This window comes from Sideroxyarcus emersonii, assembly GCF_021654335.1.
In the GTDB taxonomy this organism is placed as follows: domain Bacteria; phylum Pseudomonadota; class Gammaproteobacteria; order Burkholderiales; family Gallionellaceae; genus Sideroxyarcus; species Sideroxyarcus emersonii.
The window spans coordinates 2,035,171-2,258,330 of sequence record NZ_AP023423.1 but is presented as its reverse complement, the minus strand read 5'-3'; the positions used below and the strand labels follow the sequence as shown (position 1 = coordinate 2,258,330).

Here is a 223,160-nt window from a genome sequence, read left to right as displayed (position 1 = left end):
TCCTGGCGGTCAAGAACCAGGAAGTAGCGGCCGCACTGTCGGCCAAGCCATTGCCGTCCATTCGCGCCGAAGCCGAACAGGCTGCGCCGGCGCGCGATTTCGTCGGTGCCATCCGCGACAAGATCGCAGGCGGGCACGCCGCGGTGATCGCGGAGATCAAGAAAGCCAGTCCCAGCAAAGGGGTGATCCGTGCCGATTTCCGCCCGGCGGAGATCGCACGTAGCTATGCCCGGCACGGAGCGGCCTGCCTGTCGGTGCTGACCGACGAACAGTTCTTCCAGGGCAGCGCGGAGTATCTGCAGCAGGCGCGGGCCGCCTGCAGCCTGCCGGTGCTGCGCAAGGATTTCATGGTGCACGAGTATCAGGTCTACCAGGCGCGGGCGATGGGGGCGGATGCCATCCTGCTGATCGCGTCGGCCCTGACCCTGAACCAGATGAAGGCGCTGGAGAAACTGGCGCACAAGCTGGGCATGGCGGTGCTGGTGGAAGTGCACGACGGCAAGGAGCTGGAGATCGCGCTGCAGCTGGCGACGCCGTTGATCGGCATCAACAACCGCAATCTGCGCACGTTCGAGGTCAGCCTGCAGACGACGCTGGATCTGCTGCCGCGCATCGCAGCCGCGGACGCGGGCAACGACCGCATCGTGGTCACCGAGAGCGGCATCTTCACCGCGCAGGACGTGCAGCTGATGCGTGACCACCAGGTGCATGCCTTTCTCGTCGGCGAGGCGTTCATGCGCGCGGACGATCCGGGAACCGAGCTGGCCAAAATCTTCGGTGGTGCATGAGCGCGATCCATCCCTCCGAGCTTTCGTTCATCGTCAGGCATGCGCCGTTCGACCGCATGGAAACGGAGCACATGCTGTGGATGATGGAGCGCATGCATCTCGGCTATTACGCGGAGGGCGAGGTGATCGTTTCTCCCCAGCAGGGCGCGGTCGACCGCTTCCTGGTGATCAAGCAGGGCATGGTGCACGGCGAACAGAACGTCGCCCATGCCTCCGAGGCCGATACCTGGCTGGAACTGGCGGAAGGGGAGTGTTTCCCGCTCGGGGCGTTGCTGGCCAGCCGGCCTGTCGCCAGCGTCTACCGTGCCGGCAGCGACTCTTTCTGCTATGAACTGGGCGCCGAGGATTTCCGCCGGCTGATCGACATGAGCGCCGCGTTCCGCGATTTCTGCACGCGGCGCATCGCCAACCTGCTGGAACATTCCAAGCAGGTCATCCAGGCGCAGTACAGCCATTCGAGCGTCGAACAGCAGTCGCTGGCCAGCCCGCTGTCGGCGATCATCCGGCGCGCGCCGGTCACCTGCCTGCCGCAGGCGACGGTACGGCAGGCGCTGAAGCTCATGCACGAACAGCATGTCGGCTCGATGGTGGCGGTGGATGAAGGCGGGCGCCCCTGCGGCATCCTGACGCTGCCCGATGTGCTGGAACGCATCGCCCTGCCCCAGATCGATCTCGACCAGCCGGTGATCGGCGTGATGTCGAAGCAGCTGGAGACCTTGCCGCCGCACGCGCTGGCGTACGAGGCGGCGCTGACCATGGCCAGGCAGGGTTTCCGTCACGTGCTGGTGGTCGAGGATGGGCGATTGCTTGGCCTGGTGACGGAAAAGGACCTGTTTGCCTTGCAACGGGTGGGGCTGCGCCAGATCGGCATGACCATCCGGCATGCCGATACCGTCGAGGTGCTGCAACAGGGCGCGGCGGACATCCGCAGCATGGCGCATAACATGATGGCGCAGGGCGTGGCGCCGGAGCAGCTGACCCAGTTCATCTCCACCTTCAACGACCTGCTTGCTGCCCGCGTGGTGGAGCTGGAGTTCAAGGCCAGCGGCCTGTACGACACTCCCCTGCATGCCGGCATGTGCTGGATGGCGCTGGGGTCGGAAGGGCGTTTCGAGCAGACGCTGAACACGGACCAGGACAATGCGATCATCTTCGAAGTGCCGCCCGGCATGACCGAGGACCAGGTGCGCGAGACGCTGTTGCCGGTGGCGCGGCGCATCAACGAAAGCCTGGCGCTGTGCGGCTTCCCCTTGTGCAAGGGCGAGATCATGGCGAGCAACCCCAGATGGTGCCTGTCGCTGGCGGAATGGAAGCAGGCCTTCTCGGCCTGGATCAGGGGCGGCACGCCGGAATCCCTGCTGTATGCCAGCATCTTCTTCGACTTCCGTGCCTTGTATGGGGCGCAGCATCTGGCCGGGGACCTGCGCGAGTGGCTGGCGCGCGTGGCCAGCGACAACAGCCGCTTCCTCTACATGATGGCCGAGAACGCCTTGCGCAACCGGCCACCGCTGGGCGTGATCCGCGATTTCGTCCTCAACGATTCGAACCGGATCGACCTCAAGCTCAACGGCATCACACCGTTCGTGGATGCGGCGCGCATCTTCAGCCTGGCGGTCGGCGTGACGCAAACCAATACCATCCAGCGCCTGCGCCTGAGCGCGGCGAAGATGAACCTGCCCGAATCGGAGATCGAGGCCTGGATCGATGCGTTGCTGTTCATCCAGGTGCTGCGCCTGCGCCATCACGACGAATCCAGCGCCAGGGGCCAGAACGACAAGGCGCTGGATAACCTGATCGACCCCGCGTCGCTGAACGAACTGGACCGCCGCATCCTCAAAGAGGCCTTCCGTCAGGCGCGCAAGGCGCAGGCCAAGCTGCGACTGGATTACCAGCTTTGAGAAGGCTGCTGCAACGCTGGTTCGCCCCCGCGCCGCGCCTGAGTGCGCAACAGAAAGCCCGCCTGGCCGGCTGGCGCGCACTGCCCGCTGCGGGCGACGGCGACGATCTCCAGCATGGGCGCTATGTGGTGGTCGATGTCGAAACCACGGGCCTGAACCTGATCACCGATACGCTGATCTCCATCGGGGCGGTGGCGGTGGTGGACGGGCGCATCGCGCTGGGCGACAGTTTCTCGGTCGTGCTGCAGCAGCAGCAGAGCAGCGCCAAGGAGAACATCCTGGTGCACGGCATTTCCAGCACCGCGCAACGCGATGGCGTCGATCCCGTGGAGGCCTTGCTGGCCTTTCTCGAATATCTGGGGCCGTCGCGGCTGGTGGCTTTCCACGTCGCATTCGACGAGACCATGATCCGGCGTGCCGTGCGCCAGTATCTGGGGTTCTCGTTCAGGCACGAGTGGCTGGATCTGGCGTATGTGATGCCGGCCTTGAACCGCCCTCTGATGGAGAGCCACCGTACGCTGGACGACTGGATCGGGCGCTTCGGTATCCGCATCGAGGCCAGGCATAATGCGCTGGCGGACGCATTGGCGACCGCGCAGCTGTTCCAGGTCGCTGCCGCCCAGGCGCGCAAGAAAAACATCAATGATTTCGGGGGCTTGTACGGTCTCGAAAAGTCGCATCGCTGGTTGCGCGATGTAAGCTAACCGTAAGATTCCTGACGTAACCTTATATGCGGTAGCGCGAATGGGTGGAGGGAAATCCATTCTGAGTTAGTTTATTGTTTTGCTGGATGTTTTTGATAATTGTCGTTTACGGAGGGAGGAAGTCATGTCCGAATTGATTGCAAGCAAGATACAGAGCAATCCGAAATACCTTCAGCTGGTCAGGCAGCGCGATACGCTTGCCTGGACACTGTCTGCGGTGGTTTGCGTGATGTATTTCGGTTTTACCCTGATGATCGCGTTTGCCCCAGATGTCCTCACCCAGCCTATTGCGGCCGACAGCGTGATCCCGCTCGGCATGCTCATGGGCGTCGGTGTGATCCTGGCATCCTGCGTGCTCACGGGGGTTTACGTCTACAAGGCGAACCAGACCTTCGATCCTATCGTCAGTGAAATCGTGCGCGAGGCTTCCAAATGAAAATATTCAAGAACACGTTCTTTGCTTTGCTGGCCATGATCGGGGTGTTCGCTTCCGGCCTGGCTCAAGCCGCCGATGCGGCAGTCTCGGCGGTGGCTACGGCATCCGCCGTGGCATCGGCTTCAGCCGTTGCGCCGGCCGCCGCACCTGCGGAAGTGCCGCTCAACTGGCACGCCATCGTGATGTTCGTGCTGTTCGTGGCGGTGACGCTGGTCATCACTTACTGGGCCGCGACCCGCACCAAGACGGCGAGCGATTTCTACGCTGCCGGACGCGGCATCACCGGTTTCCAGAACGGCATGGCCATCGCCGGCGACTACATGTCGGCAGCCTCTTTCCTCGGGATCGCCGCACTGGTCTATTTCAACGGCTTTTACGGCCTGCTGTTCTCGGTGGGCTGGCTGGTGGGCTGGCCGATCATCCTGTTCCTGATCGCAGAGCGCCTGCGCAACCTCGGCAAGTTCACCTATGCCGACGTTGTCTCGTTCCGCCTCAAGCAGGGTCCGGTCCGCACCATGGCGGCGATCAGTTCCCTGATCGTGGTCATCTGGTACCTGATCGGTCAGGCCGTGGGTGCCGGACAGCTGCTGCATACGCTGGTGCCGCAGATCTCCTATCGTGAATCGATCGTGGTCGTCGGTGCGCTGATCATCACTTACGTTACCTTCGGCGGCATGAAGGCCACGACCTGGGTGCAGATCATCAAGGCCGGCCTGCTGCTGGGCGGCGCCACCATGATGGCGATCGGCGTGATGGCACACGAGAACTTCAGTTTCGCCAAGCTGTTCAATGACGCTGTCGCGGCTCACCCGAAACACCTGGACATCATGAAGTCCGTGGTGCCCATCGGGGCGAAGGCCAATCCGATCGAATCCATCTCCCTCGGATTGACGCTGATGTTCGGTACTGCCGGCTTGCCGCACATCCTGATGCGTTTCTTCACCGTCACCGACTCCAAAGCGGCGCGCAAATCGGTGCTGTACGGAACATGCTTCATCGGCTTCTTCTACATCCTGACCTTCATCATCGGTTTCGGCGCGATCGTCCTTGTGGCCAACAACCCGGAGTATGTGGCTGACCTGACCAAGAGCGTGCTCGTGCTCAAGGGTGGCGGCAGCATGCCGGCGGTCTATCTGTCGCACGCGCTCGGCGGCGACTTCTTCCTCGGCTTCATCGCCGCGGTCGCTTTCGCCACCATCCTGGCCGTGGTATCGGGCCTGACGCTGGCAGGCGCTTCCGCACTGTCGCATGACATCTATGCGAACGTGATCATGAAGGGCACGGCGACCGAGAAGCAGGAAGTATGGATGTCGAAGATGATGGTGATCGGTTTGGGTGTGCTCGCCGTGATCCTGGGTATCGCCTTCGAGAAACAGAACGTCGCCTACATCGTGGCGCTGACCTTCTCGATCGCGGCCTGTACCAACTTCCCGATCCTGGTCCTGTCGCTCTTCTGGCGCGGCCTGACCACACGTGGCGCGGTACTCGGCGGCTATACCGGCGTGTTCGGTTCCATCGGCCTGCTGATCATCGGCCCGACGGTCTGGACCAAGGTGCTGGCCATGGGCCCCGCCATCTTCCCGTATGACTTCCCGACCTTCGTCGTGTTGCCGACCGTGCTGATCGTCGCTTATATCGCCTCGATCACCGACAACAGCGAAAGCGCGAAGAAAGAACGGGCTGCGTTCGATGCACAGATGATCCGTGCCGAGACCGGCCTGGGCGCCGAAGTGGGCGCTTCGCACTAGGCAGTAGCGGGTTGCATCAGGAAAGGCCACCGGGTCGCCCCGGTGGCCTTTTCATTTGCGCCGCAGCGGCTGCATCGCTTCAGTTCGCGGCGCTGGGGCTGCGCAGCGGAAAGCGCACGCTGATGCGCGTGCCGATGTCGCCGCTGCCGGCGCCCAGCTTCAGTTCGGCACCGTGGCGCTTGGCGACTTCGGCGACGATGGAAAGGCCGAGGCCGCTGCCGCTCTGCCCGCTGCCGAGGACGCGATAGAAGCGTTCGAACACGCGTTCGCGGTGTTGCGGCTCGATGCCGGGGCCGTTGTCTTCCACGCTCAACTCGGGGCCTTGAGGCGTCGCCCGGACGGCGACGGTGATGTGTCCGCCCGATTGGGTATAGCGGATCGCGTTGTCGACCAGGTTGTTGAGCATCTCCGCCAGGCTGGTGGCATCGCCATGCACCTCGATCATCGTGGAGGTGCCTTCGTAGCCCAGGTCGATGTCCTTTTCCAGCGCCATCTGCACCCAGTTGACGGTGCATTCCTGCGCCAGGCGGTTCAGGTTGAGCACCGCGAAATTGTCGGTGCGCTGTGCGTCCGGCTCGTTGCGGGCCAGTGCGAGCAGCTGGTTGACCAGGCGGATGCCATGCCGGGTGCTGGTGTGGATGTGTTCAAGCGCATGCTGTTTGCGTTCCGGGTCGTCCGTGCGCAGGGCCAGTTCGGATTGCGTCTTCAGGCCTGCGAACGGCGTGCGCAACTGGTGCGCGGCATCGGCGACGAAACGCTGTTGTGCCGCCATCACCAGCTTCAATCGTTCCAGCAGGTTGTTGACGGCATCGATCAGCGGACGCACCTCGGCGGGGGCCTTGCTGCCGTCGAGCTGGCTCAGGTCGTTGCGGCGCCGGTTGACCACTTCGTGGCGTAATTGTTCGAGCGGGCGCAAGCCCTGTTTCAGGCCATACCACACCACAGCCAGTGCGATCAGCGTCAGCAGCAGTTCCGGGATGACGATGTTGGCCAGGATGCCGCGTATCAGTGCCTGGCGCTGCTGCGTGGTTTCGGAGACATGCAGTTGCAGCACCCCGTTACGGGAAGGGAAGGTCAGGCTGACCATGCGCGTCTTCTGTCCTTCACGTTCGCCATTGCTGAACAGCGGGCCTTTGCGGTCACGCCGGTAAGACAATGGCCGCAAGGTGTTGCCGTTGCCGGCGAGCTTCCTGCCTTCGCTGTCGGTCACGGTATAGAGCACCCGGTCCGGCATGCCCAGGTCCGAACCGTCGGGCAGGGTGGGAACCACATCCAGCTTCTCGTGGCCGCTGCCCAGCTGGAGTTCGGCCGCCACCTCGTTGGCGCGCTGCAGCAATACCAGGTCGTAGGGCTGGTTGGCGTAGTTGATGGTGGCGAAATAGCCGACGATGGTGCTGACGATCCACAGCAGGTAGAGGGAGATCAGTAAGCGCTGCATCAGGTAGCTGCGCAGGGAACGGATGTTGTTTTCCATGACGCTCCTTATGGGTCTTGCCAGGTTTGACGGTGTGTTTGGACAGCGGGAACGAACGCGCCCTCCGGTTCAGGAGGGCAGACTGCCGATGACATAACCCAGGCCGCGTATGGTGCGTATGGTGACACCGGCCGGCTCGATCTTCTTGCGCAAGCGATGGATGTAGACCTCGATGGCGTTGTTGCTGGCTTCTTCCGCATAGCTGTAGAGCCGTTCCAGCAATTGTTCCTTGCTGACCACCCAGCCGGTGCGCAGCATCAGCGCTTCCAGCACGCTCATCTCGCGGGTGGTCAGTTCGAGTGTGGTGCCGCTGATCGCGGCGCGGCGCCCGACGCTGTCGAAGGTCAGCGTGCCGCAGGTATAGACCGGATTCACGCCGCATTGTCCGCGCCGTATCAGTGCGCGCACGCGGGCTTCCAGTTCGGGCAGGCTGAACGGCTTGATCATGTAATCGTCGGCGCCGAGGTCCAGGCCTTTGACCCGGTCGCCTTCGGCATCGCGCGCTGTGAGTATAATGACGGGGACCTGGCGGTTGTTCTCGCGCAGACTGCGCAGCACGCTGAAGCCGTCCACCTTGGGCAGGCCCAGATCGAGGATCACGAGGTCGAACGGTTGTTCGCCGCTCAGGATCAGGTTGGCAGCGAGGCCGTCCTTGACGCAGTCGACGGCATAACCCGACTGGCGCATGGAATGGCATAAACCATCCGCCAGAACTTCGTCGTCTTCGGCGATCAGGATACGCATTGGGTGTAAGTACCGTGTAAGGATTGAGGGTTAAGTTCCTTCCATGGGACGAGTGGATGTCAGGTATCGCACCCGCCCTGCTTGAGAGACATTCTAAGTGGAAGAGGTGAATTGTCCAACCCTGCAGGCCGGCAGGATCCGGAGGACTTTGTTTTGACAGGGGGAAACATGCAGTTGACGCAAAGGCACAGGGAATACTGGCAGAAGAACCTGCGCCTGACCGGGATATTGTTGGCAATCTGGTTCGTGGCCACTTTCGTCGTTGGCTGGTTCGCCCGCGACCTGCAGTCCATAACCCTTCTGGGCTTTCCGCTCTCGTTCTTCATGGCGGCGCAGGGCGCATTGCTGATCTACCTGATCCTGATCGGCTATTACGCCTGGCGCATGGATCGCCTGGATCGCGAATACGACGTGCAGGAAGGCGATCGGTGATGGCCGCACCTGCGCAATCGCGCTTCGTCGCACAACTCAAACGTTACTATGCGCTCTACACGGGCGGATTCATCGGCTTCGTCGTCTTGCTGTCCATCTTCGAGCAGATGGGTATGCCCAACAAGATGCTGGGCTACATCTTCCTCGGGGCCACAGTGCTGCTGTATGCCGGAATCGGCATTCTGTCCCGCACCTCCGACGTCGCGGAATATTATGTGGCCGGCCGGCGTGTGCCGGCGTTTTTCAACGGCATGGCGGTCGGTGCCGACTGGATGTCGGCCGCCAGTTTCATCGGCCTGGCAGGCACGCTGTACCTGTCAGGCTACGACGGTCTGGCCTTCGTGCTGGGCTGGACCGGCGGTTTCGTGCTGGTGGCCCTGCTGCTGGCCCCGTACCTGCGCAAGTTCGGCCAGTACACCATCCCCGATTTCCTCGGTGCGCGCTACGGCGGCCGCATTCCGCGCACCATCGGGGTATTCGCGGCGATCCTGTGTTCGTTCACGTATGTGATCGCGCAGATCTACGGCGTCGGGCTGATCACCAGCCGCTTCACCGGGCTGGATTTCGGCACCGGTGTGTTCGTCGGCCTGGGCAGCATCCTGGTGTGCTCGTTCCTGGGAGGCATGCGGGCGGTGACTTGGACGCAGGTGGCGCAATACGTGATCCTGATCGTGGCCTACATGATCCCGGTGATCTGGCTGTCGGTGAAACACACCGGCAACCCGGTGCCGCAGGTCGCCTATGGTTATGTGCTGCAGAAGGTCACGGCACGCGAACAGGCGCTGAACGACCCGGCCACGCCAGACGGCGCGCGCGAAGCCGAGGTGCGCGCGATCCTGAAACAGCGCGAGAAGACGATCGAGGACGAATTGCAGGCGCTGGAGGTGGGCGGGGCTGCCTACCTGGCCGAAGAGAAAGGCAAGCTGGTCAAGGTGGCCGCCGAGCTGAAGGGCAAGCGCGATGCGGATCCCAAGGCCGTCGCGGCCGCCGACAAGGCCGTGGCGGAGTTTCCCGCAGATGTCGAAGCGGCACGCAAAGCATGGCGCGCGGCTGCCGAAACGGACCGGGCCAAGGCCGCCCCGATCGCGGCGCATGCGGAACCCTTTGCCGGCCCGGACCAGGCGACGCGCGACAAGAAACGCAAGAATTTCCTGGCACTGGTGCTGTGCCTGATGGTCGGTACGGCTGCGCTGCCGCATATCCTGATGCGTTTCTACACCACGCCGACGGTGCGGGAAGCGCGCCAGTCGGTGTTCTGGGCGCTGTTCTTCATTTCCCTGCTTTACATTACCGCGCCCGCGCTGGCGGTGCTGGCCAAGTACGATGTGTATACCCTGCTGGTGGGCTCCAGCTTCTCCGAACTGCCGAGCTGGGTGTCTGCCTGGGCGTCGGTGGACAAGTCGCTGATGAGCGTGACCGACATCAACCACGACGGCATCGTGCAGCTGGCCGAGGTCAATATCGGCGGCGACCTGATTGTGCTGGCGACACCGGAGATCGCCGGCCTGCCCTATGTGGTCACCGCACTGGTGGCGGCGGGAGGACTTGCCGCTGCGTTGTCCACGGCGGATGGACTGATGCTGACCATCTCCAATTCGCTGTCGCATGACGTGTATTACAAGATGATCGACCCCAGGGCGCCGACCGGACGGCGCCTGTTCATCGCCAAGGCGTTGCTGCTCGCGGTGGCGGTGTTCGCCGCCTATATCACCTCGCTCAAGCCCGGCCACATCCTGTTCCTGGTGGGGGCGGCGTTCTCGCTGGCCGCTTCCGCGTTCTTCCCGGCGCTGGCGCTGGGGGTGTTCTGGAAGCGTGCCAACAGGGCGGGAGCGGTGCTCGGGATGATCGGCGGCCTGGCGGTATGCATGTATTACATGTACATGACCTATCCGTTCTTCGGGGTGAATGCGCCGCTCTGGTGGGATATCAGTCCGATCGCCTCGGGCATGTTCGGCATGCTGGCCGGCTTCGTCGGCGTCATCGTCGGCAGTCTGCTGACCGCTGCGCCCGGCAAGGAGATGCAGGAGCTGGTCGACCATGTCCGCTATCCCTATCTGGAAAGCGACAGCAAGGACCGGATAGCCTGACCCGGCTTGCAGCAAGGCAAGAGCAGGCATAACCATTCAAGGCAGCAGAACCATGACAACCCAGAAACGCACCGTGTTCTATGTATCCGACGGCACCGGCATCACCGCCGAGACCCTGGGGCACGGCCTGCTGTCGCAATTCGAAGGAATCGAATTCCGGCCCTTGCGCTTCCCGTTCCTCGACAGCGAGGACAAGGCCCGGGAATGCCTGGCGCGCATCAATGAAGTCAGCCGGCGCGAAGGGGTTCGCCCCATCGTGATCATGACCCAGACCAATCCCGAACTCGGCGCCATCCTGCACCAGGCGGAGGCCTTCTTCATCGACCTGTTCGACGCCTTCATCGCACCGCTCGAGCAGGAGCTCGACTGCAGGTACACCCGCGTCATGGGGCGGTCGCACGGCCATGCCAACCCGGAATACAACTCGCGCATCGCGGCCATGAATTTTGCGCTGGCCCACGACGACGGCGTATCGGATGCGGACCTGAAAAGCGCCGACATCATCCTGGTCGGCGTGTCGCGCAGCGGCAAGACGCCGACCAGCCTGTACCTGTCACTGCAATTTTCCCTCAAGGCGGCCAACTATCCGCTGATCCCGGAGGATTTCGAGCGCGACCATCTGCCCTCGCGGCTGAAGCCTTATCGCAATAAGCTGTTCGGCCTGACCATCGCGCCCGAGCAGTTGCATCGCATCCGCAACGAGCGCCGCCCGAACAGCAAATATGCCTCGCTGGAGAACTGCCGTTACGAGGTTGCGGCGGCGGAACGCATGATGCGCCGCGAAGGCATCAAGTGGTTCGACACCACCTCGCGTTCCATCGAGGAACTGGCGGTACAACTGATGCAGGAACTCAATCTCGAACGGTGAGCCCGGCGGAGGCCGGTTCCAGGTCGTAGACCTCGTTCAGTATCTCAACGAAGCGCCGTGCCTGCGGCGACAGGAAACGCCCCTTGCGCAGCACCAGGCCGTAGCCGCGTTGCGGAAAGTATTGCTTGAGCGGGATGCGTGCCAGCTTCTCGGTCCCGGTCAGGCAGATGTCGGTCACGATGGAGATGCCCATCCCCAGTTCCACATATTTCTTGATGACCTCCCAGCCGCCCGCTTCCAGCGTCACGGTGAACGTCAGGTTGTGCTGCTGGAACACATACTTGACCATGCGCCAGGTCGAGAGATGGCGGGGCGGCAGGATCAGGCCGTACTGGCTGATCTCTTCCAGCGTGACTTCGGTGCGGCTGGCCAGCGGATGCCCGAGCGGAACGATGAGTGCGGGATCGAACGTGACCACCGGCTGGTAGGTGATGTCGTCCGGCACGTCCAGCATGGAACCGACGACGAGGTCGATCTCGTCGGCACGCAGCATCTTCAATCCGTCGCGCCCGGTCTCGTTGTGGATCTTCAGCTGGATGCGCGGATGGGCGGTGACGAAGCGGCGCACTGCTTCCGGCAGGATATACAGGATGGTCGATTCGCCCGCGCCGATGTTCAGTTCGCCCGAATCCAGCTTGCCGTGCTGGGCGGCGAAATTCTCCTCAAGGCCGTCGATGCCTTCCACCAGCGGCTTGGCCAGCGCATACAGGGTTTCCCCGTCGGGCGTCAGTTTGAGGACCGGACCGCGGCGTTCGAACACGGTCACGCCCAGTTCGCGTTCCATCGCCTGGATCTGCAGGGTCACCGAAGGCTGGCTCAGGAACAGCTTCTGCGCGGCCAGGGTGACGCTGCCGGTGTGGACGACTTCGCAAAAAGCCCGCATCTGCTTGAGGCGATTGTTCTTGTAGTAGCTCTGTTTTTCGGTGCTCATCCGGTGTCCTCCCCGCGCTGTCATTCGAGTATTTCACATATTAATAATTATGATTGAAAGAATTGATTCGCGAAATGATTCCGGCCTGGTTTACTCTGCGCCCATATAAAAGCAGTAAAAAATATAGGGTTTTGTGGTTGCTCTGGCGCCTGGTGGGGTGTAAGTAAATCGGCGGTTGGCGGGGAATGATTCCCGTTTTCCAGCAATGAGTTACTGAAGCGGGGAGAGACATGGGAACAGCATATAGCGTACTGGTGACGGGAGCCTTCATGGCCGGTTTGGGCGGCCTGCTGGCGTTTTTCCTGGCGATTGCCAGCAAGCGGCTCTATGTGTACGAAGATCCCCGCATCGACCAGGTCGAAGAACTGCTCCCGCATTCCAATTGCGGTGCCTGCGGCACGGCGGGCTGCCGCAACTTCGCCGAACAGGCCGTGGCCGGCAGGATCGAACCGGCTTCCTGCACCGTCAATACTCCGGAACAAAACAAGGTCATCGCCGCGTTGCTGGGCGTTGCACTGGGTGACGTGGAAAAGCGTGTCGCCCGTCTTGCCTGCGCGGGCGGTCGACATGTGGCAAAGATGCGGGCCCATTATGCCGGCCTGTCGTCGTGCCGCGCCGCCGCAGTCGCAGGCGGTGGCGGCAAGAGCTGCGCCTGGGGCTGCCTCGGGCTGGGCGATTGTGCCGACGTGTGCGATTTCGACGCCATCGCCATGGACAGTCACGGCCTGCCGGTAGTCGATCTGGCCAAATGCACCGCCTGCGGCGACTGCGTCGACATCTGCCCGAAGGATCTGTTCTCCATCCAGGGCGTGTCGCACAAACTGTGGATGGCTTGCCGCAACGAATCCGCTCCGGATACGGCAGAGGCCGCTTGCGAAGTGGCCTGTACCGCCTGCGGGCGTTGCGTGGCTGACGGCGCGGCCGGGCTGATCCACCTCGAACGCAATCTCGCCGTCATCGACTACGCCAGGAACGATAGCGCGAGCCGGCAGGCCATCGAACGCTGTCCCACCGGCGCCATCGTCTGGCTCGAGGGCGACAAGGTCATCAAGGGCAAATCCGCCAAAAAGATCATCCGTATCGAACCATTACCAGCCATGGCAGAGGCATAGGGGGCAATCATGTTGAGCAAACTCAAACAGTTCAAGTTGATCGGCGCAGCTGCCGGTGCGGCAGCCGGCCAGACCCGGTACAAGTATCCCGGCATGCGCGATGCCATCGACGGCAACACTGCCGTGATCATGGTGGAGCGCGAAGCCTCGCAGGGTGCCGGCGCCTACCCCATCACGCCTTCCACGCAGATGGGCGAATACTGGGCGGAAGAGGTTGCCAAAGGTCATCTCAACACAGCCGGGCACCCGCTGATCTTCGTCGAGCCGGAATCCGAACACGCGGCGGCAGGCGTCACCGCCGGCCTGTCGATGACCGGCTTGCGCGCAGTCAATTTCACTTCGTCGCAAGGCCTGGCCTTCATGCACGAATCGCTGTATGCGGCGGTCGGCAAGCGCCTGCCCTATGTGCTCAATCTCGGTTGCCGCGCCATCACCAAGGCCTCGCTGAACGTGCACTGCGCGCATGACGACTATCACTGCGCCGACGATACCGGCTTCATCCAGGTGTTCGCCAAGAACGCCCAGGAAGCGGCCGACCTCAACATGATCGCCCGCAAGACCGCAGAACTGGCGCTGACCCCGGCCATCGTGGCGCAGGACGGTTTCCTCACCACGCACCTGATCGAGCCGATGCTGGTGCCGGAACGGGAACTGATTGCCGAATACCTGGGCAATGCCGACGACCTGATCGACACGCCTACGCCGGCGCAGCAGATGCTGTACGGCCCCAAACGCCGCCGCGTGCCGTCCAGCTGGGATGTGGACAACCCGATGCAGACCGGCGTGGTGCAGAACCAGGATGCCTACATGCAGGCAGTGGCTGCGCAGCGCCCGTATTTCTTCGACCACATCTCCGCCCTGTTCGACAAGAATGCGGAAGAGTTTCATGCGCTGACCGGGCGCCGCTACAGCCGTATCGACAACTACCGTTGCGACGATGCCGATTACATCATCCTCGGGCAGGGCAGCATGACCGTGCAGGCTGCCGCCGTGGCGGACTGGATGCGCGAAACCCGCAAGATCAAGGTGGGGGTGGTCAACGTCACCATGTTCCGGCCTTTCCCCGGCGAACTGCTGGGCCGGGTACTCAAGGGCAAGAAGGGGGTGGCGGTATTGGAGCGCACCGACCAGCCGCTGTCGGAAGACTTGCCGCTGATGCGCGAAGTGCGCTCCACCGTGACCAAGTGCATGGAAAACGCGCGCGAGCATTCCTATGCTGACTACGCAACCTACGAGAGTGCGAAAGACATGCCGTCGCTGTACTCCGGCTGCTACGGCCTGGGTTCGCGCGACCTGCAACCGGAAGGCCTGATCGCCGCGGTGGAGAACATGCTGCCCGGCGCCGCGCACCGCAAGTTCTATTACCTGTCGGTGGATTTCGTGCGCGACGAATCGGCCAATCCCAAGCAGGAGATCCGCCAGCAGGAATTGCAAACCGCTTATCCCGGTATCAAGGATCTGGCGCTGCGCGGTTCCGAAAATCCCAACCTGCTGCCGAACAACGCCATCGCTGTGCGCATGCACTCGATCGGCGGCTGGGGCGCGGTGACCACCGGCAAGAACCTGGCGATGACGCTGTTCGAGCTGCTGGGCTGGGACATCAAGGCCAATCCGAAATACGGTTCCGAGAAAAAGGGGCAGCCGACCACCTATTACCTGTCCGCCGCACCGGAGCCCATCCGCATCAACTGCGAATACACCAACGTCGACGTGGTGATGTCGCCGGATCCGCAGGTGTTCGGCCATACCAACGCGCTGGAAGGCATGCGGCCTGGCGGCGTGTTCATCATCCAGAGTAATCTGGGCAGCGCCGAGGCATTGTGGTCCACCTTGCCGATGCAGACGCAGAAATTCATCGTGGACAACAAGATCCGTGTGTTCTACCTGGATGCGTTCAAGATCGCCCGCGAAGAGTCCAGCAACACCGACCTGCAGCTACGCATGCAGGGCAATGCCTTCCAGGGCGCGTTCTTCCGCGCCTCCGATGTGAAAGAGCGCGCAGGCCTCAGCGAAGAGACGCTGTTCACCGCCATCGAGAACCAGCTCGAAGCCAAGTTCGGCAAGAAGGGCAAGCGCATCGTCGAGGACAACCTGCGTGTGGTGCGCCGCGGTTATGAAGAGCTGCATGAGATCGAGCCGGAGCAGATGAAAGTCGGCCAGCGCGCCAAGGCGGTGGGCAAGCCCGCCCCGGCATTGCCGGTGATGCTGAAGCAACTGCCGGAAGGCGACGGCGGCCTTTCTGATATCCACCGCTTCTGGGAGCAGACCGGCAGCTTCTACATGAAGGGACAGGGTTCCGACAACCTGGTCGATCCGTTCATGGGTCTGTCCGTCATCCCCGCCGTGACCGGCGTGTACCGCGACATGACCGGCGTACGTTTCGAGCATCCGGAATGGAAGGCAGAGAACTGCACTGCCTGCGGCGAATGCTTCACGCAATGTCCGGACAGCGCCATTCCCGGCTTGGTATCGACTACCGCCAGCGTGCTCGACACGGCCATCCGGAAGATCGAAACGGGCGGGCGCCCGACCCGTTTCCTGCGCAAGTTCAGCCGCGTCGTCGACAGGAAGTTGCGCAACGCGCTGGACAAGGACGGCCTGGACGTAAGTGCCCTGCTGGCCAATGCCATCACCGAGGCATTTGCCGAAGATATGACGCAAGGCGAAGAGCGCGGGCGGCTGGAAACCGAAGTGAACCTGCTGCGCCAGGCCATCGGCGGCTTCAAGTTCGCCACGACCAAGCCGTACTGGACACAAAAGGAAAAGAAGGAAAAAGGCGCCGGCGGCCTGTTCTCCATCACGATCAATCCCTACACCTGCAAGGGCTGTGCCTTGTGCGTGGAGGTGTGCAGCGACAACGCACTGACCATGGTGACGCAGACCAAGGAGAGCATCGAGACCTTGCGCGCAGACTGGAATTTCTGGCTCGACCTGCCGACCACGCCACCGCAGTTCAGCCGCATCGACGACCTGGACGAGAAAGTCGGCGCGCTGGAGACGCTGCTGCTGGACAAGCACAACTACCAGTCGCTGGCCAGTGGTGACGGTGCCTGCCTGGGCTGCGGCGAGAAGGGGGCCATCCACCTGTTCACCAGCACGGTCACCGCACTGCAGCAACCGCGCGTGAAGAGATTCGTCGCCAGGCTCGACAAGCTGATCGGCGAGCTGGAGAACCACATCCGCATGAAACTCAGCGCCACGGTCGACCTCACCGACACCCAGGCATTGATGGATGCGGTGCAGGCCAACAAGGGCCACGACCTGACCTTGGCGAACCTGTCGGAGAGCCTGCTGGAGAAGCATCACGGCCAGCCCATCGATCCGCAATGGCTGCAACGCGTGAGCCAGATGCTGGAAAAACTGAAGGACCTGCGCTGGCGCTACATGGAAGGTCCGAGCAAGAAGGGCCGTGCCGAGATGGGCGTGGTCAATTCCACCGGCTGCACCTCGGTGTGGGCATCCACTTTCCCGTTCAATCCTTATCCGTTCCCATGGACGTCGCACTTGTTCCAGGATTCGCCGTCGGTGGCGATGGGCGTGTTCGAAGGACACATGGCCAAGATGGTGGAGGGTTTCAAGACCGTGCGCATGGCCGAACAGGAACTGGCCGGCGGCTACGATCCGGCAGCCAGCGACGATTTCTTTGCCCGATTCAACTGGGAGCAGCTCAGTGCGGAGGAATGGCAACTGTGTCCGCCGGTGGTTGCGCTGGGCGGCGACGGCGCGATGTTCGACATCGGCTTCCAGAACCTGTCGCGCGCGCTGATGGCGGGCAAGCCGATCAAGGTGCTGATCGTCGATACCCAGGTGTACTCGAATACCGGCGGCCAAGCCTGCACTTCCGGCTTCATCAGCCAGGTGGCCGACATGTCGCCCTATGGTGCCAGCAAACACGGCAAAACCGAGCGGCGCAAGGAGATCAGCATCATCGGCATGGCGCACCGTACTTCATTTGTGGCACAAGGCTCGCTGGCCAATGCCACGCACCTGCTGGAAAGCTTCATCGACGGCATCAACAGCCGCCGTCCGGCGCTGTTCAACGTGTATGCGGTATGCCCGCCGGAACACGGCGTGGGCGACAACAGCGCGGTGGCGCAGAGCAAGATGGCGGTGGAGTCGCGCGCTTTCCCGCTGTTCCGCTACAACCCGGATCTGGGCGTGACCTTCTCCGAATGCGCCACGCTCGAAGGCAATCCGGCGCTGGATGCCGACTGGCCCAGCTACAACCTTCACTATGAGGATGAGCAGGGCGACAAGAAGACGATGGTGCTGCCAATGACGTTTGCCGATTTCGCCCTGAGCGAAGGGCGTTTCGCCAAGCAGTTCAAGAAGGCGCCGCCGGAAACCTGGAACGACGACATGGTGTTGCTGGGCGATTTCCTCAAGCTGCCCGAGGACGAGCGCGAAGGCAAGTTCCCGTTCATCTGGTCGGTGGACAAGAAGAACCGCCTGATGCGTGTATTGACCTCGGTGGAGATGGTGCGCGCCTGCGAAGAACGGCAACAGTTCTGGCGTCAGCTCAAAGACGTGACGCGCACTGGTGCTGCTGTGCAAGTGGACGAAGAAGCGATTGCCAGCCGCGTACGCCAGGAACTGATCCAGAAGCTCTCGGCCGGACTGGGCATCAGTTCCAGCGATGCAGTCCAGCCCGTTGCGGCGGCGGCTGTGACGGGGGCGGCCGATGGCTACGAACCGGCGTGGGTCGATACGCCGGAATGCACGGCATGCGACGAATGCATCAATATCAATCCGAAAGTGTTTGGCTACAATGAAGCGAAAAAAATCGTTGTCCTCAATCCGAAGGCGGGCAGTTATCTGGACCTTGTCAAGGCGGCGGAGAAATGCACCGCCGGCGTCATCCACCCCGGAACGCCCTGGAACATGAACGAGGCGAACCTGGACAAGCTGAAGCAGCGCGCGGCCAAGTACAACTGAGGCGAGGCTGATATGGGTATTCGACTGCCATTCCTGAAACGTGCGGCGACCTTCGAGCACGGCATCCATCCGGCCTATCACAAGGAGACCGGCAGCCTGCCGATCCGCCGCCTGGCGTTCGCGCCGCGATTGATCGTGCCGCTGGCACAGCATATCGGCAAGGCGGCCGTGTGCTGCGTGGCGGTGGGGCAGGAAGTATTGCGCGGCCAGGTCATTGCCGATCCGGACGGCTTCATGTCGCTGCCCGTGCATGCACCGGCCACCGGTGTGGTCGAGGCCATCGGGCTGATGCCTTCGGCCAGCGGCAAGATGGTGGAGTCGGTCACCATCCGCGTGTACGAGGCCGACGGCCAGGAAGTGCAGGTGGGGACGCCGCGCGATATTGATGGACTGGACAAGCAGGAACTGCTGCTGGCGATCCAGCAGACCGGCATTTCCGGACTGGGCGGCGCCACTTTCCCGGCGCACGTCAAACTCAATGTGCCGCCGGAAACGGCCATCGACACCATGGTGGTGAACGGTGCGGAGTGCGAGCCGTTCCTGACCTGCGACCACCGCATCATGGTGGAGCGTACGCAGGACCTGCTGCGCGGCATCCGCATCGCGATGAAGGTCAGCGGTGCATCGCGCACCGTGATCGGCGTTGAGGACAACAAGCCGGATGCCATCGCCGCCATTGAAGCGGCATTGCCCACCGATGGCAGCATTACGGTTAAGGCGCTGGAGACCAAATATCCGCAGGGTGCGGAAGACACCATCATCTGCGCGCTGCTCGGTCGCGAGATCCCCGCCGGGCAACGCCCGGCTTCCATCGGCGTGCTGGTGAACAACGTGATGACGCTGGCCTATCTCGGGCGCCTGCTGCCGGCCGGCGAAGGCATCGTCGAACGCGTATTGACCGTGGCCGGTCCCGCCGTGGAAAAGCCCGGCAACTACATCGTGCCGATCGGCACGCCGTTGCGCTTCCTGCTGGAGCAGGTCGGCGCGCGCAGCAGTGCGAAGGAGATCATCCTCGGCGGCCCGATGATGGGCACGACCGTCTCGTCGCTGGATGTGCCCGTCACCAAAGGCACGTCAGGCGTGCTCGCATTCGGTGAAGCGCAGCTCGCAGGAGAGACGCAGCGCAGCTATGCCTGCATCAAGTGCGGCGAATGCCTCAATGTCTGCCCGAAATTCCTCAACCCGTCGCAGCTCGGGCTGCTGGCAGCCAAGCGCGAATATGCGCTGATGGCGGAGCGCTACCACCTGGATCGCTGTTTCGAGTGCGGCTGCTGCAGCTACGTCTGTCCCTCGCATATCCCGCTGGTGCAGCAATTCCGTATCGCCAAGGCTGTCAACAGAGAAAGGGCGGCAGCATGAGCATGGAACTGCGCACCTCCCCGCACCAGCACAGCGGACGCGATGTCCCCGTGATCATGCGCAACGTGGTGTATTCGCTGCTGCCGATCTGCGCTTTCTCGGTGTGGCAATACGGCCTGTCGGCCGCAGCGCTGATCGTCACGGTCACCCTGGCTTGCCTGGTCGCCGAGCGCATCAACAACCGCATCTCCGGCGCGGGCAATACGCTGTCCGATTGGAGTGCCACCATCACCGGCGTGTTGCTCGCGCTCACGCTGCCTCCCGCGTTCCCGTTGTGGATGGGCGCAGTGGCCGGCTTCGCCGCGATCTGGCTGGGCAAGTCGCTGTTCGGCGGCCTCGGGCAGAACCCGTTCAATCCGGCGCTGATCGGCCGCGCTTTCGTGCAGGCCGCTTTCCCGACCGCGATCAGTACCTGGGCGCCGGCGTTTGCGGCGCAGCGCTTCGGCGAGTTCATTCCATCCTCGCTCGCCGCACCGTTCATGGCACCGCCCGACATTGCATCGTGGGTCAGGCAGCAGGGGGTGGACGCGTTCACCGGCGCGACCCCGCTGGCGCGCTGGAAGTTCGAGAACATCACACCGTCCGCCATGGATTTCCTGACCGGCCATATCACGGCCAGTGCGGGGGAGACCTCGGCCATCCTGATCCTGCTGTGCGGCCTGTATCTGGCCGCGCGCAAGTTCCTCGACTGGCGCATCCCGGTGGCGGTGCTGGGCAGCGCGATGCTGCTGGCCTGGGCTTTCCACCTGGCGCAACCCGAACGCTATCCCACGCCGCTGTTCGTGTTGCTGTCCGGCGGGCTGATGCTGGGCGCGTGGTTCATGGCGACCGACATGGCGACCTCGCCGGTGACACCGCGCGGCATCTGGCTGTACGGCGCCCTGATCGGGATACTCACTGTGGTGATCCGCTACTTCGGCGGCCTGACCGAAGGCGTCATGTACGCCATCCTGATTGCCAACGCGGCCGGACCATTGCTGGACCAGTTCAATCAACCCCGCATTCTTGGCGGCAAACGGGATAAATCATGAGCGACACGCCTGAGCAAACTTCGCCGAGTTTCGAGATGGTGCGCACGCTGGGACTGGTGTCGGTCATTTGCGGCATCATCATCGTCGGTGTCTACCAGTTCACGCTGCCGGCCGTGAACGCCAACAAGAAACTGGCGCTGGAGCGGCAGGTGTTCAAGGTCCTGCCGCAGGCGAAGAGCGTGGTACCGTATTTCGCCACCGGCAGCGGGATCGTCCCGGCAGCGGGCCAGGACCTGCCGCCGGCCGGCGCGCTGGTGTTCTACGCGGTGTACGATGCCGCCGACAGGCTGGCGGGCATCGCGGCGGAAGCCTCTTCTTCCGGCTATGCCGACCAGGTTCGCATCCTCTATGCATATGACGTGGACAAGCAGGCCATCACCGGCATCGGCGTGATCTCCATGCGCGAGACGCCGGGCATTGGCGACAAGATACTCACCGACCAGGCGTTCCTGCAGAACTTCGAGGCGCTGGACGTGCGCCTGTCGGCCGATCTGCAGAGCCTGGCCAACGCGGTGAAGACGGTCAAGCACGGCACCAAGACCAGCCCCTGGCAGATCGATGCGATTGCCGGGGCAACGGTGACTTCCAAGGCGGTCGGCCGGGGGATTAACGAATCCGCGCAGAAGCTGTTGCCCAGGCTGCTGCCGCATCTCGATCAATTAAGGAAACCATCATGAGCGCACCTTCCAGTTTCGATGAATTCCTCGACGGGCTCTGGCGGCAGAATCCGATCTTCGTCATGGTGCTGGGCATGTGCCCGACCCTCGCCGTCACCGTGTCGGCGGTGAATGCCATCTCCATGGGGCTGGCCACCACCTTTGTGCTGGGGACCTCCTGCCTGCTTGTCTCGCTGTTGCGCCACTCCATACCCAAGCAGGTGCGCATCGCCAGCTACATCGTCATCATCGCGACCTTCGTCACCGTGGTGGATTATGCGATCCAGGCGATCAGCCTCGACCTGTACGAGGCGCTCGGCGCCTACATCAAGCTGATCGTGGCCAACTGCATCCTGCTCGGGCGGGCCGAAGCGCATGCCGCCAAGAACCCGCCGCTGCCGGCCACGTTGAATGCCATCGGCATGGGGCTCGGATTCACGCTGGGACTGTTCGCCATCGGCTGCGTGCGCGAGGTGCTCGGCGCCGGCAAGCTGTTCGGTATCTCGCTGTTCGGCGCGCACTTCCAGCCCTGGGTGGTGATGGTGCTGCCGCCGGGCGGCTTCTTCGTGCTGGCGTTCTGGCTCATCCTGTTCGCCGCCTTCCGCCACATCAACAGCAGACGCAATGCGCAACTCGGGGAGGTGCAATCATGAACAACGACAGCGTTGCCAATATCCTGCTGACCACCATCCTGCCCGGCAATTTCGTGCTGGCGATGTTCCTCGGCATGTGCCCGTTCCTGGGTGTGTCGCAGAAACTCAGCACCGCGTTCCCGATGGGGATCGCCACCGCGTTCGTGATCCTGGTGTCGTCGGTGTCGGCGTATTTCCTGAACATGGTGCTGGTGCATTTCCATCTGGAATTCCTCAGCGTGATCACTTTCATCACGGTCATCGCCTGCGCGGTGCAACTGGTGGAGATGTTCGTGAAGAAGACCTTCCCCGAACTGTTCCGGCAGCTGGGCATCTACCTGCCGCTGATCACCACCAACTGCGCGGTGCTCGGCGTGGCGCTGTTCCAGACGGCGCGCCAATACAACTTTGCGCAGTCGCTGGCTTACAGCATCGGCGGCGGCCTCGGCTTCACCCTGGCGCTGGTGCTGATGGCCGGCGTACGCGAACGCATGCAGCTCTCCAACGTGCCGACGCTGGTGCAGGGCGCGGCCCTCAGCGTGGTGATCGGCGGCTTGTTGTCACTGTCGTTCATGGGGTTTTCCGGAATAGGAGGCGGTGAATGACTTATCTGTATACGATCGGTTTTCTGCTCTTTGTGATGGTGGCGTGGGTCCTTGTGCAGGCCGCAGCCAACCGCTTTGCGCAGCGGCATCCGGAATTCGGTTCGGCACGCCGGATGGGCGAGGGATGCTGCGGCAAGTGTGCCGGCGATACCTGCGAAAAATCGGGACATCATTGACGTCCCGATTGCGCCGGCTCGTACTAGAATTCGCCCCCGGGCATCACGCTGCCGGCAGGCGCAGCGCGTGAGATGAAACGCGGTTAATCAACACAGGAGAAGTACATGCAACCCTATGTCATTCCATTCCAGTCTCTGGGTATTGCGAACATCCCGGAGGTGGGCGGAAAGAACGCCTCGCTCGGCGAGATGATCTCCAACCTCAGTTCGTCGGGTGTGCTGGTGCCCGGCGGCTTCGCCACCACGGCCCAGGCTTATCGCGATTTCCTGGCCAACGACGGGCTGGACAAGCGCATCGAACAGGCGCTGGCCACGCTGAATGTGGAAGACGTCACGGCGCTGGCCGAGGCCGGCCGCAAGATACGCGGCTGGATCGTCGACGCACCGCTGCCAAAGCGTCTGGAAGACGAGATCCGCAGTCACTATGCAAAATTGTCCGCCGAGGGCGAGGGCAGCTTCGCGGTGCGCTCTTCGGCCACGGCGGAAGACTTGCCGGACGCCTCGTTCGCGGGACAGCAGGAGACCTTCCTCAACATCCACGGCATCGACAACATCCTGCACGCGATCCGCGAGGTGTTCGCCTCGCTGTATAACGACCGCGCCATTTCCTACCGCGTGCACAAGGATTTCACCCATGCCGACGTGGCCTTGTCGGCCGGCGTGCAGCGCATGGTGCGCTCCGACCTGGGCGCCTCCGGCGTGATGTTCACGCTGGATACCGAATCCGGTTTCCGCGACGCGGTGTTCATCACCTCGTCCTACGGCCTGGGCGAAATGGTGGTGCAGGGCGCGGTCAACCCGGACGAATTCTATGTGCACAAGCCGCAGCTGGCGGCGGGCTTTCCCGCACTGATCCGCCGCGCGCTAGGCTCCAAGCAGCAGCGCATGGTGTTCGACGAACAGCGCTCGGCTGGCCGCTCCACGCGCATCGAACCGGTGCCGGCCGCCGAACAGGCTCGCTTCTCGCTGACCGATGCGGACGTGCTGCAACTGGCGCGCTATGCGGTTTCCATCGAACAGCACTACGGCCGCCCGATGGATATCGAATGGGGCAAGGACGGCCTGGACGGCAAACTGTATATCCTGCAGGCGCGCCCCGAGACGGTGAAGTCGAATGCAGGCAACGGCAGCACGGAAAGATATCGCCTGCAGCAGCGCGGCGATGTGCTGGTCGAGGGCCGCGCCATCGGCCAGAAGATCGGTGCTGGCCGCGTGCGCATCGTTGCCAGTACTGCCGAGATGGACAAGGTGCAGGCCGGCGATGTGCTGGTCACCGACATGACCGACCCGAACTGGGAGCCGGTGATGAAGAAAGCCTCCGCCATCATCACCAATCGCGGCGGACGCACCTGCCATGCCGCCATCATCGCGCGCGAGCTGGGCATCCCGGCCATCGTCGGCTGCGGCGATGCCACCACCGCGCTGCAGGACGGCGAGACCGTCACCGCTTCCTGCGCCGAGGGCGACACCGGCTATGTGTATCACGGCAAACTGCCGTTCGAGATCGTCGTGCACAGCGAGGACGCATTGCCGCCCATCCCGGTCAAGCTGATGCTCAACGTCGGCAATCCCACGCTGGCGTTCGAGTTCGCGCAGCTGCCGTCGGCCGGCGTCGGCCTGGCGCGTCTCGAATTCATCATCAACAACCTGATCGGCATCCATCCGAAGGCGGTGCTGGAGTACAACAAGCTGCCGGGCAAATTGCACGATGCGGTGATGCAGCGGTCGGCAGGTTATGCCGACCCGGTCGAGTTCTATGTCGAGAAGATCGCCGAAGGCGTGTCCACGCTGGCGGCGGCTTTCTGGCCCAAGCCGGTGATCGTGCGGCTGTCCGATTTCAAGTCGAACGAATACCGCAAGCTGCTGGGCGGCGAGATCTACGAGCCGATGGAAGAGAATCCGATGATCGGTTTTCGCGGTGCCGGGCGCTATGTCGCGGCGAACTTCAGCGACTGCTTCGAGCTGGAATGCCGTGCCATGAAGCGCGTGCGCGAGAAACTGGGTTACTCCAACGTCGAGTTGATGATCCCGTTCGTGCGCACCGTGCAGGAAGCGAAGGAGGTCGTCGCCACCCTGGAGAAGCATGGCCTGAAGCGCGGCGAAAAAGGCTTGCGCCTGATCATGATGTGCGAGATCCCTTCCAACGCGCTGCTGGCGGAAGAGTTCCTGCAGTACTTCGACGGGTTCTCCATCGGCTCCAACGATCTCACGCAATTGACACTGGGACTGGATCGCGATTCCAGCCTGGTGGCGGATCGTTTCGACGAGCGCGATGCGGCGGTGAAGGCATTGCTGAAGATGGCGATCTCCACCTGCAATCGCCTGCACAAATATGTCGGCATCTGCGGACAGGGGCCATCCGACCATTTCGATTTTGCGCAGTGGCTGATGGAGACCGGTATCCAGACCATGTCGCTCAATCCGGATACGCTGGTCGAGACCTGGCGCAGGTTGGCCGAGAAAGGAAACTCCGGGAAATAAACATATCGCGATAAATCCGTCATTCCGGCGCAGGCCGGAATCCAGCGTGTTTATCCAATAAGCCTTTTGTGTTTGTCCTTGCGATGCAAGGGAGCTTTGATTGACTGGATTCCGGCCTGCGCCGGAATGACGAAATGCAATGATGTGCGGCCAGGATCCTGGCGACCACGGCAGCCGGATCGAGGTGAGTCCGGCCGCCGCAACCACCCCGGATATGCAACGTATCCGGTATCACCAGCAAGCGTTTTCCCTGCCCCTCCCCCATCCCACTCTCCCCTTTTGGGGGGAGGGGCCTTTTTTCGATTTCAGGATCGCGCGTACTGCATGCTCAGACTACCAGAATGTCTGCTGTGTTGTTGGGTTGGTTGCAAGCTGACAATGGTGAGTGCGATATGCAGCGAATCGATATGACGGTTTTTTGAATCGAGAGGGAGCAGGGCACATCGCTGAAAAAACGATCGAGCGTCGCAGCGAAATGCGCGCTCGTCAGGTGAGTTTTTTGTTGCGCAATTGCCGTTGAACATAATGGCACTGTTAATAAAAGGCCTTTGCCATTGGGGTTTTGCGCGAAAATTAACAATTCCTTTATGCAATTTAAATTCAAATTTAATGCCGAGTCGTTGTGCTGTTGCGCAATAGACACAGTCTGTGTGAATTATTTATGACAAGCCGGATTTAAATAATTTTTTAGGCATAATCCGCCGCGAATTCTCACTCAGGGGAATTTGGTTGAATGCATCGGTGGGCTTGCTTGCCGATGAGGCGAACCCAGACTGACGTAAGCTGACTGTAAGGTTTGTAACGTAACCTTAATAATTGCAGTGCAGGCGGTTTGGGAGTTTACCGGTTTGTTGATATCTACATATAGGAGTTCATAAGACATGCAAAAGAAAATTATCGCATTGGCTGTTGCCGCCGCTTTCTCGGCACCGGCATTTGCTTCTGACCTGACCGTCAATTCGGGCAGCACCAGCGTCAGCCTGTACGGCGTGTTGGATGTGGGCGTTGCTCAAATGACCAACGCTGGTAACTTCAGCTCGCAATTCGTGACCGGTGCCAACCCAACTGGTAACGGCAATAACGCGCGTGTCGGTACTGTGCGCGGCATGATGAACGGTGGCGAGTCGCAATCGCGCTGGGGTATCAAGGGCAGCGAAGACCTGGGTGACGGCAACAGCGCGATCTTCCAACTGGAATCCGCATTCAGCCTGGGTACTGGCAGCGTGGCAACTTCTGGCTTGGCTGGTGGTAATACAGCTGTTGGTGGTGTCAATAACCGCGCCATGATCGCAGACACAGCGCTGAATGGTCAGCTGTTCAACCGCATGGCTTTGGTTGGCTTGTCCAACAATGATCTGGGTACTGTCACCTTTGGTCGCCAGTACAGCTTGCAACTCGACATCATCGGTTCCGTTGGCGGTGGATATGACCCCGTTAACGCGCAGATGTTCTCGCCGATCAACTTCTCCGGCTCTTACGGCGGCGGCGGTGCAACCGACAACTCTCGCGTGGACAATGCGATCAAGTACGCCAAAAAGTTCGGCAACTTCAACGTGAATGCCCTGTACGGCATGGGCGGAATGGCGAACGCGACATCCGCACGCAGCAATTTCCAGGCGAACGTGGGCTACGAAGCGGATACTTTCGGTGTTCAGGCTGCAGTGCAATATGCGCAAGATACGACTTCGCTTGGAGCAGGTGCAACTCCAGGGACGGTGACTGCTACTTTCGAAAATCTGACCTCCTACATGTTGGCAGGACGTTATCAGGTAATCGAGCCGTTGACATTGAAGGCTGGTTACGAGCGTATGCAAATCTCCGCACCAAGCAACTTTGCAGCCGATCAGACCATCCAACAAATCTACGGATATAACCTCTCTTCCGCAGCGACAGCATTTACAGGCGCACAGAAGAATATCAACGTGTTCTGGTTCGGTGCCAACTATCAGCTGACTTCTGCAACCAAGCTGTCTGCTGGTTTCTACGATGCCAAGATTCCTGCATTCGGTGCATCGACTGCCACTGGCGACGACAAGTACTACTCGGCCATGGTTGAGTACAACCTGAGCAAGAAGACCAACCTGTACGGTGCATTCATGCTGGACAAGAAGTCTGGTGGACTGAACGTGGCTGCAACTGGCCCGGGCAGCATCGCCACCTTCAACACCTACGGTGCTGGTGTGCGCGTCAAGTTCTAATCGCTTGCTGGCTTAGCCAGTCGGAGTTTGGAAACCTTGAAACCCACTGTGGAAACACAGTGGGTTTTTTCTTTGCTGGTTCGTCAGCGTGCGCCCCCGTTGCGGCGAGCCATTCCGGTGTGGAGCGGATAAAATTTTGTTCATCTATGGCTGTGGCCGATATGTTATTTTGCCTTGTGTAATCGGTAGTCTGCGGCATTTGCCGCGGACAGGGGGCTGACGGATGACCAGGATTCTGACGATTGAAGACGACGCGACCACAGCGCAGGAGATCGTGGACGAGCTCAGCAACCATGGGTTCGAGGTGGAGTGGGCAAAAGACGGCAAGGAGGGACTGGATCGGGCGCTGAGCGGAAGTTACGATCTGGTCACGCTGGACCGCATGCTGCCTTTCGTGGATGGCTTGACCATCGTCACCGCGATGCGGGAAAGGGAGATCGAGACGCCCGTGCTGATGATCAGCGCGCTGAGCGATGTGGACGAGCGCGTGGATGGCTTGCGCGCGGGCGGCGACGATTATCTGGTGAAACCGTTTGCCTCGGAAGAGATGGCGGCGCGGGTCGAAGTGCTGCTGCGGCGCAAAAGCCGCTCGGAACGCCAGACCAAGCTGCGCGTAGCCGATCTCGAACTCGACCTGGTGGAACGCAAGGCCATTCGCGGCAATGTGGAGCTGGACCTGTTGCCGACCGAATTCCGTTTGCTGGAGTACATGATGCGCAATTTCGGGCAGACGCTGACCCGCACCATGCTGTTCGAATCGGTCTGGGGCTACCGTTTCGATCCGGGGACCAACATCATCGACGTGCATATCGGCCGCCTGCGCCGCAAGGTCGATATGCCGGGCCTGTCTTCGCTCATCCATACGGTGCGCGGTTCGGGGTACATGTTAAGTGAGCATAGCTGAACTCTCGCGCACGGTCGCCTTCCGGCTGACCCTGTTCTACAGCCTGTTCTTTGCGGTCTGCGTGGTCATGCTGCTGGGTTTCATCTACTGGCAGACGGCGACGGAGATGACGCGCCGCGTCGACCAGGTGCTGACGCTGGAGAACATCCGTTTCGGCGAGATTGCCCCGGATCGCCTGGCTGCAGAGATCGACAGGAGCATCCAGCGCGACCAGCGCCATGTCTATTTCTACGGGTTGTTCGCACCGGGCGGGCAGCGCCTGACCGGCAACGTTTTCCAGTTGCCGTATGGCGTGCCGGTGGACGGTTATATCTATGACACCCGGCTGGTGACCGATCTGCAGCCTGAGCCGCTGCCGGCGCGCGCGCTGCTGATCAACATCGGCGCGGGGAATACGCTGCTGATCGGCCACGATGTGCTGCAGCTCACCGAGTTCGGCGAGATCACCAGGAAAACCTTCTTCTGGGGCGGTTCGCTGACCATCCTGCTCGGCCTGGCATTCGGGCTGATCCTGAGTTTCCGTCCGCTGCGCCGCGTCGAACAGATACAGCAGGTTTGCGAGCTCATCATGCGCGGCGATATCGGCCAGCGCCTGCCCGTGAGCCGGCACCGCGACGAACTCGATATGCTGTCCGCCATCGTCAATCGCATGCTCGACGAGGTCGAAAGGCTGATGTCCGAGGTCAAGAGCGTGGGCGACAACATCGCGCACGATCTGCGTACCCCGTTGACCCGCTTGCGCGCCGTGCTTTACCGCATGCAGCAGCAAATGGAGGGTATGCCGGCCCAGCAGGCCATGGTGGAGCAGGTGATCGGCGAGGTGGATTCGCTGCTGTTGCGCTTCCGCGCCCTGCTGCGGATTTCCGAGATCGAGAACAAGCAGAGAAGGGCGGGTTTCAAGCAGGTGAAGCTGCAGGACATTCTGGAGCAGGCGGTGAATTTTCTCATCCCGCTGGCAGAGGACAAGCTGATCCGGCTTTCGCTCACGGCGGGCAGCGTCAATCCCATCCTCGGGGATGGCGATCTGCTGTTCGAGGTCTTCGTCAACGTGCTCGACAATGCGATCAAATTCACACCCGCGGGCGGGCGGATCGAGGTCAGGCTGGCGCAAGGGGAGCGCGGGCCTCAGGTCGATATCGTCGATAGCGGCCCCGGCATCAGCGAAAGCGAGAGGACTGCCGTGCTTAACCGTTTTTATCGCGGTCAGAACGAAATACAGGCCCCCGGTTTCGGTTTGGGATTGAGCATCGTGATGGCGATCATCCGCCTGCACGATTTCGGTTTCGAACTGGCGGCAGCCAAGCCGGGCACGCGGGCAACGGTGTTCTGCTGGTCGCTTGGGGAATAGGCAGGTATCGGATTTCGCCAGTTTCGGCAATACCCCGGAAAGCGGCTGGTTTTCGGGCCGGTCATGGATCAGAATCTGCTTGATTAAATTAATTTTATAGAAGTTTTGACAGGTGTCGCTTGGTTATAATCCCGCAGTTATTGGAATCGGCCAGCTTTCATGCTGGCCGTTCCATGAATAAAGACACCGATTTCGACTGGAGTAGCCTCACATGATATGGATTGTCCGAATCGCATTAAGCCGCCCGTATACCTTCATGGTGCTGGCGCTGCTGATCTTGATTCTTGGACCGCTGGTTTACGTGAACATGCGCACGGACATCTTCCCGGACATCAAGGTGCCGGTGGTCAGCGCAGTGTGGAACTACAACGGCATGCCGCCCACCGACATGTCCAATCGGATCACGACCTTCTACGAGCGTAACCTGACGACCACGGTCAACGATATCGAGCATATCGAGTCGCAATCGCTTCCGGGCGTGGCGGTCGTCAAGATATTCTTCCAGCCAAACGCCAACATCAATGCCGCCGTGAGCCAGGTGACGGCGCTTTCCCAGACCGTTCTGAAACGCCTGCCGCCGGGTATCACGCCGCCGCTGATTCTGAGCTACAACGCATCGAGCGTGCCGGTCCTGCAATTGGCGCTGTCCAGCGATACGCTGCTGGATAACCAGTTGTTCGATATCTCGAACAACTTCATCCGCCCGCAATTGGCGCAGGTCGAGGGAGCGGCAGTACCTTCGCCCTATGGCGGCAAGAACAGGCAGATCATCGTCGACCTGGACATGCAGGCCTTGCGTTCCAAGGGGCTGGTCCCCAGCGACGTCAGCAATGCGATCCAGAAGCAGAACCTGATCCTGCCGGCAGGCACGGAGAAGATGGGCACGTTCGAATATAACGTGTTGCTGAATGCGAGTACCAATATTCTCGACGAGCTGAACGACCTGCCGATCAAGACGGTCAATGGTGCGACGATCCTGGTGCGCGACGTGGCGCATGTGCGCGACGGTTACTCGCCGCAGCAGAACATGGTGCGCGTCGATGGCAAGCACTCGGTGCTGACCACCATCCAGAAGAACGGCAGCGCTTCCACGCTGGATATCATCGAACACGTGAAGGAGCTGCTGCCGCGCATCGAGGCGGGTGCCCCGGCCGGCCTGAACGTCGACCTGGTGGGTGACCAGTCCATCTTCGTCCGGTCTTCCATCGACGGCGTGATCCGCGAAGGCGTGATCGCGGCCGGCTTGACCGGCCTGATGATCCTGCTGTTCCTGGGCAGCTGGCGTTCGACCCTGATCGTGACGATCTCCATTCCGTTGTCGGTCCTATCCGCGATCATCGCGCTGTCGGCTTTCGGCCAGACGCTGAACGTGATGACACTGGGCGGCCTGGCGCTGGCGGTCGGTGTGCTGGTCGACGAGGCCACGGTGACGATCGAGAGCATCAACTGGCACCTGGAGCAGGGCAAACCCGTGGAAGGCGCGATCCTCGACGGGGCGAACCAGATCGTGGTGCCGGCCTTCGTGTCGCTGCTTTCCATCTGTATCGTGTTCATCCCGATGTTCTTCCTCAGCGGCGTGCAGAAATACCTGTTCGTCCCGATGGCCGAGGCGGTGATATTCGCGATGATCGCCTCCTTCATCCTGTCGCGTACCCTGGTGCCGACGCTGGCGAAATACCTGCTGCGTCCGCATGTTCCGCACCATGAGGGAGAGCATGTGGTGCCCAAGAATCCGCTGGTGCGCTTCCAGCATGGCTTCGAGAACGTTTTCACCCGCGTGCGCGAGACCTACCGCCAGTTGCTGCTGCTTGCGATGACGCATCGCCGCAAATTCATCACAGGTTTCCTCGGCTTCGTGCTGGCTTCGTTCATGCTCCTGCCCTGGCTGGGGCGCAATTTCTTCCCGGTCGTGGATGGCGGACAGATCAAGCTGCATATCCGGGCGCAGACCGGCACCCGGCTGGAAGAAACGGCAAGGTTGTGCGACGAGGTCGAGAACCGGATCCGGCAATACATTCCCGTCGAAGAGATCGACAATATCGTGGACAACATCGGCTTGCCGGTCAGCGGTATCAACCTGACTTACAGCAACTCGTCACCGATCGGTCCCGGCGATGCGGATGTGATGATCACGTTGAAGGAGGGGCATCGCCCCACCGAGCAATACGTCGAGATGCTGCGCGCCCGTCTGGCCGACGATTTCCCGGGAGCGACCTTCGCTTTCCTGCCGGCCGATATCGTGAGCCAGATCCTGAATTTTGGCATGCCTTCGCCGATCGATATCCAGGTCATCGGTTTCAAGCGCGCCGAGAACCAGAAATATGCCGCGATGATCATGTCGCGCCTGAAGAAGATTCCCGGCCTGGTCGACTTGCGCGTCCAGCAGGCATTCAACCAGCCGGAATTGCATGTGGACGTGGATCGCACCCGTGCCCGCGAGATGGGATTGACCCAGCACGATATTGCGACCAACCTGCTGGTCTCCCTGTCCGGCAGCTTGCAGACCGCACCGAACTTCTGGGTCAACCCGTCTAACGGCGTCTCCTATCCGTTGGTCGTGCAAGTGCCGCAGTACCGGCTGGATACGCTGAACGATCTGCAAAACATCCCGGTCTTGTCGAGCGGCGATTCGACATCGGAATCGCAATTGCTTAGCGGCGTGGCCACGATTTCTAGAGGGCAGGGCGAGTCGGTGGTGTCCCATTACGATGTGCAGCCGACCATCGATATCTTCGGCACCACGCAGCAGCGCGATCTCGGCAGCGTGGCGCACGATATCAACCAGGTGCTGGAGGAGACCGCGAACGATCTGCCCAAGGGCTCGTTCGTGGAGGTGCGCGGCCAGGTCAAGGCGATGAGCGATTCGTACAGCGAACTGCTGTTCGGCCTGCTCGGTGCCGTGGTGTTCGTGTATCTGCTGATCGTGGTCAACTTCCAGTCGTGGCTGGATCCTTTCGTCATCATCACTGCGCTGCCGGCGGCCATTGCGGGCATCATCTGGATGTTGTTCACCACCGGGACCACCTTGTCGGTGCCGGCACTGATCGGCTCGATCATGTGTATGGGGGTGGCGACGGCCAACAGTATCCTGGTGATCAGCTTTGCGCGGGAACGGCTGCAGATGGGCGACGACGGCATCGCCGCAGCGGTGGAGGCGGGCTTTGTCCGTTTCCGTCCGGTGTTGATGACCGCCCTTGCCATGATCATCGGTATGATCCCGATGTCGCTGGGTCTGGGCGATGGCGGCGAACAGAATGCCCCGCTGGGCCGGGCTGTGATCGGCGGCCTGTCGTTCGCGACAGTCGCAACACTGCTCTTTGTGCCGGTGGTGTTCAGTCTGGTGCACAGGGATAAAGGGAAGAGCACGGTATCCCATGCTGAAACATTAAACGTGGAGCAAAACAATGTCTGATAACCATCCTCAACCTGCCTTGTCTGGCCGTCGTCTGCGTCTGGCTGGCGGGATTTTTGCCGCAGTCGCGGTCACCATTGCCGTCGTCGGCATCTACATGCGCATCGATCACGCGAATGACCTGGAAAAAGCGGTCGAGTCGCAGCATGTCACGGTGAAGGTCGTGTCGCCGCAGTTCGGTCCCAGCACGCAGGAACTGATCCTGCCGGGAAATGTGCGCGCCGATCTGGATGCGCCGATCTATGCGAGGGTGAGCGGTTATCTGAAGACATGGGAGACCGACATCGGGGCCCGCGTCAAGAAGGGACAGTTGCTGGGCGAGATCGAGACGCCGGAACTCGACCAGCAGATCATGCGGGCGCGGGCCGATGTGGCGTCCGCCCAGTCGAACTGGGAGATCGCGGACGTCACCGCCAAACGCTGGCAGAATCTGGTCGCTTCCGATTCCGTTTCCCGCCAGGAATCGGACGAGAAGACAGCGGATGCCAAATCCAAGCGCGACATATTGAATGCGGCGAAAGCCAATCTGGATAGCCTGCTGGCGAGCCAGTCGTTCCAGCGCATCGTGGCGCCGTTCGACGGGGTGGTCACCGAGCGCAACACCGATATCGGCAAGTTGATCAATCCGGGCAGCAACAACGGCCAGGCGTTGTTCCGCGTGGTCGACAACCGCAGGCTGCGGATATATACCGAGGTGCCACAGAGCTTCGCTTATCTGATCAAGCAGAAGATGCCGGTGAAGATCTACTTCCCGGAATTGCCGGGGCAGCCTTTCACGGCCAGCGTGCTGAGTACCGCCAATGCGATCCGCGAATCGTCGCGCACCACCACGGTCGAGCTGCTGATGGATAACAAGAATGGCAAGGTGTTCTCGGGAAGCTATGCGGAAGTCCATTTCGACCTTCCTTCCAGCGCCCAGATTTACCGTTTGCCGGTGAGCGCGCTGCTGTTCCGCAAGGACGGGCTGGAAGTGGCGACCGTGGGGCCGGATAACCGGGTTGTACTCAAATCCATCACCCTGGCGCGCGACCTTGGGCGCGTGGTGGAAGTGTCCAGCGGGATCGAAAGCAGCGACCGTGTGATCGACAGCCCCAACGATTCCATCGTGCAGGGCGACATCGTGCGCATCCAGGGGGCGGACGCGCAAGCCGGCGACCACAAGAAAGAGGCTGCGCCATGAGATATATGCGGCTGGCATCGTCGATGCTGGGTATTTCCATCCTGATCGGCTGTTCCGAGGCGCCTGTCTACGAGACGCCCAAGGTTGCTGCGCCTGCGGCCTACCAGGGGGATGCCTCGGTCTGGCAACCGGCACAGCCTGCGGATCATCTGCCGCGCGGCGATTGGTGGAAGGCCTACAAGGACTCGACGCTGGACGATCTGGTGGTGCGGCTGGATGCGGCGAACCCCGATCTGGCCGTGGCCGTGGCGCATTTCGACCAGGCGAACGCCTATGCCGCGCAAGCCCGAGCGGGCTATTTCCCGACGCTTTCGGCGGGCGCCTATTCGACGCGCAACAAGCAGTCCCAGACCCGGGCGCTGCGTTCTGCGGCGCAGCCGAATCTATACAACGATAACGCACTCGGCCTGGCCGCCTCGTACGAGGTTGACCTGTGGGGACACGTGCGCAATCAGGTGGAAGCGGGCGAAGCCGGTGCGCAAGCGGCAGCGGCGGAACTGGAGTCGATCCATCTGAGCCTGCGAGCCGAACTGACGAACGATTACCTGACCTTGCGCATGCTGGATGCGCAATCCAGATTGCTGGCGGATGAGGTCGATGCTTATGCCAAGGCATTGACGCTCACCCAGAACCGCTTCCAGGGTGGCATCGATTCGGCCCTGGATGTCTCCCGCGCCAAGGTTCAGCTCGAGACGGCCAAAGCCAAGATTTCCGACATCGCGGCGAGCAGGGCGCTATATCAGCATGCGATCGCCACGCTGGTCGGCGAATCGGCTTCCAGCTTTGTCATCGCACCTGCCGTGGTGGATATCCAGTTGCCTTCCATCCCGGTGGGGGTGCCGACCACGCTGTTGCAGCGCAGGCCGGATATCTCTGCGGCGGAACGCAATCTGGCGGCAGCCAATGCGCGTATCGGCGTGGCCAAATCGGCATTCTTCCCGACCCTCAATCTGAATGCCGCTGGCGGATATGAAAGCACCAACCAGGCGGGATGGCTGAATGCGCCTAACCTGTACTGGATGATCGGGCCGAGTGCGCTGATGACCATATTCGATGCAGGCCGACGCGAGGCCGTGGTGGCGCAGGAAGAGGCCGCCTTCAAGGTGGCCGGCGCCAGATACCGTGCCACTGTGCTGCAGGCTTTCCGGGAGGTCGAAGATAACCTGTCGCTGCTGAACGAGCTGACCGAGGAGGGCAAGGCTCTGACGGCTGCGGTTGTCGATACGCAGCGCACGCTGGATATCGCCATGAACCGTTATCGCGAAGGAATCGCCAGTTACCTGGAAGTCGTGACCGCGCAAGCCGCGGCGCAGCAGGTGCAATTGGACGAACTCAACCTGCGCAGAAGGCGCTTGCAAGCCAGTGTCAACCTGATTCGCGCACTCGGCGGCGGCTGGGATAGTACCCAGATGGCCGAACGCTGAAAATTTATTGATAATAAATTCAACTGGATGCAACAAATTGCGCATTTGTTGATCCAGATCAATATGCGTCAAATTTGTGTCAAAAATGAAACAGAAGATCCTGCTTTATTGGGGTGGTTATTGAAATTGCGATGAACGGGGTGCTACCTTGCGCTCCGGATTAGGCGGGGTGACCTGCCGAATCATTGGTTTCGTTGAGGGATGGGCCCGATACGAAAACGAATTTCAACCCTGAGGAGATCTTCAAATGCAAAAGAAAATCATCGCACTGGCTATCGCTGCTGCTTTTTCTGCACCGGCATTCGCTGATGTGAACATGTATGGCGTTGTTGACGCAGCCGTGGCGCGCGCTTCCGCTGACGGTCAGAAGAGCGACCTGCTGGCCGTTTCTGGCGGTCTGTCCCAGTCCCGTATCGGCGCGAAGGCCGCAGAAGATCTGAGTAACGGCATGAAGGCCGTGGTCAATATCGAATACGGTCTGGATACGCAATCCAACACAGCAATCGGTTCTGGTGGCGTGGGCAATACGAACGTTATTGCACGTCAGCAAATGCTGGCCCTGGCTGGCGGCTTCGGCACCGTTGCAACCGGCTATCTGCAGACCACCGGCTATGACTTCGCGGTCAAGTTCGACCCGACTGCCGATTCTCTGGTATCTCCGCTGCAAAGCATGACTGGCGCCAACGGCTTCCTGATTGGCTCCGCTGCAGGTGCTGCTCGTGCTCAACGCGCATTGGCCTATATTTCTCCGAACATGAGCGGCTTTACCGTTGCCGTGAACTATGCCACTGCGCTGGCTGGCGTGGGTAACCTGACGGTTGCTTCTAACCTTGCCGACGTCAAGACTTCCGCAACATTGGCTTCCGTCAACTACGACTGGAACGCGCTGTCCGTCGGCGGCGTGTACGCCAAGACTTCCGCTCCTACAGCGACACCTTCAACAACTGATTACGCTCTGGGTGCATCTTACGATCTGAGCGTGGTCAAGTTGTTCGGTACCTACCAGCAGACCAAAACGGATGCCGCGGGTGTTGCTGGCACTGCCAACAAGGCGATGTCCTTCAGCGCCCTGGCCCCGGTCGGCCCTGGCTCGGTGCTGTTCAGCTATGCCAAGTCGACCCTTGGTACTGTCACCAGCCAGAACGGCAGTGGTTACACCGTGGGCTGGCTGCAAGGTCTGTCCAAGATGACAACTGCTTATGCAACAGTGACCAAGGTGAGCAACGGTTCGGCTGGTACCCAGTACAGCGTGATCAACAACGCGCTGGCGGGCGGTGCGATGACTGCCGGTGGCAGCTCTACCCTGTTCGCGGTCGGTCTGAACAAGAAGTTCTGATCTGGCTTCTGCGGAGTGAGCCGGTTCAACCGGTGTAGAACTGAACGGCCACCTTCGGGTGGCCGTTTTTATTTGACAGTGCAACTTCGATTGCCTAGATTGTCGCCATTCGCCACAGGAGATCATCATGCTGAATCTGGACCGTCTCATCATCGAATTCGATAAAGGTTTGCGCACGCTGTTTGCGGATGCGCCGACCGCTCGCCCTTATCCCGATGCGAACATCGCCGATACCGAGATGAGCGAAGCGGAAAAGAAGCATGCCGCGGCGCTGATGCGCATCAACCATACCGGCGAGATCTGTGCGCAGGCCTTGTATCAGGGACAGGCGCTGACCGCACGCGATCCTGCGGTGCAGGAAAGACTGAATCATGCCGCGTGGGAGGAGACCGAGCATCTGGCCTGGACTTCGCATCGCGTGCATGAACTGGGCGGGCGCCTGAGCCTGCTCAATCCGTTCTGGTACACCGGTTCGCTGGCGCTGGGTGCCCTGGCGGGCGCACTGGGCGACAAGTGGAACCTGGGATTCCTGGCCGAGACCGAGCGACAGGTCGGCGCCCACCTGCAGAGCCACCTGGACGGACTTCCGAAACAGGATGCCAAGAGCCGCGCCGTGGCGCAGCAGATGTATGTGGATGAAGTCGGGCACGCCGATATGGCGCTGGAACTGGGTGCGGCGGAGTTGCCGCTGCCGGTGAAGCTGGCGATGCGCGGGATGTCGAAGGTGATGACGAAGACGGTTTACTGGGTTTGATCGTCATTCCGGCGAAGGCCGGAATCCAGCGGTTTGACCAATCATGCAGTTGGGTTTGTCCTCGCGATGCGAGGGTTTTTATCTTTCACTGGATTCCGGCCTTCGCCGGAATGACGGTAATGCGTGCTGGATGAGTAAAAGCTATCCTTCCACGATCTCGAAATCGTGCGTCACCTTGGCAGTCTTTCCCAGCATGATGGAGGCGGAGCAGTATTTGTCCGCGGAGAGCTTGATGGCGCGCTCGACTTGTTCGCGCTTGAGGTCTTTGCCCGTCACCACAAAGTGCAGGTGAATCTTCGTGAACACTTTGGGATCGGTTTCGGCGCGGTCGGACTGGATATCCACTACGCAATCGGAAATTTGCTGCCGCCCTTTTTTCAGGATGGTCACCACATCGTAAGCGGTACAAGCGCCGGTACCGATCAGCAACATCTCCATTGGTCGCGGTCCCAAGTTGCGTCCGCCGCCTGCGGGCGGGCCGTCCATCACTACCGCATGACCGCTTTCGGTCTCGCCGATGAAGGAAACCTCTTCTACCCATTTGATGCGTGCTTTCATTTGACACCCCGTTGAATGATCCAGTTGTCTGTTTCGTCCGCGAACCGGCAACACCGTTCCCGGATATTGTCGACGAGAATACTAAATTGCTGCCATCACCCGCAAGGAGTATCCAGCACCAACCCAGGCAAACGGGAAAGGATGGTCACGATTTTAGCTGATACCAGAACATCCCGATCAATTCGTGCAGGAAAATCCTGCTGTCCAGCAAGGCGCTGGCGCTGGGGAGGAAAGCCAGCAAGTCGATGCGGTAACGCGTGGTGTAGGCGGTCGGTGCGGGAACGACCTGGAAGCCGGCGGCCTGGAACGCCTGCACCGCACGCGGCATGTGCCAGGCATGGGTGACGAGATAGATGCGCCTGATGCCATCCTGCTTGAGCAGCTGTCTGCTCAATTGGGCATTCTCCTGCGTGTTGTCCGAGGCTCCCTCCGCCCAGCGCACGGGTACGTTGAACTCCTTTTCCAGTACCTGCTTCATCAGCTCGGCCTCGGACACGCTGTTGCCCAGCGGCGTGCCACCCGTCGTCAGGATCGGTTTGCCGGTCTCGCGGTACAGCTTGGCGGCGTAGCGCAGGCGTTCCAGTGTCTCTTTCTTTACCGTATCGCCGCCGTATTCCGGTGCGCGGAAATTGGTGCCGCCGCCCAGCACCACGATGGCATCCGCCAGCGGTTTTCGGGTATCGACGGCATAAGGCTGGCCTTCCAGGCCTTGCAGCATCGCCTCGGCGAAGAACGGCGTGGAAAGCAGCCACAGCAGCGTCACTGCCGTGCCGAGCAGCAAGCGCGCGATCAGCGGACGCTTGCTCCACAGCCATAACCCGAGGACCGCGATGAGCAGCAAATCGAGCGGCGGCAGCAGGAAGGCGCTGATCAGATTGGTGACGAACCAGGTCATATATTCAAGCCTCGATGGAAATGGATTTGCGGACAACCGGATCGACCGGCCCGTCCGCGGTCCATTATCGCAGAAGGCCGAAAAATGGCCGAGCGCGTCACAATAAAATCATCTGTGTGTCATTAAAGTTTCGCATGCGGCGGCGACACTGGCCGGCATGAAGAGTCTGCTCAAATACTGGCGCTGGTATATACCGCTGCTGCTGTGGAGTGCAGATGCCCATGCATGGGGACTCTACACCCATGTCTATTTCGCCCAGCTGCTGCTGTGGGCGGTCCCGCTTACCGATCCGCGCTATCGCCGCGCGATCAAGTCCTTCCCCAGACTGGTGCTGGCCGGCGCCTGCCTGCCGGATCTTGCGCTGTTGAGCGAACAATCCTGGGGCGAGCCGTTCTCGAGCACGCATCAATGGCAGCGTGCGCGCAAACTGCTGGACGATGCCCGGAGCGACGAGGAATACGCGCTCTCGCTGGGCTTTGTCAGCCACTTGCTGGTCGACGTGATTGCGCACAACCACTTCGTTCCCGCGCACGAGAAGATGTGGGGCAACGTCCCCGTGCTGACGCATGCCGCATGCGAGTGGGCGATGGACATGCACATCCGCACGCAGTTGTTTGCCGAGCCGGCCGAACTGATGCAGACGCACCGTGCCGAACTGGCCGAATATGTCGCGCAGCATTTTTCCTGTCCGCCGAGCCTGGCGCGGCGCGGCGTCGGTATGCTGGCCGGTGCGGAGAGCCTGCTGCGTTTCAGCCGTCTGTCGCATCTGTGCTATCGCGGTGCGCGCTGGCTCGATGCCGGGATGCAGCGCCGCTTCAACTATTACCTGAGCGAGACCGGTGCGCGGTTGACCCACATCGACCGCATCCTGCTGGGAGAAGCGCCGGTGTGGGATGCCAATCCGCATGCCGATGATCCTGTTGTGCGCCGGCGCATCGAGCTGGTCAATCCGCTGCAATTGCGGCATCGCATGCCGCTGCCGCAGGACGTGTTCAGCGAGGCCTAGGCCGCCGCCCGTGCCAGCTTGAACTGGCCGAGCGTCTCGAACAGTGCTTTCGATGCATTGGCCAGGCTCAGCATCTCGTTGCGCGCCTGCTCGATGTCGGTGGCGGTGCTGGCGCTGATGGTGGCGACCGAATTGATGTTGAGCGAGATGTTTTCCCCCGCTGCCGACTGGTCTTCGGTGGAAGAGGCGATCTGGCGCATCATCTCGGTGACGATGAGTACGGATTCCTCGATCCGGTGCAGCAGTTGTCCCATGTTCTCGCCGTGCAACACGCCCTGAGCCACTTCCTGCTTGGCCAGCGTCATGGCCTTGGTCGCCTGGTCGGTTTCGCTCTCGATCAGCTGCACGATCTTGGTGATATCCGAGGTCGCGCTGGTGGTGCGTTCCGCCAGCTTGCGCACCTCGTCCGCCACCACCGCAAAGCCGCGTCCCTGTTCGCCGGCACGCGCCGCCTCGATGGCGGCGTTGAGTGCCAGCAGGTTGGTCTGCTCGGCGATCTCCTTGATCATGCTGCTGACGCTGCCGATACGCTGGATCGCATGGTTCAGCTCGTTCATGGTCTTGACCGAGGAACTGACGGTCTGGTCGATCTGCCCCAAGGCGAGGATGGTGGACTTGCCGGTCTCGCCGCCGGATTGCACCAGCGTCAGGGTCTGCTTGGCGGCGGAAGAGGCATTCGCCGCGTTGGTGGCGATCTTCTTGATGGTGTTGCCCATGGCATCGATGGCATCGCTCACCTGGAACACCTTGGCCGACTGCTCCTTGGCGTTGGCGGTGACCGAGTGCGCCATCTGGCTGACCCCGTGCGCCGTCTTGTGCGTCTGGTTGGCCGAAACGTGCACCTCGTGCAGGATGGTCTCGAAACGCGCGATGAAATTGTTGATCGTGCTGGACAGGTGGCTGATCTCGTCGTTGTTGTATGCGGTCAGCCGCCGGCTCAGGTCGCCGTTGTGCAGGTGGTTGATCTCGCCGACGATGTCTTCCAGACGCTTGCGCAGGTGGCGGCCGAACAGGGTCTCGGCGACCACAGTGATGATCCCCAGCGCGACCAGCGGCAGCAGCACCACCCACAGCACCTTGCTCATCACCGCCTCTATCCTGTGTTCTGAGTCGGACTCGGCTGCCTTGTTCACCGTGGCCAGCTTGTCCAGCTGCTGCACCATCGGCGCGAGGTACATGCCGTACATGGCGTCTGGGATCTGCAACGCGTCGTTCGGGCTGGTCGCCGCGATCTTGATCGCGTTCCTGAAGCCCTGTACGTAGGCGCCCCACTGTCTGGATATGGCTGCCAGCTGCTCGCGCAGGTCGGGCTGCGGCGACGCATCGCCGGCTCGCTGCAGCAGTTCCTGGATGTGGGCATCGGCTTGATCCAGCTGGGTTGCGGTCTCGCCCAGGATCGGGTCGCCGCGGCTGATCGCCAGTGCGGTCGCCTTGATCTCGATCAGGCTCTTGTCCATCAGCTGCATGGTCTGGCTGGTGTGGAATTCCTGGCGCAGCTGGTTCAGGTTGATCATCACGAAGGCGATGACGGTGACCATGCCGATTACCGATATGCCCATCATGAGGCGCAGCTGTTGTTGCAGGGTCAGTGTCTTGAGCAGTGAGATGGAACGCATGTTCGGGATCTCCGAAATATGGAATGGTGGATGGGTGGGTCAGATCAGGGCGAAGGACAGTCCGGCGACGGCAGCGCCGAGCGCTGCGCCTGCCAGCACGTCGCTCGGGTAGTGCAGGCCGAGTATCGGACGCGACAGCCCAACCAGCACGCTGAACGGCAGCACCAGCCAGATCAGCCCGTGGAAGTAGGCGACTGCGACGATGCCGAACCCGACGGCGTGCATCGTGTGTCCGGACGGGAAGCTGAACTGGTCCAGCGTCTTGCCGACGCAGACGATGGCCGGATAGACGTTGAACGGGCGCGGACGCAGCGTCTTGCCCTTGATGAATTTGTAGAGCGCGGTGCCGACCAGGCCGACCGCGATCATGTGCACCACCGCTGGCAATGCGGCGCCCTGGTATTGCAGCAGCAGCACGATCATCAGCACATACCAGAACACGCCGTCGCCCAGGCGGCTGACGAGGCGGAACAGGTTGCGCACCGTGAAGCTGCGGCTCTGCCGGTTGCAGAACGCGCACAGCTCCATGTCCCAGGTCTTAATCTGTTGCAGGGGAAAGTTCAGGTTGGACATGTTGAGCTCCCTGTTTGCGGACGATGTCGAGCAGCACGGCTTCCATTTCGCCCATGATGTGTTCCCAGGTCAGCGACTCCACCGTCTGGCGTGCGGCGATGCGCAGGCGCTGTACGCGGTCCATGTCCGAGACCAGGCCGCGGGCCTGGGTCACGAACGCATCGGTGTCGGCGAAGGGGACCAGCAAGCCGTTCACGTCGTGCTGGATGTGCTGCCGTGCGGCGGCGTAATCGTAAGCGATGGTGGCCAGGCCGCTGGCCATCGCCTCGACGGTGACGTTGCCGTAGGTCTCGGTCAGGCTGGGATAGAGGAAGATGTCGCCGGAGGCGTAGTGCGTCGCCAGCGGTTCGCCGGTCTGCATCCCGGCGAAGATCACGTGCGGGTGCTGCTTCTCCAGCTCGGCGCGTGCCGGGCCGTCGCCGACCATCACCAGCCGGGCCAGCGGGTTGACCTTGCGCATCTGCTCGAATGCCTGGATGACCACGTGCAGGTTCTTTTCCGGCGCGATGCGGCTCACCAGCATGACCACCGGCGTGTTCTCGTCCGCGTTCCAGGATGCGCGCAATTCGTTGCTGCGCTTGGCCGGGTGGAACAGTTCCGCATCCACGCCGCGCGAGACCACCAGCACGTCCCTGTATCCCTCGAACTCCAGCTGTTGCTGCAGTGAAGTGGTGGGGACCAGCGTGCAGGCCGCCTTGTTGTGGAAGTGGCGCAGGTAGGCGGCGATCGGTTTCTTCAGCAGGCCGACGCCGTAGTGCTGCGTATAGCTGTGGAAGTTGGTGTGGAAATCGGTGCTCACCGGGATGTCCAGCTTGCGTGCGGCGGACAGCGCCGACCAGCCCAGCGGGCCTTCGGTGGCGATGTGCACGATGTCCGGGCGCTGCAGCTTCCACAGGCGCACCAGCAGGCCCTTGGCGGGCAGCCCGGATTTCAGTTCGGGATAGCCTGGGATGGGCATGCCGTTCACCAGCGTTTCCTCGTAGCCATCCTCTTTTGCCGCCACGTCCTGTCTGGATTGGCGAGGGCGGATCATGTGGATGCGATGCTGGCGGCGGCGCAGGCCTTGCACCATGCGCCCGATGGTGATGGCGACACCGTTCACCTCGGGCAGGTAGGTTTCAGTGACCAGCGCGATGTTCAGTTGCGCCGACGAAGTGAGGTTTTCGTTTGGTGTATTCATACGGCGCATGCTGCCGCGCGCGTGTGAATATTTGATTAAATTTTCTTGAAGAGTTGATGAACGGAACCTGTCCGCGCCCGATGCTCATGCCGTCAGCACCAGCCCCCATACCACCAGCACATTGATCAGGCTCACCAGGACTGCCGAGCTGCCGATGTCCTTAGCACGCTTGGCCAGATCGTGGTTTTCCAGCGAGATGCGGTCCACGGTGGCCTCGATGGCGGAGTTGAGCAATTCGATCACGATCACCAGCAGCACGCTGGAGATCATCAAGGCCTTGCCGATGTGGCTCACCGGCAGCCACAGCGCCAGCGGGATCATGACGATGGCGAGCAGCACTTCCTGCCGGAACGCATCCTCGTGCTTGTACGCGGCGCGGAACCCGGCCAGCGAATAGCCGAAAGCGTTCCACAAACGTACCAGACCTGTCTTACCTTTATACGGACTTTCCATCGAACGGCTCCTGAAATGTATGACATCAATGTGCTGCAGCAATATAACAGCAGTTCCCTCCCGCCAAAAAGAACGCGCACCGGACTGCGTGCGCGTAATGGGAGGGGGAAACGCAATCGGGAACTAGGCGGCCTTCCGCATGAAATGCTTGGCGTAGCGGGCGTTCATGCGCGATACCGGCATCAGGATGAACAGGTCCGCACAATTGAAGTCGGGATCCCATGCCGGCTCGCCGGCGACATAGGCACCCAGGCGCAGGTACCCCTTGATCAGCGGCGGGATGGTGACATCCAGATTCTGGTTCAGCGATTCCAGCGGCAGGCGGCAGTGCGGAAACACGTGGTATTCGGCGGGGGCGCCGTGCAGTTTGTGCACCTTGTTGTAGACGCTGGCGGCATAGTGGCCGCCGTCGCCCATGCTGATGCTGGCGCAGCCGATCAGGTATTCATGGCCGTGCTTGCCGATGTAGTCGGCCAGGCCGCTCCATAGCTGGGTGATGGTCGCGCCGTCGCGGTAATCGGGGTGCACGCAGGAGCGTCCGACTTCGACCATGCGGTCGCGCAGGTGCATCAGGCGCGACAGGTCGAATTCGGTCTCGGAGTAATAGCCGCCCGCGATCACCGCCTGCTCCGGCGGCAGGATGCGGTAGGTGCCGACGACCTTGTCGTTGCCATGGTCGCGCACCAGCAGGTGGTCGCAGAACTCGTCGAAACGGTCGATATCCAGGCCCAGTGCGGCGCTGGGCAGCTTGGCCCCCATCTCTTCGGCGAAGACCTTGAAGCGGACACGCTGGGCTTCCGCCACTTCGGCGACCGTGCGTGCCAGGCTGAAAGTGAGCCTGCCGGGTGTTTCGCGCTGCTCTTGCTTGATCAGGTCCAGCATTGTGTTCTCCCGTTGAATTGATGGGAGCAGGTTAGCGAGCGGATATTGCAGCGGGGTTAAGGGAATATGAAAAATTGATGAAGTCACTTGGCCTGGTGCGGCGAGGCCTCGTGTGCGAGCGACGGATAGAGCAGGACGCAGTAGAGCGACTGGAAGTGCTGTTCGGCTTCCATGCGCGCGATGACATGTGCGGGATCGGCGAGCTGCGGTGACATGATGGGCGCGGCATGCATGTCGGCCAGCGCCATGCTGATGTGGTGCCGCACGGAATTCGTCAGGATGCGCCGGTCGGTGCCGCTCGCCTCCAGCGGCGGGGTGGCGACCAGGCGGACGTGCAGTTCCGGTTCGCTCAGGATGTTCCACATCGAAGCGCCGAAGGACATATCGTCGATATAGGCGGCGGCCATGCTGTGTGCGCCGTTCCTGTCCTGATAACGGATGGCGACGGGATGTACCTGGGCGCCGGCGTCGATGGCGGGTTGCAGCAGCGAGGCATGGAAATGCGCCACCCGGGTGCCGTCGGTGGTGGTGCCTTCGGGGAAGATCGCAAGGCAGCCGCCGCGCTGTAGCAGCTCGACCAGTTGCACGTTGATGCGCGCGGCGGAGCGAGCCTTGCCGCGTTCGATGAACAGGGTCTGCGCGCGCGCACACAGCCAGCCGATCGCCGGCCAGCGGCGCACTTCCGATTTTGCGACGAAACGCATCGGCACCACGGCATTCAGCACGAACACATCCAGCCACGAGATGTGGTTGGTGACGATGAGGCCGTGGCGCAGCGAGCGTAGCGGATCGGCGTCATCGATCTCGATGCGCACATTGAAGATGTCCAGCAAGCCGGACGACCAGCGCTGCAGGATGCGCCGCTGCAAGGCCAGGCTGAACCATGGATAGGCCACGGCCAGGGCGAGGCCGTAGCCGATGTGCAGCGCGAGGCGCACGGCGCGGAACAGGGCGATCAGTCGTCTGGCCAAGTCGTTCTCCCGCTTCACGCTGCCGACAGCACGGAGAACACCGAGAAGGTGCACAGGTAGTCGAGTGCGCCGCCGATGCCGCAGGTGAGCAGCAGGCTGCGGATGCTGGGCGTGGTTTTTTCGGAGACTGCTGCGTTTCCTGCGGCGGTTTTTCTCATGGCATGCTCCTGGTGGTCGGTTGGCTGCGTTGCTCGATGAACAGGCTGTTGCCGGCAGTTTTTTTGGCCATCTTCTTGGCGTCGGTCATGGCGGCGGAGACTTCGTGATGCGACATGAACAGCCCCGGCTGGATCTGCGTCGCGCCGATGGACAGGCTGGTGAGCGGATGGAACGTGACGGTGCCGTCGCGCCCCTCGCTGCTGTATCCGCCGGCGGCCAGGTGCTCTTCCCGGAACATCAGTTCGGCAGCCTGTTCGAACGAACGCAGCGCCTGTTCGCAACGGCTGCGCCAGTCGCGGCTCTGCATCAGCAGGATGAAATCGTCGCCGCCGATGTGGCCGATGAAATCGAGTTTGGGATCGCAGGCCCAGCTGAGGATGCGGCCGGTGAGCTGGATCATTTCGTCGCCCTTGCGATAGCTGTAGGTATCGTTGAAGGGCTTGAAGTGGTCGAGGTCGCAATAGCAGGCGACGAAGGGGGTGTCCGCCTGCAGCAGGCGTTCGATGTGCTCATTGATCGGCACGTTGCCCGGCAGCAGCGTGAGAGGGTTGGCGTAGCGTGCGGCTTCCAGCTGCATCTGCGTCAGCTCCCGCAACAGGTCCTGTCCCGAGGCGACGCCGATGTAGCGTCCGTTTTCGGTGATGATGAAGCCGTCGGCAAAATGGCGACTGTCGGCTTCCGCCAGGAAGTGGCTGAGCTCCTCGATGGGCATGCTCTTCTCCACCAGCAGCGGTTCCCCCGCGATCAGCCCCCCGCAGGGTTTCCGGCCCATCAGTTCGCGCTGGTAGGGCTTGGCGAAGCGGTCGATGAACTGGTAGCGGTTGATCAGCCCATGCGGTTTGCCGCCCTTGACCACGGGGATGGTGCGCAGCGCGGGATTGTCGGTGAAGCGCTGGAACACATGATCGTTCAGGGTCTCGGGATGCACCGGCTCGACGTAGGTCAGCAGCTTGTGTGCGCTCATCTGCGAACGCCGGTTCAGTTCGGCCTTGGGGAAGACGGCGATGTTGGTCGAGTTGATGATGCTGCTGGTCTCGGAGGAGGCCAGCAGCGGTGGCGTCGGGCTGGGGCGTGCGATGAAATAGCCCTGGCCCAGGGCGATGCCGATGTCCTTCACTACGCGCAGCTCGGCTTCGGTCTCCACCCCTTCGGCGATGACATGGGTGCCGCAGCTCTCGGCGATGTGCTGGATGGATTTGAGGAACTGCAGCTTGATCGGGTCGTGATCCACGCCCTGCACGAAATGCATGTCGATCTTGATGAATTCCGGGCGCAGTTCCGACCACAGGCGCAGGCTGGAGAAACCTTCGCCCAGGTCGTCGATGGCGATCTTGAAGCCCATCGAGCGGTAGTGCAGCAACGCATTGCGCATGCCTTCGAAATCGAAGGTCGGCTGGTTCTCGGTGATCTCGATGATGACCCGTTCCGGGTTGAGGCCCAGCTGGCTCAGGAAGGCCAGCGTCTGGCCGTTCTTGAAGCTCGGGTTGGTCAAGGTCAGCGGGCTGACGTTGAGGAAAAGGTTGCCGGGCAGGTTGAGCCGGGCGAATGTTTCCAGCACGGTCTGGCGCGACAGCATCTCCAGTTCCAGCTGCAGCCCCTGCTGTTCCGCGGCGCCGAACAGGTTGATCGGGGAATGCAGCGGACTGTCCGCCGGACCGCGTATCAATCCCTCGAAGCCCAGGAACTCGCCGCTCTTGAGATCGATGATGGGTTGGAACAGTGCGCTCAAGCGTCGCTGTTCCAGGATTTCGCGGAGAGGCGTCATTGCTTGCTCCTTCATGCGCGGCAAGGGTAGTCTTGCCAAAAACTGTGCGCGGGCGGTGGTGCGGTACTTTTCGACAGGTAGAATGCCGAGCATGGAGTCCTCCTGCTAGCCTGATTTGGGAGCGGACGATAACTCCGGCTTGTTACGCGAATATGACGGGGAGAAGATGGGGATACTTGGCTTGCGGCACCGACCTTCCGGCGTGAACGCACGTTTTGCCGGCAAGGGATGGCCATTCGCGGACTACGTGTCGCAAACGCAGGCGATGCTGCGACAGCTTCATGAAGGGAAGAATGAAGCGGAAAGGATCGTCACGGGCAACTCCCCTTTCGAGCTGCATCCTGCGGGCGACTATCGGCAGGGGCGCGACAAGCCTTGCCGGCGCGGCGTGCTGCTGACGCACGGCCTGACAGATTCCCCCTATCACATGCGGCATTTGGCCGCGTTCTTCCAGCGCAACGGCTTTCGCGTGATGGCGGTGCTGCTGCCGGGGCATGGTACCCAGCCCGGCGACCTGCTCGAGATGCACCGACGCGAATGGGCGGCGGCCGTGGCCTATGGTGCCGACTGCCTCGCCGCCGAGGCGGACGAGATTTACCTGGCCGGTTTCTCGGCGGGCGCCGCATTGAGCGTGCTGCAGGCCGTGCAGGATTTGCGGGTGCGAGGCCTGTTCCTGTTCTCGCCGGCTTTCGAGATCACCCCGCTGGCGCGCTGGGCCAACCTGCATAAGCTCTATAGCTGGCTGATGCCCGCTGCGGCGTGGGTCAGCGTGATGCAGGACAAGGACCTGTATAAATATGAGTCGTTCTGCAAGAACGCGGCAGCGCAGATGCACGCGCTGACGCAGGCCTTGCCGCAATGCGACATGGACATCCCGGTATTCGCCGCCGCCAGTGCGGACGATGCCACGGTGATGCCGGCCGCGACCCTGCGGTTCATGCAGCGTGCGCGGCATCCATGCAGCAGGCTGGTCTGGTACTCGACCGAAAAGATCGAACGGCGCAATGTGGAATGGGTGGATAGCGCCATCCCCGAAAGACGCATCCTGAGCAGTGCCCATACCGCCATCGTCATGCCGCCGGACGACCCGCACTACGGCGCGGCCGGGGATTATGCCAACTGCCTGCATTATTGCGAGAAGGATGGCGAGCGCTATCGCGCCTGCATGACGCAGCCGCAGGACGCCTGGCTGGGCGAGGTGGATCCGCAGTATCTCGGCCGGGGCTTGTTGCGCCGCCTGATGTACAACCCGCACTATGCTGCGATGGAAGCGTCCATGCAGAGATTCATCGAGGAATTGCCATGAACGGAACGTTGGTCTTCGCCCATCGCGGCGCGAACAGGGAGGCGGCTGAAAACACGCGCACCGCTTTCGACAAGGCACTGCATTACCCGATAGACGGCATCGAGACCGATGTGCAGCTGAGCCGCGACGAGATCGCCGTGCTGTGGCATGACCGCGACCTGAAGAAACTGGAGCTGCCCGGCAAGCGCATCGACGATTTCGACCTGGCACAGTTGCAGGCGATGGATTTCGCCGCGCATTTCGGCGCATCGGCTACTCCCGAAGGGGTGATGCAGCTGCGGGAGTTCATTGCCGCCTACCGCGCGCGCTGCCGTTTGCTGCTGGAGATCAAGAATCGCGACTGGGAATCTGTCGCGCGCCAGGAGTTGAAGGTCAGGCAGACGCTGGCGCTGGCCGGGCCGGCGGCGGACGACCGCATCATGGTCTCTTCCTTCAACCTGGACAGCCTGGTCTATGCGCATCGCATCGATCCCCGTTGCCCGCTGGTGTTCAATCTTGAGCCGGAACACGATGTGGATTTCGCGCGGCGGACATTGACCCGACAGCCCTTCCTGCATGGCCTGTGTGTCCACATCTCCACGCTGGACGTTGATATGATGGGTCTGGTGCGCGAACGCGGCAAACGCATCGCCGTGTATACCTGCAACAGCGAAGCCGAGATCGGCCGCGCGCTGGCGCTGGAAGTGGATGTGCTGATCAGCGACGTGCCGCAGATGGCGTTGCGGATGAGGGACGAATGAAGCGCGACTTTTCCGCGCTGCGCGGGGAGTTCGACCTGCTGGTCTGCGGCGGCGGCATCTACGGCGCGTGGACTGCTTACGATGCGGCACTGCGCGGTCTGCGGGTCGCGCTGGTAGAGCAGGGCGACTGGGCGGGCGCGACCTCGTCGGCGTCGAGCAAGCTGATCCACGGCGGCCTGCGCTATCTGGAGACCTACGATTTCCGGCTGGTGCGCAAGGCGCTGAAGGAGCGGAGCCTGCTGTTGCAGGCGGCACCGCATCGCGTGTGGCCGCTGCGCTTCGGCGTGCCGGTGTATGCGGACAGCCGCAACGGCACCTTGTTGCTGAAAGCGGGACTGACCTTGTACGACATGCTGGCCGGGTTCCCGGACGAGCCGATGCGGCATCGTTACCACGGCAAGCAGGAATTCTCCGCTCATTTCCCGTTTCTGGACGATGCCACCCTGAAGGGCGGCTTCACCTACGGCGACGCGCAGACCGACGATGCGCGGCTGGTGCTGGAGCTGGTAGCAGGTGCGATGGCGCATGGCGCGGTGTGCGTCAATTATGCCAGGCTCGTGGCATGGAACGAGGAGCGCGCGCAGGTGTGCGGCGCCACGGTGCTGGACGTGGAGAGCGGCATCACGACACAAGTGCGCGCCAGCCAATGCGTGAGCACAGCCGGGCAATGGACGGCTGCGACGGAACAAGGCAGGTCATGGTGCCGCCTGAGCAAGGGCATCCATCTGGTGCTGCCGGCCTTGCCGACGAACGAGGCGATCCTGCTCACGACGAAAGAGGACGGACGCGTGTTCTTTGTCATCCCGTGGTACGGGCGCACGCTGCTCGGCACTACCGATACCGATTATCGTGGCGACATCGAGCATGTGATGGTCGAAGAGGCTGACGTGGAATACCTGCTGGCCGCCGCCAGCCGCTACCTGAAGACGGCGTGGACCCGGGCGGATGTCATCGGCAGCTATGCCGGCTTGCGTGTGATGAAGCGGAGCGATGCCGCGCATCCTTCTGACGCCAGCCGCGATTGGGAACTGAAGGCCGCCGCCAACGGCCTGCTTTACGCCATCGGCGGCAAGCTCACCTCGGCGCGCGAAGACGCGACCGTGATCGTCGATACGGTATGCGCCCGGCTTGGTGTGGCGGCCGGCTGTGCTACCCGGGGCGGGGGCTTCCCCTGGGAGCCCCTGCAGGATTTTGCGGCCTGGTCGGCTGATGCTGTGGCGACGGCGCAGCGCTTCGGCATCGATGCGGAGTGCGCGGGATGGCTGCTGCATCGCCACGGCGCCCGCGTCGATCAGGTCTTGCGCATGGTCGAGGAAACGCCACAGCTGGCCGCGCGCATCGTGCCGGCGCTGCCATTCGTCTATGCCGATCTGCTGCTGTGCGCGCGCGACGAGATGGCGGTACACCTGTCCGACCTGTTGCGCCGGCGCATGCCGTTGCTGATCCTGGCGCGGCTGGACGCCCGTGCGGTGCGTCATCTGGCGGAACTGGTGGCGCCGGTTCTGGGCTGGGACGAAGCCAGGATCGTCCAGGAGACCGGGGCTTGTTGCGCATGATCGCCGCCGTCGCGCTCGACCTGGGAACGACGGCGATCAAGGCGGGCCTGCTGTCGCAGGACGGTACGCTCAGCAGTATCGTGGTTCGGCCGGCACCCGAGATCGTCGCGGACGGCGGACGGTATGAGAGCGATGCACTGGCCTATGCGCAGGCTGCCGATGTGGTGCTGGCCGAATGTCTGGCGCAGACGGATTCCCGCCAGCTCTTGGGTCTGTGCAGCCAGCGCTCTTCTTTCCTGCTGTGGGAGCGCGTCAGCGGCAAGCCGGTCACGCCGCTCATCTCCTGGCAGGATGACAGGGGCAAGGAGAGCTGTGCCGCATTGCGCGAGCATGAGGGCGTCATCCGCAAGCTGGCCGGATTGCCGCTGACGCCGTATTACCTGGCGCCGAAACTGCGGGCCTTGCTGCAAGGGCAGCCGGCATGGCGCGAGCGGTTGCTGAGCGGCGAATGGCTGCTGGGGACGCTGGACACCTTTCTCATCTGGCGCTGGACCGGCGGCGAGCGGTATCTGACCGATGTTTCGATGGCGGCCCGCACCTTGTTGATGGATATCCATGGCCGGCGGTGGTCGCCGGAATTGTGCGGACTGTTCGACATCCCTTTGCAGGCCTTGCCGCAGATAGGACCTTCGACCGGCCTCGGTATCCCGTTGAACAATGGTTTGGTCCTGCAGGCCAGCATGGGCGACCAGTCGGCCGCGCTGGTGGCCAGTATCCCCGCCGGGCAGCCGGAAGCACTGGTCAACCTGGGGACCGGCGGGTTCGTCGTCTGTTACCTGCCTGAAGGCAGGAGTGCCCCAGACGGCTATTTGCAGACGCTGGTTTGGCAGGACGGGGCGCGGCGGGCATACCTGGCCTGCGAGGGGACGCTCAATTCCATCGCGGCCGCGCTGGCGCCTTATCCGGCGGCGATGTGCCGGGTGGAAGAGCTGGCCTGCGACGATATCTTCTGCCTGGCCGAGCCGAGCGGACTGGGTGCGCCGTATTTTCGCAGCGATCTGGGCGTGACGTTCTCGGCGCCGGTGGGGCACCTGCCGCCGCAGCGGGTCGCCGGCCTGCTGCTGGAAGGCATCATTTTCCGCGTGGCGCGGATACTGGAGGATTTCCAGCGCGAATGCGGCATCCGGCGCGCCTGTTTGTCCGGCGGCCTGTCCGGCCTGGAGTGCCTGCAGCAAGGGATCGCGCTTTGCGCACCTTTCCCCATCCAGCGGCTGGTGCAGGCTGAGGCTGGCCTGGTCGGGGCGGCCCGGCTGGCTGCCGGAATGGATGGTACGTACGGCAGAGCGGCCGCAAACATAGAGGTACCGCAGTTTCCATCCGGGTTGCCGGGGAAATATGGGCGCTGGAAGGCGTGGCTGGACGGGGTGCTGCGCAACCGGGCTCCGGGGCAGGCGGAGCGGATCAACGGATAGATGTTTGACACGGGGGGAGGTCTCGCATAGAATGCGCGCCCTTCGCAGTCTGTTATCCATTTTTAGTTTTAGGAAATGCCATGAAAACATTTTCCGCAAAGCCGCACGAAGTCCAGCACGACTGGCTGCTGGTCGATGCCAGCAATCAAGTACTGGGGCGTTTGGCCAGCCAGATCGCAGCCCGTTTGCGCGGCAAGCATAAGGCCATCTATACGCCGCACGTCGATACCGGCGATTTCGTTGTGGTCGTCAATGCCGACAAGTTGCGCGTGACCGGCAACAAGGCACAGGCCAAGATGTACTACCGCCACTCCACTTACCCGGGCGGCCTGTACGAAACGAATTTCACCAAGCTGCAACAGCGCCATCCGCAGCGCGTGCTGCAAAAGGCCGTGCGCGGCATGTTGCCGAAAGGCCCGCTGGGCTACGCCATGCTGAGCAAGCTCAAGGTGTACGGCGGTGCGACCCATCCGCACAGCGCGCAGCAACCGAAACCCATCGATCTGTTGAAGGCTTAATCATGAGCGTGACTTATAACTACGGAACGGGCCGTCGCAAGAGCGCGGTGGCACGTGTGTTCATCAAGCCTGGCAAGGGCGAAATCATCGTCAACGACAAGCCGATCGACGTGTTCTTCTCCCGCGAGACAGGCCGCATGGTGGTGCGTCAGCCGCTGGAACTGACCGAGACGGTGGGCAAATTCGACATCATGGTGAACGTCACCGGTGGCGGCGAATCCGGTCAGGCCGGTGCGGTGCGCCACGGCATTACCCGTGCATTGATTGACTACGATGCCAACCTCAAGTCCACCTTGAGCAAGGCAGGCCTGGTGACCCGAGATGCGCGTGAAGTCGAGCGTAAAAAGGTCGGTCTGCGCAAGGCGCGTCGCAGGAAGCAATTCTCCAAGCGTTAATCCCTTGCAGGGGGTTCGCAGGACAGAAAAAGCCGCCTTTGGGCGGCTTTTTCCTTTATCATTTACAGCTGATTTTTGGGGTGAGAACTGTGTTGAAGATCGGGATCGTAGGCGGTACGGGTTATACCGGAGTCGAGTTGCTGCGGTTGCTGGCGGGACATCCGCAGGCCGAGTTGCGGGCGATCACTTCGCGTGCCGATGCCGGTATGCCGGTGAGCCAGATGTTCCCCAGCTTGCGTGGCTACGTCGACCTTGCGTTTACCCATCCGGACCAGGCGGGTCTCGACCAGTGCGATGTGGTGTTCTTCGCCACTCCCAATGGCATTGCCATGCAGCAGGCGCGCGCCTTGCTGGAAGCCGGGGTGCGGGTGATCGACCTGGCTGCCGATTTCCGTATCAAGGACATCGCCGTCTGGGAGAAGTGGTACGGCATGAGCCATGCCTGCCCGGACCTGGTTGCCGAGGCCGTATATGGCCTGCCGGAAGTGAACCGGGCGCAGATCAGGCAGGCGCGGCTGGTGGCGAATCCGGGGTGTTATCCGACCGCGGTGCAGCTGGGTTTCATTCCTTTGCTGGAGGCTGGGCTGATCGAGGACGGTTCGCTGATCGCCGATGCCAAATCCGGTGTGTCCGGGGCTGGGCGCAAGGCCGAGATCCACACCCTGTTCGCTGAGGCGGGCGACAATTTCAAGGCTTACGGAGTGGCAGGCCATCGGCACCTGCCGGAGATCAGGCAAGGCCTGGCGAACGTGATCGGCAAACCGGTCGGGCTGACTTTCGTGCCGCACCTGACGCCGATGATACGCGGCATCCATGCCACATTGTATGGGCGGCTCAAGCAGGATGCCGACTTGCAGGCGTTGTTCGAGCAGCGCTATGCCAACGAAGCGTTCGTCGATGTGCTGCCTGCCGGCAGCCTGCCGGAGACGCGTTCTGTGCGCGGCTCCAACCTGTGCCGCATCGCGGTGCACAGGCCGCAAGGCGGCGATACCGTGGTGGTGCTGTCGGTGATCGACAATCTGGTGAAAGGGGCGGCGGGGCAGGCGGTGCAGAACATGAACATCATGTTCGGTTTGCCCGAGTCGACCGGATTGAACGTGGTTCCACTGTTGCCCTGACATGGCGATGATACGGAGCTTAAGGCGCAAATTCAGTATCTCGGCTCCGCGGCTGTCGGTACGCCCGCATGTGCCGTGGTATGTGCGCTGGGCGATCGTGTTGCCGATTCTGGCGCTGTTCGGCCTGCTGGTCTGGTGGGCCTACAATTCCGGGCTGGAATTCGCGGGATTCCACCGCGGCCAGACAGAGAAGGAACTGACCGAACTGCGCGAACGGGTGCATTACCTGGAAAGCGAGAATGCTTCCCAGGCCAATCAGATCGCAGCCTATGAACGCCAGGGGCAGATCGAGCAGGCGTCGACCCAGGGCATCGAGGCACAGCTGAGAAGTCTGAACGACGAGAATGCGCGCCTGAAGGAGGATCTGCTGTTCTTCCAGAACCTGCCGCTGACCGGCGCACGCGAGGCCGAGCTGTCCATCCACCGGCTGAAGATCGAGCCGGATTCGCTGCCCGGCGAATATCTGTGCCGCATGTTGCTGGTGCAGAGCGTGCAGCAACGGGGCAAGGCGTTCCAGGGGAATATGCAGCTGGTGGTCAACGGCGAGCAAGATGGCAGAAAAGTAGTGCTACAATTCCCGCAGGAAGACTCGCCGTCGGATGTGGCGGGTTACCAGCTGAGTTTCAAGTATTACCAGCGTGTGGACAAGGGTTTCAAGCTGCCGCCGGAGATGAAGGTCGAGAGCGTCCAGGTGCGGGTGTTCGAAAAAGGGATGCAGGAACCCAAGGTGCAACAGACGGTCAACTTGCCGTCGTAAAGGAGAGGCAGGCATGTTCAGCAGTCGGAATAGTAAACCGCAGAACCGTATCGACTCCCTGGTCGGCGCCGGGACCCGGATCGATGGCAACGTCAGTTTTACCGGCGGCTTGCGCGTGGACGGAGAGATCAAGGGCAATGTCATTGCTGATCTGAGCAGGCCGAGCACCCTGGTGCTGAGCGAGCATGCGCGCGTGGATGGCGAGATCAGGGTTACCCATCTGGTGGTGAACGGCACCGTCGTGGGGCCCGTGAACGCCTCGGAATACCTGGAACTGCAGAGCAAGGCCAAGGTCACAGGAGATGTGCACTATAAGACGCTGGAGATACAGTTGGGCGCGATCGTCGAAGGCAGACTGATTCATTTGGCGGAAGCGGAAGACAAGGTAGTGGCATTCAAACTCGGTGCAGCCGAGTCTTAATCAAACATTTTAGGAGGCAATATGAATACAGTGACCGATATACAAGACCCGCTGCTCTTTACCGACAGCGCTGCGAACAAGGTGAAGCAACTGATCGAAGAGGAAGGCAATGCCGAACTGAAACTGCGCGTGTTCGTGACGGGCGGCGGCTGCTCCGGTTTCCAGTACGGCTTCACCTTCGACGAGATGGTCAACGACGACGACACCGTGATGAACAAGAACGGCGTGCAGTTGCTGATCGATCCGATGAGCTTCCAGTATCTGGTTGGCGCTGAGATCGACTATACCGAAGGCTTGGAAGGTTCCCAGTTCGTCATCAAGAACCCGAATGCCACCACGACCTGCGGTTGCGGTTCGTCGTTCTCGGCGTAGGTTTGAAGCGGATTGTTGCAAGGACGGGGCGCGAGAGCGCCCCGTTTTGTTTTATGCGGGATAGATCGCACCCAGTACACAGGGGTGTTTCGCCCCGGTGACGGCAGGCAGGTTTGCGGGGTGCAGGTGCAAGGCCTGTTGCGCCAGCCAGGCGAAGGCGATGGCTTCCATCCAGTCGGCGGCGATGCCCAAGGTCTCGGTCTTCAGGATGCGGCAGTGCGGCAATGCGCGTTGCAGGTGCGAGACCAGCGCTGCGTTGTGCGCGCCGCCACCGCACAGGTAGAGTTCTTCGGCACCGGTGCAGAAGCGTTGCGCGGCAGCGGCAATGCTGTCGCCAGTGAGCGCCAGCAGGGTCGCCTGCACGTCAGCCGGGGACTCTTCTCCGCTCAGGTGTCGTTCCAGCCAGGCGAGGTTGAACAGGTCTCGCCCCGTGCTTTTGGGCGGGAGGGTGGCGAAATAGGACTCGGCCAGCAGGCGCTGCAGCAGGGCGGGGATAATCTTGCCGCTGGCAGCCCAGGCGCCGTCCCGATCATAGGCATGACCCTGGTGGCGGGCGATCCAGGCATCCATCAGCAGGTTGCCGGGGCCGGAGTCGAATCCCGTCGTCGTGCTGCCGGGCGGAAGGTCGGTCAGGTTGGCGATGCCGCCGATGTTGACGATCACCCGATGGATGCCGGAATGGCGCAAGACCCGGTCATGAAAGGCCGGAACCAGCGGGGCTCCCTGACCGCCTGCTGCGATGTCGCGGCTGCGGAAATCACCCACCACATGGATGCCGGTCAGTTCCGCCAGCAGGGCCGGGTTGTTGAGCTGAATGGTATAGCCGTGTTCGGGGCGGTGGCGCACGGTCTGGCCGTGACAGCCGATGGCCTGCACATGTTCCGGTGTCATTCGAGCCTTGTTCAGCAAGACCTGAGTGGCGCTGGCGTATTCGCGCGCCAGCTGGTTGGCGGTAAGCTGGGCCTGGTGCAGTTCGTTATGCGAGACCTGGTGCAGCGAGAGCAGCGCTTCCCTGAGCGGCCCCGCATACGGCTGGTAATGGCTGGCGACGAGGCGGGGCGAGGTTTGCGAAAGATCGACCAGTGCGGCATCGATCCCGTCCAGGCTGGTGCCGGACATGATGCCGATATAGAGGTCGGGAGCCGTACTCACCTAGTCGAGATTGGCGATGCGGGTATTGTGATAGGTGTCCAGCTGGGCGAACAGCGCACCGGTTGCCGCGCTGAAGGCGGTACGCTGCGCTTCGCTGATCGGCTTGCCGTCGGGCAGCGCCACTTTCAGCGGGTCGCGCTGCACGCCGTTCATCTTGAACTCGTAATGCAGGTGCGGTCCGGTGGCCAGACCGGTCATGCCGACGTAGCCGATGATCTGGCCTTGCCCTACGCGCTGGCCCTTGTGCAGGCCGCTGGCGAAACGCGACAAGTGCCCGTAGACCGTGGAGAAGCGACCCTGGTGGTCGACCATCACCACGTTGCCGTAGCCCCCCTGTTTGCCGACGAAGGAAACGACGCCGTCGCTGGTGACCTTGACCTTGGTACCCATCGCTGCCGCGTAATCCACGCCCTTGTGCGAGCGCCACTTGTTCAGGATCGGATGGAAGCGCGACTTGCTGAAGCCGGAACTGACGCGCGAGAACTCCAGCGGCGAACGCAGGAAAGCCTTGCGCATGCTCTTGCCTTCCGGCGAGTAATAGTCGCCGGTGTACTCGGTAGTCTGGAAATAGGCGGCGCGGAATGCATGCCCGTGGTTGATGAACTCGGCGGAGAGGATGCGGCCGGTGCGGGCTGGTTCGCCGTTGACGTAGTTCATCTCGTAGATCACCGTGAACTTGTCGCCCTTGCGCAGATCGCGGTGGAAGTCGATGTCGCCGCCGAAGATGTCGGCCAGCTGGTTGGCGGCCGGGTCGGGCAGGCCGACCTCGTCGGTTGCGGCGAACAGGTTGGTCTTGATCTCGCCGGTACGGATCTGGATGCGTTTTTCGGTCACCGCGGGCAGGCTGCTTACCTTGAACCCGCCGCCGTTCTTTTCGATGACGACCTGGTTGCCGTCGCTGTCCGGATAGCGCAGCGCCAGCAGTGCACCGTTGGCGTCCGTCTCGGCCTGGACTTCCTTGCCCACGGACAGCCGGCGCAACCCTTCGGCAGCCTTGTTCTTGCGCAGGTAATCGCTGGCGGCCTGGTCTTCCACGTTCAGCCGGCGCAGCAGTTCGGCAATCGTATCGCCGCGCTGGATGCGCTCGTTGCGCCAGAAGCTCGTTGCACTGGTGGCCACCGCCGTGGCGGAAGGCAGCGCGATATCCTCGATCACGGTCTGTTGCGCACCCGAAATCACGTCCGTCTGCGGCATGATGCCGAAAGCAGTCACCACCCCTAGCAAAGGCAGGCTGGACAAGGTGACGAACCATCGCAGCTTCATTTTGTGCGCGTGTGACAAGGTGTTTTGCGGTAACATTCGCGCCTCCCAAGGCGGTAGAGCCTGTGAATGACCGTGCATCTTTAACGGCAAACACAATGACTTATTGAATTTTAGGGCGCCACTTTAACAGAAAGCGGCAACCCCTCAAAATCCGCTCAAGCGACGAACAAGTGACAGACAAGCGGTCTTTCGACATGGATCAACAGGAAATCCTCAATCAAATCAAGCGCGGCAGCGACGAGCTGCTGCTCGAATCCGAACTGGAGAAAAAACTGGCGCAAGGGCGTCCGTTGCGCGTCAAGGCAGGCTTCGATCCCACCGCGCCAGACCTGCACCTCGGCCACACAGTCCTGCTCAACAAGATGCGCCAATTGCAGGACCTCGGGCACCATGCCCTGTTCCTGATCGGCGACTTCACCGGCATGATCGGCGATCCTACCGGCAAGAATGCCACCCGCCCCCCGCTGTCGCGCGAGCAGGTGCTTGCCAATGCGCAGAGCTACCGCGACCAGGTGTTCAAGGTGCTGGATCCGGACAAGACCGAGGTGGTGTTCAACTCCGCCTGGATGGACAAATTCAGCGCGGTCGACCTGATCCGGCTCGCCGCCACCCATACCGTGGCGCAGATGCTGGAACGCGACGATTTTTCCAAGCGCTACAAGGGCAACCAGCCCATCGCCATTCACGAATTCATTTACCCGCTGGTGCAGGGCTACGATTCGGTCGCGCTCAAGGCCGACATCGAACTTGGCGGCACCGACCAGAAGTTCAACCTGCTGATGGGGCGCGAACTGCAGAAGCATTTCGGTCAGCCGGCGCAGTGCGTGCTCACCATGCCGCTGCTGGAAGGCCTCGACGGCATCAACAAGATGTCCAAGTCGCTGGGCAACTACGTCGGCATCACCGATACCCCGCAGGACATGTTCGGCAAGCTCATGTCCGTTTCCGACGACCTGATGTGGCGCTACCTGGAACTGCTGTCGTTCCGCAGCCTGGCACAGATCGCCAATTTCAAGGAAGAAGTCGCGCAAGGGCGCAACCCGCGCGACATCAAGGTGATGCTGGCGCAGGAGATCGTTGCACGCTTCCACTCGCAAAAGGCAGCCGAAGACGCGCTGGCGGAATTCGAGGCGCGCTTCCAGAAAGGCGTGCTGCCGGAGGACATGCCCGAACTTGCCGTGCAATCGGTCAACGGCAGCATCGCCATCGCCAGCCTGCTCAAACAGGCCAATCTCGTCGCCAGCACCTCGGAAGCGCTGCGCATGATCGACCAGGGCGGCGTCAAGCTGGATGGCGAAAAGGTCAGCGACAAGGCGCTGCAGCTCAAGGCCGGTGCGGTCGTGGTGGCGCAGGTCGGCAAGCGCAAGTTCGGCCGCGTCAGCATCGGCTGATGCCGGTGCCGCCTCGCACGAACCGCTACAGGGGCAAGCTTTCCGGGCCGTGGAAGGCGCAGTGAAAGGCGTGCATGCTCGGTTGGATCAAGTACGTATTCGTTTCGCACTGGCTGCAGTACAGCCTGCTGGCGGCGACCTGGTTCGGCGGCTACATCATCCATGACCATCTGACCTCTCCCTTGCTTGTGCTGTATTACGCGGCGCATATTTTCGCGGCGGCCGCATTCTTCGGCGTCGGCATGTTCTATCTGCATCCCGGCAACAAGGACATCGCCTCGCGCCTGCATTCCGCCTCGCCGCAAGACGTCACCCGCACCGTGCACCGGCTTATCTTCCATGTGCTGAGGGCATTGCCGTTCACCGGCGCCCTCATCTTCCTGGTGCCGGACAGCGGTTACGCACTCGGCAAGGACGGCTCGTTCTGGCTGACCCACGTTTACAACGACAACTTCGCCCACATGCTGCACGGCATGCTGTTCTACCTGATCGTCCTGGCCGGACTGTTCAATTTCCTGTTCGTGCTGAACAGGCGCCGCAAAGGACGCTAGCGGGCGCCCGCTGTCCGATAATCTGCCGCCGGAGAACAAGTCCTTGGCTCGGTCAGGTGGCTTTTGCCCCCGCCGGCCCGCCGGTCATGGCCGGCCTTGCGGAAAATATCGGTTGTGGAATAAGCCGTTGTTTTGTAGAATCGCGCCCTCGATTTTTTGGTAGAAGGTAGTTTGTTCATGACAACCGTACGTGTTAAAGAGAATGAGCCGTTCGAAGTGGCGATGCGCCGCTTCAAGCGTTCTGTGGAAAAGACCGGCCTGCTGACCGAGTTGCGCGCCCGCGAGTTTTACGAAAAGCCCACCGCAGAGCGCAAGCGCAAGCTGGCCGCTGCCGTGAAGCGCCACTACAAGCGCCTGCGCAGCCAGACTCTGCCTCCGAAGCTGTACTGATCCTTTTCAATAAGGCGACGCCGCAATCCTTGGAGGTTGCGGCGTTTGTTTTTGCGCAGAGGTGCACATGAGTCTGAAGCAGCAGATCACTGAGGACATGAAAACCGCGATGCGGGCCAAGGAAACGGCGCGCCTCGGGGCCATCCGCCTTTTGCTTGCCGCGATGAAGCAGCGCGAAGTGGACGAGCGCATCGAACTGACCGACGCCGATGTGGTGGCCGTCATCGAAAAGATGCTGAAGCAGCGTCGCGATTCCATCAGCCAGTATGAGGCTGCTGGTCGCCAGGACCTGGCCGATGTCGAGAAATTCGAAGTCTCGATCTTGCAGGCTTATATGCCGCAGCAACTCGGCGAAGCCGAGATCGCCGCCGCCATCGCCGAAGCCATCGTTGCGACGGGCGCCGCCGGTCCGCAAGACATGGGCAAGGTGATGGGCGTGGTCAAGCCCAAGCTGGCCGGACGCGCCGACATGGGCAAGGTTTCCGGCCTGATCAAGGCCCAGCTCACCAAGTAACGAAAACCTGCTGCGCGACCAGATTGCTGCGTTGCGCGGTGCCCGAAATCCTCATGTACTTTGAGTACATTCCGGTTTCTGCGCTCCGTGCGCCTTGCACTCTGGCCGCTCGCTACGGTTTTCAAGCTTCACGATAGAATTCTGGTTTCTTAATAAGTCTTAGGCGAGGGCGGAGTGATTCCAAAAAGTTTCATTCAGGATCTGCTCAATCGCCTCGACATCGTGGATGTGATCGAGCGCTACCTTCCGCTCAAGAAGGCCGGCGCCAACTACGTCGCCTGCTGCCCCTTCCATAACGAAAAATCCCCGTCCTTCACGGTCAGCCAGTCCAAGCAGTTCTACCATTGCTTCGGTTGCGGCGCACATGGCACCGCCATCGGCTTCGTCATGGAGCACACCGGCATGGGTTTCGTCGAGGCGGTGGAAGAGCTGGCCAAGAGCATCGGCGTCACCGTTCCCAAGGAAGCTTCCAATGTGCCGCAGCACAAGGTTGCGCCCGATCTCTATGAGCTGATGCAATCCGCCACGCGCTATTACCGCGAACAACTCAAAAAGACCCCGCGCGCCATCGACTACCTCAAGGGGCGCGGCCTCTCCGGCGAAGTCGCCGCGCGCTTCGGCATCGGCTATGCGCCGGACGACTGGCAGAACCTGAAGGCTGCCGTGCCGAATTATCAGGACGCCAGCCTGGTCGAGACCGGCCTGGTGATCGCGGGGGAAGAGGGCAAGCGCTACGACCGCTTCCGCGACCGCATCATGTTCCCCATCGTCAACGTGCGCGGCCAGGTCATCGGTTTCGGCGGGCGCGTGCTGGACAAGGGCGAGCCCAAATACCTCAATTCGCCGGAAACGCCGCTGTTCGAAAAAGGCCACGAACTCTACGGCCTGTTCCAGGCGCAAAAGGCCATCCGCGCCCAGCAACGCGTCATCGTGGTCGAAGGCTACATGGACGTGGTGGCACTGGCGCAGCACGGCGTGGAATATGCCGTCGCCACGCTGGGCACGGCCACCACGCCGTACCATGTGCAGAAGCTGCTGCGCCTGTGCGACCAGGTGGTGTTCTGTTTCGACGGCGACCGCGCCGGCCAGAAGGCGGCGTGGCGCGCGCTGGAGAACGCGCTGCCGCAACTGCAGGACGGCAAGCGCCTCGGTTTCCTTTTCCTGCCGGAAGAACACGATCCCGACACCTACATCCGCGAATACGGCCACGAGGCCTTCGAGCACGAACTGGAGAATTCGCTGCCGCTGTCGGGCTACCTGCTGCGCGAACTGACCGCGCAGGTGGACCTGCGCACCCAGGAAGGCAAGAGCACCCTGCTCAAAAACGCGCAGCCGCTGATCACCGCCATCACCGCGCCTACCACGGCGCTGCTGCTGCGCAAGGAAGTGGCCGCTTTGGCCGGCGTCACGCAGGCCGAACTGGAAGCGCTGTGGTCGATCAAGCCGGTTGCGGCAGCGCCGCGTGCCGCACCGCCCAAGGCCAGGCGCGCCGCGCCTTCCAGCCTGCGCACCTTGCTGCGCTGCCTGGTGATGAAGCCGGAGTTGGCGCGCGAACTGCCTGCCGACTGGCTGCGGGAAGGACATGCCGAGGGCGCCGAAGGCGCGGCCATCTCCGCGCTGGCCGATTGGCTGCAGGAATCCGCCGACGAGGCCAGCACGGCGGCGCTGATCCAGCATTTCCAGGGCGCGGCCCATGAAACCGTGTTCGCCGCCGCACAAGGCGAGATCATGCATCTGGGCGACGATTACGATGTCCGGGCGGATTTCGATGGCATCCTGCGCAAGATCCGCCGCGATGCCATCGAAGCCGAGATGGCCGCATTGCTGCACGGCAAGGGGCTGGGCATGGATGCCGCTGAGCGGGCGCGCCACGAACAGCTGAAGGAAGAACTCAAACAGCTGAAGGCGCAGCCCGGCTGAATGACACGGGGCGGGCACGCTATTTGCTGGCCTTGGGCGTTGCTGAAAATGCAGCTAAGCTGCGGAAATGTTTTGGAAAATCGGGTATAATCCGCGCCCTTTTCGACGGCACCCGTTTTTTAGTGGGCCGGGTATTTCGAGTACGAATCAACTTTGGGAATCCTCAAAATGGCGACTCCGCAGCAAAAGAAAAAAAGCAGCTCTTCCTCCAAACAGACCACAGCCAATAACAAGCAAACAGCCAAAGACAAGGCTGAAGCCGAAGCCGCGCTGGTCGATCCGTCGCAGGACGTCGAGGCCCGCCGCACGCGCCTGAAGGCGCTGATCCTGCTGGGCAAGGAACGCGGTTACCTGACCTATGCCGAGATCAACGACCACCTGCCCGAGATGCTCGAAGTCGAGCAGGTCGAAGGCGTGGTCAGCATGATCAACGACATGGGCATCACCGTCTGCGACGTGGCGCCCGACACCGAATCGCTGGTGATGAACGAGACCGCGCCTGCGGTCGCCGACGAAGATGCGGCGGAAGAAGCCGAAGCCGCCATTTCCACCGTCGACTCCGAATTCGGCCGCACCACCGACCCCGTGCGCATGTACATGCGCGAGATGGGCGTGGTGAACCTGCTCACCCGCCAGGACGAGATCGAGATCGCCAAGCGCATCGAAGACGGCCTCAAGCACATGATCCAGGCCATCTCCGCCTGCCCGGCCACCATCGCCGAAATCCTCGCGCTGGCCGACAAGGTGGCGAAGGAAGAGCTGCGCATCGATGAAGTGATCGACGGCTTCATCGACACGCAGGAAGAAGTGATGGTCAGCGAAGTCTCGGAAGAAGAAGTGGACGAGGAAGAGCAGGACGAGGAAGAGGAAGAATCGGAAGAGGATGGCGAAGCCGCCGCTGCCGCCAACCTGGCGCAGCTCAAGGTGGATGCGCTGGAACGCTTCTCGATCATCAGCGACCTGTTCACCAAGCTGGGCAAGGCCTACGAGAAATACGGTTACCGCAGCAAGCAATACGACAAACTGCAGCAGCAGATTTCCGACGAACTGATGCAGTTCCGCTTCTCCGCCAAGCAGGTGGATGCGCTGTGCGAAACCATGCGCGGCCTGGTGGAAGAAGTGCGCGGCTGCGAACGCAGCATCCAGGAACTGTGCGTGACCAAGGCTCACATGCCGCGCGCCCACTTCATCAAGGTGTTCCCGCTCAACGAGGGCAACCTGGACTGGGTCAAGCAGGAGATCGCCTCCAGGAAATCCTACAGCGAAGCCCTGTCGCGCTTCCAGGCCGCCATTGTCGACCAGCAGAAGAAGATGCTGTCGCTGCAGCAGCGCGTGGGCATCCCCATCGCCGACCTGAAAGAGATCAACAAGCAGATGACCAACGGCGAAGCCAAGGCACGCCGCGCCAAGCGCGACATGATCGAGGCCAACCTGCGCCTGGTGATCTCCATCGCCAAGAAATACACCAACCGCGGCCTGCAGTTCCTCGACCTGATCCAGGAAGGCAACATCGGCCTGATGAAGGCGGTGGACAAATTCGAATATCGCCGCGGCTACAAGTTCTCGACCTATGCCACATGGTGGATCCGCCAGGCCATCACGCGCTCCATCGCCGACCAGGCGCGCACTATCCGCATCCCGGTGCACATGATCGAGACCATCAACAAGATGAACCGCATCTCGCGCCAGATCCTGCAGGAAACCGGCGTGGAAGCCGACGCCGCCACGCTGGCGATCAAGATGGAGATGCCGGAAGACAAGATCCGCAAGATCCTCAAGATCGCCAAGGAACCCATCTCGATGGAAACCCCGGTGGGCGACGACGACGATTCGCACCTGGGCGACTTCATCGAAGACGCCAACTCGCTGGCTCCCATCGAGGCCGCGGTGTACGACAGCCTGCGCAACGTCACCAAGGATATCCTGGACAGCCTCACCCCGCGCGAGGCCAAGGTGCTGCGGATGCGCTTCGGTATCGAGATGAACACCGACCACACGCTGGAAGAAGTCGGCAAACAGTTCGACGTCACCCGCGAGCGTATCCGCCAGATCGAAGCCAAGGCGCTGCGCAAGCTGCGTCATCCTTCGCGCTCGGAAAAACTCAAGAGCTTCCTCGACGGCGAAAGTTAAGTCCACGGGCCCTTAGCTCAGTTGGTTAGAGCAGAGGACTCATAATCCTTTGGTCCCCGGTTCAAGTCCGGGAGGGCCCACCAACAACTGAAAGCCTCGCAGGAATGCGGGGTTTTTGTTTATGTGAGTTAATCCTCGAATCCTGGCGGCGGACGCAACTCCGCGTCAGGTTCAGAAACCGCAGGTGGCCATGTTCGAACAAGCCTTCAAGAATATCGACGACGTACTCCGCAAAGAAGCCGGCTGCGCCAGCGAACTCGACTACACCGAACAAAGCTCCTGGCTGTTGTTCCTCAAATATCTTGATGCGCTCGAACACAGCAAGGCCATGGAAGCCGAGCTGGAAGGCAAGAAATACACCTGGCTGATCGACCCGCCCTACCGCTGGGAAACCTGGGCCGCGCCCAAGGGAAAAGACGGCAAGATCGACCACAACGCCGCCATGACCGGCGACGATCTGCGCGACTTCGTCAACCAGACCCTGTTTCCCTACCTGCACCGCTTCAAGGAAAAAGCCGCCAACTCCAAAACGCTGGAGTACAAGATCGGCGAAATCTTCGGCGAGATCAAAAACAAGATCCAGAGCGGCTACAACCTGCGCGACATCATCGACCACATCGACGAATTGCGCTTCGGCTCGCAGGCCGAGAAGCACGAACTCTCGCACCTGTATGAAGCCAAGATCAAAAACATGGGCAACGCCGGGCGCAACGGCGGCGAGTACTACACCCCGCGCCCGCTCATTCGCGCCATGGTGCAAGTGGTCGATCCCAAGATCGGCGAAACCATCTACGACGGAGCCTGCGGCAGCGCGGGCTTCCTGTGCGAAGCGTTCGACTATCTGCGCGCCAAACCGCAGCTCACCACGCGCGACCTCAAGACCCTGCAGGAAGCTACCTTCTACGGCATCGAAAAGAAAAGCCTCGCCTACGTCATCGCGATCATGAACATGATCCTGCACGGCATCGAAGCGCCCAACATTGCCCACGCCAACACCCTCGCGCTCAACCTCGCCGACGTGCAGGACAAGGACCGCTTCGACATCGTCCTCGCCAACCCGCCCTTCGGCGGCAAGGAACGCAAGGAAGTGCAGCAAAACTTCCCCATCAAGACCGGCGAAACCGCCTTCCTGTTCTTGCAGCACTTCATCAAGTTTTTGAAAGCAGGCGGACGCGGCGCAATCGTCATCAAGAACACCTTCCTCAGCAACACCGACAACGCCTCGGTGAGCCTGCGCAAACACCTGCTGGAAAGTTGCAACCTGCACACCGTGCTCGATTGCCCCGGCGGCACCTTCCAGGGCGCGGGCGTGAAAACCGTGGTGCTGTTCTTCGAGAAAGGCGCGCCGACGCGCAAAGTCTGGTACTACCAGCTCGACCCCGGCCGCAACATGGGCAAGACCAACCCGCTCAACGACGCCGACCTTGCCGAATTCATTGAGTTGCAGAAGACCTTCGCCGATTCGCCCAAGAGCTGGAGCGTGGATGCGGCAGGCATCGACCCCGCGACATTCGATTTGTCGGTGAAGAACCCGAATGGCAATGAGGCCGTGGTGCATCGCAGCCCGCAGGACATCATGGACGAGATCGCCGCGCTGGATGAGCAGAGCGCGCAGGTATTGGGTAATATTCGAGCCTTGCTGTAAAGGAGAACATCATGCAAGACATACGCTGGCAACAACGCTTCGACAACCTGCAATCGGCTTACTCGCGACTGCAAGAAGCAGTCGCCGCCAACAAACAAGCGCCCGACAATCAACTCATCCAGATGGCGCTCATCAAATCCTTCGAGATGACGTTTGAACTGTCATGGAAAACCATGAAGGATTACCTCAAGTACAACGGCATCGACGTAAAGCTGCCGCGAGAAATCATCAAGCAGGCGTTTGCCACCGACCTCATCACCGACGGACAGATGTGGATGGACATGCTCGAAGACCGCAACCTGATGGCGCATACCTACGACGAAGCCCGCGCGCTCGAGGCGATCGATCACATCTGCCGGCGTTATCTGGCAGGGTTGGAACAACTGCATCAATACCTGTGCGCAAGGCTGGCTTGATGTTCGGATTAAGCGAACAAACCCTGGCCGCCATCCACGCCTGCCTGCAACAACACCCCGAAATCGTCTGGGCCAAAATCTACGGCTCTCGCGCCAAGGGCAATTACGAGCGGGGCTCGGACATAGATCTGGCGTTCAGCAGCCCAACCGACATCTCGGCGACATTGCTGGCCGCGCTCGACGAACTGCCCACGCCTTATCTGTTCGACGTGACGCATTACGAAAGCCTCAAGCATGAAGAGCTGAAAGAGCATATCGACCGCGTTGGCGTAGTGTTTTATCAGAGGGACGATGGGGCGTCACGATGAAGGCAGGGTGGCAGACTAAAGCCATTGGCGAAGTTTGCGAGGTCGTTAACGGCGGGACACCAAAGACAGGCATCAAGGAATACTGGGGCGGAGCGCATCAGTGGATAACGCCAGCCGAAATGGGGAAACGCAATAGTCCATACATTTGTGAAACCGAGCGAACCGTCACTGATGCGGGGCTTCAAAACAGCTCGGCTCGCATGCTGCCTCCATACTCAGTCATCCTGTCATCACGTGCGCCTATCGGTCATTTGGTTATCAATACCGAACCGATGGCAACCAATCAGGGCTGCAAAGGTTTGGTGCCGAGCGATCAACTGCACTACAAGTTTTTGTATTACTACTTGAGTAGCATCGTTGATTTGCTCAATGATCTTGGTAGCGGAGCGACGTTCAAAGAGTTGTCGGGTGGAAAGTTGAAAGAGGTCGGGATTTCCTTCCCTTCGCTCCCCGAACAGCAGCGCATCGTCCGCATCCTCGACGAAGCGTTTGACGGCATCGCCACCGCCAAAGCCAACGCCGAACAGAACCTGCAAAACGCCCGCGCCCTGTTCGAAAGCCATCTACAATCCGTCTTTACCCAGCGCGGCGAGGGGTGGGTGGAAAAAAGTGTAGGCGAGTTGGTTGATGAAGGAGTTTTGGTCAAGCCATTCGATGGGAATCATGGCGAGATCCATCCAACGCGAGCTGATTACACAGAATCAGGCGTACCGTTCATTATGGCATCCGACTTGGTAAATGGCGGCGTTGATACCGACCGTTGCAAATTCATTTCACGGAAACTGGCGGATTCTCTCCGAGTGGGGTTCGCAAAAGATGGTGATGTTTTGATTTCGCACAAGGGTACTATCGGTCGATCCGCTATTGTGAGTACGGCAGATGATTACATTATGCTGACTCCGCAGGTGACTGCATACCGTATCAAGGATCACAGCAAATTGCTCAACCGATTCGTTCGTTACTACTTCATGAGCTCTGAATTTCAGCAGCAAATAATAGATGGGGCTGCGGATGGTTCAACGCGAGCTTATATCGGAATTACGAAACAACTTAATTTGCATTTCAAATTCCCTTCTCTGGGTGAGCAACAGAAAATTGTCGAAAAGCTCGATGAGCTTGTTCCAGAAACCCAACGCCTCGAATCCCTCTACCAGCGCAAGCTCGCCGCCCTAGCCGAACTGAAGAGGTCGCTGCTGCATCAGGCGTTCAGCGGGGCGTTGTGAGTCGGTTACAGATCGTAACCGACTGCAACCGGCGTCAATTTGTCACCGGTTGCGGCGGGGATATGTTTAAGAAATGCTCTTTTTTGAACATATGTCCTATGGCGTGATAAGAAAACCGTGAAATTTATACACGTCATGGGTGACGTGTTAAGATATTTGCGATTTCTTATCACGTTCGTTCAGGGGGAAAGATGAAAGAACTGAACATTCCCGACCCTGCCAGCCTTGAGGTCAAGGCGGTCTGGCAAGCGCTTGCCGAGGCGCATCGGCATTTGGCCGAGCTGAAGGGCTTGTGCGAGTCGCTGCCCAATCGCGCCATTTTGCTGGATACGCTGGCGATTCAGGAGGCGAAGGACAGCTCGGAAATCGAGAACATTGTTACCACTCATGACGAGCTATATGCCTACGATCAGGGCGGTTCGGCTTCGCCTGCGGCCAAGGAAGTGCAGCATTACATTGCGGCGCTGAAGGTGGGGTTTACCGATGTGGTGAAATCCGGCCTGATCCGCATGAGTACGATCTTGCGGGTGCAGGAAGAAGTTGAGCAGAACAACGCCGGGTTCAGAAAAGTGCCGGGGACGGTACTGCGTAACCAGACGACGGGGGCTACGGTCTATGAACCGCCGCAAGATGCCGTGCTGATCGAAAAGCTGATGACGGATTTGGTGGATTTCATCCATGCGGACGACGACCTCGATCCTCTGTTGCGCATGGCGATTGCGCATCACCAGTTCGAGAGCATCCATCCGTTTTACGATGGAAATGGCCGTACCGGGCGCATTCTGAATCTGCTGATGTTGCAGCGCGATGGCTTGATGGATTTGCCCGTACTGTATCTAAGCCGCTATATCACCGCGACCAAGGACCAATATTACCGCTTGCTGCAAACAACTCGCGAAAGCGGGGATTGGGTGGACTGGTGCGTATATGTCGTGAAGGGGGTGGCGATTACCGCCAAGAGCGAGATCAGGCTGATCAAGAATTTGCGTGAGCTGATGCAAGCTACCAAACACCGGCTGCGTGGCGAGTTACCCAGGATTTACAGCCAGGAGTTGCTGAACAACTTGTTCCGTTATCCTTACACCAAGATCGAATTCGTCGAAAAGGATTTGGGCGTGTCGCGGATTACGGCGGCAAAGCATCTGGATACATTGGCGCAAAACGGTTTTGTGGAAAAGAAAAAAATCGGGCGCACAAATTTCTATATCAACCGCCCTTTGTTCAACCTGTTGACACAGATCAGCCTGAACGATGAATGAAGCCGAAACCCGCGCCGAACATATAGACCCCGCGCTGAAAGCCGCAGGCTGGGGCGAGGTGGAGGGCAGCCGGGTGATGCGCGAATACCGCATCACCGAGGGGCGCTTGCAGGGGGCAGGGCAACGCAGCAAGCCGGAGATTGCGGACTATGTGCTGGTGTATCGCAACCACAAGCTGGCGGTGGTGGAGGCGAAGCGCCGCGACCTGCCCTACACCGAGGGCTTGGCGCAGGCCAAGCAGTACGCGGGCAAGATCGGGGCGCGCTTCACCTATGCCACGAACGGGCTGCGCATCTACGGCGTGGATATGCAGAGCGGGGTGGAGGGCGATGTGGATGCTTATCCCTCTCCCGAAGAATTGTGGAATCGTACCTTCGCCGTGGCGAACGATTGGCGCGAGCGTTTTGCTGCCGTGCCGTTCGAGGACAAGGGCGGCATGTGGGGTTCGCGCTACTATCAGGACAGCGCGATCAACGCTGTGCTGGAGGCGATTGCCGATAACCGGCAGCGTATTCTGCTGACGCTGGCGACGGGGACGGGCAAGACTTTCATTGCGTTCCAGTTGGCGTGGAAGTTGTTCAAGTCGCGCTGGAACCTGAAGCGCGATGCGGCGCGCCAGCCGCGCATTCTGTTCCTCGCCGACCGCAACATTCTGGCGGATCAGGCGTACAACTCTTTCTCGGCTTTTCCGGAAGATGCGCTGGTGCGCATCGCGCCGGATGACATTCGTAAGAAGGGGCGCGTGCCGAAGAATGGGAGTGTGTTTTTTACGATTTTTCAGACTTTTATGAGCGGGCAGGCCCTCACCCCCGGCCCCTCTCCCGAAGGGCGAGGGGAGCCAACACCGTACTTCGGCGAATACCCGCCGGACTTTTTCGACTTCATCATCATCGACGAGTGCCACCGGGGCGGGGCGAACGACGAAAGCACCTGGCGCGGCATCCTCGAATACTTCGCGCCTGCGGTGCAGCTCGGCCTGACCGCCACGCCCAGGCGCAAAGACAATGCCGACACCTACGCCTACTTCGGCGAGCCGGTGTATGTGTACTCGCTGAAGGAAGGCATCAACGACGGCTTCCTCACGCCGTTCCGCGTGAAGCAGTACGCCACCACGCTGGACGAATATCGCTACACCTCGGACGACAGGCTGGTCGAGGGCGAAATCGAGGCGGGCAAGCTGTATGAGGAAAAGGATTTCAATCGCAGCATCGAGATCGTGGAACGTGAGAAGTATCGCGTTAAGCTTTTTATGGATTCCATCAACCAGCGCGAAAAGACGCTGGTGTTCTGTGCCAATCAGGCCCATGCACTGCTGGTGCGCGACCTGATCAACCAGTTGAAGACGGTCAGCACCGATTCGCTGTATTGCGTGCGGGTGACGGCGAACGACGGTGCGCTGGGCGAGCAGTACCTGCGCGATTTTCAGGATAATGAAAAGAGCATCCCGACCATCCTTACTACTTCGCAGAAACTTTCTACGGGAGTGGATGCGCGCAACGTGCGCAACATCGTGTTGATGCGGCCTATCAATTCGATGATCGAGTTCAAGCAGATCATCGGGCGCGGTACGCGACTGTACGACGGCAAGGACTACTTCACCATTTACGACTTCGTGAAAGCGCACAAGCTGTTCAACGACCCGGAGTGGGATGGCGAGGCGGAGGTGGATAACGGCGGCGATAAGGCCTTTCCGCCTATCGAACCCAGGACGCCGCCGGAAGCCAGGCAGCCGCGCCCAGAATATGAGAGCAAACCCAAGGTGCGCGTGAAACTGCGCGATGGCAAGGAGCGCACCATTCAGCATATTTCGGTGACAACTTTCTGGGGACCGGATGGCAAGCCGATTTCGGCGGCAGAATTCCTGACGCTGCTGTTCGGTCAGCTACCGGAGTTCTTCAAGGATGAAGACGAGCTGCGTACGCTGTGGAGTTTGCCGGACACACGCAAGAAGCTGCTGGAGGGTTTGGCAGAAAAAGGCTTCGGCAAGGAGCAGCTAGCCGAGATGCAAAAGATTATCGATGCAGAGAACAGCGATCTGTTCGACGTGCTGGCGCATGTGGCATTCGCCATGCAGCCGATCACGCGCAAGGAGCGGGCTGCATCCGCGCATCAGGAAATACACGATCATTTCAGCGACAAGCAGCAGGCTTTTCTTGGTTTCGTGCTATCGCACTATGTGCACGAGGGTGTGGAAGAGCTGGAGCAGGAGAAGCTGACCAAGCTGCTGCGGCTCAAATACCACGATTCGATTCCCGATGCAGTCGCAGACCTGGGCGGCGATATTGCGGAGATACGCAACCTGTTTACCGGGTTTCAGCGTTATCTGTATCAAGGCCTTTAGGCTATCGCAAACGGATAAATTCCTCGGCAGGACGGCAGGCTAGTAATGCGGCGGCCTTTCATTCGCCGGCATGCCTTCATTCCTTGCTTCAGACAGCGACCGTACTTGCCTGGCAAGCGCTTCGCAGATCGCTTCAAGCCGTTCCAGTTTTTGCTGCTGCTGATAGACGGTCTTGTTCAGTTCCTCGACCTGGTCTTCCTGGAAGGCAATCTTTGTTTCGATGTTGATTAAACGTTCTTCAATCATGGGGTGACCCTGGTAATTCGGCGACAGGCCGGGAGCGGGCGCTCATTCTAGAATATTCTGCGGCAGGTCAGGCATGTTGCGTTAGCTGTCGAGCAAAGGAACTCGCATCAGTATCCACCGCATCGCAGCTCCCGAAATCGCGCCCGGCTTCGCGGCCGCTATCCAGCGCACTACCGCAGGGGCTGGGCAGCCCGGAAGCAATATGCCGCTCTCCCGGTACGACCGTGACCTCGCGCCGCCGCAATAGCGCGCCGGTTTGGGCCGCGCAAGAAAAAGCCTCGCAGCGATGCGAGGCTTTTCATTTTCTGCTGAGCTGAGGCGGCGGGTCAGATCCTGAAGCGGTTCACCGTGGTCTGCATGTTGTCGGACAGTTCCGCCAGGCGGTTGGCGGACTCGGCGGTCTGGTCTGCGGCCTTGCTGTTCTGCTCGGTCATCTGGGCGACCTTCTCGATATGGGCCGCGATGTCGTTGCTGGCCTTGCTCTGTTCTTCCAGCGAGGCGGAGATGCCGCTGACGGTCTGCAGTACCTGGCTGGATTCGATCTTGATCTGGTTGATGGCATCGCCGGCCTGCTGGGCGAGCGCCACGCCGCTGTCCACCTGGAGCACGGTCGAATCCATGCCGCTCACCGCCGCCTGGGAGGCGCTCTGGATGGTGTCGATCATCTGCGTCACCTCTTGCGTGGACTGGGTAGTGCGTTCCGCCAGCTTGCGCACCTCGTCTGCCACCACCGCAAAGCCGCGTCCCTGTTCGCCGGCGCGCGCCGCCTCGATGGCGGCATTCAGCGCCAGCAGGTTGGTCTGGTCGGCGATTTCCTTGATCACTTTCACGATGGAGGAAATCTTGGTCGATTGCTCGCCGAGGTTGCCGATCGAGACCGAGGTCTGGCGCACGGTTTCGGCGATCTTCTTCATTTCCTCCGCGGTGCGGTGGATGATCTCGCCGCCCTTGTCCGACAGTTCGCCCGAGCTGCGCGATATCCTCAGCGCTTCGCGTGCGCCTTCCGAAACTTGCGCGATGCTCACGGTGATCTGTTCGATGGTGGCCGCCATGGCTGCAGCGGCTTCGCTCTGGTTGGTCGAACTGCTGGCCACCTGCTGTGAGGAAGTCGACAGCGAATGCGAGGATTCGGCGACCTTCTCGATGCCGTCATGCACCTGACGGAAGGCGGATTGCAGGTTGCCCATCAATTCGTTGAACGATTGCGCGGTCTGGCCGATCTCGTCTTCGCTGTCCACCTGGACACGGCGGGTGAAGTCGCCGGTGCTGCTGATCTCCATGATCGCGGAGCGCATGCGGCCGGCCGGGTCGGACACGAATTTGTGCAGGATGAATCTGAACAGGAAGAACAGCACGATCTGCACGGTCACGATGACGGCGATCGATATCCACACCAGCATGCGCAGTTCGGCATTGTTGGCCGAGATATCCAGATCCACCACGGAAGCGCCGTTATGGTAGCCCTCGGGCACGTTGTGGCACATCAGGCAGTTGGTGCCCCTGAAGTTCTTGCTTTCGGTGTAGGGCACGATGCCGTGCAGCACGTCGCCGCGCTGCTCGTACACTTCCTTGCCGTCGTCCAGCGCCTTGTGTTCCGCCTCGCCCTCGGGCTGCTCTTCCGGCAGCCCTTTGCCGAACTGTTCCTGCACCAGCTTGTTGCGGATGAGGCGCAGGGATTTGATGTCTTCACCGGAACCCATCTTGGTGATGAACAGTTTGCGCTGCTCGACGTCGCTGATGATGCCGTTCAGCATCAGCATGTTTGCGCCGTTGATCACGCCGTCCGCCAGCGCCCGTATCTTGTTTTCCGCTCCGCGCATGTTGGCCTCGCTTTCAATGCGGTAGAACGAGACGGCAGTTATGATGCTTACCACCAGCAGCAGGAGCTGTACGGTGAGCTGGACTTTGACGGCGATACTCGATTTGATGAAATTTGGCATTTTTCTCATCCCTGTGGTCTATCGTTCGTTATTTTCCAGGCTGTCTTTAAACTTCGCGCAGCCTGTTGGGTAAGACATGTGATCTGCTGGAGTAGGTCCCCCGATGGGCTCCGATGCTTCCAGTCATCCGCTCGCTGGGTACTCTAACGGCAAGTAATCCGATTTATTGAGCGGAACAACAGGATATTAACCGGTCAATTCGTCATTTCCGCCGTTTTGACGCCATTCTCACATTCGAGAGGGCGCCCGGACGCATCCCCCTGTGCCTCGTTTGCTATGCCTTGCTTCGCGCGGATGTAAAAATGGGGATGTCTTGTAACTTAATGAATAAAAATATGAATTTTTTAAATTGATCGAGTGGGGGCGCGGCAATTACGTTGCGAAATCCGCAGTTGATGCGTTCATGTGCCATCCTTGCGGCGGGATGGAGTGCGATATTTGCCGGGTGGTGTACGATCATATCCAGGCGGATTTTCTGTACGGCGATTTTGTGGGGATGCGGGTTTGGCGGATATCGGCAAGTTGGTTCTTGGGGTGATCTGGGACGGTGCGACGGTGCGCGCGACGGCTATCCGTTCCTCGCGCCCGATGGCCGCGCAGCTGTTGCCGGGCAAGACTCCGGCGCAGGTGCTGCATATCGTGCCCTTGCTGTTCAGCGTGTGCGGCAAGGCACAAGGGGCGGCGTCCCATGCCGCGCTGCAGGCGGCGCGGCAGCAGCCGTGGCCGGAGGCCGCGCAGGCGGAACAGGCGATCCTGTGCGAGGCCATGCAGGAACATCTGTGGCGCATGCTGCTCGACTGGCCGAAGCTGCTGGGGATGGCGCCGCAGGAACAGCGGTTCGCCGCGTGGTATGCGTTGCTGCGCCAGGTCGCGGCAGGCGAGATCGGCATGGAGGTGTTCCGGCGCGAATTCGAGCGCGATGGGCTCGGCATGCCGATGGCAGAATGGCGCGGCATGGTCGGCTATCCCGAGTTGCGCACGTGGTGGCGAAAAGCGGATAGTCCGGTGGCACAATTGCTGTCGGCGCTGGACGAATGCGACGGCCACGGTACGGACGAGACCAGGCTGCTGCCGTTGTGGACGGCGGCAGAGGCGCAGCAGGCCTGCGCCGGAAGATGGGATGCGGATTTTTCGGCGCGGCCCGACTGGCAGGGCGCGGCGGCGGAAGCCGGTGCATGGAGCTACCATGCCGCCGACCCGATGTTGCAAGAGGTGTGGCGAGGCAGCGGATCGAGGGTGCTGGCGAGGTTGCTCGCCAGGGTCATCGATGTGGTCGAGATGGCAGGCGGCCAGGCCGCGCCGCGGCTCGATGCGGCCAGCCCGGCGCCGGGCGAAGGAGTCGCCGTGGTGCGCACCGCGCGCGGGCTGCTGATGCACCATGTGCGGCTGGCGGCGGAGAAGGTGGCAGGCTACGCCATCGTCGCGCCGACGGAATGGAACTTCCATCCGGACGGTGCTTTTGCCCAGGACATGCGCGGACTGGCCGCGCGCGACAGGGGACGATTGCAGCAGGCGGTGCAGATCGCCGCCTTGTCGCTCGATCCCTGCGTGGCATACGAAATCGAGGTGCTGGATGCATGAGATGTCGCTGGCGGAAGGGGTGCTGCAGATCATCGAGGATGCAGCGCACGCGCAAAACTTCAGCCGCGTCAGGACGGTATGGCTGGAGATCGGACAGCTGGCGGGCGTGGAGGTCGAGGCGATGCGCTTCTGTTTCGATGCAGTGGTGCGCGACAGCGTCGCCCAGGATGCGAAGCTGGAGATCATCGAGACCCCGGGGCAGGCCTGGTGCCTGCAGTGTGCGGAAACCGTCCAAGTGCAGGCGCTGTACGACACCTGCCCGAACTGCGGCAGCCATCAGTTGCAGGTGACCGGCGGCAACGAGATGCGGGTCAAGGAACTCGACGTGGAATAGGAGGAGAGCATGTGTAAGGTATGCGGCTGCGGTTCGGGTCAAACGCTCATCGGGGGACATGCATTGAAGCAGGTGCGCAAACCCTCCGCGCAATTGCAATATCGCGTGCATGACAAAGATGCACATCGTTCGTACGAGCATGCTCACGAGCACGAGCAGGGCCATCGCCACGGCGCCATCGATTTCGGCAACGGTCCGGCAGGTGCCCATGCACCGGGCATGAGCCAGGCGCGCATGGTGAAGATCGAGCGCGACATCCTGGCCAAGAACGACAGCTATGCCGAGGAAAATCGCAGCTATCTGGCGGAGCACGGCATCTTCGCGCTGAATCTTGTGTCCAGCCCGGGTTCAGGCAAGACCACGCTGCTGGTCAGGACTATCGAAGCCTTGCACGGCGAACTGAAACTCGCTGTGATCGAAGGCGACCAGCAGACCGACAACGATGCGGCGCGCATCCGCGCCACCGGCGCACCTGCGTTGCAGATCAACACCGGCAAGGGCTGCCACCTGGATGCGTACATGGTGGGCCGTGCCATGCAGCAACTTGGCCTGCACGACGACAGCCTGCTGCTGATCGAGAACGTCGGCAATCTGGTGTGCCCGGCCGGTTTCGACCTGGGCGAGGCGCACAAGGTGGCCATCCTGTCGGTGACCGAGGGCGAGGACAAGCCGCTCAAGTATCCCGACATGTTCCGCGCCGCCGACCTGATGCTGCTGAACAAGTGCGACCTGCTGCCTTACCTGGCTTTCGATGCCGAACTGGCCGTCGCCAATGCGCGCCGCGTCAATCCCGGCATCCAGGTGATCCGCACCTCGGCTACCAGCGGCGAGGGGATGGACGAGTGGCTGAAATGGATCAAGGCAGGTTGCCGCAAAGCGGTTGCCGCCAGGCAGGCGGTTTGACTGGTAAACAGGGACGCCATGATCCACGCGCAAATCAGGGTCTCCGGGCAGGTGCAGGGCGTGGGCTTCCGGCCGTTCGTCTACAGGCTGGCGCATGAGCTCGGCCTGGCCGGCTGGGTGCGCAACGACAGCGAAGGGGTGGAGATCGCGGTCGAGGGCGACCGGCCGCAGGTGATGCGCCTGATCGAACGCCTGCAAAGCGAGCCGCCGGTGCTGGCGCGCGTGGAAAAGGTCACCCACGACCTGGCGCAGGCGACCACGGGACTGCAGGGATTCACCATCGCAGAGAGCCGGAATGGCAAGGTATTGACCGGCATTGCGCCCGACATCGCGATCTGTGCCGATTGTCTGGCGGAGCTGTTCGATCCTGCCGACCGGCGTTATCGTCATGCTTTCATCAATTGCATCCAGTGTGGTCCGCGCTATACATTGACTGCGCGCCTGCCCTACGACCGCGCCAACACCAGCATGGCGAAGTTCAGGCAGTGCCCGGCCTGTCAGCAGGAATACGATACGCCGACCTCGCGCCGTTTCCACGCACAACCCAATGCCTGCCCGGAGTGCGGCCCGCGTTTGAGCATGTTCGATGCGCACTGGAATCTGCTTGCGGGCAACGATCCCGTGGCGATTGCCGCCGCGCGCATCGGCGCCGGCGAGGTCGTTGCCGTCAAGGGCATCGGCGGTTTCCACCTGGTGTGCGACGCACGCAATGTCGCCGCCGTGGCACGCTTGCGCGGCGGCAAACAGCGCGAGGAGAAACCGTTCGCGGTGATGGTGCTGAATGCGGCGTCTGCCCGGCCTTACGCGCAGTTCCGCGAGCAGGATGCCGCGCTGTTGCAGACTGGCGAGCGTCCCATCGTGCTGCTGCGCCAGTCGGCGGGTGGCGAACGCGAACTGCCAGGCATCGCCCCCGGCCTGTCACGCATCGGCCTGATGTTGCCGTATGCGCCATTGCATTACCTGTTGTTCCACGAACTGCTCGGCCGGCCCGCCGGGCGGGACTGGCTGCAACAGGGTGCGCCGCTGGCGCTGGTGATGACCAGCGCCAATCCCGGCGGCGAGCCGCTGGTGAAGGACGACAGCGAAGCGCGCCTGTCGCTGTCCGGCCTGGCCGACGCCTTCCTGACGCACGACCGCGACATTCTGCATCGCTGCGACGACAGCGTGATGAAGTGGCAGGGCATTGCGCCCGCCTTCGTCCGTCGCGCCCGCGGCTATACCCCCCGCCGCATCGTGCTGCCGTTCGAGGGACCGCCGGTGCTGGCCTGCGGGGCATGGCTGAAGAACACCGTGTGTCTCACGCGCGGCAACGAAGCGTTCGTATCGCAGCACATCGGCGATCTCGACCATGCCGGCGCGCGATTGATGCTGGAGGAGACCGTTGCCTACCTCGGCGATATTCTCGGCGTGCGGCCCGAGGCGGTGGCGCACGACCTGCATCCGGATTTCTACAGCACGCAGTTCGCGCAGGCGTATGCCGCGCAACACAAGCTGCCGATGATGGCGGTGCAGCACCATCACGCGCATATCGCCGCCGTTTGCGCCGAACATCGCATCACCGGGCCGGTGCTCGGGCTGGCGCTGGACGGGGTGGGCCTGGGCAGCGACGGCAGTGCATGGGGCGGCGAGCTGTTGCATGTGGACGGTACGCACTTCCAGCGTTTCGGACATCTCGCGCCGTTGACCCTGCCCGGCGGCGACCGGGCAGCACGCGAGCCCTGGCGGATGGCGGCGGCGGTCTTGTTCGACATGCAGCGTGCCGGCGAGATCGTGCGCCGTTTCCCCGGCCAGGGCGGTGCAGAAATGGTCGTCGGCATGCTGCAACGCCGGTTGAACTGCGTCACCTCAAGCAGCATGGGGCGTTACTTCGATGCGGCAGCCGGGTTGCTGGGCGTGAGCGAGGTGCAAGGGTATGAAGGACAGGCGGCGATGCTGCTGGAGAGCCTGGCGGAACGCCATGGCAAAGTGGCGCCGCTGGCGCTGGGATACATCCACACCGCCCAGAGCGACCTGGATTTCCGCCCATTGCTGATCGCGCTCGCCGACTGCAAGGATGCAGCCTACGGCGCTGCGCTGTTCCATGCCACGCTGGCCGAAGGCTTGTGCACCTGGGTGCTGCGCGCCGCGGGGCGTTCCGGCATCGACCGCGTTGCGCTCGGCGGCGGCTGTTTCCTGAACGGCATATTGACGCAGGCGTTGAGCGACAGCTTGTCGGCGCAGGGCTTGCACGTGCTGACCGCGCAGCAATTGCCGCCCAACGATGGCGCCATCTCTTTCGGGCAGGCCAGCATCGCCCTGCAACGCATCAATCAAGGAGCCTGACCATGTGCCTCGCCATACCTGCCCGCATCGAAGAACTGACGACCCCGGGCAACGCGATCGTCAACCTGGGGGGAGTGCGCAAGGAAATCTCGCTGGCGCTGGTGGACGATGCCGCAGTCGGCGAATATGTGATCGTGCATGTCGGCTACGCCTTGCAGAAACTGGACCAGGAGGAGGCAGAGCGCACGCTGCAACTGTTCGCCGAGATGGGGCAGCTGGATGAGTTGCGCGAGGAGCTGACCGGAGGTGCAGCATGATGGCGCTCCCGTCATGCCGGCAGGAGGATTTCGTGAGGGTGCCTGTATGAAATACGTAGATGAATTCCGCGACGGCGATCTGGCGAAGAACATTGCCGCCAACATCGCAGGCGAGGCGCATGCGGGACGTGCCTACCGCCTGATGGAGTTCTGCGGCGGGCATACCCATGCCATTTCGCGCTACGGCCTTGCCGATCTTTTGCCGCCGAACGTGCGCATGATCCACGGCCCCGGCTGCCCGGTATGTGTGCTGCCCATCGGCCGCATCGACCAGGCGATCCGCCTGGCACGCGAGCAGGACGTGATCCTGTGCACCTATGCCGATACCGTGCGCGTACCCGCTTCCGCCAACCTGTCGCTGATGCGCGCCAAGGCCGGCGGCGCCGACGTGCGCATGATCTACTCGACGCAGGATGCACTGAAGATCGCGCGCGACAATCCGCAGCGCGAAGTGGTGTTCCTCGCCATCGGTTTCGAGACCACCACGCCGCCGACTGCGGTGGCGATCAGGCAGGCCGCCGCCGAAGGACTGAAGAATTTCAGCATCCTGTGCGACCACGTGCTGACGCCGGCCGCCATGCACGCGATCCTCGCGGTGGAAGGCGGCGTCGCATTGGATGGCTTCGTCGGCCCGGCACATGTCTCCACCGTCATCGGCAGCAAACCCTATGAACCTTTCGCCGACGATTACCACAAGCCGGTGGTCATCGCCGGTTTCGAGCCGCTGGATGTGATGCAGGCCATCCTGATGCTGGTGCGCCAGGTGAACGACGGCCGCGCCGCCGTCGAGAACGAGTTCACCCGCGCGGTGACGCGCGAGGGCAACCTCAAGGCGCAGGAACTGGTGGCGGAGGTGTTCGAGCTGCGCGACGCGTTCGAATGGCGCGGCCTCGGCAGCGTGCCGCACAGCGCCTTGAAACTGCGTCCCCAATTCGCCGCTTTCGATGCGGAGCAGAAATTCAAGGTCGATTACGTGGCCGTGCCGGACAACAAGGCCTGCGAATGCGCTGCCATCCTGCGCGGCCAGAAGCGCCCGCAGGAGTGCAAGATATTCGGCACGGTGTGCACGCCGGAGAATCCGGTGGGCTCGTGCATGGTCTCCTCGGAAGGCGCGTGCGCGGCGCATTACAGTTACGGACGGTTCAGAGAGACTGCCTGATGAATACGGTGAAACCCAACTACACCCGCGCGCTCGACCTCAAGCACGGTCGCGTCGACATGTCGCACGGCTCCGGCGGCCGCGCCATGGCACAACTGATCGCCGAGCTGTTCGCGGCGGCGTTCGACAACGAATACCTGGCGCAGGGCAACGACGGCGCATTGCTGCCGCAGGCGCAAGGGCGGCTGGTGATGGCGACCGACAGCCATGTGGTGTCGCCGCTGTTCTTTGCCGGCGGCGATATCGGTTGCCTGTCGGTGCATGGCACCATCAACGATGTAGCGGTGATGGGGGCGAAACCGCTGTACCTGTCGGCGTCGTTCATCCTCGAAGAAGGTTTTCCGCTGGCCGATTTGAATCGCATCGTCGAATCGATGGCGCAGGCGGCGCGCGCAGCGGGCGTGCCCATCGTCACCGGCGACACCAAGGTGGTGGAGCAAGGCAAGGGCGACGGCGTGTTCATCACCACCACCGGCGTGGGCGTGGTGCCGGATGGTATCCATCTTTCCGGCGACCAGGCACGGCCGGGCGACAAGATCCTGTTGTCGGGCTCCATCGGCGACCACGGCATGGCGATCCTGTCGCAGCGCGAGGGGCTGACCTTCTCCGCCCCCATCGTTTCCGACACCGCCGCGCTGCACGGCCTGATTGCCGCGATGCTGGATAGCGGTGTCAGGCTGCGCGTGCTGCGCGACCCGACGCGCGGCGGGCTGGCCACGACGCTGAACGAGATCGCCAGGCAATCCGGCGTAGGCATGATGCTGCACGAGTCCGCGATCAAGGTGAATCAGCCGGTCGAGGCGGCATGCGAGTTGCTCGGCCTCGATCCGCTGTACGTGGCGAATGAAGGCAAGCTGGTGGCGATCTGCGCGCCGGCAGATGCGGATCGCTTGCTGGCGGCGATGCGTGCCCATCCGTTCGGCCGGGATGCCGCCGTCATCGGCGAGGTGCTGGCGGATGCGCACGGTTTTGTGCAGATGACCACCCGGCTGGGCGGTCGCCGCGTGGTGGATTGGCTGGCCGGAGAGCAATTGCCGCGGATCTGTTGACGGCTGCGATTGCTGGCATAATTCCCGTTACCAAGGCAGTTTGAACCTTCCCGATGGAGGCGTTATGGATGCGATGCATGGCGGCATTTATCCCCTGGTGGCACTGGCCTTCGTGCTGGGCATGAAGCACGGCATGGATGCCGACCATCTGGCCACCATCGACGGCCTGACCCGCTTCAACGCGGCTGCCGGGCGGCGCAGACTGGCGCGCATGTGCGGTTTCCTGTTCTCGGTCGGCCATGGCCTGGTTGTGTGCGTGGTGGCCGTTGCCACCAGCATCCTGTTCCAGCAAGGTGCGGTGCCGGCCTGGATGGACGATGTGGGCGCCTGGGTGTCGGCGTTCTTCCTGCTGTTGCTGGGCATGCTCAATCTGCATGCCGTGTTTTCCACCCCGTCGCATGAGATGGTGCAGATGATCGGCATCAAGGGGCGCTGGCTGGGCAGCTTCAGGCGTGCCAGCCATCCGCTATTGATCGCGCTGGTCGGTGCGCTGTTTGCATTGTCCTTCGATACGCTATCTCAGGCGGCCCTGTTTTCCACCACGGCGACGCAATACGGCGGCATTTCCCATGCCTTGCTGCTGGCCTCCTGTTTCATGGCGGGCATGATGGCGACCGATGCGGCCAACGGGTTATGGATCTCGCACCTGTTGCAGCGCGCCGATGCCACGGCGCGCGCCGCCTCGCGCATCATGGGCGTCGCGGTGGCGTTGCTGAGCCTGCTGGTGGCGGCGCTGGGATTGTCGCGCAAGTTCTTTCCCGAGGCATCCGCATGGCAGGAAGGCAGGGAACTGACCATCGGTTTTGCCATCATCGGCGTGGTGGCGGCCTGCTTCCTGTTCGCGCGTTACAGCCAGCGCGCTTCCGCGCCAGCCTGATCACGGCTGCAGGGGATGGGTATCTCCCCGGCTGGCGGCAGGGTGCGGCCTATCTTTTCTTCTTCTTTTTCTTCTCGTCGTAGGCTTCGGCGATCTCGCGGTACTGCTTGAGCTCGGTCTCGATGGTGGAGAGCTGGTAGTAGTCGTTGCCCGCCTGCTTGGCCAGTTCGAGCTGTTCGATGGTGCCACCCAGATCGCCGTGCAGGATATGGAAGTAGGCCAGCATGTGGTGTTCTTCCTGGCGCCGGCCCAGCGCTGCATAGGCGCGTGCTTCCAGGTCGTAGAGTTTGGGGTCGTTGCCGTCGCGGTTGACCTGCTCGTCCAGCAGCTTGAGCGCATCCGTGTAGCGCTGGTCCTGCAGCAGCACTTCGGCATAGTCGTAGATCAGCGCGTGGTGTTGGGGGAAATTCTTCAGCGCTGCACGGTAGTAGGCAATGACGTCCTTGTCGGGTTTTTCCAGCTGCATGATCCTGCCGCCCAGCGTTTCGATGGTCGCATTGTTCGGCGCCTGCTTTTGCAGCGTGGCGAACTCCTGCTCCGCGCGTTGCGGCTGGTTGTTGCGCAGCAAGGCCAGCACCAGTCCGTAACGGTGGGCGACGGGATTGCCGAAGCGTTTCGCGCCCAGCGCATCGTCGAAGTAGACAACGGCCTCCTGCGGGATCATCTGCATGGCGGTGATGCGCGAACGCATCAGCTGGAAATCCAGGCTGTCCGGCACCATGTGGTAGGGCGTCTGCTGCACGCGGCCGTCCACATCGGCGATACGCTCGGCGGTGACCGGGTGCGTGCGCAGATAGGAAGGGGTGTTCCCCTCCACCAGCTGGGTGGCTTTCTGCATGCGTTCGAAGAAAGCCGGCATGGCGCGGGTGTCGAAACCGGACTTCTCCAGGATGCCGAGACCGATGCGGTCGGCTTCCTGCTCGTGCTGGCGCGTGAAGTTGAGCTGGTGCTGCATGGCCCCCGCTTGCGAGCCGATGACACCCGCCATGGCGGCGTCCGGACTGTTGCGTGCGGCGAGGATGGCCACGGCCAGGGTCGCCAGCGACGCGAGAGAGTCGTAGCGCTGGCCGGCGACCAGGCGCGCATAGTGGTGCTGCGTGACGTGCGAGATTTCGTGGCCCAGCACCGAGGCGAGCTCGGATTCAGTCTGTGCCAGCTGGATCAGGCCGGTGTTCACCCCGACGAAACCGCCGGGCAGGGCGAAGGCGTTGATGGCGTTGTCGTTGATGGCAAAGAACACGAACGGCTGTCCCGGCTCCGGGCTGTTGGCGACGAGACGCGCGCCCAGGTTGTTGAGATAGTCGGACAACTCCGGGTCGTCCATGTAGGTACTGCTGGAGCGGATCTGGAACATGCTCTGCTCGCCGATCTGCTGTTCCATCTGCGGCGAGATCAGTTCCTGCGAGGCATCGCCCAGATCGGGCAGGCCGTCGGCGTATGCGAACAGGGGCAGTGTGAAGAACGCGTAAAGAAGGAATTTTTTCATGGCCGTTATGATAGCACCGAGTTTTGCCGTGTTTCCGGGCCGCCAGTCGCCGCCGGCGCAGGGCCTCTGGACAGGGCAGTGTCTAACACTCAGAATGCGCGCCTCTGAGGGATTATATGGCGATGGACAAGGTCGGCAAATACGAGATCGTCAAGGAATTGGGACACGGCGCGACCAGCACCGTGTACCTCGCGCTCGACCCCTTCAGCCAGCAGCAGGTTGCGCTCAAGGTGTTCAACCTGAACGTGCTGCACGACTCGATGCGCGCCAAGGCCTATCGCAAACTGCTGCTCACCGAGGCTTCGCTCGCCGGCAAGCTGTCGCACCCGCACATCGTGAAGATCTACGACGCCGTCATGGATGGCGAAGTGAACTACATGGTGATGGAATACGTCGAGGGCCAGACGCTGGAGAAATACGGCGAGGTCGACCACCTGATGGATCTCGGGCATATCGCCGAGATCATCTACAAGTGTTGCAAGGCGCTCGAATACGCGCAGCATCAGGGGGTTACGCACCGCGATATCAAGCCGGCCAACATCCTGATCAGCGGCGAGAACGACATCAAGATCTCCGACTTCGGCTCGGCAGTCGTCGATAACCAGCAGAGTACCCAGGTGAGCGGGGTGGGTTCGCCGGCGTACATGTCGCCGGAACAGATCAAGGAACAGCCGCTGACGCACCAGACCGATATCTATTCGCTGGGCGTGACCATGTACCGGCTGCTCACCGGCAAGCTGCCGTTCGAGGCGGCCAACAGCTATAGCATGATCTACCAGATCATGAACATCGATCCGCCGCCGCCCAGCACCTATCGCCCGGAGATCCCGCCCGAACTGGATGCCATCGTGCTGCGCGCGATGTGCAAGGAGACGGAACACCGCTACCAGACCTGGGACGAATTCGCGCGCGACCTGGTGGCGTTCATCACCCACAACGTGCCGCAGCAGGAAGAGATCTTCGACACCGAAAAGTTCGACACCTTGCGCGCGCTGAATTTCTTCAAGGATTTCAGCGACGTCGAACTGTGGGAAGTGCTGCGCATCAGCGAATGGCACAAGGTGGAAAAGGATGAAGCGATCATCCGCGAAGGAGAGGAGGGGCATCGCTTCTACATTATCGCCAGCGGTTCGGTGCGCGTGGTCAAGCAGGGCAGGCTGTTGAGCCTGCTGCACAAGGGTGATTGCTTCGGCGAGATGGCGCATCTCTCGGGCAAGGAGGCGCGGCGCACCACCGACGTGATCACCAAGACGGAGGTCTCGCTGATCGAGGTCGATCCGGAGATGCTGGAGCGCGCCACGGCGAACTGCCGTTACCGGTTCAGCGAGGCGTTCCTGGAGATACTGGTGAAACGGTTGTCCATGGCAAACACGCGCATCGCGCGGCTGTTGAGCGACCATGGCGACGAACAATGATTTTTTGAAGTGGAGAAAGTAGAAGTGGCTGATTTCAAGATTATTACCGCAAACGAATTACCCAAACTGCTGTCCAGCGGCAAGGTGCAACTGGTGGATGTGCGCACCGATGCCGAAATCGCGCGCGGCCGCATCGGCGGCGCGATCTGCTTGCCGCTGCATCTGTTGCCGATGCGCCTGCAGGATCTCGATGCCGGCAAGACCACGGTGTTCTATTGCCAGATGGGTGGACGTTCCGCGCAGGCAGCCGCATTCGCCGCGGCGCAGGGGTTGTCGGACGTCTACAACCTGCAGGGCGGCATCATGGCCTGGGCGCAGGCGGGCGGAGAGATCGTCGCGTGAGCGGTACCGCATTCGATGTCGAACTGGATGTGCGGCAGCTGGCCTGTCCGCTGCCCATCCTGCGCGCCAAGAAATCGCTGTCGGCGATGAGCGCAGGACAGGTGCTGAGGATAGTCGCGACGGACAAGGGTTCGCCCAAGGACTTCGTGGATTTCTGCAGCAAGACCGGCAACGAACTGCTGTCGTCGACGGAAGTCGGCGGCGAATTCATCTTCCTGATCCGCCGCCGCTAAGGCGGCAGGACACCGGATGCCCTGCAAGCCTTGCAAATAGGGGTTCTTCAGGCATTTATCGTGAAAGTCACCTGGAATCGGCGACCTTCGGGCTGCATGCCTGAAGGTCGCCGTTTCTATTGGCTTGCGGGCCGGGTGGTTTAGCCGAGCTTTTTCCGCTGTGCCTGCAACTGCACCAGCGTCGCACCGAATTCTTCCAGCCGTTTCTTTTCCTGCTCCACCACCGCCGCCGGCGCGCGTGCCACGAAGCTCTCGTTGCCGAGTTTGGCATTGGCCTTGGCGATCTCGTTGGTGAGGCGCGCGATCTCCTTGTCCAGGCGCTCGCGTTCGGCGGCGACGTCGATCTCCACCTTCAGCATCAGCTTGAATTGGCCGACGATGGAAACGGGGGCGTCGCCTTCCGGCAGTTCGCTCTCGATCTGCACTTCGCTCAACTTCGCGAGGCTGCTGATGTAGGGGGCGAGCGCCTTCAGCGTGGCGGCATCGCCCGCGGCGATCAGCGGCACGCGCGCGGCAGGCGACAGGTTCATCTCGCTGCGCAGGCTGCGGCAGGCGTTGACGAGTTCCTGCAGCAGCGCGATCTGTGCGGTAGCGGCAGCGTCGATCTTGCTGCTGTCGGCCTGCGGATAGGCTTGCAGCATGATGCTGTCGCCTTTGGCATTGGCCATCGGCGCGACCGACTGCCACAGCTCTTCGGTGATGAACGGGATGATGGGATGTGCCAGGCGCAGGATGGTCTCCAGTACGCGCACCAGCGTGCGGCGGGTACCGCGCTGCTGCGCTTCGCTGCCGTTCAGCTGCACCTTGGCCAGTTCCACATACCAGTCGCAGTAGGTGTTCCACACCAGTTCGTATACGGTACGCGCGGCCATGTCGAAGCGGTAGTCGGCGAAGTGCGTCGCCATCTCGGCTTCGGCTTTCTGCAGTTCGCCGATCATCCACTTGTCGGCAGCGGAGAATTCCAGCGGCAGGCTTTCGTCCTGGCCGACATCCTTGCCCTCGCAGTTCATCAGCACGAAGCGCGTGGCGTTCCACAGCTTGTTGCAGAAGTTGCGGTAGCCCTCGCAGCGCTGCATGTCGAACTTGATGTCGCGGCCGGGCGAGGCGAGCGAGGCGAAGGTGAAGCGCAGCGCGTCGGTGCCGAAGGCGGGGATGCCCTCCGGGAACTCCTTGCGCGTGCGCTTCTCGATCTTCTCGGCATCCTTGGGGTTCATCAGGCCGGTGGTGCGCTTCTTCACCAGCGAATCGAGGTCGATGCCGTCGATCAGGTCGATGGGGTCGAGCACGTTGCCTTTCGACTTGGACATCTTCTGGCCTTCCGCGTCGCGGATCAGGCCGTGCACGTACACGTCCTTGAACGGGATCTTGCCGGTGATGTGCTTGGTCATCATCACCATGCGCGCTACCCAGAAGAAGATGATGTCGAAGCCGGTGACCAGCACCGAGGACGGCAGGTATTGCTTCACCAGTTGCGATTGCTGTTCGTAGGGCTTGGACATATCCCAGTCCAGCGTGGAGAACGGCCACAGCGCGGAGGAGAACCAGGTGTCGAGCACGTCGTTGTCGCGACGTAAGGTGCCGCCAAGGAGATTTTTTGCTGCATTAATAATTCTTGGATCGTCTGGCTGCGAACTACCATACTGTTCCACAATTTGAGCAGAATGCTTCTTGCAGAGTTCTACCGCCTCTTCTTCGCTGTGTGCTACATAAACGTTGCCCTGTTCGTCATACCAAGCGGGGATCTGGTGACCCCACCACAGCTGGCGCGAGATGCACCAGTCCTGGATGTTGTTCAGCCACTGGTTGTAGGTGTTGACCCAGTTCTCGGGGTGGAACCTGATCTCGCCCGAACTCACGCATTCCAGCGCTTGCTCGGTGATGCTCTTGCCGCCGTCGCCGGGCTTGCTCATTGCGACGAACCACTGGTCGGTCAGCATCGGCTCGATCACCACGCCGGTGCGGTCGCCGCGCGGCACCTTCAGTTTGTGTTTGTCCGCCTTGATGAACAGGCCGGTGGCTTCGAGGTCGGCGCAGATCTGTTTGCGCGCGGTGAAGCGATCCATGCCCTGGTATTGCTTGGGCGCGTGTTCGTTGATCTTCGCATCCAATGTCAGGATGGAAATCATTTCCAGCTTATGACGCTGACCGACGGCATAGTCGTTGAAGTCATGCGCGGGCGTGACCTTCACCACGCCGGTGCCGAATTCCTTGTCCACGTATTCGTCGGCGATGACGGGGATGGCCCGATTGCACAGCGGCAGCGTGACCTGCTTGCCGATGAGGTGTTTATAGCGCTCGTCCTCGGGATGCACCATCACCGCGACGTCGCCGAGCAGGGTTTCGGGACGGGTGGTGGCGACAACCAGTTCGCCGCTGCCATCCGCCAGCGGATAGCGGATGTGGTACATGAAACCATCTTCTTCTTCCTGCACCACTTCGAGGTCGGAGACGGCGGTGTGCAGCTTGGGGTCCCAGTTGACCAGGCGCTTGCCGCGATAGATCAGGCCCTCGTTGTACAGGCGCACAAAGGTCTCAGTAACGGATTTGGACAGGCCTTCGTCCATGGTGAAGCGCTCGCGCGACCAGTCGGGCGAGGTGCCGAGGCGGCGCATCTGCTTGGTGATGGTGCCGCCGGAATATTCCTTCCACTCCCACACCTTCTCGATGAACTTCTCGCGGCCGAGGTCGTGGCGCGAGATCTTCTGTGCGTCGAGCTGGCGTTCGACCACAATTTGGGTGGCGATGCCGGCGTGGTCGGTGCCCGGTTGCCACAGCGTGTTGTCGCCCTTCATGCGGTGGTAGCGCGTCAGCGCATCCATCAGGGTTTGGTTGAAGCCGTGGCCCATGTGCAGCGTGCCGGTGACGTTGGGCGGCGGCAGCTGGATGCAGAAATTCTCTTGCTTGCCGGAATCGAGGCCGGCCTTGAAGTAGCCGGCATTTTCCCAGGCGGGATACCAGCGGGCTTCGATGTCTTTCGGGTCAAAACTTTTTGCGAGTTCTTTTTGCTGAGTCATATTCGTACTACGAGAATGTTGGCTGGGCGGCGGGAAAGCCTGTCCTGAGCGTGTCGAAGGAGGCGTGATTATACAGGCTCGCAGCGGCGAGCAGGAGGACGGCGCGATGCGTCAGCGCCGCTTTTGTACAGCGTCGCGGATCAGGTCGGGCAGTGCATTGCGCACTTGCTGCATGGATTTTTCCCAACGCGCTTCGGAACGCGAGCCGATGGCATCGCGCAGCGTGGCTTCAAGCCGGGGAAAGAGCAGTTCCGCCAGGTGCTGGCATTGTTCATCGGAGAGGGGAAGTTCCGCTGCGGCTGCGGCGAGGTGACCGTCGATCGCTTCGGTCAGCATCGGCACATCGAGCACGGTGCCGTCCGCGGTTTCGGTCAGGATGGGCAGCAGGTCCGGATTGATGTTGCGCGATTTCATGTCTTGCGCAGGTCGAAGTGGCGCAACTCGTAACCGCGGTCTTTGTAGAACACGTAGCGTTCGCGCCCCAGCTTGGCATCGGCATCGTCCTGGCTGACGATCTCGATGACGCGCTCGAAGCGGCTGAAGAACGGCAGGCAGGCGTTGTGCAGGCTGATCAGCAGTTCGGAATGGGGAAACGCTTCGTCGCGCCCGATCACCACCGGCAGGGTGGCGGCCTCCGCTTCGTGGCTATGGCAGTGCGGCATGAAGGCGGTGGGAGGGTAATGCCATAGCAGCTTGTCCAGCTTGTCGGCGGTGTCCTCGTCCGGCGCGTGCAGCAGCACGCGCAGGCCATTCTGCATCGCCTTGTGGCTCAGCTGGCAAGCGGTACGCAGCTTGTCTTCCGAGCCGGTGTAGAAGTCGACTTTGGTCACTTCGAGGCCGTGCGGTTGATCAGATACTGGGTGAGCAACGGCACCGGGCGGCCGGTGGCGCCTTTCTGCTTGCCGGACAGCCAGGCTGTACCGGCGATGTCCAGATGGGCCCAGCGGTATTCCTTGGTGAAACGAGCCAGGAAGCAGGCGGCGGTGATGGTGCCGCCGGCGCGTCCGCCGATGTTCGCGATGTCGGCGAAATTGCTGTCCAGCAGCGGCTGGTAGTCATCCCACAGCGGCAGCTGCCAGATGCGGTCGTGCGACTGTTCGCCGGCGGCGATCAGCTCATCCGCCAGCTTGTCCTCGTTCGCGAACATGCCGCTGGCGACGTGGCCCAGTGCGATCACGCAGGCGCCGGTGAGGGTGGCGATGTCGATCACGGTGTCCGGGTTGAACTTCTTCGAATAGGTCAGCGCATCGCACAGGATCAGGCGGCCTTCGGCATCGGTGTTCAATATCTCGATGGTCTGCCCGGACATGCTGGTGACGATGTCGCCCGGCTTGGTGGCCTTGCCGGATGGCATGTTTTCGCAAGTCGGGATTACGCCGACCACATTCAGCTTGAGCCCCATCTCGGCGACGGCCTGCATGGTGCCGAGCACGCTGGCGGCGCCGCACATGTCGTACTTCATCTCGTCCATCTCGGCGCCCGGTTTCAGCGAGATGCCGCCGGTGTCGAAGGTGATGCCCTTGCCGACCAGCACGATGGGCTTCTGCGTTTTCGCTGCACCGTAGTATTCCATGGTGATCAGCTTGGCCGGCTGTTCGCTGCCGCGCGTGACGGAGAGGAAAGAGCCCATGCCGAGCTTCTGCATGTCTTTTTCTTCCAGTACGGTGGTCTTGATGCCCTTGTGCGACTTGCCCAGTGCCAGCGCCTTGGCGGCAAGGTAGGTCGGGGTGCAGACGTTGCCGGGCAGGTTGCCCAGCGTCTTGGTGAGTTCCATGCCGCGGGCGGTGGCGGCCGCCTGGTCGAGCGCGGACTTCAGGGCTGCAGCCGGTTTTTCCAGTGAGGCGAAGATGATGTGCTTGAGCGTGGCAGCCTTGGCCGGCTTGCTCTTCATGCCGTCGGCGCGGAACGCCTGTTCAGCGGCGGCGAATACGGCTTGCCGGACGACCCAGGCGGCATCCTTGCCCGTGCCTTCGTCGACGATGTACAGCACGGCGTCCTTGGCCGGTGTCGCGTTCAGGGCCTTGAACGTTGCGCCCAGGATCTCGACGGTGCTTTTGCTGTTCAGCTCGCCGGCCTTGCCGAGGCCGACCAGCAGTACGCGTTCGGCTGCGACGCCGGGCAGTTTGTGCAGCAGCAGGGTGGAGGCGGACTGGCCGTTCATGTCGCCGCGCGCGATGAGGTCGCTGAGGGCATGTTTGGCTGCCTTGTCGAGGGCTTGCGCGGCCTTCGACAATTTGCCGCCGTCGAATACGCCGACCACGACGCAGTCGCTCTTCAGTTTTTCCGGACTGCCTTGTTTTATGCTAAATTCCACGCGCCTCTCCTCATTAATCTCAGAATTGTCTCCGATGACGGATTATCCGCAATCCCCGCCACAAAAGTCAAAGAAGCCACGCCTGCACGGCATCTTTTACTGGTCGCTGGTGCGCGAATTCGCCGGCACGGGGCTGCTGGTGTCCTCCATCCTGCTCGGCATCGTGGTGTTCACCCAATTGATCCGCCTGCTGGGCGAGTCGGTCAGCGGGGCGCTGGCGGTGGACGGGGTGCTGGCGATGCTGGGTTTTGCCTCGCTCAATTATCTGCCGGTGTTGTTGTCCATCAGCCTGTTCCTGTCGGTGTTGCTGACGCTGTCGCGCAGTTATCGCGACAGCGAGATGGTGGTGTGGTTCACTTCCGGCATCGGCTTGACGCGCTGGGTGCGCCCTGTGCTGGGCTATGCCATCCCGGTGTCGCTGGTGATCGCGCTGCTCAGCCTGGTGCTGTCGCCATGGGCCTTGTCCAAGGCGGACGAGTTCAAGCGCAGGCTGGACAGCCGCGACGACGTGTCGGCCGCCACGCCGGGTGCGTTCCGCGAGTCCAAGCAGGCGGACCGCGTGTTCTTCCTGGAAGATGTCGATACGCAGAAGAAGCGTGTCGGCAACATCTTCGTGCAGTCGACCCAGAACGGCAAGGAAGGCACGATGGTCGCCAAGGAGGGATACCAGGAGACGGCGCCGAACGGCGACCGCTTCCTGGTGATGCTGAACGGTACGCGCTATGAAGGCGTGCCCGGCCAGGCGGATTTCAAGATCGTGGAATTCGAGCGTTATGCCATGCGTATCGAGCCTGCCGAGTTGCGCCAGGAATTGCCACATCTCCAGGCGTATTCCACGCTCTATCTGCTGCAGAACCCGACTGCATGGAATATATCCGAGCTGGAGTGGCGCATCGGCTTGCCATTCAGCGCGCTGATCCTGTCCTTGCTGGCGATCCCCCTGAGTTTCGTGAACCCGCGTGCCGGACGTTCGCTCAACCTGATCACGGCGATGGTGATATACATGTTCTACAACAACATGATCAGCGTGACCAATTCCTGGGTCGCGCGCGGCAAGATCAGTCCCGCGGCAGGTTTGCTGGGCATCCATCTGTTGATGTTCGCGGTCATGCTGCTGCTGTTCTACCACCGCTCGTCGGCCTCCTCCTGGCGCAGGCTGAGACGATGAAGCTGCTTACCCGTTATCTGGGCAGGGAGATCTATGCCAGCATCGCGCTGGTGTTCGCGGCGCTCATCATGCTGTTCGCCCTGCTCGACCTGATCAACGAACTCAATTCGATGGGACGCGGCGACTACCGGCTGGGCTATGTGCTGCTGTTCGTGACGCTCACCATCCCCGGGCACGTCTACGAGCTGTTCCCGGTCGCGGTGCTGATCGGTACCATCTTCGCCATGGTGCAGATGGCGGCGAATTCCGAACTGACCGTATATCGCAGCTCCGGTGTATCGCTGAAGCAGATGGTGGGCGCGCTGGCGAGGATCGGCCTGCCGCTGGTGGTGCTGTGTTTCGTGTGCGGGGAGATCGTTGCGCCATCGAGCGAGCGCATGGCGCAGCAATTGCGCCTGAAGGCGCAGAACGCGAAAGTCTCGGTCAAAGAGTTCCGTTCCGGCGTGTGGGTGAAGGACGAGCGCAGTTTCATCAATGTGAAGAGCGTGTTGCCCGATACGTCGTTGCTGGACATCAGCATCTATGAATTCGACGATACCTATCATTTGCGCAGCATCACCGATGCCGAGCGGGCCTCCTATCTGGAGGACGACCGCTGGCAACTGGAAGGGGTTAAGCAGACGCGGTTCGACAGGCAAGGGGCCTACACCGATAACCGAGCGAGCGAGGAATGGCGCTCATCGCTGAACCCGGACATCCTGAGCGTGCTGCTGGTGGTGCCCGAGCAGATGTCGGCCTGGAACCTCTACCAGTACACCGTGCACTTGCGCGACAACCACCAGAAAACCACACGTTACGAGATTGCGATGTGGAACAAGCTGGTCTATCCGTTTGCGGTGCTGGTGATGATGTTGCTGGCCTTGCCGTTCTCAGCCTACCAGCGGCGGGAGGGCGGTATCAGCGGCAAGATATTCATCGGCATCGTGCTGGGGCTGAGTTTCCATTTCATCGGCAGGCTGTTTGCCAATATCGGGGCGCTGAACGAATGGTCGCCCCTGCTGAGTGCGACGGCGATGAGCTGGCTGTTCCTGGCGCTGGCGCTGGGCATGCTCTGGCGTACCGAGCGGCGCTGACTGGCGATGCCGCACGAGTTCTGGTTCGTCGCGGATCGCGTACTTTTGTCGGTGAAATGGGGCGGGACGGTGCCGATTGCTGCGGGCTAGGGAGCCGCTGCCGGGACGCCGCTGGCAGCCTGCTGCTCGCGCACCATCCGCTTCACGGCCTCGCGTTGTTCTGCTGGAACCTTGTTGAATGCCTTGTATTTTTCCCGGGCGCGCTTGCGCTGCTCGGGGGTGAGCTTGCTCCATTTTTCCATCTGCGCGTGCAGGCGTTGCTGTTTCTGCGGAGGAAGTTGCGGATAACGTCTGGCGATCGGCAGGAAAACGGCCTTTTGCTTGTCCGACAACGAATCCCAAGTGGCTGCTAAAGGCGCCAGCGCTTCCTTTTGCTGCGCATTCAGGCTCTCCCAGCTCTGGGCGCGGGCGGTGAGCGGCAGGCAGCAGGACGCGAACAACAACAGGGCAAGAAGGTACCGCAACACAGCTGGCATCAAATGGTCCGTAAGTGGTTAATCGACATACATGTCGACCGGCAGGTCGTCGGTCAGGATGGCGATATCGATGTCGCTGTGGTCGCGCTCGGACAGGCTGCTCCAGTAGGTCACGTTGATCACCAGCAGGCTGGCCACGACGGCCGCGATGATCCAGTTCAATGCGCGTGCGGAAAGTTGCAGGCGCCCGTGCAGCATGCCGTTCTGGCTAACCCAGGTCGATACCGATACGCGCTGGTTTTGCAGCGCGTGCTGGCGCGCCGCAACCAGCTGGTCAAGCGTGCGGCGGTCGAGCTGGCGGGCGGATTGATCCAGCAAGCGCCCGATCTCTCCGGTGGTCAATTTTGTGTTCATGATAGGTCTATCCCCCGTTCCTTGAGCATCGCCGACAGCGCATGGGTGGCTCGTGAGCAGTGCGTTTTGACGCTGCCCTCCGAGCAGCCCATCGCCGCTGCCGTTTCCGCTGTGTCCATTTCCTCCCAATAACGCAGCAGGAAAGCTTCGCGTTGACGGGCAGGAAGTTTGTTCAATGCTTCTTCGATCACTTCGATCAGCTGGGATTGCGCCAATGCCTCCTCCGGACGGGCCGGCTGGCTTTCATTGCCCTCGTCCTGCAGCGTGTCGAGCGGGTCGAAATCCTCCCCATCCTGCTGCGGCGTGAGCGAAGACATCAGTGTGGTCCAGAACGACCGTACTTTCTGGCGGCGGTAGTAGTCGCGTATCGTGTTCTGCAGGATGCGCTGGAACAGCATGGGGAATTCTTCGGCCGGCCGGTCTCCGTAACGCTCGGCTAGCTTCAGCATGGCATCCTGCACGATATCGAGGGCCACATGCTCGTCGCGCACGGCGAACTGCGCCTGTTTGTAGGCGCGTCGCTCGGCTTGAACGAGGAATTCGGACAGTTGCTGTGGCGTGGACAGTTCGGCGACTCCCGGATAATCGGCGCGCATACTAGCAAATTCCTGCATTGCTTAGGGATTTTGCCGTTCCCGAGGCGTTGCAGGGGTTGACCAAAACCCCGCCAGCCTTTATCTTGCCCGGTCTTTCGTTGTTTTCTCAAGGTAGTGGGTTCATGGAACTGACGGGCGCAGAAATAACTATCCGCTGTTTGCAGGAGGAAGGTGTCGAATATGTGTTCGGCTATCCCGGCGGCGCGGTGCTTTTCATCTACGATGAGTTGTTCAAGCAGGAGCGGGTCAAGCATGTGCTGGTGCGCCACGAACAGGCGGCCGTGCATGCCGCCGACGGTTATGCGCGCTCGACCGACAAGGTCGGGGTGGCCTTGGTGACTTCCGGTCCCGGGGTGACCAATGCGGTGACCGGTATCGCGACCGCTTACATGGACTCCATCCCCTTGGTGGTGATCAGCGGCCAGGTGCCGACCAGCTACATCGGCGAGGATGCCTTCCAGGAAGTGGATACGGTCGGCATTACGCGTCCCTGCGTCAAGCACAACTTCCTGGTCAAGGATGTCAAGGACATCGCCAGCACCCTGAAGAAGGCGTTCTACCTGGCCAAGAGTGGCCGGCCGGGCCCGGTGCTGGTGGACATTCCCAAGGATGTGTCGCAGCAGAAGACGGAATTTTCCTATCCCGCGACCGTGAGCATCCGCTCGTACACTCCGCAATCGCACGGCGATATCGGGCAGATCAAGCGCGCGGCCCAGCTGCTGCTGGAAGCGAAACGGCCGATGGTTTACGCCGGTGGCGGCGTGATCCTGTCCGACGCCGCCAGGCAACTGACCGACCTGGTGCGGCTGCTCGGTGCTCCCTGTACCAACACGCTGATGGGGCTGGGCGGTTATCCCGCCAGCGACAAGCAATCCCTCGGCATGCTCGGCATGCACGGCACATACGAAGCCAACCTCGGCATGCAGAACTGCGATGTGCTGCTGGCAGTGGGCGCACGCTTCGACGATCGCGTGATCGGCAACGTGTCGCATTTCAATTCGGTGCCGCGCAAGATCATCCATATCGACATCGATCCGGCGTCCATCTCCAAACGCGTCAAGGTCGATGTGCCCATCGTCGGCGATGTGGCGCATGTGCTTGCCGATCTGCTCTCGGTGCTGAACAGCAGCAAGCAGAAGCCGGATGGGGCGGCCCTGAAGGAATGGTGGAAACAGATCGACGAATGGCGCGGCGCGAATTCGCTGGCGTACAAGAACTCGAACGAGATCATCAAGCCGCAGTTCGTGATCGAAACGTTGCACCGGATCACGCACGGCGATGCTTTCGTCACTTCCGACGTCGGCCAGCACCAGATGTGGGCCGCGCAATACTACAAGTTCGATCAGCCGCGCCGCTGGGTCAATTCCGGCGGTCTGGGGACCATGGGTTTCGGTTTGCCCGCCGCGATGGGTGTGCAGTTGGCCCATCCGGGGGCGGCCGTGGCATGCGTGACGGGCGAGGGCAGTATCCAGATGAACATCCAGGAATTGTCCACCTGCAAGCAATACAAGCTGCCGATCAAGATCGTCGCGTTGAACAACCGATATCTGGGTATGGTGCGCCAGTGGCAGGAGTTCTTCCACGGCAACCGCTACTCGCATTCCTACATGGACGCGTTGCCCGATTTCGTGAAACTGGCTGAAGCCTACGGCCATGTCGGCATCCTGGTGGAGAAGCCCTCCGATGTGGAAGGTGCGCTGAAGGAGGCCTTCGCACGCAAGGACGACCTAGTCTTCCTGGATTTCCGTACCGACCCGACCGAAAACGTGTACCCCATGGTGCCCGGCGGCAAGGGCTTGTCCGAAGTGATCCTGGCGGAGGACCTGTAATGAGGCACATCATCTCTTTGCTGATGGAAAACGAATCGGGCGCGCTGTCGCGGGTTTCCGGCCTGTTTTCCGCGCGCGGCTACAACATCGAGTCGCTTACCGTGGCGCCGACCGAAGATCCGACCATGTCCCGCATGACCATCGTCACCAGCGGTTCCGACGAGGTGATCGAGCAAATCAACAAACAGCTGAACAAGCTGGTCGATGTCGTCACCGTGATGGACCTCACCGACGGCGACCATATCGAGCGCGAACTGATGCTGGTCAAGGTGCGTGCGGTCGGCGACGACCGCGAGGAACTGAAGCGCATGACCGACATCTTCCGCGGACGCGTCATCGATGTTTCCGACAAGACCTACACCATCGAGCTCACCGGGACGGGGCACAAGCTGGATCGTTTCCTGCAGGCGATCGATCACGACTTGATCCTGGAAACGGTGCGTACCGGCGCTTCCGGTATCGGGCGCGGCGAACGCATCCTGAAACTCTGACGATTTCTTACCACTGATTTTTTAACGAGGCCAACATGAAAGTTTATTACGACAAAGACGCAGACCTGTCCCTGATCAAGGGCAAACAAGTGACCATCATCGGCTACGGCTCGCAAGGCCATGCCCACGCACAGAACCTGAAGGATTCTGGCGTCAGCGTGACCGTCGCTCTGCGCAAGAACGGCGCCTCCTGGAAGAAGGCAGAAGGTGCAGGATTGAAAGTCGCCGAAGTGGCTGCCGCGGTGAAGAGCGCCGACGTGGTGATGATGCTGTTGCCCGATGAGAATATTCCTGAGGTATACAACAACGAAGTGCATGCCAACCTGAAACCCGGTGCGGCGCTGGCGTTCGCGCACGGCTTCAACGTGCACTACAACCAGGTCGTGCCGCGTGCCGACGTGGACGTGATCATGATCGCTCCGAAAGGCCCCGGCCATACCGTGCGTTCCGAATACCTGAAAGGTGGCGGCGTGCCCACGCTGATCGCCGTATATCAGGACAAGAGCGGCAAGGCCAAGGACATCGCGCTGTCGTATGCGGCAGCCAACGGCGGTACCAAGGGCGGCGTGATCGAGACCAATTTCCGCGAAGAAACCGAGACCGACCTGTTCGGCGAACAGGCCGTGCTGTGCGGCGGCGCGGTCGAACTGGTCAAGGCAGGTTTCGAGACCCTGACCGAAGCCGGCTACGCTCCCGAGATGGCTTACTTCGAGTGCCTGCACGAACTGAAGCTGATCGTCGACCTGATGTACGAAGGCGGCATCGCCAACATGAACTACTCCATCTCCAACAACGCCGAATACGGCGAGTACGTCACCGGCCAGCGCGTGATCGCCGACCAGGCGCGTGCGGCGATGAAGGAATGCCTGAAGAACATCCAGAACGGTTCCTACGCCAAGCAGTTCATCCTGGAAGGCCGCACCAACTATCCGGAAATGACCGCACGCCGCCGTTTGAATGCCGAACATCCGATCGAGGTGGTGGGTGGGAAGCTGCGTTCGATGATGCCCTGGATCGGCAAGAACAAGCTGGTCGACCAATCTAAAAACTGAGAATCGGGAAGGGGGAAGGGTAAAGGGGGAAGAGAAAAACCTCCACCCTTCCCCCTTCTCCCTTTACCCTTCCGCACATGAAAAACTACCCCCATCCCATCATCGCCCGCGAGGGCTGGCCGTTCCTGGCCATTTCCCTGGTGCTGGCCGTCGCGGCCACTGCCTGGTGCGCAGCCTGGTCGATCCCGATGTGGATCATCTTCGTGTTCGTGCTGCAATTCTTCCGCGACCCGCCGCGCGAGATACCGCAACAGGCTGGCGCGGTGTTGTCGCCGGCCGACGGCCGCGTCATCAAGGTCGAGCGTACGCAGGATCCTTATGCGCAGCGCGATGCGATCCTGGTCAGCGTGTTCATGAATGTGTTCAACGTGCACTCCAACCGCAGCCCGGTCGACGGCAAGGTGGAAAAGATCGAGTATTTTCCGGGCAAGTTCGTGAATGCCGATCTGGACAAGGCGTCCGCCGAGAACGAGCGCAATGCGGTGGTGCTGAAGACCGCCGACGGACAGACGGTGACCTTCGTCCAGGTGGCGGGGCTGATTGCGCGGCGCATCCTGTGCTACATCAAGGCAGGCGATACCCTGACGCGCGGCCAGCGCTACGGTTTCATCCGCTTTGGTTCGCGCGTCGATGTCTACCTGCCGCTGACGGCTACCGTCAAGGTTGCTATCGGTGATAAAGTGTCCGCTACCACCACTATCCTGGCCAAGCTCTGAGAACCTATGGACGAACTCAATCAGCGCAAACACATGGACCTGCGTCGGCGCAGCATCTACCTGCTGCCGAACCTGTTCACCACAGCAGCGCTGTTTGCGGGGTTCTATGCCATTGTGCAGGCGATGAACGGCAAGTTCGAGTTCGCCGCCGTGGCTATCTTCATCGCCATGGTGCTGGATGGCCTTGATGGCCGGGTCGCACGCCTGACGCATACGCAGAGCGAATTCGGTGCCGAATACGACAGCCTGTCGGACATGGTCTCGTTCGGGGTCGCACCCTCCATCCTGATGTACGAATGGGCGTTTCGCGATCTGGGCAAGTGGGGATGGTTCGCTGCCTTCATTTACTGTACCGGAGCGGCGTTGCGGCTGGCGCGGTTCAACACCAACATCGACGTGGTCGACAAACGTTATTTCCAGGGCTTGCCCAGCCCGGCGGCGGCGGCGCTGGTGGCCGGGTTCGTGTGGGTGATGCTGGATAACAGCTTCACCGGTTTCGAGTTGCGCTGGTATGCGGCCGGGCTGACCGTGTTTGCCGGGCTGAGCATGGTGAGCAACCTGAAATATTACAGCTTCAAGTCGCTCAACATGCGCAAGAGCGTGCCGTTCATCGTCATCTTCCTGTTCGCGCTATTCTTCATCTTCGTGGCGCAAAATCCCCCGCTCAACCTGTTCCTGTTGTTCTTCGGCTATTGCCTGTCCGGTTACGTGATGTGGCTGCTCGGCTTGCGCAAGCCGACAACCCCGCCGGTCCAGCCGTAGCCATTCGACCAGGCTGTCAAAATACGCCAGCCAAGTACGCCCGCAAGGGGCACGCCGTGGTTGTACCAAAGGCGGGCAATCCACTACGCAGCAAGCTGCGTGTGGAATTGACACTAAGGGGCCCATAACAAAGTCAGGCAATCCGTAACCAGCCAAGTCGCTGGTTAGCGCTGCCACAGCGTCTCCGGTTTTCCTGCCGCCAGGTTCAGCACGCGGCAGAGCACAAACAGCAGGTCGGAAAGCCGATTCAGATATTGCAGCCCCTCTTGCGGGGCTGTTTCGTTTTGCATCACCTGCAGGTAGTCGCGCTCAGTACGGCGCGCCACGGTGCGGGCGACATGGCATACGGCGGCGGCCCGGCAGCCGCCGGGCAGGATGAATTCCTTCAGCGGGGGCAGACCGGCGTTGTATTCCTCGATGGCGGTGTCCAGTCTGGCCAGTTTGCCCTGCTCGAACGGCGCACCCGGCGTGGCCAGCACGGCGCCAAGGTCGAACAGGTCGTTCTGGATGAGCAACAGTGTGCTGCGCACCTCTTCCGCCAGCGGTTCGGCGAGCAGCACGCCAAGATGGCTGTTGAGTTCATCCACGCTGCCGATGGCGGCGATGCGAACACTGTTCTTGGGCAGGCGCGCCCCGTTGGCCAGGCCGGTGCTGCCGTCGTCGCCCGTTCTTGTGACAATCTTGCTCAATCGCATCACTGTTTCTCCAGACAGGACAGGTATACAGTTGCATCCGGCGTGGTCTTGTTGCGCTGTGCTTGCCAGATCATCTCTCCTAGGCAATCCATGATCGCATGCTGTGCCTCATGCTCGGATGCGTATTTCCGGGTCAGGCGCGCGAACTGCTCGCGGATGCCCTGCGGCTGCCCGATGGAAATCTGCTCTTCTATGGTGAGGTGCATCATCAGGTGCAGGAATGGGTTGACCACATTGCCGTCCGGTGCATAGTCCTTGCCTTGATTGCGCTCGGGATCGTCGAACAGGGCGTGGTATTCCGGGTGCTTGTCGATGAGCTGGGCAGTGAGGTCCTCGAGCGGAGTCAGCAGCTCGCCAGCACGCCGCTTGCGCCAGGATTCGAACAGGAAATTTCTTGCTTCATCGCGGGTCGGGTTGAACATCGTGTGTACTCGTTGGAATTTGATCTGACTTTCTGACGGGAGCTGTGGATTCTCAAAGTGGCTTGCCGGTAAGCGTCATTTGAATCATAAGTCTAGAAATGCCCCGGGTTGGCAGTCGCTGTCAGCCATTGCAGTGCCTCTTCCTCATCAACAAATACGCGGTGTTGAAAATCCCTGACATAGGAGCAGTCTTCATAGAATTTGAACAACCTTCTGGTTTCTGCAGAAGGCTTGAAAACGAGAGCGACGCGTAATAGATGATTGACCCCGAGATTCTGATTGTTCTCTGGCAGGTCGTAGATATTCGTGAAGTTCATATCCAGATCGATATCCCGGTCGTCGACCAGGATACGGTTTGTTCCGTACTGGGAACTTGCAGCCAAGGCGGCAGCAACCAGCTGGTTGTTGCCTTCCAGGGTTAAAGTCCCTTTGGGGGTGACTTTGATTGCGTGGTGGCGGGCCAGATATTCGACAGACAATGTGAAATCAGTGGCCGGTCCCGGCGATGTTTGATGGTCGGGAGACGGCGCAGATCCACGAATGCCCATCCAGTGACTGTGGCGAGATGCCAGCCTTCGCAGCCGACCAAGAAATCTTGTACCCCAGCTATCCATTATCGATGAAGACCCCATATTCAATTCATCCACGCCGATCCGGAAGCGGCAAGTCGCAGTATGAAACATGGAAGGCGCAGTCCGCAAACCCACCTCCAGATGAGCAGGTTACTCAAAAACCTTTTCCTTGTATTCGCAGAGGCTTTCGATGATGCATTGGCCGCATTTCGGCTTGCGTGCCTGGCAAACGTAGCGCCCGTGCAGGATCAGCCAATGGTGGGCATCGTGCTTGAACTCATCCGGCACGAACTTCAGCAGCTTCTTCTCGACTTCCGTCACGTCCTTGCCGGGCGCGAGACCGATGCGGTTGCTGACCCGGAAGATGTGGGTATCGACCGCGATGGTCGGTTGCCCGAAGGCGGTGTTGAGGATCACGTTGGCGGTCTTGCGTCCCACGCCGGGCAGGGCCTCCAGTGCTTCGCGCGTCTGCGGCACCTCGCCGCCGTGCTGTTCCAGCAGGATGCGGCACAGCTGGATCACATGCCTGGCCTTGGTCTTGTACAGGCCGATGCGCTGGATGTAGCCGCGGAGCTTCTCTTCGCCGAGCTGCAGCAGCGCCTGCGGCGTGTTGGCCACCGGATAAAGCTGGCGGGTGGCGGCATTCACGCTCACATCGGTGGCTTGTGCGGACAACACCACCGCGACCAGCAGTTCGAACGGCGTGCGGTATTCCAGTTCGGTGGTCGGGTGGGGATTGGCCGCCTGCAGGCGCAGGAATATCTCGCGTCGTTTGGCGGCGTTCATTTAATGCATTGCGGGAGTGCAGCCGGCTTCGATGGGAGTGACCGTCGCGCCGCTCTTTCGCTGGCGTTCGGCACGCAGGTTGAGCCAGTTCTTGCCCGCGATGAGGCAGCCCAGGCCGATGAAGGCGCCGGGAGGCAGGATGGCGAGCAGGAAGCCTTTGTAGTTGGGCAGCACGTGCAATACCCAGTCCTTGGCCATATCGCCCAATGCGAGGTCGATACCGGACAGCAGGGTGCCCTTGCCCAGCAACTCGCGGATTCCTCCAAGCACCGCCAGCACGGCGGTCAGTCCCAGCCCCATGGCGAAACCGTCGAGGGCGGAAGGCAGCAGCGCGTTCTTGGAGGCGAAGGCTTCCACGCGCGCCAGCACGATGCAGTTGGTGACGATCAGCGGGATGAAGATGCCCAGCACCACATACAAGCCGTACATGTAGGCGTTCATCAGATACTGCACCACGGTGACCAGCACCGCGATGATGAGGATGAACACGGGGATGCGGATCTCGTTCGGCACGTAATTGCGGATGGGGGCGATGGCTGCGCCGCTCAGGGCCATCACCACTGCCGTTGCCAGTCCCAGGCTGACGCCGTTGACCACCGTGCTGCTGACCGCCAGCAACGGGCACAGGCCGAGCAGTTGCACCACGCCGGTATTCTGCTTCCACACGCCGTTATGCAGGATATCCTTGAATTCATGAAGGGTCATTTGTTCGTCTCCTTCTTCGGTTCGTTCGCCGAGAACAGTTTATCGCGGTTTTCGCCGAAATAGATCAATGCCTTGTTGACCGCCTTGACCACCGCGCGGGGGGTGATGGTTGCACCCGCCATATAGTCGAACTGGCCGCCGTCCTTTTTGACTTTCCAGTCAGCGTCTTTATACACCTCGCGCGACTTTCCGTCGAAACCCTTGATCCAGGGGCTCTTCGGCAGCTCGATGTAGTCGCCCAGCCCGGGCGTTTCCTTGTGTGCCACCACGCGCACGCCGGCGAGTTCGCCATTGGCTCGCACCGCCAGGATCAAGGCGATCTTGCCGCTGTAACCGTCCGGTGCGACAGCCTCCAGCACCACGGCGGAAGGCTCACCCTTGAGCCTGGCTCGATAGGCGACGGTCGGGCCGCCGGTACCCAGCAATTCGCTGGCGGGCACATCCAGTTTGTCCTGGATGATGTCGTTGTCGAACAGCGCCGACGGTACGATCTGCATGATCAGCTTCAGCTTCTCGCCTTCTTCGCTCTTCACGATCCTGTCGTGCGTCAGGAAGAACACCGAAGCCAGGATCGCAGTGCCGATGATGGCGAAGAACACCAGGTTGGCGGCGGTCTGCAGGGTGGAACGGGCGATGCGCTTCATTTACCGCCCCCTTTCTTGCCGAACACTTTGGGCTGCGTCCAGGCATCGATCAGCGGCACGCAGATGTTCATCAGCAGTGTGGCAAAGGCCATGCCGTCGGGATAGCCGCCGAAAGCGCGGATGAGGTAGGTGAGCAGTCCGGCGCCGGCGGCAAAGATCAGCTTGCCCCTGGGGGTGGTCGGCGAAGTGACCGGATCGGTCAGAATGAAGAAGGCACCCAGCATCGCCGCGCCGGAGAACCAGTGGAACAATGGTGTGACGTAATGCACCGGATCGACCAGGTGGAAGACACCTGCCGTGGCGAACAGGGCGGCGAGGAACGCCACCGGCAGGTGCCAGGAGATGATGCGGATGAACAGCAGGTAAAGGCCGCCAATCGCGAAACCGACCGCCACCATCTCGCTGCCCTTGCCTGCGAGGCGGCCGTAGATCGGCATGTCGCGGATGTTGTCTACCGACAGTCCGAGATGCAGCTGCGTCTTCAGCGTATCCAGCGGGGTTGCCATGGTCACTGCATCCAGCGTCAGTCCCGCGGGCAGTGCGCCGTTGAAGATGTAGCCCAGTTGTTCGCCGAAGGTCAGTTCGGCGCCCCCCAGCGCATGTGGCGTGAGCCAGTGCGTCATATGTACCGGGAAAGAGATGATGAGCACGGCATAGCCGATCATCGCCGGATTGAACGGGTTGTTGCCCAGGCCGCCGTACAGGTGTTTGGAGATGGCGATGGCGAAAGCGGTGCCGACCACCACCATCCACCATGGGGCGAGCGGCGGGATGGAGAGTGCCAGCAACCAGGCGGTGAGCAAGGCGCTGTTGTCGCTCAGGAACGGTTTGATGGGCCGGTTGCGCAGTTTGAGCATGACCGCCTCGGTCGCCAGCGCCGTGGCCGAGGCCAGCGCGATCGAGACCAGGATCGCCGGGCCGAAATACCAGACGTACAGCGCGATGCCGGGAATCAGTGCGAGCAGCACGCGCAGCATGATCTGGCTGACGCTGCTGGGCTGGGTGATAAAGGGTGAACTCCACATGGTCGTTGGCTATCCTTGATTGGATTTCGGCGGTTCGTCGTCCGCACCGGCATGTGCCGCCATCTCGCGGATCTTGGCGCGGCGTGCTTCGATCGCGGCGATCTCGGCCTGTTGCTCGGCGGTGAGGGCGTCGGTGTTCTTCGGGTGCGCGGCGGCGGCCTGTTCCTTGGCGCGCGCTACCGCGGCGTCGATGCGCATCTGCAGGGTATCGTCCGGATCGGCCGTGGCCGCAGCGACGGCGATAGCGGGTTCCGGTACGGGCGCAGGCGCAGCGGCTTTGGCGGCGAGCGCGGCCTTTTCCTTCTGTGCCAGGCGTTCCGCTTTTTCCTGCTTTTCGCGTTCAATGCGCATCAGCCTGAATTCGTGACGCTCGCGCGCCAGTTCGGCGGCCTGGCTCTCGCGTTCGCGCTGCCAGATCTCGCTCTTGGCGAAACGGTAATACTGGACCAGCGGGATATGGCTGGGGCAGACATAAGCGCAGGCACCGCATTCGATGCAGTCGAACAGGTGGTATTCCTGCGCCTTGCCGAAGTCCTTGGCCTTGGCGAACCAGTACAGGTCCTGCGGCTGCAGCTCGGCCGGGCAGACATCGGCACAGCGCGTGCAGCGGATGCAGGGCAGCGCGGGCGGCAGCGGCGGGAACAGCCTGGGCGATGCCTCGATGATGCAGTTGGTCGCCTTGGTCACGCCGACAGAACCAGAGGGCAGGTCCACCCCCATCATCGGGCCGCCCATGATGTGACGATCGGTATCCGGCTTGCTGCCGGCCTGTGCGACCAGTTCGTCCACCGGCGTGCCGAGCAGCACCTCGAAATTCTGCGCATGCTCGACGTTGCCGGTCACGGTGACGATGCGGGACAGCAACGGCTCGCCGAAGGCGATGGCGCGCCACACGCAATAGGCGGTGGCGACGTTGAAACACTGCACCCCCATCTCGGTGGAGCGCACGCCCGCGGCGACCTCGATGCCGGTCAGCACGCGGATGAGCTGCTTGGCGCCGCCGCCCGGATACAGCGTGGGGACGGGGATCACTTCCATATGCGCATGCCGGTCGTCCAGCACGGCCTGTTGCATCGCGGCGATGGCTTCGGGCTTGTTGTCCTCGATGCCGATCAGCACTTCTTCGGCATAAAGCAGTTCGCGCAACACTTCGGCGCCGCGCAGGATGTCGCCGGCGCGCTCGCGCATCAGCATGTCGTCGCAGGTGATGTAAGGCTCGCACTCGGCACCGTTGAGCACCAGCGTCTTGATCTTGTGCTTGTGGGAATACGACTTCATGTCGCTGGGGAACACCGCGCCGCCGAGGCCGACCACGCCAGCCTGGCGCAACAGGTGGCGCAGGTCGGTATGCGCAGTCTGCCGGTAATCCACGCCGCTGTGCGCGATCCATTCGTCCTTGCCGTCCGGAACGAGGGTGATGCACAGGTCCGGCAGGCCGGACTGGTGTGCCACCAGTTGCATGTCGATGGCGCTCACCGTGCCGGAGGTCGAGGCGTGTACTGCACTGGACAGGCGTCCTTCCGGTCTGCCGATGAGCTGTCCCTTGAGCACGTGTTCACCGACCTGCACCACCGGCACGGCACGATTGCCCACGTGCTGATGCAGCGGGATGACCAGCTTCGATGGGAGCGCGGCCTGTGCAATGGGGCTGCCGGTCGATTCGGCCTTGTGCGTGGGCGGGTGTACGCCGCCGTGGAATTTGAACAGCGATCTCATCGTGCGGCGACCTGTACGAGGGGAATGGTCGGGTATTGCCACTTCCAGTTGGTGATGTCTTCCCCGAGGGGCTGCATGCTGATGCAATCCACCGGGCAGGGGGCGATGCACAGCTCGCAGCCGGTGCATTCGGATGCGATGATGGTATGCATCTGTTTCGCGGCGCCGACGATGGCATCCACCGGGCAGGCCTGCAGGCACAGGGTGCAGCCGATGCAGGTCTGTTCGTCGATGAATGCGACGGCTTTGGGTTTGGGCGCGGTACCTTCGCCGAACGGTACATATTCCACGCCGAGCAGGTCGGCCAGCTTGTGTATCCCTTCGTCGCCGCCGGGCGGGCATTTGTTGATGCCGGCCTCGCCCTTGGCGATCGCCTCGGCATAAGGCTTGCAGCCGGGATAGCCGCACTGGCCGCATTGCGTCTGCGGCAGCACGGCGTCGATCTTCTCCACCAGCGGATTGCCTTCGACCTTGAACTTGATGGCGGAAAATCCCAGCACTGCGCCAAGCAGCAGGGAAATGCCGACCATCACCCAGAGTGCAGAGATCATTTCACCAGGCCCGAGAACCCCATGAATGACAAGCTCATCAATCCGGCGGTGACCATGGCAATGGCCGACCCCTTGAAGATGCCGGGCACATCGGCGCCTTCCAGCCGTTCGCGGATACCGGCGAACAGGATCATCACCAGCGTGAAGCCCAGCGCGCCGCCAAAGCCGAACAACAGCGACTGCATGAAATCGTGTTTTGCCTGCACATTGAGCAGGGGAATGCCGAGCACCGCGCAGTTGGTGGTGATCAGCGGCAGGTAGATGCCGAGGATCTGGTACAGCTCGGGGCTGGTCTTCTTGATCGCCATTTCGGTGAATTGCACGATGCCGGCGATGACCACGATGAACGAAAGCGTGGTGAGGTAAGCGAGATCGGGGCCGAGCAGGTAATGTTCGATCAGGTAGCTGGCGCCGGAACCCAGCGTGAGTACGAAGGTCGTGGCTGCGCCCATGCCGATGGCGGCTTCCAGTTTCTTGGATACGCCCATGAACGGGCACAATCCGAGAATCTTCACCATCACGATGTTGTTCACCAACACCGTGCTGACGAGGATGAGTAGATATTCGGTCATAGGGCTAGCACTCCTAGAGGGAATGCAATTATCCGCCGAATCAGACCCCGCTTCAACTTCGCTTGCAGCATATGCATATTACCCGGAGTGATTAAGAAGCCGGGTGCGGCAGGGCTTCGGCACGCCTGTCAGATGCTGGGCGAGGGCTCATATTTCGATACGCGTTCCCATTTCGATGACCCGATTGGTGGGGATATTGAAGAATTCGGCGGCATTCATGGCGTTCCTGGACAAGGCGAGGAACAGGCGTTTGCGCCAGTGCATCATGCCCGGACCCGTGCCGGTGACGATCACGGCATGCGAGATGAAGAACGAGGTGTTCATCATGTCGAAGACCAGTCCCTGCTTGGCACACAATTCCAGCGCGGCCGGGATGTCCGGCGTTTCCATGAAGCCGTAGAAAACGCGCAGCCTGTAAAAACCTTTGCCCATGTCGTTGATCAGCAGGCGGTTGCCCTTGGTGACGTAAGGTTTGTCCTCGACGATCACGGTCAGCAGGATGTTGCGTTCATGCAGCACCTGGTTGTGCTTGAGGTTGTGCAGCAGCGCGGAGGGGGCGCCTTCCCCGATGGCGGTGAGGAAGATGGCGGTGCCTTGCGCCCGGCTCACGCCGTCGGCGCTATCCAGTACCACCTGGATGGGGATGGCCTGGCGCGCGATCTCGTCGAACAGCAGTTTACGCCCCAGCTTCCAGGTGGTGAGCACGGTGAATGAAAGCGCCGCGATGCCGAGCGGGAACCAGCCGCCCTGGGGGATCTTGAGTGCGTTGGCGGAAAAATAAGCCAGGTCGACAGTCAGGAAGGTGCCGATGAGCGGGACGACGAGCAGCGGCGACCAGCGCCACGCAGCGAGGACAAACGCGACCAGTATGGTGTCGATCGTCATCGTGCCGGTGACGGCGATGCCATATGCCGCCGCCAGGTTGCTGGAGCTCTGGAAGGTCAGCACCAGGTAGATGACCGCCAGATAGAGCGTCCAGTTCGTCAGGGGGGCATAAATCTGTCCTTGCGCCTTATCCGAGGTCTGGCGGATTTCCATGCGCGGCAGCAGCCCCATCTGCACCGATTGCCGGGCTACCGAGAAGGCGCCGGAGATCACCGCCTGCGAGGCGATCACCGTGGCTGCCGTGGCGAGCAGCACCATGGGGAGCAGCGCCCATCCCGGGGCGAGCAGGTAGAACGGGTTCTCGATGGCTTGCGGGTTCTGCAACAACAATGCGCCTTGCCCGAAATAGTTCAATGTCAAAGCGGGCAGCACGAACGTGAACCAGGTCAGCCGGATCGGGAATTTCCCGAAATGTCCCATGTCGGTATACAGCGCTTCGCCGCCCGTAACGGCGAGCACCACCGAACCAAGCGTCAGAAACGATAGCTGCGGGTCGATGACCAGGAAGTGGATTGCATTGAGCGGGTTGAGCGCCCATAGCACATCCGGATGCCTGGCGATGGACAGGCCGCCCAGGATGCCCAGGCTGGCGAACCAGAAGACCATGATCGGGCCGAACGCCAGCCCCATTGCGCCGGTGCCATGCTTTTGCACGAGGAACAGCGCGGTCAATACCGAGAGCGTGATGGGCAGGACATAGTGACCGAGCTGGGGAGCGACGACATCCAGGCCCTCGACGGCGGAGAGTACCGAGATCGCCGGGGTGATCATGCTGTCGCCATAGAACAGGGCGGCGGCGAATACGCCGAGTATCCCGATGAACCATTTTGTCCTGGTGCTGCCGGAGGTCAGTTCGCTGGCCAAGGAGAGCAAGGCCAGCGAGCCGCCCTCGCCGTGATTGTCTGCCCGCATGATGACGATCACGTACTTGAGCGACACCAGCAGCATGATGGTCCAGAACATCACGGAGAGCACGCCGAGTACGTTGGCTTCCGTCACCGCAAGCGGATGATGTCCGGCAAAGGTCTCTTTCAATGCATACAGCGGGCTGGTACCGATGTCCCCGTACACCACGCCTATCGCGCCCAGCAACAGGCCGGATAATTTCTGCTTTGTTTGTGTTTCGCTCATGCCGCCCTTTTCCGCCTTGCGCGGAAGAATGGGGCGGCACTCTACCTGTGCACCCTCCCGAATGCAATGGGGGATTCCCGGGATGGGAACAGGGTGGGGCGCCACATCACAGCATGACCTTGGTGCCGAGTTCGACCACCTGGTTGGCTGGCAGGTTGAAGAAGCTGGCCGCCCCTTCGGACTGGCGCGTCATCCAGGAGAACAGGGAGGAGCGCCAGGCGGGCATGCCACCTGGTCCATCGGCCACATTGGAGCGGGCGATGAAGAAGGTCGTGCTCATCGGTTCGAGCTGTATGCCATGCGCAGACAATCCTTGCAGCGAGGCGGGGATGTCGACTTCCTGGCGGAAACCGAAATGCAGGGCCACGTTGTACATGCCGGGTGCCAGCTGGTTCACCTGCATGCGCTGCTTCATTTCGATATAGGGTACATCGGCAGTCACCACATGCAGGAACAGCGTCTGTTCGTGCAGTACCTTGAAGTGTTTCAGGTTGTGGAACAGGGCGCTGGGTACCATGGTCGGATCGGCGGTCAGGTAGACCGCTGTGCCCGGTACGCGCGGCACCTCGGGTTGCGTTCCCGAGATGAACAGCGCCATCGGGATGTCCAGTTTGCGCCGCTGTTCGGCGATCAGCGTGCTGCCGCGCTTCCAGGTCGACAGCAGCAGGAAGATCAGCAGTCCAAGTGCCAGCGGCATCCAGCCCCCGCTGGCGATCTTGGTCAGGTTGGAGCTGAAGAACATCAGTTCCAGCAGGGCAAATATCAGCAAGGCAGGCAACATCAGGATGCGCATGCGTCCCGGCAGCATCAGGGCGACGAACACCGTCAGCACGGTGGTGATGATCATGGTGCCGGAGACGGCGATGCCGTAGGCGGCGGCGAGCGCGCTGGAGGAGCCGAACTGGAATACGAGGACGATGACGCCGACCATCATCATCCAGTTCACGGCGGGAATGTAGATCTGGCCGCGCTGCGAATCGGAAGTGTGCTGGATGTACAGGCGCGGCAGGTAGCCCATGCGCATGGCCTGCAGCGTCATCGAATAGGCGCCGGAGATGGTGGCTTGCGAAGCGATCACCGTGGCGGCGGTGGCCAGCGCGACCAGCGGCAGCAGGAACCAGTCGGGAGACAGCAGGTAGAACGGATTTTGGATCGCGTCGGCCGAGCGCAGAACCAGGGCGCCTTGTCCGAAATAGTTGATCAGCAAGGCCGGGCAGACCAGGCCATACCAGGCCAGCCTGACCGGTTTGGCGCCGAAATGCCCCATGTCGGCATACAGTGCTTCGCCGCCGGTGAGGGCCAGGAAGACCGCGGACAGCAGCAGGAACATGCCTGCAGGATGCTCCAGCGCGAAGTCGATGGCGTATACGGGATTGACGGCACTCAACACCGTGGGGTTCTGCGCGATGCTGAGCGCGCCCAGCACCGCCAGCGCGGTGAACCACAGCAGCGTGACCGGGCCGAACAGCTTGCCCATGCTGCCGGTGCCGTGGCGCTGGATGAAGAACAGGCCGGCGAGCACGCCGACGGTGATCGGGACGATGAATTTTTCGAAGGCCGGGGTGGCGACACTGAGCCCTTCGACGGCTGAGAGCACCGAGATGGCAGGGGTGATGAGCGCATCGCCGTAGAACAGGGCGGCGGCGAAGATGCCCGCCGTGACGATCCATGTCGTCCAGCGCGCGGCGCCCTTCGCCGAACGGTTTGCCAGCGCGGTCAAGGCGAGCACGCCGCCTTCGCCGTCGTTGTCGAACTTGAGCATGATCCACACATACTTGATCGAGATGATCAGCATCATCGCCCAGAACAGTGCGGACAGCGTCGCCAGCACATTGGGTTCGGTGGGGGTCAGTCCGTGCGTGCCGGTGAATGCTTCCTTGAAGGCGTACAGCGGGCTGGTGCCGATGTCGCCGTACACCACGCCGAGCGCGGCCAGCGCCAGAGCGCCATTGGAAGCTTTGCTTGGTTGATTCATGTTGCGAACTCCCATCTGGCTCGCCGTTGTCGGTGGCGAGCTACATATCTTGTTATGCGCCGTGTGAAGGCGTTTTTCATCCGGATTTCCTGCAGGAAAAGACCGAACGGCACTTTAGCTTTGAATACTTATCAATACAATCTGCAACGGCCGATGCTCCTGAAATCTTTACGAAATCTATATATCGGCGGAATTCATCTATATACCATTTTGACCCGCCCACTTCTACCATGCTCGCCGTGTCAATACACACAAGGAGCAAATGAAATGGACTGGTTATATCTGTTGCTGATCCTTGCCTTCTTCGGCCTGAGCGTGCTGTTCGTGCGCGGCCTGGACAAGCTGGGAGGCAAATCATGACGTTCTACATTATCGGCGCCATCGTGGCCATCCTATTGATGGCCTATCTGGTGGTCGCCTTGTTTAAACCGGAGCTATTCTCATGATCAACGGCATCTTTCAAATCACCCTCTATCTGGGCGTGCTGCTGGCGTTGACCAGGCCGCTCGGTATTTACATGCGGCGCGTGTATGAAGGCGACTTGCCTGTGTTCGTGCGCTGGCTGCAACCGGCTGAAAACTTGCTCTATCACGTGTGCGGCATCGATAGGCAGGAAATGCGTTGGACACGCTATGCGCTGGCCATGCTGTGGTTCAGCCTGCTGGGCGTGCTGGCGGTGTATCTGTTGCAGCGCTTGCAAGGCATGCTGCCGCTGAACCCGCAGGGCATGGGGGCGGTCACGCCTGACTCTTCGTTCAACACAGCCTTGAGTTTCGTCACCAATACCAACTGGCAAGGCTATGTTGGCGAGTCCACGATGAGCTATTTCACACAGATGGCCGGGCTGACGGTGCAGAACTTCTTCTCTGCCGCCACCGGCATGGCTGTCGCCATTGCGCTGATCCGCGGCTTTGCGCGGCACACGGTGGAGACCATCGGTAACTTCTGGGTGGACATGACGCGCAGTACACTTTATATCCTGTTGCCGCTTTCTGTCATTTTGGCTCTGGTACTGGTAGGGCAGGGCGTGATCCAGAACCTGTCCGCCTACCAGGCTGTGATCACGGTGGATGCGACCACCTATGACAACCCCAGGGTGGACGCCGCGGGCCCCCCTCTGAAGGATGCTGCTGGCAATCCGGTCACAGAGAAGATCGCCACACATGAGCAGGTCATCGCCATGGGGCCGGTCGCCTCGCAGGAAGCGATCAAGCAGCTGGGCACCAACGGCGGCGGCTTCTTCAACGCCAACTCGGCGCATCCGTTCGAGAATCCCACGCCGCTCGCAAATTTCCTGTCCATGCTCGCGATTTTCCTGATTCCGGCCGCGCTGTGCTACACCTTCGGCAGCATGGTGGGTGACACGCGCCAAGGTTGGGCGATTCTCATTTCCATGACGCTGCTGTTCGTTGGCTTTCTTGCCGTGGCCGAATATGCCGAACTGAACGGCAATCCGGCTTTCAATGCGCTGGGCGTGGATCAATCCATCTCCGCCACACAATCCGGCGGCAACATGGAAGGCAAAGAGACGCGCTTTGGCATCGTCAACTCCGCCTTGTTCGCTACCATCACCACCGCGGCCTCCTGCGGCGCGGTGAACGCGATGCATGATTCGCTCACGCCGTTGGGCGGCCTCGTGCCGATGGCTCAGATCCAGCTGGGCGAGGTGATCTTCGGCGGCGTCGGCTCCGGCCTGTATGGCATGCTGGTGTATGCCGTGATTGCGGTGTTCCTGGCCGGACTGATGATCGGCCGCACACCCGAATACCTGGGCAAGAAGATCGAAGCCTACGACATCAAGATGGCCTCGCTGGTGATCCTGATCCCGCCGCTGATCATCCTCGGTGGTACCGCGCTGGCCGTGATGCTGGAGGCCGGCAAGAACAGCATCTTCAATCCCGGCGCGCATGGTTTCAGCGAAGTGCTGTATGCCTTCTCGTCGGCGGTGGGCAACAACGGCAGTGCGTTCGCCGGAATCTCCGCCAATACGCCGTTTTATAACAGTGCGCTGGGCTTCGCCGTCTGGTTCGGCCGCTTCTGGCTGATCATCCCGGTACTGGCATTGGCCGGTTCGCTGGCGGCCAAGAAACGCATTCCCGCGAGTGTAGGCAGCATGGCGACGCATACGCCGCTGTTCGTATGGCTGCTGATCAGTACTGTGCTGCTGGTGGGTGCACTGAACTTTGTTCCTGCGCTGGCACTGGGGCCGGTCATCGAGCACCTGAACATGATCGGCGTTCATTAGGAGACAGACATGACAAGCAAGACCGTTTCATTCGCGTTGTTCGAGCGTGAGATCGTTGGGCAGGCTGTGGTCGATTCGTTCAGGAAGCTGAGCCCGGCTCAGCAGATGAAGAACCCGGTGATGTTCGTGGTGTGGGTAGGCAGCGTGCTGACAACGGCGCTGTTCTTCCAGGCACTGTTCGGACAAGGTGAGGCGCCGACCGGTTTTATCCTCGCCATCACCCTGTGGCTGTGGTTCACCGTCCTGTTTGCGAACTTTGCCGAGGCTGTGGCCGAGGGGCGAAGCCGCGCGCAGGCTGCCGCCATGCGCGGCATGAAGAAAGCGGTATGGGCCAAGAAGCTGCACGAGCCGCGATACGGTGCCAAATGGCAGCTGGTGGAAGGCGAGGAACTGCGCAAGGACATGGTCGTGCTGGTCGAGGCGGGGGAGTTCATCCCCGGCGACGGCACCGTGATCGAGGGCGTGGCCTCGGTGGACGAGAGCGCCATTACCGGTGAATCCGCCCCGGTGATCCGAGAATCTGGCGGCGATTTCTCCGCCGTGACCGGCGGCACGCGTGTGTTGTCCGACTGGCTGGTGGTGCGCATCACCACCAATCCAGGCGAGACATTTCTCGACCGCATGATCGCAATGGTGGAGGGGGCCAAGCGCCAGAAGACGCCCAACGAGATCGCGCTGACCATCCTGCTGGTGGCGATGACGCTGATCTTCCTGTTCGTCATCGTCACGCTGCTGCCGTTCTCGCTATATAGCGTGGCGACGGCCGGTGCGGGGCAGCCGGTCAGCATCACCGTGTTGGTGGCGCTGCTGGTGTGTCTGATCCCCACCACCATCGGCGGCCTGCTCTCCGCCATCGGTGTGGCCGGCATGGGGCGCATGCTGCAAAAGAACGTGATCGCCACTTCGGGTCGCGCAGTGGAAGCGGCGGGCGATGTCGACGTGCTGCTGCTGGACAAGACCGGCACCATCACCTTGGGCAACCGCCAGGCCAGCAACTTCCTGCATGCTTCCGGCGTGACTGAAGCCGAATTGGCCGATGCCGCGCAGCTCGCGTCCTTGGCCGACGAGACGCCGGAGGGACGCAGCATCGTGGTGCTGGCCAAGGAGAAATTCGGTCTGCGCGAGCGCAATATCCACGAGATGGGTGCGACCTTCATCCCGTTCAGCGCGCAGACGCGCATGAGCGGCGTCAATGTCCCGGCACATGATGGCGCAGCAGCACGCCAGATCCGCAAGGGTGCTGCCGATGCCATCCGCAATCACATTCTCAGCCTGGGCGGCCAGTTTCCGCCAGAAGTGAACATGATCGTCGACAACGTTTCGCGCCGTGGCAGCACGCCGCTGGTGGTGGCCGACGGCACCAAGGTAATGGGCGTGATCGAGCTCAAGGACGTGGTCAAGGGCGGCATCAAGGAACGCTTTGCCGAGCTGCGCCGCATGGGCATCAAGACCATCATGATCACCGGCGACAATCGTCTCACCGCCGCCGCCATCGCGGCCGAGGCAGGCGTGGATGATTTCCTTGCCGAGGCGACACCCGAAGCAAAGCTGAAACTGATCCGCGAACATCAGGCGCAGGGCCGGTTGGTGGCGATGACCGGCGACGGCACCAACGACGCGCCCGCATTGGCGCAGGCCGATGTGGCGGTGGCGATGAACACCGGCACGCAGGCCGCCAAGGAGGCGGGCAACATGGTGGACCTCGATTCCAACCCGACCAAGCTGATTGAGATCGTGGAGACCGGAAAACAAATGTTGATGACGCGCGGTTCGCTCACCACATTCAGCATCGCCAACGACGTGGCCAAGTATTTCGCCATCATCCCAGCTGCCTTCGCCACCACCTATCCGGCACTGGGTGCGCTGAATGTGATGCATCTCGCAACGTCTTCCAGCGCCATCCTGTCGGCGGTGATTTTCAATGCCCTGATTATCATCGCGTTGGTGCCGCTGGCGCTAAAGGGCGTGAAGTACCGCGCAATCGGCGCCAACGTGCTGCTGCGCAACAACCTGCTGGCCTATGGCCTGGGCGGCATCGTTGTTCCGTTCATAGGCATCAAGCTGATCGACATGCTGCTGGTTGGCTTACATCTGGCTTAAGAAAGGAAACATCATGTTGAAAGAACTTCGCCCTGCCATCGCCAGCTTCGTGCTGCTGTCATTGCTGACCGGTATCGTCTATCCGTTGTTCGTCACTGGCGTTGCGCAGGCCACCATGCCGGGCAAGGCCAATGGCAGCCTGATCGTGAAGGATGGCAAGCCGACCGGTTCCAGTCTGATCGGCCAGTCGTTCTCCGACCCCAAATATTTCTGGGGGCGTCCATCGGCGACCGGCCCGATGCCGAACAATGCGGCCGCTTCCAGCGGTTCCAATCTGGGGCCGACCAACCCTGCTCTGCTGGATGCCGTGAAAGTCCGTGTGCACGCGTTGCGCGACGACGATCCCGGCAATACGCAGCCGGTGCCGGTCGATTTGGTCACCGCATCCGGCAGCGGGCTCGATCCGCACATCAGCCCGGCTGCGGCGGAATACCAGGTTGCACGGGTGGCGCGGCTGCGCGGCATCGTTCCCGATGCAGTGCGAAAACTGGTGGCACAGCATACCGAAGGTCGTCAGTTCGGCATCCTCGGCGAGCCAGTAGTGAATGTGCTGGAACTCAATCTGGCGCTGGATGCATTGCGCAAAGGATGAAGGACACCGTGACCTCATCGACAAAGCAATGAACAGCATGCTGCTGCCTGCCATGGACGGATTGCTGGAAGCCGGCCTGGCTGTCCTCGCGGTTTTCGTTCCGCTTGGCCTTGCCTATCTCATGATCGTCTTGCCGCAGCATTCACAAGAAGATCGATTCGCGGGAGATGAGGCCAAGCCATCGTCATCTTCGGAATCGCCTAAAACAGATGCGGTAAACTGGATCCATGAAGAAAAATCATAATATGGCTGAACTAGCTCACTTAACAGCTTTGATGAATGCGTGTACGCCTGTCGATCGGCAGACGTGGTGGAGCAGCTTGGTGCCATGAGCGAAGATATTCAACGACCAGATCCAGACTCGCTGCTCGAGCGCGTGCAGCGCGCCGAGGCGAAACGCCATCGCGGCCGCCTGAAGATATTCTTCGGTGCCAGCGCCGGCGTGGGCAAGACCTTCGGCATGCTGCTGGCCGCGCGCGAGCGCCGTGCCGAAGGGCTGGACGTGGTGGCGGGCTATGTGGAGACGCACAAGCGGGTGGAGACTGAACAGCTGCTGGAGGGGCTGGAGCTGCTGCCGCCGCGGCTGGTCGAGTATCGCGGCGCGCAGTTGCGGGAGTTCGATCTGGATGCCGCGCTCAAGCGCCGCCCGGCGCTGATCCTGGTGGACGAGCTGGCGCACAGCAACGCGCCCGGATCGCGCCATCCCAAGCGCTGGCAGGATGTGGACGAGCTGCTGGAAGCGGGAATCGACGTTTACACCGCCATCAACGTGCAGCACATCGAGAGCCTCAACGACGTGGTATCGCAGATCACTGGCATCCCGGTGTGGGAGACGGTGCCCGATGCGGTACTGGAAGATGCGGACGAGATCGAGCTGATTGACCTGCCGCCGGACGAGCTGTTGCAACGACTGAAGGAAGGCAAGGTTTACCTGCCGCAGCAGGCGGAGCGTGCCGCGCAGAATTTCTTTCGCAAAGGCAACCTGATTGCGTTGCGCGAACTGGCCTTGCGTCGCACGGCGGATCGTGTCGATGCGCAGATGCGCGATTACCGTGACGACCATGCCATCCAGAATGTGTGGCAGGTCAAGGAGCGCATGCTGGTATGCATCGGTCCAGGCGGCAATGCGGAGAACCTGGTACGCGCGGCTTATCGCTTGTCGCAGATGCTCAAGGCGGAGTGGATCGTCGTTTACATCGAAACAGCGAAATTGCAGCATCTTTCGCGCGAGCAGCGCGACGTCATTCTGCGCACGTTGAAGCTGGCGGAAGAACTGGGCGCCGAGACCGCCACGCTGAACGGCCATAAACTGTCGGACGAAGTAATCGCCTATGCGCGCGCGCGCAATGCCACGCGCATCGTACTGGGCAAGCCGACCTTCGCCGGATGGCGGCGTAGGCTGCATGGTTCGCTGGTGGATACCATCGTGCGCCAGGCTAGTGATATCGACATCCACGTGGTAGGCAAGGAATCCGACGCCTTGTCTCAGTTGCGCGAGAACCCCTATTTCTCGCGCAGCCGTCTCTATCTCGGGCTGGCCGCCGAAGAACAGAAGCCGTTATTCAGATGGCGCATCGATTACCTGTGGGCAGCAGTGACCTCGGCGATCTGTACCGCAGTGGCCTGGCCGATGTACAACCATTTTGATCTGGCTAATCTGGTCATGGTCTATCTGCTGGGCGTGGTGGTGGTCGCGGCGCGTTACGGACGCGGTCCGTCCTTGCTCGCCTCATTCCTGGGGGTGGTGCTGTTTGACTTCTTCTATGTGCCGCCGCGTTTCAGCTTTGCCGTGTCGGATAGCCAATATCTGATTACCTTTGGCGTCATGCTGCTGGTCGCACTGGTCATCAGCAGCATGACGGTGAGCATTAAGCACCAGGCGAGGGTTGCCAGCATGCGCGAGCGACGTAGCGCTTCGCTGTATGCCATGAGCCGCGAACTGGCGGCTACGCGAGGCCAGGAAAACATTGTGCGGGTAGCGGTCAGGCATGTGGCTGATGTATTCGAGACGCAGGTCGTAGTGTTGTTGCCTGATGTCGGCGGCCGCCTGCATTATCCAAACGAAGAAGGGCTGGCCGAATCCTGTCATGGCAGCGACCTGAGCGTGGCGCAGTGGGTCTATGATCACGGGCAGATGGCTGGGGCAGGGACCGATACGCTGCCTGGCGGAGATATGATTTACTTGCCATTGCGGGCCTCGGCAGAAGTGCTGGGCGTGCTGGTGCTGCTCCCCTTGAATTCTGCGCGGCTGGCTTTGCCCGAGCAGCAGAGGCTGCTGGAGACTTTTGTGAGCCAGATCGCGCTGGCGTTGGAGCGCGTGCGGCTGGCGGCAGAGGCGCAAAGTGCGCAGCTGAAGATCGAAACGGAACAGCTGCGCAATTCGCTGCTGTCAGCTATCTCGCACGATCTGCGCACACCGCTGGCAGCCATCGTCGGTGCTTCCAGCAGCCTGGTACGCGACAGCGAACGGCTGGACGACGTTGCGCGGCGCGAACTGGGGCAGGCCATCTATGACGAGGCAACGCGCATGGCCAGCCTTGCCAACAACCTGCTCGACATGGCGCGGTTGCAGGCAGGTGCCATCGTGCTGAACCGGCAATGGCAGCCGCTGGAAGAGGTGGTGGGTGCTGCGCTGGCGGGCATGAACGCACGGCTGGCCGACCATCCGGTTACGGTTCGCTTGACGCGCGACCTGCCGCTGGTCGAGATCGACAGTCTGCTGATCGAGCGGGTGTTCGCCAATCTGCTGGATAATGCCGTGAAGTACACGCCGCCCGGCACGCCGATAGAGATCGGTGCGGCGGCAGCAGCAGGGGAATTGACGGTGACCGTTTCTGATCGCGGGCATGGCATTCCCGCTGGGGAAGAGAAATTGATCTTCGAAAAATTCCATCGCGTTGCCAGCGAGGGCAACCAGGGCGGAGCCGGGCTGGGGCTGTCCATCTCCCGCTCCATCATCGAGGCCCACGGCGGGAAGATATGGGCGGAGAATCTGTCCACCGGCGGGGCCGCTTTCCATTTCACCCTGCTCCTGAGCGAGCCGCCTTCGATTGAACATGAAGAAAACGCCTGACCATGCCTAACGCCGCCACCATTATCGTCGTCGAGGATGAAGCGCAAATCCGTCGCTTTCTGCGTACCACGCTGGTGTCGGAAGGCTATCAGGTGGTCGAAGCGGAGACCGGCAGGCAGGGGCTGAGCGATGCGGCCACGAACAAGCCGGATCTCATCATCCTTGACCTCGGCCTGCCGGACATGGACGGCGTCGAGGTGATCAGGGGGGTGCGTGCCTGGTCTTCCGTGCCCATCATCATCCTGTCGGCGCGCTCGCAGGAGGGCGACAAAATCTCGGCGCTGGATGCGGGCGCCAACGATTATCTGGTCAAGCCGTTCGGCGTCGGCGAACTGCTGGCGCGCATGCGTGTGGCATTGCGGCAGGCTGCTTCGGCAGCCAATGGTGGAGAGGAAGGCATGTTCACGGTGGGCGAATTGCGCGTGGATATGGTGCATCGCAAAGTGACGGTCGGCAGTACCGAAGTGCACCTGACGCCCATCGAATACCGTCTGCTGACCGTTCTGGTCAAGCATGCGGGCAAGGTGCTCACGCACCAGCTGCTGCTAAAGGAGGTGTGGGGGCCGACCTACGTCGAGCGCGCCCATTATCTGCGCATCTACATGGGCGCGCTGCGACACAAGCTGGAACAGGATCCGGCGCGTCCGCGCTATCTGCTGACCGAGGTGGGGGTGGGATATCGGTTGGCTGTGATGTGAGATGGGACTAAGTCCGCTTTGCCTTTATTGCCGCCGCACATTCGGATACCAGTTCCCAGCCGCGGTAGATCATGCCGCTGTACATCTGCACTAGCGCTGCCCCGGCCTGCATCTTCTCCAACGCATCGGAACCTTTCAGGATGCCGCCCACGCCGATGATGGGCAGCGCGCCCTGCAGTTCGGCGGCGAGCTGGCGGATGACGGCGGTGGACTTCTCGCGTACCGGTGCGCCGCTCAGGCCGCCGGTCTCGTTGCCGTGAGGCAGGTTCTCCACCCCTTCGCGCGACAGCGTGGTGTTGGTGGCGATCACGCCGTCGATACGGTGTTTGATGAGCAATGCGGCAATCTGCCGGATCTGGTCGCCGTCCAGGTCGGGGGCGATCTTCACTGCCAGCGGGACATACTTGCCGTGCTGCTGCGCCAGTTTTTTCTGTTCGGCCTTCAACTGTGCGAGCAGCGCATCCAGCTCGTCGCCGCCCTGCAGCTGGCGCAGGTTTTTGGTGTTGGGCGAGGAGATGTTGATGGCGACATAGCTGGCATGCGCGTATACCTTGCGCAGGCCGATCAGGTAGTCTTCTGCCGCTTTCCCGATCGGCGTGTCGGCGTTCTTGCCGATGTTGATGCCGAGGACACCTTTGAACTTCGCTTGCCTGACGTTTTCGATCAGCTTGTCCACGCCGTCGTTGTTGAAGCCCATGCGGTTGATAATGCCCTGCGCCTGCGGAAGGCGGAACAGGCGCGGCTTGGGGTTGCCGGGTTGCGGGCGTGGCGTCACGGTGCCGATCTCGATGAAGCCGAAACCGAGCGCGGCGAGCGGGTCGATGTAACCGCCGTTCTTGTCCAGCCCTGCGGCCAGCCCGACCGGGTTGGGGAAGGTCAGGCCCATCACGGTGCGCGGATCGCTCTCGGGGCGTTTTACCACCAGCGGCAGGGTGCCCAGGCAATGCGCGGCCTTCAGCGCATCGAGCGTGGCATGGTGTGCGGTCTCGGGATCGAGCGCGAACAGGGCGGGACGGAGCAGTTGGAACATCTAGGGTTCTTTCTTTGTGACGATGGGGACGGGGAAGGGTTTTTTCCTGAGCAGCCCGGCGCGTTTCCTGCCGCGCCAGTGCTCGGCGACGATATCGCCGATCTGCAGGCAGAGCAGTCCGGATACGGCCATGCCGGCGATCAGTTGCCAGGTGTTCGCGCCGAGATAGATCACCCCCCCGCTCAGGCGGTAGGTCGCCAGCGCGATGCCGCCGACCAGGATGCCGGCGAGCGAGCCGAGCAGGACGCGACTCCAGTCGCCGCGCACCAGGCCGGAAAAGACGGTGCTCTCATGCCACAACAATTGCAGTGCCGCGAGCAACAGCAGCGGGGATGGCCAGAATAGCCAGGCCAGATGGCCGGGCCAGACCGTGCCGCCGATCAGCCCTGTCAACGCTGCAAGCAGCAGGAGTTTTGCGGCAGGTTCAGACGGCAATGCGGGGAATGCGAATCTGCGTGCGCTCATGCGAACCAGGCCGGGCAATCCGGCCAGCCACAGGCGTGCGATCGATACTGCCGGCAGCAGGGCCAAGCCGCACAGTGCCGCCAGCAGCAGCGCTTGCGTTGGCGAACTGGCCGGGGTGAACCAGCTGCCGGCGAACAGGTTCAGGTAGGCGGACAGCGCACCGGTGAGCGCGCCTGCCAGGCTGCTCCAGAGCAGGTAGCCGGGCTGGGAGCGCAGCAGGCTGTGATTGGTGCGGTGGTAGATGAGGGTATCCAGCAGGATGCAAAAAACGATGACGGCAAGCATGCTGAGCAAGGCAGGCAGCCATGCGGCCCCTGCGACAGGGGCGGGGGCCTCCCATTCCATTCCGGCGATCGTCAGCGCGCTCGGCGGGATGAGCAGCAGGACAGCGGTGAAAGCGATCAGCCGGCTCAGCATGAGGTGTCTTTGGGCGGGATCGCCTGCCATGTGCCGTCGTACAGGCCCTGCAGCGGCTGGAAGTTGGCCTTGTATGCCATCTTCCGGCTGTCCGCGATCCAGTAGCCGAGATAAAGGAAGGGCAGTTGCAGCTTGCGGCATAGCTCGATCTGCCACAACACATTGAATGTGCCGTAACTGCTGTGGGCGACATCGGGATCGTAGAAGGTGTAGACCGCAGACAATCCATCCTGCAGCACATCGACCACGCTGACCATGCGCAGTAACTCGCCTTCGCGGAACTCCACCAGCATGGTGTCGACGTGGCTTTGCAGCAGGAAGTTGCGATATTGCTCGGGACTGTCGTCGTCCATGCCGCCGTCGCGGTGGCGTGCCTCCTGATAGCGGCGGTACAGCTCGAAATATTCCGCCCTGTCTTTCAGGGCATGCAGCGTGACGTTCAGGTCGCCATGCTGTTTGTGGCTGCGGCGCTGCGAGCGCGTCGGCTTGAACTCATCCACCACCACGCGCACCGGCACGCATTGGCGGCAGGTATCGCAACGCGGGCGATAGGTGAAGGTGCCGCTGCGGCGGAAACCATGGCGGACCAGTTCCGAATAGACCGGTGTGGAGATGAGGAAGCTCGGGGTGGCCACCTGCGAACGCGCTTCCAGGCCATCCAGGTAACTGCACGGGTAAGGTGCAGTCAGGTAGAGGTGCAGTGCGGAGATCGGGATGTCGTTGAGCAGGCTCATGAGAAAAGATCGTCGTCGAAACGCCAGGCAGGTACAGGCGGATAGTTTATCAAGTCTTGCAGCCGGGCGATAAATTCCTTGCGCGGTATCTCGGCTGCGCCCAGCGATGCCAGGTGCGGTGTGTTCATCTGGCAATCGATCATGCCGAATTCCCAGCGGCGGAGTTGCGCGCACAGGTGGGCGAGGGCGATCTTGGAAGCATCTGTCCTGCGGCTGAACATGGATTCGCCATAGAACATCCTGCCCAGCGCCATGCCGTACAGCCCTCCGGCGAGCTCTCCTTCCATCCAGGTTTCAACCGAGTGCGCATGCCCCATGCGGTGCAGTTCGCAGTAAGCGGCGACCATCTCCTCGTGGATCCATGTGCCTTGTGCGCCCTGGCGCGGCGCGGCGCAGGCGCGCATGACCTGCTCGAAGGCCGTGTCGGTGCGTACTTCGTATGCTCCTTTGTGCAATTTCTTGCGTAGCGAGTGCGAGATCCTGAAGTGCTGCGGGAACAGTACCATGCGCGGATCGGGGCTCCACCACAGGATGGGTTCGTCCGCGTTGAACCAGGGGAAGATGCCGTGGCGATAAGCTTCCAGCAGGCGCATCGGGGACAGGTCGCCGCCCGCTGCCAGCAATCCGTTGGGCGAGCGCAGCGCCTGGGTGACGGGCGGGAACGAAAGGTCGTGTCGAAGCAGCGGTATCATCATGCTTATACAGGGTTATAGGCCGGACGACATATGGTCAAGGCAGGCGATTTATGCTTATATTATGGCCCATACGAGGTGCGCAAACGCTGGGAGTCGCGATGTTGGGAATTTTTGGCAAGAAATCGGATCATCCTCTGGCGGACATCAAGACGGCGCAACAGGTGCTGGAAGAGATCCCGAAGAACGATGCGCAGAACGCCGTGCAGGAACTGACCGGCTGGATTGAAACTGCTGTCGAGCTGGCCGAGGATTTTCGCCTGGATCACGAATTCGCCGTGCTGCGCATGCTCGACGATGCGGCGCAGCCCTATGTGCGCAAGCTGTTGCGCGATTACTTCACCGTGCAGCCGCTCTCCAGGTTCCAGGAGAACCGCCTGTGGACGGTACTGAATAATTACTACACCCAGAGCGAACTCGCCCATCATCACGTGCTGACGCGCCTGATCAATGGCGCACGCGGCGCTTCCGGCTTCAAGACCGAGATGGCGTCGTTGGGAACGCGCGGCATCGCGGCGCTGACCGGGCGCCTGAAAATGGCCGTGGCGCGTTATGCCTTGGTCGAAGCGCCGTTGTGGCAGCACCTGTCGGAATACTACAGCCATGCCGAGCGATACGGTTACCAGAACGATGCGGTACCTTTATACCCGGGGGTTCCGGGCAATACCTCGGTGAAGCAGGAATTCTGCACATTGCTGGGCTGGTATGGCGTGAGTGCCGGTGTGCTGAGTCCCTTGCAGGCGCACATCACCGAGCGTTTGATCTCCTATGCCGGCGCGAGTCTGAATGTATACGACCAATACAATGCCAATGCGCTGTTTGTGTTCGACCTCTCCCAGCCCACTCCGCCGATGCGCATGGCCAACGAGGCTACCTTGCACCCGGCGTTGCGCTTCATCGTGCTGAGCGAGTCGCTGACGCGGCTCAACAGTCTGCTCAAGACGCTGGACAAGGGAATCGTGCCGGACGACGTCAATTTCTGCGGGGCGACCTACGATGCGGAACTGGTGCGCGAAACGTTGCGCCGCCTGATCGACAGTCTCACCCAGCCGCCGCCCACCCGGCGCAATCCGCGCCGCAAGATCAGCGTCAGCCTCAAGGTGGCGAACGGTTTCTTCCATATGCTGGAAAAGGCGGATGCCGGACTGAATTTCTTCAATCCCGACGTCGGCGAGTTATGGGAGGTGGAGGACATCAGCGTCACCGGTTTCCGCAGCGTTGTTCCGGCTGCGCGGGCGGCTGGGATCAAGATCGGCTCGCTGATCGGGAGCAAGCCGGAGAATGTGCCGCACTGGGGGGCCGGCATCGTGCGTCGCCTGAGTCTCGACGAGAACAACAATCTGCACATCGGCGTGGAAGTGGTGAGTACGCAGATCACCGGGGTTTCGCTGATCGAGCGGGGGTATTCTGCCGAGGAGGGCGGGCAGCTCGCCCTGTATCTGAACCGGCCTGGCGATACCAGCGGCGAGGCATGGCTGCTGATGAAGCCGGATACCTTTTCACCGAGTCGCAGCCTGAATATGGATAAGGGCGGCAAAGGCTATCTGCTGCTGCCACTGGCACGGGTTGAAAGTGGCGACGACTACGATCTTGCGCGCTATCGCTTGATGGAACCGGAAGTCACCGCCGAATAGGCGTCATGCGGACAGCCGCTGCCGCAACCACCGTTCGATATCGCGTATCTCCTCCGGGCAGACCGAATGCGGCATGGGGTAGTCATGCCATTCCAGCGTATAACCCTGCCGTAGCAATTCTTCCGCGGACGCCCTCCCGAACGCATGGGGAATGACCGGATCGTCCTGTCCGTGTGCCATGAAGATGGGGGTCTGCCTGGCGCTGGCGTCCGCTTCGATGGGCAGTGTCTGCGGCAGCGGCAGATAAGTGGAGAGCGCCAGTATCCCGCCCAGTCGTTCCTTGTGCCGCAATCCCGTGTGCAGGGCGACGGCCCCGCCTTGGGAGAATCCTGCGAGGTAGATGTGGCTGGCTGCTATGCCGCGCTGTTTTTCCAGGGCAATCAGATTTTCGATCAGTGCCTGAGCGGTGCGGATGCCTGCGGCGTCTTCCTGCCGGCCGATGTTGGCTGCTATTTCAGCCGCAGCGGCACCGCCGAGGATGTCGTACCAGGCGCGCATCACGTAGCCGCCATTAATGGTCACGGGGCGCATAGGGGCATGCGGGAAGATGTAGCGTACCGCGACGGGGAGCCCCAGTTCCTGGGCGATTGGCGCGAAATCTTCCCCATCCGCGCCCAGGCCGTGCAGCCAGATGATGCTGGATTTCGGGTTGTTGCCGGTTTCAAGGGTGATGCAGGGGAGAACAGAAGTCATAATTTGTCGCTAATCCGCTTTATGGCTGAAGGGGTATCCATTTAGAATCGGGCCTAAACATATCGGTGGAGTTGCCGATACTACTCATAACTGCCATAAAAAAACAAACTAGCATTCTGGAGGAGAGATGAAGCGACATATCACACCGACCTCGGTCGAACGGGTCATGCGGGAAGACGATTTCATCGTTTCCATGACCGATCCGAAGGGGCTCATCACCTACGGCAACCGCATCTTCATCGAGTTTTCCGGTTATACCGAAGCCGAATTGCTGGGTTCCCAGCATAACATCATCCGTCACCCGGACATGCCGCGAGGCGTGTTCAAGCTGCTGTGGGACAAGATACAGAATCGCGAGGAATGCTTCGCCTATGTGAAGAACATGTCAAAGGATGGCGGGTTCTATTGGGTGTTCACCAATGTCACGCCGGTTTTCGATCAGACTGGCAACATCACCGGGTATTTCTCGGTGCGCAGGAAGCCCAAGCAAAGCGGGGTGCAGACGGTAAGCGGTCTCTATGCGGCCATGCTGGAAGCCGAAAAGAAGGCGGGGCCAGCCAACGCCATTGCCGCATCAACCAAGATACTGGTCGATCTATTGAAAGAGAAAGGGCTCAGCTATGAAGAACTCGTCCTTGCAATTTAAGTTCTCCTTGCTGCTATGGTCGTTCTCGGCGATCGCGCTGGCCATCATCCTGACCAGCTTTGTGCTGCATGGGGTGGATATCTTCATGGTCGTATTCCTGTTGGTCAGCGTGGCGTTGTCGGCATGGGGGCAATGGCTGGTGCGGCAGTGGATGGCGCCGGTGGTGAGGCTCAAGGAGGTGGTGGATGAGGTCTCGCAGGGCAGATTCAACCGCCGCGTGACCGGGATATCCCAGGCCAGGGACGAGATCAGCGCCCTGAGCTGGAGCGTCAACGACATGCTCGATCAGTTGAACACGTTCTTCCGCGAACAGGGCACCAGCTTCCGCGCCAACCTGGAAGGCAAGTTTTATCGCGAAGCCTTGCCCACCGGCATGCACGGCGGTTTCAAGAAAGGCCTGGAGAATCAGAATGTCCTGCTGGAGGGGATGGCCGATCAGAAACAGAATGCAATGCGCACGCAACTGCTGTCCCGCGTGCACGAGCTCAATACCAACAACCTGCTGAAGAACCTGGTGTCGAGCCAGCAGGATTTGCGCGTGATCACCGACAAGATGGAACAGCTGGCCGCGCTATCCCGGCGCACACGCGAAGATGCCGAGGAGAGCCGCACGTCCGTCAGCGATGTGGTGCAGCGCCTGTCCGGCATCGTCGAGCGGGTGAACCATGCCAATGAATCGATCACCGAATTGAACGCACGCAGCTCCGAGATCAACAAGGCGGTTGGCCTGATCAACTCTATCGCCGACCAGACCAATCTGCTGGCGCTGAACGCCGCCATCGAGGCAGCGCGCGCCGGTGAGGCTGGCCGGGGCTTTGCCGTCGTGGCGGACGAGGTGCGCAAGCTCGCCGAAAACACCAAGAGCGCATCCGAGTCCATCGGGCGCATCATGCAAATGCTGCAGGGCGAGGCCTCCAAGATGCTGACGGAGTCGGAGGAGATGCGCGAGATCGCCAACTCGTCGCAGGGGGTCATCGGGCAGCTGGAAAAGAAATTCGGGCATTTCTACGAATCGGCGGTGACCACGCTTAACGGGGCGCGTTATGCGCAGGACCTGAGTTTCGCCTCGCTGGTCAAGGTCGATCACATCGTGTACAAGCAACGCTCCTATGTGCTGGTCAGCCAGAAGGATCACGAAGAGTTCAGGAAAGCAGTGGATGTCGATCACCACGGCTGCCGCCTCGGCAAGTGGTATGAAGGCGAAGGAAAGTCGGTGTTCGGCGAGTTGCAGTCGTTCAAACAGCTGCAAGTCCCTCACGCCAAGGTGCATGATTCCGTGAAAGCGGCGGTTGCGCTCCTTGATCAGCAGTGGGAACGCGATCCTGCGGTGCAGGACAAGATCATCGATGCGATGAGCGCGGCTGAAGAAGCCAGCCTGAATGTGATGCAGATCCTGGACCGGATCGTGGAGGAGAAACACCCGCACATGGTCAAGGCTGCATGATTCGCGGTGCCGGCAGGGGCAATCCCTGCCGCTGGCAGTCTGCTTTACAGCGGTTCGGGTATGATTTCGCGCAGTGCCTGAAACAGTTCGCGGTAACTCTTGGGAGGCTTGGCGGCCTCCTTTTCTTTTTGCGCATTGCGGATCAATGTGCGCAGCCGCTGTGCATCGGCTTCCGGGTGCGCAGCCAGCAATTCGGTGAGCGCTTCCGGCTGTTCCAGCAGGCGATCGCGCCAATGTTCGAGCTGGTGCAGCCAGGCCGTATGCTGCCGCGATACGCCGTTCCAGGCATCGAGTTTGGCGAGGATGGGCGCAGGCTCGACATCCCGCATCAGCCTGCCGATGTATTGCAGTTGGCGGTTGAGCGCGCCGAATTTCGTCATGCGTTTGTATTCGGTCAATGCTTCCAGCAGATTTTCGGGCAAATCCAGCTCGCGCAGTTTTTCGTTGGGCAGGCCCGTCAGCGTCTTGCCGATGTCCTGCAGTTCCTGCATCTGTTTCTTGATCTTGGTCTTGCTGGGCGGTAACTCTTCTTCCAGCTCGTCGTCGCGGCGGTGGTGCGTGTTCATGGTATCGGTAAGGTTCTGCGGATGTTGATATGATAGCGCTTCCCGATGAACCAGCCGCCCGATTTTTTATGAACGCCAAAGTTCCACACAGTCTCGATACCCTGCAACAGCTTGCTTCCGACATCGTCCGCTATGCCCGTCAACAAGGCGCGACCGCCTGCGCTGCCGAGGTTTCGGAAGGTTTCGGGCAGGCCGTCACGGTGCGGCAGGGGGCGGTGGAGACCATCGAATATAACCGCGACAAGGGCATGAGCGTCAATGTCTACCTGGGGCAGCGGCGAGGCAACGCCAGCACTTCGGACTTTTCGAAGCAGGCGGTGCGCGATACGGTGGATGCTGCCCTCAACATCGCGCGCTATACCGCCGAGGACGATTGTGCCGGGCTGCCGGAGGCAGGCCAGCTGGCGACCGAGTTCCCCGACCTGGATCTGTATCATCCGTGGGTGCTGAACGTGGAACAGGCCATCGAACTGGCGGGCGAATGCGAGCAGGCAGCGTTTCGCACCGACAGGCGCGTCAGCAACTCAGAAGGTGCCACCGTCAATGTCAGCGAAGGGTGTTTCGTGCAGGCGAATAGCCTGGGGTTTATTGGCGGTTATCCCAGTTCGCGTCACAGCGTCAGCTGTTCGGTGATTGCCGGCAAGGGTGACGGGATGCAACGCGATTACTGGTATGGCTCGGCACGCGATGCGCGCGAAATACTGAAAGTGGAAGAGATCGGGCGTATCGCCGCCGAACGCACGGTACGTCGCCTCCACGCGCGCAAGCTGGCTACCATGCAAGTGCCGGTCCTGTTCGAAGCGCCTGTTGCGGCCAGTCTGCTCGGCCATTTCGTCGGCGCAGTGAGCGGCGCCAGCTTGTACCGCAAATCCTCCTTCTTGCTCGACCAGCTGGATAAACCGGTGTTTTCCAGGCACGTCCATATCGACGATGTGCCGGACATTCCGCGCGGTCTGGCGAGCAGCGCTTTCGACGACGAAGGGGTGCGTACCCGGCGGCGAGCAGTGGTGGAAGCGGGGATATTGCGCGGCTATTTCCTCGGCAGCTATTCTGCGCGCAAGCTCGGCATGCGGAGCACCGGCAATGCGGGCGGCACGCACAACCTCATTCTGCGACCGGGCGAGCAGGACCTGAGCGGCATGTTGCGCATGATGCAGCGCGGCCTGTTGGTCACCGAACTGCTTGGACATGGCGTCAATCAGGTCACGGGCGACTATTCGCGCGGCGCTGCCGGTTTCTGGGTCGAGCGCGGCGAAATCCAGTATCCGGTGGAAGAGATCACCATCGCCGGCAACCTCAAGGACATGTACCAGCAGATCGCTGCGGTCGGTAGCGATCTGCTGGTGCAGGGCTCGCGCCAATGCGGTTCGATACTGATCGAAAACATGATGGTTGCCGGGCGTTGATGCCGGACTCTCCACAGCCACCTCATCAAAAAGGAGCGGCAAGCACTTAAAGCAGGTATTGACTCGTCGGGCGGCCTGGTTGTAAAACCATCCTGTCAGAATGGTTTGTGTTTGGTGTTAACGACAAATGGAGGAAAAAAGCATGGGTTTTTTTTCGAGATTGTTTGGGCACGATGCACACGATGAGGAAAAGATGGCGAATATTCGCCGCAGCATTCGCTCCGAGATTGATATAGCCGAGTGCATAGAAGCACACATGAAGTGGAAAGGGCGCTTACAGAGTTACCTGGACGGGACATCCAGGGAGCAACTCGATCCCATGGTGATCTGTCGCGACGATCAATGTGTGCTGGGCAAATGGATACATGGACCGGCGCTGAATTATTTTCATGATGACGAAGGCTTCCACAAATTGCGTTCGGATCATGCCAATTTCCACTTTGTGGCCGGCTCGGTGGTCAAGAAGGTGCAGGAAAGGGATCTGGCTGGATCAGATGCATTGTTGAAGAACGAGTATGCCCGAGCCTCCCGGGATGTGATCCAGGATCTTGCGGAATTGAACAAGCACCTGCATCGGCAGGACCAGTAGGGTGCAACAAGGAGAAGATGACGCCCCGATCCAGGGTGGTCGGGCGTTCTGCACAACGTCGGTGTTTGGTTGCGGATGGCGCCTGGCTTGATGGGCCGGACTGTTATCCGCAACGGCGACAGCGGATCAGGAGGTTTTCTTTTGTGTGGGTTCCGGAGAGTTCATGATGTTGCCTGCAGCCAGACCCACAAGCGTGATGCCCACGATCACGAATATCATCCCGATCGACTTGCCGAACACAAATCCGCCGAGCAGCCACAAAGCGACCGAAGCGATGATGGCGATGATGAGAGTGCGTATCTTGGAATCCATTTCTAACCTTTCCTGTCAAATTCGATAAGTACGGAACCCAGCCGTAACCGGAACCGAAGAGTAACTTAAAGTCGGGCAAAAGGGGAAGTCCGGCATATGTTTTTGCGCTGCCACATGGCGGGACTTCCCGTTGAACGTCAATTCTGCGTAAATTTCCTTGTCTTAGGCTGCCGTTTGGGCCTGTTCTGCCGCATTGTTTTGCAGCGCGCTCTTGAACGGATCGGCATAGATGTCGCGCATGGATGCGCCGGCGAAGAATGCCTGTTTCTTCGCGTTGTCCACCATCGCGGGGTGTCCGCACAAGAATACCCGCCAGCCGGAAAGATCGGGATTCTCCCGCAATGCCACGTCGGCCACCATGCCTGAGGCATAGCCCGGCGGGACCATGCTCCCGGAGATGCAGGGCGTATAGACAAAATTGCGGTGGCGCTGCGATAGCGATCGCAATTCATCCGCGAGATAGAGCGATTCGACCGTCTCGCTACCGTGGTAGAGCCTGATCGTCCCTTGGTGGCCTTGTGCGAGCGCATCGCGGATGATCCCGTATAGCGGCGCCAATCCGGAACCTGTGCCGATGAGCAGCAGGCTCTGGTCGGGTTTGTCCTCGGTGTAGAAACAGTCCCCTGTTGCTTCGGATATGTCGATGCTGTCGCCGACGTTCAATGCCTGATGGATCCATTGGCTGACCAGGCCGTTGGGGACTTTCCTGATGTGGAGCTGGAGATGCTCGTCAATGTCGGGTACGCTCGCCAGAGAATACGAGCGCGCAGTGAAGGCGTCCTTGTAAAGGTTGATGAATTGCCCCGCCTTGTATTCCAGCTTTGCGTCCGTCTGCAGCTGCAGGCAGACAATGTCATCATTCAGTGGCTGGATCGCAGTCACCGTGGCGGAGAATTTTCCCGTGCCAGCGCTGGGAAGTGCCACTTCGATATCTTCCTCGGGGTAGCAGGAACAGGCAAGAAAGTATTTCTGGGCAGCCAGGGTGTTTTTCAGGCCGGCCTGGGCGGCGGCAGGGATGTTCCCCCTGACGGCCTGCATGAGGCAGGTCTGGCAAAGTCCGGAGTGGCATGACGACGGTATGGTCACACCATGGGCAGTCATGCAGTCGAGCACGGATTCCTGAGCGCGACAAAGATATGACTGCCCCCCGTAAGTGATGCTGGGCATGATGTGAGTCCTGCTTATTTGCCGAGTACGTCGTTGCGGGTGCTTTCGGCGATGGCCGCTGCCTGGGCGATCAGGTCGGCGGGCACGTTGAGTTCCTTGAGTGTGGCGCCCAGATTTTCCATCACTGCATTAAAATGCGAGTCGTTCAATCCGTTCTTGACCAGGTGTGCATGCCCCTTTCTCATGTCTTCTCCGGTGTAGTTGTGCGGACCGCCAAAAGCCATGGTCAGGAAGGCCTTTTGCTTGGCGGCTTGCTTGTCCATGTCGACACCGTCAAAGAAATGCTTGATGCGGTCATCCTTCAGGACCTTGCGATAGAAAATATCCACTGCTGCATTAACCGCACCATCACCACCGATTTTCTCGTACAGACTGCTCATACTCTCTCTCCTTGTGAGTTTCGTGAACTAATGTAGTCCAGCCCTAAAATACAAACACGATTGCCAAGCCAGATGAAACCGGGATACATTTTTGACGCTTTTTTTACATTCGAGGCTGCGCTCGGCATGGATTGCGATAAAATGTATTCCAAATGCATCTTATCGGGCGGTGTTCTTTTTTGTCAAGCGTGAATCATGCAGATAGGAAATTGATATTGTGAGACTGACCCTGTACACCGATTACTCCTTGCGCGTGCTCCTGTACCTGGCGACCAAGCCGGAGCAGACGGCGACGATCACCGAGATCGCCGAGCACTACGACATCTCCCGCAACCATCTGGTCAAGGTGGTGCATAGTCTGGGCATACACGGTTTCATCACCACTACCCGGGGCAAGAACGGCGGGATCAGGCTGGCGCGTTCTGCCGAGTCGATCCTGCTGAGCGACGTGGTCAGGAAAACAGAACCCGATTTGGATCTGCTGGAGTGTTTCAATCCGGCGACGGACAACTGCGTGATCAGCCCGACATGCCGTCTGAAATCGATGCTGTACGAAGGCCGGGCGGCTTTCATGGCGGTGCTGGAAAAGAACACGCTGGCCGATGCGGCAGCGCCGACCAGTCCGTCGCGCGCTTCCAGGGCCGTGCGCGTAGATATCTCGCAATTGAAGCGATGATGGCAGGCTGTCGCTTCCGCCTGCTTGGCGAGGCAGGGCTTGCTGCGTCGTGCCGGTTCAGCCGAAAATTTTCTTCAGGGTCGAGTTCAGCCAGCTGGAAACTTCCGCATCGCTGCTGTCGGTGATGACTTTCACCGATTCGATATAGTCCCGATCCTCGCCCTTGATATGGCTGGTCAGCCAGCCTTTCAGCAGGTTCAAGAGTTCCGGCGCCACATCTTCCCCACGGGAGGCGCGGCCCCTGATATCGGCGATCTTCTTCATGAAGATTTCATGGATGCGCCGATGTGCCTTGAGGTAAGGATATCCGGCCTTTTCCTGCAGGCTCTCTTCGAATTCGAAATGCGTGATGGTGTAATTCAGCAGCCCTTCCATCACGTGATTGGTCTCGTCGATGTTGCCGGTTCGGCAGGCGTCATCCAACTCGTTGATGAATTCGACGATCCGCATATGCTGCGTATCGATGACTGAAATACCCGACTCCAGATCCCGCGTCCATTCCATGTATGCCATGGTTCTCCCTTTGCATGCTTGTTGGTTTTATTCGCATTGCAACCCCTGTTTTGCCGGATACCTGATTTGGCATCGGATATCCGCAGCGTATTTTGCTCCAGGCGCGGAGGAATTGTGAGCTTAAATTTAGCGCGGTTCGATCTGCCACAGGTGTTGCGACACCGAGAACCAGGCGCCCAGCCAACCCAGGTAGGCAGAGAATCCCAGCAATGCCAGGCTGTCGCCGGGCGACAGATGCTGCAGGCTGAAATTGCTGGCATAGAGCTGGGCGAGCGTGCCGATCTGGTGATTGAGCAGCATCAGGCTTCCTGCGACCAGCAGCCAGGCCGTGATGCCCCCAAGCAAACCCTGGGTAAGGCCGAAGTATAGGAAGGGGCGGCGGATGAAGGCATCGGTGGCGCCGATGAGTTTCGCCACTTCGATCTCCTCGCGGCGAGTAAGGATTTGCAGGCGGATGGTATTGAATGTGATGGCGATGAGAGCGAAGCTCAGCAAGGCGGCAAGGATGGCGACCGCCATGCGGCCGAAATCCAGCAGTGCAGCCAGTTTGTGTATCCAGGCCGAGTCCAGTTGCACATGGTCGAAACGCGGCCAGGTCTTCAATTCGTCGCGCAAGGCTTCCAGCGTGGCCACGCTGCCGTCTTTGGGGTAGATGACAAACGCATCCGGCAGCGGATTCTGCGACAGGCTGCTGATCACGTCCGACAAGCCCGTGCTTTGCTGCAGCTTCTTCAATGCCGCCTCCCGCGGCACGAACTCGATATGCTTGATGGCTGCGTGTTGCCTGAGTCTGTCGCCGATCCGTTCGATGTCGCCGGCACTTGTGCCGGCGGCCAGGAACACGCTGATCTGCGGCGTGCCGGCGATCTGCGTGCCCAGGCTTTGTGCGCTTTTCAGGAGCACATAGCCTCCGACCGGCAGGCTCAGCGCGATGCCGATGACCAGGATGTTGAGCAGCGATGCGTTGGGCGTGAGCAACAGGCGTTGCAGCGTGAAGCGCAGTACGTGCAGGTGTTCAATCAGCGTTCTCATGCCTGCAGCTCCCCTTTCCTGAGATGCAAGGCCCGTGCCGGGAATTGGCGCAGGATGCCTTCGTCGTGGGTGGAGATGAGCAGTGTCACGCCGACCTGATGGAACGATTTGAAGATGTTCATGATCTCGTTCGAGTATTCGGTATCGAGGTTGCCGGTCGGTTCGTCGGCCAGCAGGATGGTGGGGCGGTTGACGATGGCGCGTGCGATGCACAGGCGCTGTTGTTCACCTCCCGAGAGGGCGATGGGATTGACCTTTTCGCGATCGAGCAGGCCGACCTTGTCCAGCGCGGCGCGCACGCGCTTGGCGCTCTCGCGGTGGTCGAAGCCGCAGATCTGCAGGGGAAGCATCACATTGTCGAAGGCATTGCGATCAAACAGCAATTTGTGGTCCTGGAAGATCAATCCGATGTTGCGGCGCAGGTGCGGGATCGCGGCGGGCTTGATGGAGCGGATATTCTGTCCGTTCACCAGCACGGCGCCGCTGGTAGGGCGCTCGATGGCGGCGATGAGCTTGAGCAGGGTGCTTTTGCCGGCACCGGAATGTCCGGTGAGATAAGCCATCTCTCCTTCGGCGATCTCGAAGGAGAGGTTCTTCAGCGCTTCGTGCCCTCCGGGATAGCGTTTGTAGACCTGGTTGAATTTGATCATTTTTGAAAGTCTATTTGACGCACCGGGTTCACAGGGAAAATCGCTCCAATATTCGGGGCGGTGGAAGTATGGGCAAGCGCTGTCATTTTTGTGGCAAAAAAAGGTTCGCAGTTAATCTTCAAGTCCCAGCAATGCCGCAACAAAATCCTCCGCCACGAACGGCCTCAGGTCATCCAGCCCTTCACCCACGCCGATGAAACGTACGGGGATCGGGTGGGCCTTGGCGATCGCCGCGATAACGCCGCCCTTGGCGGTGCCATCTAGCTTGGTCAGTACCAGCCCGGTTACCTGCAGCGCATCGTCGAAGGCCTTGACCTGTGTCAGCGCGTTCTGTCCGGTATTGGCGTCCAGCACCAGCAATACCTCATGCGGGGCATCGGGCAAGGCCTTGGCGATGACGCGCTTCACTTTCCTGATTTCTTCCATCAGGTGCGCCTGCGTGGTCAGGCGTCCGGCGGTGTCAGCCAGCACCACGTCGATGCGCCGCGCCTGCGCCGCCTGCACTGCGTCGAAGATGACCGCGGCGGCATCGCCGCTCTGTTGTGCGATGACGGTGACATCGTTGCGCCGGCCCCATTCCATCAGTTGTTCGCGTGCCGCTGCGCGGAAGGTGTCGCCAGCGGCCAGCAGCACCGATTTGCCCTGCTGCTGGAAATGTTTGGCCAGTTTGCCGATGGAGGTGGTCTTGCCTGCGCCGTTCACGCCGCAGAGCATGATGACGAAGGGGGTGTGCGTGCCGACATCCAGCGGTTGCGCAAGCGGCTGCAGCAATTTGAGCAGGGCGTGCGCCAGGGCCTCTTTCAGCTGGCCGGCCTCGGTGAGGCGTTGTTCCTTCACCGTGCGGCGTACGTCAGCAAGCAGCGAGCGCGTCGCGTCCATACCCACGTCAGAGGTGATGAGAATGGTTTCCAGTTCTTCATACAGGTCTTCGTCGATCCTGCCGCCAGGAACCAGCAGCGCGGAAAGCTGTCCACCCGTGCGCGCCAGACTTCCGGTCAGGCGGGCCAGCCAGTTGGACGAATCGTTGCCGGCTGGATTTTTTTTCAGGAAACTAAACATGCAAGGGTATTCTGGAGTGGATGAAATGTCGCATAATGCACGCTCATTTTATGCCGAATTGCGCATTCATGGGATAAGGTAATGAGAATCCAATCAATTGTCGTCGCGCTGGTGTTTCTGGCTGTCCCGGTTGCCCAGGCCGAAGTATATGAGAAGACCCTGGACAACGGGCTCAAGGTCATCGTCAAGGAAGACCACCGTGCGCCGGTGCTGGTTCAGCAAGTCTGGTATCACGTAGGCAGCATGGACGAACGCACCGGCACCACGGGGGTGGCGCACGTGCTGGAACACATGATGTTCAAGGGCACCAGGGACGTTCCCGTCGGACAGTTCTCCAAGATCATCGCAGCGGCAGGCGGACGCGAGAACGCCTTTACCAGCTACGACCACACCGCCTATTTCCAGCAGCTGCACAAATCCAGGCTGCCGCTGGCGATGAAGCTGGAATCCGACCGCATGCATAACCTGCAGATGGCGAAGAAGGAGTTCGACAAGGAGATCAAGGTGGTGATGGAAGAGCGCCGCTGGCGTACCGACGACGAACCTCATTCTCTGGTGTACGAGAAGATGATGGCAACGGCGTTCCAGGAACATCCTTACCACAACCCGGTGATCGGCTGGATGGTCGACCTGCAGAACATGACCGACGCCGATGCCCTGAACTGGTACAAGACCTGGTATGCGCCCAACGATGCGACGCTGGTGATCGCCGGCGACGTCAAGGCGCAGGAGGTGTTTGCGCTGGCGCAGCGCTACTACGGCAGCATTCCCGCCGTGAAGTTGCCGCAGCGCAAGGCGGTGGGCGAGGCGCCGCAGCTCGGCATCCAGCGCATCGTGGTCAAGGCGCCGGCAGAATTGCCCTACCTCATCATGGCGTGGCACGCGCCGACCCTGCGCGATGCGGAGAAAGACTGGAAGCCTTACGCCCTCGAAGTGCTGGCGGGTGTGCTGGACGGCAATTCGTCGGCGCGGCTCAACAAGGCACTGGTGCGCGACCAGCAGGTGGCGATGGATGTCGGCACCGGCTACGAGAGTGTGGCACGCGGCCCGGGCCTGTTCGTGCTGGAAGGCACGCCGCGCGAAGGCAAAACCGTGGCCGATGTGGAAAACGCGCTGCGCGAGCAGCTGGCCCTGCTGGTGCGCGATGGCGTGAGCGCCGAGGAGTTGCGGCGCGTCAAGGCGCAGGTGATGGCGGGCGAAGTCTACAAGCGCGATTCGGTGTTCTACCAGGCGATGCAGATCGGCCAGATGGAAACCGCCGGACTTTCGTACAAGGACATTCCGGTGATGCTGCTCAGGCTGCAGGCGGTCACTGCGCAGCAGGTACAGGATGTGGCGCGCGAGATATTCAACGACGATCACCTGACGGTCGCCACACTCGACCCGCAGCCTCTTTCCGACAAACCCAGACATAACCCTGCAGGAGCAGCGCATGCTCACTAGACTCCTTTCTACCGCAATCCTGTTGTGCGCGGCGTCGGCCGCGCTGGCGACGCCGCAGATACAGCATTGGCAAGCGCCCAGCGGCGCGCGCGTATATTTCGTGGAAGACCACGGCCTGCCGATGCTGGATGTGGCGGTGAGCTTCCCCGCCGGCAGCGGCTTCGATGTGGCGGGCAAGGTCGGTGTGGCCAGCCTGACCTTTGGCCTGCTCGATCTGGGGGCGCAGGACCTGAATGAAGACGAGATCGCGCGCAAATTGGCGGATGTCGGCGCGCAGATGGGCGGGCAGTTCGATGCCGATCGTGCCGGCCTGACCATGCGTACCTTGAGCAGTGCGGCAGAGCGAGATGCTGCGCTGGATATCCTGGGGCGTTGCCTGCAGCAGCCATTGTTTCCGGAGCCGGTGCTGGCGCGGGAGAAGGCACGCATGATCGCGGCGCTGAAGGAGGCCGAGACACAGCCAGAAAGCATTGCCGACAAGGCGTTCGGCAAGGCGGTATTCGGTGCGCATCCCTATGGCTGGCATACCGAGGTGTCCGACGTGGAGAAGATCCAGCGCGCCGAGCTGGAGGGTTTCTATCGCGACCATTACAGCGCGAAGCACGCGGTGGTTGCGTTGATGGGCGACATCAGCCGTGCCCAGGCCGAAGCGATCGCGCAGCGCCTGACCGCCAGCCTGCCTGCCGGGGATGCCGATCCGAACATCGCGCCGGTGATGATCCGCATCAAGCCCAGCGAACAGCGCATCCCGCATCCGGCAAGCCAGAGCCACATCCTGATCGGCACGCCGGGCGTCGCCCGCAATGATGAGGATTATTTCCCGCTGTATGTCGGCAATTACATCCTGGGCGGCGGCGGTTTCGTCTCGCGCCTGATGAACGAAGTGCGCGAAAAGCGCGGCATGGCCTACAGCGTATACAGCTACTTCATGCCGATGCAGCAGCCGGGCGCCTTCCAGATCGGCCTGCAGACCAAGAAGGAACAGGCGGACGAATCGCTGCGCCTGGTGCGCAAGACGCTGCGGACTTTCGTGGACAAGGGAGTGACCGAGAAAGAGCTGCGCGCAGCCAAGCAGAACATCATCGGCGGTTTCCCGTTGCGCATAGACAATAACAAGAAAATACTCGATTACCTCAGCGTGATCGGTTTCTATGGATTGCCGCTGACCTACCTGGACGATTTCACCGTCAAGGTGAACAAGGTGACGGCCAGGCAGATACACGATGCGTTCAAGCGCCGCATCGATCCGGACGCCCTGGCGACCGTGATGGTGGGCGTACCGGGGGCGGACAGTGTGCAACCGGACCCGGCTGCGGACGCAGCGGCGCAGCCTGAAGAGAAGGCAGGAGCGGCGAAATAAACAAGGTTCGCATCATCGGCGGTACGCACCGCAGCCGCCTGATCGAGTTTCCCGATGCCGAAGGCCTGCGCCCGACGCCGGACCGGGTGCGCGAGACGCTGTTCAACTGGCTGGGGCAGACGCTGCATGGCAAGCGCTGTCTCGATCTGTTCGCCGGCAGCGGTGCGCTGGGTTTCGAGGCCGCCTCGCGCGGTGCGGAGCAGGTGCTGATGGTCGAGAATAACCGCGTTGTATATCGGTCCTTGCAGGCCAATGCCGGAAAATTTGGGCTGGGCAATGTAGCCTTGCGCTGCGAGGATGGGCTAAAATTCGCCCGGCAAGACCATGGCGTGTTCGATGTGATTTTTCTCGACCCTCCTTTCAAGAGCGATTACCTGCCCCAATTGCTGCCGCTGCTGGAAAACATCCTGACGCATGACGGTAAGGTCTATCTGGAAAGTGGAACAGCCTTTGAACCGGATGCGGCCTGGCGAGTGGTCAGGCGGGCCAATGCGGGTGCAGTGCATTACCAACTATTAGAACGTGAGCCAGCATGATCAAAGTGGTGTATCCGGGGACGTTCGATCCCATCACGCGCGGACATGAGGATGTGGTGCGCCGTGCGGCCGGTTTGTTCGGCGAGGTGGTGGTGGCGGTCGCGGCCAGCCGCAGTGCGACGCTGTTTACCCTGGACGAACGGGTGGAAATGGCGCGCGAGGTGTTTGCCGGTTTCGACAACGTCAAGGTGGAGGGTTTCGACAATCTGCTGATGAGCTACGTGCGCTCGCAAAATGCACGTGTGGTGCTGCGCGGCTTGCGTGCGGTTTCGGATTTCGAATACGAGTTCCAGATGGCAGGCATGAACCGCACCTTGCATCCCGATGTGGAGACCCTGTTCCTGACGCCGGCAGAGCAATACACCTTCATCTCGGCCAGCATCGTGCGCGAGATCGCACGCTTCGGCGGCGATGTGGGCAAGTTCGTTTCGCCGCTGGTGGCGGCGGAACTGGAAAAAAAATATCAACGTTAAGGAGAGTAGACATGTCATTAATGATCACCGACGAATGTATCAACTGCGATGTATGCGAGCCGGAATGCCCGAACGGGGCCATTTCGCAAGGCGATACCATCTACATCATCGATCCCAACAAATGCACGGAATGCGTGGGCCACTACGACACGCCGCAATGCGTGGAGGTGTGCCCGGTCGATTGCATCCCGCATGATCCGGGTCATGTGGAAAGCAAGGAGCAGTTGCAGGCCAAGTATGAGAAATTGATGGCAGCCAAAGCGTAAGGTATCGCCACGGCCCAGGAAGCCCGCTCAACGAGCGGGCTTTTTTCATGCTGTCGCTCTTGCAGGCGGGAAATCGGGGAACTGCCTGTTGCGGCACGGGGCGCAGTGAGTCAACGCTGGCATGTCGGGCAATAGAAGGTCGAGCGTTGCCCCTGCTTGACCTGCCGGATGACCGTGCCGCACACGCGACAGGCTTCGCCTGCCCGGCCGTACACGAAATATTGCTGCTGGAAGTAGCCCTGATTGCCGTCGCTGTCGACATAATCGCGCAGGCTGCTGCCGCCTTGTCTGATGGCCGCGCGCAGTACGTCCTGGATGGCTGCAGCCAGGCGCACGCAACGTTGTTTGCTGAGCCTGCCGGCGGCGGTTTGCGGCCTTATCCCGGCACGGAACAGCGCCTCATTGGCATAGATGTTGCCCACGCCGACGACGACATGATTGTCCATGATGGCCAGCTTGATCGCCGCTTTGCGCTTGCGCGTGGCGGAGTGGAGATAGTCGGCATCGAACCCGCTCAGCAGTGGTTCCGGCCCCAACTCTGCCAGCAGGGGATGCTGTGCCGCATCGCCAGATTGCCACAACACAGCACCGAAACGCCGCGGATCGCGCAGGCGCAGCAGTTTGCCATTCTCCAGCAGCAGATCGAAGTGGTCGTGTTTGCCGGCGGCCGTACCCAGGGGGTGGATGCGCAGATTGCCGCTCATACCCAGATGCAGGATGAGGGTGCCGCGGTCGAATGCGACGAGCAGGTATTTGGCGCGGCGCCGCAGGTCGCGCACCGTTTGCCCATGCAGCAGTTCGGGCAGGTTCGCGGGGATTTCCCAGCGCAGCCTGGGATTGCGGATGACGACACCGGCGACACGCTGGTGCAGCAGGTGCGGCGCGATGCCGCGCAGCGTGGTCTCGACTTCGGGCAGTTCCGGCATTGCCTAGCGTTTCCTGCGCCGCCACTGAATGATGCCTGCCAGGGCGAGGAGCAGCGGCAGCGCGATCAGGAAGCCGGTGCTGAGCAAGGTAAGCTGCCGCTTGCTCAAGGTGATCTGGCCGTCTTTTGCGGCGCGCGGCTGTACGGTGATGAGCCGGTCTTCATTGGCCAGCCAATTCACCATGTTGATGCCGAAATCGATGTTGCCGCCGTTGCCCGAATAGGCGTTGGCGAGGAAGGCGCCGTTGCCCACCACGATGATGCGCTGTTCGCGGTCGTTCACCCGGCGCTGCAGCGTGATGGCCAGGTTGACGGGCCCCGGGATATCCCTGTCCTGGTCGATGTGTCTGGCTATGCCATGATCGCTGACCCAGCCGCGCGCCGCACCTTCCACCAGCGTACGGGCTTCCCAGGAGTCGTTCTGCTCGACGCTCAGGGCGCGCGCATCCGGGAACACGGTGATGAGGTCGAAATTGCGCGTGATGGCGTGCGGCGGGTAGCCGGCACCGAGCGCCCAGTCCGGCGGGGCGTTCATCTCCTGCGCGGCGGGGTCGATCACGATGCCCGGCATGACGGTCAGGGAGAGTTTCTCGGCCAGCGGTTCCAGCCCGCGCAAGGGCTCGGCATCGATCAGCCACAACAGGTTGCCGCCGTTGTCGATATAGCGCAGCAGCTTGTTCATCTCGCCCGGCATCATCCGGGTCTGCGGCTGCGTCAGGACCAGCATGCTGGCATTGTCGGGCACGTCCTGGGCCAGCGCCAGATTGAGGCTGGCGGTGCGGTAGCCGAGTTGCTGCAGCCGTTTGCCGAACTCGCCGAGGTCGTGGTTGGCGATGCCGTCGAGCTTGCGTTCGCCATGTCCGCCCACGTACATCAGCAATTGATCCTTGGCGTGGGCCAGGTGCAACAGGGCGCTCGAGAGCGTTTGCTCGTTCAGCGTGGTGATGTGCTCGCTGCGCCCGGCGAACTCGACCACCATCTCGCCGTTGTCCTGGATGGATGCCTTGTGCATCGCCTCGGGATCTTTCACCGGATCGACGAAGCTCAGCGAGATATCGGGTTTGTAGCGCTGGTACAGTGCGACGAATTCGCGGATGAGCTTGCGCATGTCGCCAAGCTGGGCATCCCGTTCGGTGGCATACACCGTGATTTTCACCGGGCCGTGCAGCAGTGCCAGCGCATCCACGCTGCCGGGTTCCAGGCTGTTGAGCGCGTTCTGGGTGACATCCCATTGAGCGGGGAAGCGGGCGGCGAGCTGGAACAGCGCGCCAGCCGCTGCCAGCACCAACAGCAGCGAGAGGGTTCGTTTGAGGATTGGCAGGATGCGTTTCATGAAGAGCGGCGTTCGTCGTTCAGCTGGCGTATCGTGAGCCACAGCAGGGTTGCGGTGAACAGCATGAAATAGATGAGGTCGGCGCTGTTGACCAGTCCCATGTTCAGGTTCTGGAAGTGCGCGTTCGGCGAGATCGCGCGCAGGAAACTGCGATTGTCACTGGCGCTGAGTTCGAGCAGCCAGAGGCCGAACGACATGCCCAGCGCACCGATCGCGGCGATCACCGGCTGCTTGCTCAATGCGGAGAAATACAGGCCGAGCGCGGCATAGCTGGCGGACAGCAGCAGCACGCCCAGGATGTTGGCAAGCATGAGGCCGAGATCGGCATGCGTACCGAGCAGCAATGTGACGAGCATGATGGCGCTGCCCGCCACGATGAGCACGAGCAGCAGCATCAGGCCGAGGAATTTCCCCAGCACGATGTGTGTCACCGAGACGGGAGCGGTGAGCAACAGCACCCAGGTCCGGTTGCGGCGTTCTTCGGCGATCAGGCGCATGGTGAACAACGGGATCAGCAGCATCAGCATCAGCGCCAGTGCACTGTACAGCGGCGAAGCGACGGCGATGGTCGAGCCCGGCGCATTGGCAAGCTGGGTCAGCTGGGCCTGCACTTGCAGATAATCGTCGATGCGGACGAAGAAGAACCAGGCGAACAGGAATTGCATCAGTGCCAGCATCCACCAGGTGGAAGGCGCGGCGAACAGGCTGCGGAATTCTTTGCGGGCGATGGTGAAGATCATGCTGCGGCCGCCTGGTTCTCGGTGATCTGCAGGAAGGCCTCTTCCATATTGCCGTTTGTCAGCAACTCGGCATTGCTGCCGCTGAAGATCAGGCGTCCCTTCTGCAGGATCAGCACGCGGTCGCACAGGCTCTCCACTTCATTCAGCATGTGGGTGGACAGGATCACGCTGCTGCTGTCGCCGAGTTCGCGGATGAGCGCACGGATGTCGCGTATCTGCGCGGGGTCAAGACCGACGGTGGGTTCGTCCAGCACCACCACGGCGGGGTTGTGGATGATGGCCTGCGCGATCCCCACGCGCTGCTGGTAGCCTTTTGACAGGGTGCCGATGATCCTGTTGCCGCTATCCTGCAGGCCGCAGCGCTGCTTGGCCAAAGCCAGCGCGCCGGCGAGCTTGGCGGGAGGGATGCGATGCAGGCGTGCGGCGAACAGCAGATAGTCGTCGACGCGCATGTCGCGGTAGAGCGGCGGGTGTTCAGGCAGGAAGCCGATGCAGGCTTTGGCCTGTTGCGGCTGATGCTGCATGTCGAAACCGCACACCTGGATCTGCCCGCCATGCGCCGGCAGGGCGCCGGTGAGCATCTGCAAAGTGGTGCTCTTCCCTGCGCCGTTGTGCCCCAGCAGGCCCAGCACCTCGCCGCGCCGCAGCTCCAGCGACACGCCCTCCACCACCAGCCGGTGGTCGCGGCGGCGCAGCAGATCCTGTGCGGAAAGGGTGAGCGGGGCGGTCATTGTGGTGCCGAGCGTGTATGCATTAATTAAACGGAATATAACCCAATATGCAGTGTCACACCAAAGCCCGGCAGGCCGACGGTATATGGCGATATGCCCGAGTCATCGGATTGTAACTTTACATTCATATAATTCTGGGCCAGAATCCGCGCGTTTTTTTGCGGAAATTCTTGTGGGTACTTGTTCAAGTCATAGTGGTTTCCCCGTCGGCATGGCGGGAAGGCTTTCGGCGAAATAACGCGCAGTATTCTGCCGCTCTCGTCGACTGCGGGAAGCGGTGTCAATATCCGGCGATACCCGGTTCATCCATCTTCTGACTACCATTGATCGGCGCCAACTGGCTTGTTGCGAACCAGTGCGTGCCGCGAATGTTCCTGCAACGGTATTTACCCATATACCTCAAAGGAGAGAGTAGTTGCGTTTCAACCTGTCAGATTGCTCGGGGTCGGCATTTTCGCCATTCTGGCTAGCGCTTTTACTCGTGATCGGATTTTCCATATCGACAGGGTGTCGGGCTGACGCCAGCGACGAAGAAGATACGACAGCACGATTCCAGATGACCTACAACTGGCAGCGCCATCCGGCTTACCAGGCGGCCTATTCCGGGCCTAACAGCCTGCATGCAAATGCCGAAACGATGTACACGTTTTCCGTCGATGCTTTTCTGGGATTCAGGCCGTGGCAGGACGGCGAAGTCTATTTGACCCCGGAAGTATTCCAGGGTATGCCGTTTTCCGGCAACCTGATCGGTCTCGGCGGTTTCACCAATGGCGAGATCACTCGCGCCGCCGGACCCAATCCGACTTTGTACCGGCAAAAGCTCTTCTTGCGGCAGACCTGGAACAACGGCGGCGGCACCGAGCATGTCGAATCCGATCTCAACCAGATGGCCGGCTGGCATGACAAGAATCGTTTTGTGCTGACGGTCGGGAATTTTTCCACACTGGATGTGTTCGATCCGAATGCCTACGCCAAGGATCCGCGTACCCAGTTCATGAACTGGGGCAACATGACTTATGCGGCCTATGATTATGCGGCCGATGCGCGTGGTTTCGGCTGGGGCTTCGCCGGCGAATGGTATCGGGATGACTGGGTGCTGCGCTACGGCCGCATGACGGGGCCGGAGACCCCGAATGGATTGCCGCTCGACTACGCGATCGGCAGCCACTATGGGGACCAGTTGGAAGTCGAACATGCGCATACGCTGTATGGCCGCCCCGGCGCGGTGCGGGTGCTGGGGTGGCGGGATCGTGCCAACCTGGCCAGCTTCAGCGATGCGCTGGCATGGCTGAATACCCATCCGGGTTCGTACACCGGTCCGGATGCGCTCAATGCGGTGCGCACTGGCGTCAAGACCAAGTACGGGCTGGGCGTCAATATCGAGCAGGAAATCAGCGACAGCGCCGGGTTTTTCATGCGCGCCATGAAAGCAGACGGGCGCACCGAGACCTACGCTTTCACCGAAGCCGATGGCTCGTTTTCGAGCGGCTTGCTGATCAAGGGGGATCAGTGGGGGCGCCACCAGGATAACGTCGGTCTTTCATTGATGCGCAATACCATCTCGGCAGACCGCCGCCGTTTCCTTGAAGCTGGCGGCATTTCCTTCTTCATCGGCGACGGCCGGTTGAACTACCGCCCGGAAGACATATTCGAGGGCTTCTACAGCTGGAGCCTGGCGAGGGATTATTGGCTGACAGCAGACTATCAGCGTATCCAGAACCCGGCCTACAACGCCGACCGCGGACCGATCGACGTGTATGCCCTGCGTTTGCATGTCGAGTTCTGACAGGCGGTTTGCCTGAATTTTGCGACGACCGGGGCTTGCATGATGGTCGCAGGCATGAAGGATTTACATTCGATGCGTTTGGCTGGTGACGAGGAAAGATGCGGCAGAAGGAACGATCCCCGATTCTCGGTTAGAATGCGGTGCCTTCGGGAACCCGGTGCGTTGGGTTCGGTCCGATGCGCTGCCGTGAATCAATCCACTGGGCTTATAAGTTTGAACAAATTGCGAAAAAAACCGATATCGCTGTTCCTGTTGGCCGCTCTGTGCGGTTGCGCGGCGGGCCCGGACTTCAAGCGTCCCGATGCGCCCGCTGCTGCAGGTTATGCAGGCCCTGTGGCGACGCAACCGACCGAGTCGGCTCAAACCTTGCATGGCGAAGCGCAGAAATTCGTTCCCGGGCAGGACATTCCTTCCGATTGGTGGAAACTGTTCCAGTCGCCGCAGATCGACGCGCTGATCAAACGCGCGTTCAAGGCCAATCCGGATATCGAAGCGGCGCAGGCGGCATTGCAGCAGGCCAAGGAGTACACCGCTGCCCAGCAAGGTTTCTTCTACCCCACGGTCGCAGCCAGCTATTCCCCGTCGCGCAACAAGCTGGCCGGCAATATGGGGGGCAATTCGCCCGGCCAGCAGGGCAACGGTTCGGTCATTCAGACTTATTCCAACCCGGCCGGTCCCAAATACAACGGTCCGGCTTATTACAATTTTCACATTGCACAGCTGACCGTGGGCTATGTGCCTGACGTGTTCGGTGCCAATCGCAGGCAGGTCGAATCGGCGCAGGCACAGGTTGAGATGCAGCAGCTGCAACTGGAAGCAACCTACATTACGCTGGCTTCCAACGTGGTTGCGGCAGCGATACAGGAGGCTTCGCTGCGTGCGCAGATCGAGGCGCAACTCAAGATCGTCAGCCTGAATCAGCAAGCGCTCGAGATCGTGCGCAATCAGCTCAAGCTGGGCTACGTCTCCGAGATGGAAGTGACCCAGCAGGAAATGGCATCCGCGCTGGCCCAGCAGGCGTTGGTGCCCTTGCAGCAGCAGCTGGAACAGACGCGCGATCTGTTGCGCGTACTGGCCGGCAATACGCCGGATCAGGACATCGACGAGACGTTCACGCTGGACGGATTGCACCTGCCGCAGGAGCTGCCGTTGAGCCTGCCGTCCAGGCTGGTGCAGCAGCGCCCGGATGTACGTATCGCCGAAGCGCAGTTGCATTACGCCAGCGCGCAATACGGAGTGGCCATCGCCAATACGTTGCCGCAGTTCGCCATCACCGGTGCGATCGGCGGCATGGCCTCTTCCCCGACATGGATGTTCAAGAACGGCGGCGGCTTCTTCGATCTCACCGGTAATGTCGCGCAGACCATCTTCGACGGCGGTACCTTGCGAGCCAAATCCCGCGCGGCAAAACAAGGATTGACGCAGGCCGGAGCCCAGTATCGCGGGGTCGTAATGGCAGCTTTGCAGAATGTGGCCGATACGCTGTATGTCATCCAATCCGACGCTCGCGCGTTAAAGGCGGCGGCGAAAGCAGCGCAAGCGGCGGGCAAGATGAGCGAGCTGACGCATAAACAATATGAGGCGGGTGCCGTCGATTTCCAGACCTTGCTGGTCGCACAGCTGAACGAACAACTGGCGAACATCAACCTGGTGCAGGCGCAGACCAACCGGCTGGGCGACACGGCGGCACTGTTCCAGGCACTGGGCGGCGGCTGGTGGAACCATGACCAGACAAGTAAGGTAGGGGCGAGACAACCTTGAGTCAGTACAAGAAAACAATATTCGGCTTGCTGGCGTTAGCCCTGCTTGCCGGGGCTGGCTATATCGGTTGGCAGAAATTCCAGGGTGCCTCGAAACCTGAGGCCAATCCGGAGCAGCCGGTCGCCCGCGCCCCCGGCGATACCATACATTTCGCGGCGAATGCGCCGCAGCTGGCTTTCCTGCAGATCAAGGATGTGGAGGAATATCCGGAGCCGCTGGTCGAGTCGCTGAATGCGCGCCTGGCCTACGACGACAACCATACTGCGCGCGTCTATCCGCCCATTGCCGGACGGGTGCTGAAGATCACGGCAGATGCGGGACGCGAGGTCAAGGCGGGCGATGAGCTGCTGGTGCTGGATGCCCCCGACTATGCCCAGGCGACCGCTGATGATGTCAAGGCGAAAGCGGACCTGCAGCGCAAGCGCCAGGCGCTCGAGCGGGCGCGCGAATTGTTGCCGGTCAACGGCATTGCGCAAAAGGACTTCGAATCGACCGAGGCCGATTTCCACCAGGCCGAAGCCGAAGAACAGCGTGCCGCAGCGCGCTTGCACAACCTGCAGAGCGTCGCATCGGTGACGGATGGCAAGTTCGTCTTGCGTGCGCCGGTCGGCGGGATGATCAGCGAGCGCCAGGTGAATGTGGGCAGCGAAGTGCGTACCGACGGAGCCAATCCGCTCTTTGTCATCACCGATCCGAAAAAGCTGTGGGCGCTCATCGATCTGCCGGAACTCTACCTGGACAAGGTGAAGGTCGGGCAGCCGGTGTCGGTGGAAGTCGATGCCTATCCCGGCGAGGTGTTCAAGGCCAGGATCGTCGTCATCGCCGAAGCGCTCGATCCGGTGACGCGCCGTATCCAGGTGCGTGCCGAGATCGATAACAGCGCAAACCGGCTCAAGCCCGAGATGTATGCGCGCGTCACGCCGGTGCTGGACAGCCATCGCACCGTCCCGCGCGTTCCCAATGCGGCATTGTTCACGCTGGGTTTGCACAATTATGTTTTCGTCGAGCAGGGGCCTGGCGTATTGCAACGGCGTCGCGTCGAACTCGGGTTGCAGAGCCATGAATACAGCTACGTCAAGGATGGCCTCCATGCCGGCGAACGCGTGGTCACCACGGGCGCACTGCTGCTGAATTCAGAACTGTCTGGCACCGACTGATCGCCACAGGCGGGTAACGATATGTTAGACAAACTTCTTTCCTTTGCACTGCAGCAGCGGATATTCGTGCTGGCTGCGGCGCTGGTGCTGGCCATCGTCGGCTGGCGCGCGGTGCAGGACATGCCGATCGAGGCGTTCCCGGATGTGCAGGATGTACAGGTGCAGATCGTCACCCAGTCGCCCGGACAGGCGCCGGAAGAGGTGGAGCGCAGCATCACCCTGCCGATCGAACGCGAAATGAGCGGCGTTCCGCGCATGACGCAGCTGCGTTCGGTTTCCATCACCGGACTGTCCGTCGTCACGCTGACCTTCGCCGACAATACCGACGACTATTTTGCCCGGGCGCAGGTGATGGAACACCTGCAGAACGTCACCCTGCCGCCGGGGTTGCAGCCCGGCCTTGCCCCGCTCACCAACGCCGTCGGCGAAGTGTATCGTTATGTGCTGGATGCGCCGGGCATGTCGCTCAACGAAGTGCGCGCACTGCAGGACTGGGTGCTGCGGCCCGCTTTGCGCCAGGTGCCCGGCGTGGCGGATGTGGTCAGCTTCGGCGGTACGGTGAAGGAATACCAGATCCGCATCAACCCTTTCCTGTTGCGCAAATACGGGGTCAGCATCGACCAGGTGTCGCAGGCGATAGGCGCGAACAGCAGCAATGCCGGCGGCGGGGTGATCCGGCGCGGCGACGAGGCGCTGGTGCTGCGCAGCATCGGCCTGTTCGGTAGTCTGGACGACATCGCCAACGTGGTGATCGCCGCCAAGGACGGCAAGACCGTGCTGGTGAAGGATATCGGCGAAGTCGCGATCGGGTATCGCCCGCGGTCGGGCATCGTCGCATTCAACGAGTACGACAACATCGTGCAGGGCATCGTGCAGATGACCAAGGGGCAGAACGCCAGCAAGGTCGTAGGGGGCATCAAGCAGAGACTCGATGAACTCTCCCGCAAGCTGCCGCCGGGCGTGAAGATCGTCCCCTATTACGACCGTACCGACCTGGTGCGTCACACCGTGCATACCGTCACCGAGAACCTGATCGTGGGCGCGATCCTGGTGGTGGCGATCCTGATCCTGTTCCTGCGCAACTGGTATGCCGCATTGTCGGTCGCGATCATCATCCCCCTGGCCATGCTGTTTGCCTTCATCCTGATGGATGCGCGCGGCGTTTCCGCCAACCTGATCTCGCTCGGCGCAGTGGACTTCGGCATCATCATCGACAGTGCGGTGGTGCTGGTCGAGGCGTTGATGGTGAAACTTGCCCTGGCCAAGCTGGATGAGCTGCCCCAGCATCGTACATACGGCTGGCGCATCCACCTGATCAAGCAGACCGGGATCGAACTGGGCCGCCCGATCCTGTTCTCCAAGCTGATCATCATCCTGGCTTTCGTGCCGATCTTTACCTTCCAGCGCGTAGAGGGGAAGATTTTCTCGCCGATGGCGTTCACCCTGACTTTTGCCCTGATCGGCGCGATCCTGCTGACCCTGACCCTGGTGCCGACCTTGCTGTGCTATGCGGTCAAGACCAAGGACCTGGCCGAGAAGCACAGCAGCTGGATGCATAACCTGCAGGAACGGTATCGCCGCCTGCTGGTGTGGGCGGGGATGCGGCGCAAGACGATCGTCGCGGCAGCAGTCGGCATGCTGGCCGTTGCACTGGCGGGTTCGACCCTGCTGGGCAGCGAGTTCCTGCCCAAACTGGATGAAGGCAACATCTGGCTGACCATCAGCCTGCCGCCGGCGACCGCGCTGGACAAGACCAAGGAGGTTGAGCGCCAGGTGCGCGCCATCCTCAAGTCCTATCCCGAGGTCAATAACGTCACGACACAGGTTGGTCGCCCGGACGATGGCACCGACCCGAAAGGGCCGAACAACCTGGAGATCATGGCCGACCTCAATCCGCACGATAGCTGGCGCTTCGCCGACAAGGAGGAGCTGATCGCCGACATGACCAGGCAGATCCACGGTATTCCCGGCGTGCCGACCAACTTTTCGCAGGTCATCCAGGACAATGTGGAGGAAGCGTTGTCGGGCGTGAAGGGCGAGATCGCGATCAAGATTTTCGGACCCGACCTGGAGATACTGGAAGACAAGTCCACGCAGGTCGCGGATATCATCAGCGGCATACGCGGCGCGGCAGATGTGGCGGCGATCAAGGTGGGCGGGCAGACCGAACTCAACATCACGCTGAGCCGCGTTCGCATGTCGCGCTACGGGCTCAACATCAACGATGTGAATGCCACCATCCAGACGGCGTTCGGGGGCAGCGCCGTCAATGTGTTCTACGAAGGCGACCGTCGTTTCGATGTGACGTTGCGCCTGGCCCAGCCGTACCGCGATGCGGTTGAAGATGTGGCAGACCTGCCCATCGTGCTGCCGACCGGCGGCACGCTGCCGCTCGGTTCCATCGCCGACATCGAAGTGCGCCAGGGTGCGGCGCGGGTTGGGCGGGAGTCGGGCGGACGGGTGGTGGCCGTGAAGGCCAACCTGCTGGGGCGCGACCAGGGAAGTTTCGTTGCGGAGGCGATGCAGAAAGTGAACGAGCAGGTGAAGCTGCCGCCCGGTTACAACATGACCTGGGGTGGCCAGTTCGAGAACCAGCAGCGTGCGCTCAAGCGGCTGAAAGTCATCGTGCCGCTGTCGGTGCTGATGATTTTCGTGCTGCTGTTCTGGGCCTTCAAATCGATGAACAAGGCCTTGCTGGTGATCCTGATGGTGCCGTTCACGCTGATCGGCGGTTTTGCCGGCCTGGCACTGGCAGGTTTGCATCTCTCGGTTTCTGCCGCGGTCGGGTTCATCGCCGTGGCGGGTATCTCGGTGCAGAACGGCGTGATCATGGTGGAGCAGTTCATCGAGGGCATGCGCAACGGCCTGGCGCTGTCGGCCAGCGTGATGGAAGGCGCGGTGGCACGTCTGCGGCCCATCCTGATGACGGCCCTGATGGCGGGCATCGGGCTGATGCCCGCCGCGCTATCGCATGGCATCGGTTCCGAGACGCAGCGCCCGTTCGCGGTGGTGATCGTCGGCGGTATCGTGTCGGCCACGCTATTCACGCTGGTGCTGTTGCCGCTGCTGTTCCCGGTGTTCGCCGAGGAAGGGCGTATCAAGGCTAACCCGCCCCCCGCCGCCGAATAAGGGCCTTGCCCCGGCGTGGCCGAGTTCGGCTAATATGACGACTTCCACCGAAATAAGCCGCGATATGATGAACTTCCGCCTGCGCCATTCCATCCTTGCCATTTTCCCCCTGCTGGCTGCTTGTGCGCACGCGCCGCAACCGGTCGCGGATAGCGCGCCGGTACACGGCGGCAAGACCAACCTGGAGCAGATCGCCGAGGCGCCCAAGCTCGATCTGCCCAACGTGGCGCTGACCGATCGGCTGCTGTATGAATTCCTGCTGGGTGACATCGCTGCCCAGCGCAACAAGCCGGAACTGGCTGCACATGTCTATCTGGACCTGGCGAAGACCACGCGCGATCCGCGCGTGGCCAGACGCGCCGCCCAGCTGGCCTATGAAGCCCGCCAGTTCGATGCCGCAGTGGATGCGTTCAAGCTATGGGAGGAACTGGAGCCGTCCTCGCCGCTGGCGAAACAGATGCTGCTCACGCTATTGCTGAGCGGAGGCAAGCTGCAGGAAGCCCGCCCGTACCTGGATAGCGTCCTGCAGGCGGACCCGGCGAACGCCGGACGCACCTTCATGAGCGTTTATCCGCTGGCGGCCCGCAGCACGCCGGACAAGTCGGTCGTGCTCGACTGGACGATCGAGGTGACACATCCATACCCCAAGGTGGCGGAAGGGCACTGGGCGGTTGCGCAAGCGGCGGCGGCGGCCGGAAAGAACGATCTGGCGCAGGCGGAGATCCATGAGGCGGTGACTTTGCGGCCGGAATGGGATGCGGCAGCCGTGTTCGAGGCGGAACTGTACCTGAACAGCGACCCCCAAAAAGGGTTGGCCCTGTTGAAGGAGTTTCTGGATGACCACCCGGACAACAAGGAGTTGCGCCTGTTCTATGCGCGCGCCTTGCTCAACCAGAAGCAGTTCAGCGCTTCGCGCGATCAGTTCGAGCGTTTGCTGAAGAGCAGTCCGGGGAGTCCTGACCTGGCTTTTGCCGTTGCGCTGATTTCCATGCAGATGGGCGAATACGACCGCGCCGAACAGGAGCTGAAGCAGGCGCTGAGCGGGGGCGGCAAGGAGGGGAATGCGGTGCATTTCTATCTCGCGCAACTGAATGAGGCGAGACAGAACGATGCCGTCGCGTTGGAGGAATACCGCCAGGTGAAGGGGGGCGAATATGCCTATGCCGCGCGCCTGCGCGAGATCGCCCTGCTGGACAAGGTCGGCAAGTACGCCGAGGCCCGCGAGGTCCTGCATGGCGTAGTGGCGAAGAACGACCAGCAGCGCGTGCAACTCATCATGGTCGATGCGCAGCTGCTGCGCGAGGACAAGAAATACCAGGACAGCTATCAGGTCCTGACCCAGGGGTTGGCGAAGTTTCCCGACAATCCGGAATTGCTGTACCAGACAGCGATGGCGGCAGACAAGCTGGACAAGCTGGAATTGTTCGAGCAGTTGATACGCAAGCTGATGAAGATCGCGCCGGACGACGCGCATGCCTACAACGCATTGGGCTACAGTTTGCTGGATCGCAACATGCGCATCCCCGAGGCGATGAAGCTGGTGGAAAAGGCTTACCAGCTTGCGCCGGACGATGCTGCGATCATCGACAGCATGGGCTGGGGGAATTACCTGCTGGGCAACCTGGACAAGAGCCTGGAATTCCTGAAGCGCGCGTTCGCAGCCAACCCCGATCCGGAGATCGCCGCGCATCTGGGCGAGGTGCTGTGGAAGCGGGGCGACAAGGATGGCGCACGCAAGGTCTGGGCGGATAGCGCCAAGGCCAATCCGGACAACGAAGCACTCAAAGCGGTGATGAAACGGTTCCTCCCCTGATGTATCGTTTTCTGCTCTTGCCGATTCTGCTGCTGGCGGGCTGCGCGACTGCACCCGTCGCGGTGCACCGCCAGGCCCAGGCGGATGCGCCGTTCACGTTCAATGGGCGCGTCGCCGTCAAGCAGGGCGAGCAGCGCGACAGCGCGGGAATGCGCTGGGTTCATCGCAGCGATGAGGACGAGATATTGCTGCTGGCGCCATTGGGGCAGACGGTGGCCCGTATCCATCGCGGCGCGGGAGAGGCAACGCTGGATGCATCCGGCAAACACCATGCCGCGCAGGATGTGGAAGGCCTCATGCAGCAGGTGCTGGGCTGGCAACTGCCGTTGTCCGACCTGCGCTACTGGGTCACTGCCGTGCCTGCGCCGGACGGCGAATTCGACATCGAACGCGACGCGAACGGCCAGGTGAAGGTGCTGCGCCAGCAGGGATGGGAGATCAGCTATTCGCGCTACGCTGCGATGGCGGCCGATGCACTGCCCCTGCGCCTGAAGCTGCAGCGGGATGGCGTGCAGGTGCTGTTGCTGATCGACGAATGGGAGGCGCAATGAATACGCTGAGCTGCCCGGCGCCGGCCAAGCTCAACCTGTTCTTGCATGTGGTCGGGCGCAGGGCCGACGGCTACCACTTGCTGCAGACCCTGTTCCGCTTCATCGACCTGAACGACACCCTGCATTTCACTTCGCGCCCCGACGGCCAGGTCCGCCGCGTCAATGCGCTGGACGGCGTGCCGCCGGAACAGGACCTGTGCGTGCGCGCCGCTCGCCTGCTGCAACAGGAGACCGGCTGCAGGCTGGGCGTGGATATCGAACTGGAAAAACGCATCCCGATGGGGGGTGGCTTGGGCGGCGGCAGCTCGGATGCGGCGACCACCTTGCTGGCGTTGAACCGCCTGTGGGGGCTCGGGCTGTCGCGCGAACGCCTGATGCGGCTGGGACTTGCGCTGGGGGCCGATGTGCCGGTGTTCATATTCGGGGACAATGCTTTTGCCGAGGGAGTGGGCGAGCGCCTGCAGCCTTTTCCCTTGCCGGACGCGTGGTACGTGGTGCTGTGCCCGCCGGTGCAGGTGCCGACCGTGCAGATATTCACTCATCCCGAATTGACACGAAATACGATTTCGATGACAATGCGCGCCCTTCCGAAGGGGCCGGATTTTCGGGTGGGTGGCCTGGAAGGGCTGAAAAACGACCTGCAGGCAGTGGCCTGCAAGTTGTATCCGGCAGTGGCGGAGCATCTGGCCTGGCTGATGCAGTTTGCCCCCGCACTGATGACCGGTTCCGGCGCATGCGTGTTCGCTGAATTTGCCACGCAAGCCGAAGCGCAGGCAGTATTGCAGCGGTTGCCGTCGAATATGCGCGGGTTTGTCGCGCGTGGTTTGCAGCAACACCCGCTGAAAGATTTTGCAGCAGCAGAAGCGGTTTAGAGCGTTACAGACGCAGCAGTTCTAAACGGCTTCCAGTAAGTTAATTGGGGAGTCGCCAAGTGGTAAGGCATCGGATTTTGATTCCGACATTCGTAGGTTCGATCCCTACCTCCCCAGCCAGATTCTTCAATCAAGTCGCGATGGGCGTTTGTGCCCATCCTAAATCTGCGAGGTACTCATGTCCGGCGACATGATGGTCTTCACCGGTAATGCCAATCCCAAGCTCGCGCAAGACGTAGCGAAGCACCTGCACATCCATCTCGGCCGCGCCAACGTCGGGCGATTCTCCGACGGCGAAGTGATGGTCGAGATCCTGGAGCATGTGCGCGGCAAGGACGTGTTCGTGCTGCAATCCACCAGTGCGCCGACCAACGACAGCCTGATGGAGGTGATGGTGATGGTGGATGCGCTGAAGCGCGCCTCCGCAGCCCGTATCACCGCAGCATTGCCGTATTTCGGTTATGCCCGCCAGGACCGCCGTCCGCGCTCCGCTCGCGTGGCGATCACCGCCAAGGTGGTGGCGGACATGCTGGTCGGCGTCGGCGTCGACCGCCTGCTGACCATGGACCTGCACTCCGACCAGATTCAGGGCTTCTTCGACATCCCGGTGGACAACATCTATGCCGCCCCCATCCTGCTGTCGGACGTGTGGAAGCAGAACTACGACAATCTGGTGGTCGTCTCGCCTGACGTGGGCGGCGTGGTGCGTGCACGCGCGCTGGCCAAGCGCCTGGAATCGGATCTGGCGATCATCGACAAGCGCCGTCCCAAGCCGAATGTGGCCAAGGTGATGAACATCATCGGCGATGTTGCGGGCCGCACCTGCATCATCATGGACGACATGGTGGATACCGCCAATACCCTGTGCGAGGCGGCCAATGCGCTGAAAGAGAAAGGCGCCGAGCGGGTGATCGCCTACTGTACGCACCCGGTGCTCTCCGGACCGGCGATCGAGCGCCTGGAAAAATCGGCAATCGACGAACTGGTGGTCACCGACACCATCCCGCTGCGCGAAGAAGCGCGCAACTGCAAGCGCATCCGCCAGCTGAGCGTGGCCGAACTGATGGCCGAGACCATGCGCCGCATCAATGCGGAAGAGTCGGTCAGTTCGCTGTTCATGGATTGATTTTTTGCGGTGGCCATGTCGGCTATCGCGCAACCCGAAGCCTCTGGTCGCGGAGTGCTTCACTAGAAGTGGAGAAGTAAAATGGCAATCGAAATCAGCGCAACAACACGCAAGGCGCAAGGAACGGGTGCGAGCCGCCGTCTGCGCAAGGCGAACCGCGTTCCCGGCATCGTTTACGGTACCGGCGAGGCAACCATGATCGAACTCGATCACAACACACTGTATTACGCACTGCGCAACGAAGCGTTCCACGCGTCCATCCTGTCGCTGGACCTGGACGGCAAGAAGGAATCCGTGCTGCTGCGCGACTTCCAGATGCACCCGTTCCGCCAGCAAGTGCAGCACATCGATTTCCAGCGCGTCGATGCGAAGAAGAAGATCCACATGAAGGTGCCGTTGCACTTCATCAATGCCGAAGTCGCTCCTGGCGTGAAGGTCGGTGGCGGTATCATCAGCCACGTGCTGAACGAACTGGAAATCGCCTGCTTGCCGGCGAACCTGCCCGCTTCCCTGGAAGTGGACCTGTCCGGCCTGGAGCTGGGGCACTCCATCCACGTGTCCGACATCAAGCTGCCCAAGGGCGTCGAAGTCGCCGGCCACCACCACGCCAGCGATGCCGTGGCGACGGTCACAGTGCCGCGCGGCCACGTTGAAGCCGCAGCCGAAGCCGCTGCCGCCGAAGCTGCCTCTGCAGCAGCAGCGCCTGCCGCTGCCGCCGCACCTGCTGCCAAGAAGTAAACTGCATCAGGAACAACCCGCCATGCGATTTAATGTTGCATGGCGGGTTTTTTCATTATGAGCGAACCGATCAAACTGATCGTCGGACTGGGCAATCCCGGTCGTGAATACGAAGCCACGCGCCACAACGCCGGGTTCTGGTGGGTGGACGAACTGGCTCGTCAGCACAACGCGAACTTCAAGGCCGACAACAAGTTCCACGGCCTGGTTGCGCGCGCCACGTTGCACGGACACGAGGTGCACCTGATCAAGCCGCAGACCTTCATGAACGTGAGCGGTCGTGCAGTGGCGGCGTTGGCGCTGTTCTACAAGATATTGCCGGACCAGATCCTGGTGGTGCATGACGAACTCGACCTGCCGCCGGGCAGTGCCAAGCTCAAGCTGGGCGGTGGCCATGGCGGGCACAACGGGCTGAAGGACATCATCGCGCAGCTCGGCACCAGGGATTTCTGGCGCTTGCGCGTCGGCATCGGCCATCCCGGCGATCGCGCCGAGGTCGTCAACTTCGTGCTGAATGCGCCGCGCAAGGAAGAACAGGTCTTGATCGATGCAGCGTTGCAGCGCGCGCAGGATGTCGCAGCATCCATCATCGAGGGAAAAATGGAAGCAGCGATGCTGAAGCTGCACAGCAACTAACCAAGGAAACAACCATGAGTCTCAAATGCGGTATCGTCGGTCTCCCCAACGTGGGCAAATCCACGCTGTTCAATGCGCTGACCAAAGCGGGCATCGCTGCGGAAAACTATCCCTTCTGCACCATCGAGCCTAACGTCGGCATCGTCGAAGTGCCCGATCCGCGCATGGACGAGCTGGCGAAGATCGTCAAGCCGCAGCGCATGCAGCCGGCCATCGTCGAGTTCGTCGACATCGCCGGTCTGGTTGCCGGCGCCTCCAAGGGCGAAGGCCTGGGCAACCAGTTCCTCGCCAACATCCGCGAGACCGATGCCATCGTCAACGTGGTGCGTTGTTTCGACGACCCCAACGTGGTGCATGTGGCAGGCAAGGTCGATCCCATCTCCGACATCGAAGTCATCCTCACCGAACTGGCGCTGGCCGACCTGGCCGTGGTGGAGCGCACCATCCAGCGCGACGGCAAAAAAGCCAAGTCCGGCGACAAGGATGCGCAGAAACTGGTGGCGGTGCTGGAGAAACTGCTACCGCACCTGAACGAGGGCAAGCCTGCGCGCACGTTCGGGCTGAGCGACGACGAGAAGCAGCTCATCAAGCCGCTGTGCCTGCTCACCATCAAACCGGCGATGTATGTCGGCAACGTGCTGGAGGACGGTTTCGAGAACAATCCGCATCTGGACAAGTTGCGCGAACACGCGGCGAAAGAGGGTGCACCGGTGGTGGCGCTGTGCGCCAAGATCGAAGCCGAGCTGGCCGATCTCGACGATGCCGACAAGAAGGAATTCCTCGCCGACCTCAGTCTGGATGAGCCCGGTCTGAACCGCCTGATCCGCACCGGCTACGACCTGCTCGGCCTGCAGACCTACTTCACCGCCGGCGTGAAGGAAGTGCGTGCCTGGACCATCCACAAGGGCGATACCGCGCCGCAAGCCGCTGGCGTGATCCACACCGATTTCGAGAAGGGCTTCATCCGCGCGCAGACCATCTCCTACGCCGACTTCATCGCCTGCGGCGGCGAAGCCGGTGCCAAGGAAAAGGGCAAGATGCGCGTGGAAGGCAAGGACTACGTCGTGCAGGACGGCGATGTGATGAACTTCCTCTTCAACGTCTAAGCAGTCCTGCGGTTGAACGTGCTGGAACAGTTGCGCGCCGGGAAACTGGCGGGAAGCGCGCGGCTCACCCTGTCGTGCGGCTTGCAGGAATTTCCGCGCGAGATTTTCGATCTCGCCGATACGCTGGAAATCCTCGACCTGTCGGGCAATGCGCTGTCATCGTTGCCCGACGATCTGCCCCGCTTGCGCAAACTGCGCATCCTGTTCTGCTCCAATAACCGGTTCACCGAACTGCCCGCAGTGCTGGGGCAGTGTCCGCAACTCGGCATGGTGGGTTTCAAGGCCAACCAGATTCGCAGCGTGCCTACCGTTGCACTGCCACCGGCGCTGCGCTGGCTGATCCTCACCGACAACCAGATCGCCGAACTGCCGTCCGAACTGGGACGATGCACGCAGCTGCAGAAACTCATGCTGGCGGGCAACCGACTGCACTCTTTGCCTGCCACGCTGGCAGCCTGCACCAGGCTGGAGCTGCTACGCATCGCCGCCAATCGATTGACTGAGCTGCCGGCTTGGCTGTTCGAACTGCCGCGGCTTTCCTGGCTGGCCTATGCGGGCAATCCGTTCTGCGAAAACCATGAGACTGCGGCGTTGCTGCACATGAATGTCGCCGGTATCGGCTGGGGCGAGTTGCAGCTGCAGCGCAAGCTGGGGGAGGGCGCATCCGGCGTGATTCACCGCGCGGTCTGGCAGCGCAACGCAAGCCGGCGCGATGTGGCGGTGAAACTGTTCAAGGGAGCCGTCACCAGCGATGGACTGCCGCACAGCGAAATGGCGGCTTGCATCCGTGCCGGCGAGCACCCGAATCTGATTGCGGTGCACGGCAGGATCGTCGATCACCCGGCGGCCAATGACGGGCTGGTGATGTCGCTGGTGACCGATGGCTTCGGGAATCTTGCCGGCCCGCCCAGCCTCGATTCCTGCACGCGCGACATCTATGCCGATGACGCCGCATTCAGCGTGAACACGGCCATTCGCATCGCCCTCGGTATCGCCTTGGCGGCGAGACACCTGCATGCGCAGGACATCATGCATGGCGACCTGTATGCGCACAACATACTTTGCACCCGGGAAGGCGAGACCTTGCTGGGCGATTTCGGGGCGGCATCGTTCATCGCGCCGGAAGACCGGCAGCGAGCCGAAGCATTGCAGCGCATCGAGGTGCGCGCATTCTCCTGCCTGCTGGAAGAATTGCTTGAGCGATGCAGTGCGGAAGCCGATCCGCACGGAAAACTTCCAGCACTCGTCGATCTGCAGTCCCGATGCGCCATGGCAAACAGCCAGGCTCGTCCGCTGTTTGCCGAAATAGAAAGCGAGTTGCTGGGATTGCGGTAACGCATGATGTAAAGAACATGCGCGCTGGATGTCTGTTACAATGCGCGCCGCAATATCGTTTCAGTCTAGTTATTGCCGCCGATTCCGGTTCGCAGCACTCACCTCATTCTGCCTCAGACTGGCGCTCATTCAGGGCGACAGGCCGTTTGTACCAAGAAAGAAAAATATATGTCATTTGCATCCCTCGGCCTGTCCGAAGAAATCGTCCGCGCCGTTTCCGAGCGCGGCTATACCGAGCCCACGCCCATCCAGGCACAGGCCATCCCCGTCATTTTGCAAGGCGGCGACCTGATGGGCGGCGCGCAGACCGGTACCGGCAAGACCGCCGGATTCACACTGCCGTTGCTGCAACGCCTCATGTCCAAGCCGGTTGCCGGCAAGGCGCACATCCGCGCGTTGGTACTTACGCCGACACGCGAGCTCGCCGCACAGGTGGAAGAGAGTGTGCGCGAATACGGCAAATATCTGCCGCTCAAATCCATGATGATGTTCGGCGGCGTCAACATCAATCCGCAGATCAAGCAGCTGCATGGCCGTGTCGACATCCTGGTGGCGACACCCGGGCGCCTGCTCGACCACCTGCAGCAAAAAACCGTGGACCTGTCGCATGTCGAGATCCTGGTGCTGGACGAGGCCGACCGCATGCTGGACATGGGCTTCATCCGCGACATCAAGCGCGTGCTGGCAGTGTTGCCGAAGCAACGCCAGAACCTGCTGTTCTCCGCCACCTTCTCCGACGAGATCAAGCTGCTGGCCGATGGCCTGCTGAACAACCCGGCGCTGATTGAAGTGGCGCGACGCAATGCGGCGAACGAATTGATCGAACAGCGCGTGTATCCGGTCGACCGTGAACGCAAGCGCGAACTGTTGACGCATCTCATCAAGGAGCACAACTGGTTCCAGGTGCTGGTGTTCACCCGTACCAAGCACGGTGCAAACCGGCTGGCCGAGCAGCTCGACAAGAGCGGCATCCCGGCGATGGCGATCCATGGCAACAAGAGCCAGGCCGCGCGTACGCGGGCACTGGCCGAGTTCAAGACCGCCAAGCTGCAGGTGCTGGTGGCCACCGACATCGCCGCGCGCGGCATCGACATCAGCGAACTGCCGCATGTGGTCAACTTCGAATTGCCCAACGTGCCGGAAGACTACGTGCACCGCATCGGACGTACCGGCCGTGCCGGCAGTAACGGCGAGGCGAGCTCGCTGGTATGCATCGACGAGAAGAAATTGCTGCATGACATCGAGCGCTTGATCAAGCGAGAGATCCCGGTGGTGAACGTGCCGGGCTTCGATGTCGATCCGACCATCAAGGCCGAGCCGATCATCAACGGCCAGAATCGCGGTCAGGGTGGACGCGGGCAAGGTCGCGGACAATCCGCGCCGCGCAGCGCTGGCGGACAGCCCCGCACCGGTGGCACACCGCGCACGGGCGGCGGCAAACCGGCGGGCGGATTCTCTGCCGGTCGTGGCGGCGCGCCGTCCTCCGCACAGCATCGCTCCGGCGGGCGCGGCCGATGAGCGCCGTTGTCAGCAACGAAGAAGCCATCGCTGCCACCCAGCTGTGGCTTGAGCGCGCCGTGATCGGCCTCAACCTGTGCCCGTTCGCCAAGGGCGTGCATGTCAGGAACCAGATACGCTTCGTGGTGAGCGCTGCGCAAACGCCGGAAGAGTTGCTGAGCGACGTGTTGAAGGAGCTGGAGTTGCTGGCTGAAACTGCCCGCGAAAAGATCGATACCACGCTGCTGATCCATCCGCACGTGCTGACTGATTTCCTCGATTACAACGATTTCCTCGAAGTGGTGGATGCGGCGCTGGAAGAAGTCGACCTGGCGGGCGAGCTGCAAGTGGCCAGCATGCACCCGCAATACCAGTTCGCCGATACCGAACCGGACGACATCAGCAATTACACCAACCGCTCGCCGTACCCGACGCTGCACCTGATCCGCGAAGTCAGCATTGACGAAGCTGTCGCTGCCTTCCCGGCGGCCGAGATGATCTTCGAGAAGAACATCGAGACCATGCGCAAGCTCGGCCACGAAGGCTGGGATGCCTTGGGGCTGGCCGAAGTGCAGCGGCACAAGAAATAGGATCCGTCACGCCGGCGCAGTTATCAATTGCAGTTGGTCTTGTCCTGCCTCGCAGGCTTTATTGATGGCAGGATTCCGGCCTGCGCCGGAATGACGTTATAGTGCCGACATGGATACCACCACCGACAATTTTTCATTCGCCGCCCTTACCCCCGACTGCGTCCTCAACGCGCTGGAGAGCATCGGCCTGCGTTGCGACGGACGCATGCTTGCGCTCAACAGCTACGAGAACCGCGTGTACCAGATCGGTATCGAAGACGATGTTCCGCTGATCGCCAAGTTCTATCGTCCAGCGCGCTGGACCGATCAGGCCATCCTGGAAGAGCACGCCTTTGTGCAAGAACTGGTCGAGCAGGAGATACCGGTCGTGCCTGCCCTGGCGGTCGATGGCAGGACCTTGCACCATTTCGATGGCTTCCGTTTTTCGGTCTTCGCCAGGCACGGCGGCCGTGCTCCCGAACTGGAAGATCGCGACACGCTGGAATGGCTGGGCCGCTTCCTTGGCCGCATTCATTCCGTCGGTGCGCTCAGGGATTACCAGCATCGTCCGGCGTTGAACCTCGACACTTTCGGCGAGGAGCCGCGCGACTATCTGCTGGCGAACGGATTCATTCCCGCAGACATCGATGCAGCTTATCGCAGCGTGGCGCAACAGGCGCTGGATGGCGTGCACCACTGTTTCGACCGTGCGGGAATGGTGAAACAGCTGCGCTTGCACGGCGACTGCCATGCCGGCAATGTGCTGTGGACGAAGGAAGGGCCGCATTTCGTCGATTTCGACGACAGCCGCATGGGGCCGGCAGTGCAGGACCTGTGGATGCTGCTTTCCGGCGAGCGCGAGGATCGCGTGCGGCAGATGGGGGACATCCTTGCCGGCTATGAGGATTTCTGCGAATTCGATGCGCGCGAGCTGCACCTGATCGAGGGACTGCGTACCCTGCGCCTCATCCATTACTCGGCATGGCTGGCCAGACGCTGGGAAGATGCCGCATTCAAGCAGGCGTTTCCGTGGTTCAACACCCAGCGTTACTGGCAGGATCGGATCCTCGAATTGCGCGAACAGATCGCGTTGATGGAAGAGGCGCCGCTGTGGCAAAACTGATCCCGGCCTGTCCGTGCGGCAAAGGCAGGGCCTATGCCGACTGCTGTGCTCCGTGCATTGAACAGGGTGCGGCCGCGCCAAGCGCAGAGGCGCTGATGCGTTCGCGCTACACCGCCTATACCCTGTTGCGCGAAGACTACCTGTTGGCTACCTGGCATCCCTCCACGCGTCCCGCATCGCTGGGTCTGGCAGAGGAGGTGCCGGCCAAGTGGCTAGGCCTGGAAATAAAACATTGCGAACAGCAGGATGCCGACCATGCCATCGTCGAGTTCGTTGCGCGCTACAAGGTCGGCGGCCGTGCGCACCGGCTGCATGAAACGAGCAACTTCGTGCGCGAGGACGGGCGCTGGTTCTATGTGGATGGCGTGATCGAACAGTGAAGCGGCCGTTCCGCCGCGCCGGACCGGCGGGGCGGGTATCAGACCACGAATCTCGTCGTGGTATCGTTCAGGTCCTGTGCCGCCTGTTCCGACAGTTTCCTGACTTCGTCCGCCACCGCCGCGAACTCCCGCCCCTGTTCGCCGGCGCGCGCGGCTTCAATCGCCGCATTGAGTGCCAGCAGGTTGGTCATCGACGATGGTCGGCCGCCTATAGTCTCGGATATCGGCATTAATCTCAGGGGCTTTAGGACAAGCTGCCTGGGATGGCTAGGAGAGGGCGATGATCTCCGCCCTGCGGAAACAATCCATTGCGTGGTCGTTCACCATGCCCGTAGCCTGCATGTGCGCGTAGCAAATGGTGGAGCCCACGAATTTGAAGCCGCGCCGGAGGAGGTCCTTGCTCAGGGCATCGGATTCCGGACTGGTCGCCCGGTAGTCTGCTGGCGTGAGTATCCTGTTCACGATGGGTTTGCCACCGACGAACTGCCAGATGTAGGCATCGAAGCTGCCGAATTCCTGCTGCACCTCCAGGAAACGCTGTGCGTTGTTGATCGCAGCCAGGATCTTGGCGCGGTTGCGGATGATCCCGGCGTCTCCCAAAAGGCTTTCGACCTTACGCTCGTCGTACCTTGCGACCTTGTGCGGATCGAAGCCGTCGAACACGGCGCGATAGTTCTCCCGTTTGCGCAGTACGGTGTACCAGCTTAGCCCCGCCTGGGCCGCTTCCAGTGTCAGGAACTCGAACAGGAGCCGGTCGTCGTGCACCGGCACGCCCCATTCCTTGTCGTGATATTCGACGTAATCGGGCTTGCCCAGATCGACCCAATGGCAACGACACGGTTCTATTGTTTGTTTCATATCCGCCTATATTTGCCAGAATGGCTGGGAGTGGTATGACGAACTCTACAGCATTTTCGCGCATGCGAATTGGCAGCACTCAGCTCGGCCCGGGATTTGTTTTTCTTCGATTGAAAACGCTTTGAGAGATTTCTGTTTCTCGGCCATTGCGGACAGCACATCATCTATTGTTCTGGCAGCTTTGGCGACCAAAGCAGACACCAACGTTCAATGTAAGGGGCATCCCCTTGATGGAGGGGCTAGGTCTGACTCCTCCACAGCGGCGTAAGCGCATTCATGCATCTGAGTGGTCTTGAGGCGAACTCGACTTCTGTAAGCATAGTCAGGTGAACGGGGGCTCCATAGATTCTTGTTGCGTTTTCAAGCGCAGTCCGTAGATCGTAGAATGCCGCAAGCGCTACTGTCGGTTCGACCTTAACTACAGCAAGGATGTCTATGTCGCGGAACGGCTCACCGCGAAAGGCTGACCCGAAACCGTATACGGCCTCAAGCCTGTTCTCTGCTGAGGTGATAGATTGGATTGCCATCCTTGTCACGCTGGTGATAAGCCCAATACTCAGTGGCCCACAGCGCTCCTGACATTTCATTGGTGACATAAAGACCAATACCTTCCGAAAGACAGAACTGTTTTGCCTGTTCTGTATAGCCGCACCATCCGCCTCCAATATAAATGATTGAAGGTTTTCCGAATTCATGAATCACGCGTTGCACGGCAGTAAGGCCCATCGTGTACTCATTCAAACAGACAACCGAGAGGTGATCCTTCTGCTGTTTTCGGTCAAGTTCGAAGACAAGATCGTCGTGCCGAGTTAGCGTTCCACAGTTTCCGTGAGTACGCAAAAGCCTCTCAAGCCAAGAAATCTGGGCAAAGCTTACGTCCCAACTATTGCTTCCATTCTGGCTCATGACAGCATTGCTTTCTCGAAATCTACGGGAAACATTGGGTAGGAATCCAGTCGTGTGTATTGATGCTTCTCAAAGGCTTGCGCGTGAATCTTGAACTGGAAGAACGATGCAGTTTCAGTTGAGTTCAATAACGTGATATTAGCTTCGACTGCGTTAATGATCTTGGTGTTGTTCGGAACGATTGTGTCTAGCTTCCGCAGCGCCCAGACCTCGTGCATGTTAGAACCTGGATCGGCCTGAGCGACTAGGGACTTCGGCCCAAGGTTAGACCACAAGGTCTTGTTCTCGTAGAGTAGACGAGCGACATAGGTCTTCAGCTCCGCCACGCTCTGAAACTTTAGCGCTGTCCCGTTAGAGCGGACGCTACTTTCGTGATCTTGCTTCCACTGGTGGAGCATGGCGACTGAGTAAGTCCCCGCAGGTGCCTTGTCTACGGTGCGGTGGCAAGTCGGGCAGAGCAAGACCAAATTCTCATACTCATCGCTTCCATCAGTGCCAACACCGCGTGGACCAGTTGGGCTGCTGGCTATGACATGTGCCATCTCGCCAACATTAAAGCCGCGGCCATCCTCCAAGAGGACCGTGAGGTCGGTGCGGCAAGTTGGATTGGAGCAGGTGCCTGCCGCGCGGCCCCACAAGAGCTTGACTGTGTTGTCGCTAATCGCCACGGGTGAGGTGTCCTGTTAGACCTAACGTAGAAGTAACCGGCCTGCGCGGCTTTCTGCTGCCGGGTTGGAGGTCACTTGCCCTCCCGTAGGAACTGCTTAAACGACTTAGTGCGAGATGACTTTCGCACGACAAAGACCTCCTGGTTTTCGAATTCACTGAACGCCGAATAGCACTCAAGAAGGTCTGTGCTGACACCAAGTACCGTGGCTACGGCAGCTTTTGCATCATTGGGGATTTTGTTGTCGGCAGGAAATTTGTTGGGATGAAGCCGATGGCCTGTTGCAGTCCACGAGACTTGGCGACCGCCCGGAAGGTCGCAGTGGCCATGAATTTCACCACCTTGAAAATGCGGCTGATGTCTATGGGCAGTGTAATTCCCGACGGTCTTTTGTGTGGCCTCTGTCAGCCGCTGAAAGACCGGGCCGCTCTCGGCAAGTTCAATGATTACCCGAATGGGCGAAGCGTTAGGCATGAGACCCCCACAGTTAATAGACTGATTCGCCGGTCCTTACTATTAAGAATAGTGAGGCGCACATATTTTCATAACCAATTGATACATTAGAACCCCCACTGTTTTGTCTATCCGCATATGCATAATAGTACGGACAAATGCGTATGTCTCCAACTGACCGATAGCGGAAGCAGCTCACCCCCATCCTGAACTTCCGCTATGGCCAAAATCCCGCCCTGGCGAGTATCCTGGATAAGCAGCTTGTCAGCCTCCGAATCGAGCCCCGGGTTGTTTCAGGAACTCGATCTCCTGAGGTGTCGATGTGCGGCCGAATGCCTTGTTGCGATGAGGGAAGCGGCCGAAGCGCTTGACGACTTCCCAGTGCTTGACGGCGTATTCGTAGGCCATGGCCATCCCCGGCAGGTCGCGGATGTTGCCGAACAGTTCCAGCGCCTGTTCCTGATCGGCAAGATCTTCGCTGTGTTCGAACGGCAGATAGGCGAATAATCGTTGACTGGGCGTATAGCCTTTATCGAAGCCATGTTCGACCAGATGGCGCGCCACTGGCAGTGCGAGGTCGCCATCCCGGTAGCCGCGCGCCTCGCCACGGAAGATCATCAGCGGGAACTGGTCGAGCAAAACGATCAACGCCAGGCAGGAATCGGGTGTATTCCGCCAGTGGTCGAATTCCCCGCGTTCGGCGCGTTCCACCTGCGGCAGGAAGCGCTCGTGCACTTCCGCGTCGACGTGCGCACTGCCGGCGAACCAGAGTTCGCGCTGGCGGCGCGCGGCATCGCTGCCGTCGCCGAACCAGTAGTCCAGCACTGCCTGATAGTCTTCCATGTCCTCCCTCCGATCGGTCGGCCAGGAGTGGGTAACTGGCCTCTGTCTGTTACTGAGATTGTTGTTATTGCATCGAGTGCAGCCCGACCATGTTGCCTTCGGTGTCATACGCCAGTGCAATGAAGCCATATGGTCCGATGGACATCTTGTCCTTGAAGATGCGGCCACCTGCCTTGGCAATACGCGATGCCTCCACTGCACAATTCTCGCAGATGAAATAGATGATCGTGCTGTTGCCGCCCGAGGGCATGCCTTCCATTTTCACCAGGGAGCCTCCGGCTCCGAAACGGTCCGTATCCATCGGGAAGCTCCACATTTCAGTTTCGGGATTCTCGATCTTTTCCAGCTTGAGCTGGAGCACGGTCTCGTAGAAGCGTTTCGCACGCGGCATTTCCTGCACATAGATCTCGAACCAGTTGACGGGATTGTGTTTCATGATGCGCTCCTTTTGGCTGACGATTCCCTGCTTTGCTCACCACGTCCCTTTTTTCATGCTTTTGCGTCGTGCCAATTCCTTTTCGCTCGGCTCGCCATTCACGAACGAACCTGGCCGGATATCGCCTTCTGGTATATACGTGCTCATCACCACACCCGTAGTCGAAACTTGCGAGCGAATCAGCTTGAGCGCGGAGGGCTTGGCAGTCCCGTCAAAAAGGCGCTTGCCCCGTCCCAGTACCACGGGGAAGGTCCACACGTTGTATTCGTCTATCAGTGAAGCGGCCTGTAGGGTATGGATCAGATTGCCGCTGCCGATGATTTGCAGGTCGGGGCCCGGTTGGGATTTGAGGGCTATTATTGCTTGGACCACATCCCCCCGGAGCAGGGTCGAGTTGTTCCACTGGAGCGCCGTCAACGTGCGCGAGGCAACGTATTTTTTCGCCGCATTGAGCGTTTTCGCGATCGGATCGTCCTCGGGCTGATATGGCCAGTACGCTTCGAATATCTCATAGGTCCTGCGGCCGAGCACCAGTTCTCGATCCTTGCCGTCGAAGCCGGCGGCTGAGAGGTCCATGCTTTCATCCGCGTAGCGGAACATCCACCCCCCAAAGGTGAAACCGCCAGTCGGGTCTTCCTCCGGTCCGCCGGGTGCTTGCATGATGCCGTCAAGCGAAACGAATGTGGATGCAATGAGTCTTCTCATGGCTCTCTCCTTGTCCGGGGAATCACTTTCGCTCATACGCCCGCATGAGCGCAGCGACATCGAATTTCTTCATCTTGAGGAATGCCTGCGTCACGCGTGCGCGCTGTTGCGGCGAACCACAGATGGGGCGCGATGTTCTGCATGGCGTTACCTCCCGAGTGGTGTTGTTGCATCAATCCGGAATGTCCGGCTCGACCAGTTGTGCAAGCTGCATGAGCGATTCCTGCCAGCCGAGGTGGCAGGCTTCCGGCGGGATCATCCCGGGTACGCCCTCCTGCACGATGTTCAACTCGGTGCCGCACGACACCGGCTTGAACGTGATGGTCGTCGTCATTTCTCCCGGCAGGTTGGGATCGTCGAATTCGTCGGTGTGGCGGATGCGCTCGTTCGGCACGAGTTCGAGATACTTGCCACCAAAGGAATGGCCGTTGCCGGTGGAGAAATTCGCGAACGACATCTTGTAGCCGCCGCCGACCTTCGCCTCAAGGTGATGGACCTTGCAGGTGAAGCCATACGGGGGCAGCCACTTGGCCAGCGCATCGGCATCGAGAAACGCGCGGTAGATCTTTTCGGGTGTGGTCTTGAGTACCCGGTGAAGCTTGATGGTGTTGGTTGCCATGATCCCTCCGGTTCTATTTGACTGCTGGTTTGCGGGTGTGCCGCAGTACGACGTGGGTGGCTTTCTCGGTGGGCATAAACTGGACGCATTCGTAACCCAGCGCGCGCATGTCCAGCCCGGCAAACAGGGGTTCCCCCCTGCCCAGCAGTGCCGGTCCAATGGCAATGTGCATCTCGTCGATCAGGCCAGCTTCGAGGTATTGGCGGATGGTGTTCGCGCCGCCGCCGATGCGCACATCCTTTCCCGCAGCGGCCGCGCGCGCCCGGTCCAGCGCCTCGCGGATGCCGCCGGTGACGAAGTGAAAGGTGGTGCCGCCTTCCATCGTGATGTCAGGGCGTGCGTGATGTGTCAGTACGAACACCGGCACGTGGTAGGGCGGGTTGTTACCCCACCAGCCTTTCCAGTCCATGTCGGGCCACGGGCCGCGTATCGGACCGAACATGTTGCGCCCAAGTATCCAGGCGCCCACATTGTGAAAGCCGCGCGCGGCGATATCGTCGTCGACCCCGGTTGTGCCGCCCTCGGCACCGAGCACGTTTTTCTGGAAGGTCCGGGTCGGGAAAAACCACTGATGCAACTCGCGCCCGCCGACGCCCAGCGGATTATTGATGTCCTGGTCCGGCCCCGCGCCGTAGCCATCCAGCGAAATCGAGAAACTCTCCACTCTGACTTTGCTCATGTATTTCTCCTTATGATCTGGCGGTTTGAAGACGGGATTGCTATGTGTGCAAGGTATCTGCCAGGCGGCCCAGCGCGTCTTCCCAGCTGACGACAAAACGGGCGGCAGAGGCAGCCTGCTTGCGTTCCTCACTGGCAAAGCGGGTGTGCAGGGTCAGCAGCGTCTTGCCGGCCTGCTCCGCAAAACTGACCGTCACCGTGGCACGTGGCGGGATGCCTGCCCCGCAGGGATGACCCTCCGCGGCTTCGCCTTCATACACGATGCGTTCGGACTCGACGATTTCGCGGAACGTGCCGATGCACGGATACACCTTGCCGTCCGGCGCGCGCATCTCCAGATGGAAACGTCCGCCTACCCGCAGATCGCTTTCGCACGTTTCGTTGTTGAAGCCCGCCGGTCCCCACCATTGCATGATGTGTCCGGAGTCGGTCCATGCTGCCCATACCAGTTCGCGCGGTGCGTCGAAGACGCGCTTGATGACGATCTCGCGGCCGGCAATGCTATTTGCGCTTTGTGCTGGTGCGTCCATTCTTCTCCTTTTGGGATTTGTCGGCGGCTTGCAACTTCTGAAGGTAGTTGTCGAGGCGATCGAACCTTTGTTCCCAGAACTGGCGGTACTGCTCGATGAAACCGGCAGCTTCCTGCAACGGCGCGGCCTCCAGTTTGCAGGGGCGCCACTGTGCCTGGCGGCCCTGGGTGATGAGTCCCGCACGTTGCAATACCTTGAGGTGCTTGGTGATGGCAGGCGGGCTGATCGAGAAGGGGGCGGCCAGTTCGGCGACGGAGGTTTCGCCCAGCGCCAGCCGCGCGAGGATGGCGCGGCGCGTCGGGTCGGCGAGGGCGGCAAAGGTGGTGCTGAGCCTGTCGGCGGGCATTCTCGTTCCAGTTTTATAATTAACCGTTTGGTAAATTACGCTTGTGCGCCATTGCTTGTCAAGCATCCCCCGCGCCGGCACCGGCGGCAGTTAGACAATCCCTCGCTAAGCCATTAGACTTGCGCACTTTTTTGACAGGCAAGCACCATGTCCGCTGACATCGAACCGACATCGAATGAACCTGCCGCCGTGCCCAGCGACAAGATCGCGCGCGAAGTGGCGCGCCGCCGCACGTTCGGCATCATTTCCCACCCCGACGCCGGCAAAACCACGCTCACCGAAAAACTGCTGCTGTTCTCCGGCGCGATCCAGCTGGCCGGTGCGGTGAAAGCGCGCAAGAGCGGACGCCATGCGACTTCCGACTTCCTCGAGATCGAGAAGCAGCGCGGCATCTCGGTGGCCAGCTCGGTGATGCAGTTCGAGTACCGCAACCATGTGGTGAACCTGCTCGACACGCCCGGTCACCAGGATTTCTCCGAAGACACCTACCGCGTGCTCACCGCGGTGGACTCGGCATTGATGGTGATCGACGCCGCCAAGGGCGTGGAAGCGCAGACCATCAAGCTGCTGGACGTGTGCCGCATGCGCGATACGCCCATTGTCACGTTTATGAACAAGATGGACCGCGAGGTGCGCGATCCGCTGGAGTTGCTGGACGAGGTCGAGTCGGTGCTGAAGATCCAGTGTGCGCCGGTGACCTGGCCGCTGGGCATGGGCAAGAGCTTCCGCGGCGTGTACCACTTGTTGCGCGACGAGATCCTGCTGTTCACGCCGGGCGAGGAACGCGCCGACGGCGAGGTGGAGATCATCAAGGGCATCGACAACCCCATCCTGGCCGAACGCTTCCCGCTGGAGATCGAGCAACTGAAGATGGAAGTGGAACTGGTGCATGGTGCATCGCATCCTTTCGACCTGCAGGCCTTCCTGGCCGGCAAGCAGACGCCGGTGTTCTTCGGCTCGGCCATCAACAACTTCGGCGTGCGCGAGATTTTGAACGCGCTGCTGGAATGGGCACCCGCGCCGCGCGAGCGCGATGCCTCGGTGCGCAAGGTCGATCCGAACGAACCGAAGTTCTCCGGCTTCGTGTTCAAGATCCAGGCCAACATGGATGCCAACCACCGCGACCGCATCGCCTTTCTGCGCGTGTGCTCCGGCCATTTCGAGCGCGGCATGAAGATGAAGCACCTGCGCATCGGCAAGGAAATCCGCGTGTCGAGCGTGGTGACGTTCATGGCGTCGTCGCGCGAACTGGTGGAAGAAGCCTACGCGGGCGACATCATCGGCCTGCCCAACCACGGCAACATGCAGATCGGCGACAGCTTCTCCGAAGGCGAGCTGCTGCAATTCACCGGCATTCCGTATTTCGCGCCGGATCACTTCCAGACCGTGCGCATCCGCAACCCGATGAAGGTGAAGCAGTTGCACAAGGGCTTGCAGCAATTGGGCGAAGAAGGCGCGGTACAGGTGTTCAAGCCGCTGGACGGTGGCGACCTCATCCTCGGTGCAGTCGGCATGCTGCAGTTCGACGTGGTGGCCAGCCGTCTGGCTGGCGAATACGGCGTTGACGCGATGTTCGAAGGCAGTTCGGTGAGCACCGCGCGCTGGGTGACTTGCGACGACGCGAAGATATTCGCCGACTTCCAGAAAGCGCTGTCGCACAACCTTTCCATCGACGCGGCGGGCAACCTTGCTTATCTCGCGCCGAACAAGGTGAACCTCAATCTGACGCAGGAGCGCTGGCCCAAGGTTGTCTTCCATGCGACGCGCGAGCACGCGGTCAAACTCTGATGCAACGAATCGATTTCCATCTGCGCGGCGATTTCATCGAGCTGAACCAGTTGCTCAAGCTGGCAGGGGTCTGTGCCAGCGGCGGGGCAGGCAAGATGCTGGTGGCCGAGGGCGTGGTGTCCGTCGATGGAAAAATCGAGCTGCGCAAGACTGCCAAGATCCGTGCCGGGCAGGTGGTCATGCTGGGCGATGCGCAGATACGGGTGATGGCCTGAGCCATGTTGTACATCGCCCACAACGTCGTCATCCCCGAACGCGAGGTTGAACTGACGGCGGTGCGAGCGCAGGGGGCGGGTGGCCAGAACGTGAACAAGGTGTCGAGCGCGGTGCATCTGCGTTTCGATATCGCTGCCTCATCGTTGCCGCAAGGATTCAAGGAGCGCCTGCTGCAGCTCAATGACCAGCGCATCACCAGGGATGGGGTGGTCATCATCAAGGCGCAGGAATTCCGCAATCAGGAACAGAACCGCAATGAAGCGCTGCGGCGTTTGAAGGCATTGCTGCAGTCGGTGGCGGTGCCGCCGAAGCAGCGCATCGCCACCAGGCCTACGCGCAGTGCACAAAGACAGCGTGTCGAGAGCAAGGTCAAGCGCGGGGCGATCAAGAGCCTGCGCGGCAGGGTGGTCGATTAGGCCGTGACGGTATCGTTCAGGTAGCGGTCGAAGTCTTCCGCCGACATCGGTTTTGCGAACAGGTAGCCTTGTCCGTAGTCGCAACCTGCGGCGAGCAGCATGTCGCGCTGCTCTGCAGTCTCCACCCCTTCGGCCACGACTTTCATGCCCAGCTTGTGCGCCATGACGATGATCGCTTCGGCGATGGCCTGATCGCCCGGATTCGTCACCATGTCACGCACGAACGACTGGTCAATCTTGAGGTAATCGATGTCGAAGCGCTGCAGGTAGGACATCGCGGAGTAGCCGGTACCGAAATCGTCGAGCGAGACCTGGATGCCGGCATCGCGGAATGCCAGCAGTTTCTCCTGCACCTCGGCGCGGTCGTCCATCAGCAGGCCTTCGGTGATCTCCACCACAATGCAGCTCGGCGGGATGTCGAGGGCGCGCAGCCAGTTGAGCAGGCTCAGGTTGCTGTCGCCGGTGATGAACTGGCGCGGCGACTTGTTGACACTGATCTGCATCGCCGACAGGCGCCGGTCCTCGCTGGAACACCATTGCTTGGCCTTTAGTGCGGCTTGGCGGAATACCCAGTCGCCGATATCGTTGATGAGCCCGATCTCTTCCGCCATGGGGATGAAGACGGCGGGGCTGACGAAGCCGAGTTTGGGGTGGTGCCAGCGCAACAGGGCTTCCGCCTTGGCGGGCAAGCCACTGCCCAATTCGATGATGGGCTGATAGTAGAGTTCGAACTGTCCGCTGTCGAGCGCGCGGCGCAGGTCGTTGCTGAGTTTCATGCGGGTCAGCGCGGCTTCCTGCATCGATGCGGTGAAGTAGCTGTACTGGTTGCGCCCCCTGGCTTTGGCGACATACATCGCCTGGTCCGCGTTCTTCAGCAGCGAAGACAGGTCGGTCGCATCCTGCGGGTAGAGCGTGATGCCGATGCTGGCCGATACATAGGTGCTGGTTTCACCGAGCATGAAGGGCTTGGACAGGACCTGGATGATGGTGTCGGCCAGTGCGCCAAGCCGCTTCGGATCGGCCAGTCCGGGCAGGATGATGGTGAACTCGTCGCCGCCCAGCCGTGCCAGCGTGTCTGATTCGCGGATGCATCCGGCAATGCGCTTGGATGCCTGCATCAGCAGATTGTCGCCCGCTTCATGTCCCAGCGTATCGTTCACTTCCTTGAAGTGGTCGAGGTCGATGAACATCAGCGCGAGCGAATGCTGGTCACGCCCTTCGCGCTTTATCTCCTGCATCAGCCGGTCATGGAACAGGCGGCGGTTGGGCAAGCCGGTGAGGATGTCGTAGTTGGCCTGGCGCCAGATGATCTCCTCGCTGCGTTTCTTGTCGGTGATGTCGGAGAAGATGGCGATGCGCTGGCGCACCTCGCCGTTTTCGTCATGTACCGTATTGATGGTCAGCCATTCGGAATAGATCTCGCCGTTCTTGCGGCGGTTGACGATCTCGCCCTGCCAACTGCCCAGTGTCTGGATGGTGGACCACATCGCCCGGTAGAAATCCTTGCCTTGCTGTCCCGAGCTTAGCAGCTTGGGGTCGCGGCCGATGGCTTCCTGCGCCTCGTATTGCGTGATCCGGGTGAAAGCGGGGTTGACCGCAACGATCCTGTTGTTCGAATCGGTGATGATGATGGCTTCGGGGCTGGCCTGGAACACGGTCGAGGCGAGTTGCAGCTCATCCTCGTCCAGTTTGCGTTCGATGGCGATGCCGATGATCTTGGCCATCTCCTCGATGAGGCGGATCTGCGACTTGCTGGGAGAGGCAATCTGCCGCTGATACAGGGCAAGCGTCCCCAGCACGCTGCCTTTGGACGAGAATACCGGCTCGGACCAGCAGGACGCCAGGCCGGCCTGCGCCGCCAGGTCCTTGTAAGGCGCCCAGTTGGGATGGCTCTGGATATCGGAAACGATGGTACGCATGCCGGTCGCGGCAGCGTGGCCGCATGAACCGTGCCCGATGCCGATCTTGAATCCATGCACCGCCTGGTTGAAGAAGTCGGGGAAGCTGGGGGCGGCACCGACCAGCAGGTGCCGGCCATCCTTGTCCAGCAGCAGGATGGAACACAACACCTGCGGTTGTTCCGTTTCTACCTGGTGCACGATGGCATCGAGGATGTCCTTCAGCTCCCGGCCCCGTGCCAGCATTTCCAGCACTTCGCTGCGGATATGTTCGCGGTGCAGCGCGCGTTCGCGCTCGGTCACATCGATGACGACGGAATAGAGCAGATCCTTGCCGTGGTAGTTGACGTGCCCGGAGTGCACCTCGACTTCGCGGATCTCGCCCGACGCCAGTCGATTCCGGAAATGGAAGACCTGGCGGTGTTCGCGCAGGGCGAGTTCCAGTTCCTGTTTCAGCAATTCCGGCGTCATGGTGTAGATGTCGGTGATGCGCATCTTGAGCAATTCTTCCACCGGCCAGCCGTAATAGGCAGCCGCAGCGGGATTGGCATCCACGATGGCGTTGTTCGACGGGTCGATCAGCAGCTTGACCGCGGTGTTGTTGGTGAACATCGAACGATACAGCGCCTTGTCCTCGCGCAGGATCTCCTCATCGTGCAGCAGCTGCTTCTGCAGATGGTTGAAGCTGGTTTGCAGCTTCCGGATCTCCGCGCTTCCTTCCAGCGGGATGCGGCGCAACGGCGGAAGCACGCCGCTGGCGAGCTTTTCGATCAGCTCCGCCGATCTGGACAGCGGGGAGAGTTCGTGGCGCAGGAACAGCCACAGCAGTGCGATGCCGCACAGGGAGACGATGGTCGCCACTTCGATCGCTTCGTTGCGGATGTGGGTGATGCGCTCGAACGCCAGGGAAGTCGGCATGTGGCTCATGACGAACCAGTCAGCGCTGGGGATGTATTTGGCGGACGTGAGTTCCTCGATGCCCTGGGCGTTGGTCGTGATGCCGGAACCCTCGAATCCTTTCAGGTAGCGGTCCAGCATCTGGTCGGTGCCGGGGGCGGGCAGCGGCTGCAAAGTGAGGATGTGTTCGGTGTCGGCAACGACCAGTTTGTCGCGCGGGGAGACGATCAGGTAAGCCCTGCCATTGGGATGCGTCTTGAGTTCGAAGCCGCTCAGCAGATTGTTGTCGCTCAGGCTGGTCTCGCCGGCGAGGACGCCGGCGATGCGTTTGTGCCGGTCAAAGATCGGTACGGCGATGACCAGGCGCGGATATTTCACGAAGCGTCCGAGGCTGGGTTTGGAGATGGCCGGCATTCCGGTAGCGATCACCTGATGATAGTAGTCGGTCCGGGAATAATCTGCGCCTGCCCTGCCGTCGGCTTGGGGGAAATCGGCAATGCCGCGCCCGTCCCCGGAAATGACGACTACCCCCAGGGTGCACAGCTTGTAGATGGCCTTGCGCCCGGCCAGAAAGGAGTAGAGGTGTGTGCGGTCGCCCATGAGTTCCGGCGTGATGGAACTGGCCACCAGTTCGAGCGAGTCCACGCGCAGCCTGAGGCCGCTGTCGATATGTTCTGCCATGAAGGTAGCTTCGGAGAATTGCTGCCTGGATAAGGAGACGACCAGTTCTTCGCGGATATGGGACGAGAACTTGTAGGTGATCACGCCGATCGAGAGCAGGAACAGGCCGAGGGTGAACGATGTCACCTTGGCTTTCAGGCTCAGATTTTGCAGTGCGCGGAACATGCTGTGACTCGCCATCCTTCCTGCTTGCAGCACATCGTGTTCTTGTTATGTTGCTTCAGCGTTTCCGGCCGGATGTATCTTGATTTGCTGCCTCGGCGGGATTCTACACCTTTCCGTGCAGGTAGTTTTTGCGTGCCGGCTCCGGAAAGCGCTCGATGGCGTAGCGCAACATGGTGCGGGGCATGTCGCGGTAATGCCGTTTCAGGAAACTTTCCTCGGCAGCCATGTCGCGCTTGCCCACTTCGCGCAACATCCAGCCTGTCGCCTTGTGCAGCAGGTCGTGCTCGTCCTGCAGCAGCATCTCTGCAATGCGCAAGGTGTCGGTGAAATCGTGCAGGCGGATGAAATGGAAGGTGGCAACGATGGCGATGCGTTTCTCCCACAGCGAGGCCGATCCTGCCAGCCGGTACAGCACCTTGCGCGGGCGATCCTGCAGATGGCGGCCGACGATGTGCGGCGCGCTGACGTCGACCAGGTCCCAGTTGTTGATGCGGTGCGTGTGCGCCAGGTAGAGGTCGTAGGCGGCAACCTGGTCTTGATCCTGCCTGCGTCGGTAGAACTGCATCAGCAGCAACAGCGCGAACAGGCGTTCTTCGTGGTAGCGCGAATGCAGCAGAGTGGAGATGGTTGCGAGGTCGGTATCGGTATGGTGTTTGGCCAGCGCACGCATCGGCGGCACCTTGATGCCGAGGAACACGTCGCCCTCGCCATATTGCCCCGGCGCCGTCTTGAAGAAGCGCTGCAGGATGGCCGCCGTCTCGGGCGAGGCGAGGGCGCGCAGTTCTTTGCCGATCGCAGTGGCCGACGCTGCCATTACTTGCGCCGGCTGTTGCCGCTACCCATCAGCGATCCCATCACGCCGCGCACCAGTTGCCTGCCGAGTTCCGCGCCGACGGTGCGTACCACGCTCTTGACCAGCGCTTCTCCCACGCTCTGGCGGCGGGTGGCCGTGTCGCCACCGAAGATGCTGCCCAGCATGCCGCCGAGTCCCGCACCTGCTGTTGCGGAGGAGGGGGTATCCCCCTGTTTCTGCGCCGTGCGCCCCTTGAGTTTTTCATAGGCGGATTCGCGGTCGATGACTTGTTCGTAATGCCCTGCCAGCAGCGAGGACTGGATGATGGCCTGACGTTCGGCGTCGCTGATCGGACCGATCTGCGCCTGCGGCGGCACGATGAAAGCGCGTTCCACGATCTGCGGGCTGCCTTTCTCGTCCAGCAGCGATACCAGCGCTTCTCCCACGCCGAGTTCGGTGATGACGGCGGCTTCGTCCAGTTTTGGGTTGTCGCGCATGGTCTCGGCGGCGGCGCGCACGGCCTTCTGGTCGCGCGGCGAGAAAGCGCGCAAGGCATGCTGCACGCGGTTGCCAAGCTGGCCTAGGATCTTGTCCGGCACGTCCATCGGGTTCTGCGTGACGAAGTAAACGCCCACGCCCTTGGAACGGATCAGGCGCACCACCTGTTCGATCTTGTCGATGAGTGCAGCGGGCGCGTCGTTGAACAGCAGGTGCGCCTCGTCGAAGAAGAACACCAGCTTGGGCTTGTCGAGGTCGCCCGCCTCCGGCAGGTGCTCGAACAGCTCGGACAGCAGCCACAGCAGCAGCGTCGAATATACCTTGGGCGCCTGCATCAGCTTGTCGGCGGCGAGGATGTTGACCATGCCCGCGCCCTTGCTGTCGGTCTGCATCAGGTCGTCGATGTTGAGCATCGGTTCGCCGAAGAACTGTTCCGCGCCCTGGCTTTCCAGTTCCAGCAATCCGCGCTGGATCGCACCGATGCTGGCGGTGGAGATATTGCCGTATTCGGTGGTGTAATCCTTGGCGTTGTCGCCGACGTGCTGCACCATGGCGCGCAGGTCCTTGAAGTCGAGCAGCAGCAGTCCGCTGTCGTCGGCGATTTTGAACACCAGCGTCAGCACGCCCTGTTGCGTGTCGTTCAGATTCAGCATGCGTCCCAGCAGCAGCGGTCCCATGTCGGACACCGTGGCGCGCACCGGATGGCCCATCTTGCCGAACACGTCCCAGAACGTCACCGGATAAGCGCGGTGCGAGTAGTCGGCCAGCTTCAGCTGCTTGATGCGTGCCTCGACTTTGGCGCTGCTTCCGCCGATTTTTGCGATACCCGAAAGGTCGCCCTTGATGTCGGACATGAACACCGGCACGCCGATGGTGCTGAACGACTCCGCCAGCGATTGCAGGGTGACGGTCTTGCCGGTTCCCGTCGCGCCGGTGATGAGGCCGTGGCGATTCGCCATCTGTGGCAACAGCAATAGTTCTGTCTTATCGTTCTTCGCGATGAGCAACGGTGCGGTCATTGTGTATCGGTTCCTTGAGGGTGACGGTGAATTGAGTGGATGGGGAGCTGATGTTTGCAAGTGGTGCCGTGGCAATATTCCGGTCCGGGCATTATCGCGGCAGATGTCGGCTGCCGCAATCTTGCCGCGCACCGCCGGCACAGCGATTGCGGCCGGCATCGATTTCCTCGCATCTTTAAAAATTTCAAAAAAACCACTAAAGTTGTCGCCGTTCTTGCCGATAAACAAAACAGCAGACAGCGGTAATCCTGTCCGAGGTGGTGATAAAGGAGGTTGGTATGGCAGTCAACTCATTGAATTCTGGAAGTAATTATACTTATGTGTCGCAGGTGCAGCCGCAGCCGCAAACGCAGGCTGAACGCGCAACCGAGGTGGAGAACGACAAAGACAACGACGACAGCAGAAAGGCTGCCGCCGCCGCTGCCAGCAAGCAGCTTCAGCCCACCGTCAACACCAATGGGCAGGCGATAGGGGCGATCATTAACGTCAAAGCCTGACGACTCATTGCAGGCATAAAAAACGGGCGCAGCCAGAAGGCTGCGCCCGTTTGCTTTTCTGCCGGTTAGTTACACGCCGGCCTGCTCCGCTTGTATGTCGGCGAAATAGCTGCTGCGGACCATCGGTGCGCAGGCGGCATGCGAAAACCCCATTTTTTTTGCCGCATCCTCGAACATCGCGAACGTTTCCGGCGGCACATAACGCAACACCGGCAGGTGTCCATCGGAAGGTTGCAGGTATTGGCCCAGCGTGAGCATCTCGACATCGTGCTCGCGCAGGTCGCGCATGACTTGCAGCACTTCTTCATCGGTCTCGCCCAGACCGAGCATCAGCCCGGATTTGGTCATCACCTGCGGGAAGCGCGCCTTGAATTGCTTGAGCAGCTTGAGCGAGTGTGCATAGTCCGCCCCGGGGCGTGCCAGAGGATACAGGCGCGGCACGGTTTCCAGATTGTGGTTCAGCACGTCGGGCAATTCGCTGGCGAGGGCATCCAGGGCGATATCCAGGCGTCCGCGGAAATCAGGCACCAGCGTTTCCAGTTTGGTGCCGGGCGACGATGAGCGGATGGCGCGCAGGCATGCGGCAAAATGTTGCGCGCCACCATCGCGCAGGTCATCCCTGTCGACGCTGGTGATGACAACGTACCGGAGTTTGAGCAAGCCGATGGAATGGGCCAGGTTGCCGGGCTCATTGGCATCGGGCGGCAGCGGTTTGCCGTGCGCCACGTCGCAGAAGGGGCAACGGCGGGTGCAGATGTCACCCAGAATCATGAAGCTGGCGGTGCCTTTGCCGAAACATTCTCCGATGTTGGGGCAGGAGGCCTCTTCGCATACGGTATGCAACTGGTGCTCGCGCAGCATGCGCTTCACTTCGTGATAGCCGGCGCCGCTGCCTGATTTGACGCGTATCCACTGCGGCTTGCGCAAGCGCTCCTGCAAAGGCACGATCTTGATGGGGTTGCGAGCGGTTTTTGCCGCTCCGGTCTGTTTGTTGGTGTCGTTCATGGCGTGGATTGTAAAACATCCGGATGCGCTGGCTGGTTCTAATAAGTCATCAAGCCCTGTAGCATGTGCGGATATGTAATACCCAACTATAAAGGTATGGTATATTGCATGCCAGTGGCTACGCCATTTTTCCTTTACCAACATAGATCAGGAGATTGCCATGGAACACCAGTTGCCCCCGCTGCCTTATGCCAAAGACGCGCTCGTGCCGCACATGTCTGCAGAGACATTCGATTACCACTACTCCAAGCATCATCAGGCCTACGTCACCAACTTGAATAACCTGATCAAGGGTACGGAATTCGAGAACGCCAGCCTTGAGGACATCATCAGGAAATCATCTGGCGGCATCTATAACAATGCGGCGCAGGTTTCCAACCACACCTTCTTCTGGAGCTGCATGAAGCCGAATGGCGGGGGCGCTCCGACGGGTGCGCTGGCTGAGGCCATCAACAAGAAATGGGGTTCGCTGGATGAATTCAAGAAGGCTTTCCAGGCCTCTGCCGTGGGCAACTTCGGTTCCGGCTGGACCTGGCTGGTGAAGAAGGCCGACGGTTCGCTCGATATCGTCAACCTCGGTGCGGCCGGCACGCCGTTGAAGAGCGGCGAGGGCAAGCCAGTGTTGACGGTCGATGTGTGGGAGCACGCCTACTACATCGACTACCGCAACCTGCGTCCCAAGTTCGTCGAGACCTTCCTCAATCACCTGGTGAACTGGGATTTCGCGGCGAAGAACTTCGCGTGATTTTTCCCTGATCGGGATGCAGGATAGCCCGGCCTTGTGCCGGGCTTTTTCATGCCTTGCGCTGGAAGGCTGCTTTGAAGGAGGTCTTCAGCGCAACGCTGCGCAGTTTGATGCGCTGATAGGCGGGCCAGCTGTCCAGATAGGCGTGGATCCGGTTGCGGTAATGCATCACGGCTGCATACAGGCGGGCGAACCAGGCGAGTTGCATCAGCGCCGGCCGGGTGAGGTTGAAGATGCGCGAGAACAGCGCCATGCCGAGCAGTTTGGCCAGCAGGAAGACGCCGCTGCCAATGAGCCAGTGTCCCGCAGCGATCGCGTGCAGGCCGATCAGCTTGGCCGGGATCAGGGTGACAGAGGGCAACAGGAATGCGAACAGTGCCCAGCGCGACGGGAGTGCCGCGATGCGTGCTTCGACTGCATGGATGAAACGGATGGCCCCCAGTCTGGCCATGAGCGCCGCAGTCCAGTCCCAGATGGCTTCTTCGATCAGGAAAACGATGGCGGCGAGCCATGTGAGCGGCATGAGTAGCAGGCGTTTGAATCTTTGCAAGGGATCGTCTCCGTGGAATGCGCGGCATTCTAGCAAGCGATGCCGCGCAGGCTGCATCCATTCTGTCCGGTTCGCCCGTGCGCCTGGATGTATTGACATCAGAACGTTCGTTCTTTAGGATGCGAGAACGTTCGTTCTTGCCGGGGGTGCCATGTCCGATTCAGATCCAAGCGCCAGAGATGCGGAGTATCTGGCCAAATTGCAGGATTACTACGCTTCTTGGAAGAGTATCCCTTCTTATGCCGCGCTGTGCGAGGTGTTCGGCATCGCCTCAAAATCCTGGGTCAAGGCGATCCTAGATAGGCTGGTGAAGGCGGGCTTCCTGGAGCGCACGCCGGATGCCATGCTGATCCCGACGCGCGATTTCTTCGCGCGTCCCTTGGCCGAATCTTCCGTTCCGGCCGGGATGCCGGTCACCGTGAGTGCGACGCAGGGCGATTATTTCGTCATCGACGAGATGCTGATCGAAAAGCCATCCACCACCACGCTGGTGCCGGTGAAAGGCGATTCGATGATCGATGCGGGCATTCACAATGGCGACATCGCCGTGGTCGAGAAGCGCAACATCGCCAGCATCGGCGACATCGTGGTCGCCATCGTGGACAACGAATTCACCCTGAAGACGCTGGACAAGGAACGCGGCCAATACATCCTGCGCCCGGCCAATCCGGCCTATCCGGTGATCCGTCCGCAGGGGTCGCTGGAGATATTCGGTGTGCTGGTCGGCCTGATCCGCAAGTACAAGTAGCGCGTTTCCTCACCCCGCCCGCGTCGGCGGGACGGGTCAAATGCAGTTTCCGCGGGCAATTCGTCTGCGGTTCACGGCCGGGGTTTGCTAAAATCACCCCTCTGTTATTTTGAATGCCTGCCATGAATCCGACCCTGGTTTTTGACATCGAAACCATCCCCGACATCGCCGGGCTGCGTGCGCTGTATGAACTCGACCATGCGGTGGCTGACGCCGAAGTGGCGGAGATGGCGTTCCAGATGCGCCGCCAGAAGACCGGCAGCGATTTTCTGCCGCATCATCTGCAGCGCGTTGCGGCAATCTCCTGCGTGCTGCGCGAAGGCGACAACTTCAAGGTATGGACACTGGGCGAGCCGGATGAGGACGAGGGCAGTCTGATCAAGCGTTTCTTCGACGGCATCGAGAAATATACGCCGCAACTGGTGAGCTGGAACGGCGGCGGCTTCGACCTGCCGGTGTTGCACTATCGCGGCCTCATCCACGGCATCCAGTCGCCGCGTTACTGGGATCAGGGCGAGGACGACAAGGACTTCAAGTGGAACAACTACATCAGCCGCTATCATTCGCGCCATCTCGACCTGATGGACTTGCTGGCGATGTATACCGGCCGCGCCAATGCGCCGCTGGACGAACTGGCCAAGCTGATCGGCTTTCCCGGCAAGCTGGGCATGGACGGCAGCAAGGTGTGGGAAGCCTACCAGCAGGGCAGGCTGGTGGAGATCCGCAACTACTGCGAGACCGACGTGGTCAACACGTATCTGGTGTTCGCGCGCTTCCAGCTGATGCGCGGGCAATTCACCAAGGCGCGCTACGAGCAGGAGCTGGACCTGGTGCGCGACACGTTAGGTAAATCCGATGAAACGCACTGGAAGGAATTCCTGGCGCAGTGGCCTGAAAAGAAATCCGTATGAATCCCGTAATCATTGAATCGCTCGACCACGAAGGTCGCGGCATCGCCCATGCCGATGGGAAGGTGATCTTCATCGAAGGTGCGCTGACCGGCGAACTGGTCACCTATTCCTCATACCGCAAAAAAAACAACTACGAACAGGCAAAGGTCGGGCAGATCCTGAAACAGTCGTTCATGCGCGTGCAGCCGAAGTGTCCGGTCTTCGGTGTGTGCGGCGGCTGCTCCATGCAGCATCTGGATGCGCGTGCGCAAGTGGCCGTCAAGCAGCGTGTGCTGGAAGACAATCTGCAGCGCATCGGCAAGGTCAGGCCAGAAGTCGTACTGCCGCCCATCTACGGCCAGCCCTGGGGCTATCGCCAGCGTGCGCGGCTGTCAGTGCGGCATGTGCTGAAGAAGGACAAGACCCTGGTTGGCTTTCGTGAGCAGAACGGCAAGTATGTGGCCGATATGCAGCACTGCGAGATACTCACGCCGAAGATCGCCAGCCTGCTGCCGCTGCTGGGCGAGCTGAACGAGAAATTCACCGCACGCGACATCATCCCGCAGATCGAAGTGGCGGTCGGCGAGTTCGTCGATGTGCTGGTGCTGCGCATCCTTGCTGCGCTCTCGCCCTCGGATGAAGTGCTGATCAGGGAGTTTGCCGACAAGCACAGCGTGCAGTTCTGGACGCAGACCAAGGGGCCGGAAACGGTTGCCCCGTTCTACCCGCTGGACGCGCCGAAGCTGAGCTACAGCCTGCCGGAATTCGGCATCACCATGCCGTTTGCGCCAACCGAGTTTACCCAGGTGAACAGCGACATGAACCGCCTGATGATCAGTCGCGCAATGCGCCTGCTGGCGCCGCAAGCCGGTGAACGCATCGCTGATTTCTTCTGCGGACTGGGCAACTTCACCTTGCCCATCGCGCGTAGCGGTGCGCAAGTGCTGGGTGTGGAGGGCAGCGATGCATTGGTGAAGCGAGCCAGGCAGAATGCAGAATACAACGGCCTTGCCGCCAATACGACATTCCAGATGATGAACCTGTTCGAGATGGATGAAGCCGTTCTGGCGAAGTCAGGCCGTTTCGACAAGTGGCTGGTCGATCCGCCTCGCGATGGTGCAATCGAGCTGATGAAGTCCATCAGCGACGAAACTGCTCCCGGGCGCATCGTCTATGTCTCGTGCAATCCTGCCACGCTGGCGCGCGATGCCGAGGTGCTGGTGCATGTGAAAGGCTACAAGCTCAAGTCGGCCGGCGTGATGAACATGTTTCCGCAGACTTCGCATGTGGAGTCGATCGCGGTGTTTGCTCTGGAATAGCGGGAAGGGGGCTGGGGATGGAGCGATACGACGATCTGGTTGCCGAGGCGCTCACGCGCGTAAAAGAGATCATGCCGTGGGACCTGAGCAGGGCGCTGGCGGCAGGCAGCAGACCGATCCTGCTCGACGTGCGCGAACCGTCCGAATTCGACCTGTTGCGCATTCCCGGCTCGATCAATGTGCCGCGCGGCGTGCTGGAGCAGTCCTGCGAGTGGGACTACGACGAGACGGTGCCGGAGCTGGCGAACGGACGCGAGCGGGAGATCGTGGTCATCTGCCGTTCCGGCAAGCGTTCGGTGCTGGCCGCCGATATGCTGCAGCGGATGGGTTACACCAATGTGGTTTCGCTCAAGACCGGCGTGCGCGGCTGGAGTGATTACGAACAGCCGCTGACGAATGCGAAAGGCGAAGAGCTGGATGCGGACGACGGCGACGAACTGCTGGCACCGCGCGTGAAACCTGAGCAGCGCAAACCCAAATAGCGAATCCGGTCAGGATTTCTTCGGTGTCAGCGCGTCGCCGCCGAATTCGATCCCGGCCCAGCCGGTCTTGATGAAATTGCGGATGTTCTGGTGATCGCTGCCGTCCGGATGCTTGAGCACGTCATCGCGGTAATATTTGCCGAAGCAGTGCAAAGTCTGCTGTTGCGGCAGGCCGTGCAGGCGGGCGAACGAGAACAGCTTGCATGAACCGTTGTTCTGTCCGGCCGCGTTGTTCAGCTGGCCGTTCCTGAAAGCAGTCGGGATGAAGTCGTAATGCGCATCGATGATGGCCATCGTTTCATCGAATGTGACGTTCTCGGGGGCGGTGCTCAGGCGTTGCAAAAAAGATTCCAGTTCCATCGTTCCAGTTCCGGTGTGCAGTAAAAAGGCGGCTTGCGCCGCCTTTTTTATTCCAGGGACATTTTCGCCTATTCGCGCTCGCCGCTGAATGCCATCAGCAGGCTGAGCAGGTTGACGAACAGGTTGTAGATGTCCAGATACAGGGCCAGCGTGGCCATCACGTAGTTGGTTTCTCCGCCGTGCACGATCTGGCTCACGTCGAACAGGATGTAAGCGGAGAAGATCATCACGGCGATGGCGGAGATGGTCAGGCTGAGCGCCGGGATCTGGAAGAACATGTTGGCCAGCGAGGCGACGATCAGCAGGATCACGCCGATGAACAGGAATTTGCCCAGGAAGCTGAAATCGCGCTTGGTCGTCGTGGCGATGGTGGCCAGCGAGAAGAAGATGATGCTGGTTCCGCCGGCGGCCATGCCGACCAGCTGGGCGCCATTCTTCAGGTGCAGCGCAACTTGCAGGATGGGGCCGAGGAAGACGCCCGCCACGAAAGTGAAGCCGAGCAGGGCGACGATGCCCCATACGCTATTGCGCAGGGCTGTCACGGCGAACAGCAGCCCCATCATCGCGCCGAACATCAGCAGCGAGGACATGATCGGGTGTTGCGCCATGAAAGAGAAATTGATCGAGGTGCCGACGAAAGCGCCGATGATCGTCGGGATCATGGTCAGTGCGAGCATCAGGTAGGTGTTGCGCAGAACCTTGTTTTGTTCGGCGGCAAGCGTCGTGCCTTGTGTCACGGAAGTGGTTTCGTATTGCATATTTTCCTCCTAAGAAAACGAGTCTGTTCCAGCGGTAATGGGCAATATCCCCCGCAGCGGGCGTGAGACTACAGAAGCGGTGTAAAAGTTGCAACCATGCTCGTTGGGGATGCAGGGTATTTCAGGTATCATGCGCGGCATTGCGTGCAGGCTGTTCGTGGTTCAGGGGAACTTTCGAGTGAAAACAGAACCGTAGGTCGGCACCTTGTGGATTTTGGAGGTGTGGCAGAGCGGTTGAATGCACCAGTCTTGAAAACTGGCAACGATGCGAGTCGTTCGTGAGTTCGAATCTCACCGCCTCCGCCAAAATCGAATCATTTTGTTGTAATCGTTCAGGAGTGAAAACTATGTTGCGCAAAATCGTGGCAGTTTCTTTGATGTCTGTGACTACTCTGGCGGCGGCGGATACGCTGGACGCCGGTTTGAGCAATTCGACGGCGCAGTTCAAATATGGCGTCCCCAGCGGAATTGCCGGCAAATCCGAGATGTATGGCGAGTTGATGTACAACAATCTCAACAGCCTGGTCGGTGGTGTAGGGCTGCTGGTGGCGAATGACGAACTGAAAGTGCCTGGACTGACCATCGGCGTCGGCGCCAAGGCTGTTGTTGCCACGATGAGGGAAACGCCGACCAGGACGAACGCCTCTGCGGTTGCCCTGGGTGCGCAGGTTCGCTATGAACTGCCGGTCGAGCGCCGTGTCGCCTTCGCTGGCGAGTTCTACTTCGGGCCGGACATCACGACCTTCGGGGATGCCAAGCAGTATCAGCAATACGGTGCACGTGCCGAGTTCTCGGTCTCTCCTCAGGTGCAAGTCTATGCCGGATATCGCAGGGTGCAGTTCACCATGAAGACAACCAATGTCGATGTGACCCCGATCAACGGGCCGGTCGTCGGCGTGCAACTCTCGTTCTGATGAATGAACTGACGCCATGCTGAAGCGATATCTGGTTTTCGCGGTATTGCTTTCGATGACATCCTGGGCTCAGGCCAAGGATGTCTCGGCGCAGCAAGTCGGTGTGGAATACGCACGCGGCAACCTGGACAAGGCCGAAGCCGAACACAAGGATAATCTGAGGCGGGTGGCCGACTCCGAGGAGCGCCTGGCGGAAGCACAGAAGCGTCTGGCCGAAGACCGCCAGAAAGCGGAAGCCTCGAAAAAGAGCCTGGACGAGGCCAGGGCGAAATACACAAGAGCACAAGAGCTGCTCGATCAGGCCTGGAAACAGCCGTAGATCCCGTTTGACGCGTGCTCAATAACCCAGCGCGCGCGCTCCCTGATAGAAAATGAAGCTGACAGTCCATGCCAGCACCAGCGACCATGCGAGAACGAACAGCGTGTAACGCGTATCTTTGGATTCGCTGCGCAAGGTGGCGACGGCAGAGAGACATGGCGTATAGATCAGCGTGAACAGCATGAAGCTGTAAGCCTGCACCCAATCCAGCTGTTGCCCCAATGCGCCGCCCAGCGCGTCCCCGCTCAAACCGTAGATCACCGACAGCGAACCGATAACGATCTCTTTCGCCACGAAACCGAAGATCAGCGCGATGGTGAGCTGGTCGTTGATGCCGACAGGCGTAAAGATGGGGTGCAGCACGCCGCCTATCATCCCGGCCAGCGTGCCGGCACTGGCGGGGGCGGCGGAAGGCGGCAGGTGGGTTAGCAGCCAAACCAGCACCACTCCCGCGATGATGAACTGCGTGGCGCGGCGCAAGAAATGCTTCACTTCCAGCCAGCCGCGCAGCAGCATCTGGCGCACGGTTGGAAATCGATAGGGCGGCAGTTCCAGCACGAAGGGCTCGTTGCTCTGGAAACTTTTCTTGAACAGCACTGCGGTCAGGATGGCCGTCGCAAAGCTGAACAGATACAGGCTGAACAGTACCACCGGTGCGGCCTTGGGCGAGAACAGTGCGGCGGTGATGAAGACGAACACCTGCAGGCGAGCCGAACACAGCGAGAACGGGATCACCAGCATGGTGAGCAGGCGCAGGCTGCGCGAGCGCATCACGCGTGTGCCCATCAGCGCAGGCACGTTGCAGCCAAAACCCATCAGCAGCATGACGAAGCCGCGTCCGTCCAGTCCCATCTTCGCCATCAACGCATCCATCAGGAAGGCGGCGCGCGACAGGTAGCCGCTGTCTTCCACCATCGCCATGAACAGGAAGAACAGGATGATGATGGGCACAAAGGCGGCCACCGTTGCGACACCGTTATAGATGCCATCCAGCAACAGGCCGGATAGCCAGGCGGGCAGGCCGGATAGCATGGGATCGAGCGCGGCGGTGCGGAACCAGCCGAGCAGGTCGCCAACCCCCGCCTGCAGCGGTTGGCCGAGCAGGAAGATGCCCTGGAACAGCAGGTACATGATGCCGAAGAAGATGGGCAGTCCCAGCCATGGATGCAGCATCAGGCGGTCGAGCCTGTCCGAAAGATTCTCCGGCAGTTGTGCCGGAACCTGCACGGCGTGCTGCAGCACGCGGGCCATCTCCGCTTCGAGGTGTTCGTCCTGTTCCAGCTGGCTGCGCAGCTCTTCCGCCATGCCGGGGGTGGGATAACGCAATGCCTTGGTGATGGCCTGCAGCGCTTCCTGGTAGCCGGTGCCGTATTTCCCGCTGAGCAGGAAGATCGGGATGCCCAGCATCTCGGTCATCTTTCTGCTGTCAATGGTGATGCCGTATTTTTTCGCCTCGTCCGCCATGTTGAGCAACACCACGATGTTCATGTCGAGCTGCTTCAGTTGCAGCAGCAGGCTCATCTGGCGCTCGATCTGCGTCGCATTGAGGATGACCAGCGCGAGGTCGGGCACGTTGTCGTGCAGGAAGTGGCGCACCACCTGCTCGTCGTCGGAAAAGCCGTGCAGGTCATAGATGCCCGGCAGGTCGATGATCTCCACCATGTCGCCGCCCAGCAGGATGCGCCCGCTGAGCAGCTCGACCGTGATGCCCGGCCAGTTGCCGACCCGCGCTGCGCCGCCGGTCATGCGGTTGAACAGGGTCGACTTGCCGGTATTGGGCATGCCCAGCAGCGCGATGCGTTTCATGCGCGGCACACCGTGATTTTCGCCGCCTCATTGCGGCGCAGCAGGATGTCGGTGGTGCCGATGCGCACTTGCAGCGGCCCGGAAAAGCTGGCCTTGCGGATCAGCTCAAGATGTTTGCCACTGCGGAAACCCAGGGCCTGAAGGCGCTGGTGCAGTGCTTCTTCGGCTTGGATGGAGACGATGGTGGCGGCATCGCCGGGTTGCAGGTGGGCCAGGGTGAGTGATGACATGGTCGAATGGATTCCAGTTGCTTGCATTATTCCACAGGGGCGCGGCTCTTGTCGCGTAAGGCGGGGGGATTGAGGTAGAATGCAGCCTTTATTTTTGTGGCAAGCGAACATGATCAAGGGAAGTCTCGTAGCGATCGTCACGCCGATGCAAGAGGATGGCAGCCTGGACATGGCGGCCTTCCGCGCGTTGATCGATTTTCACATCGCCGAAGGTACCGATGCCATCGTGGTGGTCGGCACGACCGGCGAATCCCCCACTGTCGACGTGGAGGAGCACGAATTGCTCATCGCCGAAGCGGTGAAACACTCGGCCGGGCGCATCCCCGTCATTGCAGGCACGGGGGCGAACTCCACCAAGGAAGCCATCGAACTGGCCACCTTCTCGAAAAAAGCGGGCGCCGATGCGTCTCTGACCGTGGTGCCTTACTACAACAAGCCTACGCAGGAAGGCCTGTACCAGCACTTCAAGGCCATCGCCGAAGCGGTGGACATGCCGCACATCCTGTACAACGTGCCGGGGCGTACCGGCGCCGACCTGGGCAACGACACCGTGCTGCGCCTGGCGCAGATCAGGAACATCGTCGGCATCAAGGATGCGACAGGCGGTATCGATCGCGGCAGCGACCTGCTGCAGCGCGCTCCCAAGGATTTCGCCATCTATAGCGGTGACGATGCGAGCACGCTGGCCCTGATGCTGCTGGGGGCGCACGGCACCATTTCCGTGACCGCCAACGTCGCGCCCAGGCTGATGCATGAGATGTGCATGGCGGCATTGAATGGCGAGGTGGCCAAGGCGCGCGAGATCAATTTCCGCCTGCTCGGCTTGCATCGCCAGTTGTTCGTCGAGCCCAACCCGATTCCGGTGAAATGGGCGGTGGCGCGTCTGGGCAAGATGAAGAATGTCCTGCGCCTGCCGCTGACCCCGCTTACCGCGGCAGCGCAGCCGGTGGTGGAGGCGGCCATGCGCCAGGCCGGTGTCATATGATAGGGAAAAACATGAAGTTAAGGCATGTCGTATTAGGGTTCTTCGCCGCATCCATGTTCGCCGGATGCAGCGTGTTCGAACAGAAGCCGGTGGACTACAAGGCGGGCGCAGTGCAGCTTCCGCCGCTGGAAGTGCCGCCCGACCTGACAGTTCCCGAAACCGAACAGCGCTATGTAATTCCAGGCTCTGACGGAACGAAGGTTGCCAGCTATTCCGAATATGCACAGAAGAAGATGGAGCAGCCGTGCGTGGGGACTGCCAGTGCGCCTGCTGCGGCGGCCACGCTTGCGGCAAGCGCCCCCGCAGCGGCCAACCCGGCGCCGGCAGCCGTCGCGCCAACAGCCAGCTTGAAGGAAGGCAACGGCACCAAGAGCATCCAGCTGGGTGAGCCGTTCGATCGCAGCTGGCGCCGGGTTGGCCTGGCGCTGGATCATGCACGACTCGCCACAACGGACAAGGACCGGAGCAAGGGTATCTACTTCGTTGCCGCCGTTTCCGGCAAGGATGACAAGAAGAAGCAAGCCGACTACCAGGTCGTCGTGCGCGAGAACGCCGAAGGCAGCGAAGTCACGGTGGTCGACCAGAGCGGGAAGAGCAGCGCAGAAACGACGCAACTCGTAGAAACCATATTCCAGAACCTGGACAAGAACAATGGCGGCGACGCAAGCCGCCCTTCCCGCGGGGATGCGGTTCGCCCTGCTCGGTAGCGGCAGCGAGGGCAATGCCCTCGTGGTGCAAGCCGGCCAGACGCGCGTCCTGCTCGACTGCGGTTTCTCCCTGAGCGAGACGGTTGCCCGGCTGGAACGGCTCGATTTGCAGGCCGAACAGCTGGACGGCATCGTGGTCACGCACGAGCACGGCGACCACATCTCCGGTGTCGCCAGGCTGGCACGCAAATTCGACCTTCCCGTCTGGCTTACCCACGGTACTTTGCGCACGCAAGGACAGGCATTCTCCGGCCTGTCCGTGACCGAGATCAGTCCGCACCTGCAATTCGCCATCGGCGATGTGCAGGTGCAGCCCTATCCGGTGCCGCATGATGCGGCGGAGCCGGTGCAATATGTGTTCAGCGACGGCGCCCGCAGGCTGGGCGTGCTGACCGATGTCGGCAGCACGACGCCGCATATCGAAACGACGCTGAGCGGTTGCCATGCGCTGGTGCTGGAGTGCAATCACGATGCAGCCATGCTGGCCGAGGGGGATTATCCCTACAGCCTGAAGCAGCGCGTGGGCGGCCGCTTCGGCCACCTCAACAACGACGATGCCGCAGCATTGCTGGGGCGCCTGGACAACAGCCGCCTGCAGCACATCGTCGCAGCGCACCTGAGCCGCAAGAATAATGCAGTCGAATTGGCGGTGACGGCGCTGAGCGGAGTGCTTGGTTGCACGCCGGGCGAGATTGCCGTGGCAAGTCAGGAGCAGGGGCTGGACTGGTGCGAGATCGTCTGAGTCCGGTGGGAAAGGAAAACAAAAAGCCGGCTTGCGCCGGCTTTTTTTATCAAGCGTGTTCGGCTTGTTACTTCGCGGCCGGAGCAGCAGCGGCTGGCTCGGAAGCAGCAGGAGCGGCAGCAGGAGCAGAAGCGGCTTCAGCAGCAGGAGCGGCAGCGGCCGGAGCAGCAGCGGGAGCGGCAGGAGCAGCGGCTTCCTTGCCACAAGCAGACAGAGACAGAGCCAGCAGGGCGGCGATCAGAGCAGAGAATTTCATTTTATTTCCTTCAATATGAGATGAGTTTAGGGAGTGTCAGAGTTGTTTCATATCCGTCGCTACAGCCTCCCCCGTTGCGAAAGACGCGGCATTCTATCAATTCTTCCGGAAATTGCTAGGCCTGTAATGGCGTTAAAGGCCTAGCGTGGTACCGGAAGCGCAGGGATGGGACGAGGCCCACATCTCGTGGAAACGCGAATTCAGGCGGCGCGCCTCTTCCGGATCGTGCATGGCCAGCAGGCCGCGCGTATCGTCAAAATGGTAGCGGCGCACATAATGCGCGTCGTCGGCGACGGCGAATGGCTCGGAAATGTGCTGCAGGCTCTGTGGCGTCTGGTAGATATACATGCTGTGGCCGAACTGCCGCAGCAACATCATCATGCGCGGGCAGTAGCGGATCAGGTGCTGCGGATCATGCGCCAGCAGGTTCAGGCGGTTGATCGCACTGGCCAGCAGAAAGCGGCGCAAGGTGTCGTAACGGGCTTCGGAATTGAAGCCGATTTCCTCGAAATTCTGCTCGAAGATGTTCAGGGTGTGCTGCGCGGATGCGCACACCGTATCCAGTGCCGCGATGTAATCCGCCACGCCGTCGAACTGGGTATGTTGCAAGGTATCGTCACTCATGTCTGTCCGTCCCTGAAATTATCTGGTACGCGGCGCCAGATATCCATCCAGATACCATTGGTATAGCAGATCTGCAGCCTCGCGCGTGAGTTTGCAGGAGGGCGGCAGGCGCCTTGCGTCGGCCAGGTCGCGCAGGATGCGATAGCTGCCCTGGCCGACCGGATATGCGTCGCCGTTGATGAAGATGGTATTGCTGTGGCACAGCATCTGGGTCTTGAGATCGAGCACGACACCGCGCTGCAGCAACGCCTGCGCGAAACGCGCTTCGTTCAGGGGCCTGGCGGGTGCATCGAAGAAGATGTGCGATTTGGGTTCCGAGAGGTAACTGCCGAGGAAGTTCGCCACGTCCTCGTCGTCCCATTTCACCTTGCGGATGGCGCGACCAACCTGCTGCAGCATGTCTGCGCCGAGTTCCGAAGGATGTTTCTGCACTTTCAGGTCGGGGTCGGCATAAGTACCCTCGATCTCGATGCGGTCTTGCAGGTAGACGAGGAACTGCTCCGCCAGTTCCTGGTACCACGGCGTGCGGAAGCCGATGGAATAGGTCATGCAGTCGTCTTCGGCGATGCCATTGTGTCCGCAGTGCGGCGGCAGGTACAGCATATCGCCTGCTTCCAGCACCCATTCCTGCTCCACCTTGAAGTTCTGCAGCAGGCGTAATGGCGCCCCTTCCACCAGCGTGCGGTCTTTCTGCGTCGATATCTGCCAGCGCCGATGCCCCAGCCCCTGCAGCAGGAACACATCGTAAGCATCAAAGTGAGGGCCGACTCCGCCGCCCCTGGGGGCGTAGCTCACCATCAGGTCGTCGAGGCGTGCATGCGGGATGAAGTTGAAACGCTGTACGAGTTCGGAGGCCTGCGGCAGGAAGTGATTGATGCCCTGCACTAGCACCGACCATTGGCCTTTTTTCGAAAGCCCTTCGAAATCTGCGGGTTCGAAAGGTTCATGGCGCAATTTCCACTGCTTGCGCTGGTAAGTGACCAGGCGCGCCTGCACATCGTCGCGGCAGGCCAGTTCGACCAACTGCTGCGGACCCAGCAAGCCCTTGAAACCGGGGATGGCCTGGCGGATCAGTAAAGGTTTTTTCTGCCAGTAATCGCGCAAGAATTCGTTGACGCTCAATCCCCCGAGCAGGGCAAGTTTGGTATTCATGCAAGGATTATATTCTCTCGTAAAATCGTTTGGCACAAAATAAAACTCGGTTAGAATGTCCCAAGCAGGAGGGCGGCTATGCCATTACAGGTTGGAACAGAAGCACCTCAATTCGAGCTGGCTGATGCAGACATGCAGATGTTCAGCTTGAACGGGCAGCGCGGCAAGAACGTCGTGCTTTACTTCTATCCCAAGGACGACACGCCTGGATGCACGATGGAGGCGAACGAATTCAGCGATCATATAGACGAGTTCGCCAGGCATGACACCATCGTGGTGGGTGTCAGCCGCGACGATTGCATCAGCCACGCCAGTTTCCGCGACAAGTACGGCCTCTCGGTGCAGTTGCTGTCCGATACCGATGGACGCATCTGCAAGAAATACGGCGTGTTGTACGAGAAGGAAGTGGATGGCCAGAAAAAACTCTCCATCCAGCGCTCCACTTTCATCATCGGGAAAGAGGGCCAGTTGCGCCACGTCTTGTACGGCGTCCATGCCCATGGACATGCCCATGAGATTCTTAAATTGATAAAGGAAATGAAATGAAGATCGAAAAGAACGCCGTTGTCTCGCTGACCTACGAATTGACCGATGCCAGCGGCGCGCTGTTGGAGAAGAATGCCGACCCCATCAGTTACCTGCATGGCGGTTACGACGGTATCTTCCCCATCGTCGAAGAGGCGCTGCACGGCAAAGCCATCGGCGACAAGTTCTCCGTCAGCATGGACCCGGACGATGCGTTCGGCGAATACGAACACGAACTGGTGCGTGCCGAGCCGCGCAGCATGTTCCCCAAGGATGTCGCCGTCGGCATGCAGTTCGAAGGCGGCGCCGAAGGTGACGACGACGAAGACTACATGCTCTATACCGTCACCGAAGTCACCGACGACGAAGTCACCGTGGACGGCAACCACCCGCTTGCCGGCAAGACCCTCATCTTCTCCGGTGTCATCACCGGCGTGCGTCCCGCCACGGCAGAGGAATTGTCGCACGGGCACGTGCACGGCGAAGGCGGCCACCATCACTGAGCGACCGTGCCGCGAATAAAAAGCCCGCTTGAGCGGGCTTTTTTATCGGGCGAACGACGGTTTAATCTTTGCCTTTTTGGGCCGCCAGTATGTGGCACAGATGCTCGTCGTTCGGGTTCAGCGTACAGTATGCCACGGCATCGAACAAGGCCTGGATCTCCTCCAGCGAGAAGCTCGCCAGCAGGCGGTTGGCCAACGCCGTTTGCAGCGGCAGCATGCGCGATTCCCCGTTCGGTAGATTGAAGCGGAAGCCGGCCAGCCGTTTCAGGTCGCCTTCGGTCTCGCTCTGCGCTTCCTGCTCGTCCTCCAGCGTGTTGTAGTATTCCTCGATATCGTCCGACACCAACTCGGGAATCTCCTCGGGGATCGCCACCACCATGCCCATGTTGTCCTCGGGCGCCGTGTAGGGCACGCCGCGCTTTTCCACATAGGACACGAATTTATCGCGCAGTGCGATATCGAAGAAGATGTACTCGATCATGGCAATCCCTTCAGCTGGTTGAGAAAGCCCATCCTGCCGCTCAGGCGGGGTGAAATCAATCCCCCGAAAGGGATAGCCGCTGGCTGATCCAGTCCGCCGCCTGTGCCGTGCCGTCCGGCTGCAGCAGCATGGCCGCAGGCGCGGACCAGAGGCCGAACAGCGCATCCGCGATGTCCCCGCTTTCCATCTGCCTGCGCGGGACTTCCCGGCATACGCCGTGCCGTCCCAGCCATTCGACCAGGGGCGGCGCTTCCGGCCAGCCTTCGCGGCTCACGAACAACACCGGCGTGCCGCTGCAGGCGGCTTCGACGAAGCTGCCATAACCCGGTTTGCACAGCAGCGCATCGCAGCTGGCCAGCAGGTCGTCGAACCCCATCGGCAGCGACTCCAGCACCACGGCATCCGAGCGCCGCACCTGCCAGCTGTCCTGCACCAGCCAGCGCACGCCGTCGATGTGCGGCCAGCCTTCCATCGGCAAGCGGCTGGCGATACCGCCCATGCTCACCAGCACCAGGCGTTCGTCGCGGGAAAGCCGCAGATGGCGGCGCAGATCGTCGCGCCTGTCGTGCCCAATGGCCGCGATGGGGCCGACCGGGACGAGGTTGGGGAGCGTATCCATCGCCATACCCGGTGTGGTGCGCAGGAATGCATCCGCTCCGGCGTAGCAGCCGCGTATCTGCGCCGCAATGGCATCGTCGCCGCAATAGTGGCGGTAGATGTCGAACCAGTTCAGCGAACACAGCGCGGCATTGGCGATGCCTGCACGCTGTGCCCCCGCCAGCGCGAGATAACCTACGTTGGAGAGCACCATGTCCGCACCGAGCTCGCGCAGCAGGCGCGCCTCGTCGGCGACGCGCGCATCCCAGTCGGCATGGAAGGCACGATAGGCGTCCCGGCTCTCCTCGGCACGCACATCCAGCGCCGACGACATCATCATGCCGATGTCGCCCTCGCTGCCCAGCTGCTGGAACGGCGCCTTGATGCGCGATTTCAGGTGCATGGGCGGTACCGCAGAGCGCACTGTGAGGCGCAGCTGCGGCATGCGTTCATGCAGCAGGTTCAGGATGGGAGCGGTCTGTGCGACATGGCCGAAACCGTGGCCGGAGATGGAGACGACGAGATGGGGCATCGAATGCGATCGGGTTATGCAGGTATCAAGGCAGGCATTATAAGGAGAAATCCCGCCGGACCGTTCGGCGAAGCCGGGTGTTGCGCTGCCGACCCGAATTCAAGAGAATAGCCCCCATGGAAAAGACATTAAAGCTCCGGGCATATACAGGCGAGACCAAGAGCGTCGCCACGCAGGCCAGTCTTGCGGAAGAGGAGAAGAAATCCCTTGAGCTCGCCAAAATCAGTGCGCTGCTCGAAGAAGAGCGGAGCAAGTCGCTCGAACACCTGAAGACCATCGTCCAGCTGCGCGAAAGCCTCAAGCAGGAACAGGCCAGATCGGCCGAGCTTGCGAAGAAGATGGCCGAGATGGAAGCCAAGGTGAAGGCACTGGCTGAGCTTGAGGCGGGCGAGATGGCAAAGAAGAACGCGCAGCTTGAAGAAGAGCGGAAGAAATCGCTCGAACTCATGCGTACCGTCGAACAGCACAAGGAAAGCCTCAGGCAGGAACAGGCGAAGTCGGCGGAACTGGAAGCCAAGGCAAAAAACATGGGCGAACTGCTCAGCAAGATATCGAGCTTTGCCGCGATGGCAAAGCCAGGCTAGGGACCGTTCCCCCGGTCCGCCCTCAGATCGCGCAGCTTTCCATCTCCCGCAGCTGCTTCAGGTAATCCTCCACCCGTTCCCGCAGCGTCGCAGGCTGTGTGACGATGTCGTGCGCCAGCGAGAACAGCGGATAGGCGCGCCACTCGAACGGGTGGAACTTCTCCACCATCTGCAAGGTGTGCACGCCCTCGCCGGAGATGTCCGACCACTCGCCGCGCACCAGCTGCCGCCCGAGCGCATGATGATGCGAATCCTCGCTGGTGGCCGTGGTCAGCAGGTCGCCCAGCCCGGCGTAACTGTAGGGAGTATGTGCCTGCCCGCCGAACGACTGCACGATGCCCGACAGTTCGGAGATCGCGGCGACCATCAGGTGGCCGCGCATGTTGTTGCCCAGTTTCAATTCGTCCGATACGCCGAACATGATGGCGTACACGTTCTTCAGGATCACCGACCAGCTGCGACCATGCATGTCCGAGGCCTGCTGGCACACCAGCTTGCCGCCGTGGAACAGGCTCTGGATGATGTCGAAATCGCCCATGTCGGACAGCACCACATCGGCGAAGGCATGCCGCCCCGCCAGAATCTCCGCCGAGATCATCGGGCCGTACACCACGCCGTAGTGACGCCCGCCCGTGAGCACGCGCTCGAAGATCTGTGCCGCGGTCCGCCCCGATTCGTCCAGCCCCTTGGCGATGGTCAGGCACAGGCTGCCCTGCGCCAGATAGGGGGCGATGCGGCTGGCGATCTCGTGGTGCGGATTCACCGGCAGGCAGAACAGGATCACCTGGGCGTCGGCGACCTCTTCCTCCAGCGTCGCATGTCCGCCCTTGACCACGGTGCCCAGGTTCCAGATGCGGACATCATGCCTGTCGGCCACCAGGCTCTCCATGGCATGGCCCATCTTGCCGTAACCCAAAATCAACACGCGCTGCCTCATGTCTGCTCCCCGAACGAGATAGGCGGACGATATCCTAAAAACACAAAACCCGCATCGCGGGCTGCTAAAATGCGCCGCTCATCCCACTGGAACAACCGTAGCGAGGAAATGCGATGTCATCAGGGCTCTCCGACCAGCAGGCATACGAATACATCATCAAACTGCTCACTGCCATGAGCAGGGCAGGGGGCTCCGACCTGTTCATCTCGAACGACTTTCCGCCCAGCATGAAGGCGCACGGCGAGATGACGCCGATGACCTCGCAGAAGCTCAACGGGGCGATCACCCGCCAGCTGGCGTATGCGCTGATGAACGAGGGGCAGCGCGCGGAGTTCGAGAAGGAGATGGAATGCAACTTCGCCATCTCCGTGCCTGGCGTGTCGCGCTTCCGCGTCAACGTGTTCGTGCAGCAGCAGAACGTCGGCATGGTCATCCGCACCATCGCCGCCGAGATCCCGAATTTCGAGAAGCTGGGCCTGCCGGAAGTGCTCAAGGAAGTCATCATGCACAAGCGCGGGCTGGTGCTGGTGGTCGGCGGCACAGGCTCCGGCAAATCCACCTCGCTGGCCGCGATGATCGACCATCGCAACAGCACCTCCAAGGGACATATCATCACCGTCGAGGACCCGGTCGAGTATGTGCACCAGTCCAAGCAGTCGTTGATCACCCACCGCGAAGTGGGCGTGGATACGCACAGCTGGCATCACGCGCTGAAGAACACGCTGCGCCAGGCGCCGGACGTCATCCTCATCGGCGAGATCCGCGATGCCGAGACCATGGAGCACGCCATCGCCTTCGCCGAGACCGGCCACCTGTGCCTGGGTACGCTGCATGCCAACAGCACCAACCAGACCATCGACCGCATCATCAACTTCTTCCCCGAAGAGCGCCGCAACCAGCTGCTGATGGACCTCTCCGCCAACATGCGCGCGCTCATCTCGCAGCGGCTGGTGCGCACCCAGGATGGCAAGGGGCGCAAGGCCGCCATCGAGATCCTGCTCAACACGCCGATCATCGCCGACAAGATATTCAAGGGCGAATTCCATGAGATCAAGGGCATCATGGAAAAATCGCGCGAACTCGGCATGCGTACCTTCGACTGGTCGCTGTTCGAGCTGTACAACGAAGGCTACATCTCCTACGAGGAGGCCATCCGCAACGCCGACTCCGCCAACGAACTGCGCCTGAACATCAAGCTCAAGAGCAAGCGCGGCGAACCGGGCGACGCATCGGGTATCGAGCTGTCGCTGCATGTGCACAAGACGCCGGAGGAGCTGGAAGAAGAACGGAAGAAGGAACTGGCCGCGCAGGAAGAGCACAAGCGCCAGTACGAGGCGGCACAACTGGCCAAGCAGCAGCAGGAAAAACAGCAGCAGGAACTGGCGCAGGCGGAAAAGCCGCAGCAACCTCCCATCGTGCTGGACAAGATCGAGCTGTCGCTGGAGTAGCGGGGATCGCGCGCCCGGGGCGATCCCGGCACGCGCGGGCATGACGATTACTTGTTATCATGTCACCGTCGATCTGCAATATTCAGGGAGCGCAGACAATGAGCCACGAGAACAGCCAACTCGATATTTCAGACCGCCAGCTGCTGCCCCCCGCCTCGCCTAGCGTCTGGACCGAGATCGGCGAGGCAGAGATCACCCACAACATCTTCGGCCGGGCCAAGGTCCGCATCATCCGCAAGCACGACAATGTCCGCCGCGCGCTGTGGCTGGTCGTCATCGTGGCGGTCGCCGCCATCGCCTGGCAAGGCTGGCTCGCCTTCCGTCCGGTCGATGCCTTGCAGAGCGCAGACTCGCTGCCGCATGCCGGCATGGACGAGCGTGAGATGGCGCGGCCCTTCCAGCCCGAGCCGGCGCCCGCCCCCGCCCCCGCACCTGTCGTAGCGCCGCCGATGGAGCGCGTGCCGGCAGTTCCGGCGCAGACCGAAACGATCAAACCAGAGATCGCCAAACCGGAGCTCGTCGCCAGGAGTGCGCCGCAACCGGCATCGGGCGTGCATCCCGCCACTCCGATCCACAGGCCGTTCCCTGTCAGGCCGCCGCTGGCAAGCAAGCCGGCACCGGCCGAGGCCGCCAGCGCATCGATGGTGGAGGCGGCCAGGCCCCTTGCCGCAAGCCAGGTGGCACCGCAACCGGCACAGCCCAGGCAGCCGGGAATGCCCTACGTCGGCTTGCCGCGCAAACCGTTGCCGGCAACGCAATCCGCCGGCGCGGTATCCGCCGTTCCCCGCACTCCGCAACGCGCCGCGCAAGCTGCGGCAAGCAGCCCTGCTGCGGTGGCTCCGCGAGCCGCACCGCAGCCCAGGGACACCTCGATGCAATCGCCGGTCGGTCCGGTTACGGCACCTGCACAGCCCGATTCGTCCAGCTATTAGCCCAGCCTAGAAACGCAATTCCAGCGCCTTGCACAGGAAACTCATGTAGGGCGCTGCCTGCCTGAAACGCTCCACCACCTGCGGACGCAGGTTCTTCGAAGTCGCCGTCGCCTCGCTCAGGCTGGCCAGGCCGATGAAATCCTTGCGCTTCAGGTCTTCCACCAGCGCATGGTTTTTGGCGAACCCGCGCGGCGCGTTGGCCAGCACATCGCCTTCCAGCGTGAAATGGCGGTTGAAGGTCTTGTCATCGCGTGCTGCCACCCAGGCATCGCCGTTCTGCACGATGGCCTCGCGTATCTTGAACAGCGCATCGGCGTCCGGATGCCACAGGCCGATGGCCACGAAACACTCGCCCGGTTCGATGTGCAGGTAATAGCCGGGCGCATGGATGTCCTTGTCCGCCTCGTGGCGGAACTGGATACCGATATTGGTCTTGTACGGCGTCTTGTCGCGGCTGAAGCGCGTATCGCGATGGATGCGCATCAGCGAGCCGCCCACTTTCTTCGGCTGGGCCAGGAAGTGGCGCGAGATCGCCGGCATCTCGTCCGACATGTCGCTGATCAAATCCAGCGCGGGTGTCCGCACGAAATCCTCGTAATCCTGCTGGTGTGCCGCGAACCATTCGCGCTCGTTGTTCTCTGCCAGCGCGGCAAGAAAAGAGAAGGTCTGCTTCGTGAAGTAACGCTCGCTCATGTGTCGGCTCCTTGTCGGTTTGGGACTTTCCTGCAACAGGTTGATTATCGGAATTTTCCGCGTCTCCCGGAATTGCCGGGCACACCCTGATGATCCATCCGATTGGATGTGGTTTTGCTTTATGGTATGGTGATCGCAGGAGGATGTCGATGCACAGCGGTTTTTTCGGATTGTGATCGGTGCTCATAACAATTCAAGGGCAAAGATCGATCGAACGGCTGGTTCTTGAATATGCATTGCAGGGCAGTCACCGGGCGCCACTGGCGCAGTGATCTGCGGTGTAATCGAAACATCCAGGCGGAGGTGCTTATGTCACACGAAGACTTTGAAGCCCGCGACAAATTCCTGTTCACACTGGAATGGCTGCTGGCAGTCACCAAGCGTTACTCCGGCGGGCTGCAGTTCGGCCTCGCCCATATCAATTTCGAAACCTCGCGTCTGCTGGGCGAAACCTACGGCGCGCAAAAAGCGGCACAGAAGCTGGACGAGGTTGCGCATTCCCTGCGCCGCTCCTTCCGCAAGACCGACCTGGTGTCGCGCGAGGGGGCCGATTTCTGGATCCTGCTGCCGTTTGCCCCGGCAGAGGAGAAGCTGCTCGACAAGATCAAGTACATCGTCGATACGGCATCGGAAAGCGGCCTGCAGATCGTGGAGCGCGACATCTCCATCTTCCTGCTGCCCAACGATGCGGCCAAGCTGGACGCCAGTGCCACCGCGCTGGAATTCCTCGCCTACCTGAAGAAGAACCACATCGACCTGGCCAGCAACGAAGTCTCGCTGCCCGCCAGGGAGTAGCCGGCACCGGCGCAAGCCCACCCGTGCATCGGGCCGGAGGCCGCGAGCGGCCTAATCGCTGATGCGCCCCAGCAGGGTCGAACGCGAGTGTTCGGCTTTCTCCGCAATCAGCTGGGTGGCCGCCTCGACCTGTCCCCAGGTGTTCCACAGCAGCACGCCGCGCACGCGGCCGTCGCGCAGGTAGTAGACGACCCCCTTGCGGAACGGCTCCTGCCAGTCCTCGACGATATCGAAAGCGGAATCCAGCTCGCCCACCGCTTCATAGCCCAGATCGAACAAGTCGGAATAGAAGAACGGCTGGTGGCTGTAGATGTCCGATTGTCCGGTCATGTTCCGACCGGCCATCTCGCCCATCACGTTGGCATTGTCTTCATGCTCCACGCGCATGCGCTTGTCCAGCGCGGCGCTGTAGAAGTTCGCCACATCGCCGGCGGCATAGATGTCGAGATTGCTGGTGCGCAGCAACTCGTCGACCACGATGCCGTTGTCCACCTTCAGGCCGGCCTGCTCGGCCAGTTGCGTGTTGGGCTGGATGCCCAGCCCCGCTACCACCCCGTCGGCCACGAGCTGCCGGCCCTTGCCCGTGGTGACGACGACCTTGTCGCCAGACCTGTGCACCGACTTCACCGTTTCGGCAGCGAGCAGCGTCACGCCTTTTTCCTGGTAATAGGCGTTCAGGAACGTTGCCAGGGAGGCCGGATAGACGCGCGAGCCGATGGCGTTGGAGGGAAAAAGCATCGTTACCCGTTTTCCGTTCATGGCCAGTGCCGCGGCGACTTCCGAACCGATGAAACCGCCGCCGATCACCACGAAATCCGTCCCGTGCTCGCTTAGTGAACGCAGCTTGCGGTAGTCTGCCAGTGTCCTGAAGTAGATTACGCTGTCGTCGGCATCCGGCAGGCGCCGTACCGAGCCGCCGGTGGCCAGCAACAGTTTCTCGTAGGTGAAATCGCGGCCGGCATCGTCCGTCACCGTCTTTTCCTCCGCGTCCAGCGCCACCACCTTGCGGCCCAGATGCAGGTCGATATTGAGGCCGTTGAGGCTGCGCCAGATGGTGTCGAACGACTGCGTCTTCCACAGGGATTTGGACAGCGGAGGGCGGTCGTAGGGCGGGTCATGCTCGTCGCTGAACAGCGCGATGGCACCGCCGGGGTCGATGTTGCGGATGCTGCGGATCGCCGAATCGGCCGTCATCCCGCCGCCGACGATGAGATACTTGGAGTGTTTCATGTCCGTTCCTTTCAATCGTCAGGTTTGCGCAAGGCATCTTGCCGGAAGCGCGTCCGCAACCTGCTGCTTCAAAGTACGTGGAGTGAATCACCAACATCACTGATACATCTTACGCCGTTATTCGGGAGATGGCGTATCCGCCAAAATGCCCCTGACGGGAGTGATATATACAACGAAGAGATGGATTTGAGCTTCAGGCCGGAAATGCTGCCGGCAGAGCGGGCGGCGTGAGCCGCAGGCAGTAAAATCCGCGCATTGGAATTTGTCAGGGAGGAGCAATGAAATACCGGCACTACAAGGGAGGCATCTACGAGATCGTCTGCGAAGCGAAGCTGGAGGCCGACCCCAACGTCACCCTGATGATCTACAAATCGGAAGAGGGATTGATCTGGGCGCGCCCCAAGGAGGTGTTCTTTGAGTCGGTGCAGCATGAGGGGCGAACGGTACCGCGTTTCGCGCCGGTTGATTGAAGCGGTGGCGGGGAGGCAAAGCGGGCGCTGATAGTCAGCCTTCAGGTCCCGCAGAAAGTCTGGTAGTTTGCCGTCGCTTCGCGCGTCGCGGGCTGGATGTAAGGATCGTCGTCGGCACGCGTATCGTAGGGGCGGCGCACCTCGGCCAGCAAGCGCTCGAACGGGGCAAGGTCATCGTAATCAGTGGCCGCTTCCAGCGCCTGTTCCACCAGATGATTGCGCGGAATGACCATGGGGTTCACCTTCGCCATCGCCTGCGCACGTTCGCTTCCCGGCACGTTGCCGAACAGCTTGCGCCAACGGGCGAGCCACTCATCCAGTGCGGCGACATGCTCGCCGAACAGGGCACGCAAGGGTGCATCGTTACCCGCGGCAGCTTCGCCCAGACGGCGCCAGCCCAGCGTGAAATCCACTTTGCTGCGCTGCAACAAGCGCAGATACTCGGCCGCCAGCCGGCTTGCCCCGTCTGCACCATCCGGCAATCCCACCTTGCTGCGCAGCAGATCAGACCAGCAGGTCGACAGATGGGATTCATATCTATTGAGGATTGCCGTTGCCAGTTCAGCTGCGCGAGTTTCGTCTTCATCGATCAGCGGCAACAGCGCCTCGGCCAGGCGCGACAGGTTCCAGTGCGCGATGGCGGGCTGGTTGGTCCAGGCATAGCGTCCCTCCTGGTCGATCGAACTGAACACCGTCTCCGGATCGAAATGCTCCATGAACGCACACGGCCCGTAGTCTATGGTCTGGCCCGAGATGGTCATGTTGTCGGTGTTCATCACCCCGTGGATGAAACCCAGCCCCATCCACTGCGCGATCAACTGTGCCTGTCGTTCCACCACCTGTTCCAGCAAGCCGAGATAGCGCTGCGGCTGGCCAGATAGCTGCGGGGCATGGCGCGCGATCGCATGCTCGGCAAGTTGGCCCAGCAATGAGGTATCACGGGCACGCGCTGCATATTCAAAACTGCCCACGCGCAGATGGCTGGCCGCGACACGGGCGAGGATCGCACCGGGCAAGGGCCTTTCGCGGCGGATCACTTCACCCGTCGCCACCGCGGCCAGCACCCGCGTTGTCGGCACGCCCATCACATGCATGGCCTCGGCCACCAGAAACTCGCGCAGCACCGGCCCCACCGCCGCCTTGCCATCCCCGTTGCGCGCAAACGGCGTGGGGCCGGAACCCTTGAACGCCAGATCGAAACGCTGCCCGGAAGGCGCGACGATCTCGCCCAGCAGCAAAGCACGACCATCCCCCAGACGCGGCGAGTAATGACCGAACTGATGCCCGGCATACGCCTGCGCCACCGGCTCGGCCCCCTCGGGAATCTGCTGGCCCGAAAACACCGCAAGCCCGGCATCGCCCCGCAAAGCCTGCGCATCCAGCCCCAGCTCATGCGCCAGTGCCTCGTTGAACTGCAACCAGCGCGGTGCGGGAGCGGGCGCAGGTCGCCAGGGCACACACATGCCGGGCACCTCGCGGGCAAATTGATTATCCAGCTGCAAGCCGGTCTGTGTATCTTGGGTTGGCATGATGTCTATGGTGGGATCGAGCGCAGATTTATCTGCGCATGATCGTACGCCTGTGCTCGGGCAATAAAAATGGGCACGGGTAGTAGGGGTGTTGGGATGCGCTGCTGGTGTAGCCGCAGCAGCGCGGGAAACAGTGGTCTGTCTCTGATTACTCTACCGGTAATCAAATGCGAATCTGACCCCTTTAGCTGTTTTAGTTGTTTCTGATAAATTGCGAGATCGTAGAATTTGCTCTTTCGATCGTCCGATCGTATTCGTTTCTTAGGTTGTGGTCGGTGCTATTCATGAAAACAATGTAACTTTGAAATAGTACTTTAATAGCCATATCAAAACTTGGAATCGCCCTGTACCAGTCGTCCAACTCAATGTGTGCAATGTTCTTATTTCTGTATTCCAGCAGAGCAGAGTGCTGTTGTTGCCACTGGTCAAAAGGTATAGCTATAGGACTTAGCACTTTACTTATAAACTCGTCTCTATTGGATATATTACTTACTCCAGATCGCGACCAGTGCGTCGGATTATCTTCACCATTTGAACCAAACAGACTGCACCATTGAACGACTCCTGAGTCGTGCGCTGAGTTGGCGCAAATTCTCCAGAAGTTATTCTGGAATAGTTCGGTATCCTGATAAACCATAAGTGCCCGATAAGTACCAAGACATCGAGCGGTATTCACGTGCAGGTAATTAATTATTACTCTGGGATCTCCTTGCATCTTGACTCCGCTATTGAGTAAATCTTTGGATTTGCTTCTGCGCGCCGTCAGAAGAACCTAGAGCAACTTCTTCAACTGATAAATCTTCTCCAGGATAATTATAGGTTCCAGGCTCGAATTATTTTTCCGCAAACCTGCTTTCAATATCCATCGCTCCATGCAGAACGCGCACGATGCAAAGTGCATCCCGGTTCTCCTGGAAGAAGATCACATAGTTCCCATAAGCGAATGAGCGGATATTCGTGCCAAGCTCAGGCCTCAGTCGGCAGGCTTTTGGATTGGCGGCGACTTTGGCGCATTGATTGCGCAACTCAACGATGAAGGTAATGGCTCGGTGCGGATTGTCTTGCGCGATGAAATCGCCGATTGCCTCCAGGTCTTGTTCGGCAAGCGGCGAAATCCAAAAGCGCGCCATTACTTATTTTCCTGTTTGCTGGCGATATTTGCTTTCCAGCCGGTCGAACACCTCGTCTGCCGGGTGCCCTTTGCCGCTGGCGATCCCTGCGGCGATGGCGGATTTTAATTCTGCGGTTGAAAGTTTGGGGATCAACTGGATGACCGAGCCAGAGGAGACGAGTTCGAATTCCTGGCCGGGCTTGAGGTGGAGGGTGTCGCGCACTTCTTTGGGAAGGGCGATCTGGAAGTCATTCGAAAGGGTGGCTGTGCTCATTGGAACCTCCTGTGTCGACTATGCTACACCAGCTTCTTCAACTGATAAATCTTCTCCAACGCCGCCTTCGGGCTCAGATCATCCGGCTGCACATCACGCATCGCCGACACCAGCGGATGCTCTTCCGGCTCCGGCGCTTCGGGCGCAGCGGCGAACAGGTCGCCTTGCGGGTTCTGCGCGGCGCTCTGTTGTTCCAATCTCACTAGCTGTTTCTTCGCATTGCGGATGACGCCATTGGGCACACCGGCCAGCGCGGCGACTTGCAGGCCGTAGCTTTGGCTGGCGGCGCCTTCGTTGACGCTATGCAGGAACACGATGGTGTGCTGGTGCTCGACGGCGGCGAGGTGCACGTTGGCGAGTTGCTTGAATTCTTCTTCCAGCCGCGTGAGTTCGAAGTAGTGCGTGGCGAACAGGGTGTAGCTGCGGTTGAGTTCCAGCAGGTGGCGCGCGATGGCCCAGGCGAGGGCGAGACCGTCGAAAGTGCTGGTGCCGCGGCCAATCTCGTCCACCAGCACCAGGCTCTTGTCGGTGGCGTTGTGCAGGATGTTGGCGGCCTCGGTCATTTCGACCATGAAGGTGGAGCGTCCGCTGGCGAGGTCGTCCGATGCGCCGATGCGCGTGAAAATCTGGTCGATCTCGCCCAGCACCGCTTCTTCTGCGGGGACGAAGCAGCCGACATGCGCGAGCAGCGCGATGATGGCGGTCTGGCGCATGTAGGTCGATTTACCGCCCATGTTGGGGCCGGTGATCAGCAGCATGCGGCGTGAGGCGTTGAGCGTGGTGTCGTTCGGCGTGAACTGTTCCACCTGCGCCTGCACCACTGGATGACGGCCTTGCTTGATGACGAGTTGGGCTTCGTCGCTGAATTGCGGTGCGCAGAAGTTGAGCGTGGCGGCGCGCTCGGCGAAGGTGGCGAGCACGTCCAGCTCGGCGATGGCGGCGGCGATGCCTTGCAGTTGCGGGATGGAAGGTGCAAGGCTTTCCAGCAACTGGTCGTAAAGGAATTTCTCGCGCGCCAGGGCGCGGTCGTTGGCGGAGAGCGCCTTGTCCTCAAAGGCTTTCAGCTCGGGCGTGATGTAGCGCTCGACGTTCTTTAGCGTCTGGCGGCGGCGGTAGTCGTCCGGCACCTTGTTGGCATTGGCCGCGCTCACTTCGATGTAGAAGCCGTGCACGCGGTTGTATTCCACCTTGAGCTTGTCGATGCCGGTGCGGGCGCGTTCGCGGCTTTCCAGTGCCAGCAGGAACTCGCCGCAGTTGTTCTGGATGCCTCTGAGTTCATCCAATTCGGAATCGAAGCCGGCGGCGATCACACCGCCTTCGCGCAGGACGGAGGAGGGTTCTTCCTTCAGGGTCTTCTGCAGCAACTCGACCAGCGCGACATCGGCTTGCAGGTCGCTCGTGAGTCGGCGGATGCGCGGCGCGGCAACATTCGCCAGCAGCGCAGAGAGTTGCGGCAGTTGCTTGAGCGTGTCGCGCAGGCCGGAGAGGTCGCGCGGCCTCGCACTCTTCAGGGCGATGCGTGCGGTGATGCGCTCCACGTCCACGCTGGGTTTCAGCTGGTCGTGCACGGCGGCGTATTTCTCGTCCAGTTCGTCCACCGCATCCAGCCTGGCACGCAACACCTCGCGGTTGCGCAGCGGATGGTGCAGCCAGTGCGCCAGCAGGCGGCTGCCCATGTTGGTGGCACAGGTGTCGAGCAGCGAGAGCAGGGTGGGCGCGGGCTCGCCGCGCAGGGTCTGGGTGATCTCCAGATTGCGGCGGGTGGCGGCATCCATGCGCACGAACTGATCGGCGCTGTAGACCTGCGCGCTGCGGATGTGGGCGATGCTCTGCCCTTGCGTCAGTTTGGCGTAGCCGAGCAGCGCGCCGGCGGCACTCAGGCCATGCGTGAACTCCTCGCAGCCGAAACCGGCGAGGTCGCGCGTGCCGAACTGCTGGCACAGCGCGCGGTGCGCGGCGTCGCGGTCGAAGTGCCACTCGGGGAGTGTCTTGCTTGCAATTTGCTCCCCCCTCTCCCGGGGGGAGAGGGAGCCTTCCGCGTAGAGAATCTCGGAAGGCTGCAGCCGTTCCAGTTCGGCGGGCAACTGTTTGGCATCCACTTCGGCGATGGTGAGCTGGCCGGAGGCGAGGTTGAGCCAGGCGAGGCCGACTTCGTTGCGGCTCTGGTGCAGTGCCAGCAGCAGGTTGTCGCGTTTCTCTTCCAACAATGCGGAATCGGTGAGCGTGCCGGGCGTGACGATGCGCACCACCTTGCGTTCGACCGGGCCTTTGCTGGTGGCCGGGTCGCCGATCTGTTCGCAGATGGCGACCGACTCGCCCATCTTCACCAGCCGCGCGAGGTATTGCTCCGCCGCGTGGTAGGGCACGCCGGCCATCTTGATCGGCTGGCCGCCGGAGGCGCCGCGCTGGGTGAGGGTGATGTCGAGCAGCTTGGCGACGCGCACCGCGTCGTCATGGAACAGTTCATAGAAATCGCCCATGCGGTAGAACAGCAGCATGTCCTGATGCTGGGACTTCAGCCGCAGGTACTGCTGCATCATCGGGGTCTGGGTGGATTTTTCCGCGGTACTCATGCGCCAGGCCTCAACTGATCTTGACCACGATGTCGTGCAGGGTGTTGGCACATTGCGCCATGTGATGGGCGGCGTTGGTCAGGTGGCGGTAGATCTCGCGTCGTTTGAACATGTTGACGTAGTCGTTGCCCTCGAACAGCGTGGACAGGGCGATGCGGTACTGCTTCTCGGCATGGCGTTCGGCCTTGCGCGCGGCATCGGCATATTGCGCGGCTTCGGCGGGTTTGTTGCCGAGCAGGGCGAAGCCCTTGGCCAATGCATTGACGCCGTCCTTGATGTTCTGCGAGATGTCGCGCATGAAGGCATCGGGCGCCACGCCCAGCACGTCCATCTCGTGCACGGTGGTCTTGCAGTACATCACGATATCGTCCAGTGCCGTGATGGCGCGGTAGATGTCCTCGCGGTCGATGGGGGTGGAGAAGGCGTCGTTCAGTTCGTGCAGGTTGCGCGCCTTGATCAGGTCGGCCTCGTGCACGTCCAGCTTGAGCGCATCGGCCACTGCGGGGCCGTCGTGCTCCATGTATTCGACCAGCAGGTCGACGGTGTGGACGACCTTGAGGTTCTGCTCGGTGAGCATCTGGAAGAAATCGGGCACCTTGGGAAACACCCGGTCGAGGATGCGTGCGAGCAGCGTTTTGGAGGCATCGGGCATGGCGGTCACTCAGATGAACGATTGGACGAGAAGATAACAGCAAATCGACATCAGTGCCGCGCCGGGGATGGTGATCAGCCAGGCGGTGACGATCTCCAGCGCCTTGCCCCAGCGCACGGCCTTCGGGCGTTCCGAGGCGCCGATGCCCATGATCGAGGAGGCGACCACGTGCGTGGTGGAGACCGGCGCGCCGAACAGCGAGGAGCTGAAGATCACGCCGGCGGCGGTCATCTGCGAATCCAGCGCATGCACCGGGCGTATCTTGTAGATGGAGAAGCCGAGCGTGCGCACGATCTGCCAGCCGCCGGAGAGGATGCCGAGCGTGATGGCGAGCGAGCAGGAGAGGATCACCCAGAACGGCACGTCGAAGGTCGGGATGAAGCCGCCCAGCACCAGCACCAGCGTCAGGATGCCCATGCTCTTCTGCGCATCGTTGGCGCCGTGCGAGAAGGCCAGCCCGGCCGAGGTGACGAACTGCAGGTGGCGCAGGTCGCGGTTGATCGAAGGGTGCGTGCCGCGCAGCAGCCGCAGCATGGTTTTGTGCAGCACATAGCCGACCAGGAAGCCGATGACCGGCGAGAGCACCAGTGCGGCGACCACTTTGGCGACGCCGTTCAGTTCGCCGTGCAGCAATTCGGCGAAACCCCAGGCGACATGGCTGGAACCGGCGGATACCACAACCACCCCGGCCAGACCGCCCACCAGGGCGTGCGAAGAGGAGGAGGGGATGCCGCGCCACCAGGTGAGCAGGTTCCAGGCGATGGCGCCGACCAGTCCGCACAGCACGATGGTGAGCGCGAGTTCGCGATCGAGGTCGTCCAGCGTAATGAGTTTGCCGATGGTGTTGGCCACCGCCGTACCGCCCAGCAGCGGGCCGAGGAACTCGAAAAAGGCGACCAGCAGCACCGACTGTACCGGCGTCATCGCGCGCGAGGCGATCACCGTGGCGATGATGTTGGCGGCGTCATGGAAACCGTTGGTGTACTCGAAGATCAGGACGATGGCGATGGTCGAGATCGTCAGGACGAGGAGGGTGGAATCCATGCCGGGGGCTGCCGATGCCTGTCGTGGGTCAGCCCTTCAAGCCTGGAGTGAGGTGCGGTCCGATCACCTGCAGCAGTTGCTCGTGGATGTGCGGGTTGCCCGCGCACACATGGCCGCTGGCGAGATAGTCCTGGTTGCCGGCGAGGTCGGTGACGATGCCGCCCGCTTCGCTGATGAGCAGCGCCCCGGCAGCGATGTCCCAGGGCTTGAGGCCGGTCTCGAAGAAGCCGTCGTAACGGCCGGCAGCGGTCCAGGCGAGGTCGAGCGAGGCGGCGCCGGGGCGGCGCAGGCCGGCGCTCTTCTGCATCAGTTCGCGGAAGATCGCCATGTAGGCATCCATGTGTTCGAAGCGGGTGTAGGGGAAGCCGGTGCCGATCAGGCTGTCGATCATTTCCTTGCGCTTGCTGACGCGGATGCGCTTGTCGTTGAGGAAAGCGCCGCGCCCGCGCGTGGCGGTGAACAGGTCGTTCTTGGTCGGGTCGTACACCACGGACTGGGTCAGCACGCCGTTGTGCTGCAGTCCGATGGAGACGGCATACTGCGGCACGCCATGCAGGAAGTTGGTGGTGCCGTCGAGCGGATCGATGATCCAGACGTATTCCGACTGGCCTTGGGTGCCGCTCTCTTCTGCTAGAATCGCGTGGCCTGGATAGGCTTCCAGCAAGGTCTCGATGATGATGCGCTCGGCGGCGCGATCCACTTCGCTGACATAATCCGCGTGGGATTTCTTGGTCACCGTGAGGTGGTCGAGGTTGTCGGCGGCGCGGTGGATCAGGTTTCCGGCACGACGCGCGGCCTTCACCGCGATGTTGAGCATGGGGTGCATAATCAGTACGACCTTTTTAATGAGCTGGGGAAATCCGGCGCGTATTTTAGTTGGTATTGCGTTTTGAATAAACCTAATCCTTTGAGCGGCATCCGCGTGGTGCTGAGCCATACCACCCATCCGGGCAACATCGGCGCCGCGGCGCGGGCGATGAAGACCATGGGCCTGCGCCATCTGTACCTGATCAATCCACGCCATTTCCCGGACGCGCAGGCCACGGCGATGGCGGCCGGGGCAGACGACATCCTGCAGGACGCCGTGGTGTGCGGTTCCATCGACGAGGCATTGCAGGGCGTGGTGTTTACCGTGGCAATGACTGCGCGCTTGCGCGATATCTCCATCGCGGTGCGGACGCCGCGCGAGGCGATGCCGCAGTTGTTGCAGGAAGCGCAGGCAGGACCGGTGGCGCTGCTCTTCGGTACCGAGATGTCCGGCCTGACCAATGAGGAGATGGGCAAGGCGCAGCTGGGGGTGAACATCCCGGCCAATCCGGAGTTTTCTTCGCTCAACGTGGCGGCGGCGGTGCAGGTGATGGCCTACGAACTGGTGGCGGCGGCGGAAAGCTTCGTGCCGCGCGTGCCGCAGATCGAGCCTGCGACGCATGAGCGCCTGGAGGGGTTGTATGCGCATCTGGAAAAGACCCTGTTCGAGATCGGTTTCTTCACCACGCAAAACCCGGCGCGGCTGATGCAGCGGCTGCGCCGCTTGTACTCGCGTACCCGTCTGGAGGATGAGGAGATCAACATCCTGCGCGGTATGCTGACTGTGGCAACCGAGTACAATGCCCGTCTGAAGAAACGTTATGCGGAAGAGCACCCAGATGTTCAACAACATTAGAGAAGACATCAGCAGCGTATTCGATCGCGACCCGGCGGCGCGCACCACTTTCGAGGTGATCACCTGCTATCCCGGCCTGCATGCGCGCCTCTTTCATCGCCTGTCCAACACGCTGTGGCACTTGCGATTGAAATGGCTGGCGCGCTTCGTTTCGCACTTCGCACGCTGGTTCACCGGCATCGAGATTCATCCGGGGGCGACCATCGGGCGGCGTTTCTTCATCGATCACGGCATGGGCGTGGTGATCGGCGAGACGGCCGAGATCGGCGACGATGTGACCATGTACCACGGCGTGACCCTGGGCGGCACTTCCTGGAAGGAGGGCAAGCGCCATCCCACCGTGGGCAATGGCGTGGTGATCGGCGCGGGGGCGAAGGTGCTGGGGCCGATCCACATCGGCAATGGCGCCAAGATCGGCTCCAATGCGGTGGTGGTGAAGGACGTGCCGGATGGCGCCACCGCTGCGGGCATCCCCGCGCGCATCCTGGACGAGGAAAAGAAGGTCGCGCACGGTTTTAACGCCTACGGCATCGGCAACGACCAGAACGATCCGCTCGCCAAGGCCATCCACGGATTGCTGGGGCATAGCGTCACGGTCGACCAGCGCATCGATTTCATCCTGCAGCAGCTGGAAAAGATGGGGGTGCGGGTGGAAGAGGAGCGTGCCACGGCGGATAAGTTCGATCCCAACCATCTAAATAAAATTGTTGATTAAAAGAATCAGGTATTCTATGATTCCCTCAGATGTTGGAGGGGTAACACCCTCATGAGTAAAAGGGGTAACGAGCGGCGATGCGCCGGGACAGTTTAAATTTGAGAGGGGTAAGGTTATGCGACTGACAACCAAAGGACGTTTTGCGGTAACGGCAATGGTGGATTTGGCGACGCGCAGCGGCAAAGGGCCGGTGACGCTGGCCGGGATCAGCGAGCGGCAGAAGATTTCGCTGTCCTATCTGGAGCAGCTGTTCGGCAAGCTGCGCCGCAACAATGTGGTGGCCAGCGTACGCGGCCCGGGCGGCGGCTATTGCCTGGCGCGTCCCGCAAACAAGATCAGCATGGTCGATATCATCACTGCGGTGGATGAAGCGCTGGATGCCACCCAATGCGGCACCAAAGGCAATTGCGATAACGGCAAGCCTTGCATGACGCATGACCTGTGGTTCGGCCTGAACGAGGCGATCCACGAATACCTGAGCAAGATCAATCTCCAGCAACTGGTGGATGGCCAGACCAGCAGGAACGGTGCTGATATGCCTGCATCCATCATGATGGCAAAGCACGACAGCTCGGAACGCGTGCCTGCCTGAATCGGTACAACTGACCATCCGCTGACCGGCGCAGGCCGGGTGAGCCTATTGTGGTTATAGGAGGAAAGAAATGACGTTGCAACTGCCGATCTACATGGACTATTCCGCGACCACGCCGGTCGATCCGCGCGTGGCGAAAGCGATGATTCCGTTTCTCACCGAGAAATTCGGCAATCCCGCTTCGCGTTCGCATTCCTTCGGCTGGGTGGCGGACGAGGCGGTGGAGCGTGCGCGCGAGCAGGTCGCGGCGCTGGTCAACGCCGATCCGAAAGAGATCGTGTGGACCTCGGGCGCGACCGAATCCAACAACCTGGCGCTGAAGGGTGCGGCGAATTTCTATGCCGACAAGGGCAAGCACATCGTCACGGTGCAGACCGAGCACAAGGCGGTGCTGGACACCGTACGCGAGCTGGAGCGCCAGGGTTTCTCGGCGACCTATCTTGACCCGGAGCCGAACGGCCTGCTCGACCTGGAAAAGTTCAAGGCAGCACTGCGTCCGGATACCTCGATCGTGTCGGTGATGCTGGTCAACAACGAGATCGGCGTGATCCAGGATGTCGCCGCCATCGGCGAGATCTGCCGTGAACGCGGCATCCTGTTCCATGTCGATGCGGCGCAGGCGACCGGCAAGGTGGCGATCGACCTGCAAAAGCTCAAGGTCGACCTGATGTCGTTCTCCGCGCACAAGACTTACGGCCCCAAGGGGATCGGTGCGCTGTATGTGCGCCGCAAGCCGCGCGTGCGCCTGGAGGCGCAGATGCACGGCGGCGGGCACGAGCGCGGCTTCCGCTCGGGCACATTGCCGACGCACCAGATTGTCGGCATGGGCGAAGCGTTCCGTATCGCCAAGGAAGAGATGGCGACCGAGAATGAACGTATCCGCATGTTGCGCGACCGCCTGTGGAAGGGGTTGTCCGGCATGGAAGAGGTCTACCTGAACGGTGACATGGAGCATCGCGTGCCGCATAATTTGAACGTGAGCTTCAACTTCGTCGAGGGCGAATCGCTGATCATGGCGGTCAAGGATGTCGCGGTGTCGAGCGGCTCGGCCTGTACCTCGGCAAGCCTGGAGCCGTCCTACGTGTTGCGTGCCCTGGGTCGCAACGACGAATTGGCGCACAGTTCGATCCGTTTCACCGTGGGACGTTTTACCACCGTGGAAGAAGTGGATTACGTGGTGAAACTGTTGCAGGACAAGATTGCCAAACTTCGTGACCTGTCCCCGCTGTGGGAGATGTTCAAGGATGGCGTCGACCTGAATTCGGTACAGTGGGCCGCACATTAAAAGCGGCAAGGCAACCAGGGTGATTACCGGCAAGCGGTTCGCCTGCGGTTTTTCCCCGCTTCTGAAAGGAGCAACAAATGGCTTATAGCGAAAAAGTATTGGATCACTATGAACACCCGCGCAACGTCGGGTCGCTGGACAAGGACGATGCCTTCGTCGGCACCGGCATGGTCGGCGCACCCGCTTGCGGCGACGTGATGAAGCTGCAGATCAAGGTCGGCAAGGACGGCATCATCGAGGATGCGAAGTTCAAGACCTACGGTTGCGGTTCGGCCATCGCTTCCAGTTCGCTGGTCACCGAGTGGGTCAAGGGTAAGACGGTGGATCAGGCGCTGGCGATCAAGAATACGCATATCGCCGAAGAGTTGGCGTTGCCGCCGGTGAAGATACACTGCTCGATCCTGGCGGAAGATGCCATCAAGGCGGCGGTGGCGGACTACAAGGCCAAGCATGGCGCAACGGTGGAGACCGCCGCCTGCAACGGAAACAAATAGGAGGCGGCATGTCGATCTCGTTGACGGAAAATGCGGCGAAACATGTGCAGAATTTCCTGGCCAAGCGCGGCAAGGGCGTCGGCCTGCGCCTGGGCGTGAGGACCAGCGGCTGTTCCGGCATGGCCTACAAGCTGGAATTCGCCGACATGGTGGATAGCGAAGACCTGCAGTTTGTCAGCAACGGCGTGACCGTGCTGGTGGATCGGCACAGCCTGCCGTATATCGACGGCATGGAGCTGGACTATACGCGCGAAGGGTTGAACGAAGGGTTCAAGTTCAACAATCCGAACGTGAAGGATTCTTGCGGTTGCGGGGAAAGCTTCAAGGTTTGATGGATATCCTGACCTCGGATTTCCAGCAGGATTATTTTCATCTCTTCAATCTTCCAGTCCGCTTTCTGATCGATGGAGATGCGCTGGAGCGCAGCTATCGGGCACTGCAGGTGCATGTCCATCCGGACAAGTTCGCCCATCTGCCCGAGTCGGAACGCCGCCTGTCCATGCAGTGGGCGACACGCGTCAACGAAGGCTACCAGACGCTGCGCAATCCGCTGAACCGCGCACGCTACCTGCTGTCGCTGCATGGCGTCGATACGCAGGAGGAACTCAACACCTCGATGCCGACCGATTTCCTGATGCAGCAGATGGAATGGCGGGAAGCGCTGGAAGAGGCGAAGCAGGCCAGGGATGCCGATGCGCTGGAAGCGCTGGAACAGCGCGTGCAGCATGAGGAACATACCCTGCAACGGCAGCTCGCCGCCGTCATCGACGAGGCTCGCGATTACGCTGGCGCATCGGGTATAGTGCGCAAACTCAAATTCCTTGAGAAACTTGCGGAAGAGATCGGCTCCGCATTCGACGAAATAGACTCCTGAACATGGCCCTGTTGCAAATCGCAGAACCCGGCCTCAGCGCCGCTCCCCATCAACATCGTCTGGCAGTCGGCATCGACCTCGGTACGACCAATTCCCTTGTCGCCACGGTGCGCAACGGCATCAGCACGGTGCTCAACGACATCCAGGGCTGCGCCATGCTGCCTTCGGTGGTGCGCTATGCTGCGGACGGCAAGGTCCAGGTCGGCCACGAGGCCCAGGCGGTGCAAAGCGACGATCCGCAGAACACTATTGTTTCGGTCAAGCGCTTCATGGGACGCGGCCTGAAGGACGTGGGCGAAGTCGGCAACTTGCCGTATCGCTTCGTCGATGCGCCGGGCATGCTGCAATTGCGCACGGCCGCAGGCACCAGGAGTCCGGTCGAAGTCTCGGCCGAGATACTCAAGGTGCTGCGCGAGCGGGCCGAGCTTTCGCTGGGCGGCGAACTGGTCGGCGCGGTCATCACCGTGCCGGCCTATTTCGACGATGCGCAGCGCCAGGCCACCAAGGATGCTGCCAGGCTGGCCGGACTGAATGTGCTGCGCCTGCTGAACGAACCGACGGCGGCAGCCATCGCCTACGGCCTGGATAATGCCGCCGAAGGCGTCTATGCGGTATACGACCTCGGCGGCGGGACTTTCGATATCTCCATCCTGAAGCTGTCCAAAGGCGTGTTCGAAGTGCTGGCCACCAACGGCGACTCGGCACTGGGCGGCGACGATTTCGACCGCCGCATCTATTGCTGGGTGCTGGAGAATGCCGGCCTGTCGGCGCTGGGGCCGCATGACACGCGCCTGCTGCTGACGCATTCGCGCATCGCCAAGGAGCAGCTCACCGAATATCCGCAGACGCAGATCACTGCGGTGCTCAGCACCGGCGAGCTGGTGGATCTGACGCTGACGCGCGAAGCGTTCTACGAGATGACGCAGAACCTGGTTGCCCGCACGCTGCAGGCCACGCGCCGGGCGTTGCGCGATGCCAAGCTGAAGGTGGAAGACATCAAAGGTACGGTGATGGTCGGCGGCTCTACGCGCATGCCGCAGGTACAGCAGGCGGTGGGGGAGTTCTTCGGCCAGATCCCGCTGAACAACCTCGACCCGGACAAGGTGGTGGCGCTGGGCGCCGCCATCCAGGCCAACGTGCTGGCAGGCAATCGCAGCGGCGACGACTGGCTGTTGCTGGACGTGATCCCGTTGTCGCTCGGCATCGAGACCATGGGCGGGCTGGTGGAGAAGATCATCCCGCGCAACAGCACCATCCCGAATGCGCGGGCGCAGGAATTCACCACCTACAAGGACGGCCAGACCGCGATGAGCATCCACGTGGTGCAGGGCGAGCGCGAACTGGTGAGCGATTGCCGTTCGCTGGCGAAGTTCGAGTTGCGTGGCATTCCGCCGATGGTGGCCGGGGCGGCACGCATCCGCGTCACTTTCCAGGTGGACGCGGACGGACTGCTCAGCGTCTCGGCGCGAGAGACGAGCAGCGGGGTCGAGTCGCACATCACGGTGAAACCATCCTACGGCCTCAGCGACGAGGAGATCACCCGCATGCTGCAAGACTCGGCACAGCATGCGCGCGAGGACATGCAGGCGCGCGCCTTGCGCGAGCAGCAGACCGAGGCGAAGCAATTGCTGGAGGCAGTGGATAATGCGCTGCAGCAGGACGGCGATGCGCTGCTCGATGCGGCTGCGCAGGCGCGCATCCGTGCCAGTATGGATGCGCTGCGCACGGCGCTGGACGGCAGCGACCACCAGGCCATCAAGCGCACGGTGGAGGCGCTGAACCTGGCTACCACCGAATTCGCCCAGAAGCGCATGGACCAGAGCGTCAAGCATGCGCTGACCGGGCACAAGTTATCGGAACTGGAAAAGTGAAATGACCCAGATCATCGTTTTGCCGCATGAGGAGCTATGCCCGAAGGGGGCATTGTTCGAAGCTGCGCCGGGGACCTCGATTTGCGACGCACTGCTGGAGCACAATATCGAGATCGAGCATGCCTGCGAGAAATCCTGCGCCTGCACCACCTGCCATGTCATCGTGCGCGAGGGCTTCGACAGCCTGGAAGAGGCGACCGAGCTGGAAGAAGACATGCTGGACAAGGCCTGGGGGCTGGAAGCCAACTCGCGCCTGAGTTGCCAGGCCATCGTGGGTGAACGGGAACTGGTGGTCGAGATACCCAAGTACACCATCAACATGGCAAAAGAGGGGCACAGCAAATGAAATGGATAGACGTGCGCGATATCGCCATCGCGCTGAGTGAGAAGCATCCCGACATCGACCCGCGCACGGTGCGCTTCGTCGACCTGCACAACTACGTGGTCGATCTGGACGGGTTCGATGACGATCACAGCCGCGGCGGCGAGAAGGTGCTGGAAGCCATCCAGGCCGCATGGATGGACGAGGCGGCGTGACATGCTGAGACTCTGGGACGCTATTTCCAGGCGCTGGCTGTATCTTGCCGGTGCCCTGATCGTGGCAGGGCTGTTCGGCGCTGCGCTCTATCTGCAATACGTGCTGCGCCAGGATCCCTGTCCGTTGTGCATGCTGCAGCGGGTGATTTTCATCGTGATCGGCGTGCTGTTCGGCCTTGCCGCGCTGCACAACGCAAGGCAGATCGGCGCCAGGATTTATGCCGTGCTGATCGGGCTGTTCGCCATCGCTGGCGTCGCGGTGGCGTTGCGTCATATCTGGATCCAGCACCTGCCCAAGGATCAAGTGCCGGCCTGCGGCCCCGGCCTCGATTACATGCTGAAGAACTTCCCGATGTCGGACGTGCTGCAGGAGCTGATGCATGGCTCCGGCGAATGCGCAGCCAAGGGCTGGACATTCCTCACGCTGGGCATCCCGGAGTGGTCGCTGCTCTGGTTCGTGTTGCTGGGTATGTTTGCGCTGGCGGTCGGCTGGAAGAAAAACTGATCACACGGTGATCCTGGACACCACGCGCCGCACGAACGGCGCAACCACCAGCACCGAGGGGAAGGCGATGGGCCATGCGGTGGCGAATCCCCTGAACCAGCGGCTGAAGAAGTCTGCGTCATATCCCTGGTTGATGAAGGTCACCGTACCGGAGATGATGGTGACCATGATGACGGAGAGCATGCCGCCGAAAAGCAGGTTGCTGTAACGAGCCGGAATCTTCATCTGTTATTTCCTATCAAGTTTTCCACGGTGCCGGGTTGTGCGTCACGGCCGCGCTTATCATATAAAAGAACACCATTTGTGCCGCCAGCCAGGCAAACAGGCGGATACGCCGGGTTTTGCCGTATTTCAGCGCCACCGCGCCGATCGCTATATACAACAGCAGTGCCGCGATCTTGGCAGCCAGCCACGGTGTGGACAACGGCGACAGGCCGAGCTGCCAGGCGAGCGTGACGGCACTGGCGAGCAGCACCGTATCCACGATGTGCGGCGCGAACCTCATCCATTTCGCATGCCAGGATGCCCGGTCGCGCAGCATCCATATGCCGCGCAGGACGAACAGCGCGTAACTGAGTGCCACGCAGGTGATATGGATGAATTTCAGTAATGCTGTATCCAAGTTGCTGATGAGCGGCGAGTGTTTCGCCCGGCCGCCGGCCAAACGTGTCAGAAACGCCGGACCATGATGCGGCGCAGCAGATGGTCTTTCACCACGAACTGGTGATACAGCGCAGCGACGACATGGAATGCGACCAGCAACAGCATGATGCCGATGAACAACTCATGGAATTCCTTGGCGTCGACCTTGCTGAAATCCGGGATCAGGTTCGGGTCGCCTTTCTTGATTGCTTCGATCACGCCGGAAGTCACTGCTGTGACGATGCCGGAGACCGCGACGGCGATGAGCGACAGGTTCAGCAGCACATGAGTGGCGGCGGCGATCTTGTTCAGCAGCGGGTTGGCATTGGCCGGTGCGGGCTCGCCGTCTTTCTTCCTGAAATAGATGCGCAACAGCACCAGCAGCAGGACCAGGTCGCCGATCAGGAAATGTACCGGGAACATGGAGATCTTCTGTGCGGTGTTCTTGCTCTCGTCCAGTTCATGGCCAAGGAACAGGGCGGCGATCACGAGCAGAAAGACCAGCCAATGGATGAGCGCGGTGCGTTTGCTGTATTGCTTCATGATTTTTCCTTGTCGTTCGGGAGGGATTCTGCGCATTGTAGCGCATGAGTACGGCTTGCCAAATTGCCGGGCACCTCAGGCCGGCATTTGATCCCGATGCTGCAGCCAATCCAGCGCGCCTTTCCCGGCCGCGAGGCCGCTGGCGAAACAGGCGGAGAGCAAATAGCCGCCGGTGGGAGCTTCCCAGTCGAGCATCTCGCCCGCGCAGAACACGCCGGGCAGCCTGGTCAGCATCAGTCTTTCATCCAGCGATTCGAATGCAACGCCGCCTGCGGTGCTGATGGCCTCGCTCAAGGGGCGCGTACCGGTCAAGCGCAACGGCAGGGATTTGATGGTGCGTGCCAGCAGTGCCGTGTCGTGCATCTGGTCTGCATCCAGCGCCTCGCGCAACAGGCTGGCTTTCACGCCTTTCAATCCCAGCCTGCTGTGCAGATGGCTGGAAAGGGAGCGCGATCCGCGCGGATGCGACACCTCTTTCTGCACGCGCTGCAACGGCCAGTCCGGCAACAGGTCGAGATGCAGCACGGCCTGGCCGTGGCGAGCGATCTCGTCGCGCAATACCGCCGAGAGCGCATAAATCAGGCTGCCTTCGACACCATGTTCGGTGATGACGCATTCGCCTTGTTTGCGCAGGTCGCCGAAAGTGGCGGCGATCGATTTCAGCGGTTCGCCGGTAAATCGCTCGCGGAAGAAATCGCTCCAGACGACGTCGAAGCCGCAATTGGCTGGGCGCAACGGCTTGATCTCTATGCCGTGCTGCGCGAGCAGTGTCACCCATGCGCCGTCGGAGCCGAGCTGCGGCCAGCTGCCGCCGCCCAGCGCCAGCACCAGCGCATCGGCGTGCAGGATGCGTTCGCCTTCGGGAGTGGTGAAACGCAGGTCGCCTTGCGCATCCCATCCGTTCCAGCGATGCCGGACGTGGAAGCCTGCGCCGCGTTCGCGCAGGCGATGCAGCCAGGCACGCAACAGCGGTGCAGCTTTCATGTCGACAGGAAAGACGCGATTGGACGTGCCCACGAAAGTGGCGATACCCAGGCCGTGCACCCACTCGCGCAAGGCATCCGGCGGAAAACCGAGCAACAACGGTTCGATGTCGTTGCGGCGCGCGCCGAAACGTGTGAGGAAGGCATCGAACGGCTCCGCATGGGTGATGTTCATGCCGCCTTTGCCGGCCATCAGGAACTTGCGTCCCATGCTGGGCATTGCGTCGTAGATGTCGACGCGGACATTGCCTTGCGAGATCGCTTCTGCGGCCATCAACCCGGCAGGGCCGCCACCGATGATGGCGATGGTGGGGAACGGGCGGTGGTCGGGAAGCGGCATGTGGGGAAAAGTCTCAATCAAAGCAGGTG

General features: G+C 61.1%; 224 protein-coding genes, 3 tRNA genes and 5 pseudogenes (1 of these 232 running past the window's edge). 138 read left to right on the top strand and 94 right to left on the bottom strand.

The features are described 5' to 3' along the window. The 5 genes from trpC to actP form a co-directional block, all read left to right on the top strand. Positions 1 to 788: the 3' portion of an indole-3-glycerol phosphate synthase TrpC gene (gene trpC, locus L6418_RS10905; RefSeq protein ID WP_237246948.1), read on the top strand. It extends 22 nt beyond the left edge of the window; only the last 788 of its 810 coding nucleotides appear in the window; its start codon lies off the left edge, out of view; the stop codon is at positions 786 to 788. After that, positions 785 to 2,686 carry a DUF294 nucleotidyltransferase-like domain-containing protein gene (locus L6418_RS10900; protein WP_237246947.1) on the top strand — a complete coding sequence of 634 codons (1,902 nt, stop codon included), beginning with the start codon at positions 785 to 787 and terminating at the stop codon, positions 2,684 to 2,686. The genes trpC and L6418_RS10900 overlap by 4 nt, the downstream gene beginning before the upstream one ends. Then, the gene (locus tag L6418_RS10895) at positions 2,683 to 3,390 is read left to right on the top strand and encodes a PolC-type DNA polymerase III (protein WP_237246946.1); all 708 of its coding nucleotides are present in this window, start codon (positions 2,683 to 2,685) and stop codon (positions 3,388 to 3,390) included. The genes L6418_RS10900 and L6418_RS10895 overlap by 4 nt, the downstream gene beginning before the upstream one ends. Positions 3,391 to 3,514: 124 nt before the next feature. Beyond that, on the top strand, positions 3,515 to 3,826 hold the full coding sequence (locus tag L6418_RS10890; protein WP_237246945.1) for a DUF485 domain-containing protein: 312 nt from the start codon (positions 3,515 to 3,517) through the stop codon (positions 3,824 to 3,826). Continuing rightward, positions 3,823 to 5,574, top strand: a complete 1,752-nt coding sequence (gene actP / locus L6418_RS10885; RefSeq protein ID WP_237246944.1) for a cation/acetate symporter ActP — start codon at positions 3,823 to 3,825, stop codon at positions 5,572 to 5,574. Before L6418_RS10890 ends, actP begins: the two co-directional genes overlap by 4 nt. Positions 5,575 to 5,653: 79 nt before the next feature. Here the strand turns inward: actP and L6418_RS10880 are convergent, their stop codons facing one another. After that, positions 5,654 to 7,048, bottom strand: coding sequence for an ATP-binding protein (locus tag L6418_RS10880; RefSeq protein WP_237246943.1), 1,395 nt, complete (start codon positions 7,046 to 7,048; stop codon positions 5,654 to 5,656). 69 nt (positions 7,049 to 7,117) lie between these two features. Continuing rightward, on the bottom strand, positions 7,118 to 7,792 hold the full coding sequence (locus L6418_RS10875) for a response regulator transcription factor (protein WP_237246942.1): 675 nt from the start codon (positions 7,790 to 7,792) through the stop codon (positions 7,118 to 7,120). A gap of 168 nt (positions 7,793 to 7,960) precedes the next feature. Here L6418_RS10875 and L6418_RS10870 point away from each other — a divergent pair, with 168 nt between their 5' ends. The 3 genes from L6418_RS10870 to L6418_RS10860 are packed head-to-tail and all read left to right on the top strand — an operon-like array spanning position 7,961 to position 11,179. Continuing rightward, positions 7,961 to 8,224: a DUF4212 domain-containing protein gene (locus tag L6418_RS10870; RefSeq protein WP_237246941.1), complete on the top strand. Its 264-nt coding sequence runs from the start codon at positions 7,961 to 7,963 to the stop codon at positions 8,222 to 8,224. Next, positions 8,224 to 10,311, top strand: coding sequence for a sodium:solute symporter family protein (locus tag L6418_RS10865; RefSeq protein WP_237246940.1), 2,088 nt, complete (start codon positions 8,224 to 8,226; stop codon positions 10,309 to 10,311). Before L6418_RS10870 ends, L6418_RS10865 begins: the two co-directional genes overlap by 1 nt. A 52-nt stretch (positions 10,312 to 10,363) precedes the next feature. After that, the gene (locus L6418_RS10860) at positions 10,364 to 11,179 is read left to right on the top strand and encodes a pyruvate, water dikinase regulatory protein (protein ID WP_237246939.1); all 816 of its coding nucleotides are present in this window, start codon (positions 10,364 to 10,366) and stop codon (positions 11,177 to 11,179) included. Here L6418_RS10860 and L6418_RS10855 read toward each other — a convergent pair. Further along, on the bottom strand, positions 11,163 to 12,110 hold the full coding sequence (locus L6418_RS10855; RefSeq protein WP_237246938.1) for a LysR family transcriptional regulator: 948 nt from the start codon (positions 12,108 to 12,110) through the stop codon (positions 11,163 to 11,165). The genes L6418_RS10860 and L6418_RS10855 overlap by 17 nt on opposite strands. 230 nt (positions 12,111 to 12,340) lie before the next feature. Here L6418_RS10855 and L6418_RS10850 point away from each other — a divergent pair, with 230 nt between their 5' ends. The 17 genes from L6418_RS10850 to coq7 all read left to right on the top strand — a co-directional run bounded on the left by L6418_RS10850 (position 12,341) and on the right by coq7 (position 37,653). After that, positions 12,341 to 13,222: a (Fe-S)-binding protein gene (locus L6418_RS10850; RefSeq protein WP_237246937.1), complete on the top strand. Its 882-nt coding sequence runs from the start codon at positions 12,341 to 12,343 to the stop codon at positions 13,220 to 13,222. A 9-nt stretch (positions 13,223 to 13,231) separates the two neighbouring features. Beyond that, a complete protein-coding gene (locus L6418_RS10845; RefSeq protein ID WP_237246936.1) occupies positions 13,232 to 18,157 on the top strand; it encodes a 2-oxoacid:acceptor oxidoreductase family protein in 4,926 nt (1,641 codons plus the stop codon). A 12-nt stretch (positions 18,158 to 18,169) separates the two neighbouring features. Continuing rightward, entirely contained in the window at positions 18,170 to 19,516 is a 1,347-nt protein-coding gene (rsxC, locus tag L6418_RS10840; RefSeq protein ID WP_237246935.1) for an electron transport complex subunit RsxC, read from the top strand. Then, positions 19,513 to 20,547: an RnfABCDGE type electron transport complex subunit D gene (locus L6418_RS10835; protein WP_237246934.1), complete on the top strand. Its 1,035-nt coding sequence runs from the start codon at positions 19,513 to 19,515 to the stop codon at positions 20,545 to 20,547. Before rsxC (L6418_RS10840) ends, L6418_RS10835 begins: the two co-directional genes overlap by 4 nt. Then, the gene (locus L6418_RS10830) at positions 20,544 to 21,224 is read left to right on the top strand and encodes an FMN-binding protein (protein ID WP_237246933.1); all 681 of its coding nucleotides are present in this window, start codon (positions 20,544 to 20,546) and stop codon (positions 21,222 to 21,224) included. Before L6418_RS10835 ends, L6418_RS10830 begins: the two co-directional genes overlap by 4 nt. Next, the gene (gene rsxE, locus L6418_RS10825; RefSeq protein WP_237246932.1) at positions 21,221 to 21,856 is read left to right on the top strand and encodes an electron transport complex subunit RsxE; all 636 of its coding nucleotides are present in this window, start codon (positions 21,221 to 21,223) and stop codon (positions 21,854 to 21,856) included. The genes L6418_RS10830 and rsxE overlap by 4 nt, the downstream gene beginning before the upstream one ends. Then, positions 21,853 to 22,440 carry an electron transport complex protein RnfA gene (locus L6418_RS10820; protein ID WP_237246931.1) on the top strand — a complete coding sequence of 196 codons (588 nt, stop codon included), beginning with the start codon at positions 21,853 to 21,855 and terminating at the stop codon, positions 22,438 to 22,440. The genes rsxE and L6418_RS10820 overlap by 4 nt, the downstream gene beginning before the upstream one ends. Continuing rightward, the gene (locus L6418_RS10815; protein ID WP_237246930.1) at positions 22,437 to 22,616 is read left to right on the top strand and encodes a chemotaxis protein; all 180 of its coding nucleotides are present in this window, start codon (positions 22,437 to 22,439) and stop codon (positions 22,614 to 22,616) included. Before L6418_RS10820 ends, L6418_RS10815 begins: the two co-directional genes overlap by 4 nt. A 105-nt stretch (positions 22,617 to 22,721) precedes the next feature. After that, a complete protein-coding gene (ppsA, locus tag L6418_RS10810) occupies positions 22,722 to 25,097 on the top strand; it encodes a phosphoenolpyruvate synthase (RefSeq protein ID WP_237246929.1) in 2,376 nt (791 codons plus the stop codon). A gap of 881 nt (positions 25,098 to 25,978) precedes the next feature. Continuing rightward, positions 25,979 to 27,295, top strand: coding sequence for a porin (locus L6418_RS10805; RefSeq protein ID WP_237246928.1), 1,317 nt, complete (start codon positions 25,979 to 25,981; stop codon positions 27,293 to 27,295). Between the two features lie 223 nt (positions 27,296 to 27,518). Then, positions 27,519 to 28,199 (top strand): response regulator transcription factor, encoded by a 681-nt coding sequence (locus L6418_RS10800; protein WP_237246927.1) that lies wholly within the window; start codon positions 27,519 to 27,521, stop codon positions 28,197 to 28,199. Then, on the top strand, positions 28,186 to 29,547 hold the full coding sequence (locus L6418_RS10795) for a HAMP domain-containing sensor histidine kinase (RefSeq protein WP_237246926.1): 1,362 nt from the start codon (positions 28,186 to 28,188) through the stop codon (positions 29,545 to 29,547). Before L6418_RS10800 ends, L6418_RS10795 begins: the two co-directional genes overlap by 14 nt. Positions 29,548 to 29,758: 211 nt before the next feature. Continuing rightward, entirely contained in the window at positions 29,759 to 32,959 is a 3,201-nt protein-coding gene (locus tag L6418_RS10790; protein ID WP_237246925.1) for an efflux RND transporter permease subunit, read from the top strand. Continuing rightward, entirely contained in the window at positions 32,952 to 34,139 is a 1,188-nt protein-coding gene (locus L6418_RS10785) for an efflux RND transporter periplasmic adaptor subunit (protein ID WP_237246924.1), read from the top strand. The genes L6418_RS10790 and L6418_RS10785 overlap by 8 nt, the downstream gene beginning before the upstream one ends. Further along, positions 34,136 to 35,563, top strand: coding sequence for an efflux transporter outer membrane subunit (locus L6418_RS10780; RefSeq protein ID WP_237246923.1), 1,428 nt, complete (start codon positions 34,136 to 34,138; stop codon positions 35,561 to 35,563). The genes L6418_RS10785 and L6418_RS10780 overlap by 4 nt, the downstream gene beginning before the upstream one ends. A 247-nt stretch (positions 35,564 to 35,810) precedes the next feature. Continuing rightward, positions 35,811 to 36,899 (top strand): porin, encoded by a 1,089-nt coding sequence (locus L6418_RS10775; protein WP_237246922.1) that lies wholly within the window; start codon positions 35,811 to 35,813, stop codon positions 36,897 to 36,899. Between the two features lie 127 nt (positions 36,900 to 37,026). Further along, positions 37,027 to 37,653, top strand: a complete 627-nt coding sequence (coq7, locus tag L6418_RS10770; protein WP_237246921.1) for a 2-polyprenyl-3-methyl-6-methoxy-1,4-benzoquinone monooxygenase — start codon at positions 37,027 to 37,029, stop codon at positions 37,651 to 37,653. Positions 37,654 to 37,794: 141 nt separating this feature from the next. Here coq7 and L6418_RS10765 read toward each other — a convergent pair whose 3' ends face one another. Together L6418_RS10765 and L6418_RS10760 are read right to left on the bottom strand one after the other, a co-directional pair. Beyond that, the gene (locus tag L6418_RS10765; protein WP_237246920.1) at positions 37,795 to 38,211 is read right to left on the bottom strand and encodes an OsmC family protein; all 417 of its coding nucleotides are present in this window, start codon (positions 38,209 to 38,211) and stop codon (positions 37,795 to 37,797) included. Positions 38,212 to 38,356: 145 nt separating this feature from the next. Next, the gene (locus L6418_RS10760) at positions 38,357 to 39,106 is read right to left on the bottom strand and encodes a YdcF family protein (protein ID WP_237246919.1); all 750 of its coding nucleotides are present in this window, start codon (positions 39,104 to 39,106) and stop codon (positions 38,357 to 38,359) included. 157 nt (positions 39,107 to 39,263) lie between these two features. Between L6418_RS10760 and L6418_RS10755 the strand changes: the two genes are divergently transcribed. Continuing rightward, positions 39,264 to 40,112 (top strand): zinc dependent phospholipase C family protein, encoded by an 849-nt coding sequence (locus L6418_RS10755; protein WP_237246918.1) that lies wholly within the window; start codon positions 39,264 to 39,266, stop codon positions 40,110 to 40,112. Here the strand turns inward: L6418_RS10755 and L6418_RS10750 are convergent. From L6418_RS10750 to L6418_RS10715, 8 genes are all read right to left on the bottom strand, one after another. After that, complete coding sequence (locus L6418_RS10750; protein ID WP_237246917.1) at positions 40,109 to 41,728, bottom strand: methyl-accepting chemotaxis protein; 1,620 nt, start codon at positions 41,726 to 41,728, stop codon at positions 40,109 to 40,111. The two genes, L6418_RS10755 and L6418_RS10750, sit on opposite strands and share 4 nt — an antisense overlap. A 39-nt stretch (positions 41,729 to 41,767) precedes the next feature. After that, positions 41,768 to 42,301, bottom strand: a complete 534-nt coding sequence (locus L6418_RS10745) for a phosphatase PAP2 family protein (RefSeq protein WP_237246916.1) — start codon at positions 42,299 to 42,301, stop codon at positions 41,768 to 41,770. Beyond that, a complete protein-coding gene (locus L6418_RS10740; protein ID WP_237246915.1) occupies positions 42,267 to 43,481 on the bottom strand; it encodes a glycosyltransferase family 1 protein in 1,215 nt (404 codons plus the stop codon). The genes L6418_RS10745 and L6418_RS10740 overlap by 35 nt, the downstream gene beginning before the upstream one ends. A gap of 84 nt (positions 43,482 to 43,565) precedes the next feature. Continuing rightward, positions 43,566 to 43,934, bottom strand: a complete 369-nt coding sequence (locus tag L6418_RS10735; protein WP_237246914.1) for a diacylglycerol kinase — start codon at positions 43,932 to 43,934, stop codon at positions 43,566 to 43,568. A 123-nt stretch (positions 43,935 to 44,057) separates the two neighbouring features. Further along, on the bottom strand, positions 44,058 to 44,816 hold the full coding sequence (locus tag L6418_RS10730; protein WP_237246913.1) for a GNAT family N-acetyltransferase: 759 nt from the start codon (positions 44,814 to 44,816) through the stop codon (positions 44,058 to 44,060). An 83-nt stretch (positions 44,817 to 44,899) separates the two neighbouring features. Further along, a complete protein-coding gene (locus L6418_RS10725) occupies positions 44,900 to 45,787 on the bottom strand; it encodes a 1-acyl-sn-glycerol-3-phosphate acyltransferase (protein ID WP_237246912.1) in 888 nt (295 codons plus the stop codon). 14 nt (positions 45,788 to 45,801) lie between these two features. Beyond that, positions 45,802 to 45,945 carry a hypothetical protein gene (locus L6418_RS10720; RefSeq protein ID WP_237246911.1) on the bottom strand — a complete coding sequence of 48 codons (144 nt, stop codon included), beginning with the start codon at positions 45,943 to 45,945 and terminating at the stop codon, positions 45,802 to 45,804. Then, positions 45,942 to 47,804 (bottom strand): GGDEF domain-containing protein, encoded by a 1,863-nt coding sequence (locus tag L6418_RS10715; protein WP_237246910.1) that lies wholly within the window; start codon positions 47,802 to 47,804, stop codon positions 45,942 to 45,944. The genes L6418_RS10720 and L6418_RS10715 overlap by 4 nt, the downstream gene beginning before the upstream one ends. A 46-nt stretch (positions 47,805 to 47,850) precedes the next feature. Here L6418_RS10715 and L6418_RS10710 point away from each other — a divergent pair, with 46 nt between their 5' ends. From L6418_RS10710 to erpA, 10 genes are all read left to right on the top strand, one after another. Next, on the top strand, positions 47,851 to 49,017 hold the full coding sequence (locus L6418_RS10710; protein ID WP_237246909.1) for a carboxylesterase: 1,167 nt from the start codon (positions 47,851 to 47,853) through the stop codon (positions 49,015 to 49,017). After that, positions 49,014 to 49,757 carry a glycerophosphodiester phosphodiesterase gene (locus L6418_RS10705; RefSeq protein ID WP_237246908.1) on the top strand — a complete coding sequence of 248 codons (744 nt, stop codon included), beginning with the start codon at positions 49,014 to 49,016 and terminating at the stop codon, positions 49,755 to 49,757. The genes L6418_RS10710 and L6418_RS10705 overlap by 4 nt, the downstream gene beginning before the upstream one ends. Then, positions 49,754 to 51,313 (top strand): glycerol-3-phosphate dehydrogenase/oxidase, encoded by a 1,560-nt coding sequence (locus L6418_RS10700; protein WP_237246907.1) that lies wholly within the window; start codon positions 49,754 to 49,756, stop codon positions 51,311 to 51,313. The genes L6418_RS10705 and L6418_RS10700 overlap by 4 nt, the downstream gene beginning before the upstream one ends. Next, the gene (locus tag L6418_RS10695; RefSeq protein ID WP_237248734.1) at positions 51,310 to 52,725 is read left to right on the top strand and encodes an FGGY family carbohydrate kinase; all 1,416 of its coding nucleotides are present in this window, start codon (positions 51,310 to 51,312) and stop codon (positions 52,723 to 52,725) included. The genes L6418_RS10700 and L6418_RS10695 overlap by 4 nt, the downstream gene beginning before the upstream one ends. An 80-nt stretch (positions 52,726 to 52,805) precedes the next feature. Next, entirely contained in the window at positions 52,806 to 53,243 is a 438-nt protein-coding gene (rplM, locus tag L6418_RS10690) for a 50S ribosomal protein L13 (protein WP_237246906.1), read from the top strand. 2 nt (positions 53,244 to 53,245) lie between these two features. Beyond that, positions 53,246 to 53,638 (top strand): 30S ribosomal protein S9, encoded by a 393-nt coding sequence (rpsI, locus tag L6418_RS10685; protein ID WP_237246905.1) that lies wholly within the window; start codon positions 53,246 to 53,248, stop codon positions 53,636 to 53,638. Positions 53,639 to 53,727: 89 nt separating this feature from the next. Then, complete coding sequence (argC, locus tag L6418_RS10680) at positions 53,728 to 54,756, top strand: N-acetyl-gamma-glutamyl-phosphate reductase (protein WP_237246904.1); 1,029 nt, start codon at positions 53,728 to 53,730, stop codon at positions 54,754 to 54,756. 7 nt (positions 54,757 to 54,763) lie between these two features. Next, entirely contained in the window at positions 54,764 to 55,513 is a 750-nt protein-coding gene (locus L6418_RS10675; protein ID WP_237246903.1) for a keratin, read from the top strand. A gap of 13 nt (positions 55,514 to 55,526) precedes the next feature. Beyond that, positions 55,527 to 55,934: a polymer-forming cytoskeletal protein gene (locus L6418_RS10670; RefSeq protein WP_237246902.1), complete on the top strand. Its 408-nt coding sequence runs from the start codon at positions 55,527 to 55,529 to the stop codon at positions 55,932 to 55,934. Positions 55,935 to 55,955: 21 nt separating this feature from the next. Further along, a complete protein-coding gene (erpA, locus tag L6418_RS10665; RefSeq protein ID WP_237246901.1) occupies positions 55,956 to 56,306 on the top strand; it encodes an iron-sulfur cluster insertion protein ErpA in 351 nt (116 codons plus the stop codon). Positions 56,307 to 56,357: 51 nt separating this feature from the next. Here erpA and L6418_RS10660 read toward each other — a convergent pair whose 3' ends face one another. Next, on the bottom strand, positions 56,358 to 57,458 hold the full coding sequence (locus tag L6418_RS10660; RefSeq protein WP_237246900.1) for an anhydro-N-acetylmuramic acid kinase: 1,101 nt from the start codon (positions 57,456 to 57,458) through the stop codon (positions 56,358 to 56,360). Continuing rightward, the gene (locus tag L6418_RS10655) at positions 57,459 to 58,721 is read right to left on the bottom strand and encodes an OapA family protein (protein WP_237246899.1); all 1,263 of its coding nucleotides are present in this window, start codon (positions 58,719 to 58,721) and stop codon (positions 57,459 to 57,461) included. Between the two features lie 194 nt (positions 58,722 to 58,915). On the opposite strand from L6418_RS10655, the gene tyrS reads away from it, so the two are divergent. The 13 genes from tyrS to hsdR all read left to right on the top strand — a co-directional run bounded on the left by tyrS (position 58,916) and on the right by hsdR (position 72,809). Continuing rightward, positions 58,916 to 60,112, top strand: coding sequence for a tyrosine--tRNA ligase (gene tyrS, locus L6418_RS10650; protein ID WP_237246898.1), 1,197 nt, complete (start codon positions 58,916 to 58,918; stop codon positions 60,110 to 60,112). Between the two features lie 74 nt (positions 60,113 to 60,186). Next, positions 60,187 to 60,663, top strand: a complete 477-nt coding sequence (locus L6418_RS10645; RefSeq protein WP_237246897.1) for a hypothetical protein — start codon at positions 60,187 to 60,189, stop codon at positions 60,661 to 60,663. Between the two features lie 177 nt (positions 60,664 to 60,840). Next, entirely contained in the window at positions 60,841 to 61,053 is a 213-nt protein-coding gene (rpsU, locus tag L6418_RS10640; RefSeq protein ID WP_013030570.1) for a 30S ribosomal protein S21, read from the top strand. Positions 61,054 to 61,120: 67 nt separating this feature from the next. Then, the gene (locus L6418_RS10635) at positions 61,121 to 61,567 is read left to right on the top strand and encodes a GatB/YqeY domain-containing protein (RefSeq protein ID WP_237246896.1); all 447 of its coding nucleotides are present in this window, start codon (positions 61,121 to 61,123) and stop codon (positions 61,565 to 61,567) included. 174 nt (positions 61,568 to 61,741) lie between these two features. Continuing rightward, a complete protein-coding gene (dnaG, locus tag L6418_RS10630) occupies positions 61,742 to 63,487 on the top strand; it encodes a DNA primase (RefSeq protein ID WP_237246895.1) in 1,746 nt (581 codons plus the stop codon). 168 nt (positions 63,488 to 63,655) lie between these two features. After that, positions 63,656 to 65,617 carry an RNA polymerase sigma factor RpoD gene (gene rpoD / locus L6418_RS10625; protein ID WP_237246894.1) on the top strand — a complete coding sequence of 654 codons (1,962 nt, stop codon included), beginning with the start codon at positions 63,656 to 63,658 and terminating at the stop codon, positions 65,615 to 65,617. A 6-nt stretch (positions 65,618 to 65,623) separates the two neighbouring features. Beyond that, positions 65,624 to 65,700 (top strand) — tRNA-Ile (locus tag L6418_RS10620). 107 nt (positions 65,701 to 65,807) lie between these two features. After that, on the top strand, positions 65,808 to 67,262 hold the full coding sequence (locus L6418_RS10615) for an N-6 DNA methylase (protein WP_237246893.1): 1,455 nt from the start codon (positions 65,808 to 65,810) through the stop codon (positions 67,260 to 67,262). An 11-nt stretch (positions 67,263 to 67,273) separates the two neighbouring features. After that, positions 67,274 to 67,678 (top strand): nucleotidyltransferase substrate binding protein, encoded by a 405-nt coding sequence (locus tag L6418_RS10610; protein ID WP_237246892.1) that lies wholly within the window; start codon positions 67,274 to 67,276, stop codon positions 67,676 to 67,678. Next, positions 67,678 to 67,986 (top strand): nucleotidyltransferase domain-containing protein, encoded by a 309-nt coding sequence (locus tag L6418_RS10605; RefSeq protein WP_237246891.1) that lies wholly within the window; start codon positions 67,678 to 67,680, stop codon positions 67,984 to 67,986. The genes L6418_RS10610 and L6418_RS10605 overlap by 1 nt, the downstream gene beginning before the upstream one ends. After that, complete coding sequence (locus L6418_RS10600; protein ID WP_237246890.1) at positions 67,983 to 69,209, top strand: restriction endonuclease subunit S; 1,227 nt, start codon at positions 67,983 to 67,985, stop codon at positions 69,207 to 69,209. The genes L6418_RS10605 and L6418_RS10600 overlap by 4 nt, the downstream gene beginning before the upstream one ends. 191 nt (positions 69,210 to 69,400) lie before the next feature. Continuing rightward, complete coding sequence (locus L6418_RS10595) at positions 69,401 to 70,468, top strand: Fic family protein (RefSeq protein WP_237246889.1); 1,068 nt, start codon at positions 69,401 to 69,403, stop codon at positions 70,466 to 70,468. Next, positions 70,461 to 72,809 (top strand): EcoAI/FtnUII family type I restriction enzme subunit R, encoded by a 2,349-nt coding sequence (hsdR, locus tag L6418_RS10590; RefSeq protein ID WP_237246888.1) that lies wholly within the window; start codon positions 70,461 to 70,463, stop codon positions 72,807 to 72,809. The genes L6418_RS10595 and hsdR overlap by 8 nt, the downstream gene beginning before the upstream one ends. 39 nt (positions 72,810 to 72,848) lie before the next feature. On the opposite strand, the gene L6418_RS10585 is transcribed toward hsdR, so the two are convergent. Next, on the bottom strand, positions 72,849 to 73,055 hold the full coding sequence (locus tag L6418_RS10585; protein WP_237246887.1) for a SlyX family protein: 207 nt from the start codon (positions 73,053 to 73,055) through the stop codon (positions 72,849 to 72,851). Positions 73,056 to 73,381: 326 nt separating this feature from the next. Further along, complete coding sequence (locus L6418_RS10580; RefSeq protein ID WP_237246886.1) at positions 73,382 to 74,995, bottom strand: methyl-accepting chemotaxis protein; 1,614 nt, start codon at positions 74,993 to 74,995, stop codon at positions 73,382 to 73,384. A 504-nt stretch (positions 74,996 to 75,499) separates the two neighbouring features. On the opposite strand from L6418_RS10580, the gene L6418_RS10575 reads away from it, so the two are divergent. The 8 genes from L6418_RS10575 to L6418_RS10540 all read left to right on the top strand — a co-directional run bounded on the left by L6418_RS10575 (position 75,500) and on the right by L6418_RS10540 (position 83,477). Next, positions 75,500 to 76,576: a nickel-dependent hydrogenase large subunit gene (locus tag L6418_RS10575; protein WP_237246885.1), complete on the top strand. Its 1,077-nt coding sequence runs from the start codon at positions 75,500 to 75,502 to the stop codon at positions 76,574 to 76,576. Next, complete coding sequence (gene hypA / locus L6418_RS10570; RefSeq protein WP_237246884.1) at positions 76,569 to 76,910, top strand: hydrogenase maturation nickel metallochaperone HypA; 342 nt, start codon at positions 76,569 to 76,571, stop codon at positions 76,908 to 76,910. The genes L6418_RS10575 and hypA overlap by 8 nt, the downstream gene beginning before the upstream one ends. A gap of 9 nt (positions 76,911 to 76,919) precedes the next feature. Then, positions 76,920 to 77,813 (top strand): hydrogenase nickel incorporation protein HypB, encoded by an 894-nt coding sequence (gene hypB / locus L6418_RS10565; protein WP_237246883.1) that lies wholly within the window; start codon positions 76,920 to 76,922, stop codon positions 77,811 to 77,813. 18 nt (positions 77,814 to 77,831) lie between these two features. After that, positions 77,832 to 80,135 carry a carbamoyltransferase HypF gene (gene hypF / locus L6418_RS10560; protein WP_237246882.1) on the top strand — a complete coding sequence of 768 codons (2,304 nt, stop codon included), beginning with the start codon at positions 77,832 to 77,834 and terminating at the stop codon, positions 80,133 to 80,135. 2 nt (positions 80,136 to 80,137) lie between these two features. Further along, on the top strand, positions 80,138 to 80,392 hold the full coding sequence (locus L6418_RS10555; protein WP_237246881.1) for a HypC/HybG/HupF family hydrogenase formation chaperone: 255 nt from the start codon (positions 80,138 to 80,140) through the stop codon (positions 80,390 to 80,392). A gap of 46 nt (positions 80,393 to 80,438) precedes the next feature. Further along, complete coding sequence (gene hypD, locus L6418_RS10550) at positions 80,439 to 81,551, top strand: hydrogenase formation protein HypD (RefSeq protein ID WP_237246880.1); 1,113 nt, start codon at positions 80,439 to 80,441, stop codon at positions 81,549 to 81,551. Continuing rightward, the gene (hypE, locus tag L6418_RS10545; RefSeq protein WP_269807810.1) at positions 81,551 to 82,600 is read left to right on the top strand and encodes a hydrogenase expression/formation protein HypE; all 1,050 of its coding nucleotides are present in this window, start codon (positions 81,551 to 81,553) and stop codon (positions 82,598 to 82,600) included. The genes hypD and hypE overlap by 1 nt, the downstream gene beginning before the upstream one ends. Before the next feature lie 64 nt (positions 82,601 to 82,664). Further along, the gene (locus L6418_RS10540) at positions 82,665 to 83,477 is read left to right on the top strand and encodes a nickel transporter (protein WP_237246879.1); all 813 of its coding nucleotides are present in this window, start codon (positions 82,665 to 82,667) and stop codon (positions 83,475 to 83,477) included. A gap of 49 nt (positions 83,478 to 83,526) precedes the next feature. Here L6418_RS10540 and L6418_RS10535 read toward each other — a convergent pair whose 3' ends face one another. Next, a complete protein-coding gene (locus L6418_RS10535; RefSeq protein WP_237246878.1) occupies positions 83,527 to 84,963 on the bottom strand; it encodes a M48 family metalloprotease in 1,437 nt (478 codons plus the stop codon). 116 nt (positions 84,964 to 85,079) lie between these two features. On the opposite strand from L6418_RS10535, the gene L6418_RS10530 reads away from it, so the two are divergent. Genes L6418_RS10530 through L6418_RS10520 form a run of 3 tightly spaced genes read left to right on the top strand, consistent with a single transcriptional unit; the run spans position 85,080 to position 86,953 of the window. Next, positions 85,080 to 86,378, top strand: coding sequence for a serine/threonine-protein kinase (locus L6418_RS10530; protein WP_237246877.1), 1,299 nt, complete (start codon positions 85,080 to 85,082; stop codon positions 86,376 to 86,378). Positions 86,379 to 86,402: 24 nt separating this feature from the next. Continuing rightward, positions 86,403 to 86,720 carry a rhodanese-like domain-containing protein gene (locus L6418_RS10525; protein WP_237246876.1) on the top strand — a complete coding sequence of 106 codons (318 nt, stop codon included), beginning with the start codon at positions 86,403 to 86,405 and terminating at the stop codon, positions 86,718 to 86,720. After that, entirely contained in the window at positions 86,717 to 86,953 is a 237-nt protein-coding gene (locus L6418_RS10520; protein WP_237246875.1) for a sulfurtransferase TusA family protein, read from the top strand. The genes L6418_RS10525 and L6418_RS10520 overlap by 4 nt, the downstream gene beginning before the upstream one ends. Positions 86,954 to 87,093: 140 nt before the next feature. Here L6418_RS10520 and L6418_RS10515 read toward each other — a convergent pair whose 3' ends face one another. The 4 genes from L6418_RS10515 to L6418_RS10500 all read right to left on the bottom strand — a co-directional run bounded on the left by L6418_RS10515 (position 87,094) and on the right by L6418_RS10500 (position 92,281). Beyond that, positions 87,094 to 89,967, bottom strand: a complete 2,874-nt coding sequence (locus L6418_RS10515) for a valine--tRNA ligase (RefSeq protein WP_237246874.1) — start codon at positions 89,965 to 89,967, stop codon at positions 87,094 to 87,096. Between the two features lie 111 nt (positions 89,968 to 90,078). Further along, complete coding sequence (locus L6418_RS10510; protein ID WP_237246873.1) at positions 90,079 to 90,381, bottom strand: hypothetical protein; 303 nt, start codon at positions 90,379 to 90,381, stop codon at positions 90,079 to 90,081. Next, positions 90,378 to 90,797 carry a DNA polymerase III subunit chi gene (locus L6418_RS10505; protein ID WP_237246872.1) on the bottom strand — a complete coding sequence of 140 codons (420 nt, stop codon included), beginning with the start codon at positions 90,795 to 90,797 and terminating at the stop codon, positions 90,378 to 90,380. Before L6418_RS10505 ends, L6418_RS10510 begins: the two co-directional genes overlap by 4 nt. Then, entirely contained in the window at positions 90,794 to 92,281 is a 1,488-nt protein-coding gene (locus tag L6418_RS10500; RefSeq protein ID WP_237246871.1) for a leucyl aminopeptidase, read from the bottom strand. The genes L6418_RS10505 and L6418_RS10500 overlap by 4 nt, the downstream gene beginning before the upstream one ends. A 34-nt stretch (positions 92,282 to 92,315) precedes the next feature. Here L6418_RS10500 and lptF point away from each other — a divergent pair, with 34 nt between their 5' ends. Further along, positions 92,316 to 93,449 carry an LPS export ABC transporter permease LptF gene (gene lptF, locus L6418_RS10495; RefSeq protein WP_237246870.1) on the top strand — a complete coding sequence of 378 codons (1,134 nt, stop codon included), beginning with the start codon at positions 92,316 to 92,318 and terminating at the stop codon, positions 93,447 to 93,449. Beyond that, entirely contained in the window at positions 93,446 to 94,522 is a 1,077-nt protein-coding gene (gene lptG, locus L6418_RS10490) for an LPS export ABC transporter permease LptG (RefSeq protein WP_237246869.1), read from the top strand. The genes lptF and lptG overlap by 4 nt, the downstream gene beginning before the upstream one ends. Positions 94,523 to 94,608: 86 nt before the next feature. Here lptG and L6418_RS10485 read toward each other — a convergent pair whose 3' ends face one another. Genes L6418_RS10485 through L6418_RS10475 form a run of 3 tightly spaced genes read right to left on the bottom strand, consistent with a single transcriptional unit; the run spans position 94,609 to position 95,948 of the window. Then, entirely contained in the window at positions 94,609 to 94,998 is a 390-nt protein-coding gene (locus tag L6418_RS10485; RefSeq protein WP_237246868.1) for a DUF3106 domain-containing protein, read from the bottom strand. Positions 94,999 to 95,016: 18 nt separating this feature from the next. Next, the gene (locus L6418_RS10480; protein WP_237246867.1) at positions 95,017 to 95,352 is read right to left on the bottom strand and encodes a DUF3619 family protein; all 336 of its coding nucleotides are present in this window, start codon (positions 95,350 to 95,352) and stop codon (positions 95,017 to 95,019) included. Next, positions 95,349 to 95,948 carry an RNA polymerase sigma factor gene (locus L6418_RS10475; RefSeq protein WP_237246866.1) on the bottom strand — a complete coding sequence of 200 codons (600 nt, stop codon included), beginning with the start codon at positions 95,946 to 95,948 and terminating at the stop codon, positions 95,349 to 95,351. Before L6418_RS10475 ends, L6418_RS10480 begins: the two co-directional genes overlap by 4 nt. Positions 95,949 to 96,070: 122 nt before the next feature. Here L6418_RS10475 and L6418_RS10470 point away from each other — a divergent pair, with 122 nt between their 5' ends. The 5 genes from L6418_RS10470 to pssA all read left to right on the top strand — a co-directional run bounded on the left by L6418_RS10470 (position 96,071) and on the right by pssA (position 100,798). After that, complete coding sequence (locus L6418_RS10470) at positions 96,071 to 97,777, top strand: acetolactate synthase 3 catalytic subunit (RefSeq protein ID WP_237246865.1); 1,707 nt, start codon at positions 96,071 to 96,073, stop codon at positions 97,775 to 97,777. After that, complete coding sequence (gene ilvN, locus L6418_RS10465; RefSeq protein WP_237246864.1) at positions 97,777 to 98,268, top strand: acetolactate synthase small subunit; 492 nt, start codon at positions 97,777 to 97,779, stop codon at positions 98,266 to 98,268. Before L6418_RS10470 ends, ilvN begins: the two co-directional genes overlap by 1 nt. A 35-nt stretch (positions 98,269 to 98,303) precedes the next feature. After that, entirely contained in the window at positions 98,304 to 99,320 is a 1,017-nt protein-coding gene (ilvC, locus tag L6418_RS10460) for a ketol-acid reductoisomerase (RefSeq protein ID WP_237246863.1), read from the top strand. 77 nt (positions 99,321 to 99,397) lie between these two features. After that, positions 99,398 to 100,036 (top strand): phosphatidylserine decarboxylase, encoded by a 639-nt coding sequence (locus L6418_RS10455; protein WP_237246862.1) that lies wholly within the window; start codon positions 99,398 to 99,400, stop codon positions 100,034 to 100,036. A 6-nt stretch (positions 100,037 to 100,042) separates the two neighbouring features. Beyond that, entirely contained in the window at positions 100,043 to 100,798 is a 756-nt protein-coding gene (gene pssA, locus L6418_RS10450) for a CDP-diacylglycerol--serine O-phosphatidyltransferase (RefSeq protein ID WP_237246861.1), read from the top strand. Positions 100,799 to 100,962: 164 nt separating this feature from the next. On the opposite strand, the gene L6418_RS10445 is transcribed toward pssA, so the two are convergent. The 12 genes from L6418_RS10445 to L6418_RS10390 all read right to left on the bottom strand — a co-directional run bounded on the left by L6418_RS10445 (position 100,963) and on the right by L6418_RS10390 (position 112,477). Further along, complete coding sequence (locus L6418_RS10445) at positions 100,963 to 101,493, bottom strand: cob(I)yrinic acid a,c-diamide adenosyltransferase (RefSeq protein WP_237246860.1); 531 nt, start codon at positions 101,491 to 101,493, stop codon at positions 100,963 to 100,965. After that, positions 101,493 to 101,915 (bottom strand): DUF1841 family protein, encoded by a 423-nt coding sequence (locus L6418_RS10440; protein ID WP_237246859.1) that lies wholly within the window; start codon positions 101,913 to 101,915, stop codon positions 101,493 to 101,495. The genes L6418_RS10445 and L6418_RS10440 overlap by 1 nt, the downstream gene beginning before the upstream one ends. A 92-nt stretch (positions 101,916 to 102,007) precedes the next feature. Next, a complete protein-coding gene (locus L6418_RS10435; protein WP_237246858.1) occupies positions 102,008 to 102,463 on the bottom strand; it encodes an STAS/SEC14 domain-containing protein in 456 nt (151 codons plus the stop codon). A gap of 174 nt (positions 102,464 to 102,637) precedes the next feature. Beyond that, complete coding sequence (gene nth / locus L6418_RS10430) at positions 102,638 to 103,273, bottom strand: endonuclease III (protein WP_237246857.1); 636 nt, start codon at positions 103,271 to 103,273, stop codon at positions 102,638 to 102,640. Further along, a complete protein-coding gene (locus tag L6418_RS10425) occupies positions 103,274 to 103,978 on the bottom strand; it encodes an electron transport complex subunit E (protein ID WP_237246856.1) in 705 nt (234 codons plus the stop codon). Next, on the bottom strand, positions 103,975 to 104,622 hold the full coding sequence (rsxG, locus tag L6418_RS10420; protein WP_237246855.1) for an electron transport complex subunit RsxG: 648 nt from the start codon (positions 104,620 to 104,622) through the stop codon (positions 103,975 to 103,977). The genes L6418_RS10425 and rsxG overlap by 4 nt, the downstream gene beginning before the upstream one ends. Beyond that, positions 104,619 to 105,647, bottom strand: a complete 1,029-nt coding sequence (rsxD, locus tag L6418_RS10415; protein ID WP_237246854.1) for an electron transport complex subunit RsxD — start codon at positions 105,645 to 105,647, stop codon at positions 104,619 to 104,621. The genes rsxG and rsxD overlap by 4 nt, the downstream gene beginning before the upstream one ends. Before the next feature lie 9 nt (positions 105,648 to 105,656). Then, positions 105,657 to 107,363 carry an electron transport complex subunit RsxC gene (rsxC, locus tag L6418_RS10410; RefSeq protein ID WP_237246853.1) on the bottom strand — a complete coding sequence of 569 codons (1,707 nt, stop codon included), beginning with the start codon at positions 107,361 to 107,363 and terminating at the stop codon, positions 105,657 to 105,659. Next, the gene (gene rsxB / locus L6418_RS10405; RefSeq protein WP_237246852.1) at positions 107,360 to 107,914 is read right to left on the bottom strand and encodes an electron transport complex subunit RsxB; all 555 of its coding nucleotides are present in this window, start codon (positions 107,912 to 107,914) and stop codon (positions 107,360 to 107,362) included. Before rsxB ends, rsxC (L6418_RS10410) begins: the two co-directional genes overlap by 4 nt. Beyond that, entirely contained in the window at positions 107,911 to 108,486 is a 576-nt protein-coding gene (gene rsxA, locus L6418_RS10400) for an electron transport complex subunit RsxA (RefSeq protein WP_237246851.1), read from the bottom strand. Before rsxA ends, rsxB begins: the two co-directional genes overlap by 4 nt. Positions 108,487 to 108,633: 147 nt before the next feature. Next, positions 108,634 to 110,502: a potassium transporter Kup gene (locus tag L6418_RS10395; protein WP_237246850.1), complete on the bottom strand. Its 1,869-nt coding sequence runs from the start codon at positions 110,500 to 110,502 to the stop codon at positions 108,634 to 108,636. 106 nt (positions 110,503 to 110,608) lie between these two features. Beyond that, positions 110,609 to 112,477 carry a potassium transporter Kup gene (locus tag L6418_RS10390; RefSeq protein ID WP_237246849.1) on the bottom strand — a complete coding sequence of 623 codons (1,869 nt, stop codon included), beginning with the start codon at positions 112,475 to 112,477 and terminating at the stop codon, positions 110,609 to 110,611. Positions 112,478 to 112,833: 356 nt separating this feature from the next. On the opposite strand from L6418_RS10390, the gene kdpF reads away from it, so the two are divergent. The 7 genes from kdpF to kdpE all read left to right on the top strand — a co-directional run bounded on the left by kdpF (position 112,834) and on the right by kdpE (position 121,185). After that, on the top strand, positions 112,834 to 112,923 hold the full coding sequence (gene kdpF, locus L6418_RS10385) for a K(+)-transporting ATPase subunit F (protein WP_237246848.1): 90 nt from the start codon (positions 112,834 to 112,836) through the stop codon (positions 112,921 to 112,923). Further along, positions 112,920 to 114,722, top strand: a complete 1,803-nt coding sequence (gene kdpA / locus L6418_RS10380) for a potassium-transporting ATPase subunit KdpA (RefSeq protein WP_237246847.1) — start codon at positions 112,920 to 112,922, stop codon at positions 114,720 to 114,722. The genes kdpF and kdpA overlap by 4 nt, the downstream gene beginning before the upstream one ends. A 9-nt stretch (positions 114,723 to 114,731) precedes the next feature. Beyond that, positions 114,732 to 116,822 carry a potassium-transporting ATPase subunit KdpB gene (gene kdpB, locus L6418_RS10375; protein ID WP_237246846.1) on the top strand — a complete coding sequence of 697 codons (2,091 nt, stop codon included), beginning with the start codon at positions 114,732 to 114,734 and terminating at the stop codon, positions 116,820 to 116,822. Positions 116,823 to 116,835: 13 nt separating this feature from the next. Beyond that, a complete protein-coding gene (kdpC, locus tag L6418_RS10370; protein WP_269807809.1) occupies positions 116,836 to 117,414 on the top strand; it encodes a potassium-transporting ATPase subunit KdpC in 579 nt (192 codons plus the stop codon). 28 nt (positions 117,415 to 117,442) lie between these two features. Then, entirely contained in the window at positions 117,443 to 117,658 is a 216-nt protein-coding gene (locus tag L6418_RS10365) for a hypothetical protein (RefSeq protein WP_237246845.1), read from the top strand. 84 nt (positions 117,659 to 117,742) lie between these two features. Continuing rightward, entirely contained in the window at positions 117,743 to 120,487 is a 2,745-nt protein-coding gene (locus tag L6418_RS10360) for a sensor histidine kinase KdpD (protein WP_237246844.1), read from the top strand. A 2-nt stretch (positions 120,488 to 120,489) separates the two neighbouring features. Continuing rightward, positions 120,490 to 121,185 (top strand): two-component system response regulator KdpE, encoded by a 696-nt coding sequence (kdpE, locus tag L6418_RS10355; RefSeq protein WP_237246843.1) that lies wholly within the window; start codon positions 120,490 to 120,492, stop codon positions 121,183 to 121,185. Positions 121,186 to 121,192: 7 nt separating this feature from the next. Here kdpE and L6418_RS10350 read toward each other — a convergent pair whose 3' ends face one another. From L6418_RS10350 to aat, 4 genes are read right to left on the bottom strand one after another with little or no spacing between them, the layout of a single operon-like run. Then, entirely contained in the window at positions 121,193 to 122,215 is a 1,023-nt protein-coding gene (locus tag L6418_RS10350; protein ID WP_237246842.1) for a quinone-dependent dihydroorotate dehydrogenase, read from the bottom strand. After that, positions 122,216 to 123,127 carry a hypothetical protein gene (locus L6418_RS10345; RefSeq protein ID WP_237246841.1) on the bottom strand — a complete coding sequence of 304 codons (912 nt, stop codon included), beginning with the start codon at positions 123,125 to 123,127 and terminating at the stop codon, positions 122,216 to 122,218. Continuing rightward, complete coding sequence (locus L6418_RS10340) at positions 123,091 to 123,831, bottom strand: arginyltransferase (RefSeq protein WP_237246840.1); 741 nt, start codon at positions 123,829 to 123,831, stop codon at positions 123,091 to 123,093. Before L6418_RS10340 ends, L6418_RS10345 begins: the two co-directional genes overlap by 37 nt. Continuing rightward, positions 123,828 to 124,523 carry a leucyl/phenylalanyl-tRNA--protein transferase gene (aat, locus tag L6418_RS10335; protein ID WP_237248731.1) on the bottom strand — a complete coding sequence of 232 codons (696 nt, stop codon included), beginning with the start codon at positions 124,521 to 124,523 and terminating at the stop codon, positions 123,828 to 123,830. The genes L6418_RS10340 and aat overlap by 4 nt, the downstream gene beginning before the upstream one ends. A 101-nt stretch (positions 124,524 to 124,624) precedes the next feature. Between aat and L6418_RS10330 the strand changes: the two genes are divergently transcribed. Further along, positions 124,625 to 126,157: a hypothetical protein gene (locus L6418_RS10330; RefSeq protein ID WP_237246839.1), complete on the top strand. Its 1,533-nt coding sequence runs from the start codon at positions 124,625 to 124,627 to the stop codon at positions 126,155 to 126,157. 3 nt (positions 126,158 to 126,160) lie between these two features. On the opposite strand, the gene L6418_RS10325 is transcribed toward L6418_RS10330, so the two are convergent. Further along, positions 126,161 to 126,850 (bottom strand): alpha/beta hydrolase, encoded by a 690-nt coding sequence (locus L6418_RS10325; RefSeq protein ID WP_237246838.1) that lies wholly within the window; start codon positions 126,848 to 126,850, stop codon positions 126,161 to 126,163. A 127-nt stretch (positions 126,851 to 126,977) separates the two neighbouring features. Between L6418_RS10325 and L6418_RS10320 the strand changes: the two genes are divergently transcribed. From L6418_RS10320 to L6418_RS13495, 4 genes and pseudogenes are all read left to right on the top strand, one after another. Beyond that, positions 126,978 to 127,496 carry a PAS domain-containing protein gene (locus L6418_RS10320; RefSeq protein ID WP_237246837.1) on the top strand — a complete coding sequence of 173 codons (519 nt, stop codon included), beginning with the start codon at positions 126,978 to 126,980 and terminating at the stop codon, positions 127,494 to 127,496. Continuing rightward, positions 127,471 to 127,779 (top strand): annotated as a pseudogene (locus L6418_RS13505) (HAMP domain-containing protein); the annotation flags it as partial. The gene L6418_RS10320 and the pseudogene L6418_RS13505, both read left to right, overlap by 26 nt. Further along, positions 127,774 to 128,433, top strand: a pseudogene (locus tag L6418_RS13500) (methyl-accepting chemotaxis protein); the annotation flags it as partial. The pseudogenes L6418_RS13505 and L6418_RS13500, both read left to right, overlap by 6 nt. Next, positions 128,416 to 128,940: a CZB domain-containing protein gene (locus L6418_RS13495; RefSeq protein ID WP_408641577.1), complete on the top strand. Its 525-nt coding sequence runs from the start codon at positions 128,416 to 128,418 to the stop codon at positions 128,938 to 128,940. The pseudogene L6418_RS13500 and the gene L6418_RS13495, both read left to right, overlap by 18 nt. A 44-nt stretch (positions 128,941 to 128,984) precedes the next feature. Here L6418_RS13495 and yjgA read toward each other — a convergent pair whose 3' ends face one another. After that, positions 128,985 to 129,506, bottom strand: coding sequence for a ribosome biogenesis factor YjgA (yjgA, locus tag L6418_RS10310; protein WP_237246835.1), 522 nt, complete (start codon positions 129,504 to 129,506; stop codon positions 128,985 to 128,987). Positions 129,507 to 129,574: 68 nt separating this feature from the next. Here yjgA and pmbA point away from each other — a divergent pair, with 68 nt between their 5' ends. Next, positions 129,575 to 130,912: a metalloprotease PmbA gene (gene pmbA, locus L6418_RS10305; RefSeq protein ID WP_237246834.1), complete on the top strand. Its 1,338-nt coding sequence runs from the start codon at positions 129,575 to 129,577 to the stop codon at positions 130,910 to 130,912. Between the two features lie 127 nt (positions 130,913 to 131,039). Further along, positions 131,040 to 131,501: a CZB domain-containing protein gene (locus L6418_RS10300; RefSeq protein WP_237246833.1), complete on the top strand. Its 462-nt coding sequence runs from the start codon at positions 131,040 to 131,042 to the stop codon at positions 131,499 to 131,501. A 126-nt stretch (positions 131,502 to 131,627) separates the two neighbouring features. Here L6418_RS10300 and L6418_RS10295 read toward each other — a convergent pair whose 3' ends face one another. The 3 genes from L6418_RS10295 to L6418_RS10285 form a co-directional block, all read right to left on the bottom strand. Further along, positions 131,628 to 131,813 (bottom strand): hypothetical protein, encoded by a 186-nt coding sequence (locus L6418_RS10295; RefSeq protein ID WP_237246832.1) that lies wholly within the window; start codon positions 131,811 to 131,813, stop codon positions 131,628 to 131,630. A gap of 162 nt (positions 131,814 to 131,975) precedes the next feature. Then, complete coding sequence (locus tag L6418_RS10290; protein WP_269807808.1) at positions 131,976 to 132,980, bottom strand: FAD-binding oxidoreductase; 1,005 nt, start codon at positions 132,978 to 132,980, stop codon at positions 131,976 to 131,978. Between the two features lie 14 nt (positions 132,981 to 132,994). Further along, a complete protein-coding gene (locus L6418_RS10285; RefSeq protein WP_237246830.1) occupies positions 132,995 to 133,360 on the bottom strand; it encodes a group 1 truncated hemoglobin in 366 nt (121 codons plus the stop codon). A gap of 217 nt (positions 133,361 to 133,577) precedes the next feature. On the opposite strand from L6418_RS10285, the gene L6418_RS10280 reads away from it, so the two are divergent. Next, positions 133,578 to 134,036: an Rrf2 family transcriptional regulator gene (locus L6418_RS10280; RefSeq protein ID WP_237246829.1), complete on the top strand. Its 459-nt coding sequence runs from the start codon at positions 133,578 to 133,580 to the stop codon at positions 134,034 to 134,036. Between the two features lie 57 nt (positions 134,037 to 134,093). Here the strand turns inward: L6418_RS10280 and L6418_RS10275 are convergent, their stop codons facing one another. The 4 genes from L6418_RS10275 to ftsY form a co-directional block, all read right to left on the bottom strand. Then, positions 134,094 to 134,549, bottom strand: a complete 456-nt coding sequence (locus L6418_RS10275; RefSeq protein WP_237246828.1) for a bacteriohemerythrin — start codon at positions 134,547 to 134,549, stop codon at positions 134,094 to 134,096. A gap of 126 nt (positions 134,550 to 134,675) precedes the next feature. Further along, positions 134,676 to 135,581 (bottom strand): permease-like cell division protein FtsX, encoded by a 906-nt coding sequence (ftsX, locus tag L6418_RS10270; protein WP_237246827.1) that lies wholly within the window; start codon positions 135,579 to 135,581, stop codon positions 134,676 to 134,678. Then, the gene (gene ftsE, locus L6418_RS10265; protein WP_237246826.1) at positions 135,578 to 136,231 is read right to left on the bottom strand and encodes a cell division ATP-binding protein FtsE; all 654 of its coding nucleotides are present in this window, start codon (positions 136,229 to 136,231) and stop codon (positions 135,578 to 135,580) included. Before ftsE ends, ftsX begins: the two co-directional genes overlap by 4 nt. Before the next feature lie 111 nt (positions 136,232 to 136,342). Next, positions 136,343 to 137,290: a signal recognition particle-docking protein FtsY gene (gene ftsY / locus L6418_RS10260; protein WP_237246825.1), complete on the bottom strand. Its 948-nt coding sequence runs from the start codon at positions 137,288 to 137,290 to the stop codon at positions 136,343 to 136,345. A gap of 81 nt (positions 137,291 to 137,371) precedes the next feature. Between ftsY and L6418_RS10255 the strand changes: the two genes are divergently transcribed. The 5 genes from L6418_RS10255 to L6418_RS10235 are packed head-to-tail and all read left to right on the top strand — an operon-like array spanning position 137,372 to position 141,368. Beyond that, entirely contained in the window at positions 137,372 to 138,733 is a 1,362-nt protein-coding gene (locus tag L6418_RS10255) for a pitrilysin family protein (RefSeq protein ID WP_237246824.1), read from the top strand. Beyond that, complete coding sequence (locus L6418_RS10250) at positions 138,723 to 140,093, top strand: pitrilysin family protein (RefSeq protein ID WP_237246823.1); 1,371 nt, start codon at positions 138,723 to 138,725, stop codon at positions 140,091 to 140,093. Before L6418_RS10255 ends, L6418_RS10250 begins: the two co-directional genes overlap by 11 nt. Beyond that, entirely contained in the window at positions 140,090 to 140,629 is a 540-nt protein-coding gene (gene rsmD, locus L6418_RS10245) for a 16S rRNA (guanine(966)-N(2))-methyltransferase RsmD (RefSeq protein ID WP_237248730.1), read from the top strand. The genes L6418_RS10250 and rsmD overlap by 4 nt, the downstream gene beginning before the upstream one ends. Next, on the top strand, positions 140,626 to 141,102 hold the full coding sequence (gene coaD, locus L6418_RS10240; RefSeq protein ID WP_237246822.1) for a pantetheine-phosphate adenylyltransferase: 477 nt from the start codon (positions 140,626 to 140,628) through the stop codon (positions 141,100 to 141,102). The genes rsmD and coaD overlap by 4 nt, the downstream gene beginning before the upstream one ends. Before the next feature lie 11 nt (positions 141,103 to 141,113). Then, positions 141,114 to 141,368 (top strand): YfhL family 4Fe-4S dicluster ferredoxin, encoded by a 255-nt coding sequence (locus L6418_RS10235; protein WP_237246821.1) that lies wholly within the window; start codon positions 141,114 to 141,116, stop codon positions 141,366 to 141,368. Between the two features lie 110 nt (positions 141,369 to 141,478). Here the strand turns inward: L6418_RS10235 and mutM are convergent, their stop codons facing one another. Genes mutM through L6418_RS10215 form a run of 4 tightly spaced genes read right to left on the bottom strand, consistent with a single transcriptional unit; the run spans position 141,479 to position 145,097 of the window. After that, positions 141,479 to 142,294 carry a bifunctional DNA-formamidopyrimidine glycosylase/DNA-(apurinic or apyrimidinic site) lyase gene (gene mutM / locus L6418_RS10230; RefSeq protein WP_237246820.1) on the bottom strand — a complete coding sequence of 272 codons (816 nt, stop codon included), beginning with the start codon at positions 142,292 to 142,294 and terminating at the stop codon, positions 141,479 to 141,481. 3 nt (positions 142,295 to 142,297) lie between these two features. Further along, positions 142,298 to 143,626, bottom strand: coding sequence for a GldG family protein (locus L6418_RS10225; RefSeq protein WP_237246819.1), 1,329 nt, complete (start codon positions 143,624 to 143,626; stop codon positions 142,298 to 142,300). Next, positions 143,623 to 144,366, bottom strand: coding sequence for an ABC transporter permease (locus L6418_RS10220; RefSeq protein WP_237246818.1), 744 nt, complete (start codon positions 144,364 to 144,366; stop codon positions 143,623 to 143,625). Before L6418_RS10220 ends, L6418_RS10225 begins: the two co-directional genes overlap by 4 nt. After that, on the bottom strand, positions 144,363 to 145,097 hold the full coding sequence (locus L6418_RS10215; RefSeq protein ID WP_237246817.1) for an ABC transporter ATP-binding protein: 735 nt from the start codon (positions 145,095 to 145,097) through the stop codon (positions 144,363 to 144,365). Before L6418_RS10215 ends, L6418_RS10220 begins: the two co-directional genes overlap by 4 nt. 556 nt (positions 145,098 to 145,653) lie before the next feature. Between L6418_RS10215 and L6418_RS10210 the strand changes: the two genes are divergently transcribed. The 17 genes from L6418_RS10210 to L6418_RS10130 all read left to right on the top strand — a co-directional run bounded on the left by L6418_RS10210 (position 145,654) and on the right by L6418_RS10130 (position 164,676). After that, a complete protein-coding gene (locus L6418_RS10210) occupies positions 145,654 to 146,883 on the top strand; it encodes a carbohydrate porin (protein WP_237246816.1) in 1,230 nt (409 codons plus the stop codon). A gap of 213 nt (positions 146,884 to 147,096) precedes the next feature. Then, positions 147,097 to 148,644 (top strand): efflux transporter outer membrane subunit, encoded by a 1,548-nt coding sequence (locus L6418_RS10205; protein WP_237246815.1) that lies wholly within the window; start codon positions 147,097 to 147,099, stop codon positions 148,642 to 148,644. Then, entirely contained in the window at positions 148,641 to 149,801 is a 1,161-nt protein-coding gene (locus L6418_RS10200) for an efflux RND transporter periplasmic adaptor subunit (protein WP_237246814.1), read from the top strand. The genes L6418_RS10205 and L6418_RS10200 overlap by 4 nt, the downstream gene beginning before the upstream one ends. Before the next feature lie 21 nt (positions 149,802 to 149,822). Then, positions 149,823 to 152,930, top strand: a complete 3,108-nt coding sequence (locus L6418_RS10195; protein ID WP_237246813.1) for an efflux RND transporter permease subunit — start codon at positions 149,823 to 149,825, stop codon at positions 152,928 to 152,930. Between the two features lie 34 nt (positions 152,931 to 152,964). Continuing rightward, positions 152,965 to 154,743, top strand: coding sequence for a tetratricopeptide repeat protein (locus tag L6418_RS10190; protein WP_237246812.1), 1,779 nt, complete (start codon positions 152,965 to 152,967; stop codon positions 154,741 to 154,743). Further along, on the top strand, positions 154,743 to 155,294 hold the full coding sequence (gene lolB / locus L6418_RS10185; protein ID WP_237246811.1) for a lipoprotein insertase outer membrane protein LolB: 552 nt from the start codon (positions 154,743 to 154,745) through the stop codon (positions 155,292 to 155,294). The genes L6418_RS10190 and lolB overlap by 1 nt, the downstream gene beginning before the upstream one ends. Then, positions 155,291 to 156,166, top strand: a complete 876-nt coding sequence (gene ispE, locus L6418_RS10180; protein WP_237246810.1) for a 4-(cytidine 5'-diphospho)-2-C-methyl-D-erythritol kinase — start codon at positions 155,291 to 155,293, stop codon at positions 156,164 to 156,166. Before lolB ends, ispE begins: the two co-directional genes overlap by 4 nt. 45 nt (positions 156,167 to 156,211) lie before the next feature. After that, positions 156,212 to 156,286: transfer RNA gene (locus tag L6418_RS10175), tRNA-Gln, on the top strand. Between the two features lie 58 nt (positions 156,287 to 156,344). Next, a complete protein-coding gene (locus tag L6418_RS10170) occupies positions 156,345 to 157,292 on the top strand; it encodes a ribose-phosphate pyrophosphokinase (protein ID WP_237246809.1) in 948 nt (315 codons plus the stop codon). A gap of 81 nt (positions 157,293 to 157,373) precedes the next feature. Next, positions 157,374 to 158,030, top strand: a complete 657-nt coding sequence (locus L6418_RS10165; RefSeq protein WP_237246808.1) for a 50S ribosomal protein L25/general stress protein Ctc — start codon at positions 157,374 to 157,376, stop codon at positions 158,028 to 158,030. A gap of 57 nt (positions 158,031 to 158,087) precedes the next feature. Next, positions 158,088 to 158,666 carry an aminoacyl-tRNA hydrolase gene (gene pth, locus L6418_RS10160; RefSeq protein WP_237246807.1) on the top strand — a complete coding sequence of 193 codons (579 nt, stop codon included), beginning with the start codon at positions 158,088 to 158,090 and terminating at the stop codon, positions 158,664 to 158,666. 14 nt (positions 158,667 to 158,680) lie between these two features. After that, positions 158,681 to 159,772, top strand: a complete 1,092-nt coding sequence (ychF, locus tag L6418_RS10155) for a redox-regulated ATPase YchF (protein ID WP_237246806.1) — start codon at positions 158,681 to 158,683, stop codon at positions 159,770 to 159,772. Positions 159,773 to 159,790: 18 nt separating this feature from the next. Continuing rightward, a complete protein-coding gene (locus L6418_RS10150) occupies positions 159,791 to 161,107 on the top strand; it encodes a leucine-rich repeat-containing protein kinase family protein (protein ID WP_237248729.1) in 1,317 nt (438 codons plus the stop codon). Positions 161,108 to 161,275: 168 nt separating this feature from the next. Then, the gene (locus L6418_RS10145; protein WP_237246805.1) at positions 161,276 to 162,625 is read left to right on the top strand and encodes a DEAD/DEAH box helicase; all 1,350 of its coding nucleotides are present in this window, start codon (positions 161,276 to 161,278) and stop codon (positions 162,623 to 162,625) included. Further along, on the top strand, positions 162,622 to 163,194 hold the full coding sequence (locus tag L6418_RS10140; RefSeq protein ID WP_237246804.1) for a DUF1415 domain-containing protein: 573 nt from the start codon (positions 162,622 to 162,624) through the stop codon (positions 163,192 to 163,194). Before L6418_RS10145 ends, L6418_RS10140 begins: the two co-directional genes overlap by 4 nt. Positions 163,195 to 163,303: 109 nt before the next feature. Then, positions 163,304 to 164,296: a serine/threonine protein kinase gene (locus L6418_RS10135; RefSeq protein WP_237246803.1), complete on the top strand. Its 993-nt coding sequence runs from the start codon at positions 163,304 to 163,306 to the stop codon at positions 164,294 to 164,296. Next, positions 164,284 to 164,676 carry a YchJ family protein gene (locus L6418_RS10130; RefSeq protein WP_237246802.1) on the top strand — a complete coding sequence of 131 codons (393 nt, stop codon included), beginning with the start codon at positions 164,284 to 164,286 and terminating at the stop codon, positions 164,674 to 164,676. The genes L6418_RS10135 and L6418_RS10130 overlap by 13 nt, the downstream gene beginning before the upstream one ends. Before the next feature lie 62 nt (positions 164,677 to 164,738). On the opposite strand, the pseudogene L6418_RS10125 reads toward L6418_RS10130, so the two are convergent. The 12 genes and pseudogenes from L6418_RS10125 to L6418_RS10070 form a co-directional block, all read right to left on the bottom strand. Then, positions 164,739 to 164,873, bottom strand: a pseudogene (locus L6418_RS10125) (methyl-accepting chemotaxis protein); the annotation flags it as partial. Positions 164,874 to 164,943: 70 nt separating this feature from the next. After that, a complete protein-coding gene (locus L6418_RS10120; RefSeq protein WP_237246801.1) occupies positions 164,944 to 165,534 on the bottom strand; it encodes a DNA-3-methyladenine glycosylase I in 591 nt (196 codons plus the stop codon). A gap of 486 nt (positions 165,535 to 166,020) precedes the next feature. Then, positions 166,021 to 166,440, bottom strand: a complete 420-nt coding sequence (locus L6418_RS10115) for a hypothetical protein (RefSeq protein WP_237246800.1) — start codon at positions 166,438 to 166,440, stop codon at positions 166,021 to 166,023. Further along, entirely contained in the window at positions 166,437 to 167,108 is a 672-nt protein-coding gene (locus tag L6418_RS10110; RefSeq protein WP_237246799.1) for an HNH endonuclease signature motif containing protein, read from the bottom strand. The genes L6418_RS10115 and L6418_RS10110 overlap by 4 nt, the downstream gene beginning before the upstream one ends. 71 nt (positions 167,109 to 167,179) lie before the next feature. After that, a complete protein-coding gene (locus L6418_RS10105; RefSeq protein ID WP_237246798.1) occupies positions 167,180 to 167,581 on the bottom strand; it encodes a hypothetical protein in 402 nt (133 codons plus the stop codon). A 243-nt stretch (positions 167,582 to 167,824) separates the two neighbouring features. Further along, positions 167,825 to 168,403: a DUF924 family protein gene (locus L6418_RS10100; protein ID WP_237246797.1), complete on the bottom strand. Its 579-nt coding sequence runs from the start codon at positions 168,401 to 168,403 to the stop codon at positions 167,825 to 167,827. 64 nt (positions 168,404 to 168,467) lie between these two features. Continuing rightward, positions 168,468 to 168,839 carry a VOC family protein gene (locus tag L6418_RS10095; protein WP_237246796.1) on the bottom strand — a complete coding sequence of 124 codons (372 nt, stop codon included), beginning with the start codon at positions 168,837 to 168,839 and terminating at the stop codon, positions 168,468 to 168,470. Positions 168,840 to 168,875: 36 nt separating this feature from the next. Continuing rightward, the gene (locus L6418_RS10090) at positions 168,876 to 169,544 is read right to left on the bottom strand and encodes a dihydrofolate reductase family protein (protein WP_237246795.1); all 669 of its coding nucleotides are present in this window, start codon (positions 169,542 to 169,544) and stop codon (positions 168,876 to 168,878) included. Between the two features lie 172 nt (positions 169,545 to 169,716). Further along, positions 169,717 to 170,163 carry an SRPBCC family protein gene (locus L6418_RS10085; protein WP_237246794.1) on the bottom strand — a complete coding sequence of 149 codons (447 nt, stop codon included), beginning with the start codon at positions 170,161 to 170,163 and terminating at the stop codon, positions 169,717 to 169,719. A gap of 13 nt (positions 170,164 to 170,176) precedes the next feature. Beyond that, positions 170,177 to 170,842, bottom strand: coding sequence for a dihydrofolate reductase family protein (locus tag L6418_RS10080; protein ID WP_237246793.1), 666 nt, complete (start codon positions 170,840 to 170,842; stop codon positions 170,177 to 170,179). A 40-nt stretch (positions 170,843 to 170,882) separates the two neighbouring features. Next, positions 170,883 to 171,371 (bottom strand): SRPBCC domain-containing protein, encoded by a 489-nt coding sequence (locus L6418_RS10075; RefSeq protein ID WP_237246792.1) that lies wholly within the window; start codon positions 171,369 to 171,371, stop codon positions 170,883 to 170,885. Next, entirely contained in the window at positions 171,343 to 171,717 is a 375-nt protein-coding gene (locus L6418_RS10070; protein ID WP_237246791.1) for a helix-turn-helix transcriptional regulator, read from the bottom strand. The genes L6418_RS10075 and L6418_RS10070 overlap by 29 nt, the downstream gene beginning before the upstream one ends. Positions 171,718 to 171,864: 147 nt before the next feature. Here L6418_RS10070 and L6418_RS10065 point away from each other — a divergent pair, with 147 nt between their 5' ends. From L6418_RS10065 to arfB, 3 genes are read left to right on the top strand one after another with little or no spacing between them, the layout of a single operon-like run. Continuing rightward, positions 171,865 to 173,505, top strand: coding sequence for a peptide chain release factor 3 (locus L6418_RS10065; protein ID WP_237246790.1), 1,641 nt, complete (start codon positions 171,865 to 171,867; stop codon positions 173,503 to 173,505). Next, complete coding sequence (locus L6418_RS10060) at positions 173,505 to 173,720, top strand: RNA-binding S4 domain-containing protein (protein WP_237246789.1); 216 nt, start codon at positions 173,505 to 173,507, stop codon at positions 173,718 to 173,720. Before L6418_RS10065 ends, L6418_RS10060 begins: the two co-directional genes overlap by 1 nt. A gap of 3 nt (positions 173,721 to 173,723) precedes the next feature. After that, complete coding sequence (gene arfB / locus L6418_RS10055; protein ID WP_237246788.1) at positions 173,724 to 174,137, top strand: alternative ribosome rescue aminoacyl-tRNA hydrolase ArfB; 414 nt, start codon at positions 173,724 to 173,726, stop codon at positions 174,135 to 174,137. Here the strand turns inward: arfB and L6418_RS10050 are convergent. The 3 genes from L6418_RS10050 to L6418_RS10040 form a co-directional block, all read right to left on the bottom strand. Further along, positions 174,134 to 177,793: an EAL domain-containing protein gene (locus L6418_RS10050; RefSeq protein WP_237246787.1), complete on the bottom strand. Its 3,660-nt coding sequence runs from the start codon at positions 177,791 to 177,793 to the stop codon at positions 174,134 to 174,136. The genes arfB and L6418_RS10050 overlap by 4 nt on opposite strands. An 88-nt stretch (positions 177,794 to 177,881) precedes the next feature. After that, positions 177,882 to 178,592: a DNA alkylation repair protein gene (locus tag L6418_RS10045; protein WP_237246786.1), complete on the bottom strand. Its 711-nt coding sequence runs from the start codon at positions 178,590 to 178,592 to the stop codon at positions 177,882 to 177,884. Next, the gene (locus L6418_RS10040; protein ID WP_237246785.1) at positions 178,592 to 180,088 is read right to left on the bottom strand and encodes a helicase HerA-like C-terminal domain-containing protein; all 1,497 of its coding nucleotides are present in this window, start codon (positions 180,086 to 180,088) and stop codon (positions 178,592 to 178,594) included. The genes L6418_RS10045 and L6418_RS10040 overlap by 1 nt, the downstream gene beginning before the upstream one ends. Before the next feature lie 54 nt (positions 180,089 to 180,142). Between L6418_RS10040 and L6418_RS10035 the strand changes: the two genes are divergently transcribed. Together L6418_RS10035 and L6418_RS10030 are read left to right on the top strand one after the other, a co-directional pair. Further along, a complete protein-coding gene (locus tag L6418_RS10035; RefSeq protein ID WP_237246784.1) occupies positions 180,143 to 180,334 on the top strand; it encodes a hypothetical protein in 192 nt (63 codons plus the stop codon). A gap of 32 nt (positions 180,335 to 180,366) precedes the next feature. Next, entirely contained in the window at positions 180,367 to 180,585 is a 219-nt protein-coding gene (locus L6418_RS10030) for a hypothetical protein (RefSeq protein WP_237246783.1), read from the top strand. Positions 180,586 to 180,654: 69 nt separating this feature from the next. Here the strand turns inward: L6418_RS10030 and lipA are convergent, their stop codons facing one another. Continuing rightward, entirely contained in the window at positions 180,655 to 181,590 is a 936-nt protein-coding gene (lipA, locus tag L6418_RS10025) for a lipoyl synthase (RefSeq protein ID WP_237246782.1), read from the bottom strand. A gap of 160 nt (positions 181,591 to 181,750) precedes the next feature. On the opposite strand from lipA, the gene L6418_RS10020 reads away from it, so the two are divergent. Then, on the top strand, positions 181,751 to 182,335 hold the full coding sequence (locus tag L6418_RS10020) for a superoxide dismutase (RefSeq protein WP_237246781.1): 585 nt from the start codon (positions 181,751 to 181,753) through the stop codon (positions 182,333 to 182,335). A 49-nt stretch (positions 182,336 to 182,384) separates the two neighbouring features. On the opposite strand, the gene L6418_RS10015 is transcribed toward L6418_RS10020, so the two are convergent. Continuing rightward, the gene (locus tag L6418_RS10015) at positions 182,385 to 182,885 is read right to left on the bottom strand and encodes a hypothetical protein (RefSeq protein ID WP_237246780.1); all 501 of its coding nucleotides are present in this window, start codon (positions 182,883 to 182,885) and stop codon (positions 182,385 to 182,387) included. A 151-nt stretch (positions 182,886 to 183,036) separates the two neighbouring features. Here L6418_RS10015 and L6418_RS10010 point away from each other — a divergent pair, with 151 nt between their 5' ends. The 4 genes from L6418_RS10010 to L6418_RS09995 all read left to right on the top strand — a co-directional run bounded on the left by L6418_RS10010 (position 183,037) and on the right by L6418_RS09995 (position 186,324). Next, positions 183,037 to 183,633: a LexA family transcriptional regulator gene (locus L6418_RS10010; protein ID WP_237246779.1), complete on the top strand. Its 597-nt coding sequence runs from the start codon at positions 183,037 to 183,039 to the stop codon at positions 183,631 to 183,633. A 122-nt stretch (positions 183,634 to 183,755) separates the two neighbouring features. After that, on the top strand, positions 183,756 to 184,544 hold the full coding sequence (locus tag L6418_RS10005) for a 3'-5' exonuclease (RefSeq protein ID WP_237246778.1): 789 nt from the start codon (positions 183,756 to 183,758) through the stop codon (positions 184,542 to 184,544). Beyond that, a complete protein-coding gene (rlmD, locus tag L6418_RS10000; RefSeq protein ID WP_237246777.1) occupies positions 184,541 to 185,842 on the top strand; it encodes a 23S rRNA (uracil(1939)-C(5))-methyltransferase RlmD in 1,302 nt (433 codons plus the stop codon). Before L6418_RS10005 ends, rlmD begins: the two co-directional genes overlap by 4 nt. A gap of 17 nt (positions 185,843 to 185,859) precedes the next feature. After that, positions 185,860 to 186,324: a rhodanese-like domain-containing protein gene (locus tag L6418_RS09995; protein WP_237246776.1), complete on the top strand. Its 465-nt coding sequence runs from the start codon at positions 185,860 to 185,862 to the stop codon at positions 186,322 to 186,324. A gap of 9 nt (positions 186,325 to 186,333) precedes the next feature. Here L6418_RS09995 and L6418_RS09990 read toward each other — a convergent pair whose 3' ends face one another. Both L6418_RS09990 and L6418_RS09985 read right to left on the bottom strand, forming a co-directional pair. Then, positions 186,334 to 186,684, bottom strand: a complete 351-nt coding sequence (locus L6418_RS09990; RefSeq protein WP_237246775.1) for a HopJ type III effector protein — start codon at positions 186,682 to 186,684, stop codon at positions 186,334 to 186,336. Between the two features lie 68 nt (positions 186,685 to 186,752). Continuing rightward, on the bottom strand, positions 186,753 to 187,442 hold the full coding sequence (locus tag L6418_RS09985; RefSeq protein WP_237246774.1) for a Bax inhibitor-1/YccA family protein: 690 nt from the start codon (positions 187,440 to 187,442) through the stop codon (positions 186,753 to 186,755). 216 nt (positions 187,443 to 187,658) lie between these two features. Between L6418_RS09985 and L6418_RS09980 the strand changes: the two genes are divergently transcribed. From L6418_RS09980 to L6418_RS09970, 3 genes are all read left to right on the top strand, one after another. Next, positions 187,659 to 187,748, top strand: a tRNA-Ser gene (locus tag L6418_RS09980). 71 nt (positions 187,749 to 187,819) lie between these two features. Next, on the top strand, positions 187,820 to 188,356 hold the full coding sequence (locus L6418_RS09975; RefSeq protein WP_237246773.1) for a YfaZ family outer membrane protein: 537 nt from the start codon (positions 187,820 to 187,822) through the stop codon (positions 188,354 to 188,356). A 16-nt stretch (positions 188,357 to 188,372) separates the two neighbouring features. Then, positions 188,373 to 188,675, top strand: a complete 303-nt coding sequence (locus L6418_RS09970; protein WP_237246772.1) for a hypothetical protein — start codon at positions 188,373 to 188,375, stop codon at positions 188,673 to 188,675. 18 nt (positions 188,676 to 188,693) lie between these two features. On the opposite strand, the gene feoB is transcribed toward L6418_RS09970, so the two are convergent. Both feoB and L6418_RS09960 read right to left on the bottom strand, forming a co-directional pair. After that, positions 188,694 to 190,481, bottom strand: coding sequence for a ferrous iron transport protein B (feoB, locus tag L6418_RS09965; RefSeq protein WP_237246771.1), 1,788 nt, complete (start codon positions 190,479 to 190,481; stop codon positions 188,694 to 188,696). Continuing rightward, positions 190,478 to 190,711, bottom strand: coding sequence for a FeoA family protein (locus L6418_RS09960; RefSeq protein WP_237246770.1), 234 nt, complete (start codon positions 190,709 to 190,711; stop codon positions 190,478 to 190,480). Before L6418_RS09960 ends, feoB begins: the two co-directional genes overlap by 4 nt. 109 nt (positions 190,712 to 190,820) lie before the next feature. Between L6418_RS09960 and dapA the strand changes: the two genes are divergently transcribed. The 3 genes from dapA to L6418_RS09945 are packed head-to-tail and all read left to right on the top strand — an operon-like array spanning position 190,821 to position 193,145. Next, on the top strand, positions 190,821 to 191,696 hold the full coding sequence (gene dapA / locus L6418_RS09955; protein WP_237246769.1) for a 4-hydroxy-tetrahydrodipicolinate synthase: 876 nt from the start codon (positions 190,821 to 190,823) through the stop codon (positions 191,694 to 191,696). Between the two features lie 11 nt (positions 191,697 to 191,707). After that, complete coding sequence (gene bamC / locus L6418_RS09950; protein WP_237246768.1) at positions 191,708 to 192,403, top strand: outer membrane protein assembly factor BamC; 696 nt, start codon at positions 191,708 to 191,710, stop codon at positions 192,401 to 192,403. Then, positions 192,381 to 193,145 (top strand): MBL fold metallo-hydrolase, encoded by a 765-nt coding sequence (locus tag L6418_RS09945; RefSeq protein WP_237246767.1) that lies wholly within the window; start codon positions 192,381 to 192,383, stop codon positions 193,143 to 193,145. Before bamC ends, L6418_RS09945 begins: the two co-directional genes overlap by 23 nt. Positions 193,146 to 193,212: 67 nt before the next feature. Here L6418_RS09945 and L6418_RS09940 read toward each other — a convergent pair whose 3' ends face one another. From L6418_RS09940 to L6418_RS09930, 3 genes are all read right to left on the bottom strand, one after another. Continuing rightward, a complete protein-coding gene (locus L6418_RS09940; protein ID WP_237246766.1) occupies positions 193,213 to 193,401 on the bottom strand; it encodes a hypothetical protein in 189 nt (62 codons plus the stop codon). Positions 193,402 to 193,533: 132 nt separating this feature from the next. Then, positions 193,534 to 194,025 carry a hypothetical protein gene (locus L6418_RS09935; RefSeq protein WP_237246765.1) on the bottom strand — a complete coding sequence of 164 codons (492 nt, stop codon included), beginning with the start codon at positions 194,023 to 194,025 and terminating at the stop codon, positions 193,534 to 193,536. A gap of 18 nt (positions 194,026 to 194,043) precedes the next feature. Next, complete coding sequence (locus tag L6418_RS09930) at positions 194,044 to 195,177, bottom strand: cupin domain-containing protein (RefSeq protein WP_237246764.1); 1,134 nt, start codon at positions 195,175 to 195,177, stop codon at positions 194,044 to 194,046. Between the two features lie 75 nt (positions 195,178 to 195,252). Here L6418_RS09930 and L6418_RS09925 point away from each other — a divergent pair. Together L6418_RS09925 and L6418_RS09920 are read left to right on the top strand one after the other, a co-directional pair. Next, positions 195,253 to 195,723: pseudogene (locus L6418_RS09925) on the top strand (peroxiredoxin); the annotation flags it as partial. Beyond that, on the top strand, positions 195,720 to 196,205 hold the full coding sequence (locus L6418_RS09920; protein ID WP_237246762.1) for a peptidylprolyl isomerase: 486 nt from the start codon (positions 195,720 to 195,722) through the stop codon (positions 196,203 to 196,205). The pseudogene L6418_RS09925 and the gene L6418_RS09920, both read left to right, overlap by 4 nt. A 61-nt stretch (positions 196,206 to 196,266) precedes the next feature. Here the strand turns inward: L6418_RS09920 and L6418_RS09915 are convergent, their stop codons facing one another. Both L6418_RS09915 and L6418_RS09910 read right to left on the bottom strand, forming a co-directional pair. Beyond that, on the bottom strand, positions 196,267 to 196,686 hold the full coding sequence (locus tag L6418_RS09915; protein ID WP_237246761.1) for a hypothetical protein: 420 nt from the start codon (positions 196,684 to 196,686) through the stop codon (positions 196,267 to 196,269). A 55-nt stretch (positions 196,687 to 196,741) separates the two neighbouring features. Continuing rightward, positions 196,742 to 197,815: a hypothetical protein gene (locus L6418_RS09910; protein WP_237246760.1), complete on the bottom strand. Its 1,074-nt coding sequence runs from the start codon at positions 197,813 to 197,815 to the stop codon at positions 196,742 to 196,744. Positions 197,816 to 197,931: 116 nt separating this feature from the next. Between L6418_RS09910 and L6418_RS09905 the strand changes: the two genes are divergently transcribed. Next, complete coding sequence (locus tag L6418_RS09905) at positions 197,932 to 198,399, top strand: hypothetical protein (protein ID WP_237246759.1); 468 nt, start codon at positions 197,932 to 197,934, stop codon at positions 198,397 to 198,399. A gap of 22 nt (positions 198,400 to 198,421) precedes the next feature. Here L6418_RS09905 and L6418_RS09900 read toward each other — a convergent pair whose 3' ends face one another. Continuing rightward, on the bottom strand, positions 198,422 to 199,336 hold the full coding sequence (locus L6418_RS09900) for a hypothetical protein (protein WP_237246758.1): 915 nt from the start codon (positions 199,334 to 199,336) through the stop codon (positions 198,422 to 198,424). Positions 199,337 to 199,449: 113 nt separating this feature from the next. On the opposite strand from L6418_RS09900, the pseudogene L6418_RS09895 reads away from it, so the two are divergent. Both L6418_RS09895 and L6418_RS09890 read left to right on the top strand, forming a co-directional pair. Further along, positions 199,450 to 200,568, top strand: a pseudogene (locus tag L6418_RS09895) (PilT/PilU family type 4a pilus ATPase); the annotation flags it as partial. Positions 200,569 to 200,882: 314 nt separating this feature from the next. Next, on the top strand, positions 200,883 to 201,716 hold the full coding sequence (locus L6418_RS09890) for a hypothetical protein (RefSeq protein ID WP_237246756.1): 834 nt from the start codon (positions 200,883 to 200,885) through the stop codon (positions 201,714 to 201,716). A gap of 6 nt (positions 201,717 to 201,722) precedes the next feature. Here the strand turns inward: L6418_RS09890 and L6418_RS09885 are convergent, their stop codons facing one another. Further along, positions 201,723 to 202,409 (bottom strand): DUF2461 domain-containing protein, encoded by a 687-nt coding sequence (locus L6418_RS09885; protein WP_237246755.1) that lies wholly within the window; start codon positions 202,407 to 202,409, stop codon positions 201,723 to 201,725. Positions 202,410 to 202,718: 309 nt separating this feature from the next. On the opposite strand from L6418_RS09885, the gene L6418_RS09880 reads away from it, so the two are divergent. Further along, positions 202,719 to 203,204 carry a diguanylate cyclase domain-containing protein gene (locus tag L6418_RS09880; RefSeq protein WP_237246754.1) on the top strand — a complete coding sequence of 162 codons (486 nt, stop codon included), beginning with the start codon at positions 202,719 to 202,721 and terminating at the stop codon, positions 203,202 to 203,204. 51 nt (positions 203,205 to 203,255) lie between these two features. Here L6418_RS09880 and L6418_RS09875 read toward each other — a convergent pair whose 3' ends face one another. Next, positions 203,256 to 204,434, bottom strand: coding sequence for an NAD(P)/FAD-dependent oxidoreductase (locus tag L6418_RS09875; protein WP_237246753.1), 1,179 nt, complete (start codon positions 204,432 to 204,434; stop codon positions 203,256 to 203,258). A gap of 278 nt (positions 204,435 to 204,712) precedes the next feature. Here L6418_RS09875 and L6418_RS09870 point away from each other — a divergent pair, with 278 nt between their 5' ends. Continuing rightward, the gene (locus tag L6418_RS09870; protein ID WP_237246752.1) at positions 204,713 to 204,904 is read left to right on the top strand and encodes a DUF1653 domain-containing protein; all 192 of its coding nucleotides are present in this window, start codon (positions 204,713 to 204,715) and stop codon (positions 204,902 to 204,904) included. A gap of 41 nt (positions 204,905 to 204,945) precedes the next feature. Here L6418_RS09870 and L6418_RS09865 read toward each other — a convergent pair whose 3' ends face one another. From L6418_RS09865 to L6418_RS09835, 7 genes are all read right to left on the bottom strand, one after another. Beyond that, a complete protein-coding gene (locus L6418_RS09865; protein ID WP_237246751.1) occupies positions 204,946 to 206,433 on the bottom strand; it encodes a YdiU family protein in 1,488 nt (495 codons plus the stop codon). An 833-nt stretch (positions 206,434 to 207,266) separates the two neighbouring features. Continuing rightward, entirely contained in the window at positions 207,267 to 207,563 is a 297-nt protein-coding gene (locus L6418_RS09860; protein WP_237246750.1) for a type II toxin-antitoxin system RelE/ParE family toxin, read from the bottom strand. Between the two features lie 3 nt (positions 207,564 to 207,566). Next, a complete protein-coding gene (locus tag L6418_RS09855; protein ID WP_237246749.1) occupies positions 207,567 to 207,818 on the bottom strand; it encodes an AbrB/MazE/SpoVT family DNA-binding domain-containing protein in 252 nt (83 codons plus the stop codon). A gap of 23 nt (positions 207,819 to 207,841) precedes the next feature. Continuing rightward, positions 207,842 to 210,391, bottom strand: coding sequence for a DNA mismatch repair protein MutS (mutS, locus tag L6418_RS09850; protein WP_237246748.1), 2,550 nt, complete (start codon positions 210,389 to 210,391; stop codon positions 207,842 to 207,844). A gap of 10 nt (positions 210,392 to 210,401) precedes the next feature. Continuing rightward, positions 210,402 to 211,043: a DUF47 domain-containing protein gene (locus L6418_RS09845; protein WP_237246747.1), complete on the bottom strand. Its 642-nt coding sequence runs from the start codon at positions 211,041 to 211,043 to the stop codon at positions 210,402 to 210,404. A 9-nt stretch (positions 211,044 to 211,052) separates the two neighbouring features. Further along, the gene (locus L6418_RS09840; RefSeq protein ID WP_237246746.1) at positions 211,053 to 212,087 is read right to left on the bottom strand and encodes an inorganic phosphate transporter; all 1,035 of its coding nucleotides are present in this window, start codon (positions 212,085 to 212,087) and stop codon (positions 211,053 to 211,055) included. A 28-nt stretch (positions 212,088 to 212,115) separates the two neighbouring features. Then, complete coding sequence (locus L6418_RS09835) at positions 212,116 to 212,913, bottom strand: inositol monophosphatase family protein (RefSeq protein ID WP_237246745.1); 798 nt, start codon at positions 212,911 to 212,913, stop codon at positions 212,116 to 212,118. A 63-nt stretch (positions 212,914 to 212,976) separates the two neighbouring features. On the opposite strand from L6418_RS09835, the gene L6418_RS09830 reads away from it, so the two are divergent. From L6418_RS09830 to L6418_RS09780, 11 genes are all read left to right on the top strand, one after another. Continuing rightward, positions 212,977 to 213,750 carry an RNA methyltransferase gene (locus tag L6418_RS09830; RefSeq protein WP_237246744.1) on the top strand — a complete coding sequence of 258 codons (774 nt, stop codon included), beginning with the start codon at positions 212,977 to 212,979 and terminating at the stop codon, positions 213,748 to 213,750. Beyond that, entirely contained in the window at positions 213,734 to 214,465 is a 732-nt protein-coding gene (gene cysE / locus L6418_RS09825) for a serine O-acetyltransferase (RefSeq protein ID WP_237246743.1), read from the top strand. Before L6418_RS09830 ends, cysE begins: the two co-directional genes overlap by 17 nt. A gap of 115 nt (positions 214,466 to 214,580) precedes the next feature. Next, positions 214,581 to 215,057 (top strand): Fe-S cluster assembly transcription factor, encoded by a 477-nt coding sequence (locus L6418_RS09820; protein WP_237246742.1) that lies wholly within the window; start codon positions 214,581 to 214,583, stop codon positions 215,055 to 215,057. A 70-nt stretch (positions 215,058 to 215,127) separates the two neighbouring features. After that, positions 215,128 to 216,342 (top strand): IscS subfamily cysteine desulfurase, encoded by a 1,215-nt coding sequence (locus L6418_RS09815; protein WP_269807807.1) that lies wholly within the window; start codon positions 215,128 to 215,130, stop codon positions 216,340 to 216,342. A gap of 77 nt (positions 216,343 to 216,419) precedes the next feature. Continuing rightward, positions 216,420 to 216,836 carry a Fe-S cluster assembly scaffold IscU gene (gene iscU / locus L6418_RS09810; RefSeq protein WP_237246741.1) on the top strand — a complete coding sequence of 139 codons (417 nt, stop codon included), beginning with the start codon at positions 216,420 to 216,422 and terminating at the stop codon, positions 216,834 to 216,836. Positions 216,837 to 216,844: 8 nt separating this feature from the next. Then, positions 216,845 to 217,168 carry an iron-sulfur cluster assembly protein IscA gene (gene iscA / locus L6418_RS09805; protein WP_237246740.1) on the top strand — a complete coding sequence of 108 codons (324 nt, stop codon included), beginning with the start codon at positions 216,845 to 216,847 and terminating at the stop codon, positions 217,166 to 217,168. Next, complete coding sequence (gene hscB / locus L6418_RS09800) at positions 217,168 to 217,710, top strand: Fe-S protein assembly co-chaperone HscB (RefSeq protein ID WP_237246739.1); 543 nt, start codon at positions 217,168 to 217,170, stop codon at positions 217,708 to 217,710. The genes iscA and hscB overlap by 1 nt, the downstream gene beginning before the upstream one ends. Before the next feature lie 2 nt (positions 217,711 to 217,712). Next, complete coding sequence (gene hscA / locus L6418_RS09795; protein WP_237246738.1) at positions 217,713 to 219,581, top strand: Fe-S protein assembly chaperone HscA; 1,869 nt, start codon at positions 217,713 to 217,715, stop codon at positions 219,579 to 219,581. Position 219,582: 1 nt separating this feature from the next. Next, positions 219,583 to 219,927 (top strand): ISC system 2Fe-2S type ferredoxin, encoded by a 345-nt coding sequence (fdx, locus tag L6418_RS09790; protein WP_237246737.1) that lies wholly within the window; start codon positions 219,583 to 219,585, stop codon positions 219,925 to 219,927. Then, on the top strand, positions 219,924 to 220,118 hold the full coding sequence (gene iscX, locus L6418_RS09785) for a Fe-S cluster assembly protein IscX (RefSeq protein WP_237246736.1): 195 nt from the start codon (positions 219,924 to 219,926) through the stop codon (positions 220,116 to 220,118). Before fdx ends, iscX begins: the two co-directional genes overlap by 4 nt. Before the next feature lies 1 nt (position 220,119). Further along, a complete protein-coding gene (locus L6418_RS09780) occupies positions 220,120 to 220,623 on the top strand; it encodes a disulfide bond formation protein B (RefSeq protein ID WP_237246735.1) in 504 nt (167 codons plus the stop codon). Here the strand turns inward: L6418_RS09780 and L6418_RS09775 are convergent, their stop codons facing one another. The 4 genes from L6418_RS09775 to L6418_RS09760 form a co-directional block, all read right to left on the bottom strand. Next, on the bottom strand, positions 220,624 to 220,848 hold the full coding sequence (locus tag L6418_RS09775; protein ID WP_237246734.1) for a DUF2798 domain-containing protein: 225 nt from the start codon (positions 220,846 to 220,848) through the stop codon (positions 220,624 to 220,626). 13 nt (positions 220,849 to 220,861) lie between these two features. Further along, positions 220,862 to 221,245: a SirB2 family protein gene (locus tag L6418_RS09770; RefSeq protein ID WP_237246733.1), complete on the bottom strand. Its 384-nt coding sequence runs from the start codon at positions 221,243 to 221,245 to the stop codon at positions 220,862 to 220,864. A 47-nt stretch (positions 221,246 to 221,292) separates the two neighbouring features. Further along, positions 221,293 to 221,808 carry a cytochrome b gene (locus tag L6418_RS09765; RefSeq protein WP_237246732.1) on the bottom strand — a complete coding sequence of 172 codons (516 nt, stop codon included), beginning with the start codon at positions 221,806 to 221,808 and terminating at the stop codon, positions 221,293 to 221,295. 75 nt (positions 221,809 to 221,883) lie between these two features. Next, positions 221,884 to 223,131, bottom strand: a complete 1,248-nt coding sequence (locus L6418_RS09760; protein WP_237246731.1) for a TIGR03862 family flavoprotein — start codon at positions 223,129 to 223,131, stop codon at positions 221,884 to 221,886. Between the last annotated feature and the right edge of the window lie 29 nt (positions 223,132 to 223,160).

What these genes read in the sequence shown, in the direction of transcription:
- L6418_RS10900 (WP_237246947.1), top strand. Translation starts at nt 785, where the DNA reads ATGAGCGCGATCCATCCCTCCGAGCTTTCGTTCATCGTCAGGCATGCG.
- L6418_RS10890 (WP_237246945.1), top strand. Translation starts at nt 3,515, where the DNA reads ATGTCCGAATTGATTGCAAGCAAGATACAGAGCAATCCGAAATACCTT.
- actP (WP_237246944.1), top strand. Translation starts at nt 3,823, where the DNA reads ATGAAAATATTCAAGAACACGTTCTTTGCTTTGCTGGCCATGATCGGG.
- L6418_RS10880 (WP_237246943.1), bottom strand. Translation starts at nt 7,048, where the DNA reads ATGGAAAACAACATCCGTTCCCTGCGCAGCTACCTGATGCAGCGCTTA.
- L6418_RS10875 (WP_237246942.1), bottom strand. Translation starts at nt 7,792, where the DNA reads ATGCGTATCCTGATCGCCGAAGACGACGAAGTTCTGGCGGATGGTTTA.
- L6418_RS10870 (WP_237246941.1), top strand. Translation starts at nt 7,961, where the DNA reads ATGCAGTTGACGCAAAGGCACAGGGAATACTGGCAGAAGAACCTGCGC.
- L6418_RS10865 (WP_237246940.1), top strand. Translation starts at nt 8,224, where the DNA reads ATGGCCGCACCTGCGCAATCGCGCTTCGTCGCACAACTCAAACGTTAC.
- L6418_RS10860 (WP_237246939.1), top strand. Translation starts at nt 10,364, where the DNA reads ATGACAACCCAGAAACGCACCGTGTTCTATGTATCCGACGGCACCGGC.
- L6418_RS10855 (WP_237246938.1), bottom strand. Translation starts at nt 12,110, where the DNA reads ATGAGCACCGAAAAACAGAGCTACTACAAGAACAATCGCCTCAAGCAG.
- L6418_RS10850 (WP_237246937.1), top strand. Translation starts at nt 12,341, where the DNA reads ATGGGAACAGCATATAGCGTACTGGTGACGGGAGCCTTCATGGCCGGT.
- L6418_RS10845 (WP_237246936.1), top strand. Translation starts at nt 13,232, where the DNA reads ATGTTGAGCAAACTCAAACAGTTCAAGTTGATCGGCGCAGCTGCCGGT.
- rsxC (WP_237246935.1), top strand. Translation starts at nt 18,170, where the DNA reads ATGGGTATTCGACTGCCATTCCTGAAACGTGCGGCGACCTTCGAGCAC.
- L6418_RS10835 (WP_237246934.1), top strand. Translation starts at nt 19,513, where the DNA reads ATGAGCATGGAACTGCGCACCTCCCCGCACCAGCACAGCGGACGCGAT.
- L6418_RS10830 (WP_237246933.1), top strand. Translation starts at nt 20,544, where the DNA reads ATGAGCGACACGCCTGAGCAAACTTCGCCGAGTTTCGAGATGGTGCGC.
- rsxE (WP_237246932.1), top strand. Translation starts at nt 21,221, where the DNA reads ATGAGCGCACCTTCCAGTTTCGATGAATTCCTCGACGGGCTCTGGCGG.
- L6418_RS10820 (WP_237246931.1), top strand. Translation starts at nt 21,853, where the DNA reads ATGAACAACGACAGCGTTGCCAATATCCTGCTGACCACCATCCTGCCC.
- L6418_RS10815 (WP_237246930.1), top strand. Translation starts at nt 22,437, where the DNA reads ATGACTTATCTGTATACGATCGGTTTTCTGCTCTTTGTGATGGTGGCG.
- ppsA (WP_237246929.1), top strand. Translation starts at nt 22,722, where the DNA reads ATGCAACCCTATGTCATTCCATTCCAGTCTCTGGGTATTGCGAACATC.
- L6418_RS10805 (WP_237246928.1), top strand. Translation starts at nt 25,979, where the DNA reads ATGCAAAAGAAAATTATCGCATTGGCTGTTGCCGCCGCTTTCTCGGCA.
- L6418_RS10800 (WP_237246927.1), top strand. Translation starts at nt 27,519, where the DNA reads ATGACCAGGATTCTGACGATTGAAGACGACGCGACCACAGCGCAGGAG.
- L6418_RS10790 (WP_237246925.1), top strand. Translation starts at nt 29,759, where the DNA reads ATGATATGGATTGTCCGAATCGCATTAAGCCGCCCGTATACCTTCATG.
- L6418_RS10785 (WP_237246924.1), top strand. Translation starts at nt 32,952, where the DNA reads ATGTCTGATAACCATCCTCAACCTGCCTTGTCTGGCCGTCGTCTGCGT.
- L6418_RS10780 (WP_237246923.1), top strand. Translation starts at nt 34,136, where the DNA reads ATGAGATATATGCGGCTGGCATCGTCGATGCTGGGTATTTCCATCCTG.
- L6418_RS10775 (WP_237246922.1), top strand. Translation starts at nt 35,811, where the DNA reads ATGCAAAAGAAAATCATCGCACTGGCTATCGCTGCTGCTTTTTCTGCA.
- coq7 (WP_237246921.1), top strand. Translation starts at nt 37,027, where the DNA reads ATGCTGAATCTGGACCGTCTCATCATCGAATTCGATAAAGGTTTGCGC.
- L6418_RS10765 (WP_237246920.1), bottom strand. Translation starts at nt 38,211, where the DNA reads ATGAAAGCACGCATCAAATGGGTAGAAGAGGTTTCCTTCATCGGCGAG.
- L6418_RS10760 (WP_237246919.1), bottom strand. Translation starts at nt 39,106, where the DNA reads ATGACCTGGTTCGTCACCAATCTGATCAGCGCCTTCCTGCTGCCGCCG.
- L6418_RS10755 (WP_237246918.1), top strand. Translation starts at nt 39,264, where the DNA reads ATGAAGAGTCTGCTCAAATACTGGCGCTGGTATATACCGCTGCTGCTG.
- L6418_RS10750 (WP_237246917.1), bottom strand. Translation starts at nt 41,728, where the DNA reads ATGCGTTCCATCTCACTGCTCAAGACACTGACCCTGCAACAACAGCTG.
- L6418_RS10745 (WP_237246916.1), bottom strand. Translation starts at nt 42,301, where the DNA reads ATGTCCAACCTGAACTTTCCCCTGCAACAGATTAAGACCTGGGACATG.
- L6418_RS10740 (WP_237246915.1), bottom strand. Translation starts at nt 43,481, where the DNA reads ATGAATACACCAAACGAAAACCTCACTTCGTCGGCGCAACTGAACATC.
- L6418_RS10735 (WP_237246914.1), bottom strand. Translation starts at nt 43,934, where the DNA reads ATGGAAAGTCCGTATAAAGGTAAGACAGGTCTGGTACGTTTGTGGAAC.
- L6418_RS10730 (WP_237246913.1), bottom strand. Translation starts at nt 44,816, where the DNA reads ATGCTGGACCTGATCAAGCAAGAGCAGCGCGAAACACCCGGCAGGCTC.
- L6418_RS10720 (WP_237246911.1), bottom strand. Translation starts at nt 45,945, where the DNA reads ATGAGAAAAACCGCCGCAGGAAACGCAGCAGTCTCCGAAAAAACCACG.
- L6418_RS10715 (WP_237246910.1), bottom strand. Translation starts at nt 47,804, where the DNA reads ATGCTCGGCATTCTACCTGTCGAAAAGTACCGCACCACCGCCCGCGCA.
- L6418_RS10705 (WP_237246908.1), top strand. Translation starts at nt 49,014, where the DNA reads ATGAACGGAACGTTGGTCTTCGCCCATCGCGGCGCGAACAGGGAGGCG.
- L6418_RS10700 (WP_237246907.1), top strand. Translation starts at nt 49,754, where the DNA reads ATGAAGCGCGACTTTTCCGCGCTGCGCGGGGAGTTCGACCTGCTGGTC.
- L6418_RS10695 (WP_237248734.1), top strand. Translation starts at nt 51,310, where the DNA reads ATGATCGCCGCCGTCGCGCTCGACCTGGGAACGACGGCGATCAAGGCG.
- rplM (WP_237246906.1), top strand. Translation starts at nt 52,806, where the DNA reads ATGAAAACATTTTCCGCAAAGCCGCACGAAGTCCAGCACGACTGGCTG.
- rpsI (WP_237246905.1), top strand. Translation starts at nt 53,246, where the DNA reads ATGAGCGTGACTTATAACTACGGAACGGGCCGTCGCAAGAGCGCGGTG.
- L6418_RS10675 (WP_237246903.1), top strand. Translation starts at nt 54,764, where the DNA reads ATGATACGGAGCTTAAGGCGCAAATTCAGTATCTCGGCTCCGCGGCTG.
- L6418_RS10670 (WP_237246902.1), top strand. Translation starts at nt 55,527, where the DNA reads ATGTTCAGCAGTCGGAATAGTAAACCGCAGAACCGTATCGACTCCCTG.
- erpA (WP_237246901.1), top strand. Translation starts at nt 55,956, where the DNA reads ATGAATACAGTGACCGATATACAAGACCCGCTGCTCTTTACCGACAGC.
- L6418_RS10655 (WP_237246899.1), bottom strand. Translation starts at nt 58,721, where the DNA reads ATGAAGCTGCGATGGTTCGTCACCTTGTCCAGCCTGCCTTTGCTAGGG.
- tyrS (WP_237246898.1), top strand. Translation starts at nt 58,916, where the DNA reads ATGGATCAACAGGAAATCCTCAATCAAATCAAGCGCGGCAGCGACGAG.
- L6418_RS10645 (WP_237246897.1), top strand. Translation starts at nt 60,187, where the DNA reads ATGCTCGGTTGGATCAAGTACGTATTCGTTTCGCACTGGCTGCAGTAC.
- rpsU (WP_013030570.1), top strand. Translation starts at nt 60,841, where the DNA reads ATGACAACCGTACGTGTTAAAGAGAATGAGCCGTTCGAAGTGGCGATG.
- L6418_RS10635 (WP_237246896.1), top strand. Translation starts at nt 61,121, where the DNA reads ATGAGTCTGAAGCAGCAGATCACTGAGGACATGAAAACCGCGATGCGG.
- rpoD (WP_237246894.1), top strand. Translation starts at nt 63,656, where the DNA reads ATGGCGACTCCGCAGCAAAAGAAAAAAAGCAGCTCTTCCTCCAAACAG.
- L6418_RS10615 (WP_237246893.1), top strand. Translation starts at nt 65,808, where the DNA reads ATGTTCGAACAAGCCTTCAAGAATATCGACGACGTACTCCGCAAAGAA.
- L6418_RS10610 (WP_237246892.1), top strand. Translation starts at nt 67,274, where the DNA reads ATGCAAGACATACGCTGGCAACAACGCTTCGACAACCTGCAATCGGCT.
- L6418_RS10605 (WP_237246891.1), top strand. Translation starts at nt 67,678, where the DNA reads ATGTTCGGATTAAGCGAACAAACCCTGGCCGCCATCCACGCCTGCCTG.
- L6418_RS10600 (WP_237246890.1), top strand. Translation starts at nt 67,983, where the DNA reads ATGAAGGCAGGGTGGCAGACTAAAGCCATTGGCGAAGTTTGCGAGGTC.
- L6418_RS10595 (WP_237246889.1), top strand. Translation starts at nt 69,401, where the DNA reads ATGAAAGAACTGAACATTCCCGACCCTGCCAGCCTTGAGGTCAAGGCG.
- hsdR (WP_237246888.1), top strand. Translation starts at nt 70,461, where the DNA reads ATGAATGAAGCCGAAACCCGCGCCGAACATATAGACCCCGCGCTGAAA.
- L6418_RS10585 (WP_237246887.1), bottom strand. Translation starts at nt 73,055, where the DNA reads ATGATTGAAGAACGTTTAATCAACATCGAAACAAAGATTGCCTTCCAG.
- L6418_RS10580 (WP_237246886.1), bottom strand. Translation starts at nt 74,995, where the DNA reads ATGCCAAATTTCATCAAATCGAGTATCGCCGTCAAAGTCCAGCTCACC.
- hypA (WP_237246884.1), top strand. Translation starts at nt 76,569, where the DNA reads ATGCATGAGATGTCGCTGGCGGAAGGGGTGCTGCAGATCATCGAGGAT.
- hypB (WP_237246883.1), top strand. Translation starts at nt 76,920, where the DNA reads ATGTGTAAGGTATGCGGCTGCGGTTCGGGTCAAACGCTCATCGGGGGA.
- hypF (WP_237246882.1), top strand. Translation starts at nt 77,832, where the DNA reads ATGATCCACGCGCAAATCAGGGTCTCCGGGCAGGTGCAGGGCGTGGGC.
- L6418_RS10555 (WP_237246881.1), top strand. Translation starts at nt 80,138, where the DNA reads ATGTGCCTCGCCATACCTGCCCGCATCGAAGAACTGACGACCCCGGGC.
- hypD (WP_237246880.1), top strand. Translation starts at nt 80,439, where the DNA reads ATGAAATACGTAGATGAATTCCGCGACGGCGATCTGGCGAAGAACATT.
- hypE (WP_269807810.1), top strand. Translation starts at nt 81,551, where the DNA reads ATGAATACGGTGAAACCCAACTACACCCGCGCGCTCGACCTCAAGCAC.
- L6418_RS10540 (WP_237246879.1), top strand. Translation starts at nt 82,665, where the DNA reads ATGGATGCGATGCATGGCGGCATTTATCCCCTGGTGGCACTGGCCTTC.
- L6418_RS10535 (WP_237246878.1), bottom strand. Translation starts at nt 84,963, where the DNA reads ATGAAAAAATTCCTTCTTTACGCGTTCTTCACACTGCCCCTGTTCGCA.
- L6418_RS10530 (WP_237246877.1), top strand. Translation starts at nt 85,080, where the DNA reads ATGGCGATGGACAAGGTCGGCAAATACGAGATCGTCAAGGAATTGGGA.
- L6418_RS10515 (WP_237246874.1), bottom strand. Translation starts at nt 89,967, where the DNA reads ATGACTCAGCAAAAAGAACTCGCAAAAAGTTTTGACCCGAAAGACATC.
- L6418_RS10510 (WP_237246873.1), bottom strand. Translation starts at nt 90,381, where the DNA reads ATGAAATCGCGCAACATCAATCCGGACCTGCTGCCCATCCTGACCGAA.
- lptF (WP_237246870.1), top strand. Translation starts at nt 92,316, where the DNA reads ATGACGGATTATCCGCAATCCCCGCCACAAAAGTCAAAGAAGCCACGC.
- lptG (WP_237246869.1), top strand. Translation starts at nt 93,446, where the DNA reads ATGAAGCTGCTTACCCGTTATCTGGGCAGGGAGATCTATGCCAGCATC.
- L6418_RS10485 (WP_237246868.1), bottom strand. Translation starts at nt 94,998, where the DNA reads ATGCCAGCTGTGTTGCGGTACCTTCTTGCCCTGTTGTTGTTCGCGTCC.
- L6418_RS10480 (WP_237246867.1), bottom strand. Translation starts at nt 95,352, where the DNA reads ATGAACACAAAATTGACCACCGGAGAGATCGGGCGCTTGCTGGATCAA.
- L6418_RS10475 (WP_237246866.1), bottom strand. Translation starts at nt 95,948, where the DNA reads ATGCGCGCCGATTATCCGGGAGTCGCCGAACTGTCCACGCCACAGCAA.
- L6418_RS10470 (WP_237246865.1), top strand. Translation starts at nt 96,071, where the DNA reads ATGGAACTGACGGGCGCAGAAATAACTATCCGCTGTTTGCAGGAGGAA.
- ilvN (WP_237246864.1), top strand. Translation starts at nt 97,777, where the DNA reads ATGAGGCACATCATCTCTTTGCTGATGGAAAACGAATCGGGCGCGCTG.
- ilvC (WP_237246863.1), top strand. Translation starts at nt 98,304, where the DNA reads ATGAAAGTTTATTACGACAAAGACGCAGACCTGTCCCTGATCAAGGGC.
- L6418_RS10455 (WP_237246862.1), top strand. Translation starts at nt 99,398, where the DNA reads ATGAAAAACTACCCCCATCCCATCATCGCCCGCGAGGGCTGGCCGTTC.
- pssA (WP_237246861.1), top strand. Translation starts at nt 100,043, where the DNA reads ATGGACGAACTCAATCAGCGCAAACACATGGACCTGCGTCGGCGCAGC.
- L6418_RS10445 (WP_237246860.1), bottom strand. Translation starts at nt 101,493, where the DNA reads ATGCGATTGAGCAAGATTGTCACAAGAACGGGCGACGACGGCAGCACC.
- L6418_RS10440 (WP_237246859.1), bottom strand. Translation starts at nt 101,915, where the DNA reads ATGTTCAACCCGACCCGCGATGAAGCAAGAAATTTCCTGTTCGAATCC.
- L6418_RS10435 (WP_237246858.1), bottom strand. Translation starts at nt 102,463, where the DNA reads ATGGGCATTCGTGGATCTGCGCCGTCTCCCGACCATCAAACATCGCCG.
- nth (WP_237246857.1), bottom strand. Translation starts at nt 103,273, where the DNA reads ATGAACGCCGCCAAACGACGCGAGATATTCCTGCGCCTGCAGGCGGCC.
- L6418_RS10425 (WP_237246856.1), bottom strand. Translation starts at nt 103,978, where the DNA reads ATGACCCTTCATGAATTCAAGGATATCCTGCATAACGGCGTGTGGAAG.
- rsxG (WP_237246855.1), bottom strand. Translation starts at nt 104,622, where the DNA reads ATGAAGCGCATCGCCCGTTCCACCCTGCAGACCGCCGCCAACCTGGTG.
- rsxD (WP_237246854.1), bottom strand. Translation starts at nt 105,647, where the DNA reads ATGTGGAGTTCACCCTTTATCACCCAGCCCAGCAGCGTCAGCCAGATC.
- rsxC (WP_237246853.1), bottom strand. Translation starts at nt 107,363, where the DNA reads ATGAGATCGCTGTTCAAATTCCACGGCGGCGTACACCCGCCCACGCAC.
- rsxB (WP_237246852.1), bottom strand. Translation starts at nt 107,914, where the DNA reads ATGATCTCTGCACTCTGGGTGATGGTCGGCATTTCCCTGCTGCTTGGC.
- rsxA (WP_237246851.1), bottom strand. Translation starts at nt 108,486, where the DNA reads ATGACCGAATATCTACTCATCCTCGTCAGCACGGTGTTGGTGAACAAC.
- L6418_RS10395 (WP_237246850.1), bottom strand. Translation starts at nt 110,502, where the DNA reads ATGAGCGAAACACAAACAAAGCAGAAATTATCCGGCCTGTTGCTGGGC.
- L6418_RS10390 (WP_237246849.1), bottom strand. Translation starts at nt 112,477, where the DNA reads ATGAATCAACCAAGCAAAGCTTCCAATGGCGCTCTGGCGCTGGCCGCG.
- kdpF (WP_237246848.1), top strand. Translation starts at nt 112,834, where the DNA reads ATGACGTTCTACATTATCGGCGCCATCGTGGCCATCCTATTGATGGCC.
- kdpA (WP_237246847.1), top strand. Translation starts at nt 112,920, where the DNA reads ATGATCAACGGCATCTTTCAAATCACCCTCTATCTGGGCGTGCTGCTG.
- kdpB (WP_237246846.1), top strand. Translation starts at nt 114,732, where the DNA reads ATGACAAGCAAGACCGTTTCATTCGCGTTGTTCGAGCGTGAGATCGTT.
- kdpC (WP_269807809.1), top strand. Translation starts at nt 116,836, where the DNA reads ATGTTGAAAGAACTTCGCCCTGCCATCGCCAGCTTCGTGCTGCTGTCA.
- L6418_RS10365 (WP_237246845.1), top strand. Translation starts at nt 117,443, where the DNA reads ATGAACAGCATGCTGCTGCCTGCCATGGACGGATTGCTGGAAGCCGGC.
- L6418_RS10360 (WP_237246844.1), top strand. Translation starts at nt 117,743, where the DNA reads ATGAGCGAAGATATTCAACGACCAGATCCAGACTCGCTGCTCGAGCGC.
- kdpE (WP_237246843.1), top strand. Translation starts at nt 120,490, where the DNA reads ATGCCTAACGCCGCCACCATTATCGTCGTCGAGGATGAAGCGCAAATC.
- L6418_RS10350 (WP_237246842.1), bottom strand. Translation starts at nt 122,215, where the DNA reads ATGTTCCAACTGCTCCGTCCCGCCCTGTTCGCGCTCGATCCCGAGACC.
- L6418_RS10345 (WP_237246841.1), bottom strand. Translation starts at nt 123,127, where the DNA reads ATGGCAGGCGATCCCGCCCAAAGACACCTCATGCTGAGCCGGCTGATC.
- L6418_RS10340 (WP_237246840.1), bottom strand. Translation starts at nt 123,831, where the DNA reads ATGAGCCTGCTCAACGACATCCCGATCTCCGCACTGCACCTCTACCTG.
- aat (WP_237248731.1), bottom strand. Translation starts at nt 124,523, where the DNA reads ATGATACCGCTGCTTCGACACGACCTTTCGTTCCCGCCCGTCACCCAG.
- L6418_RS10330 (WP_237246839.1), top strand. Translation starts at nt 124,625, where the DNA reads ATGTTGGGAATTTTTGGCAAGAAATCGGATCATCCTCTGGCGGACATC.
- L6418_RS10325 (WP_237246838.1), bottom strand. Translation starts at nt 126,850, where the DNA reads ATGACTTCTGTTCTCCCCTGCATCACCCTTGAAACCGGCAACAACCCG.
- L6418_RS10320 (WP_237246837.1), top strand. Translation starts at nt 126,978, where the DNA reads ATGAAGCGACATATCACACCGACCTCGGTCGAACGGGTCATGCGGGAA.
- L6418_RS13495 (WP_408641577.1), top strand. Translation starts at nt 128,416, where the DNA reads ATGCTGACGGAGTCGGAGGAGATGCGCGAGATCGCCAACTCGTCGCAG.
- yjgA (WP_237246835.1), bottom strand. Translation starts at nt 129,506, where the DNA reads ATGAACACGCACCACCGCCGCGACGACGAGCTGGAAGAAGAGTTACCG.
- pmbA (WP_237246834.1), top strand. Translation starts at nt 129,575, where the DNA reads ATGAACGCCAAAGTTCCACACAGTCTCGATACCCTGCAACAGCTTGCT.
- L6418_RS10300 (WP_237246833.1), top strand. Translation starts at nt 131,040, where the DNA reads ATGGAGGAAAAAAGCATGGGTTTTTTTTCGAGATTGTTTGGGCACGAT.
- L6418_RS10295 (WP_237246832.1), bottom strand. Translation starts at nt 131,813, where the DNA reads ATGGATTCCAAGATACGCACTCTCATCATCGCCATCATCGCTTCGGTC.
- L6418_RS10290 (WP_269807808.1), bottom strand. Translation starts at nt 132,980, where the DNA reads ATGCCCAGCATCACTTACGGGGGGCAGTCATATCTTTGTCGCGCTCAG.
- L6418_RS10285 (WP_237246830.1), bottom strand. Translation starts at nt 133,360, where the DNA reads ATGAGCAGTCTGTACGAGAAAATCGGTGGTGATGGTGCGGTTAATGCA.
- L6418_RS10275 (WP_237246828.1), bottom strand. Translation starts at nt 134,549, where the DNA reads ATGGCATACATGGAATGGACGCGGGATCTGGAGTCGGGTATTTCAGTC.
- ftsX (WP_237246827.1), bottom strand. Translation starts at nt 135,581, where the DNA reads ATGAGAACGCTGATTGAACACCTGCACGTACTGCGCTTCACGCTGCAA.
- ftsE (WP_237246826.1), bottom strand. Translation starts at nt 136,231, where the DNA reads ATGATCAAATTCAACCAGGTCTACAAACGCTATCCCGGAGGGCACGAA.
- ftsY (WP_237246825.1), bottom strand. Translation starts at nt 137,290, where the DNA reads ATGTTTAGTTTCCTGAAAAAAAATCCAGCCGGCAACGATTCGTCCAAC.
- L6418_RS10255 (WP_237246824.1), top strand. Translation starts at nt 137,372, where the DNA reads ATGAGAATCCAATCAATTGTCGTCGCGCTGGTGTTTCTGGCTGTCCCG.
- L6418_RS10250 (WP_237246823.1), top strand. Translation starts at nt 138,723, where the DNA reads ATGCTCACTAGACTCCTTTCTACCGCAATCCTGTTGTGCGCGGCGTCG.
- coaD (WP_237246822.1), top strand. Translation starts at nt 140,626, where the DNA reads ATGATCAAAGTGGTGTATCCGGGGACGTTCGATCCCATCACGCGCGGA.
- L6418_RS10235 (WP_237246821.1), top strand. Translation starts at nt 141,114, where the DNA reads ATGTCATTAATGATCACCGACGAATGTATCAACTGCGATGTATGCGAG.
- mutM (WP_237246820.1), bottom strand. Translation starts at nt 142,294, where the DNA reads ATGCCGGAACTGCCCGAAGTCGAGACCACGCTGCGCGGCATCGCGCCG.
- L6418_RS10225 (WP_237246819.1), bottom strand. Translation starts at nt 143,626, where the DNA reads ATGAAACGCATCCTGCCAATCCTCAAACGAACCCTCTCGCTGCTGTTG.
- L6418_RS10220 (WP_237246818.1), bottom strand. Translation starts at nt 144,366, where the DNA reads ATGATCTTCACCATCGCCCGCAAAGAATTCCGCAGCCTGTTCGCCGCG.
- L6418_RS10215 (WP_237246817.1), bottom strand. Translation starts at nt 145,097, where the DNA reads ATGACCGCCCCGCTCACCCTTTCCGCACAGGATCTGCTGCGCCGCCGC.
- L6418_RS10210 (WP_237246816.1), top strand. Translation starts at nt 145,654, where the DNA reads ATGACCTACAACTGGCAGCGCCATCCGGCTTACCAGGCGGCCTATTCC.
- L6418_RS10195 (WP_237246813.1), top strand. Translation starts at nt 149,823, where the DNA reads ATGTTAGACAAACTTCTTTCCTTTGCACTGCAGCAGCGGATATTCGTG.
- L6418_RS10190 (WP_237246812.1), top strand. Translation starts at nt 152,965, where the DNA reads ATGACGACTTCCACCGAAATAAGCCGCGATATGATGAACTTCCGCCTG.
- lolB (WP_237246811.1), top strand. Translation starts at nt 154,743, where the DNA reads ATGTATCGTTTTCTGCTCTTGCCGATTCTGCTGCTGGCGGGCTGCGCG.
- ispE (WP_237246810.1), top strand. Translation starts at nt 155,291, where the DNA reads ATGAATACGCTGAGCTGCCCGGCGCCGGCCAAGCTCAACCTGTTCTTG.
- L6418_RS10170 (WP_237246809.1), top strand. Translation starts at nt 156,345, where the DNA reads ATGTCCGGCGACATGATGGTCTTCACCGGTAATGCCAATCCCAAGCTC.
- L6418_RS10165 (WP_237246808.1), top strand. Translation starts at nt 157,374, where the DNA reads ATGGCAATCGAAATCAGCGCAACAACACGCAAGGCGCAAGGAACGGGT.
- pth (WP_237246807.1), top strand. Translation starts at nt 158,088, where the DNA reads ATGAGCGAACCGATCAAACTGATCGTCGGACTGGGCAATCCCGGTCGT.
- ychF (WP_237246806.1), top strand. Translation starts at nt 158,681, where the DNA reads ATGAGTCTCAAATGCGGTATCGTCGGTCTCCCCAACGTGGGCAAATCC.
- L6418_RS10145 (WP_237246805.1), top strand. Translation starts at nt 161,276, where the DNA reads ATGTCATTTGCATCCCTCGGCCTGTCCGAAGAAATCGTCCGCGCCGTT.
- L6418_RS10140 (WP_237246804.1), top strand. Translation starts at nt 162,622, where the DNA reads ATGAGCGCCGTTGTCAGCAACGAAGAAGCCATCGCTGCCACCCAGCTG.
- L6418_RS10135 (WP_237246803.1), top strand. Translation starts at nt 163,304, where the DNA reads ATGGATACCACCACCGACAATTTTTCATTCGCCGCCCTTACCCCCGAC.
- L6418_RS10120 (WP_237246801.1), bottom strand. Translation starts at nt 165,534, where the DNA reads ATGAAACAAACAATAGAACCGTGTCGTTGCCATTGGGTCGATCTGGGC.
- L6418_RS10115 (WP_237246800.1), bottom strand. Translation starts at nt 166,440, where the DNA reads ATGAGCCAGAATGGAAGCAATAGTTGGGACGTAAGCTTTGCCCAGATT.
- L6418_RS10105 (WP_237246798.1), bottom strand. Translation starts at nt 167,581, where the DNA reads ATGCCTAACGCTTCGCCCATTCGGGTAATCATTGAACTTGCCGAGAGC.
- L6418_RS10100 (WP_237246797.1), bottom strand. Translation starts at nt 168,403, where the DNA reads ATGGAAGACTATCAGGCAGTGCTGGACTACTGGTTCGGCGACGGCAGC.
- L6418_RS10095 (WP_237246796.1), bottom strand. Translation starts at nt 168,839, where the DNA reads ATGAAACACAATCCCGTCAACTGGTTCGAGATCTATGTGCAGGAAATG.
- L6418_RS10090 (WP_237246795.1), bottom strand. Translation starts at nt 169,544, where the DNA reads ATGAGAAGACTCATTGCATCCACATTCGTTTCGCTTGACGGCATCATG.
- L6418_RS10085 (WP_237246794.1), bottom strand. Translation starts at nt 170,163, where the DNA reads ATGGCAACCAACACCATCAAGCTTCACCGGGTACTCAAGACCACACCC.
- L6418_RS10080 (WP_237246793.1), bottom strand. Translation starts at nt 170,842, where the DNA reads ATGAGCAAAGTCAGAGTGGAGAGTTTCTCGATTTCGCTGGATGGCTAC.
- L6418_RS10075 (WP_237246792.1), bottom strand. Translation starts at nt 171,371, where the DNA reads ATGGACGCACCAGCACAAAGCGCAAATAGCATTGCCGGCCGCGAGATC.
- L6418_RS10070 (WP_237246791.1), bottom strand. Translation starts at nt 171,717, where the DNA reads ATGCCCGCCGACAGGCTCAGCACCACCTTTGCCGCCCTCGCCGACCCG.
- L6418_RS10065 (WP_237246790.1), top strand. Translation starts at nt 171,865, where the DNA reads ATGTCCGCTGACATCGAACCGACATCGAATGAACCTGCCGCCGTGCCC.
- L6418_RS10060 (WP_237246789.1), top strand. Translation starts at nt 173,505, where the DNA reads ATGCAACGAATCGATTTCCATCTGCGCGGCGATTTCATCGAGCTGAAC.
- arfB (WP_237246788.1), top strand. Translation starts at nt 173,724, where the DNA reads ATGTTGTACATCGCCCACAACGTCGTCATCCCCGAACGCGAGGTTGAA.
- L6418_RS10050 (WP_237246787.1), bottom strand. Translation starts at nt 177,793, where the DNA reads ATGGCGAGTCACAGCATGTTCCGCGCACTGCAAAATCTGAGCCTGAAA.
- L6418_RS10045 (WP_237246786.1), bottom strand. Translation starts at nt 178,592, where the DNA reads ATGGCAGCGTCGGCCACTGCGATCGGCAAAGAACTGCGCGCCCTCGCC.
- L6418_RS10040 (WP_237246785.1), bottom strand. Translation starts at nt 180,088, where the DNA reads ATGACCGCACCGTTGCTCATCGCGAAGAACGATAAGACAGAACTATTG.
- L6418_RS10030 (WP_237246783.1), top strand. Translation starts at nt 180,367, where the DNA reads ATGGCAGTCAACTCATTGAATTCTGGAAGTAATTATACTTATGTGTCG.
- lipA (WP_237246782.1), bottom strand. Translation starts at nt 181,590, where the DNA reads ATGAACGACACCAACAAACAGACCGGAGCGGCAAAAACCGCTCGCAAC.
- L6418_RS10020 (WP_237246781.1), top strand. Translation starts at nt 181,751, where the DNA reads ATGGAACACCAGTTGCCCCCGCTGCCTTATGCCAAAGACGCGCTCGTG.
- L6418_RS10010 (WP_237246779.1), top strand. Translation starts at nt 183,037, where the DNA reads ATGTCCGATTCAGATCCAAGCGCCAGAGATGCGGAGTATCTGGCCAAA.
- L6418_RS10005 (WP_237246778.1), top strand. Translation starts at nt 183,756, where the DNA reads ATGAATCCGACCCTGGTTTTTGACATCGAAACCATCCCCGACATCGCC.
- rlmD (WP_237246777.1), top strand. Translation starts at nt 184,541, where the DNA reads ATGAATCCCGTAATCATTGAATCGCTCGACCACGAAGGTCGCGGCATC.
- L6418_RS09995 (WP_237246776.1), top strand. Translation starts at nt 185,860, where the DNA reads ATGGAGCGATACGACGATCTGGTTGCCGAGGCGCTCACGCGCGTAAAA.
- L6418_RS09990 (WP_237246775.1), bottom strand. Translation starts at nt 186,684, where the DNA reads ATGGAACTGGAATCTTTTTTGCAACGCCTGAGCACCGCCCCCGAGAAC.
- L6418_RS09985 (WP_237246774.1), bottom strand. Translation starts at nt 187,442, where the DNA reads ATGCAATACGAAACCACTTCCGTGACACAAGGCACGACGCTTGCCGCC.
- L6418_RS09975 (WP_237246773.1), top strand. Translation starts at nt 187,820, where the DNA reads ATGTCTGTGACTACTCTGGCGGCGGCGGATACGCTGGACGCCGGTTTG.
- L6418_RS09970 (WP_237246772.1), top strand. Translation starts at nt 188,373, where the DNA reads ATGCTGAAGCGATATCTGGTTTTCGCGGTATTGCTTTCGATGACATCC.
- feoB (WP_237246771.1), bottom strand. Translation starts at nt 190,481, where the DNA reads ATGAAACGCATCGCGCTGCTGGGCATGCCCAATACCGGCAAGTCGACC.
- L6418_RS09960 (WP_237246770.1), bottom strand. Translation starts at nt 190,711, where the DNA reads ATGTCATCACTCACCCTGGCCCACCTGCAACCCGGCGATGCCGCCACC.
- dapA (WP_237246769.1), top strand. Translation starts at nt 190,821, where the DNA reads ATGATCAAGGGAAGTCTCGTAGCGATCGTCACGCCGATGCAAGAGGAT.
- bamC (WP_237246768.1), top strand. Translation starts at nt 191,708, where the DNA reads ATGAAGTTAAGGCATGTCGTATTAGGGTTCTTCGCCGCATCCATGTTC.
- L6418_RS09945 (WP_237246767.1), top strand. Translation starts at nt 192,381, where the DNA reads ATGCGGTTCGCCCTGCTCGGTAGCGGCAGCGAGGGCAATGCCCTCGTG.
- L6418_RS09940 (WP_237246766.1), bottom strand. Translation starts at nt 193,401, where the DNA reads ATGAAATTCTCTGCTCTGATCGCCGCCCTGCTGGCTCTGTCTCTGTCT.
- L6418_RS09935 (WP_237246765.1), bottom strand. Translation starts at nt 194,025, where the DNA reads ATGAGTGACGATACCTTGCAACATACCCAGTTCGACGGCGTGGCGGAT.
- L6418_RS09930 (WP_237246764.1), bottom strand. Translation starts at nt 195,177, where the DNA reads ATGAATACCAAACTTGCCCTGCTCGGGGGATTGAGCGTCAACGAATTC.
- L6418_RS09920 (WP_237246762.1), top strand. Translation starts at nt 195,720, where the DNA reads ATGAAGATCGAAAAGAACGCCGTTGTCTCGCTGACCTACGAATTGACC.
- L6418_RS09915 (WP_237246761.1), bottom strand. Translation starts at nt 196,686, where the DNA reads ATGATCGAGTACATCTTCTTCGATATCGCACTGCGCGATAAATTCGTG.
- L6418_RS09910 (WP_237246760.1), bottom strand. Translation starts at nt 197,815, where the DNA reads ATGCCCCATCTCGTCGTCTCCATCTCCGGCCACGGTTTCGGCCATGTC.
- L6418_RS09905 (WP_237246759.1), top strand. Translation starts at nt 197,932, where the DNA reads ATGGAAAAGACATTAAAGCTCCGGGCATATACAGGCGAGACCAAGAGC.
- L6418_RS09900 (WP_237246758.1), bottom strand. Translation starts at nt 199,336, where the DNA reads ATGAGGCAGCGCGTGTTGATTTTGGGTTACGGCAAGATGGGCCATGCC.
- L6418_RS09890 (WP_237246756.1), top strand. Translation starts at nt 200,883, where the DNA reads ATGAGCCACGAGAACAGCCAACTCGATATTTCAGACCGCCAGCTGCTG.
- L6418_RS09885 (WP_237246755.1), bottom strand. Translation starts at nt 202,409, where the DNA reads ATGAGCGAGCGTTACTTCACGAAGCAGACCTTCTCTTTTCTTGCCGCG.
- L6418_RS09880 (WP_237246754.1), top strand. Translation starts at nt 202,719, where the DNA reads ATGTCACACGAAGACTTTGAAGCCCGCGACAAATTCCTGTTCACACTG.
- L6418_RS09875 (WP_237246753.1), bottom strand. Translation starts at nt 204,434, where the DNA reads ATGAAACACTCCAAGTATCTCATCGTCGGCGGCGGGATGACGGCCGAT.
- L6418_RS09870 (WP_237246752.1), top strand. Translation starts at nt 204,713, where the DNA reads ATGAAATACCGGCACTACAAGGGAGGCATCTACGAGATCGTCTGCGAA.
- L6418_RS09865 (WP_237246751.1), bottom strand. Translation starts at nt 206,433, where the DNA reads ATGCCAACCCAAGATACACAGACCGGCTTGCAGCTGGATAATCAATTT.
- L6418_RS09860 (WP_237246750.1), bottom strand. Translation starts at nt 207,563, where the DNA reads ATGGCGCGCTTTTGGATTTCGCCGCTTGCCGAACAAGACCTGGAGGCA.
- L6418_RS09855 (WP_237246749.1), bottom strand. Translation starts at nt 207,818, where the DNA reads ATGAGCACAGCCACCCTTTCGAATGACTTCCAGATCGCCCTTCCCAAA.
- mutS (WP_237246748.1), bottom strand. Translation starts at nt 210,391, where the DNA reads ATGAGTACCGCGGAAAAATCCACCCAGACCCCGATGATGCAGCAGTAC.
- L6418_RS09845 (WP_237246747.1), bottom strand. Translation starts at nt 211,043, where the DNA reads ATGCCCGATGCCTCCAAAACGCTGCTCGCACGCATCCTCGACCGGGTG.
- L6418_RS09840 (WP_237246746.1), bottom strand. Translation starts at nt 212,087, where the DNA reads ATGGATTCCACCCTCCTCGTCCTGACGATCTCGACCATCGCCATCGTC.
- L6418_RS09835 (WP_237246745.1), bottom strand. Translation starts at nt 212,913, where the DNA reads ATGCACCCCATGCTCAACATCGCGGTGAAGGCCGCGCGTCGTGCCGGA.
- cysE (WP_237246743.1), top strand. Translation starts at nt 213,734, where the DNA reads ATGTTCAACAACATTAGAGAAGACATCAGCAGCGTATTCGATCGCGAC.
- L6418_RS09820 (WP_237246742.1), top strand. Translation starts at nt 214,581, where the DNA reads ATGCGACTGACAACCAAAGGACGTTTTGCGGTAACGGCAATGGTGGAT.
- L6418_RS09815 (WP_269807807.1), top strand. Translation starts at nt 215,128, where the DNA reads ATGACGTTGCAACTGCCGATCTACATGGACTATTCCGCGACCACGCCG.
- iscU (WP_237246741.1), top strand. Translation starts at nt 216,420, where the DNA reads ATGGCTTATAGCGAAAAAGTATTGGATCACTATGAACACCCGCGCAAC.
- iscA (WP_237246740.1), top strand. Translation starts at nt 216,845, where the DNA reads ATGTCGATCTCGTTGACGGAAAATGCGGCGAAACATGTGCAGAATTTC.
- hscB (WP_237246739.1), top strand. Translation starts at nt 217,168, where the DNA reads ATGGATATCCTGACCTCGGATTTCCAGCAGGATTATTTTCATCTCTTC.
- hscA (WP_237246738.1), top strand. Translation starts at nt 217,713, where the DNA reads ATGGCCCTGTTGCAAATCGCAGAACCCGGCCTCAGCGCCGCTCCCCAT.
- fdx (WP_237246737.1), top strand. Translation starts at nt 219,583, where the DNA reads ATGACCCAGATCATCGTTTTGCCGCATGAGGAGCTATGCCCGAAGGGG.
- iscX (WP_237246736.1), top strand. Translation starts at nt 219,924, where the DNA reads ATGAAATGGATAGACGTGCGCGATATCGCCATCGCGCTGAGTGAGAAG.
- L6418_RS09780 (WP_237246735.1), top strand. Translation starts at nt 220,120, where the DNA reads ATGCTGAGACTCTGGGACGCTATTTCCAGGCGCTGGCTGTATCTTGCC.
- L6418_RS09775 (WP_237246734.1), bottom strand. Translation starts at nt 220,848, where the DNA reads ATGAAGATTCCGGCTCGTTACAGCAACCTGCTTTTCGGCGGCATGCTC.
- L6418_RS09765 (WP_237246732.1), bottom strand. Translation starts at nt 221,808, where the DNA reads ATGAAGCAATACAGCAAACGCACCGCGCTCATCCATTGGCTGGTCTTT.
- L6418_RS09760 (WP_237246731.1), bottom strand. Translation starts at nt 223,131, where the DNA reads ATGCCGCTTCCCGACCACCGCCCGTTCCCCACCATCGCCATCATCGGT.